A 230,686-nucleotide genomic window follows, 5' to 3' on the forward strand; every position below is an offset into this window, starting at 1 on the left:
AAAATGCTCTATCGGGTCGATCTTTCATCCAGCAGCAGCGCCCTGGATGAGGTAAACCTCGATCTGGTGCCGGATAGTATTTCCGAGTTGTTAAACAAGACCTCAGCCATCGATGAGCCGGAAGTCGAGGAGGAGGTTCGCAAGGTAACGGAAAAAGACTCCGTTATTGTCAAGCTGGTTAACAAGATCATTTATGACGCCTATATGAAGAAGGCGTCTGACATCCACATTGAACCCTATCCGGGTAAACGTGATGTAACGGTCCGTATCAGGATTGACGGACAATGTCTGGTCTACCAGAAAATCCCCTATAAGTATAAATTTGCCATTCCATCTCGGATCAAGATCATGGCAGACCTTGATATTGCTGATCGGCGCAGGCCACAGGACGGCAAGATCGATTTTAAGAAGTTCGGGCCTCTTGATATTGAACTGCGGGTTGCCACGATGCCCACGGTGGGGCAGCTTGAAGATGTTGTCATCCGCATCCTGACCAGCGGTGAACCGATATCGTTCAATCAATTGGGGCTGACTGAGCGCAATCAACAGGTTTTTGAGCGCTGCCTGCAAAGCCCGTATGGTCTGGTGCTGGTGGTTGGGCCCACCGGTTCTGGTAAGACCACCACGCTGCATTCTGGTTTGGCCATGATCAACTCGTCAAACCGTAAAATCTGGACTGCAGAAGATCCGGTTGAGATCACGCAAATCGGTTTGCGTCAGGTGCAGATCAACCCCAAAATCGGCTTTACCTTTGCATCTGCGTTGCGTTCGTTTCTGCGTCTTGACCCTGATGTGATCATGGTTGGCGAGATGCGGGATGAAGAAACAGCTGGCATTGCGGTGGAAGCCTCGTTGACCGGCCATTTGGTGTTTTCTACTCTGCATACCAACTCTGCCCCTGAGACCGTTTCCCGTCTGTTGGAGATCGGGTTGGACCCCTACAGCTTTTCAGATTCATTGCTGTGCGTTTTGGCACAACGTCTGGCTCGGCGGCTGTGTTCGCATTGCAGGGAAACGTACGTACCGACTCAAACAGAGCTGGATGAGCTGTTGGAAGAGTATGGACGTGATGCCTTTGCGCTTACTGGCATAGATCAAAAAAATATTACGATGGCGCGAGCACATGGTTGTGAGCAGTGCGGACAATCCGGTTATCATGGGCGGCTGGGGATTCACGAAGTACTGGATGCCACCGATCATCTCAAATATTTGATTAAGCGGCGTGCTGATACTGATGACATCCGTCTCCAAGCGATACAGGATGGCATGACAAGTCTTAAGCAGGATGGTATTTTGAAAGTTTTGCAAGGTTTGACGGATATTCATGAGGTTCGGAGGGTTTGCATCAAATAACCGTCTGTACTGGTAGCCATGTATATTGTGTTTCGTTTTTGTGATGGCACACTATCTAGTGCCATTTTTTTTATTTTTATATAATTTTATAAAATTTGTTGACAAAGAACAAAAACGCGCTAAATAGGACACAACTTGTTAGAGTTGTGAGATACTTATGAAAACACCAAACAACGTAAAAATACTGCGAGAAAAAAAGTTGATGAGCAAGTCCGAGCTTGCACGTAAGGCTGGCGTTTCCACCGTCACCATTGATCGGATAGAGCGCGGTGAAAGCTGCCGACTTGAGACGATGCGCAAGATCATTTTGGCTCTCGGCTATACGCTGGAAGACCGGGATAAGGTGTTCCAAGAACAGGGATGACAGGTACGGGTCATGTTTGGATTATTTAAAAAGAAAAAAGACCTCGTCGGCATCGATATCGGCTCAAGCTCGGTCAAACTGGTTCAGCTCTGGCCGACTAGAGAAGGGTACCAGCTACTGAATGCGGCGATAATGCCACTTCCTCCAGAGGCAATTGTCGATAACAGCCTGATGGATACTGCCGCCGTTGTCGACGCAGTTAAAAACCTCGTGGCGAGTCTGGGGATAAAGTCAAAGGACGCAGCCTGCTCCATTTCCGGCAATGCTGTGATTATCCGTAAAATAGCCTTACCAGCCATGACTTCTGAGGAACTGGAAGATCAGATCAGCTGGGAGGCTGAACAGTATATCCCCTTTGATATTAAAGATGTGCATATTGATTTCCAGATACTTGGGCCAGATGCTATCGACCCATCAAAGGTTCAAGTCCTCCTGGTGGCCAGCAAGAAAGACATCATTAACGATTATGTTGCTGTGTTTAATGACGCCGGGTTAAGTCTGAACGTTATGGATGTTGATTCATTTGCGGTCCAGAATGCGTTTGAACTAAACAGTGAGCTGAGTGACGAAGTCCGGGCACTGGTAAACGTAGGTGCCGGTGTGATGAATATCAATGTTGTTAAGGCGGAAACCTCTCTCTTTACCCGTGATGTGCAGATGGGGGGGAACCAGTACACCGAGGAGATTCAAAAACAGCTTGGGGTCAGTGCACAGGAAGCTGAAACTATGAAGATGCTGGCCGCTGAACAGCAGGGCGGCCCTCTGGCAGATGTTATTGGCCGGGTAAATGACTCGCTGGCTCAGGAAATCAGACGGTCGGTTGATTTCTATAACTCAACAGCTTCAGGCGAGGAACGGATTACCTGTGTCAGCATGTGTGGTGGTTGCTCCAAGATGGCAGGTCTGAAGGACGCTGTATCTGCTAAGCTGGGAATGGATGTAGAGTTGCTTAATCCTTTTGAACGGATAAAATACAGCGAGAAGGATTTTGATTCTGAGTACCTTCAGGAGATCGCTCCCCTGATGGCGGTTGGCGTGGGGTTGGCTATACGGAGGGTTGGGGATAAATGATCAGGATAAACTTACTCCCGGTTCGCGCCGCAAAAAAGAAAGAGACCGCACTCCAGCAGCTATTCATTCTTGGAGCCAGCGTCATCGTCGTTTTAGTTGTCGTGGTGGCTCTCTGGCTCGTAAAGCTGGGTCAGATTTCAGGGACACAAAATGATATCAATGCGGCAAATGCCAAAATTAGTGAATTGAAGGCCAAGATCGGCAAGCTTGATGAGATCAAAAAGCTAAAAGACGCCGTCAAGAAAAAGCTTGATGTGTTGACAGAGCTAAGAAAGAACAAGACTGGACCAGCAGTACGCTTGGCGACCTTGAGTGATGTAACCCCTGATCAGCTCTGGCTTGAAAGCTATAAGGAAGCTGGGCCGGATATCAGGATTAGCGGACTTGCCTATAATGAAGAATTGATAGCTCAATTTATTCGTGCCTTGGAAGCGTCGCCCGAGTACGAGAAGGTAGAGCTTGTTGTGTCAGAACAAAAAGATATTAATGGTGCCAAGTTGAAGCGTTTTGACCTGACGTTCCGGATAGAAACAACAAAACCAACCACAGAACCAGTGAAAAAATAGCACTAAAACAGACTGGTTAAAGGTACAGGCTATGGATCCCAGAGTTGAGCAACTCCTGAAGCTGCCAAATAAGCAAAAAATTGCCATACTGGTGGCAGTAGTACTGGTTGAGGCGATTGCGTTGGTGTATTTTCTGTATCTGCCCAAACATAAAATGCTGACAGGTCTGAAGGCTCAACATCAGCAGCTGCAAGCCGAGGTTGAGGAGAAAACCAGGATAGCCATCAACCTACCAAAGATACAAAAAGAGTATAACGATTTGAATCTTGAGCTTGAAAAGGCGTTGACAGAGTTGCCGAACTCGAAGGAAATCCCATCGCTTTTAACCAGCATCACAGCCACTGGGAAAAATGCCGGTCTTGATTTTCTAGTGTTCAGGCCCAAGCCTGAAGTGGTTAAGGATTTTTATGCTGAAGTCCCAGTGGATATTACGGTTTCCGGATCATACTTCAGTGTTGCTAATTTTTTTGCCGCAGTGGCCAACCTTCCACGAATTGTCAATATAACCAATGTTGATTTTGCTGAGGTGAGAAGTGTCAATAACCGGATGATGACCAAAGTCAGCTGTCTTGCTACGACATTCCGGTTCCTTGGCAAGGAAGAGATCAAGAATGACAAGAACAAGCCAAAGAAATAGCTTACCACTTATGAGAGGGCTAGTGATCCTGCTGGCTGGTCTGATGATACAGGCCGGCTGTAAAAAAACACAGTCTCCGCCCCCGCCCCCTGCTCCAGCAGCGCCTGCTGCTGCTGCTGCTCAGACAAAGCCTTTGGTGCTGAAAGCCGTCAGTTCTTCAGTGAAAATGGCTCCTGTTCAGACTAACCAGCTTGATTTCAGCACTAAAAAGGATCCATTTAAGCCCCATATAGCTGTAAAGGCCGCAACCTCGGCTGAATTGAGCAGGCAGAAACGAGAGCTCAGGCCGCTATTGCCGCTGCACAGTTTTGATGTCTCCCAGTTTCGCTTGATCGGTACTGTTACTGATTCCAAGGGCAACAAGGCAATGGTGGTTGACCCTGCTGGTAAAGGGTATGTTTTGAAGGTGGGTATGACGATTGGAAAAAATGAGGGTAAAATAACCCGTATTGAGAGTTCTGGTGTAGATGTTGTTGAGCAGTTCCATGATGAAAACAACAAAATACGCAAAGAAACAATCCGAATTCCCTTGCTGCGGAAACCGTAAGGAGTGTTCCCGATGAAATGTATACTTAACATGAAGCCTGTGGTTGCCCTTGCGCTTTGTACCACACTAACAGCCGGTATTGGTGTCGGGGCAGGAGTGGCTGCAACTGATACGGCGCAGAGCGCTTCAGCTCCGGTAATGATTCAGTCTCTTCAAATGAAGGGGGACGGTGTCGGCGCTGAATTGATCGTTGCAGCCTCAGTGCCACCAACCTATACCAGCTATAAAACAGCTGCTCCACAGCGCTTGGTCGTAGATTTTTCTCAGGCCACACCTGTTGATTCACTTACCGAACAAAAGTTTGACAAGGGACCGGTAAAAGGGGTGACCTTCAAACGTTTTGATACTGATGCTGGTGTGTTAACCCGTATGGAAATATTCCTTGCTCAGGATGTTGACCCGATTATTACTCCTTCAACCGATAAAATTGGTGAATTAAGGATTAGTTTTCCCGGCTTTAAACCTGAAGTTGCTTCCTCCCCTGCTAAGCAAGAGGCTCCGTCTGTGGTGCAGGCAGAGATTGTCCCCGCACCTGTGGTGGCGAAGCCTGAGCCCGTAAAAGATGTAGCACCAAGTGCTGCCCAGGAAAACACTGTGCCGGTGATAACTGATGTGGTTGCTCAGGCAGGTGGCATTGCCATTGTGACCCAAACTCCAATTTTGGATTTTAAGACGTTCCGTTTGAATAAGCCTGAACGGATTGTTGTGGATATTCTTAATGCAAAGCTTAGTATGCCTAACAAGCTGGTGCAACTTAATGTTGCAGGGGTTTCCACTGCTCGTGTCGGCAGTTACCCGGATAAAGTCAGAGTCGTATTTGATGCAATCAATGGTGTTTTGCCAGAGGCCTCGTTTGACAAGACGCAGACCGGACTTGTGGTGCTGTTTGCTGCTCAAAACAATGAGAAACAGTATGCAGCGGCCACTGTCACGCAGTCAGATAAGCATGCCGTTGCAGCTACAGTCAAAGAGCAGGCTGCGCCAGTGCCAAGAGATAATGTTTCAAATACTACTGCTCAGGCCTCGACCCTTGATTTTCAGGTCATGGGAGATATAAGCAGGGTAACCGTGAAGGTGACCGGCTCACCAAAGGTTGAGGATCCTGTCAAATCACCAGGATCAGTCTCGTTCAGGATAAAGAATGCGCTACTGCCGCGTAATCTTCAGCGCTCACTTGAAACACGCGAATTTGCATCTCCTGTACTCCGGGTAACCCCGGTACAGGTGAAGACTAAGACCGGTAATGACATTCTTATTCGAGTTGCCCTTAAAATGGACAGTGGATACGAGCTGCGACATGAAGCCGATCTGGTCTATCTTGACATCAAGCATCCATCAGCAATAGCTAACTCAATCGAATCTACCAAGGGGGCAACGGCCCAGAAGGCTTCTCCACTTAATGGTCCGAATGTCGCAAGTGCAAATGATCAGATTGAAAAAGTGGCTGAGCAGGCAGCCCCTGCAGCAGGTAAAACTCGATACACCGGCCGTAAAGTTACACTTGAATTTGCTGACGCAGAAGTGCGGAAAATATTTCAACTGTTGTCAGAAGTCAGTAACAAAAACTTTGTGTTAGGTGATGAAGTAACCGGTACCATCAGCCTTAAACTGGTCAATGTTCCTTGGGACCAGGCGCTTGATATTATCCTTGACACCAAGGGACTAGATAAACGTGAAGAAGGGACCATTGTTCTTATCCGTGGTAAAGGCAAGTTTAAGTCATTACTTGATGAAGAACTGGAGATTCGTAAGTCAACATTACGGAGTGAACCTCTTCAAACAGCAATGTTTGATGTTAACTATGCAGATCTTGGCAGTATTGTGTCTCAATTCAACTCCATCAAAACTGACCGTGGCTTAATTACCCAAGATCAACGTACAAATAAAGTAATAGTTAAAGACGTTAAATCTGCTGTTGATGACATGCGCAAGATACTTGCCAGTCTTGACGTGCCAGAAAAGCAGGTTATGATTGAAGCCCGTATTGTCGAGGCATCGTCGACATTTACCCAGTCTTTAGGGGTTAACTGGGGCATTCATTATCGTGATGGTTCAGCGGCAATTGCCGGTATTAACTCAATGGACACCAATTTCGGCGGCCTTGCCTCAACTACACCCACTACAAGTGGAGTCAGTGGCAGTCCTGGGGCGGCAGCTGGTATTTCGTTTGGTACGCTTAGCAGCAACATTAAGCTTGATCTACGTCTGAACGCTGCAGTGAGTGCCGGTCTGGTAAGGATTGTTTCAACTCCGCGAGTTGCCACACTTAACCATAAGTCAGCTAAGATTACTCAGGGGCAGCAAATTCCTTACACTGCTTCTACCTCAGATAAGATAGAGACAAAGTTTGTTGAAGCTGCTCTTGCGCTTGAGGTGACTCCGCACATAAATCCGAACGGTACTGTGGTGATGAAGATTGATGCCAAAAATGACTCTCCAGGCTCAACCGGAAATCCGCCTGCAATTAACAAAAAACAGGCTACTACCGAGATGATGTTACGGGACGGTGAGACAACAGTCATTGGTGGCATTTTTGTTGAATCTGAATCAAATAATGATGATGGTGTACCTTTCTTGAGTGATGTGCCTTGGCTTGGTGGGCTGTTTAAATCTAACGAAACAAAGAGAAACCGCAACGAATTGCTGATTTTTATTACACCAAGAATAATTAATGCAAACTCTTGAGCATTGTTCTGATGATATCGTTGTGAAACTGAAAGGAGTGGGAGATGCGGAATAGTGTGTGGCAAGTGTTAACGGCAATATTGCTATTGGTAGCGCTAGCCGGCCTGTCAGGCTGTGGAGGCTCCGGTAGTGGTGGGACAGGCGCTGATTCATCAGCAGGTGTGTTGACATTAGCCGTTAACAAAACAGTAGCAGCATCAGGCACTGACACAGTCTCTGCCACAGTGACGCTAACCTCTTTAAATAGCCAGCCAGTAAATGGTGTTACTGTTAATGTTGATATGATTTATAACGGAACCGTTATTGCCACATACTCCGGAAATACAAATACTTCTGGTGTTGTGCTGATTCCAGTTCCAATTGGATTGGTCCCGGCTGACCGTACAGTATATCTACAAGCCAAATCAAGCGGCATAACTTCTAGTAGTAGTGTTGCTATAGCAGTTAAGGCTCCAGTGTTGACGGTAACCCTTGCCAATGCCAGCGTAACAGATGTGGCTGGAGTTACTTTTACTGGTGCAGGTGTTCGATTTGCAGATTTTAATGGCAATGGGATTGCCAACACAGTAATAACTTTTACCTATACCAGTAATAGTGGGTCAGCGGGTACTCTAGCCCATTTGGGGGCTCCATTAGCCGTTGGTAACTCATTTACTGTTACAACTGATAGTACTGGCTATGCAACAATAGCACTTGACGGTGCTATAAATGTAATGCCTCCTTCTGGAGGTTCTGATAGTACTACTTTCAACTATACTGTGTCTGTTGTATATGGTGCTTATACTTATACAAAACAAGGTAGTGTTACAGTTACTGTTACTTCTACTTGAAATTAATATGAACTTAGTGTGTAAATAAAAATAGCGCCGAGGGCGGTTGCGTACTCGGCGTTGTTTTTGTTGTGTTCGGATACTAAATAAAATCTTTAGTAATTTTATGGAACTAACATTGAAGTTTAGATGTCAGCTTTAATTCTGACAACTTGATGTACGCCAGGCATGGCGGAAATGATTGATTCTTCCAATGTGTGGGTGTCACCAATCACGCCGATGATTGTACGGTCTGCACCGGTTGACTGGTGGAAATCAAAGCCGTTATTAACGAGATATTCTTTTACTTGATCAAGTGCCTCTTCCGGGGCATTTTTTTTTGTAATGATTAACATTCCTCCTGCTCCTCCTGCTGGGTCATAATTCTTTCTAATCGCCGTGATTCGTCAATTACCCGTTCATAAAGACGTACTATGGCACCATCATCCAGCGGTCCGGGGTTATCCTCTTTCATACGGGCAAAGATACGTTTTTCGCGAGACGGATCATAAACAGGCAGGTCTAATAGCTTTTTGTGGTGGCCTATTTCCAAAGCTAGGCGTGCTCGTTCGTTAAATATTCTGAGCAGGACATCATCCAGCAGGTCAATCCGTTTTCTGATCTCATTGATATCCACGAGTACCTCACGAAAATTGTTTTTTCAGGACAGTGTCTTTTTTGCCATACAGATCGTCGCGGTCTGGATAGTCGATGGTGTAGTGCAATCCACGCGATTCCTTTCGCTGTTGCGCACAGGTGATGATCAGCTCTGCAACGGTTGCCAGATTGCGCAGTTCAATCAGGTCTGAGGTGACAATGAAGTTCCAGTAGTATTCTTCAATCTCAGCCTGGATCAGTTGTATCCGTCGCATGGCTCTCTCAAGCCGCTTTGTGCTGCGTACGATGCCAACATAATTCCACATGAAGCGCCGGATCTCGTCCCAGTTTTGCGATACAACGACCATTTCATCGCTATTGGTTGCGGTACCGGAATCCCATTCAGGAAGGGTAGATGGCTTGGTGACCGGTTTTGTGATTAAGGCCTCACTGGCATGGGCTGCTGCCTTACTGGCGTAGACCGCAGCTTCCAGTAGGGAGTTGCTGGCGAGACGATTGGCACCGTGCAGGCCGGTAAAAGCAACCTCTCCAATGGCGTATAATCCACGCAGATCGGTTTGTCCGTGGGTATTGACCTGGACACCACCGCAAAGGTAGTGGGCTGCCGGGACAACCGGTAACCAGTCTTTCGTCATGTCCAGACCAAATTCCATGCAGGTCTGGTAAATGTTGGGAAACCTGTTTCGGACTACTTCAGCAGGCTCATGGGTGATGTCGAGATAGACACAGTCATCGCCGTAGGTTTTCATCTCATTGTCAATGGCGCGTGCCACAATGTCACGTGGGGCAAGATCCTTCAAGTGATGGTATTTTTCCATAAAAGCAGTGCCATCCCTGCGTCTGAGTATCGCCCCTTCCCCTCGAACCGCTTCCGAAATCAGGAACGATTTGGCGTTGGGATGAAAAAGTGTGGTCGGATGGAACTGCATAAACTCCATATTGGCAACTGTTGCTCCGGCACGATAGGCCATGGCAACACCGTCACCGGAGGCAACATCAGGGTTACAGGTGTAGAGGTACACCTTGCCGGCGCCACCACTGGCGAGCAGGGTCGCTCCCGCTGAAAAGGTTTTGACACGAGACTCTTTAATGTCAAGTACATAGGCACCAAGGCAGCAGTTGTCACTAACCGGTTGACGGGCAAGCTTAGCGCAGGTAAGCAGATCAATGGCAATATGGTCTTCAAAAACCTGGATGTTTGGGTTTAGTCTGACGGCTTCCACCAGCGCCCGTTCAATCTCGCGCCCCGTGATATCTTCCGCATGCAGGATACGTCTGGCACTGTGGCCCCCCTCACGGGTCAGGTCATATTCATCACCTTTGATGGTGGTGGTGAACTTGACCCCCCACTCAATCAGATTACGTATAGTCTGAGGCCCTTCTTCAACCACCATTCTGACGACATCTTCGTGACAGATGCCGGCACCGGCAATCAGAGTATCTTCAACATGTGCATCAAAGGAATCTTCACTTGAAAAGACGGATGCGATACCTCCCTGTGCATAACGGGTTGCAGATTCAGCTATTTCTCGCTTGGTAACAACGGAAACCGTGCCGTGAACAGCGGCCTGAAGTGCAAAGGAGAGTCCGGCAATACCACTGCCGATAACCAGAAAATCACTTTCAATGATCATGGGATGCTCCCGTGATGATGGTGTATACAAGCTGAAAAAATGATTATTGAACCGTGAGACTTGATTTGTCAAGGTATCAGGGTTGTTTCAGGCCTTAAATTGTGCCATATACAGTTTACTATGCGTACCATCATAACGAATGATTTTTCCCATCCGCTTGCTGAGCGATCTGTCGTTACCATTGGCAATTTTGATGGTGTCCACCGTGGCCATCGAGAAATCTTCCGCCAGGTTACCGAGCGAGCCAGGGAGCTGTCTGCCACCTCTGTTGTGGTGACATTCAGTCCCCATCCCCTGCGGGTATTACAGCCTGATAACCGCCGTTTCTGTCTGATTACGACAGATGAACAAAAACGTGAGTTGATAGCCGAAAATGACATTGATCTGCTGTTGGTAATTCCATTTACCAGGGAGTTTGCTGCAGTTACAGCCGAGGATTTTGTCCGTCGTGTTTTGCATGCCTGCCTGGGGGTACGCTTTCTGGTCATTGGTCATGACTATGCTTTTGGCAGAGGGCGGGAGGGCAATGAACCGTTTCTGGTCCAAATGGGACAAGAACTTGCTTTTGATGTGAAGGTGCTAGAGCCGGTTGGTGATGGCGGCATGCTGTTCAGTAGCAGTGTTGTGCGGCGTTTGGTGGCAGACGGTGCTGTGGTGGATGCGCTGCAGATTTTGGGGCGCTGCCACCGGGTTTGCGGCCAAGTGGTGCATGGCCGTGAAATCGGACGTTCTCTGGGGTTTCCGACTGCCAATATTGTGACGCACAATGAACTGATTCCCGGAGACGGTGTCTATGCGGTCTGGGTTTCTGTGCTGGGGGAACTGCTGATGGGGGCCTGCAGCATAGGTATTAACCCGACGTTTGAAGGCGGTCGGCACACCATTGAGGTGTTTCTGTTTGATTTTAGCAGTGATCTTTATGGGCAAGATGTGGTGGTGCATTTCGTTGAGAAAATACGTGATATAATACGCTTTCCTGATGTCTCAGCGTTGGTAAGCCAGATTTCTGCTGATGTGGCTTCTGTCAGACGTATTTTGGCAGCAGGACTGCCGATGGAGAAACGGTGATGAAACGTTCCAGCCTGTTGTTCTGGGGGGGAAGTGGCATCAGTGTGCTGTTGCTTGTCCTGCTTTTACGCAAGATTGACTTCCATTCACTGGCTGAAGCTCTCGGACGTCTTGATCTGCGTTTTCTGGCTGCTGCGGTACTCTTTACGTTCCTGAGTTACTGGCTGCGTGCCGTCCGTTGGCGCTATCTCCTGATACACGAACGTTCTTTGCGGCTATCCTCGCTGTATCCTGCCGTGATTATCGGATATATGGCCAATAATCTGTTTCCGGCCCGGTTGGGTGAGTTTATCCGGGCCTGGGTGCTGGCTGAACGGGAACAGATGCAGGCACCGGCGGTATTTGCGTCACTGGTGATTGATCGTCTGTTTGATGGTTTCAGTGTTATGGTGATGCTGGCAGGGGTACTGCTGACCCTCCAGTTGCCGCCAGGCATGGAGCAGTCTGCAGCGGTGTTGCGTGCCGGCGGAGTTACCACACTGATTTTTTACAGTGTAGTCATTGCCTCGCTGGTTCTGTTGAAGGTGCGCCCCGTTGCGACACTGGCATTGCTTGGAAAACTGTTGAAGCCGTTTCCCGCTGCCGTTGCCGAGAAATGTATTCCCCTGGCCGGCTCATTTCTTGGTGGATTGCATGTCTCGCGCCGAACTGCCGATCTGTTGGCCGTGTTGGTCAGCTCTCTCCTGATCTGGCTCAGTGCCACCCTGCCGATCTATCTGGTGTTAGTCGGGTTCGGGATCCACTTGCCGTTGTCAGCTTCGTTTTTTATTATGGTGTTGTTGGTTTTTGCCGTCATGGTGCCAGCTGCCCCCGGCTATATCGGTACCTATCATCTGGCCTGTTATACCGGGCTTGCTGCCTTTGGCCTGCCTGATGCCGAGTCGGTAAGCGTTGCGTTGGTAATTCATGGGGTCGGCTTTTTCCCGGTTATACTGGCCGGGTTGTATCATGTCTGGTCTCAGGGGGTCTCACTGGCCAACATGCGTAAACAGGCTGTGCCTGATGGGGCGCACCAGTGACAGAAAGAGTTGCCCGCTATCTGGACGGCTGGTCACTGTTGGCCTTTTTGCTCCCGTTTGGACTCTATCTGTGGTGTCTGGCACCGAGCATCACCTTTTATGACAGTGGCGAGTTTGTCACAGCTGTACAGTTTCTCGGTTCTGCACATTCCCCTGGCTATCCTCTTTTCCTGCTCTACGCCAAGCCGTTTACCTGGCTGCCGTTCGGCAACATCGCTTTCAAGGTTAATCTGGCAACAGCGGTTTCGGCAGCCTTGGCCTGTCTTGGTGTCTATCATCTGCTCAGGAAGGTGCTGCAGGAAACAGAATTTTGTGATGATGCTGGATTTTCCAGGTTTGTCCTGCATCTGACAGCCCTGTCCGGTGCCTTTACTTTTGCTGTCTCACCGCGGCTCTGGCTGCAGAGTAACCATGATAAGCCATATCCGTTGCTGGCGTTTATAAGCGCAGTGATGCTGTTTTTCTTGCTGCGTTGGCGTGAGAACCTTCTGCATGGCGATGAACAGCCGGCCTGGTGGTATGGTACGGCCTTTCTTGCCGGGCTGGCCAGCGGTGCTCATCAGACCATTGTATTGCTGTTGCCCGGCAGCATTCTGTTCATACTGGTTACTGCTCCACAGTCAATACGACGGGTGCGGGAGTGGTTGCTGAGTGGGGGGATGTTACTGGCTGGAGGCGCTGTGCAATTGTATCTGCCGCTGCGGGCTGCCGCTGATACCCGGCAGAACTGGGGTGATACAGATGCCTTGTCGCGTTTTCTCTGGCACCTGTTGCGGAAGGGGTATCCTGAGGATCCGCACAGCCGCGATATCAGCCTGCTAGTGAAACAGCTCGGTGCATTTGATATCCCCCATGAGTTCGGTTGGATAGGACTGCTTTTGTTGCTGATTGGCCTCTGGGCCTGTTGGCGGGCAGACCGGGCATTGTTTGTCTATCTGCTGGTGACCCTGCTGTCCTTTTGGTCGATCATTGCCGGGTACTTTAATCCTCAGCCCGACTCAATTTTTCTGACTGAGGAGTTCTACACGCCCCTCTATCTGCTGGCTGCGGTTGTTATTCCCATTGGGCTGTTTGCCCTGGCAGCACGGGGGGTAGGTGCGGCTCAAAGGCCTGAACACTACGGATCGCACCATAAGCTGTTGATGTCAGTTTTCTTCCTGCTTATCCCGCTGTCACAGCTGGCATTCAATCTGGCATCTCAGGATCAACATAATAATTACCTGGCTCAGGATTATGCGCTGAATACTCTGCGTCCCCTGCCGGATGAAGCTGTTTTGTTCACCTGGGGGGATAGCGGAGCCTTTCCTCTCTGGTACCTGCAAGGGGTTGAGCGGTTCAGAGAGGATATTGATCTGGCTCACATTCCCCATCTGGTTTTCCCTTGGTATCAGCGGGAATTGCCGCGTCTTGCAGCGGCATTCAAGGGAGAGGCTGCTACAGCTACCGGTGAGCTGGTTTTTGCACATCTGGTTGAGAAACTCCGCCATCAGAGGCCGCTGTTGATGGATTTTTCAACCCGCTATTCCCTGGATTGGCGCAAGCAGCAACCGGCTCAGCAAGGAATGGTCTATTGGGTCCAGGATAGCCCTGCAGGGCAGCAGGATGAGGTTTCAGCCTGGGGGCTCTATGTGCTGCACCGTCTCGTTCCCAAAGGATGGCAACCGGATATGGATTCCCACAAGGCATTGGTCATACAGGCCTACTGTCTCTTACAGTCTGCCGAAGAGCTGGCCAGGCGGGGTCATGTCAAGGAAGCTGGCCACCTGCTGCAGCTGGCCGGCGGAATCATGCCTGATTGGCAGGAAAAATTGAAACTGATGCGGCAACGCTATGCCATCCCCTCTCCAGCAGGAGGAACAGATGAACGTTGAATCAGTGGTCACCGGAAAAACGAAGGTGTACGGGATTGTCGGCTGGCCGGTGGAACACTCCCTTTCTCCGGTGATGCAGAATGCAGCATTACAAGCTGCTGCTATTGATGCAATCTATGTCCCGTTTGCCGTTGCCCCTGATCAGCTGGCAGCAGCCATCTCCGGGCTGCGCGCCATGCGTGTCAGTGGTTTCAATGTGACTATTCCCCATAAAACCGCCATCATGGCATTGCTTGATGAACTGTCTCCTGCTGCTGTTCTGGCAGGGGCGGTTAATACGGTGGTAAATCAGGGAGGACGACTGATTGGCCATAACACTGATGGAGATGGTCTTATCGCCTCACTGGCAGAGGACCTTGGTTGTCCGGTCGCCGGAAGCAGTGTTGTACTGGTTGGTGCTGGCGGAGCAGCCTGCGGGGCGTTGGCTGCACTTTGTCGTGCCGGGGTCGGCTCCGTTGTGGTGCTTAATCGAAGTCAGAAGGCCGCAGATGTTTTAATTGCCACACTTCGTGACCGCTTCCCGCAGATTCTGCTGCGGGCATATGCTCTGGGACAGCAGCCGGAAGAGGTGTTGCGTCAGAGTGATTTGGTCATTAATGCCACTTCTTTGGGGATGGCGGGCGAAAAAATTGAGGGGCTCTCCCTTGCGCTTCTGCCTGACCATGCTAAAGTGTACGACATGGTCTATAATGCTTCATTGACCCCGCTTTTACATGATGCCGGCAGACGAGGGGCCAAGGCCATCAATGGTCTGGGAATGCTGATTGCGCAGGGAGAACTGGCGTTTGAGTTGTGGCATGGCATTCCAGCAGCAAGAGGCGTTATGCGAACCGCGCTTCAGACGTTTTTGTCCAGCGCAGCAAAGGCTTGACAGTATCCGATTCCGACCGCTACTATCCGCACGTTACGCTCGGCTTTATCATAACCTTTTGACGGGAGTCCCATGCAGACGAGCCGCCTTGGCGATATTTTAGTCAAAAACAATATCATTACCAGTGAACAGCTGAGCGCTGCATTGCAGGAACAGAAGATGTCTGGCGGCCAGAGCAAGCTGGGTTCTATTCTGGTCAAGCAGGGGCTGATCAAAGAGCCTGATCTGGTGTCGTTTCTCTCACGCCAGTATGGCGTCCCCACCATCTGTCTCGCTGAGTATGAGATTGACCCCGCTGTCATAAAGATCATTCCGCCTGAAGTTGTCCAGAAATATAACCTGATACCGGTCAACCGGGCCGGCTCAACCCTGATCGTAGCGGTCAGTGATCCCTCCAATCTGTTTGCCATCGAAGATATCAAGTTCATGACCAGCTACAATGTTGAGATGGTTGTGACTGCCGAGTCCGATATCAAAGGGGCTATAGACAAGTATTACGACCAGTCTGCATCCCTGGCTGATGTGATGGATAACCTGGATATGGAGGATCTGGAACTGGTGGACACCGAGGAGGAGGTTGATGTCTCTTCCCTTGAACGTGCCACCGAGGATGCCCCGGTTGTCAAGCTGGTAAACCTGATTTTGATGGACGCCATTAAGAAGAAGGCCAGTGATATCCATATCGAGCCGTACGAAAAGACCTTTCGGGTCCGCTACCGGATAGACGGTGTCTTGTACGAAGTGATGAAACCCCCCATGAAGCTGAAGAATGCCATCACCTCCCGGATCAAGATCATGGCTGAGCTGGATATTGCTGAGCGCCGTTTGCCCCAGGACGGCCGGATCAAGATCAAGCTGGGAGGCGGCAGGGACATGGACTACCGGGTTTCATGTCTTCCAACACTTTTTGGTGAAAAGATCGTCTTGCGGCTGCTTGACAAGAGCAACCTGCAGACCGACCTGACCAAGCTGGGTTATGAACCGGATGCACTGGCCCACTTCAAACGTGAGATCCATAAGCCGTTCGGCATGGTACTGGTGACCGGCCCCACCGGTTCCGGAAAGACGGTGTCGCTCTATTCGGCACTGTCAGAACTGAACAAGGTGACTGAAAATATCTCCACCGCAGAAGATCCGGTTGAGTTTAACTTTGCCGGTATCAACCAGGTGCAGATGCATGAAGATATCGGGCTGAACTTTGCCGCAGCCCTGCGTTCCTTTCTGCGCCAGGATCCGGATATCATCATGATCGGTGAGATCCGGGACTTTGAAACGGCTGAAATTGCCGTCAAGGCCGCCCTGACCGGGCACTTGGTGCTTTCAACCCTGCATACCAACGATGCGCCGGCAACGATCAACCGTCTGCTTAATATGGGCATAGAACCGTTTCTGGTGGCCTCTGCCGTTAACCTGATCACAGCCCAGCGTCTGGCTCGACGTGTCTGCAGTGAGTGCAAGGAAAAGGAAGATATCCCGGTCCAGGCCCTGATTGATGCTGGTGTGCCTCCGGACGAGGCACCTGAATATGTCTGCTATAAAGGCAGGGGATGCCCAACTTGCAATAATACCGGCTACAAGGGCCGGGTCGGTTTTTATCAGGTCATGCCGATGCTCGAACCGATTCGGGAGCTGATTCTCAACGGTGCCAACACGGCTGAGATCAAAAGGGAGTCGATGCGACTCGGTATCAAGACCATGCGCCAGTCAGGTCTTACCAAGATCAAAGAAGGTGTTACATCTCTTGAAGAGGTTTTGCGGGTAACGGTTTCCGACGATTAAGGAGTCACTTTCATGGCTAATCTTCACGAACTTCTGAAAACCCTGGTGGAAGCAGGTGGGTCTGACCTTCACATTACCACCAATACCCAGCCTCAAATCAGGGTGGATGGTAAGTTGCAAAAGCTCGATATACCACCGTTAAATGCGGTGGAGACCAAGCAGCTCTGCTATTCGGTGCTGACTGACACCCAAAAACACAAATTTGAAGAGGAAAACGAGCTTGATCTTTCTTTCGGGGTCAAGGGGTTATCCCGTTTCCGGGGAAACATCTTTGTGCAGCGCGGTGCGGTGGCAGGGGTTTTCCGGGTTATTCCCTACAAGATCCTGTCTTTTGAAGAGCTTGGCCTGCCACCGGTTGTTAAGGAGCTGGCAGAAAAGCCCCGTGGTCTGATTCTGGTGACCGGACCTACCGGTAGCGGTAAATCAACCACCCTGGCTTCAATCATTGACTTCATTAACATCAACCGGAAAGAACACATTGTCACCATTGAGGATCCGATTGAATACCTGCATCCCCACAAAGGCTGTCTGGTGAATCAACGTGAGGTCGGAGCCGATACCAAGGGGTTTAAAAACGCCCTCAAGTACGTTCTGCGTCAGGACCCTGACGTCGTACTTGTTGGCGAATTACGGGATCTTGAGACGATTGAGGCTGCCCTGACCCTGTCCGAAACCGGTCACCTCTGTCTGGCGACTCTGCATACCAACTCCTGTGCCCAGACCATCAACCGGATTGTGGATGTATTCCCCCCCTATCAGCAGACCCAGATTCGTGCCCAACTCTCCTTTGTGCTGGAAGGGGTGATGTCCCAGGCGCTGATTCCCAAGATCGGCGGTGGCAGGGTTATGTCGCTCGAAATCATGGTGCCGAACCCTGCAATCCGCAACCTTATCAGGGAAGACAAGGTCCACCAGATCTACTCCCAGATGCAGGTCGGCCAGGAAAAATTCGGGATGCAGACCATGAACCAGTCGCTCTATTCGCTTTTTTCCCGGAGACTGATTACCCTTGATGATGCCATGGGGCGCACCTCTGATCCGGACGAATTGAGGCAGATGATCAACAATCCAACAATGGGGATGCGTCAGCAACCGCGCCGATAGCCGGATACGATTCTGAAGGAGGAACAGCATGCCAAAGTTTTCATGGGAAGGTAAAACCCGTACCGGATCAGTGCAAAGGGGGGTCACTGATGCGCCGGATGCAGCATCGGTTGAAGCCCAGCTGAAAAAGGCCGGTTTGCAGAATATTGTGGTAAAGGATCAATCCAAAGGGATGCAGTTCAAGCTGCCCAAGTTCGGTGGGGGGAGTATTGATACCAAGGATCTGGTTATCTTTACCCGTCAGTTTGCCACCATGATTGACTCTGGTCTTCCGTTGGTGCAGTGTCTGGATATCCTTTCTTCGCAACAGGAAAAGCCGGCATTTAAGGAGATCCTGTTGCGGGTCAAGGAGAGTGTCGAGAGCGGTTCTACCTTTGCCGATGCCTTGGCCAAGCACCCAAAGGCCTTTGATCAACTGTTTGTCAACCTGGTGGCTGCCGGTGAAATCGGCGGTATTCTTGATACTATTCTCAACCGGTTGGCAGCCTACATTGAAAAGGCCATGAAGTTGAAGAAGCAGATCAAGGGGGCCATGGTCTATCCGACCACAATCATGTCGATTGCGGTCATTGTTGTCGGCGTGATTCTGGTCTTTGTTATCCCCACCTTTGCCAAGATGTTTGCTGATTTTGGCGGTGAACTGCCTGCCCCTACCAAATTCGTGATCGGGCTCTCAAATTTCCTGCTGAAGTATATCGTGGTTATCATTATTGGCTGTTTCGCCATTGCTGCGGCGATCAAAAAATATTATGCCACTCCTACTGGTCGTAAAAAGATGGATGCCATGTTTTTGAAGGCTCCTATTGCCGGGCCATTGATCCGGAAGGTTGCTGTTGCCAAGTTTACCCGTACCCTGGGTACCATGGTCAGCTCCGGGGTGCCGATTATGGATGGCTTGGAGATTGTTGCCAAGACGGCAGGTAACAAGATTGTGGAAGAGGCCATCTATGGTGTCCGTCAGGCCATTTCTGAAGGTAAGACCATGGCTGAACCGCTGCAGTCCTGTGGGATCTTTCCTCCCATGGTGGTACAGATGATTGCCGTTGGCGAGGCCACAGGCGCCATGGATGCAATGCTGACCAAGATCGCCGATTTCTACGACGATGAGGTTGATGACGCCGTCTCTGCCATGACCGCCATGATGGAACCGCTCCTGATGGTTTTCCTGGGCACCACGGTTGGTGGACTGGTTGTTGCCATGTATCTGCCGATCTTTAAGCTGGCAGGTGCTGTTGGCGGTTAACTGATGAAAACTGAGCGTCGTTTAAGGCTCTTTATCTTTGCCAGGATAGTTGTTGTCGTACTCTTTCTGGTGTCAACCATCATCTTGAAGCTGAGTGATGCTGAAGCGATCAGTGATATCCAGTTTCGGGGTGTCGTTGAGTTGATGGTCCTTTCCTGCTGTGTTTCACTGGTCTCTCTGGCGGCCCTGCGCCGCCAGAGCTGGCTGCTCCCGCTTACCCGGCTGCAAATCGTCTGGGATATCCTGTTTGTAACACTGCTCCTGATGCTGACAGATGGTATTGCCAGCCCGTATTCATTCCTCTATCTGCTGGCGATCATGAGTGCCGGTATGCTGCTGAACCGGCAGCAGGCACTGTATACCGCAGCTCTTTGTATTATTCTGTATGGAGCAATGGTTGACCTGCAGTATTTTGGTATGCTTAGAGATATCGGCCTGAGCCCGGAAACTGCCCAGCAGCGGGGAAATGTGGTGATTTTCTATACCCTTTTTCTACACCTGGTGGGGTTTGTACTGGCAGCAATCATGGGGAGCCATCTGGCTGAGCGGGCCAGGTTGACAGAGGTGAACTATGAAGAGCTGAAACAACTGCACAGTACGATTGTGGAGAACCTGGAGAGTGGCCTCCTGACGATTACGCGGGATGGGCTTATCAGGGTTTTTAACCCCTATGTTGAAAAAATGACCGGCATGACCCAGGTCCATGCCTATGGCCGCCCGATCAGCGCCGTGTTCCCTTCATTGCCGGTTGTCAGTGGGGCGTTTGAGCACCATGGGCAAGGTGAGTTTTATTATCGACCGGCAAGCGGCACTCCTCTGACCATCGGCTATGCAACCATGCCGTTCAGGAACCTGCAGGGAGAAACTGCCGGTCTGATTGTAACACTCAAGGATCTGACCGGCTTCAAACAGATGGAGCTTGCCCTGAAACGGTCAGATCGTCTGGCAGCCCTGGGGGAACTGTCAGCCCGTATGGCCCATGAAATCCGTAACCCCCTGGCTGCCATCAGCGGGTCTGTACAGTTGTTGGCAGAGCATGGTAGTCTGCGGGAGCATGAATCAAGGCTGCTTGCCATTGTCATGCGTGAGTCGGACCGTCTGAACGGCCTGATTACTGATTTTTTGGCCTATGCCCGACCGACTCCTCCCCGTTTTGAACGCTTTAACCTGTATCATCTGGTGAGGGATCTACAGGCCTTGCTGATGGCTGATAGCCGTTTTGACAAGATCAGGCTTGTACTGGATCTTTCTGAGGATCTGACTGCCTGGGCTGATCGTGACCAGTTGCAGCAAGTGCTGCTGAATTTGTTGCATAATGCAGCAGAGGCGATGCCGGATGGCGGGGAGATCGTGGTCTCGGCAGATCTGCAGTCAGGAACTGATGATGCCGGCAGGGCCTTTTCCCTGCTCTGTCTGAAAGTTATGGATCAAGGATGTGGCATGAATGAGGATACCTGCCGGCATCTGTTTGAGCCATTCTGGACAACGAAACCGGCAGGAACCGGATTGGGGCTGGCAACGGTCTACCGGATTGTTGAAGGGCATGGCGGCATGATACAGGCTGACCCCCGTGATGGAGGGGGGACAATGATGACACTTTTGCTGCCGATGATGGAGGAGGGGCCTGGTGAGAACCAGAATACTGGTCGTTGATGATGAATTGAGCATGCGGGAGTTTATCTCGATCCTGCTTGAGCGCGAAGGGTATGAGGTGCTGACGGCTGCGGATGCAGCCACCGCACTTACCCGACTGGCTGCCTCGGATATCGATCTGGTGATTTCAGATGTGCAGATGCCGGGCTTAAGCGGCCTGGAGCTGCTTGCCCGGATTAAGGAGAACAAACCTGATACTGCAGTGCTCTTGATTACCGCCTTTTCAACGGCCGAGCAGGCGGTTGAGGCGATGAAGCTGGGGGCCTATGATTACCTGGCCAAGCCGTTTAAGGTGGATGAAATCAAGATCCTGGTTAAGAACGCCTTGGAAAAGCGTGACCTGAAGCGTGAAAACCGGCAACTGCGGGAAAAGGCCGGTGTCTGTGAAGGATATGGCGGTATTGTCGGTACGTCACAGCGGATGAAAGAGGTCTTTAATCTGCTGCGTAAGGTTGCCGAGTCCCAGACCACGGTGCTTGTTTCCGGCGAAAGCGGCACCGGTAAAGAGTTGGCAGCCAAGGCGATTCATGAAGGCAGTAGTCGTAAAAATAAGCCGTTTGTGGCGGTGAATTGTGGTGCAATTCCTGAAAATCTGATTGAGAGTGAACTGTTCGGCCATGTCAAAGGGGCCTTTACCGGTGCCGTGGGAGAGCGGGCCGGGCTGTTTGAACAGGCAAGCGGCGGAACGGTTTTTCTTGATGAGATCGGCGAGCTGCCGTTGGCGATGCAGACCCGCCTGCTACGGGTGATTCAGGAACGTGAAGTGCGCCGGGTCGGCGGATCAGCCACCAAAAAGGTTGATGTGCGTCTGCTGGCGGCCTCAAACCGCGATCTGGCACTACAGGTGAAGGAAGGTACCTTTCGCGAGGATCTCTACTATCGGATCAATGTCGTCCAGGTGGTGATGCCTCCCCTGCGGGAACGGGTTGAGGATATTCCACTGTTGGTTGAACATCTGGTCAGGAAACATTGCGGCAGCGGCGGGATTGTTACTTCGGAAGCACTTAAATGCCTGATGGCCTACCCATTCCCCGGAAACGTGCGGGAGCTGGAGAATATTATTGAGCGCAGTCTGGTGCTCGATCGTGAACGGATTACCCTGGATAGCCTGCCCGCCCAGGTCAGGGGGGCGATCAAACGCTTTGACCTGCATGCTGCAATTGAGCTGCCTGATGAAGGGATCGATCTGGAGCCGGCCCTTGAAAATCTGGAGAAACAGTATCTGGTGAAGGCCCTGGAGAAATCAGGCGGCAGTAAGACCAAGGCCGCCGATCTGCTGGGGATGTCGTTCCGCTCCTATCGCTACAAACTGTCTAAATTCGGGTTGGCTGCTGAGGGTGAGTAATGAACCCTGGGCTTCCCCTTACACCCTCTCTGTGCTATAGAACCGCTTACTCCACTTAAGGAACAGTCCATGTCTGAGAAACAGTTTCAACCCACCGCCCTGCTGGTGACCGGTGGGGCCGGTTTTATCGGTTCCAATTTCATCAACCGCTTCATGCCGTTGAACCCTGGTTGCCGTGTCGTCAACCTTGATGCCCTGACCTATGCCGGCAACCTGAAAAACCTGACGACTGTTGAGCACAGCACAAACTATCGCTTTGTTAAAGGTGATATTGGTGATGCCGTACTGGTGGCGTCGCTGCTGGCTGAAGAAAAGATTGATGCGGTGGTGCATTTTGCGGCTGAGTCCCATGTGGACCGTTCCATAACCGGCCCGGAGATATTTGTCCGTACCAATGTACTGGGTACCCAGGTGTTGTTGGAGGAAAGCCGTAAACACTGGCAGTCGGGTATGGTGCCGAGTTTCCGCTACTATCAGATTTCCACCGATGAGGTCTACGGCTCATTGGGGGAGACCGGCTATTTTACTGAGGAGACACCGCTGGCTGCCAACTCTCCCTATTCTGCCTCCAAGGCCGGTGCAGACCTGCTGGTGCGGGCCTATCATGAGACCTTTGGCATGCCGACGCTTGTTTCACGCTGTTCCAACAACTATGGTCCCTACCACTTTCCTGAAAAGCTGATCCCTCTTTTGATCGCCAATATCATCGCCAGAAAACCGCTGCCGGTCTATGGTGATGGCAGCAATGTGCGGGACTGGCTGCACGTCGGAGATCATGGTGCCGCCATCGAGTGTATTCTGAAGGGGGCCAAGCCAGGTTCGGTCTACAATATCGGTGGTAATAACGAATGGCAGAATATCGCCATTGTCAATCTGGTCTGTGACCTGCTGGATAGTAAGCTAGGCAGGCAGCCGGGCGAAAACCGCAGCCTGATCACGTTTGTCAAGGACCGTCCCGGCCATGACCGGCGTTATGCCATTGATGCCTCCAAACTTAAACAGGATCTGGGGTGGTCTCCGTCCTATACCTTTGAAACCGGTATAGCCGAGACCATTGACTGGTATCTGGCCAACCAGCACTGGGTTGCAGAAGTTACCAGTGGCAGCTACCGTGACTACTACCAGCAGCAGTACGGAGGTGCAGCATGATCCTGGTGGTGGGAGCAAACGGGATGCTGGGGCAGGATCTGATGAGCCTGCTGGGTGAGCGGGGCAGGGGAGTGGACCTGCCGGACATTGATATTACTGATATGGTCTCTGTGCAACAGGTACTGACTACCCTGAAACCCAAGGTGGTGATCAACTGCGCTGCCTACACGGATGTGGATGGCTGTGAAACCAACCCGGAGACCGCCATGCAGGTCAATGGTGAGGGGGTGGCCTTTCTTGCCCTGGTGACCCGTGAGATCGAGGCCAAGCTTGTGCAGGTCAGCACAGATTACGTCTTCGACGGCAGTAAGGGCAGTCCCTATGGTGAGGATGACCTGCAGCAACCGCTGAACATCTATGGTGAATCCAAACTGGCTGGCGAACTGAATGTGGATATCAACCCTGACAACCTGCTGGTGCGGACCCAGTGGTTGTATGGCCTGCATGGCAAGAATTTTGTGGAAACCATGCTGAAGCTGGGGCAGGAAAAGAAAGAACTGACGGTGGTGGATGACCAGATCGGTTCTCCCACCTGGACCATGGATCTGGCCAGGGGGATCATTGCCCTGATTGATAAAGGCTGCCGTGGCACCTATCACTGCGCCAACAGCGGCCATACCTCCTGGAACGGCTTTGCCAAGGCGATCTTTGACGAGGCCGGGTTGAAGCTGCAGGTGCTGCCCATGACCACCGAGCAGTTGAACCGCCCGGCCCGGCGTCCTCTCTACTCAACCCTTGATTGCAGCAAGCTGGTTGCTGATACCGGCTTTGAGCCGCAACCATGGCACGAGGCACTGAAACAGTACCTGCAGCTGAGGAAGGAATCCTGATATATGACACTGGAGCGTGGAGAGCGGCCCTGGGGCACCTACACGGTGCTTGAGGAAAACAGTCACTACAAGATCAAGCGGATTGAGGTGTTGCCGGGACAACGGCTGTCACTGCAGAAACATCACCATCGCAGCGAACACTGGATCGTGGTCTCGGGAACGGCCCTGGTGACCTGTGGTGAACGTGAATTCATGGTAAATGTCAATGAGTCCACCTTTATTCCGATCGGTGAACAGCACCGTCTGCAAAATCCCGGCAAGATCCCGCTGGTTATTATTGAGGTACAGAGCGGTGAATATCTGGGTGAGGATGACATTGTCCGTTTTCAGGATGACTACCAGCGGGCTGAGGAGTAGGGAGGCGCTATGTATGTTGTGATACTGGCAGGAGGTTCCGGCACCCGTTTCTGGCCGGTTTCCCGCACGGCACGTCCCAAACAGCTGATCAGCGTGACCGATGGCCCCACCATGCTGCAACGGACCGTTGAGCGTATCCTGCCGCTTAAACCCAAAAGGGTTCTGGTCATAACCAACCGGCTGCAGGCTGCAGAAACAGAACGTCAGCTGGCCGGATACCGGGCCTCGGTGCCGGTTGATGTGATTGCCGAGCCGGTGGGGCGTAATACTGCCCCGGCAGTGGGGCTGGCTGCCACCATCATTGCTGCCCATGACCCGGAAGGAGTGATGGCAGTTCTGCCTGCCGACCATTATATACGGGATGATGCCGGGCTGTGCCAGTGTCTGCTGCAGGCTGCCGGTTCTGCCCGCAACGGCTGGCTGATGACCCTGGGTATTGTGCCAACCAGTCCTGAGACCGGCTATGGCTACCTTGAGGCAGATATGAGCCTGAGGGGGCTCGGTCCCTTCCCGGTGACGCGCTTTGTGGAAAAACCGGATCGTGCCACCGCCCTTGCCTATCTGGAGGCTGGTACCTTTTTCTGGAACAGCGGCATGTTTGTCTGGCGTGCAGATACGATCCTGGCCGAGATTGGACGTTACATGCCGGAACTTGCTGCCAGACTGGAACAGATGACCTTTGGTTATGTCTGGGACCTGGCTGATTTGTCGGGCCAGATCGCAGAGATGTATACTGCCATTGTTGGCCAGTCCATTGATTATGGGGTCATGGAACAATCTGAACGGGTCCAGATGGTCCCTGCTGATATTGGCTGGAGTGATGTGGGTAGCTGGTCAGCCTTGCCGGAAGTCGCGGAGCTTGACGCACAGGGCACGGTGGTTGCCAACTGCAGCAATTACGTGAATGTTGACAGCAGCGGCTGTATTGTCTCCGGTAATGGTAATGTTGTCGCGACCGTGGGGGTGCATGACCTGATTGTGGTTGCCACCCCTGATGCCGTACTGGTCTGCCCGAAGGATCGGGCTCAGGATGTCAAGAAGGTGGTTGAACAGCTGGCTGCTCAAGGGCTGGAGAACTATTTGTAGCTAACTAAAAAAGGGGGGCGATACTCCTCTTTTTTGTGATCTGGTTGTCAACTTTGATTTGTTTGGAAGGTTAACAATGCCGTTGCAGCTTCTCTCTCAAAGGCTTGAGAAAATTCACCATGATGGTCTGTACCGCAGTCTGCGGTCGGTTGAACGGACAACATCGCAGGTCTGTGTTGAAGGTCGTCAGGCGCTCTTGTTCTGTTCAAACAACTATCTGGGGCTGGCAGAACACCCAGCCCTGGCACAGGCCGCGGCTGATGCCGCCGTGCAGTATGGCACCTCCAGTGCCGCTTCGCGGCTGGTCTCCGGCAACCAGCCGTTGCATCAGGAGCTTGAAGATAAGCTGGCTGCCTGGAAAGGAACGGAAGCCGCTCTGTTGTTTAACAGCGGCTATGCAGCCAACACCGGCATCATTGCTGCCCTGGCCGGGCGGGGTGACATCATCTTTTCTGACCGGCTTAATCATGCCAGCATCATTGATGGGGCCCTGCTCTCAGGGGCAAGGCTGATCCGTTATCCCCATAATGACATCCAGGCACTGGCACGCCTGTTGGAACAGCATCAGGCAGACGGTCTGAGACTGATCGTGACTGACGGGGTCTTCAGCATGGATGGCGATATCGCCCCGTTAAAAGCGATTGCAGATTTGGCAGAACAGCATCAGACCCTCTTGATGGTGGATGATGCCCATGCCGGAGGGGTGCTGGGGCAGCAGGGCAGAGGAACGGTTGATTTTTGCGGCGTTGCAGGGCGGGTTGACATTCAGATGGGGACCTTTGGCAAGGCCCTGGGCAGCTTTGGCGCCTATGCTGCCTGTTCAAGGCTGGTGCGGGACTATCTGATCAACCGTTCACGTTCATTGATCTTTTCCACTTCCCTGCCACCGGCAGTGCTGGCCGCCTCGTCAGCAGCCGTTGATTTGGTGCGGTGCAAGGAAGGTCAGCAATTACGGCAGCAACTTGCGGATAACGGTACGCTGTTGCGTTCGCTCCTGCAGCAGGCCGGCTGCAAGGTTCCTGATGGCTGTACGCCGATTGTTCCGGTTATGGTGGGTGATGCGGAAACGACCACTCGCTTTTCAGCCAGATTGCTGGAGGAAGGGGTCTTTGTGCAGGGAATCCGGCCGCCGACCGTACCCAAAGGGACCAGCCGTCTGCGGTGTACGGTCATGGCCAGCCATAGCCCGGAGCAGATCCGCCAGGCAGCGGCTGCCATTGTCCGGGTTGGCCGGGAACTGGGGGTGCTCTGATGCCGTTTGCAGGGCCAATCTGGTATGATGAGTGCGGTGCGGGACAGCCGGTCCTGTTCGTACATGGCTGGTGCATGTCATCAGCTGTCTGGGGATTGCAGCGGGACCCGCTGGCTGAACAATGCCGTGTTATTGCTTTGGATCTGCGGGGACATGGGTTGTCAGGAGTGCCCGAGGCGGGAAAAACAGGATTCGGCGGCTACGCTGATGACGTTGTCAGTGTTGTTGAACAGCTTGATCTGCAGGATGTCGTTGCCGTTGGCTGGTCCCTGGGGGCACAGGCCCTGCTCAAGGCTTGGCCGGATCTGCAGGAACGGCTGGCCGGGCTGGTGCTGGTGGGAGCAACCCCGCGTTTTTCAGCAGCCCCTCACTTTCCCCATGGTTTGCCTCCGAAAGAGGCTGAAGGGATGCGCCTGAAGGTGCGCCGCAGCCTTAAACGGGCCCTGGACGGTTTTCATCGCAATCTGTTTGTTGAACATGAGCTTGATGACCCTGTTGTTGCGCAACTGGTTGCGGAGCAGTTAGGGCAGGTTGTCATGCCACAGCCTGCTGCTGCCCTTGCGGGGCTTGAGGCGTTGATGGAGGAGGAACTCATGGAAGAGGCCCAGCAGGTCACCTGTCCCACCCTGCTGCTGCATGGCGACCAGGATCGGGTCTGCCTGCCTGCTGCTTCAGCCTGGCTGGGACAACGGATGCAGAACAGCCAGCGCCTGCTCTATCCTGGCGCTGGTCATGCCCCGTTTTTAAGCCGTGCCCGGCAATTCAACCATGATCTGTTACATTTTGTTGGAGAACTGCATGGCACAGATTGATCGGCAGAGGGTCCAGTGCTCGTTTCACCGCGGAGCAGGAGAGTATGACCAGCATACGCCGGTTCAGCAGCGGGTGTTGCGGCAACTGCTCCAGGCACTTGGGCAGTTGCCGCTTGCTGCAGATGCACGTGTGCTGGATATCGGGTGCGGTACCGGACGTCTACTGGAACTGGTGAAACAGCATTTCCCGGGCACCGCCCTGACCGGTCTGGACCTGACTCCCAATATGCTGCAGCAGGCAGCTGCCCGTCTGGGGGAAAATGCCCGACTGGTACAGGGAGACGCAGAACAGCTCCCCTTTGCCGATAACAGCTTTCAACTGGTTCTTTCCAGCTCGACCTTTCAATGGCTTGACAATCTGCAGCACTGTTTTGAAGAAGCCGGGCGTGTGCTTGAACCGGAAGGGCGTTTTTTATTCAGCCTGTTTGGTGAAGGGACACTCTTTGAGTTGCGGGAATCGTGGCACCAAGCCTTACTGAATACCGGACGGTCAGACGGGACAACACACAACGGTACTCATCGTTTTCATGGCAGTGAACAGGTCCGGCATGCCCTGGAATTGACGGGCTTCCGTGAAATAGCGGTCTGGTCCGGGCTGGAACAGGTCTGGTATCAGGATGTGCCGCATCTGCTGCAGGCAATCAAACGGATTGGGGCGGGGACTGCGCGGCCACCATCCGGTGGCGGACTGGGGTGGCGCAGGGTGCTGCATGAGATGGCAGCGGTCTATTACGAACGGTTTGGTACGCCTGACGGTGTGCCGGTCAGTTATAGGGTGATTTATGCAACAGGCAGGCGCTGATCTGAGTTCATTAGTGCAGCGATCAGTTTCTTTGCCAGGGGGTGAATAACGCTGTAATGGACCTCGACACCGTCACGCTTGCCCTCAATGATGCCTTTGTTCTTCAGCAGGGCCAGATGTTGGGATACCGTCGCCTGAGGCAGGTTGAGACATTCCCAGATATGCTTGACATTGCACTCCTGGGTACACAGTCCAGCCACGATCTTGAGACGGATCGGGTGTCCCAGAACCTTCAGAATTTCAGCCTCATTGCTAAACATCATATTTTTGTCAAAATCCATGGAAAGTCCTATCTGTAGGCGATTTTTGAAAACTATATATATAAATATTTTTCCTGTCAATCGGCTCAAAACAATTGTTGTTTAAAAACAAAAGGCTTGCAACCTCCGGGGAGCTGTGATATTGCCTTGCCTACATTTTGTGCTGTCTGACAAAGTGGGCTCGCAAAGCCCACTTTTTTATTGCCTGGAGTTTTTCATGAGTGGAGCTGATCCCATACTGCGGGTAGAGACGTTGCTTCAGCCAATTCTTGATGCAATGGGACTTGAGCTGGTGGAGCTTGAGTTCAAGAAGGTTGGACGGAGCTATCTGCTGCGGGTCTTCATTGACAAGCCGGACGGGGTGAATCTGGATGACTGTGCTGAAGTAAGCCGTGAACTGTCGGTGCAGCTTGATGTTGAGGACTGTATTGTCAGCCGCTATACCCTGGAAGTGTCGTCACCGGGCCTTGACCGGCCACTGAAAAAGGAACAGGATTTCATTCGTTATCAAGGGCGACTTGCCGTGGTGAAAACCACGGAACTGCTGACGGATGAAAAAGGAAGCCCGCGCAAGACTTTCCTTGGTTTCATTGAAGGGGTTGAGGGTGGCGTGGTAACGATCCGTTTAAAGGAGGGTCCCCAGGCCCGTATTCCCTGGGACAAGATTGCCAAGGCGCATCTTGAGTTTGAATTCTAGCGTAATCAAAGCCGCTTTGCCGTATTAGTTAATTTTTAATCCGTGACCGCATAAGGAGATTCGTGCCGTGGATACAATCGTCAGTCTCAAACAGGCCATCGAGCAGATCGTGAAAGAGAAGGGGATCGACCGTCAGGTGGTGATCGAGGCGATGGAACAGGCAGTTCTGTCTGCTGCCAATAAAAAATATCGTAATACCCGCAACCTGGAAGCACATTATAACAATGACACCGGCGAGGTGGAACTGTTTGAATATGTGGTGGTGGTGGAAGAGGTACAGGATTCCTACACCGAGATCTCACTGGATGAGGCCCGTGAAATGGACCCCGAGTGTGAGGTCGGTGATGAACTGGGTGAGAAAATTGATTCCGGTGACTTTGGCCGGATTGCTGCACAGACAGCCAAGCAGGTTATTATCCAGAAGGTGCGTGAAGCAGAGCGCGAGACCGTCTTCAATGAATACAAGGATCGCCAGTGGGAAATCGTGACCGGTCAGGTCCGTCGTTTTGAACGCGGCGATCTGCTGATTGACCTCGGCCGGGCAGAAGCGATATTGTCTGGCAAAGAGCAGATGCCCCGTGAAGTGTACCGTCCCGGAGACCGGATCCGGGCCATTATCACCGACATCGCCATGACCACCAAGGGGCCGCAGATCATCCTGTCCCGCACCCATCCCCAGATGCTGGCCAAGCTGTTTGAGGCTGAAGTCCCGGAGATCGGTGAGGGGTTGGTTGAGATTGTTAATGTGGTGCGTGATCCGGGGAGCCGGGCCAAGATTGCCGTTGCCTCCCATGACCGTGATATTGATCCGGTTGGCGCCTGCGTTGGTATGCGCGGCTCACGTGTCCAGAATGTTGTTTCCGAACTGCGTGGCGAGAAGATCGACATCATCCCCTGGTCGGCTGATATCGCCCGTTTTGTCTGCAATGCGCTGTCGCCGGCCCAGGTTGTCAAGGTCTTTATGGACGAGGAACAACGTACGCTTGAGGTGATTGTGCCTGATGACCAGCTCTCCCTTGCAATCGGCAAGCGTGGCCAGAACGTCAGCCTTGCTGCCCGGCTGACCGGCTGCCGGATCGACATCAAGGGTGAAGGCAAGGTGGAGGAAGGTGATCTTGAAGAATTCGCTTCCTTTGATGGTACCCATGTTGATGAAGAGCCGGAAGAAGTAAGCATGGATGAAGAGACTGATCAGCAACAACCGGAACCGGAGATTGCTGCCTAAGATATGAAGCTGCACAGTGGGCCAGGGCCACAGCGAAGTTGTATTGCCTGCAGACGCGAAGGTGATAAAACGGGCTTTCTACGTTTTGTGATCGCGCCGGACGGCACGGTAACCCCGGACCTGGAGGGAAAACTACCCGGTCGTGGAGCGTATCTCTGCCAGTCAAGGCGTTGCGTGCTGGATGCTGTCTCCAAGCGACAGTTTAATCGTGCCTTCAAGGGGATGGCTGCAGCGGTTGACGGTCCGGCGCTGGTAACGCTTCTGCAACAGATCATGGAACAGCGGATTAGCGGCTATCTTGCCCTGGCCAATAAGGCCGGTGCAACGGTGTCCGGCGGTGAGGCAATTGAACGGTCCCTGAAGGGGGCAAAACTGCCGCGTCTGCTTGTGCTGGCAACGGATATCTCTTCAGCCATTGCTGAAAAGCTGGAAGGGATGGCGGCACGGGCGGCTGTGCCGGTGGTGCAGGTGTTGTCCAAGGAGTTGTTGGGACAACTGGTAGGTAAAGAGTCGGATCGAAGCGCTGTAGCCGTGATGTCGGACGGCTTTGCATGGTCACTTGTTAAGGAAATTGAGCGATACAGGAACTACCTGGAGGAGGAGAGCGGTCGATGAGTAAGACCCGGGTAAGCAATCTTGCGGAAAAGCTGGGCATCGATACCAAGGAGGTACTTGCCAGGCTGAAGGCGTTGGGCTATGACGCCAAGGCCGGATCCTCCACGGTTGACGATGAGGCGGTGGCCAAGCTGACAGCATCCAGACCGGCTGAGTCCGGCCCTGAAGAGGTTCGGGTTACGACGAACATAGTCCGTCGCAGATCAAGGCCTTCTGCAGCAGCAGAGCCCGAGGCGGAAGCCCCGGCAGTTGTTGAGGCTGCTGCCCCTGCTGCTCCTGTTGTCGTGGTTGAAAAGGCTGCTCCTGTTATCCCGGAGCGGGTTTCTGTCGTGAAAAAGGCTGTTGAAACGGTTGTCGCACCGGTAGTGGCCGAGGCTGCTCCGGCAGCTGAGGCAGTGACGGCCCCTGCCGAACCTGTGACAGCTGTTGAGCCGACCGTTGCTCAGGAAACCTCTCCAGCGGCGCCAACAGCCAAACCAGTGACGGCTGCGCCAGCTGTTCCTCCCCAGCCGGAACGTGCCAGTGCAACCCAGGCCCGCATCCTGGGGATGATCGAGATTCCAATCACCCCTGAAGCACGGCCCTATCGTCGTGAGCCGGGTCGCGGTCCCGGACCGGGTGGTGATCGTGGTCCCCGTCCGGCAGGTGGTCAGGATAACCGTGGTCCTCGTCCGGCAGGTGCTCAGGATAACCGCGGTCCTCGTCCGGCAGGTGCGAACGACAACCGTGGTCCCCGTCCGGCAGGTGCGAACGACAACCGTGGTCCCCGCCCGGCAGGACCGCCGCGGGATCCTGCCGCACCCCGTCCAGCCGGTGCACGTCCTGTTCAGTTGACCCAGGTCGATCTGCCACCGCAGGGCGAAGAACGCCGCAAAGCCTTGGGGCCGAACCGGAAGCCGGGTGGTCCAGCCAAGGATACTGCTGCCGACAAGGCCAAAAAGGGAGCAGCAGCCAAAGGCAAGGGTCGTGAGCAACTTAACAAGCAGGCGTTGCTTTCAAGAGAAGAACGCCAGTTTGACCCGTTCCACAAGTCTCGCAAAAAAGGCAAGGAACGTGAAGAACCGGGCAAAACAGAGCTTACGACACCTAAGGCGATCAAGCGGATTATCAAAATCTCTGAGACCATTACCATTGGTGAACTTGCCAAGAGGATGGGGATCAAGGCAACTGACCTGATCAAGGCCATGATGAAGATGGGATCAATGGTTACCATCAACCATGTGCTTGACCACGATGCTGCGGTACTGCTTGCCTCAGATTACGGCTACGAAGTGGAGAACGTGGCAGTAGACCTGGATGAAATCCTGGAGTTTACCCCGGATGCGCCGGAACTGCTGCAGGAACGTCCGCCGGTGGTTACCATCATGGGCCACGTTGACCATGGTAAGACCTCGCTCTTGGATGCCATTCGTGAGGCCAACGTTATTGCCGGTGAGGCCGGTGGCATTACCCAGCATATCGGTGCCTATGACGTGGAGCTGCATGGACGTAAGATTACCTTCCTGGACACCCCTGGTCACGAGGCGTTTACTGCCATGCGTGCCCGTGGTGCCAAGGTAACTGATATCGTTATCCTGGTGGTGGCTGCAGATGACGGTGTCATGCCTCAGACCAAGGAAGCGATCAACCACTCCAAGGCTGCCGGTGTGCCGATTATTGTTGCCATCAACAAGATCGACAAACCGGATGCCCGGCCTGAAAAGGTCAAGCAGGAACTGACTGAACATGGCATTGTCTCCTCTGAGTGGGGTGGCGATGTGACCATGGTTGAAGTATCTGCCAAGAAGCGCTTGAACCTGGAAGAGCTGCTTGAGATGATCCTGCTGCAGGCTGACCTGATGGATCTGAAAGCAAACCCTGACAAGGCTGCCAAAGGTACGATTGTAGAAGGTAAGCTGGATAAGGGACGTGGACCGGTTGCCACCGTGCTGGTACAGGAAGGTACGTTGCGTACCGGCGATTACTGTGTGGTTGGCGTTCACTCTGGCCGTGTGCGGGCCATGCAGAATGACCGTGGCGAGCGGGTACTTGCCGCCGGACCGGCCATGCCGGTTGAGGTGGTTGGTCTGCCCGGAGTACCGGATGCCGGTGATATCTTTGTGGCCATGAAGGATGAGAAACAGGCCAAAGAAATCGCAACCCTGCGCCAGATCAAACAGCGTGAGCTGGAGCTGGCCAAGCATGCCAAGATGTCCCTGGAGCAGTTGTACGAGAAGATTCAGAAGGGTGAAGTCAAGGATCTCAACGTGATCGTCAAGGCAGACGTTCAGGGCTCGGTTGAGGCGGTGGCAGAATCGCTGCGTAAGCTGTCAACTGAAGCGGTTCGCCTGAATGTTATCCATACCGCTGTTGGTGCCATTACCGAGACCGACGTCAACCTTGCCACTGCCTCCAATGCCATTATCATCGGCTTCAGTATCCGTCCTGAGGTCAAGGCCCAGGCCATGGCTGAGAAGGAAGGTGTGGATATCCGGCTCTACAACGTTATCTACGACGCCGTGGATGATGTCCGTAAGGCGATGGAAGGTCTGCTTGAGCCGGTATTCAAGGAAAAATACCTTGGCCGCGCCGAAATACGTGAGATCTTCTCCGTACCCAAGGTCGGCAACGTTGCCGGTTGCTACATCCAGGATGGCAAGATTCTCCGTAATGCTCAGGTTCGTCTGCTGCGTGACAACGTCGTGGTCTACCAGGGTAAACTGGGCACTTTGCGCCGCTTCAAGGATGATGTCAAAGAGGTTGCGACCGGCTACGAGTGCGGTATGGGGCTGGAGAACTACAATGATATCAAGGTCGGCGATATCATAGAGGCCTTTGAGATGGAAAAAGTGGCAGCCAAGCTGTAGAAACGGCCTTTTCCCGTCCTGGCCCCGTCAAGCTTCAGCATGTCTTGTGCGGTGTACTCTTCGTGTACGCCTCTGCGCCATGCCTCGCTTGCCAGAACCTGAACGAAATAAGCTCGTTTCGGCAAGTCAAAGGGTGTTCGTCATGAAACACAAACGTTCCGATAAGGTCGCCGAGACCATCCATACTACTATCTCCACGATCCTGTCCCGGGGGTTGAATGACCCCCGGATCGGTTTTGTCACCATTACCGGGGTTGAGGTGACCGACGACCTGCATCTGGCACGGATCTTTTTTACGGTGATTGGTGATGAGGCTGCCAAGAAGAGTTCCGAGGCAGGCTTGAACAGTGCGGCCCGCTTTATTCGGCATGAGTTGGGTAAAGTGCTGAAGATGCGCTATACCCCTGATATCCTTTTTAAGTATGACCATTCCCAGGAGTATGGCCAGCGGATTGATGACCTGCTGCGGGAAGTGGGAACCAGCAATGACGGAAACGATTCAGAAGATCGCTGACGCTATCCGGCAAAGCCGGACCGTGTTGATTACCAGCCATGAAGGCCCTGATGGTGATGCCATTGGCTCGTCATTGGGGCTTGCTGCATTTTTGAAGGCGATCGGCAAGCAGGTGGTGGTGCATCTGGCTGACCCGGTGCCTGAGCTGTACCGCTTTCTGCCCGGTGCGGATCAGGTCTGCGATGCTATCCCTGATCAGGATTTTGATCTTGCCTTTGTGCTTGATGTAGGAGAGTTCCGTCGTGCCGGCAAGCGGTTCGGTGCTTTCAAGCGGATTGGACAGACCATCAATCTTGACCATCACCTGACCTGCGAAAACTTTGGTGCCATCAACCTGATCGATGAGCAGGCTGCGGCAACCGGCCTGCTGGTCTGGCGGATTGCCAAGGCCTACGGCTTTACCGCTGATTATGCAACCGCCCTCTGCCTCTATGTGGCAGTGTTGACTGATACCGGCTCGTTCCGCTATTCAAACTCGAACCAGGAGGCCTTCACTGCTGCTGGTGAACTGGTTGATCAGGGGGGCCTGAATGCCTGGCATGTGGCGGAAAAACTGTATGAAAGCCAGCCCCGCAAACGCCTTGAGCTGCTGGCGCAGGCGTTGCCCACCCTTGAATTTGTAAAAGATGGCCAGGTTGCCTCAATTACGGTGACCCTTGCCATGTATGCTGCAACAGGTGCTACTGCCGAGTTGACCGATGGTTTTGTCAATTATCCGCGTTCGGTGGCCGGGGTTGAGGTCTCCGTTTTTTTTCGTCAACTTGATGAACGCAAGTACAAGGTCGGCTTCCGCTCCAAGGGGACCGTCAATGTGGCCACGCTGGCCCAGGCCTTTGGAGGTGGCGGCCATCATAACGCCGCCGGAGGTACGGTTGAAGGAAGCCTGGACGAGGTTAAGCGGATCGTCTATGGAGCGGTTGAAGCAGCACAGTGGTAGACGGTTTTCTGGTCATTGATAAACCTGCCGGTATCAGCTCCCATGATGTCGTCAATCGGGTGCGGCGCATCCTTGGAACCAGGAAGGTCGGCCATACCGGTACCCTTGATCCCTTTGCAACCGGTGTGCTGCCGATTGCCGTGGGGGAGGGGACCAAGGCGATCCAGTTCCTGGATGAAGGTGAAAAGGCGTATGAGGCGGTCATCCGGCTCGGTCTGGTAACCGATACCCTCGACATCACCGGTGCTGTCTTGCAGGAACATGATCCCGCCGGGGTACGCCAGGAGCAGCTTCTGGGGGCCATGGCACGTCTGACCGGCGGGATCAGCCAGGTCCCTCCCATGTATTCTGCCATCAAGCAGGGGGGGCAACCGTTGTACAAGCTGGCCCGCAAGGGGGTCGAGGTAGAGCGGGCAGCCCGGCAGGTAACCATCCACAGCTTCGAACTGCTTGGGTTTTCATCGCCTCTGGCAACCGTTCGGGTGCATTGCTCCCGTGGCACCTATGTGCGGACATTGGCTGATGATCTGGGAAAGCTGCTTGGATGCGGTGCCTGTCTGACTGCGTTGCGGCGCACCATGAGCGGACCGTTCCGGCTGGAGGCAGCCATGACCCTTGACCAGCTTGCCTGCTCTGTTGCAGAAGGGCTGGTGCAGCAGCGTGTGGTGGCCTTGACCGCGGCGACCTCACACCTGCAGCAGATTCAGCTGACTGAATCTGAGCTGCAGAAGCTTAAAAACGGTATTCCGCCCCGGGACAGGCTGCTTGAGATGCAACCGGGACTGTTCAGTCTGATGTATGGCCAACAGGTGATAGCGGTTGCAGAACAGACCCCTGAGATGGCTATCAGCCTGAAAAGGGTCTTCAACTGATGGAAATGCTTTACAGGTTCAGGTAAGGTGTGATAGAGATATATCCCTTTTAGTGTTTAAAGTGTTTCGACACATACATCCCCATGCAGTACAGGAGGAGCCCACAGGTGCTGGCTACAGAAAAAAAGCAGGAAATCATTAACAACTTTAAGAAGCATGAAGGCGATACCGGATCCCCTGAGGTCCAGATTGCAATCCTGACCGCACGTATTGTGTATCTGACCGATCACTTCAAGATCCACAAGAAGGATCATCACAGCCGCCGCGGTCTGTTGAAGCTGGTTGGCCAGCGTCGTCGCATGCTTGACTATCTCAAGTCCCGTGACCTTGATCGCTACAAGAAGGTGATCGAGCAACTCGGTATCCGCAGGTAGGAAGCGGGCAGCTATCCCGGCACAGCCCCGGGATCTGCCCGCCTCTTTTATTGTTTCGCAAAAGGGCTGTTAAGGCCCTTTTATTTTTTGTCAACCGTGTTGGGGGCGTGGATAGAAAAACTCTGGTTCCAGGGAGTTTCTGTCGACGGCCCCAGCGCACATTTTCATGTGAGGAGAAAACATGACATTCAACGAAAAGTGCGTAGAAGCTCAGGTAGGAAACATGAACGTAAAGATTTCCACCGGCAAGATGGCCAAGCAGGCCAGTGGTGCGGTGGTGATCAGCAGTGGCGATACCATGGTGCTGGTAACCGTGGTGGGCACCAAAGAGGCGAAGCCGGGCCAGGACTTCTTTCCCCTGACCGTCAACTACACCGAAAAAACCTATGCCGGCGGAAAGATTCCCGGCAGCTTCTTCAAGCGTGAAGGCCGTCCCTCCGAGGACGAGACCCTGATCTGCCGTCTGATCGACCGTCCGATCCGTCCCCTGTTCCCTGAGTCATACCTGTGTGACACCCAGGTCATGGCAACCGTTATTTCTGCTGAAGAAGACCATGATCCGGCCATCCTGTCCATGATCGGCGCATCCGCAGCCCTGATGATCTCGGACATCCCGTTTGAAGGTCCGGTTGCCGGTGTCAAGGTTGGCCGTGTTGACGGCAAGCTGATCGCCAACCCCAGTGCAGAGCAACTGAAACTGAGTGACCTTGAGATCGTGGTTGCTGCTGGTAAGGATGCCATCTTCATGGTTGAGGGTGAGGCTGACTTTGTTTCTGAAGAGGATCTGCTTGAGGCGGTCTTCTTTGCCAAGGATGCAGTTCAAGGAATCCTGGCTGCTCAGGAAGAACTGGCCAAGCAGGTTGGCACTGCCAAGCGCGAAGTTGCTCCCCTGGCTGTTGATGAAGCACTGAAGGCAAAGGTAACGGAGCTGGCCTTTGACCGTATTGCCCAGGCGTTCAAGATCAAGGCCAAGCAGGAGCGGTATGCTGCTGTGGCGCAGATCAAGGAAGAGGTTGTCGCTGCCCTGGCTGCTGAGTTTGAAGGCCGTGATAAAGAGATCAAAGGCTTTATCGGCGATATCGAATATGATCGTATGCGTAACGATGTGCTGGAAACCGGCATCCGTATTGATGGCCGTGATACCAAAACCGTTCGCCCGATCGCCATTGAGGCAGGTCTGCTGCCCCGTGCGCACGGTTCCACCCTGTTTACCCGTGGTGAGACCCAGGTGCTGGCTGCTGCCACGCTGGGTACCTCACAGGATGAGCAGCGTATGGACTCGCTCTATGGTGAATACCGCAAGAAGTTCATGCTGCACTATAACTTTCCTCCTTTCTCGGTTGGTGAAACCAGCTTCCGTCTGGCTCCGGGCCGTCGTGAGATCGGTCACGGCATGCTGGCAGAACGGGCTATTTCCGCTATCCTGCCAAGCCACGACGACTTCCCGTATACCATCCGGATCGTGGCAGAGACCCTTGAGAGCAACGGTTCCTCCTCCATGGCGACCGTCTGCAGCGGTTGTCTCTCTCTGATGGATGCCGGCGTGCCGGTCAAGGCACCGGTGGCTGGTATTGCCATGGGCCTGATCAAGGAAGGCGAGAAGGTTGCCATCCTGACTGACATCCTGGGCGATGAAGATCATCTGGGCGATATGGACTTCAAGGTTGCCGGTTCCGCAGACGGCGTAACCGCCCTGCAGATGGATATCAAGATCGGTGGCGTCAGCAAGGAGATCATGCAGCAGGCCCTTAAGCAGGCCAAGGAAGGCCGTCTGCATATCCTGGGCAAGATGGCCCAGTGTCTGGCCGCTCCCCGTGAAGAGATGTCTGCCTTTGCCCCGCGCATCACCACCATCTGGATCAAGCCTGACCGTATCCGCGACGTTATCGGTACCGGCGGCAAGACCATCCGCAGCATTACCGAGGCAACCGGCGTTATGATCGACATTGACTCCGACAACAGCGGCAAGATCAATATCGCCAGCTCGGACAAGGCTGCCTGTGACGCCGCAATCCAGATGATCCGCGGTCTGACGGATGAGGTTGAAGAAGGCAAGCTCTATATGGGCACCGTCAAGAAGATCATGGAGTTCGGCGCCTTTGTGGAAGTGCTGCCCGGTACTGATGGCCTGGTACATATCTCCGAACTGGACGAGACCCGCGTCAAGAATGTTACCGACATCCTGAACGAAGGTGACAAGGTGCTGGTCAAGTGTATCGGCGTGGATAAACAGGGTAAGATCAAGCTTTCGCGCAAGGCCGCCCTTGGCCAGTCGTTGGAAGAAAAAGACTAATCCTGTTACAGGCGAGTTACAAAGGGGACGGGGCTGCGGTCCCGCCCCCTTTTTTGTTGACGGTACACACTCAAATCCTGCATAAGTCCCAGATTGAGGAGGGTTGTCTATGGAGCGCTGGTCAATCAATGAGTCTGCCAAGGTGTACAACCTGGATAACTGGGGAGCAGACCTGTTTTCAATCAACAAAAAAGGCAATGTCTGTGTTCACCCATCCTCAAACTCAAAGAATGCCATTGATCTGCGCGCCCTGGTTGATGACCTGATCAAGCGCAAGATCAAGCCGCCGATCCTGCTGCGTTTCATGGATGTGCTGCAGGGGCGGATCGCCTCCATCAACCGGGTCTTCCGGAATGCCATTGCTGAAAACGACTATCCCGCCAAATACCAGACCTTCTATCCGATCAAGGTAAACCAGCAGCGCCAGGTGGTTGAGGCGATTGCCAGCTATGGTAAACGCTACAACATCGGCCTTGAGGTCGGTTCCAAGCCGGAACTGGTGGCCGGCATCGCCATCTCCACCGGCAATGGCCTGCCGATTATCTGCAACGGTTACAAGGATGCAGAATATATTGAAACCGTGCTGTTTGCCACCCGGGTCGGCTACAACATCACCATCGTGGTAGAGAAGCTGTTTGAGTTGGAAAAGATCATTGAACTTGCCAAAAAGACCGGTATCAGGCCAAGCCTGGGTATCCGGGTCAAGTTGTCCTCCAAGGGGACCGGCAAGTGGGCCACTTCTGGCGGCGAGGATGCCAAGTTTGGTCTGCGGATGTCAGAGATCATGGCCGCCATCAAGATGCTGGATGAGGCAGGGCTGCTGGATTGCGTCAATCTGCTGCACTCCCATATCGGCAGCCAGGTCACCAAGATCGACAAGATCAAGACCGCCCTGATCGAGGCAGCCCGGATCTATACCGAGATGCGCAAGCTGGGGGTTAATATCCAGTATCTGGATATTGGCGGCGGTCTGGGGGTTGATTATGATGGTTCCAAATCCAGCTATTTCTCAAGCGTCAACTACACGGTGGAAGAGTACGCCAATGACGTGATCTATCAGATCAAGAACATCTGCGATGAAGCCGGAGTGGACTGCCCCAACATCATCTCTGAATCCGGCCGGGCCACGGTTGCCCACTATTCAGTGCTGATTACCAATGTCCTCAATACCAACACCCAGAACCTGATGCCGGATTATGAGCAGATTCTGGAGGAGATGGAAAAACCTGCCCCAACGGTTCGCAAGCTGTTGGATATCTACAAGAGCATCGACCGTTACTCGTTGCGGGAGGATTACCACGACACCCTGCAACTGATCAACGAGGCGGTCAGCCTGTTCAATCTGGGCTATCTGACCCTGCAGGACCGGGCTATTGCCGAATGGCTCTACTCAAAGATCATCAAGAAGATCAACAGCATTGTGGAGAAGATCAAGCCGATCCCGGAGGAGCTACAGAACTTCCAGCTTGCCCTGCGTCAGACCTATTTTGCCAACTTCTCACTGTTCCAGTCCATTCCGGACTCCTGGGCCATTGATCAGCTCTTCCCGATCATGCCGCTGCAGCGTCTGGGGCAGCGTCCGGATGTGATGGCCTCAATTGCGGATATTACCTGCGATTCAGACGGCGAGATCACCAGCTTTGTGGGGGAGAACGGACGCAGCAAGTTCCTGCCGATGCACAAGCTGAAAAAGGATGAGGATTACTACATCGGCTTTTTCCTGATCGGCGCCTATCAGGAGATCCTGGGTGACCTACACAACCTGTTCGGTGACACCAATGCCGTGCATATCACCTTTAACAAAAAGACCGGCTATATGATTGATACGGTCATTAACGGCGATGCCACCTGGGAAACCCTCAAGTACGTTCAGTACAAAGGTCCGGAGATTCTCAAGCATGTGCGGGACAATCTTGAAAAGCAGGTTGCCATCAAGAAGGTCTCCATTGAGGAAAGCAGCCACTTTATTGAACTGTTGGATAGAACCCTGTTGGGCTACACCTACCTGGGTGAATAGTTCAGTTTCCATTGTAACGTGTCAGCTTTGTTAGCTTGTCATCGGCGCCTTAATGTACTGCACAGGTGCCTAGAGGAGCCGAACTTCACGCCGTCGGGTGACCATCCTTAAGCTGGAACCGGGAACGGTTTGTAAATGTTGTGTGACAGGCTTGCACCTGGAGCAGCTGCTGTCTAAACTATCTGCCAATTTCCAATTTAACTCAGGAGGAAGCTGTCCATGAGTAACGTACTCATCATCGGTGCCGGCGGTGTCGGCCAGGTTGTTGCCCACAAGTGTGCCCAGCGTCGTGACATCTTTAGCGAGATTACGCTGGCCTCCCGCACCAAGTCAAAATGCGACGCCATTGCTGCCCAGCTGGGCAACAGCATCAAGACCGCCCAGGTGGATGCTGATAACGTCCCCGAGCTGGTGGCCCTGATCAAACAGGTGCAACCAAAGCTGGTGATCAACGTGGCCCTGCCGTATCAGGACCTGACCATCATGGATGCCTGCCTTGAGACCGGGGTGGATTATCTGGATACAGCCAACTACGAGCCGCTGGACACGGCCAAGTTTGAGTATTCCTGGCAATGGGCCTACCAGGACCGCTTCAAGCAAGCTGGCCTGATGGCGCTGCTGGGGTCCGGTTTTGATCCGGGCGTGACCAACGTCTATACTGCCCTGGCGGCCAAGAAGTATCTGGATGTGATTGAAGAGCTGGATATCATCGATGCCAACGCCGGCAGCCACGGCCAGCCCTTTGCCACCAACTTCAACCCTGAGATCAATATCCGTGAAGTAACCGCCACCTGCCGTCACTGGGAAAACGGCCAGTTTGTGGAAAGCCCGGCGCTCTCCACCAAGCGGGTCTTTGACTTCCCTGAGGGGATCGGGCCGATGAATTGCTACCGTCTCTACCATGAAGAGATGGAGTCAATCGTCAAGCATATCCCCACCATCAAAAAGGCCCAGTTCTGGATGACCTTTTCTGACAACTACCTGAAGCACCTTGAAGTGCTGCAGAATGTCGGTATGACCCGGATTGATGAGGTGGAGTTCCAAGGCCAGAAGATCGTGCCGATCCAGTTTCTCAAGGCGCTGTTGCCGGATCCCGGTTCTTTGGGGCCGCTCACCAAGGGCAAGACCTGCATCGGGGTGATTGCACGCGGTCAGAAGGATGGTAAGCGCAAGCAGGTCTATATCTACAACATCTGTGACCACGAGGCCTGCTACAAGGAGGTTCAGTCCCAGGCCATCAGCTACACCACCGGCGTACCAGCGGTGGTGGGGGCGATCATGATGCTGGCCAACAAGTGGCATGCTCCGGGTGTCTGGAACATGGAACAGTTTGATCCTGAGCTGTTCCTGGAGGTGCTGGGGCCAATGGGGTTGCCAACCGTGGTAGTTGACGGCGGAGAGTGGCCCGAGCTGTAGCAACGCCATTTCTGCGCCCTGGCCGATTCAGTCCCTGCAGAGGCTTCTTTGGCGTACTTTTCTGTACGCCTTCATCGTCTCTTTGGTGCTGCCTCAGCCATCATCGCAGGTCTGACGTTGCTTGGACGGATTAATTTATGACCGGTATTGATTGTGAAAAAATAGCTCAGTTAGCCCCTTCACCCGCCTATGTGGTTGATCTGGGCCGGTTGCGTCATAATCTGGCGATCCTGGATCAGGTGCAGCAACGCAGTGGCGCCAAAATCCTTATGGCGCTGAAGGCGTTCTCCATGTGGAGTACCTTTCCGCTGATCAGCCGGACCCTGCATGGTGTCTGTGCCAGCTCCCCCTGGGAGGCGCGCCTGGGGCGGGAGGAGTTTGGCCGTGAGGTACACAGCTTTGCCGCTGCCTTCAAGGAGAGTGATGTGGTCGAACTGCTCTCCATCTCCAACCATCTGGTGTTTAACTCCTTTAACCAGTTGGAACGCTTCCGGCCATTATGGGAAAAAGAGCAGGGCAGGGTCTCCATCGGCCTGCGGGTAAACCCAGAACACTCGGAAGGCCACACTGCCATCTATGACCCCTGTGCCCCCACATCCAGACTGGGTATTCCGGTTGCCGAGTTTGCAGGCCGTTCACTGGAGGGGGTCGAGGGATTGCACTTTCATACCCTCTGCGAGCAACTGTTTGAGCCGTTGGAGCGGACTGCCAAGGTGTTTGAAGAAAGATTCGGGCAGTATCTGCAGGGGATGAAGTGGCTGAATCTGGGAGGCGGGCACCATATCACCCGTGAGGGCTATGATATTGACGGGCTGGTGGAACTGGTCAAGTATTTCAAGAATAAGTATGGGGTAGAAGTCTATCTGGAACCGGGTGAGGCGATTGCTATCGGCACCGGTGTGCTGGTCAGTGAAGTGCTGGATGTTGTGCATAACCAGATGGATATCGCTATTCTGGATGTCTCGGCCACCTGCCACATGCCGGATATTCTGGAGATGCCCTACCGCCCAGAGATCACCGGCGGTTTTGATCCCGGTGAAAAGCCCTGTACCTACCGCTTGGGCGGTCCTTCCTGCCTGGCCGGTGACGTGATCGGTGACTGGTCCTTTGAACAGCCGCTGAAGGCAGGCGATCGTCTGGTGTTTGAAGATATGTCCCATTACACCATGGTCAAAACAACCACCTTCAACGGTATTCAACACCCTCATATCTGTACCTTTGAGCCGGATACCGGCCAGCTGCAGGTTGTACGCAGCTTTGGCTATCCAGACTTCAAATCAAAACTCTCCTGAAAAATATCTGCTCTGCCACTTGCGAAACGCACCGGCTGTGGGGTATAGTACAAAACTGCTTTTTACGTCTCCTTAGCTCAGCTGGATAGAGCAACGGCCTTCTAAGCCGTAGGTCGCAGGTTCGAATCCTGCAGGGGACGCCAAATTACAAGGGCTTACGTGAGTAAGCCCTTTTTGTATGTGGTGCATTGTGGTGCATTTTATGTGGTGGCCTACACCACCCTTGCCTCTTCAGCTGAGAACCCGGCGGCTATCCCGAGTTTTAAGGCAATGTCACCGCCCGAATAGTCAACATACGGGGTGGATTCAGGATCATACAGCCACGCTGTCAGCTCGTCATTGGTCAATCCGTTCTTGGCGTGCGAAAGACCGTACATCCCTTCGGCGATAACCGGTTTTGTGATTTCGCTGTCCTCAGCAATATTAAACATCAGGAACGCCCAGGTTAATATTTCAGCGCCGATCGGCGTGTTGGTAAAAAATCTGATGTTGTCAAAGCTGGGGTCGTAATCATCCAGGGGGTAAAGCGTATACCCCATATTTGCCAGAGAACAGCTTCTGCTCGCAAGTTCCTGGCCGTTCAATATCTTTGATCGGGTTAAGCTTCCCCCGCCCGTGTAGGTGGTGCTGTTTTCGATGGTGGGCCAGTACGAGACGTTTGCCGCGCAGGTGTAACTGCCGGTTGTATAGGTGTTTATGGTCCGCTGGCTGGCCATTTTGTAAACGGCATAAAAGCCTGAACGTAAATCAAGGCCGGCCAAAAATGCGACATAATCGTTTACAGACGTGGCGACCGTTCCGTTTATCGTACCGCCCCAACCGCCCGATCCGGTGCCGGTTTCAGCCGACCCCGTGGAGTACAGGTCGTGAGACATCAGGTCTATTGAGGCGCCGTTGAACTCCAGCCACATGCGTTGCGTTGTGGTGCGTTCAAAGGTGCTGGAGTCGATCCAATAGGTAGGCACGCTTTCGGGCATGGTGCCGCAGATGTAGTCGGTTGAGAGCAGGGTGCTGGTGTACGTAGAGTTGTAACTGAAGTGCATTGTGCCGGTGACAAGCTGGTCTCCCTGGTAATCCGCAAAAAGGATGGCCTCTTTTGTGGCGATGGTGGTGTGTGTGACAATATCGGCGTCGTAGGTGTTTACTGCGTATGGGTAGTCGGTAATTGAGTATTCCTGCAGCGCTATCAGCTCCAGCAACTGGTACCCGGCTCCGGTGGAGTGGACCGCCACGGTACCAGAGGCGTTAAACAGCCAGGGTCCGCCAGAAAATACGGGGCCGGTGATGCCCGTCCATTGGTCTGATTTGTCCACCCGGCGCCGATGCACCGTACCGTAGGTTGTAGCAATAACGACATAAGCGCCCTGGATACAGGCACCGGCCACAGGTCCGGGGGTGTTTGCCTCCCAAACCTCGCCAGAGAGATAGATTTTGTTGCCCGGAGACCCGTTGCCGTACCTGAAGCCGGCCCAGTCCCATGACAGGGCAAATTCAGCCAGTCCGTACCAGTCTGACTGACCAGCTATCGAGACAGAATCTCCAATAGACCCCTGCAACAGATTGATATGCCGCGTGGGAGCAGATTTGCTGATCGAGTAAACTGGCAGCCTGCCGCACATGATGGCAGAACCGGTTCTGTTGATAATGGCACCGGTGTTCAGGTCGCACACCAGCCCCCTGTTATCCAGGCACCTTCTGATCTCTCCGTACAGGCCAAAGATCCGCAGGTTTGATGCTGAAGGGTAGGCCGCATTGCCGGTATACAAGACCAGCACGGAATCGCCGGTCTTGAATACCCGGCTGACGGCATGGGTGTCTGAATTGTGGTTGCAGAGGTAATGGATAGGTACATCAGCCACCAGCGGTCCGCTGTTAAGCTGTATCGTGGCGGTGTTTGCCTCGACATTCAGGGCGGTGATCTGTGCCACCAGCACGCGGCTGTTAACAGCCTGTTGCCAGTCGGTCAGTGACTGTTTCATAGCAACTAGCCTTTCCCCGAAATGGTGATCGGGACTATTCTCAGCGTTTCAGAAGCCTCAGGGCTGGTAGAGCTAAAGACAGGAAACGTCATATCTCTGGCAGCGTCGGTACTACGCAGCAGAAAGCACCAGTCACCCACGCTGTACGGCTCAAAATCCAGCGGCAGGATATCCTCAAACAAGCTGCCCTCCACCTCCACATCGTACACAAAGCCCTCATCAACCGTCGGGTGGGGCCATTTTGCCACAATGGTACCGCCGGTCAGGGCCGGGCAGGTGTGGTACGCGAAGATCGAAAAACTGCCATGGCCGTGGGTATGGTGGGTTACGATCAGCTCTTCGCCGGGCACCGGCTGACAGGACAGTTCCCACCCGTTTGGGGGTATCAGCAAAACATCTGAATCAGACGCGGGGCAGGAGGCGGTGTCCGGTGTGGGGCCAACAGAGTCATTGCCGCTGGTCAGCTGCGGGTCAAAATCGGCAGAGGCCCAGAAGGGGGTCTGGGGTAGATCAATCTTGATCAGTGCGGCAGTGGCCAGGTATGGGGCGGCTGATCCCGGCAGGCTAGGGTCAGGAGACCAGACGTGTCCTACCACCGCCTTGGGCTTAAACTCGCACTGGATCGGGTTTTTACCTTCTCCCAGCAAAAGCAGGTCGATAAATACCGGCAGATCCTTACCGGCCATGCTGTCGGGCACCAGATAGATCGTGCTGCTGTCTGAAGCCTGATTATCAACCGTGGTGGCCGGTATCTTTTCAGGGGTCAGGTATGCGGTAATCTGCAGGTCTGCCATCAGACCGTTATGGCATCATTGGCCAGTGTGTCGGCATTGCTGTCCAGGTATCCGGCAGCAGTTACCAGCAACGCATGTTCACCGGCGGGCACCTGGGCAAAGGTCACCTGGCCGTTGACATCAGCCGTTTGTGTCTGGGGGGTGCCGTTGATCGTAAGCGTAACCGTGGCACCAGGTATAATGGCTTTGGTACAGACGTCCTTGATGGTCAAGGTCACATCCTTGGGGCCGGACCCGGTTGCATCACTAAAATTTATGGTTATGGTCTTGCTTGCGTTAGCCATTGATCATCACCTCCACGCTGGTACCGCCGGTTACTGATCCAGCCGAGACCACCACGAGACCGGATGCGGTTTCGGCAATGGTGATCTGCTGGTTTGCCACTAACTGTCCGGCCTGCGAGAAGGCAATGGTCTTGCGGCCACGGTACAGCACGCGGTATTGCCCGTTTAAAAGCGGCTCCAACACCGTGCCGCTACCAACCCCACCGGCTGCTGCAAAAAGTCTGTCTAGCATGGTACCTGCACCTCTACAGCCCTGGTTGTCTTGACCGGGTCCAGTGTAATGGTGGTTGATACGACCTTGCCGTTGCCATACACCCCGGATACCGTATCATCGGCACGCACGGTGCAACCAGGCACAATCGGCTCTGTGGTCAACGGCAGCAGGGCAGATACCGCGACAATGGCCCGGTTTGCATCCAGATAAGCGGTGCCGGCTGCAATGCAGCCGGACAGATCATCTATCAACGGGGCGGTCTGGGCCGGGGCCACTGATCCGCCGGAGACATAGGACACCAGGGCCGACACCTGCCCCTGACCCACATCAATGCCAAACAGACATTTTTCAGCAGTTTGTCCGGTCAGCTGCCAGCGTTCATAATTGGTGGTGTAGGTCACCCTTGCAATACCGCGCACGCCAGGGGTAATAGTGGATAACTCTTTGCTGTTGCCGTCTTCCAACCACCACAATTCTCCGCCATTAGCCCCCACCCATTTGTAACTGTGTAACCGCTTGATAGGGTACCTGGTTGTTGCCGCTCCGTTTTCAAAAATCAGCTCTTCTGCGCTTACCACCAGATCAGCCGACGACAGTTTAGTGGTGCTGCCATCGGTCACAAACGGACTAAACTCAGGCGGTGATTGGGTTGGCCAGAACAGCCGCACATGCACAGGGCTGCCTAACGCCGGGCTGGATTCCTCAACCTCCATATCCGGCAACAGGGCTGCAGGATCATAGCCATAGACCGTTACAGATCCATACCCTTTACCTGAGGTGGGTTTCACAGTCAGCGGGGAATCATCCAGCGCCGTGGCGCGACTGATGGTGGTCAATGGGGTTGCGCCGGACAGATCAGGTGGACGTATCGGCCAACGTTTTCTGGCGGTAATGCTGCCGTTGGGGTTGCTCTGTAAAATGCCACCCACACTGGCTACCAGCGTTTGCAGGCACTCAATCGGTGTGCCGGTAAGTTCCCATCGGCTGGGCAGACTCCAACTGGGCAGCTGCCAATTAAGGGCAACTGTGCCGCAGATGGCAGCGGCCAACTCAGAAGCGGTGGTGTATGGGGTATCCCAGCCGTTCAGGTTTATCTCTGCTGCATGAGGCTCATCCAGCACACAGGCGGCACTGCGGCACCAGACTGTACGGGCCGGGCCCTCACCGCTGGGGTCTTCCACAAGATAGGCATGCGGCACACCTGACAGGTCAACCACCACCGAGTCACCGCGGCTAACAGCCAGACCCACCGGCAAGGTCAGCTCACAGGTACCGAACACTGCGCTTTCGCTGCTGGTGGTAACGCAGCGCTCCACCTGCCTGGTAATATCCACACCATTCAACGTGATGGGGCAGTTGGTGACTGCATAGATCGGGGCCCGGTGCGCTACCGCAGGAGGTACCGGAGCAGGCAGGGCAGACCATGACCCTGATGGACCGGGGGCATCAACCGGATCACTGGCCTGCCACCCAGTAGGCGGATGCACGAGGGCCGGTATAATCTGCTCTTTGGCTAAAAGCAGCAGCATCACGAAGCCTTTTTATACAACCTGAAGACACCGGCCCCGATACCGTTGGCAACAGAAGAAACCAGCGACAGTTCCGTAATATTGCCAATCGGGGGCAGCAGTGTTTTGGCATCAAACCCGGCTACATCATAGTTAAGAAGACTGACACATGCAGATTTTATTGCATTAAGCGACACTTTTAGCGAGGCTTCCAGCCGGTAACTGTCCTGCACATCCCCAACATAATGGCCGCTCAGGAATCCAGCCACCGGGGCACTGCCCATCTGTTGGTACACACACTGGTAATCACTGGTGCCTACACCGTTAACCCGTAAAGACAGGCTGGTATCGGCATTGGCAGCAAAATATATTTCAAGTTCGTAATTTTTGTCTGTGAGCAAATCAAGCAGATCAAACGTCACTGCAGAGTTGTATCCGGTAGTTGTAATCTCCCTAACAAGTAAGCTGCCGGCAGAGCCGGTCACTTCAGACCATCCACCGTCTTTTCTGGCGTAACTTTTCCCATCAATTGGGGCCTCAGGTACTCCTGCCGGTACGTTTGGCGCCTCCACCACACGCCTCATCATACCACGCCCCCTTTCAGCACCACCGTGCCGGCACCGCTTATATCGGACAGATGCAGGGCCACTGAGGCGGCGCCAAACAGATCCCATGCCATGATATCCAGCAGCACATCTGTTGACACAAGTTGCAATGGCACAGCCGGGGCTGCAACGCTTTTGGGGGCCAAAATACCGATTACACTGTTATCATCCGCATACAGCACAGGGGTAACCGTTATGCCCGAGACCGTATCAGACACTATCGGCACCACCACCAGTGTTGATTTGTCGCCAACTGTAATGCGTGATGAGAGCAGATCGGCGTTGATATCTACGTTGGCAGCGCTATCAGCAATCGTAACAGACCGCACCTGCACAGCGGCAAGAGACCGGCTGGCAAAATCAACCAGCTGTATCACACGCGGCTCGGCAGAACTGGTCTGCTCAATCGCGTCGCGGGTGGCCACCTTTATTCCTGCTGCCTGATCGGCTATTGCTATCCCTTTTTCACTCACGGTCTATACCTCCATCAGTCTGATAATGACGTTGTTGTAGTAATCGGTATCTGCAGGGTTTGGGCGCTCAATCAGCGGTGTTGCCTCAATAGCTCCATCTTCATTGCGGAAACGGACAGCCTTGGTAGTGCCATTTGAAAGGGTAAGCGTCGCCGTGGTTCCGGCCACATTGGCCAGGGCCACCAGACTAAGTAGGGTGCTGCGGGTAAGCCAGCCAAAATCAACACCGCCCTTCAGATCAATCAGAGATCCTCCGGCTACCGGTTCTTCCCAGACAACCACGCCACCATTTAGCGTATTTTTAACTGTTGCCCGAATTGCACCTGCAGAAACATCGCCGGAAACCACCAGGCCCGGCAACTCTATGGCGTTCAAAAAAATGTTTGGGATGCTCATTGTGGCCTCGTCATCTTTAACCTCTGGTAGTGCCGGTTAAACTCATCAATAACATTTATGGGGGCCTGCACCTGCAGCGCCGGTCCGCCGGGCAGGGTCAGATCAATACTACCCATGGGGACAACATTGGGCTGAGTAGGGGCAGGGGCAGACCTTAACGCCTCCTGCAGCCGCTGGCCAGAGGTAGACAGCGGAGCGTTAATGGCGGCCAGCAGGTTATCACCCCAGAAACCGGCGGCCTTGTTATTGATGACCCATTCATCACGGGCCAGTATGGCGCTCACAGAATCCCGCAGGGGTGAACCGTTGGTGACCTTCCCGCCCGCAAAGAAGCCCTCTGTTGCACCCCCGGTGTTGCTGTAACTCGCCTCACCAGAGGCACCCACGGTCTTGATGTAGATGGTTTTTGTGGCATCCTTGGTCAGTGCATCAATCTCAGACTTAACGGCTGTCAGGGCACCCTGATCCATGTTAACGGCAAGGTTCTTCGGGTCCAGCTTCATGTTCTGGATTTCCTGCAACTTAGCCAAGGCGTCCTGGTTTTCTTTCTTCTGTGATTCGAGAATCTGCACACGCAGGGCTTCAACTTCGCTTAGGGCACGGGTAGCGTTTGCTACACCCTCCTGAAGAGCGGCCTGTTTTTCCAGTTCTGTGTTGCCGGTAGCCTGCTTATCAGCAAGCCTGCCAGCCAGTTCTTCAGCCTGTTTTGCATACTTTGTTGCAGTTTCGGCATCTTTTGCCGCCAGAGCAGCACGGCTGGCGCTTACGGCCTCATCATACCGTTTCTGGTTGTCAGCATACTTCTGGCTGTCGGTCATGCTCTTTTGCTGAATATCCCTTATTTTATCCTGAAAAGAGGCCCGGACATCCTTGATCTGCTGATCAATGGCCTTGATGTTGTTTGCATAGGTCTTGTAGGCAGAGAGGCTGGCAGACAGATATTCTTTGTGGGATGCGTCCTGGTCTTTCAGCAGCTTCTTGTAGTCGTCACCCTGTTTGCCGTAAATGCCCACATAGGCGTCAGTTACGCCTTTTTTCGCATCATATTGGGCCTTGGCAGCGGCAACGGTAAGCTCTGTAATCCGACGCTCACCCTGGGCGGTGGTCATTTCGTTCTTGGCAACCTTTTCCTGTACCAGCAGGGTTTCAAGGGCCAGCTCATCTTTAAGGCTATCTAACCGGCGTGATTTCGCAGCAGCCTGGATGATTTCAGAATCACGCAGGTGCTGGGCCTCTATCTGCTGCAGCTTCTGGTTTTTGATGATCTCATAGCTGGCCTCTTCAATATCATCCTTGGCAGCGGCCTTTTTCTGATTCCAGAAATCAATGGTGGCCTTCTTGCGCTCTTCATACTGCTTCAGCAGATCCGCCGTCAGCTGCGCTTCGGCATCGCCGGTCTGCTTGGCAAATTCGACATTGATCTTGGCCAGGTCTTCACCGGCCTTTTTGGCGTTATCACGGCGGATCTTGCCGGCCTTCTCAGCTTCTTCCCTGGTCTGTACGGTTCCGGCCTGGGCAGCACCGGCAACATCCTTTTCAGCCTGCTTGGCAGCTGCAGACCAGTTGGTGTACTGCTCTCTGCGCTTTTTGATGGAAAGCTCTGTCATGGCGTCGATAGATGCAAATTGCTCTTTCAGATCGTCGCGGGCCTCTTTGCCGCCACCCATCAGTCCAATCAAGCCGCCGTTATCAACCAAGGCAGAAAACTTTTCAAACAGGGCGACAATCTCTATTTTGCCCAGCTGGGCATACAAGACCACTGACTTCAGCCTTTCAACCAATCCGGTCAAGGCCCCTAGTCCGTTGCCGTCAAAAGATTGGGCCAAGTAGGCCTTCAACTCAAACACTGCCGTATTGAACTTGTTTAGCTCTGCGCGCCCCTTGCTGGCAGCCTCTACAGCCGCCACACCATAGGTTTTGTGCATGGATTCAGCCAGCTTTGGTAAGGCATCATCAGCCAGCAGACTACCTTCAGTCTGCATCCTTAAAATCTCTGCGGTGCTGACCCCCAGCGCCTCGGCCAAAAGCTTGAAGATAGGAAGACCGGCCTCGTTAATGGCCTTCAAATCCTGCATTTCAAACTTGCCCTTCATGATACCCTGGTTTAACTGTGTCCATGCGTGCGCCTGTCCGTCTGCGCTCATTCTGACAGCGTTCATGCCCTCAGTAATGCCAATGAACATGGCGCGGCTCTGCTTGCCTTCATTGGCCGTGCCTTTTACGGCGGTCATGAAACTACCGTAAGATTTTGCTGTTTCAAGCAGATCCAGCCCAAGGCGGTTGGCTTCTATCCGGATAAACGACAGCTCTTCAGCAGCGGCCTGGTCACTGCCGGACATTACCTTTAATTTGCCCACAATGGCGTCAACCGCCATGCTGGCTTCAAAGGCTGCCTTGGTAAATGCAAAAACTCTATCAACGGAAAACGCTGCTGCCAGCCAGACCGCTACACCTTTTAAGCCGGTGGATATGCCACCGGTTGCTTCATTGGCCTTGCGCTTGTTATTATCCAGCGCACCATCAATCTTTTGCAGCTGGTCTTTCAGCGCAATTTCTGCACGGCGGATCTCATCAGCAGAGGCAACACCGCTTTTCTTGATGGCTTCAAACGCGGCTACCAGACGGGCTTTTTCTGCTGATATATCCAGGGCAGATTTAATGCCCAGATCTTTGAATGACCCCCCCAGCCGGTCAGAACTTACATCTTTACCCAGCTTGGCAATTTCCTTGTTGGCATCGTTTACAGCCTTGGCAGTGGCGGCCTTAACATCATCCATGGCCCGCTGCCAGGTGGTTTGAACAGAGAACTGCTCATCATCCATAGAGTGGAACAGGCCGCTGACAGCAGAGGCTGTTTTCTTGCCTGCCTGCTCAACCTGCAAAAACTGTGATTCAACCTGTTTCAGATCGGCAGACAGCAGGTTTTCAGCTTCTATGGTAACTTTTACGGTCGGGTTGTTACCCATTTTTTCCAGTCCTCATCTTTAGCAAACTGGCCGTACCGGACGGCGGTGGATTGATCCTTGATGTCACGCTGTTCCATCCTGGCCACTTCATCACAGGCCCAGCCAAACTCTTCTATGGTGTAGTCCCAGGCCCCAGAGTGTCCGCGCTGAATGATTCGGCAGACAGACCTGAAAAGGTCTTCTCTATGATTTGGTTCTTTAGCCCCCGCAGCTCTTTGAACAGGGGCTTTTCTACAAAAGGGTTGGCTTTTCTGAATGCCTCCATAATCTCTGCTTCGTTGCCTTCCAGCAGCAGGGCCGGGTCACAGTCTGCAGACAGCAGCACCAGGGGGAAATCAGACTCAAACGCCATGTACAGCGGGCGCAGATCGTCAGCCAGCTCTGGCATGGCGGCAAGATCATAGGCCTGGCGAATGGTCAGAGATTTAAAAACAACGACAGTGCCGTTAATGGTTACGGTTGGTTTCATTTTGGCCTCTTGTTTATTTTACTTTTGCCCCAGAATCTAAAACAACGTCGGTCACTGTTTTAGTTTCTGGCAGGCTTCCGCTTTTTCCAGAATCCGCGCCAGGGCTTCGTCCTGTATCAGCCAGCCCGGCCAGGGCGCTGATTCGTTCTGTTGTAACTTCACTGCCTGGTTGCCCTGCAGTATCACTCTGTTCTGTGAGCAGGCGGTCAATACGATCATTAACAGCATCAGCATTGCCGTCAGCAATTTCAGTACGGCCCTGTTGTGTCGTTTCATCTGCAGCCTCCTGGTCGCGTTTGGGCTGGTTGGACTGCCACTGCTTCAGCATCAGCAGAATAATGCCCAGCAGCGAAGCAATGGCAGCGCCCCATTCCATTTACTGTTGCACCGTCCCGCCGGTTACGCTGGCATCTTTGGCAAAAATGCCCATCAGCACCGGACCCAGAATGGCCAGAATTTGGCCAATGGTTTTCAGGATGGCGTCATCAGTCTGAGACAGGCCCATACCACAGGCGGTGATTGCTCCGAACAGCGTTGTTTTCCAAGATTTCATGGTGTTGCTCCTTTCGGTTGTTTGGCAAAATGCTTTGCCATGAAGCGGGTACATTTACCGCAGTTGATGCACTCCGGCGGGGTGTCGGGGTGGTAAGCCTTTATTTCGTGGCAGTAGCGGAGAATCATGCCCGTGCCAGCCAGCCTTTTAAAAACTGCTTCTGGCTGGGGTTGCGCTCTGCCAGTCCGCGATAAAAAGCGCGGGCCTGTTCGCGGCAGGCCTCAAGCAGCCGTGTTGGGTCGGCAGTATTTACGGCAATGGTGGTCCTTGGGCCATAGTCGCCATCGGCGGTTACGCCTGCGGCTCGCTGCAGCAGTTTTACGGCCTGGCCTATACCCATGTTTACGGATTTGTCGAAAAGCCATTCTGCAATGCCCTGATCCTTTATTTCCGAAAAGTGGCGGGGCCAGAAGTTGGCCCGGTAAAAACCTGCCACACGGGATTGTAGTTCAGCATCTGCGGCCAGGCAGCGGGGGAAGTCAGGCTTTTTTTTGGCTGCATCAAGCAGTACCCAGCCGGGCCAACCGGGCCAGAAACGGCGAGCGATACCCCGGTAGGTTTCACCGCCACGGTCTGCCGGGTTATTGGCATAGCCGCCCTCATGCAACATGGTCTTTTCAAATGCGGGCTCAAATAGCGCCATTACTTAACCCCCTTGGTTGCTATTTCATGGATGCCATGCTTGGCCCCCAGTACCACCAGGGCCAGGATGCCTGAGACAATGGCCGATACCACCAGCCAACCAACCGCCATGGCGCCACGGTCCAGCACCTTGACCACCTTCTTGATGATGTTGACTTCATTTTCATCAAATCCCAGGGAACAGGACCGGCCTGATACTGCCTGGATGATTCTGGCAATGATCAACACATCATCCTTGGTAAGGTTGTTTTTACGGCGTTCACCGGATGAAGGCTCAAGGTCGTCCATGATGTCCTGCAGATCATCGAGATCTATTGACAGGGTGGTTTCTTCGCTCACCGTTTCCCCCTTTTGGTTAATGGGCAGCGCGGGCTTCGTGGTCTGCAGTCTTCCAGCGGGCAGGAGTCACATTCCGGGCCGGTCTGGATCGAGCGCATGTGAGGCGTTATGTTGCCTTTTTTGCTGGTGCGCTTTGTCATAGCTCTACCCCTGTCACGGTGATGGTTATTGCTGCCGGCAGCTTGGCCCCGGCTTGTAGCCGGTCCGGCTGGGCCGCCGATGCCGTTAGTTTTTGCGGCTGTTTCGCGCTGCCGTTGATTCTGTCCGGCAGAGTAGCTGTAAGGGTCAGGCAGGCCATCAGTGTGTTGACGTGCCTTCAACCTGGGCATTGCCAGCGACCGGGTTGATCACGATCTCTGTATTGCTTTTTGAGGTCAGTTTTACGTCGTACCAGTACATGTTTCTGACCAGGTCAGCGGCATCAGTGGCGCCCAAAAACAGCTTGATCCCGGCAGACGCAAAGGTCTGGCCATCGATATCCACGTCAACAATACTGGCCTCAAAGCTGAAAGCCGGGTCAACATCATCAGCGTCCAGGCGGGCATCACAGGCAACATCATAATCAGACAGGTTGGCGGGCTGTCCATCGGCTCCGGTGATGGCGATTACCGCTTCAAAGGTTCTCCCGATGTACAGGGCACCGTAGGCGTCTGTGTCATCAGTAAAGTGTATGAGTGTTGGGCCTTGCATCAGTAGCGCCTCCGCACGGTGGTTTTGTAGTTGTCGGCCAGAAACTGGTTGCGGCTGACTTTGACGGTGTAACAGACATGCAGCAAGTCTGTCGGTTTTGGTATTTCGTAATACTGCCAGGTTGATACCGGTTTCCCGATGGCACCCATCAGGGCCAGTGGCCTGCAGGTGATGACCAGATCAAAGCCCGGTTCTGCTACTGCTGCAGCCGTTGCCGTTGGGTTGCAGACTATGGTCAGGCCTGATACTGGTTGCCCTATGGCCCCGGCCTGGGCTACCGGCACAACGGTTATTGCCAGTTGAGCTGCCGGTGTGGCCACGCTGGTCACCCCTACAACAGCCACCACCTTGCAGGTGATGTCGGTGGCCATGGCCGCAGCTACACAACCGGCAGTGCCGATCTCTTCCCGGGTAACAGCCTCGTAGTAGAAGGCATAATCAGCTGCCCTGGCTTCGCCAACCGCACCAACCAGGGCAGGTGGCGTGACGTGGCAGGTGATTTCTGCTGCCGGACTGCCCACGGCCACGATCTGGGCATCAACCACATCCTGGAAGGATGCAGCAGAGAATGGCATGGCAACTGCCGCCATTTGGCCGGTGACTGCCACGCTGCAAATGATGTCTGTGGCTGCGGGTCCCGCGACACAACCGGCGGTGCCAACAATACGGGCAGCACGGGTGTAGGTTGCTGCCGGTGCGGCCACGGCTGACATCTGGCCGGTTTTGCCAACTGAAACGAACCAGGTTGAAAAAGAGCTGATAACGGCCTTGCCGGATACGGCTGGTACTGCCTTGCAGGTTACAATGCTGGCCGGTGCTGCTATGGTTGGCAGCAGTACAGCTGGTGCTGCTTTGCAGGTGATGCTGGCTGCCGGTGCTGCTACGGCCCCGGCTGTTGAGTACCGGATCTGAATCTGTACCGGTATCCAGGTATAACTACTGGCAGGCGCTGCAACTGCCTGCATGGTACCGGTTGCCGAGTAGCGCTGGACCGATATGGTGACCAGATCGGAAAACTGGTCTACTTCAAGGTAATTGCCGGGTTCATCAACAAGGTAATCACCGTTTTCATCTACCAGCAGCTTTGCACCGCTACAGACAGCCCCGGCGGTACCGACATAGCTGATGCTGGCCATGATTACCCCTTACTGCGCCGTGGTAAACGTCCAGCGGCAGGTTGATCCTGTGTCTGATGTCCCTGCAGCGCAGGTGGTCAGGCCTATGCTTTTTACGATGTCGCAGGTGTAGGTGGTAAGGTGCGAGGCATCGTAGCTTTTGTGGTAGATCATACTGTCCAGCGTATAGGTCAGGCTGTTGGTGGTCAGGTAATCGCCAGGGGTTGTATCGTTTACCCAACCGCTGCCGTTGTAGTAGCTGGATGAGCAGGTAAAAGATCCGGCACCGGCAGTCAGCAGGGCATGGGTGCTGAAGGTGGTTGACGGTACGGCGGTGAAGGCCCCCCCGTCAGTACCGGTGACTCCGGTGGCACCGGCTGCCGGCACAACGCTGCTGATTCCCAGGGTGGCAGTAGTAAAGGTACTCTGGCAGACGCCGGACACATCAGCCATAGTGGTGCCGCAGCTGCTGCTGGTTTCGCCATCGGTCTGCAGGATGCTGTTTTTAACCACCTTCAGGGTGTAGGTGGTGCCATAGGCCAGGGTGGCCGGTATATTCCACGTAGCGCCATCAGCACCCATAACGGGTGCTGTGCTGTTGCCCTGGATGTACATAGTGGATAAAGATAGACTGACGCCCTTGTTAAAGGTAACTGCCGGGTAAACAATGATTGATTGAGCAGTGGCGCCGTTGGCAGGCGCAACTGAAGAGACAGCCAATGGAACAGGCGTGGAACCAAGTACAAGTTGCCCGGCAATAACCACAGTGCCGGAAGCATTTATGTACATTTTGATTAATCCGTCTTTGTCTTTAACCTCAAATTTGCGCTCATAAGCACCGGCAGTGGGGGCAGGCTGCACACCAATAACCTGTGAAGACGGTAACTTGATGGCATCAATGACATCTGTCTTCAGGTTTGGTCCGGTAATAGTCTTTAAGACAGATCCATCGTATACCGACACTTTAGCGGTATCAGGCAGGGTGGTTATGGCCGGTTTTTCCCACGGATTGACTGTTGCAGCCAGGGCCTGCACCGGCAGCAGCAGAGCTATGACCAGCAGCAGCCGGATCATGTTGGTGTACCGTTGCCCAGGGCATACTTGGGGGTAAAGGTCATTTGGTCGCCGTTGTTGGCCGGGGTGAATGGCGTGCCAAAGGTCTCTTCAAATAGCAGGGTTGTACCGGACAGAACCTGATAACCACGGATGGTGGCACCAGAGGTAAGCGCACCGGTAAAGGTCCAGGTTTGGGCCGCCCAGGTTGCAACCGGTATGCCGCTTTCAAGCGCTACTGTGGCGTTGTTTGAGAGGGTCTTGTCTGCATATCCGCCACCAGCAGCCACGGTGTGGGTGGTGTTGATATCACCATCTGCCGGGGCGTTGGCATCGGTAAACAGCTGCAGGGTAAAGCTGGTGGTTTTGGCGGTTGAGCTGAACAACACGCTCAGCAGATTCAGCCCGCCGACATCGGGTAATTTTGTTGCCATGATAGTTACCTCTCGCTGCGTCATCACGACGCTGCATTAGATAGTTACTGCCCTGTCTCACGACGGTCAGGTGTATCAATAAATTTTTATATCCATTTGGCCTTTAAACCCAGTTATGGTGATTGAATCACCAATAGATGGGGTATGTTTAAAAGTGTCATAACATATAGTTTCGCCATCTAATTTATAATTTATAACAGTCCCAGAGGCGGTAAATTTTAATTCAATTGAGTCAAATTTAATGTCAATACCACTGGATATTCTTTCAAGGCCTGTTTTTGTTAGTATATTCATATAATTTTACCTTGTGACATTAAGTAACAAACTATCGTTTACTCCTGGCGGGTGTTCTCCCGCAAAGGATGGTTGCAATCAATACTTGTGCGCGGGGATGATCGGGATCATCCCCGCTGGCCTGCATTGGTTACTGGTTAGGATTCAATGTCAATATTGACGTACTTGCTACGGGTAGTAGCGGTGTTGTCAATCAGGCACTTGCCATCGATGTCCATCTTGTTCGGGTCATCAGCAATGAGTGCCAGGCTCTTGAGTACGCTGGTGGATACACGGCGGAGCGTGTATTTGCGCTTTTTATTGCTCTGGGCGGTGTCAATACCGTCGAAAACGAGGCGGTAATAACCCTTGGCCTCGGTAAAGGCATCAACAGCGGATTGCGCTCCGTAGCTGTAGGACACCTTCACGGGAACGCCGTCACCGGTATCGAGCAACTCAATTGCACCACCCGTAACTGGCTCGATTGAGTTGTCATTTGAGATATAGTCGTCACCGACTACATAGGTGGTAAGCCCGTCAGGTGATTTGACAACCACGCTGCTGATATCGATGTTGTTGGTGTAACTTTCCAACCCCGAGAAGAGCGTAATTGATTCATCCGTGATAGATCCGGCAGCCTTGGCAACTACCGCGGCACGCATGAACAGTGCGAAGTTTTCAGGCGTGAATGAAGACAGGCTGGCCTTGAATTCGGCTCCCAGCTGTTTGGTGAATTCGGCATCCAACCCGCGGGCACCGCTTGAATGCTCGTATACGTCGGTGACCTCTTCAGTCAGGTCGATAGATGCCGAGGAAACGTCACCCAGATGGAAAAAGCCTGTGGGTGCGCCAAGTTCGTTCAGCTTTGAGATCATCAGCCGCCCTTGCTGCATTGAATATTGAGTTTGGGCAATTCTTCCTTGTGCCATTGTTTTGCCTCCTGGCGGGTGTTCTCCCGCAAAGTAAGGGTTAAAGGTTGAGGGCTGCTATTTCTGCGGCCTTGTTTTGGATGGTTTGCTTGCCTCTGGGTACGGCAATGATTGCGGTGTCTCGCACCCAGCCGGCCAGGTGTTCAATCGGCTCGACACCGGCAAAGGTGTATTTCTGGCCGATAGGGGATGTTTCGTCCTGCATGGCAATCTTTACCGTGGCTGCCATGTTGGCCGCACGGGTAAAGCTGTTTGCCACCAGCACTACGCCAAACAGGGCGGTTTCGTGACCGGTTTCGCTGGCGGTTGATTTCAGGTACCTGACGGCGTAGCAGCCGTGCGGATGATCTTTTTCCAGCTTCTGGTCAGTCAGATCATCGGGGCGATCCGGCCAGGCAATGACGCTGGCCTTGTGCTTTGCCGGCAGCAGGTTGACTAGGGTGGTTACCATGTGCTGCACGATATCGCTGTAGGTTACGGTGCTCACTGTTCAGCCCCCAGGATGATTTTGACAAAACCGGCATTGGGTGGTGATACCCACAAGACCGGGCGGGTGATACCGGTTGACTGTACGGTGGCGGTCCAGTCTGTGTTGACTCCAGCGGCGGCTGCTACTGCTACTTCAATGCTGTGTTCTTCCACTGGGCCTTCGCCAGTTAACACGCTGCCGGGCTCGTTGATGTCTGAGACGATACCGGTGACCGTGCGGCGGGTTGCACGGTACTGCAGGGTGATGGGCTGGCCAAAGTCAGCCAGCGATATGCTGGCTATTTCAGAGCCTGGGATGCTCACCCTTCAAGCTCTGCAGCACGGGCTTCATAGGCTGCTACAATCTCAGTGTCTGTCTCTTCAGCACTTACCAGCTCGTTAAGCACCTCAACAGACTCGGCAATGGCGATACTGGCCAACAGGGCTGCCTTGTTCATGTCAACGGCACCAGAAACTGCAATCGGTGCAATCCGGCCTTGGCGCAGGTACAGTTCGGCCAGTTTTGGATCAAGTTCAATTTCTTGGCTTGGGAATACATCTTTTCCTCTACCAAGGCAGAATCCGCGCAATACTTTGTATTTCATGGTCATACTCCTTATGGCAGGGCGGCCCGGCTACAGGCCGCCCACTTCAGGTTAATTAGGCTATTTTGGCTCCAGTGGCCTTGCAGAAGGATTCAGGACGGCGGATACCGATATCAACCATCTGGAAGGAAGTGATTTGAATCAATCCCTGTTGAACCAACGTATAAGGATCAACCAGCAGTTCGATACCAGCCCACATGCCGATCAGCATGTCTGCCCAGTTGCCCAGGATAAGGCCATGTTCATCAGTTCCGGTGCCCAGATTGGCCTTGATCTGGTTACTGGACATTGCCTTATAACCGGCCATGATGCCTTCCATGGCGTTTCCGTCCCAGATCCAGCGGGCACCAGCAGTGGCGCTTTCAAGGGTCTGGCGCATCTTTCCGGCCATACCAGAGGTGGTAACAAAGCCCATGTTGCTGATCAGGGCATTGTCTTTGTTGATTTCAGTTTCCATATCCACCAGCTTGCCAAAGGTTGGCACGCCACCCATGGCAACAGCATTGATACCAGCGGCGGCATAGATACCGGTGGGGTCATTGGCAGTGCCATCGGCGTGGATACCGGATTGGTCCCAGGCCAGGGCATGGACCATTCCGATATCGGTACGGACAATACCTTCGACATCAGGAGTGGACTGCACTAACAGCTGGCGGGATACTGCGCCGGTTGCCTGCAGAGTCTTGGGACTCATGGTCATGGTACCAAAGGTAACGTTTGAGCCACCAACATCGCTGCCTGGATTTTCACCAACCCAGTGAGCCGTGTGAGAGCCGGTGAGTTTTGGGAAAGTGATGGGACCGCGCAGGTCAGTGAGGGTTTTGGCGCCCATACGGGTCAGAACTGATACCTTTCTGAGAATGTCGATCAGTTCACCGTACTCGGTGAAAACAACTTCAGATCCAGTGCCTGATCCACCGGTTGTCAGGGCGGTGTTTTGTACACGCATAGGCATTAAGATTCCACCCTTAGCCTGATAGTTTTGGGGCAGGCGCTTGGCGATATCTTGGTGGATTTCATACTCAAAACCAGATGCTGCGCGGCCTTCGCGAATATCAATGGCAGCTACCAGGGCTTTCTGATAGCTGTAGTTCTTGGCCTGTTTGCCCATGTCAATCAGTGCCGGGGCTTCTGCAGCAGGGGTGGCTAGTGCGCCGGATGCGTGCAGATCAAGGATTTGGCGACCAACCTGGTCAGGGGTGAAACCGGCCTGGATAAAACCGGCGGCACGGTCGGCACAGTGGTTCTGTGCGCACATTGCTGCAATTTCTGCAGCTTCGCTCTGGTGGTTACGTTCCCCGGCAGCCGGGGTTCCAACAGCTACGTTAGGCATTGGAGCCTCCTTTATTTCGGCCTGTGGGGCCGTTTGTGGTTTCTCTGCCGGAGCAGAGGTAATGCTTGCGGAAATGGCCGGGGCTTTTTTAAAGCCCATAGCCTTGAAATCGAATCCAGCCAGGGCGGCAAGCTTTAGTTCTGTACCGATTTCATCGACGAAGCCAAAGGCCTGGGCCTCTTCTGCGCTCATCCAGGTTTCAGCATCCATTAAAGCTATGATCCCTTCATCAGACAGGCCGCACTTTTCTCGGTAGACAGAGACGATGGTGTCGCGCACCTTGTCCAGCAGGTCGGCATACTTGCGCATTTCATCGGCGCTGCCCTGTGCCAGCCCCCAAGGGTTGTGGATCATATAGAGGGAGTTGGGTGCCATGATTACGGTGTCACCAGCCAGGGCAATTACCGAGGCGATTGAGGCGGCAATGCCGTCAACGTAGGTGGTGACGCAGGCAGGGTGACGCTTAAGGGCGTTGTAGATGGCCTGACCATCAAATACCGAACCACCAGGGCTGTTAATATGCAGGTCTATCTGCCGGACGTTAAGGGCAGCTACTTCTTTACAGAAGTTCTTGGCGGTGACGCCTTCACCGGTCCACCAATCTTCACCGATCTGCTCATAGATGAAGATCTCAGCCGTGTCAGTTTCTGCCATGGCCTTGATTGAGTAGAATTTCTTTTCAGGCATGGTTATGCCTCCTTTTCTTCTGCAAGCAGCAGCCGTAGCGCGGCCATTAAGCGTTGATCACTGTTCTGCTGCTGGTTTTGTTGCGGAGCTTCACCCAGTGTGATACCGGCATCCTTGGTGATGGTGGCTTCGTCTGCCAGCTGCTCTACTATGGCTTCAAAATCTTCGCCCTGTTCGCCGAGGAATCCGGTACGGGAACCAAGCCCTTCTTTAATAGCCAGCACGGCAGCGGTGGCTTCTTTGAGAGGGTCTACCCACTTCCAGCCACGGGGGATTAAGCGGGCAGCCAGATACAGGGAGGCATCATGGGAGGGCAGGCGCAGGTTGCCGGAAAGCATTGCAGCAGGTACAAACCAGCCATGTACCGGTAATCTAAAGCGGTCTATCCACATTTGCTGGTGGCACTGCCAGGAATCGCGCTCTATCAGCAGGCCTGAACGCATGCTGGAGAAGTTGACGCCTTCAAGGTCATTAGCCAGGGCGTTGTATGAGACCTGTACGCCGGAAGAGACCCAGCGCTTGTTTTCTTTGGTGAATTCTCCGAAGTTTATGGTTGGCTTGCTGGGGTCGAATTCCTGCATTTCAAGCCCTGGGGGGAGGGTAAGACCACCACCGGGGTTTAGTTCTATGCTGAAGTTTTGCGCTACAGGGTTGCCGCTTGAATCGGTGCCGTACAGATCGGCATTAGTGTGCTTGAATAGCGGCATGGAGCAGGCAGCGGTACGGGCAGCTACCAGTGTTGCTTCTACATAGCCATCCAGAATATTAAGTGGCAGGGCAACAGAGTTAAGCCAGGTAATGCCCCGGCTTTGGTTGATCCGCTCTGGATCATAGAGGTGAATAATTTCAGATGCCGGTATACGGATGTGTTTGCCCTGTGAACGTGCCCCATTGATATCCTGCTGGGCAGAATCCAGCACGTAGATGGCAACAGCAGCACCCCATTCATCAACCTCAATACCCAACCTGATTTCATTTTCGCCTTTGGCACCACGGGCACGGTTAAGCTGATGATCAACCAGGTCTGCATCAATCATCTGCAGGGCCATGCCGTACTTAAAACGACTACCCAGCACGCGGCGGACAAAGGCCTCACCATCAACAGCCATAGTGCGGATAAGCAGTTGTTCACCCTGTACGCCGGACAGCCGGCCATCTACCCAGGGAGAACGCCAGAAATCAGCAAAAGCGGCCTCAATGGCGCTGTTGGTAGATTTATCAAGATCGCCTGTAGCATTGCGGACCTGGCACTGCAGGCGCATACCTTTTGGTCCTATGACGTTTTGCTCAAGCAGTTGCAGGTACTGGCGCACCAAAGGATTATTGAGTGCCAGCTTGCGGGAGGTGTTACGGGTGGCGCTGATCTTGTTGCGCAGATCCCAATCAAGTGAACCGGCACCCTTTAACGGGCTTTCGATCCACTCTTTAAGGATCTGATAGGATTCTGTGCCAGGGACAATACCGGAGTTGCGCACACGGCGCAGACCCACTGCAGAAAGAGCGCGGTTAACCATGCGACTAAGCTTACCCATTGGTACACCTCACAGTAAGGCGCAGTTGCGGGCAGAGTTTGCCGGGGTTCTGTTCACGCCAGACAGCCAGGGTATAATGCTGCAGCAGGGGGAGCAGTTGCTCTGTAGTTAAGGACTTAAGTTTACGGGTAGATCCAGCGGTGGTGACTTCATACTCTGCATCAGAGCGGGAGGCGCGGCCTTCAAGTACGGCGTTAATAGCATCCAGTGCCCGGCGTGCCTGTGTGCGGGTGTCAGTTGCAGCGGTGGCTGCTGACAGATCGGGCAAAATCTGAATGGTACGGGTGTCAAGGGTATAGCGGTCTGTGTTGTTGGTGACCATGCGCTGCATGGTGTAGGTACCGGATGCCCAGGCAGCAGAAGTTACAGCGGTGATCTGTACCAGGTGATCATCACCATCGGCTGTTGACTGAATATCAATCTTGCCGCTTGCTGACAGCAGCCGGTATTTAAGATACCAGCCAGCAGACGCCGGATAATCAGCCAGGCTGATCTTCCAGCGGATGGAATCACCGGCCTGTAGCTGCTGCGGTTCGGTTGTGGGAATGATTACGCTCATGGTGAACAGAGCGTGCAACATACTGGGTGTAAAAGCAGGTGGGGTTTTTCGGCTTTTTCGGGTTTTTCGACTTATTCGACTTTTTCACTGCATGTACAAGCTATGCGTTCTCGTATTCATCTGGCTTTACGTTGCCTTGCTGGATAAAAACTTCCACACTTTTCCGAGTGAATTTGAGGCCGGTTTTACCCACAATATGGCCAGGGCACCAGGCCTGCAAAGAGGTTTTACCTGACAACCACCAGTTGCGGACGGTACGGGTGCTTACACCAAGTTTTTGCGCTACCTGACCAATCGAAAGATAGGGTGTTGCCATGTTATCGCCTCCATCCGCGTACAAACCCGCCTGGCGGGCCTGATGCTGTCTGTTTTTGTGGTTCTTTGGGTTCCGCTGCCGACTTGAGTGCCGCTATCTGGGCCTTGATATCCACCCGTAGGGACATGAGCGCGGCAAGGGCGTACTGGCGTTTATCAATAGCCTCGTTGGCAAGATTGGCCTTTTTCTTTTGCCAGACCTGTACCGGTCTGCCATTTGTTTTCTGGGCCACCTGGTGTTCTGCCTGCATCTGTTCGTACCAGGTCTTGTCATAGGTATCTGGCAGGTGACAGTAGCCTGGTCCGGGCTGGGCAATATCAAAGTAGCCGAACATGGTGGTTTTGAGTTTGTTGCCGCCCAGGATGAATACTTCGGCCTTGGTGCTTCCGATCCGCTGCTTGGTTGGGCCCAGCACCTCTGGAGCCTCTGCCGACGATGCGCCCTTGACGCTGTAAATATTGCGCGGCTTACGTGGAGCAGTGAATTTGTAGACGTGACTGGAACAGTAGCCAGAGTCCACAAAGGTTCTAGATAGCCCGATTTCTACCCCGCTTTCATGCTTCCAGCGTTTTGATAGGTAGGTATCAAGCTGGGCCCAGACATCAGGCAGGCGAGGATCGCCATAGAATACCTGATTTTCAATACCCCATGATTCATTGCCTACGCCCCAGGCCACTACCTCGATCTCGATCCGGTTGATCTGTACGTCTGCACCTGCAGTGAGTATGCCGGCGTTCATGGGCACTTCTGCCGGGTAGACCTCTGCACGATCAGCCAGGGCCTCAAGTTCTGGTGCATGGGTGCTATTGACACGATAGCTTACCCCGGCAAAGCGGTTGTTCCATTTACGCAGTTTTTCTTCATCACCCTGGGCCTCTAACCAGCTGGCAACGACTTCAGACAGGCTGACATAGGGGGAGAGCCAAGCAGGGAAGTGGAAGTAGACCGACTGGGGGCGCTCGATCTCTTCGCCATCGGTTGGTTTCCAGCCGGTTTTCATACTGGCAAGCACGGCTTTATCGCGCTTGTAGTCATTCCAGCGGCTGGGGCAGTGTTCGCACTGGTACCAAGCCGATCGGTTGCGGCGGATGGCTTTGGGATCTGCTTCTGTCTGTCCTTGAAGGTTGACTTGCCCTGGCCAGCCAAACCGATCAAAGATCATTACCTGTTCTTTGCCACAATCAGGACATTTGGCGAAAAACTCCAGCATGACATCGCAGGCTTCAGCCTCTACCATGAGGGGATCACGGTTTTCCGGATCATCGGTGTCTATGCCAGGGGATGACCATATCCAGAGTTTGAAAGTGTCCTGGTGAACGGTGGTGCGGCCTTTCGCGTCTTCGATGTTGCCGCGCACTTTGTATTTACTGATCTCATCCAGCAGGACCACACGGTATGATTCAGACGATACGGACATTTCAGAGCTGGACCAGCCGATATCAATGGTGAAACCATGGGACAGGCTGATGCTGTAGATACTGGTGTCGTCCGGGTTGCTGCTTTTGATGCTGGCCAGGGCTGGTGATTGATCAATCATCGGCTGCAGGCGCTTTTTGCTGAGTTTTTTGACGCTGCGCTCATCAGCCATGACTATCAGGGCCGTGTCGGCAGTGTACTGGGCTTCGCGTAGCATGAGGCCGTAGAAGATCAGAGTGCCGCCGACCTGTATACCTTTGGCCAGTACCAGTGTGCGCACCCAGGGTAGGGTAGCCCAGTGCAGTATCCCCCACATAGCCGGATTGTTGCTGTTGCGGTAGAGACCCTTGCGGGATCCGATCGGAACGTTGATGTTGCGCTCAAACCATTCCGGACCAGGTAGACGCTTACGCTTTCGGAATACCTTGATTTCAGCAGGTCGGAAGCGGATAAATTCTTTTGGCTGTTCTGCAACAGCAGGCATCATGCCTCTATCCCTCCATCCCTTGCGTATCGGTCGCGGATATCAGCAAGCGTGTCTTCATACTCCTGCCGCAGTTCAGGTACCAGGGCGGTGATTCGCTGGTGAATCTCTTCAGGTAAGCCAAGATCACCGATACGGTTGATGATTTGATTAATTACGTTAGGCCCCTGATTTTCAATGTCTGACCATACGGCAAACCATAATTTTGCATCCCGAGCTTCTTCTTCTGCTGCGTCAATGAGCTGGCCACGACGCTCTTGCAGTTTGAGTTCTGCCAGTTGGGCCTGAAAGCGCTTGAGCTGTTCACCACCGTCTTCACTGTTCTGTTGCGGTTCACTGTTCTTAAGTTCCAGCCGTACGGCGTTGGCGTAGTAGTCCAGATCCTTGGCAGAATAAACACCGTCTTTGCGTGGTACTTTGCCGGCCTGGACATCGGCAGAGAGTTTGCTTTTCTCAATCTTGTAGGTGCGCTGCAGGTAGAGCAGGGCAGCGGTCTGGGTTTTGAACTTTTCACCAGCAGGGTCACCAGCCTGGGCAGAGTTGTAGTCATCCACGGCCTTGCGGGCCTTTTCCACGGTGCTGATGTTGGCAGCAGTGGGGTTGGCCTTGGCGGTGGCAATGGCAGCATCAAGGATGGCCTGCAGGTCTGTGGCGTGGTTGGTGGCGGTCATGTCAGTGTTTATACCCAAAGGTTACGGTTGCGGTGATTGCCAGGGCTGAGAGCCAGTAGCAGACATCAGCCGGTTTGCGTTCATAGGCCCAGCGCAGGGCGTTGAGCAGGTAGAGCCCCATTATTAGGTAGCTGAAGACGCGGGGGTCAAACAGCAGGTTACGGATTGCTTGCATGGGGCATCCCTTCCAGCGCTTCTACCTTGCGCAGCAGTACGGCTATCAGGTCATAGGTTTCATCAATTACGCCATGGGGGCCGTGGATCTGTCCGCATTCTTCTGCCTGATCTATTTCAAGCTGTTCACCAGCTGCTGCAGCGTTCATGTCTGCCAGGGTGTAGCCGGTCCAGTTGTGTTTATCACAGGCGCGGTTGTGCTTGGCCTGCAGGGTTATAAGGGTGGTGATGTGAATCATGCTGCTATCCTTGCCGGTCTACGATCAAGCGGGCTGTTTACCCGGCTGGGGGTGATCATATGGACATAGACCATGGTGGTTTCAAGTTTGTAGTGGCCCAGCAGCCGCTGCAGGCGTGGTAGTACGATGTCCTGAGCACCGTCTGCATCTTCTAGCCAATGGGTGGCAAACGAGTGCCGCAGGATGTGAGGGTAGACCCGTTTGCCGATTCTGGCTTTTGTGCCGGCAGCTTTTACCTGTTTTTGCAGGGCTGATTCATGCAGGTGCCAGCGGCGCTGAATGCCGGTTGCTTTTTCGGTGTATCGGGTAGGGGCGGGGAATACCCATTGCCAGTGATATGCCCAGGGGGCATTTGGCAGTTTCTTTGCCATGGCGCCGGGCATATCAACAGCGCCCCAGCCGTCTTCAAGATCCTGCCGGTGGAGTTCTGCCACCCGTGACAGGTGCTGGCGCAGTGGCGCAATGACCAGTTCAGGCAGTGGAACATAGCGGTCTTTATCACCCTTTCCGGCACGGACCAGCACGGTACGGCGGTCAAAGTCAATGTCTTGCACCCGCAGCTGGCAGCATTCCATCAGACGCAGGCCGCAGCCGTACATCATGGCGGCCATGATCCAGACAGGGCCCTGCAGGTTGTCCAGCACTTTCCAGACTTCATCCCGGCTTAATACTACCGGCAGCCGGGCAGGGCGCTTTGAGCGCAAAAACGAGATGTCACCCAGGTCTATCTTGAGGACATGCTTGTAGAGGTAGACCAGGGCGCATAGGGCTTGCTTCTGGGTGCTGGCAGCGACGCCTTGACGGCCTCCCACCAGATGGGTGAGGAATTGGCCTACCTCTACAACGCCCATTTCTGCCGGGTGCCGCAGTTTGTGGTGATGGATGTACCTCTTGATCCAGTCTACATAGGTGCTGATGGTGCTGTGGCTCATCCGTTGGAGCCACATTGCGTTGCGCACCTGGTCCAGTAAGCGTGGTTTGTTGGTTTCGGTCTTCATTTGCGGCTCCTTTCAGGGTTAAGTTGCTGTTTTTACGTTTAAGCGTTTCCGGTTATGCCGCATGATTGCGGCGGAATTGGATGTTAGAATCATCTTGGCTTATGGCCTGTCGGCCAGGGCTTCGCGTGCTATCGTCATCAGATGCACAGCCTCATACTTGATGTTGCACTTATCGCCGGTTTCGATAATTTTCTGCAACGCTTCTCTATACCGATCTTTGTCGATAATATACCGTGCTAACCCCTCGCCCTGTGCCAACGCCGTCTTTTTCCACATGCACGCTTCATCATCCGCATCCTGTTTCTGATCCTTGTATATTGCGGCTTGTTCCTTCCAGTGGTCAATCTGTTGGGCCTGCCTCAGCATGGTTGCGTGACAATCGGCAATTTCAGCCAACAGCATTTGACGGCATCCGTGTATTTCACCTTCCATGATGCTTTTGCCACAGTGCTTGCAGTCGGCATATTGGTAATTCTCGCTCACAGCACACCCCCGCAGTTCTTGCCAAGGTCAGCCGATGTCAGCGGGTCACACTCCCCGCAGGCAAAGCAAACTTTCGCACCCATGACAGTACAGCCGTGTTCCTCCTGCAAAACCTTGATGGCAATCTCCTGCATCATCACGGCTTGCTCGTAGACGTGCCCCGGCTCCAGTGTGCCCCGCGCAATCTTTTTCAGCGCCGACTTGAAATTGTCATGGGCTACAGCGGTCTGGTGAAAATCAATCTGCAACCGTGCAATTTTACCCAGAGCATCATCAAACTCGTCTCTCAACATCTTTTCATGTTCATGCACTTCCGCGATGCTCATAAAACCCTTTTGCACGGATGCCCTAAATGCAATGTCATCGCACACAGCACAGTCGCAACCGTCATCGTGCCCGTCGTAATTCATTCTATCCCCCTCATTTTTCGCTTTATTGCTGGCCAGGACAGAGCCGAAAACGTCACACAACACATAAAGCCCATAACAACCACACGTAAAGACGCCTTGTTGTAACTGCGCCACTCCAGAGCAACGCGTAAAAAATCAAAGTCGTTGCTGTATCCCCACCAAAATCCCCACTGATACCGGTTTATCCTCATACCCGCCGCCCCAATTTGACCAGCCACCAATCCAGAATGAAAAACCTCCTAACTCCGAACTGCACTTCCCACATCGCTAAAATCTGTTTTCTCGTCCACGATCTGAAAGACTTTGGGTTCATGTTGTCGCCTTGGTACTTCCGCCACGTATCCCACCATTTCGAGCTTCCGTCGTACATCGTAACCCCTATGCCTTCGGCAGTGCTTCGCACGCGCCAAGATGATTCTAACCAAAACGCTCGAAGCCGACCGCTTCGCGGCGGTTCAGCTCAAGCCGTTAGATGCCTATGCGAAACCCGGCCCACATTCATACGCAACCCAATTCTCTGCCCCTTGCCGTTGGTAATGAATCTCTGACAATGGGCCACATAGATGCACACGCCAGTCAGAATCAGGGAAATTAGCCGCTACAGCCTCCACCGCTGACATTGAAATGCAGCTGTCGTAATCAGACCCATGCGGTTCGCTGTAAAAACACTCGTTGTCTTTAGTAACAAATGCACTCCCAAAACCTACAGAGACATGCGCCGCCATCGGTATATTTGGCACACCGTCAAGCTGCTGCATTTTTTCGTACATATCATGCTCCCTTGCGGCTTCTAACCGCTCAATCAAGTGCGACTGGCTTACAGCCAGCGCCTTATCTCGTTCTCGTTATGGGAGGAGGGCGCAACCCGCACAGCACCCTAAATGCCTTCTTTACGCTGGCTTTTCGTGTGAGTGAATCAGGCCGTGCGCTTCTCACAATCCAGCAACCTCCACCATGCCCACTAGGTATCCAATGGACTCCCATAACTAAACATTCAACCCGTCAAGCGGGTTAATTCAAACCGTTAGGTACACTCAGCCCACACGGTTAAATCATGATCATCAAACCACTCGTTTTCAAAATATCGGTCATCGCTACCGCCTTCCATTTCGCAACATTGTGGGGCAGCCGCTACCCATTTTTCATCTTCTGAATGCCACATGGCGGCAAGTGGTTGAGGCCAAGTTTTAAATTTTGCTATAATGCACCTCCCGTCTTTAGGGGCTTTTTTAGCATCTACCCAGTTCAACATGGTACGTACCTAACGCCTTAATTAACGCGGACTTGCTTACTGTGGGCGCGTTTTCCGGCGTTTCCTTTCTGTGTAATTTCGGTGTCTCAGTCATTTCATTTGCCGCAAGCCGGTTATCCGGTTACGTTCCCCCGACCTGCGGTCGGAGGAACGGGCCCCCCGGCTGACAGGGTGGATGATCCGCCCGCCTGCGGGCGAACCATCCGAATGGACACGGAGCCTCTGCGGGGCCCTGTCATCCGGGGGGCCCGTTATGGCGCACGGCAGCCTTATTGCCGATTGCCACAGTTTTTAGTGATCCGATTCGGTTTCTTCGACCGGAGGTTGAGCCAACTGCTTGTTGGAACAGTTGAGCACGATGGAGCCTCCGCCAAGGTGGCCAACTCCGCAAGGCATCATGTGAACGGCGTTTATTGCCCCCTGAATGACCATGCGGTCGGTGCAGATGTCTTTTTTGACGCAATCCCCTTGCCCGCCAGGGATCGGAGAAGGGTAGTTACAGCATGGTGTTTCCAACGAATATGACATGAGTGGTAATTCTCCTTTTTGTGGTATGTGCGCCATAACCAAGGCGCTGGTGCGGGACGGATAAGGCCCGCCCCACAGCTCTAATCGTTAAACCGACTCTGGTTGCTTTGGTGGTTCAGGCAACGGTTGCCAATGAGTTGGCATCGTAACGCACGCCTCCCCGCCTTCGCTATCCATCCAGCCGTTGCAGACATCCAGATAAATAACCATCATTGAACCGTTCGGCCAGCAGCCGAGCAGGTCATTACTCCGGCATGTGTCGGGGTCAATTTTTGGAAGCGTGCCAACATCTCGCCATTCAGTATCCATCACAGCGGCCAGAGTGTCGGTCAATCTCGCTACCTCGTTTTTCAAATCCATGAGTTGCCTGATTTCAGGGAACGACCCTGCAAAGTCGCTGCATCCCTCTCCAGCCAAGATTCCACACATCCACTCCCACCGTGCCGCCGCTTCTATCGCGTCTATCATCTGATTTTCCTTTCGCTGGTTTAACAAGCGCTAGGACCCCACACAAAAACCGTGGGGTTCAAGCGCCAGCCGTTATGGCGCAATAATATCCGCCACGTTTCTCGCGACCATAAATCCGCATGCCATAGCCATTGCAGTTGTGACACCGCACCCCCTACCTATTGATGCAATTACGAAATACAGGCCCAATATCAGCCAGCAGCAGGCCAAAAATGTTTTCATATTCGTGGCACCCCCGAGCCATAACCAAACATTATTTCCCCAGTTTGACCGTTTTTTCTATGTATCCGCCGTCACTAAACTCATCCTTGATACACAGAAGCAGTTCTTTGGCGTGGTCGGCATATTCACCAGCGGTACCCACAGTATCAAGCATCCGCTGCAGCTCGTTGATGCTGTAGGCGGTTTTGCCTTGTTTCCCCAGCTTTTCCCATGTTGGCTTGTCATCGGTGATGTGCAGTTGATGGGTGCCGATTTTGACTACGGCCACGCTGGCCTGTTGCTGTTCCTGCACCTCTCCCTGTGCCGAGGCACTATAAAGCGACGCAGAATGATCATTGCCAGCATCAGGCGCCACGGTTTTGGTGACAGTTTCTTCCCTTGTGGTGACAACTGGCGCTTTTATCTCTACCCGAAGTGCTGGTGGTAGGCCGTCACGTACCCATTGGTGCAGATCTATGCCAGCCTGGAATGCTTCACCGGGGTCTTTACCGTCTGGTACGGGCCAGCGCTTCCAGGTGTCTGGAAAGGTTTTTGACCACCAGCCGCAGGCTTCTGCACCAGGGGCAACCATCCGCTGTTTCTGTTCGTTCCATTGAGGCTTGTCAAAATCCAGTGCTACCAATATCCGGCGGCTTTGCTGGAGCGATTCAAAGGCGGTGGCCTTGGGTCTAGTGCTGCATGACCCGAGCGGTACGGTGGCGACAAGGTCACCGGCCAACCAATCAATGAGCAGTCCGTCAAGGTCGCTCTCTACTATTACGTGGGCCTTGGCGGTCGGGTTGAGGCAGATGATGTCGTTGCCGCTGCCGGGCAGCCAGTGGTAACGGGGGTCTTTTGCATCACGCAGGTTTTGCTTGCGGATGCGGATGCGGTGGATTGCACCGCTACCTGCGGGATCTGCCCATGGGATGACAATGCCTTGTGGTAGCCAGAGCTTTTTAGGCTTGTTGGTTTTTTCGCTGATCTCTTCAGGCAGACCCCAGGCGGAGCGCTGACGGTAGTAGTCTTCTGGCAGGTACCCGAGGCGGTATTTTTCTACGGCTTCACGGGGCAGGCCACGACCGGCAAGGTAATCCAGTTGTAAGCTACTGGTTAACAACTGCTGGTGAGCGTGTTCTACCAGTGCCGCTGCTTTTTGTTGCCATTTTTCAGCCGGGGTGTCTGCCTGATGGATGACGGGACCAGTGGGGCGCTGTTGAGCAGGGTCTGGAGCTGCTGGTTGGTCTGTACGCTCACCACGGCCACGGCTGCATTTGTCCCAGACAGGGCATTCTACCCGCTCACAGGTTATACCAAGCTCTCGGTGGGCTTCCGGGCAGGTCTTACCCTCTATCTGGCGCAGAAAACGGACAGGGTCTGCGTTGAATCCGCAGGAGTAGCAATTAACAAAATCTTTTGCCACATTGACAGTGAATGCATCCTTGTTTTTACCTCCACCACAAATAGGGCACGCTCCAACATAGTTGGAACCAGTTTTTGTAAGTGAAATATGCTTTTCTGCCAGAGCGAGTATCATTAAGTGCCCTTTTTAAATATCATCATATCGTCATAATCATCATGGCTGTTTATCTTGCTGTTATTACTTATAAAAACACTAAAAATGATGATTATGATGAAAGTATATAAAGTTGAAAATGTTTGAAGCGTTGTAAAAACTTAAAAGCGGGATTATGCCGCTTGTTATGTTCTCGCGTGCGCGCGCGCCCGCGAGGTTTATATACTTTGGTCATTATCATCATGTTTGCCACTTTGTTTAATGGTTGCGCTACTTTGGCAACCATGATGATTTATGATGATATGATGATTTTCCCCTGCCCCGAGTAAAAGCAGCCTGTCAGTGATGATAAGGTCATCATTCCTGTGACCATCCTGACGGTAGTTGCCGGTGTTCGATGAGGCCCAGGCCGAATACTTTGGCATCGCCACCGGCTGTTTCGCGTTTGAAGCCGCGCTTGTCGAGTTCTTTGCCAAACCACTTTTTGCTGGGGCAGTTTGAGGCCCTGGCATCTTGTGTTTCATTGAACCACCAGGCAAAGGTGTCGTAGATGGCCTTGAAGTTCTCGCGGTGGCTTGGCGTTTCTGCCTGGCAGCAGGCGGCTATGAATTGACCTATCAGGTCTTCATCCTGCTGGAGCTTTTCAGCGTCTTTGATGCAGCTGTCAGGGACTATGAGCTTGCCGCGCTTCTGCCATTTGGCGAATCCTCTGACCAGCCATGCCAGTATACCCGGCAGTTCTTTCTGCAGGCGCTCTTTGAGGCCGCGATCCTTGAGCCGGTAGAATTCGGCGTTGTTGGGATCTTCAAGGGCTTTCTGTTCTGGATCATCGACGAACATGTACTTGTATTTGAGGTAGATCAGGCGCTCACGCAGGGCGAAGTCTTTGGTGAGCCCTCCTGGTACTTCGTTGGTGCGCAGGTGGAGCTTGTGAGTTGGCCGGAAGTTGGTGTCGGCTTTGTCGTAGAGCAGACGGGCGTTAAGGGTGTCTGATCCGGTGAGTTCTTTGACACGGGCAGCGCTGATCCGGCGGCCTTGGTCGGTTTCACTGGCTGCTGCGAGGCGTCTACCGCGCAGGGCAAGGATGTCTGGAGATGCACCGGAGCTGCTGCGGCTGGTTTTGTTGTCAAGGAGTAGTTCTGCCTGGACGGTCCAGTAGAGGGGACCGAGTGCTTGCTCGATCATTTCAAAGAGTACGCCTTTTCCGTTGCGGCCTTTACCGACGTGGACGGCGATGAATTGCTCTAAGGTGAGACCGGAGGCGCAGTAGCCCATGAGTTCTTGCTGAAAATCGACTACTTCTTCTTCAAACATGGAGTGTAGGAAGGTTTCCCATTCTGGTGCCGGGGTGTCGAAGCCATGGTATTCTATGGGGGTGCCTTTACTGAGCCAGTCAGATGGTTTACCAGGGCGGAGTTCTCCGGTTTCAAGGTCTACTACTCCGTTGGCGCAGGGTAGCAGCAGGGGATGCTGATCGAGTTCATCACCGGAGATTGCCAGGGGGTTTTCTATGATGTGAGCCCATTTGACACAGCTGTCTGCACCACGGACGCCGTTGAGTTTATCAACTCGGCTGATGAGTTTCTTACGGGTTCCGGTGAGCCCGGCAAGTTCTACGGTGAGGTGGGCTTTCTGGGTTTCAAGTTCTGAAATAAGCTGTTCAGCCCGTGATTTGTCTTGCGTGGCGGTGGTGATACCGGGTCCATCGTTGGCTTTGATGGCTTTTTCAAGGGCGCTGCCAGCTGATTTGATCATGCTGTCAGCCGTTTTAATCTCTTTTTCAACGCCACGTAGTTGATCACCCAGCCGTTGGATAGGGGCTTTCAGGCCGGTGGCTTCATCCAGGTACATCCCAGCAACGGCTTTGACCTTGCGCAGGTGGAGATCATAGATGTCTTGCTCCCAGTAATGGCCCTTAAAAGTTAACCATTCCTGTGATTTTTTAACGAATACGACCTGATCACGGTGCAGTTGAGCGTAAAGCGTGCCATCACCAAGCTCATTGTTGGCCAGGCATTCGATCACAAAGGCGCTGGTGAGCTCTTCCGGCGTTTGCCCGGCTTCTGGTGGCTGGGGAAGAAATTCGGCTTCCTGCTGTATGCGTTCGTTCACCAGATCAGTATAATCAGGCACCGGCAGACTCCCAGAACTTGATTTTGCTGAACCAGGCTTTTACGGTGTCGCAGTGCAGGCCGGTCATAATGGCAACGGTACGCTGATCGCAGCCCAGGCCGATGCAAAGCAGTATAATTTCAAACTGTGCGAAGGTTATGTGGGAATCAGCCAGTATGGTACCGGCCCGGGGGGAAAACTTTGTCTCACAGCTCTTGCACCAGGTACGATCACCACGCCAGAAGGTTTCAAGCGGGCGACGGCCCTGAATAGGCTGGCCACAACTGGCGCAAACGGCACCCCCAGGATATAACTGGCGCAATACTCGGGCAGCTGATGATTTCGCATCACACACCTCATGCAACCAGCGCAGTGCATAACCACCCGATTCTATGTCAAAACCGCCTGTCATTTCTGGCATTGCCGTTTCTCCGCAATCAAAAAAATTTCATTCGTAACCAAACACCGAGGTCTGAATAGCCCGCACGGTATAGAGTGGGGTAAGGACCCGTGAAAGCCTTGGGCCTTGTCGATCAAACCAGCCAGGACATAGTGATCATCTGGTTGGTTACCTCACCGTGGGGGTGCGGGGGAATCACCGTGCAGTCTTCAGTGCTTGGGCAACAGCAGCGGACATGATGGCAGCGCCTTGCTTGTCAACAAAGCGCTGGGCCTCACCATAGAAATCAAACCGCTTGGTGTATGTTGGTGCCTTGGCCTGCATCAACACGGGCTTTACGTCAGCACCATGCACGCCACTCTTCTGCCAGATACCAGCGGCCAGATGCTGTTCCCACCTACTGTTCCACAACCTAGAGTTAGGGTCTTTTACCTCTGCATATCTGCCCATACTCATGAAATAAACCTTGCCACCTATAGTCTTGTAACCACGCTTCGGATCCTTAACCAGTTGCCTTTTGGTTACAGTCTTCATCTTGCCTGCCTTACTGTCCCAATAAGTACGCTTCATCTTAGCCAGCTTTTCTTTGTTGGCCTGCTTACTGTTGGCGGTATAACCTGCAGACATTTCTGCCACCCCAAAGTAAGAGCGCAGCTGTTGTAAAATACTGGATTTAAAATTCCCGTGCTGGTCAATGTATCCGAGCTCATAAGCAGCTTTGCCAGGCGTAAACCACCTGCTACCGAATGCTATCTCTGTGCCCTTCTTGTGTCGTGACCCGCCCTTGATCAACGGCTCCAAGTAATGCGTGCTATGCTTGGGTACATCCTTCAAACCAACAGTCGCAGTAGGGTTGGCCTTGCTGCCCTTAGCTACAAACAAACTGTTAAGCGTGTACTTGGTAGGGCGATCAAGCACGGACTCCATCACGCTGCGCTCATGCTTCTGGAGACCCACAGCTATATCGTTGATCCCTTTACTGATGGCATAAGGGATCTGACGTGCGGAGTTTGACAGAGCTGACATAGTTGCCCTGGTATCCACCTTGATACTGATCACAGCCCACCCCCTACAGGGTGATGGACGGTTTCTTTTCCTACTTGGTGGGAGGGGAGGGGAGAGGCAGAACGGCTGGACACCGAAAGGCCTGAGTGCGCCACTGCGTGGCGTGATGCTTGAGTCAAGGTCTTCATGGTGGCTATACCTCCAGCCCCTGAATACGCTGCACAAGGTTTGCTGCGCGCACCAGGGCAGAAGCAGGGGCCAGTCCAGAAAGCGCCTCCAGGGCCTTGCGTTCAACCTCATACCAGGCATCCCTAAGTGCCATGTGTACCAGCGGATCTACCCCAAACGAAACCGACTCGCCATCAGCATTATCAACCTTGCCAAACGAGGCAGACACCTCAGCTACATCAGCATCCAGATCAGGATATACAGCCGATGGCTTGCTAACTGGTCCGGTGGGAAGGCATGGCGCCCGCTCTGTCGTAACTGATGATGCTCCTGCAGATGATCTTTTCTTTTTGCGCTGGGCAGTGGTACACACACCACAAAGCCCATTAGCCTCAAATATGGCATCATCACGCTTACATCCTGGACAGCGGAACTTGTCACCCTTCCTCAACTTCTTTGGCTCAGCCACAACAACCTCCCGACAAACAACAGATGGATTAACCTCTGTGCATTCACGGCATGAAACATAATTGCTCTGCCGGTACTGCTTACACTTCGCATCACCAGGCACTATGCGTGCTGATAACTCACAGGCCATGCTTCACCGCCAGCAACTGGATAGCCTTACTCAAATCCTCGGCACTACAGTTAAACGCTTCCATCGTCTGCAAATTGCGAAAATAAAATGTATTTGCCACCCTCATAAACTCCCATGGATAGGCTATAACTGACATGGCGCACCCCTTAGAATAAAAAGCCCCGGCAGGGAGGAAGGAGGAGCCCCACCGGGTAACCGTTATGGCCTTACCCCTTCAATGCCCCTGAAATAAACTGGTTGATACTCGCTGCAGGCGCACTCATAGCCGTTGATCCACGCAAAAACGCTATCGCGGGCATGCAGGTTGTAGTCGCGGCAGCGGCCTTGCATTTTGCACCCATCACACAAGCAAACAGGTCCGTACACATCAGGCACTGCCTTTCTGCTGCTGTCACCTCGCTGGGCCATGATATCACCTCCGCACCAACGGCTGCAGAACCAGCAGTGCCTCAACGGAATCCATCTGCTCATGGGTAGGGGTCTGTAACCGATACGCAGCAGGCTGGCTATACACAATGCCAGCTGCAGCAACCTCTTTAATGGTGGCGGTTGTTACCTCTGCATCCTTACGGTCAGCATTACCAGCCAAACCAAACACAGCCAGCACCAGTATAACCACCAACATCTTACCGATCAGTTTACGCATGGCTTACCCCCTTTAAACTCTGCCCACTTGCGCTTAAGCAGAGCCTTATTGTGCTGTTTAATTGTTTCCCGACCTGCGCTAACCAGCTGACGGGCCTGCTCTTGCTGAACCGGCACAAGCAACAGATCAAGCCGTTCGCGCAGCTGGCGAATCTCGGCCAGAATCAACTGCTCAGTCGCTGTCATGGTTTCACCGCCCTAGCTGTACTGGCCATCAAACCCGCCAGATCACGCAACAGATCAAAAAACAACGGTTCAACCCGCCTGTACTCATGATCATCAACCCGGCCATCAGCCAGAATTCCCTTCATCTGGTAGGACAGATCACCCATCCTGCCAAACAGATCTAGCAACCCCTGGTTAATCTCAACATGATCCTTGCCAGCCTCCGGCAAAACAAACGCCACGCGGCCACATGCATTTTCAAGGTAATCAAGAACAGCATAGTTACCGGTGGCGTTAATCAACGGCATCAGGTGCTTTAGCTGGAAATTAAACTCTTCCAAATTTGGATTCCCAGCATTAGCCAGATAGCTGTACGAAATGCCCAGCTGATCAGACAGCCGCTTCATAGGCACATCGCTGTTGTGAATCGTTTCGTGAAGAGAATCTTTAAGGGTAGTTTCCATTAGAATTTTACCTTTTTTTCTAGCGGATTTAATGACTTAGGATTGATAAGCTCAAAACCATGAAACCACTAACCGCCATACGCAGCTGCTGTAGTAAAGGCATTCTCATCAACCTCAACCAACAGATTGCGGGATCTAACGTACTCCAGCACCCGCAACGCTCCGGGGCTCTGCATCCTCGGATAGGTATTGGTGAGCACCTTCACCACCATGCTGCGGGAAACACTCTTGTCGCCCTCTTTGGCGGTCCTGTTCAGCTCTCTGGCTACCTCTGCCAGATTCAGCACACCACAGGCGGCATGGGTCTTGTTAAAATCAATATTCATTTTGTTGAACTCCTGATATATTGCCCGGTGCAAACCGGCTTAAAACTCTGTCAAAGGAATTAAAATGGCCAAGAAACCCGGTTACACCATTGAGCAGCACGAACAACTTGGTATTGAACTGCAAGCCATGCGGGACAGGCTCGTCAAGATCCAGGTTGAACTTAGCCACGCATATCCAATCAAGCTGGCCAGTAAGGTTGATCCGGCCTGCAAGGCTGTTGATGCCCTGCGGTGCGCTCTTGATGATCAGATATGCAAAGAACATCCTGGCAACAAAGACATGCTCAGGGTCTACTACCGTGCTAATCGAGCCGATTACAAAGAACCGGAGTCACCTGCAGGTGATAAGCAAAGGTAGCCTGGCACTTAGCGCAAAACCCAACCTGGTTATCCTCCATCAGGTGTGATAGCAGGGCGGCCTTTGACTCTGGCTTGATCTCGCATTCATTTTTACAGGTCGGGCAGGTGATGGTCATAAACAGCCCCTTTCAGTTCAACGTTGTTTGATGTTCAACAAATAGTTTAGTCACTAAAGAAAATCAAGAGAAAAAATGACAGCCACTAAAATATTTCATAAGCAGCTAAAAACATTGATGGATGAAAGAGGAACTAAAAAAGGAGTTCTTGCTAAAGCCATAAATGTTTCCCCAGGGCTAATAACTCAATATTTATCTGGAGATAGCGGAGTTTCACCACGCACAAGGAAAGCTATTTGTGATTATTTCATGGTTAATGAGGAATGGCTTGAGTACGGAACCGGTGATAAAGAGCTTAGATTTGAAGTTGTGCAGGAGATCGGTCCAGAAACAAAAAAGCCGACCAACCCTGTAGTACAAGGGATAATCGGCATTGTAGAGGCAATGACGCCAGAGCAACAAATTCAGGCATTCAAGGCCCTTTCAGAACTTTTTACCGCTTCACACCAGACAGAAAAACCATGATGCACAAAACAGTAACCAGAGGAGATTTACCAGCCTCAAGAATCTCTCTGATGATGTTAACCTGTTGTTTGTAGCTAATCCGGCTTTCGTTGCGGTACAACCGTGCATAATCCTGCATTTGTTTGCCTCCATTAAAATGTTTTTTAATGGTCTACCACTTGAAAACGGAAAATAAAGTGGTAGGCTTAAAAAATGTTAAAAAATATAAATTAAGGGGTGTCGTAAAATGGATTACTGGGTATGTTCTGAATGTAATCGCAAAATAGCAACAAAATTAAAATCATGTCCTTACTGCAGGCCCGCTGCCAATTCGTCCACACCAGAAGCTGAACCAACACTACCCGCCAAAACACCAAGCCTTGCACCAGGTGAACCAAACATTGAGGTATCAACAAAATACCCGGCAATGAGCACTATATCCATTGTCATTAAAGTTGTTGCAGCATTGGTTTTAATCATTGGGGTGCTAACTCTTCTTATTCCAAGCGGGGGCTTGGCCCAAAAAGCAGCGGCAGTTGGCATTACCGCAATACTGGCCGTTATACTGTGGTCATACTCAGAAGCTATTGATATTGCGGTTGATATAGAAAGTAATCAGAGGAAGTTGATTAAAATACTTATGGAAAAACTTTAAGAGGCACAAATGAGATACTTAATTGCTCTGTCAACTTTACTTTTATTAATAAATACTGCAATTGCAGACGTGTATTCGTGGGAAGATAAAGACGGCATGCACTTTGTCGATGATCCCGGCAAGGTTCCGGTTAAATATCAAAACAAAATGAGGTCTGATGGAAGCAGCCCAAGAACAAACATCCATCCAAGGGTTATTGATGGCAAATTAGACGTTTTGGATCTGCAGCAACAGTTCCGGTATAATTACAATAATGATGTTATAAACGTATGCGACAAGACCACCAATTCAATGAATAAGCAAGTTGATGATGCCTTTTTGTCAAAAGATCATGATGCAATATTAAAAACAAAAATATCTGCAAAAAAGTCTGACTGTGAATATAAAATCAAAAAAGCAAACATGGATTATTACAGAGGCATAATAAGAATACATATGCGTAATTTGAGCGTTTCAGAGCACAGATACGCTTTGGATTGGTCTCTGTGAGCCTTGAACGCCACCCCACACTACCAAACACATGGCGGGCCAGATACTACCCCAATGGCCGCCGCAAAGATCCGGCTACTGGAAAAGCCTCAAACGACCGCGAAACCGTCTACTTTGAAGGGGATGAAGCATCAGCACGGGCATGGTATGTCACCCTGCTGCAATCCAACCCGGCCAAAAAAGCGCCACCTCTGGCGCCAACTATAGACCAGGCATACACTGACTTCTGCGTACACTACCGCAATGAAGTATCAGAACGCACCTATAAGGACTTTCTGCTCACCTATGAGCGGCACCTGAAAAACTTCTTTGGCTCATTCCGTCCGGCCATGCTCACGCCGGCCATATTTGATGCCTACAAAAACAAGCGCAGCCTTGAAACCTATCTGCCAGGCAAGCGGGGCCAGAAACCGGATCAGGACACACCAGCAGACAAAGCAAAGCGCAAGCCGGTAACCAGGCGCACCGTGCAGAAAGAAATAACCTACATCCAATCAATGCTCAAATGGATGATCACCAACAACAAATGCCTGCCACTGGCGTTTAAAATTAACAACTACAAAGCCAGCCAGACAGAAGCTCCGGCCAAAATAATACCCACTAGACGGGAAATGATCCTGCTAATCAGGGCCTGCAGGGGAGAGCGCGACAGAAAATATCGGCACATGCTGGCAGTAGCCTACTACTCCGGCTTGAGGCGATCAGAACTGTTCAACCTGGACGGCTCAAAAATAGACCTGCAAACAGGCTACATGCGGGTAAAAGGGAAGGGCGATAAAACCAGAACTGTTCCGATTGTGACCAGACTAAAACCATACTTGCGTAAAGCCCACAAACGGGGCAGACTGTTCAGCAACCCTGAAACTGGCAACGTGTGGGACAATCTTGACAAACTGCTGATTAGGATCTGCAAGGCCGTTAAAATGGAAACCATATCCCTGCACACCTTCCGGCACGCCTTTGCCGTGCATGCCCTGATGAGAGGCACCTCACTGCGCACCCTGCAGCTGGTAATGGGGCATAGCAGCATCAAGACAACAGAGAAATACCTGCACTTGGTACCAGCAGATTTAACTCTTGATCTTGACCCATTGGCAAAACGCACTGCGCCAACCAGAAGCCGTAATAAGTAAATAATTGTGGCGAGTTACAAGTTTGTTTTTAAAACTTCTAAGCCGTAGGTCGCAGGTTCGAATCCTGCAGGGGACGCCAAATATCAAGGGCTTACGAAAGTAAGCCCTTTTTTAATTGTTGAGACTTGTTGACATGTGATGTGGTGCATTTTTTAAAGTGCTCCGGCTTATCCCTCATCTATCAGGGATTTCTGATCCCAGAAGTTGACAAATAACATGGCAAGGCAGAAGGTGGTAGCTATAGAGGTATAGTGAACAAAAAAGAAATTGCTATGATGGTTAACCCGTCAACAGGCATTGATATGCAGAGCGTAATTGAACAGGCGCGTTCAGCTCAAAAGGCGGCCAACGTAAACCAGCCGCCGCAGACGCCAGGCGCCAAAACAGCGACAGTCAATCAAAACCAGATGGATGGGAAAAATCCGCAAGGTGATTACACCTTTTCGGTCTATGCCTGACCTTTAGAGCAAGGCCACTGCCGATCTAAGTGACCATCCCCACGGATATAGTTACTTCTAGAAATGATTGTGCCGGTTTTTGTCTGGGGAAAAACGGCCTCTCCCTTTAAACAGCCTCTTAATTTGGTATAGTATCAAAATAGTTACTAGGTATCGGCATGATGGTACTGCGGTGATACGATCAAAGGTGCGTAAGGAGGGTCACATGAGCCTGTTGAGCGACGCAATCAAACGTAACCTCACTCGCAGGACCTTTCTGAAGGGAGCGGGCTCCCTGGCCGCTTTGCCCTTCCTGGCCAGTCTCGGTGGCGGCCTGCTGAGCGGCTGTTCCTCGAACGCCGGCGCTGCCGGATCATATAACACGAAGCTCGTGATACTGGGTTCATCAGGCGGCGTAGGATACTGGCCAGGATGCAACCGGGCGAGTTCCTGTTCCGCCCTGGTTGTCAACGGGACCATCTATCTCGTGGATCTGGGGCAAGGCTCCACGTACCGGCTGAACCAGGCGTTCAACTACACACCGCTGGTGGACAATAACAGCAACTATATTTCTCCTGCCTCTACAACCTTTCTCGGTAGCATAAAGGCCCTCTTTTTCACCCACCTTCACCAGGATCACCTGGCCGACTATGCAAACCTGCTCCTGATCGGAGCGGGCAGCAACCTCGGCACTCCTACGGCGGGCAACAACTTGGAGGCGACAAAGCCTCTCCAGGTAATCGGTCCGTGTGACCGGGGGCAGATGGACATCAACAACAACCCCTATCTCAACCCTACAGATTGGGATATCTATGCTTACGGGGGGACGGTCGACCAAACCCCCACACCTGGCACGGAAGCCATGACCGATCTTGTCTTTCAGGCCTTTGCACAGGCCGAAAATGACCTGATGCGTGACGACGCATACCCCAGCTACAAGAGCCTGGTGCAAGTCAGAGAGATAGGCACCGGACTCGCTGCTCCCGGAGACAACACCTGCCCGGCGACGCCCCCGTTCCAGGTATACCCTGCCGGAGGAGGGGCTGACGAGAACGGCGTCAGCGTGTATGCCACCCTCGTTGACCACCGCCAAGTGTACCCTGCCTTCGCATATCGGTTCAATACCCCCGACGGTTCGGTGGTCTTCTCGGGAGATACGGGACCGAACACGACCGCCGACCGGTCACTTCTCTGGGGGGACGACAGACTCGCCCACGGAAACCTGCAGACGCTTGCCCTGGGCGCAGATATCCTCGTGCACGAGGTTATTGATACAGTCTGGATCGAATTCAAGTTCCCGAATGACAGCCCGATCAAGACCCACATGCAGAACGCCCACACGCAGGTTGAACGTGTTGGGCAGATCGCGGCGTGGTGTGGTGTCAAGACTCTGGTTCTGAACCATATCGTGCCTGGCATGGCCCCGATACGGAACCTGCTGCAGGCGAAACAGAACTTCCCGGGAAACCTGGTCATCAGCGATGACCTCATGGAGATAGGGGTAAGTTCCTTTGGCGGCGTTGTGCTGAGTTAGTTGAAGTCCTCAGCTGAGTCATGAGCTAATAGTTCGAAGCGTGTTGGTTAATGGATGCTGGATATTAAGGGTTTACGAGAGTAATCCCTAGTTTGTGTTGAGCATTGTCGGTGTTTGATTGTTTGACTGTGGGAACTTAAGCGGTATTGTTTGTTATGGAGTGCAGTGAATAACTGCTATTCCATCGCTTGATTGAATGGAAGGAGGTTCTGAGAATCTTTTGTTGGCTATTAGACCCTGTGTCTGAGTCTAAACCGTTGGATGTCTTTGTACGCAACGATCAAGAGGCCTGCTGGGTACTAACGTGCATCTGTTTCGGGGTGGTCTGGAGATGTGGCGGTTTATGCTGCAAAGTGAATCTTTTCCTAAAAAATGTATGGCTAGTCAGCTCTTTTGAGATAGAATGGCGGACATGTGACAATGCTGTGCTACTTGAAATCAGGAGATGGATATCCATGAAGTGGTTGCGCTCATTGCCCATACATATGCTGATTCTGCTGCTGCTCATGCTGGTGGCGCTGCCCTCCATCGGCATTATCATACAATCCGGGCTTCAGGTGAGAGAAGCGACCAGCAATGATGCCGGCAAGGCATCAAGCTACCTGCTTAACAGCGTTGTTGCTGAATTACAGACCAAGGTTGACAGCTCCCGTCAATTGTTGGAAATGCTGGCGCTTTTCGCGGAAGTGCGCCAGAAAAACAGTGCGGCCACCAGCCGTTTGCTGACCGACCTGCTTGCCAGATATCCCCTGTATACCAACATCATTATTGTTGACCGCTCCGGAGTGCCCTGGGCCAGCGCGATACCGGATCACAGAAAAATATCCTATGCTGATCGTAAAATTTTTAAGGATGCCGTAGCAACAGGGCGCTTTTCACCCGGTGAGTATACTATCGGCAAGGCTTCACAGAAGCCGATCCTCAACTTTGGTCTGCCGATCAAGGATCAACAGTCTGTTGTTACCAGTGTGATCCTGATCGGAATCAATCTTGAAAAGATCGGCAGTGTCTTGAATGCGCACAGGCTTCCTGCCGAGACCTCCTTTGGCATATTCGATAGCAAAGGGGTTTTTCTCTACAGAACGGCCCATGCCAATAAGTTTATTGGAAAACAGGATCAACCGCATCTGTTCGAACAGATGAAGAATGGTCCTGAAGAAGGAATTATCGACATTGTCTCCAATGACGGTGTTCACCGTATGGCGGCATACCGCAAAATTCGGCTGTCTGATGATCAGCCCCCCTATGCCTATATCCGGGGCGGGATTCCGCTTGATCATATCGTTAACAAGGCGAATAGCAGCATAGCAAAAAATCTGACCATTCTGTCAGGCATGCTTTTGCTCGGTTTTATAATAAGCCTGCTGATCAGCAGGCGCTGCATTGTCAAACGGATCTCGGCGCTGCATGATGCCTCCCAGCGACTGGCCGCCGGTGATTACCGGGTAAATGTCGACAAAGAGGTTGAGGGGGGAGAGCTGGGAAAGCTCGCAGAGGCCTTCAACACCATGGCTGGCAAACTGATTCAGAGAGAGAAGGCGTTGGCTGCCAGTGAGCGTTTTCTGAACACAGTTGTCGACACGGAACCGGAGTGTGTCAAACTGCTTGATGCCGATTGCAACCTGTTGATGATGAACCGGGCCGGGCTTGGGATAATTGAGGCTGACTCTTTTGAACAGGTACAAGGGCGATGTGTCTGTTCCTTGATTGCACCGCCCTACCAAGCCGCTTTTCGCGAACTGACCAGACAGGTTTTTCTGGGAATTCAAGGACGGCTTGAATTTGAAGCCATCGGGCTTAAAGGCCGCCCTATCTGGCTGGAAACCCATGCGGTGCCGTTTCGCGATGATCAGGGAAATATTACCTCTCTGTTGGGAGTTACCCGTAATATTTCCGAGCGGAAACAGTTTGAGCAGGCAATCAAGGCCGAACGTGATCACTTTCAAGCCTTGTTTGAAAATGACGGTTCGGCCCACGTGATTGTTTCATCAGATCGCCGGATTGTGAAGGTTAACCGGCAGTTCTGCGAGATGTTTGGTTATGATGAAGCCGAACTACTGGGAGAGTCAACACTCATACTGCATGTTGACCAGAAACATTATGACGAGTGGGCTCCCAACTTCCGTCAGGCGTTGGATAGCAAGGAACATTTCAGCGCCGAATTTCCCTGGCGCCGCAAGGATAACAGCATATTCTGGTGCGTCTTTAACGGGGTCAGGCTGGAGCTTGTTTCCGGTGATATCGTTGCTGTCTGGACGGTGATTGATATTACCGCACGTAAACAGGCGGAACAGCAGCTGCGGTCAGCCAAGGAGGCGGCTGAGGCGGCGAACTCCGCCAAGAGTGCATTTCTTGCCAACATGAGCCATGAAATCCGTACCCCCATGAACGGTATTATCGGCATGACGCACCTGTTGCAGACAACCGTCGTAACGCCGGAGCAGGAGCATTATCTCGAAAATATTGAAAATTCGGCTAACAGCCTGACGACTCTGATCAGTGACATCCTTGACCTGTCGAAGATCGAGTCCGGCAAACTGGAACTGGAATACAGCGACTTTTCCCTGCGCCGTTGCATCCGGGAGCTGCTTGCCAGTCAACAGTTTCAGATTCAGCATAAAGAACTTGTGGTTAAGACTGATATTGCGGATAACGTGCCGGATATTCTGCGGGGCGATCAGCTACGAACCCGGCAGATCCTGCTGAATCTGATTGGTAATGCCATAAAATTTACCGAGCAGGGCTCCATTGCCATTACTGCCCGCCTGATAGCCCAGCAGGACGACCTCGCCCTGATCCGGCTCAGCATTTCCGATACCGGTATCGGCATGTCGCCACAACAGATAGAGCGGATCTTTGCTCCTTTTGAACAGGCGGATAACTCAATTACCAGAAAATTCGGCGGGAGCGGTTTGGGATTGGCGATCTGCCAACGCCTGATTGAGCTGATGGGAGGACGGATCTGGGCTGAAAGCACAGAAGGGAGCGGCAGCAGCTTCCATATTGAGATGCGTTTCTTTATTCCGGAATCCTCAGCAATCCAGCTGGTTGCAGACAACACACCACTGTCAGAATCTGTTGTCCGGCAAAATCTGAATATTCTGCTTGCAGAGGATAACAAGGTTAACGCTGAGTTTATTGTAAAAATACTGGGTAGAACCGGACACAGGATTACTGCGGTGGAGAATGGTCAGCAGGCGCTGGAGCTGTTACAGCACCAGCGATTTGATTGTGTCCTGATGGATATACAGATGCCGGTGTTGGGAGGCGACGCTGCCACCCAAATCATCCGGGAACAGGAGCTTGGTACAGGGGAGCATATCCCGATCATCGCACTCACCGCCCATGCCATGACCGATGAACGGATACGGCTACTGAATCAAGGGTTTGATGCCCATGTATCCAAGCCGGTGGATATCAGCTTTCTCATTGCCGAACTGGAACGTGTGACATCTGCTCAACTCAACCAGCCACGATAGTCAGCGCTGCCCCCCTGTCTTTGGGTAAATCAGCTTGTTGCAACAGTTCCAAGCAGTTTTTCATACATGGCCAGCAGTGTTTCATTACTGAGGGCAACAACCATTGGATGTGGGACGCCTTTGTGTTCTGCTCCGTTTTTGACGATCATCTCATACAGCTCCCCGATGTACATTGAATAGGCCTTGCGGTAATAGTCCCACCAGACCGGTAGTCCGTCCGGTGACTGGTCAAAGAGCTGGCTCAAAAGATGGTGCAGTACCCGCAGTTTCATTTCAGCCCAGGCACTTTCATGCAGTGCCTTTTCATAGCACCAGGTGTAATCCGGGTAGGCCTCTGACTGCTGCATCAGCTGGGTGGCCGTCAGCAACCGCTCGTCTTCAAGAGAAGAGGCGATCCCGCGGTTTATTGATCCGCAAATGAGTTCACAGTCGTCAGCAAATTTTCCGCTCAGCAACAGCTGGTTTACCACCGCCACCTGAATGGTGGTTGCTATAAGCCCCCGGAACGTTCCGTCAGGGTTAGAGCTCTGCACCACGGCAATAAGGTCCAGATGGAGGCGTTCCTCCAGGGACTCCCGTAAAGCTGGATTCTGCTGAAATACGTTGATTTCAAAGTGCTCATGTGCCAGAGCCTCGCTGCCAAGCAGCCTATCCAAGCACTCCTTGATGCCGTTGCTGATCTTTTCCTTTGTTTGGGGGTTGATTGACAAATCAGTTTCCGGTTTCACTCTATCCTCCTGATGGTGTATTGATGGGTGGTGTGGGGAAGTAACCGCTTTTTAGGACAAGCGGCAGGGGCCCGGGTCTTCGGCTTACAGTCCCTGCAGGTGTTTTCTTGAATTGAAAGCAAGGCTTCTCAACTTGGTAATGGCTGCCAGGGGTACAGGCCATGCACACGGCCATGCAGACGGGCAATACCGAGCAGGATATCAATAGTGGGGGTTGGCTCACCTACGTTCTGTCCGATTTCACGCACGGCACTGACAAGCGCATCAAGCTCTATGGCTCTCCCCGCAGCGGCATCCTGAAGCATGGAGGTCTTGAATGCCCCCAGTTTGCGGGTTACGGCATTTCTTTCCTCGCCGCTCTGGCTGACCGGGCAGCCGATTTTGGCTCCGATTCGTGACGCCTCTGCCATGACATCCAGGCAGAAGCGGTTGACCAGCGGATCATCGAGGATTTGGTCGCAGGTCGCGCCCGTGATGGCAGAGACCGGATTCATCGTCATGTTTCCCCAGAGTTTGAACCAGATGTCGGTCTGAATACTCCTGGAGACCTCTACCTCAAGTGTTGCCGATCCAAGCAGTTGTTCAAGCTTACGTACTCTCTCGGAATCACTGCCATCGGGCTCCCCGATAATCAGTCTTTTGCCGAAGACGTGACGTATAAAGCCTGGTTCTTGCAAGGAAAAGCTGCCATGTACGACACAGCCCAGCACACGGGCAGCAGGAATTCTGGCGGCAATTAAACCGTCCGGATCCACTGACGCAAGTCTTGTCCCGGCATAGGTGCCCCCGAATCCGTCAAAAAACCACCAGGGGATGCCATTCATTGCGGTCAAAACCGTCGTGTCCGGGCCGATTAACGGAGCAATTCCCTGGGCGACCTGCCCCAAGGCAGTGGCCTTGACAGCAATAATGATCAGATCCTGCACGCCCAGATCTGCAGGGCTGTCGGTGGCATACACGTTTGCTGTAAGCAGCGTGTCACCGCTTTGCATCCTCAGCCCGTTACTCTGCAGGGCCTTCAGCGTGGCCTGGCGTGCCACGACATGTATGGTATGTCCTGCGTGGGCAAGCAGAGCCCCAATGAATCCGCCGACCGCTCCAGCGCCATAGATGCAAATTTTCATGTTGGCCGTACCTGTCTAAAATTATTTGGTGAAGCGTGAACCAGTCTCCGGGGAAAAGTGTGCTACAACCTGATCAAATCAGCACGTACTACTCAGATATGCAGATACTATGCCACGGAATCTTGGTGATGGAGTGGAAAAAAGTCTCATGAAGTCAGGTTGTTGACTTGTGTTGAGGTCGTTGGGTACATAACCGGTTTTCTGTTTTGATAATTTCAGCAGTGAACCGTGTTTTCAGGTTGCAGCCCGTGCAGAGATAGTGGCAGGGTAGACATACTGGTAGCGCAAGAGGTATGGGGAGGGCAGTATGCACGGCAGGTGCTTCCGGCACAGATCACTTAACTCAACACCCGCAGACTGCAGACTGCAGCCTGCGGATAGCATCAGTTGAGATGTCCTTGACCCTGTTCTATCTCTTTTTTGCCGCCTTTGTCGCAGGTGTGGTGGATGCAATTGCCGGGGGAGGTGGTCTGATTACGGTGCCTGTGTTGCTGGGGATCGGGCTGCCACCGCAGGTTGCGCTGGGGACCAATAAACTGCAGGCCAGCTTTGGTTCCGGCAGTGCCATGCTGCATTTTATCAGGGCAGGACAGATACGGTTGCGGGACTGTCTGATTGGTGTGATCTGGACGGCTGTCGGTGCAGGGCTGGGGGTAGGGGCGGTGCAGTTGCTGGACCCCGCGCTGCTGCGGCAACTTATTCCCTGGTTGCTGGGAGCAATTGTACTCTATACCCTGTTCTCGCCAAAACTTGGTCAGGACGATATCCACGCCCGTTGGCCGGCCGGACCGTTCTATCTGGTCTTTGGGCTTGGTATCGGCTTTTATGATGGTTTTCTCGGTCCCGGCACCGGTTCTTTCTGGGCCATGGCATTCATGCTGCTGCTGGGATATTCCATGGTGCGGGCCACGGCCTATACCAAGGTGATGAACTTTACCAGTAATGCCGTAGCACTGCTGTTTTTCCTGATTGTCGGCCAGGTGCAGATTGTTGAGGGGTTGGTAATGGGGGCAGGGCAGTTTTTAGGGGCGCGTATAGGTGCCAGGCTGGTTACCCGTCGTGGTGCTGCCTTTGTCCGACCGGTTTTTATCATTATGGTGCTGCTGGTGCTTGTCAAACTTATCCTGCAGAATCGGGGCTAGGTGAACCCGGATAGTCTGAGGGCAGCACACTCGCAGGCATTACCGGCAGCAGTAACTTCCTGGAAGTCGCAGCAGGTCCGGCAGGTTCATGGTCGGTCCTTTCCTGGTATCCTTTGGTGTTCTGATCCGGCCTGATCAGATGCAGGCCGCGACTCAGCCAGTGCATAGCGGCGCCATGTTCAAGGCCGTCTGGCGGTGTCACGAAAAACAGCTAAAATCAACTTGATTATGGTTCAATTGGATGCATAAATAACAGCAGGTTTGAGCCAGTAATGCCCTGTCCCCGCAAGGTCTGCAGCATATGTTATCCATAAGAGGATGGAGTCCTTTTTGATGAAACAGCTTTCAGCACTGTCAATACGGGCGCAACTGGTTTTGATCACACTGATCATTGCCCTGCCTGCCATTGTTATTATCATTTATGTCGGTGTCCAACAGCGCAACAACGTTGTTGATGATGCCTATCAGCTTACCCGCCTGCTTTCCGAAAGGATTGCCTCAGAACAAAAATACACGGCTGCAGCTGCAGAGCAGTTGTTGGTGACACTTGCCCAGATGCCGGAAGTCAGGCAGCACAATCAGGCCAGGGTCAAACAGCTGCTGCTTAAACTGAATGAGCTTAACCCTCAATATGCCAATATCCTAGTAACCGACCTGAGCGGCAAGACCTGGGCGGCCGTCTTTATGCCGCCTCCACCAGCCATGCTTGACGACCGGCGCTATTTCAAAAACGCGATCTCCAGCGGGCGGCTTTCGTCTGGCGAATATGTTGTCAGCAAAAGTATGGCGAACAAGCCGGTCTTTCATTTTGCCTATCCCTACCGTGATACCGCTGGCAAGATCGGCGGTGTCATTGTGGTTGCCTTCAGACTTGATACCTATTCAACGATTCTGAAAAACAGCCCCTTGCCCGAAGGGACGAACTTTCTGTTGCTTGACCATGCCGGTGTGATCATGCATCGGGCTCTTGAACCGGAAAAGGTTATCGGCAGGAAATATCCGGAAGTTGCCTTCAAAAAGATGCTGGCAGGACCTGATGAAGACTCCTACCGGGGACCGGCCTCCTTAGGTGACGAACGTTTTATCAGTTACCGTAAAATTCGTCTGCAGGGTGAGTCAGAACCGTACATGTATGTGCGGGTCGGTGTCCCGGTTAAAACCACCCTTGCCGCAGCTGATCAAACCATGCTGAAAAACATCGCTTTTCTTGTCGCGTTCCTGTGTGGCGCATTTCTGCTGGCGTATCTGATTGGTAAACGTTCGATTGCAGACCGGATTATCCTGCTGGAACAGGCCTCCCAGCGCCTTGCCGGTGGCGAGATGCAGACTCAGGTGGCCAGCGCTGTTTCGGGTGGCGAGATTGGGCGCCTGGCGCAAAGTTTTGATACCATGGCCCAGCAGCTTACCGAACGGGAGCAGGTAATCCGCGAGAGTGAAGCCCGTTTACGAAGCATAACCGATTCTGCCCAGGATGCCATCCTGATGATGGATGCCCAAGGGGCGATTACCTTCTGGAACCCGGCCGCAGAGCAGATCCTTGGCTATCATGCCGATGAGGCCCTGGGAAAGGATCTGCATGCCTTTTTAGCCCCATCCCGCTACATGCAGGCCTATCATGATGCCTTGCCGGGATTTGTGCGCTCTGGCGAGGGCACGGTCATTGGAAAAACAATCGAGCTGGCTGCAAGACGTAAAGACGGGCAGGAGATAATGGTGTCTCTGGCATTGTCATCCGTCCTGCTGCATGGGGCCTGGCATGCCGTCGGGATACTCCGGGACATAACTGAAATCAAACACTATCAGGAGGAATTACTGGAGGCCCGGCATTCTGCTGAAGCTGCCAACCGGGCCAAGAGCGAATTCCTAGCCAACATGAGCCATGAGATCCGGACTCCGATGAATGGTGTTGTCGGTATGGCTCAACTTCTACGGTATACCCAGCCCACCAGAGAGCAGGAGGAGTACCTGGATAACCTCGAGCTTTCCTGCAAAAACCTGCTCGAACTGATCAATGATATTCTGGACCTTTCCAAGATAGAGTCAGGCAAACTTGAACTTGAATCAGCTGTTTTCTCTTTGCGGAGTTGTATTCAGGAGGTAATCAGCAACCAGGCCTCACGCATTGAGCAAAAAGGGCTGCAGCTTCTGAATGCAATCGATGACCAGGTGCCCGAACAGGTGGTGGGAGACTCCTTGCGATTCAAACAGATTCTGCTCAATCTGCTGGGCAATGCCATCAAGTTTACAGAAGCGGGCAGTATAACGATATCCGGGACGCTCTCTGCCCGGCAGGAAACCGGCTGTACCTTCAGGCTGGTGGTAAACGATACCGGGATCGGTATGACCGGGGAGACGTTGCAGCGAATATTTAACTCCTTTGAGCAGGCTGACAGCTCGACCACCCGAATATATGGCGGCAGCGGCCTCGGACTTACTATCTGCCGCCGCCTGACGGAACTGATGGGAGGGCGTATCTGGGCGGAATCAGTCTTCGGAACGGGCTCAACGTTCTTTCTTGAACTGCCGTTTACCCTGCCGCAGGCAGATGGGGATGGGACTGGTCAGGCAGTGCTGCCTGCTGAGCCGGTTCAGACAGGGATGGACAGGAGGTTGAAGATACTGGTTGCTGAAGACAACAAGCTGAATGCCGATACCATCGTTGCCATGCTGAAACGGATGGGGCACGAGTCTCTGGCTGTGTCAAATGGACGTGAAGCCCTGGAAAAATGGCATGCCTCTGCCTTTAACTGCATTCTGATGGATATCCAGATGCCGGTGATGGACGGTAACCTGGCTGTTGCCACAATTCGCAAGCAGGAGCAAAAGATGGGGGGGCATACGCCGATCATTGCCATGACTGCCCATGCCCTGCATGGCGACCGGGAACGCTTTCTGGCTGAAGGCTTTGACGGGTATGTCTCGAAACCGGTGGCGATGCAGGCTCTGGCTGCAGAGCTGCGGAGAGTCAGCAGCGCATGAGGTGCTGAAAACGTTTAAAAAAGGGACAGGCCGTGGTGGCCTGTCCCTTTTTTGTGTCTATCCTGTCTCTCTAACGCTTGTTGCGGTGTGTCAGCGACGCCCCGATGAAGGCCCTGAAGAGCGGGTGGGGTACCAGCGGTTTTGACTTAAACTCCGGGTGAAACTGGCAGGCCAGGAACCAGGGGTGATCGGGCAGCTCGATGATCTCAACCAGGTCTTTCTGCTGGTTGATGCCTGACAGTATCAGACCTTTGGTGGTCATCAGCTCACGGTAGGTGTTGTTAAACTCATAACGGTGACGGTGCCGCTCAGAGATGTCAGCCTCATTATAGGCGTCAAAGGCCTTGGTCCCCTTGGAAACGGTACAGGGGCAGGCTCCCAGGCGCATGGTGCCCCCCTTTTTGTTGATGGTCTTTTGTTCTTCCATCAGGTGGATCACCGGCTCTTTACAATCATGTTTAAATTCTGTTGAATTCGCCTTTTTCAGGCCACAGACGTTCCGGGCAAATTCAATTGCAGCCATCTGCATCCCCAGGCAGATACCAAAGAACGGGATCTGCTTGGTACGGGCGTACTCAATGGCCAGTACCTTTCCTTCGGTGCCACGCTCACCGAAACCACCCGGCACCAGGACGCCATCCACGTCATCCAGCCAGCTCTCAACACCGTTTTCCTCGATTTTTTCTGCATCAACATATTTGAGGTAGACGCGGCAGTCGTTGGCGATACCGCCGTGGGTCAGTGCCTCAGCCAGGGACTTGTAGGATTCGGTCAGGTTGACATACTTGCCCACAATGGCGATTCGCACTTCGCCGTGGCTGGGGTGGCGCAGGGTTTCCACCACATCCTGCCAGGGGGTCAGATCCGGCTGCTTGGTCCAGATGTTCAGCTTTTCAACCACCTGTTCGTCCAGCCGCTCCTTGTTCAAGGCCAGTGGCACGGCATAGATATGCTCTGAGTCAACCGAAGGGATCACACAGCTCTCTTCTACGTTGCAGAACAGGGAGATCTTCTTCTTCATATCCTGGGGCAGTTCGCGGTCGCAACGGCAGAGCAGGATATCGGGCTGAATACCGATTTTGCGCAGTTCCATGACCGAGTGCTGGGTCGGCTTGGTCTTCATCTCGCCGGCTGTACGGATGTAGGGTACCAGGGTAACATGGATATAGAGGGTGTTGCCGGCCCCGCGGTCAAAGCGGAACTGACGGATCGCCTCAAGGAAAGGGAGCGATTCGATGTCGCCGACGGTGCCGCCTACTTCAACGATGGCCACGTCGGCCCCTTTGGCGTTTTCAGTAATCTTACTCTTGATCTCGTCGGTGATGTGGGGAATGACCTGTACGGTACCGCCCAGATAGTCGCCCCGGCGTTCTTTGTCAATGACTGAAAAATAGACCTGTCCGGTGGTAAAGTTGCTCTTCTTGGAAAGCCGGGCCGAGGTGTAGCGCTCGTAATGTCCCAGGTCCAGGTCAGTCTCTGCGCCGTCATCGGTTACAAATACTTCTCCATGCTGAAAGGGGGACATGGTGCCGGGATCAACGTTAATGTAAGGGTCCAGCTTCTGCATGGTAACCCGCAGGCCCCGGGATTCAAGCAAAGCCCCGAGAGAAGCGGCTGCCAGACCTTTGCCGATGGATGACACAACACCACCGGTGATAAAGATAAACTTGGTTTTCATGGAAAGAGACTCCTGATCTTTTGCTCGTGCAGTCATGGTTATCCTTGCTTCATACGTTCTTTAGCCTTGTTCAGGTCGTCAGGTGTATCAACACCCAATGATTCAAATTCTGTTTCTACCACCCTGATCCTGATCCCGTTTTCCAAAGCCCGCAGCTGCTCAAGTTTTTCTGAAAGTTCTAGAAATGTCTGGGGCATTGCAGCATATTCAAGCAGGAAATTTCGTTGATAGACGTACAATCCCACATGTTTAAAACAGAGCAGGCGTCCCGAGGCAAAGGCCTCATCCTTCAGGTCCTGCCACTTGTCCCGAAAGAAGGGCAGGGGAGAACGGGAAAAATAGAGGGCATAACCGTTATTGTCAGTCACGACCTTGACCACATTGGGGGAGAGAAAATCGTGCAGGCATTTGACGCGGCTCTTGAGGGTGCCCATCTTGAGCCCGGGGTTTTCCAGAAACGGTTCAATGGCCTGGTTGATCATGGCCGGATCAATCAACGGCTCATCACCCTGCACGTTGACAATGATGTCGGCATCCAGTCCTCGCGCCACTTCAGCCAGCCGGTCTGTGCCGGTTTCGTGGTCAGTCGAGGTCATGATCGCCTCACCGCCGATCTGGTGGATGACATCGGCAATCCGGCGGTCATCGGTGGCAACAATGGCCCGGGAGACCAGCGAGGCCTTGACGGTCTGCTCGTAGACATGCTGGATCATCGGCTTTCCAGCCAGGTCAGCCAGGGCTTTGCCGGGAAAACGAGTGGAACCGTAGCGAGCGGGAATGATGGCAACAATCTGCATGGTCATACATCCAAGGGGCAAGGGTCAAGGGGCAAGGGGCAAGAAAAATCAAACTTTTGATGCCGTTGCTCCTAAAAAGCAAGCATGGAAAATACTCTCAAGCAGCAGGACTGTCAAGGTTTCAGGAGTTGCGGCGCTGCCCTTGAACAATACTGTTCCGCCAGTTGAAGGCATCCAGTTGGGCAGCCAGCAATTGATCGAGGCTGATGGACAAGGCATCAAGCAGTTTCTGTACGACAACAAAATCTGCTTTTTCCAGCCGTTCCGCCAATAACAACAACATGCCGAGTTGCCCTTCACGACGCAGCAGGGCATCAGCCATATCTTCGGACAGGTTCAGGCTTTCAACCACGTGCTCCATGGGGGTCTCGTAGAGGGCGTCCAACAGTGACAGGATACCGGTCAAAAAGGCGGTTTCCACAAGGTCGCTGGTGCGGCTCTGGCCGGTACGCTGCATCATCAGCAACTCCATCAGGCGTCCCCGTACGGCAGCCATTTCAAGCAGCGGCGAGTTCAGACCCCGTTCATCCTTACCGGCAAACAGGGCGAGCTGCACCCAGCGCCGCAAGTGGTTTATCCCCAGAATCATGATGGCATGACGGATATTCTTGATCTTTTCCCGCAGGCCGATCATGACCGAGTTAACCAGCTTCAGCAGGTTAAAGGTCAGGCTGGGGTTTTCGCGAAAGGTCTCTTCCACCTCGTCAATATCCCAGTTCTCATTTAACTGCTGCAGCAGCTTCATCATGGCAATCCCGGAGGGATCAATCCGCTTCTGGCCGATAATGACCGGCCGTTCAAAAAAATAGCCCTGGAACAGTTCAAAACCGCACTCCAGGCATTGCTCAAATACCTCGATGGTTTCAACCCGCTCTGCCAGCAGTTGTACCGGGTACTTTCGCAGGTTTGCCGCTATGCTGGACAGCTCAGCCGGGTCGGTGGCCATGATATCCACCTTGACAATATCCACCATCTTGTAAAAGGCGGAGTGTTCCGGTGCATAGATATGGTCATCCAGAGCAATCTTGAAGCCCATTGACTTCAGTTCACTGCAGCGCAGGCGGACGTTGTCGTCAAGTTCGATGGTTTCCAGGATCTCCAGAACCGATTGTTGAATCGGCAGCAACTCAAGCATTTCCGAATGCAGTACACCTGCAGTGATGTTCAGGAAACCGAATTTGTCGCCCAGCACGTCCTGGAGGCCGAAATCTGACAGGGCACTGGATATGACCGAAGCCGATGCCTGGGCCTGGCTCTCGAACTGGGCAGTCGTGTGGTGACTGGCCGCCCTGAAGAGCAGTTCATAGCCGAAGATCTCCTGCTTGCGGTTCAGAATCGGTTGACGGCCAATAAAAAATTTGAGGTCAGGTTCGATTGCCATAGCCTGTTTCCATGTGGAGCACTGTTAAAGACATAATTTCAGGGTCTCTGCCGCTATCCGGTCCAGCGGCATGATCTTGTCAACGCCACCCAGCTTGATCGCTTCGTTCGGCATGCCGAACACCACGCAGCTGGCCTCATCCTGGGCAATGGTCCGTGCTCCGGCATCATGCAGTTCCTTCATGCCGTGGGCCCCGTCATCCCCCATCCCGGTCATGATCACACCAACCGCATTCTTACCGGCATAGCGCGCTGCCGAGCGAAACAGCACATCCACCGAAGGGCGGTGCCGGGAAACCAGCGGCCCTTCTTTGACCTCAACATAGTAGCGGGCCCCACTGCGCTTCAGCAGGGTGTGCTTGTTACCCGGTGCGATCAGGACATGTCCCCGCACCACTGAATCGTTGTTTTCCGCCTCTTTGACGGTTACCCGGCAGATACTGTCCAGTCGCTTGGCAAAGGCTGCCGTAAAATTTTCCGGCATATGCTGGACAATTACGATGCCCGGGGTGTCTTCCGGCAGCATCTGCAGGAAGGCTGAAAGTGCCTCGGTTCCGCCGGTTGATGCCCCCACCACCACTACCTTTTCGGTGGTCATGATCATGGCCTTGGTAGTAGGGGCCTCCATCATGACGTCGGCGGTATATTTGGGGCTGACTTCACGGATGGCGCGGATCGGCTTGAGTCTGGCTGCCGCCGCCGCCCTGATGCTGTCACAGATCCGGATACGTGACTCCTCGATAAACTGCTTGGTGCCCATCTTCGGTTTGGTGATGATATCCACGGCCCCGTATTCGAGCGCCTTCAGAGCGGTTTCGCTGCCGCTTTCCGCCAGGCTGGAACACATTACCACCGGAATCGGGTGTTGGGACATCAGTTTCTGTAAAAAGGTGATGCCATCCATGCGTGGCATTTCCACATCAAGGGTGATCACATCAGGTACCTGTTCGGCAAGCTTCTGCACCGCCACAATCGGATCCTGTGCCATGCCGATCACCTCTATCCCCGGATCACTGGAGAGGATGTCGGACAAGGTCTGACGAACCAGGGCGGAATCGTCAACTATCAGAACTTTTATCTTGTTTGGCACGAAATTAGTCCTTGCGATACACGGTGTTGGCCACCTGTACGAAGGGGACCTCCAAGCCGTTTAATGTCTCGGAGTGTCCGATAAACAGGTACCCGCCGGTCACCAGCTGGCGATGGAACTTGCGCATCAGCTTTGCCTGGGTCTGCTTGTCAAAGTAGATCACGACATTTCGGCAGAAAATGACATCCATATGTTCGCTTATGCCGAACTGGTCCTCCATGAAGTTAACCCGCTTGAAGCTGACGCTGCTGCGCAGCTCCGGGGTGATCCTGACCAGTCCCTTGCTGCGGTCCTTGCTGCGCAAAAGGTATTTTTTTTTCATGGAGAGCGGGATGGTGTCAGTCCGGTCCTCTCCGTAGACTGCTGATGATGCCTTTTTAATGACCTGGGTACAGATATCCGAGGCCAGGATTGAGAACTTGAAACCGTGGTTGGCAGCAGCATAATCGCTTAATACCATTGCCATGGTGTACGGCTCTTCCCCGGTGGAACAGCCTGCAGACCAGATCCTGAAGGGGTTCAGGGGACTTTCACCGGCCCCCCTCAGCTGCCGCATGGTGGGGATCGCCTCCCGCACCAGAAAATCGAAATGCTGTGGTTCACGGAAAAAATCTGTCTTGTTGGTGGTGACCACATCAATCAGCTGAATGATCTCCTGTTCCCGCCCCGCCGGAGAAAAGATGAAGTCAGAATATTCCTGAAAGCTGTGCATTCCCAGCGCCTTCAGGCGTTTCTGCAGACGGGCTTCCAGCATGGTCTTCTTGGCGGGGGGCATTTTGATCCCCACCTCATCATAGATCAGTGCGCTGAACTGCTCAAACTCCTTGTTGCGCATGCTGCAGAGCTGTGGTGTGACTGGGCTGCTGTCGTGATTCATCAGGTTACTCCCGGGACAGCAGTTTGGTAACCGTTGCAAGCAGATCTTCCTGTTTGACCGGCTTCATCAACCATCCGCTGGCACCCGCAGCCCGTGCCTGTTCAAGCAGGTGTTTCTGCGAGTCGGTACTCATCACCAGTAACGGAGTGGCGGAAAACTGCGCCAACTGCCGCACCTCACGGACAATGGCAATGCCGTCTTTGCCCGGCATGTTGATATCGGTGATGATCAGGTCCGGCACTACCTCCTTGATCCGCTCAAGGGCCAGCAGCGGATCAGAGACGGTTTCAACCCGGTGCCCGCCATGTTGCAGGGTGAACTTTGCACTAAGCAACTGGGGCTTTGAGTCATCTATCAACAGGACCGTTTTCACCGCTTACTCCTGCACCCCGCCAGTCTGCAGAGCCGCCATTTCCTGTTCTGAGAAGACCCGGTCGATATCCAGGATCATCACAAAATGTTCTTCATGCTTTCCCATTCCTTTGATGAACTCGGTGTTGAGGCGGGTGCCGATATGGGGCGCCGGTTCAATCTGTTCCGGCTCCATCTCAACTACCTCCTGCACGGAATCAGCCAGGGCACCCAGGATGGTGGTGTCCCCTTCAAGGGTTACTTCAACCACAATGACGCAGGTGTTGATGGTCTGTTGCGTGGCTGACATGCCAAACTTGAGCCGCATGTCAATCACCGGTACCACACTGCCACGCAGATTGATGACTCCCCGCATGAACTCCGGGGTCTGGGGGACCTTGGTGATGGTGGTGTATTCCAGTATTTCCCTGACCTTGGCCACATCAAGGGCAAAGACCTCATCCGCCAGTTTGAAGGTCAGGTATTGGACTGTTTCGGTTATGGTTGAAACACTCATGCAAGCCTCCAGGGCAAGAAAAAAGTGTGAAGAGTGACGTTGGAAGAGTGAAGAGGTTTTCTTTCACCCTTCACTTTTCACTCTTGCCTTTCTAAAATTTCTCAAACTCGTCATCCAGGTGATCCTTGCCCTTACCGCCCAGGTCAATGTGCACCCCGCCGCTCTTGGTCGGTTTGGGTGCTGTTGTATGCGTTACCAGAGGGCGCTGCGGTGCTGCAGGCCGGGCCGGCTGTTTGTGGGGCAGGGCACGCTGGGCGCCGTGGGTGTCGAGGCTGAAGAAAGCGATGGTTGTCTTGAGCTGCTCGGCCTGACCGGCCAGCTCTTCGGTGGTGGAGGCCATCTCTTCTGCTGCCGAGGCGTTCTGCTGGATAACCTGGTCAAGCTGCTGGATGGCACGGTTGATCTGGTCGGCACCGGCATCCTGCTCTTTGCTCGACGCTGATATCTCCTGCACCAGCTCGGCAGTACGCTGGATATCAGGCAGGATGGCGGTCAGCATCTGACCGGCAGCCTCGGCCACCTGGACACTGCGGCCTGAGAGTTCGCTGATCTCACCGGCTGCGGTCTGGCTGCGCTCTGCCAGTTTACGTACTTCAGAGGCAACCACGGCAAAGCCTTTGCCGTGCTCACCGGCCCGGGCTGCCTCAATGGCGGCATTCAGGGCAAGCAGGTTGGTCTGGCGGGCGATCTCTTCAATGATGCTGATCTTGGTGGCAATTTCCTTCATGGCAGCCACGGTCTCATTGACCGCCTTGCCGCCCTCACGGGCATCGGTGGCCGATTTGTTGGAGATCTTCTCGGTCTGGCTGGCGTTGTCGGCATTCTGTTTGATGCTGGAGGACATCTCTTCCATGCTGGAGGAGATCTCTTCGGCAGAGGCAGCCTGCTCAGTGGCTCCCTGGGACAGGGACTGGGCCGTGGCAGAGAGCTGCTGCCCGCCGGTGGCAACACCGTCAGCTGCTGCCTGTACCTCACGGACAATCTCTTTCAGCTTCTCCACCATGTTATAGAGCGATTCCATCAGATCGTCCTGGTCAGAACGCTTCTTCAGTTCTACCATCAGGTTGCCCTGGGCAACCTGTTTGGCATTGGCGGTGATGGAGTTGAGCGCCTCAATGTTCTGCTTGATGGAGCTGTTGATTTTTTCAAAGTTGTCGGCAATGGTCTGGGTGTCTTCATCGCTGCGGGCGACCACCGTGTTTACATTAAGGTCACCAATCGCCATCAGTTCAAGATTCTTAAGCAGCTTCTCAACTTCTGTATCCTGGAATTTGGCCTGTTTATCGGCAATACGGGCTGCCTTTTTGACGGCAGTCTGGTCGGTAACCACCTCAAAGGCGGCAATGACATTGCCATTGTCATCCTTGATCGGTACGCCGGTGTAATCGATATCCAGATTAAGGGAGCCGGGATGGGCATCGGTGGCACTGCTGGCTGTCTGGCCGCCGGTTATGGCACGCTGGCAGGCACATTTGTCGGTTTTACAATCCGAAGTACGGAAATGGTCGTAGCACTTGGTGCCGACAACCTGCTGCTGGGTTCGTGCACCAACCTCAGCACCCAGTTTGTTCATGTAGAGGATGTTAAAGTCACGGTCGATGATCATGGCCGGGGCCGGCATGACATCCAACAGGCCGACCAAACGGGCAATGGTGTTGTTGACACCGTCCACGATCTTACGGAAATCTCCCAGGTGCCGGGATGCATCGGCACGGGTGTTGACGCGACCTTCCATGGCCGCCTTGGCCAGCATGTTGGCATCAGCCACCAGGGCGTCAACGGCATCAATACAGCCGTTCAGGTTATTCTTGATCTCATTGAAGTCACCGCTGTAGCTGTCAGTAATCTTGGGCGGGATGTCGCCCTTGCTGATCCGGTCAACATACTCGGCAGCTACGTTCAGGGGGCCGATCACGGCATCCAGGGTTTCATTGACACCAACCACGATCTTCTGGAAATCGCCCTGATGCTTGGTCGCATCAGCACGGGTAGCCAGCTTGCCGGCTATCGCTGCCTCGGACAGCATGGAGGCGTCTTTGATCAAGGCCTGGATTGACTCGGCCATCTTGCCCATGGCAGCCTGCAGGATGCCGGTTTCATCTTTCGAGGTTGTGTCAAGGTGAACATCCGTATCACCGGCGGCAATCTTGTTGGCTGCATCAACACAGGAATTAATTGGAGTGACAATGGATTTCGTGATGAACCAGCCCATAAAAATACCGACCAGCAGGGCCGCAATGCCAAGTATGAGGATAATTTCTTTTGTCTGGTCTGCGAGTTTTTCTGCCAAGTGCCCCGTATCGTCGACTGACTTTTTCTGATGGTCCAACATCTCGTTGATTGCCTTGAAGTAGTCTGCTTGTGACTGGCGCAACTTGGTAAGCATAAGATGGACAGCTTCTTCTTTTTTGCCGGACTGAACCTGTTCAATGACCAGTTTCTGGTCATTCCGTATGGCGACTCGCTTGTCTTTAAGATTACCTAACAGTTTTTTGCCGGTGTCTGATTTTACGGTTTTTTCAAGTTCACTGAGTACTTTTGTTATTTTTTCTCCGGACTCGTTGACCCTGACCAGTTCCTTCTGGCGTTCGCCAAGATCGTTTACTAACAGCATATTCCTGATGGCACGGGCCTGGATGTTGACCTCGTTACGGATCTCGGCAAGTTGATCCGTCTTAACGATCTTGTCCCCGGTCAATAACATGAGTTCGTTATCCAGTTTGACAACATTAACGTAGGCCACTACGGAGATGATGGTCAGTAGCACTAATATGGATGCGAATCCGACAGCCAGCCTTTTACCGATCTTCAAGTTTTTTAACATTTGCTGGACCTCCCTCGTATGTTTGTTACTTAGATGACTTCGCTCTGTCGCACGTTTTGCAGTGTAGTAAGTATAATGTTGCGTACATCATGATTGAATGGTTCATCATGTCCTGGATAGATCAGGTCAATTTTCCGCTGGGCCAGCTTGATCAGGGTCTGAACATAGTCCCGGGTATATTTGCCTCCGGTGGTGCGGATCCGCAGCTGGGTATCACCTGAAAAGAGCAGCTTGTGAGACTGGCAATAAAAGGCGACTGAGTCTGAGGAGTGTCCCGGTGTATGGATCACCTCCAGATAATCATCACCTGCCTTGAGCAGCTGACCTTCCTTCAGCAGGTTGTCAACGCCGGGGCCATCCACCCAGCCGTAGACCCTGGCGCCGTATCTCTGCCGGAGCAGAGGGGCTGAGGCAGCGTGGTCAAAATGGTTATGGGTCAGCAGCACCTGTTCAACCGCGACCTTGCCGCAACCGGTGTAAATCTTTTCAATCTCGTCCAGGACGTAATCATCGGTGCCTGGATCGATCAGGGTGTTGACAGCATCCAGTTGGTTCCATTCTCCCAGGATCAGGTATGAACGGCAGGTGTAGTTTTTGGGGTTTCTGGCCAGTTGAATTACCCGCATACCGGCACCTGCATTTTATTCGCCCACTTTCCTGAATAACTGCGCATCAGGGGTCACCTGTTCAAACAGGTGACAGATCTCGCGGGGAATCTTCTGGGTGTTTTCTGTGGCAAAGTAGCCGCCAGGAGCCAAAGAACGGTGGTACATCTTCAAAACGTCAATCCGTTGCTCATAGGAAAAATGCAGCAGCACATTCTTGCAGACGACCAGTGAGTAGTCTGATCCGACCGGTTGCAGCCCCAGCAGGTCGTTGTATTTGAAAAAGACCCGTTTGCGAATCCGGTCGATTATCTTGTGGTAACCAGGCTTACCAGCAACCTCTTCAAAGTATTTGCCAAAGATCTCGGGCGGAATCCGCTGCAGTTCTTCTGATTTGTATTCAGCGGCTGTCACGATATCACCGAAATTGTTTTCGCTGTCGTAGTCAGTGGCATCAAGGTAGAGCGTGTTGAAGCCCATCTCCCCCATCCGCTCGGCAAACAGAATAGCCAGGGTGTACGGCTCCTGCCCAAGGGCACATCCTGCATCCCAGACCTTGATCCGTAGCCGGCCCAGGGCCAGTTTCAGGGTGTACTCAACAGCGTGTTCAAGGACCGGCAAATCACGAAAAAAAAAGGTAAAGGCCATAAGAATCCAGGGTTGAGGTTCTGATTAAGGCTGCAGGGCGGTTTGCAAGCTGGGCCTCAACCCGTTTCCGTTCAACTGAACTGTTCCTGCTCAGTCAGGGCCACAGACTGGACCAGCAGGCCCGGGTCAAGGATCAGCGCCACCGTGCCGTCCCCCAGTATGGTGGCACCGGATATGCCGCGTACATCGCGGTAGAGTTTGCCCAGGGTTTTGATAACGGTCTGGTGTTCGCCCACCACATCATCCACCACAAAGCCGATCCGCTTGCCGTTGACCGAGAGAATTACAATCTGTTCAATCTCCGGCTGATTGTCCGTGATTTCAAACTCGGCCCGCAGGTTGATGTAGGGGGTCAGCTCACCCCGTACATGGGCCAGGTGGCGGCCATGGGCGGCCTGAACATCGGCGCGGGTCAGCTCAATGCACTCCTCCACCATGGAAAGAGGCAGCACAAAAAAGTTCCGGTCTATCCGCACCAGCAAGGTCTCAATAATGGCCAGGGTCAGTGGAATCCGTAACGTAATGACTGAACCCTTGCCCGCTTCACTGGCAATGTCTATGGTGCCGCGCAGGGCCTCAATCGCCTTTTTGACCACATCCATGCCGACACCACGTCCCGAGACGCTGGTAACCTTCTGGGCCGTGGAGAAACCGGGGGCGAAGATCAGGTTGAAGGTCTCCTTGTCGGTCAGTTCAGTAGTGGCAGTGATCAGTCCCCGTTCAATTGCCTTGGCCCGGATCCGCTCCTTGTCTAGCCCGGCACCATCGTCACGGATGGTGACCAATACACTGTCACCGGAGTGCTCGGCCGCCAGATGAACGATCCCCTTGGCCGGCTTGCCGGCTGACTTACGGACCTCGGGCATCTCTATGCCGTGATCAATACTGTTGCGGATCAGGTGAACCAGCGGATCATTCAGCTTTTCGATCACGGTCTTGTCCAGCTCGGTCTCTGCACCGCTGGTTTCAAGATCAATCTCTTTGCCCAGTTCAGCCGAGAGATCCCGCACCAGCCGCTTGAACTTGCTGAAGGTTGAACCGATCGGCAGCATCCGCATGTTCAGGGTGGTGTCCCGCAGCTCGGAAATCAGCCGCTCTACTTCTTCAGCCACGGCAATGATCTCGTTGTCATGGCGGGTGCCTGCTATCTGGGTCAGATGGGCCTGCACCGTGACCAGCTCTCCCACCAGGTTGACCAGGTGGTCCAACCGTTCAGCGGGCACCCTGATCGAGAGGGCAGCCTCAGCGGCAGCCGGAGCGGCTGCAGTCCTTTCCTGGCGGACCTGCTGAATCTGCTGCTGTTCCATCAGAGCGGACTGAACCTTTGAGGCCGGCACCAATCCTTGCTCAATCAGGATCTCACCAAACCGTTTTTGCATGGAGAGGATCTTCTGCATCTCCACCGGCGAGAGATCGCCCCGCTCGACCAGGATGTCCCCCAGCTTTTTGTAGCTGTCATCAGTGCCGGGCGCACTGCCGTCGTCGATCAGGTCAATCTTCAGGTCGCAATCATCCTCAACAAAGATGAAGACATCCTTGATCGCCTCTATCCCCTGACAGGTGGTCAGCACGATATCCCAGTAAAAGAAGCAGTGTTCTGCAACCAGCTGGTCGAGGGTGGGGATGGAGTCCAGATGCACAACGACCTCGCAGGTGCCGAGATCGCGCAGTTCATTCAGCAGGCTGACCGGATTGGTGCCGCCCAGCATGATCTCGGGAACCGGCTTGAAGCGGATGCGGTAGGTACGGCTGACGCTTTCAGATGCCGGTGCTGTGGCAGCGGCATCCTTAGGGGGGGCTTTCAGCGGTGCTACCCTGGGCAGCAGTTCCTGCAGCCCGGCAATAATCCGCTGGCCATTGGTCTCGTCTGCCGGAGGACCGCCGGCTGACGCGTCAAGCATGGTGGTAATCTGATCCCTGGCCTGCAGGGTCAGATCGAGCAGACAGCGGGTAACCTGCATCTTGCCGTTTCTGACCTGGTCAAAGACCGTTTCCACCTCATGGGTAAAACGGGCAATGTCGTCAAACCCGAACATGGCGCCGGACCCTTTGATGGTGTGCATGGCCCGGAAGACACGGTTGATCAGGTCATTGTCCTGGGGATTATCCTCCAGTTCAAGCAGGGATGTTTCCAGTTCAGCCAGTAGCTCTCCGGCTTCCTCGCGGTAGGTGGCGATATGTTGTTCCTGGGGGCTGGACATGGAACCTCCAAGGCAAGGAAGAAGTGTGAAGGGTGAAGTGAGAAAGGGGTTTATTTCACCCTTCACTCTTCTAACTTCACTCTTGCCTCTAACCGAGTACTTTTTTCACAACAGCGATTAACTGTTCCGGCTTGAACGGTTTGACGATCCAACCGGTGGCTCCGGCAGCCTTGCCTTCCGCTTTGCGCGAGTCCTGCGACTCAGTGGTCAGCATCACGATCGGGATAAACTTGTTCAGGCTACCGCCTCTGACCCCTTTGATCAGGCCGATGCCGTCAAGGTTGGGCATGTTCAGGTCGGTGATCAGCATATCCACCTTTTGTGTGCCCAACTTGGTCAGTGCATCCTTGCCGTCCACCGCCTCAACCACGTCATAACCGGCCTGCTTGAGGGTGAAGCTTACCATTTGCCGTACGCTGGCCGAATCATCGGCCGTCATGATCAGTTTTGCCATGTCAGTTCATTCCTCCACACCAGATACAAGGTAAATCATCATTATGTTTACAGGTTGTTTGCCGTTGCAGCCCGATTGCACCGATGGCCTCTCTGACAACCGGGGCCATGCAGCCGGTAAAGTTGAAATGTTTTTTCAGATTAAGGTTCGTGCGGCAGGCCGAGCAGATCAGCTGCATCCCTGCCAGATCAATGTCCTCAACTGCTGAGAGATCCAGCTGGATGCTGCTCACCGTATCGACCTGCTCCAGCAACAGGTTTTGCAGCTCTGCTGCTGTTTCAATAGCCAGCCTGCCTGCCACGTTGATCTTCAGCGTGGCGCCGTCAGCAAGCAGGCTGTGGGTAACTGAAAGGTCAGACATGGAAACCTCCAAAAGAGCCTCTCCCTGATACGGGGAGAGGGCAGGGGTCAGAATAAGTCAACATTGTCACCATATTCGGAACCGCTGCCGCTGGACTCCTGCTGCTTCTGAAGTGAAAGTCTGACCCCGTGGCGGGCGGCCAGCATTTCATGGATCATCCGTTCACTATCCATCGTGTAGCGTTGTTCCATGTGGCGCAGGTTGTCGCGGAATTCACTGGAGGCGGGCACCTGAGCCCTGGCCTCGCTGTAAATCTGCTCAAGGGCATGCAGGCTCTGTTCCGTCTGCTGTTGCACCTCTTCATGCACATGGATGGAAGCGGTGGTGCTGTTGATATCATCCGCCAGGGATTCCGAAGTGCTTGCCAGGCTGGAGAGCTGTTGCAGCAGGGAACGGTTTATGCCGGACAGGGCTGAAATAATCTGTCTGGCCTCCTGTTCCATCTCGGCAACCTGATGCAGGTTGCCCTCGCCGGACAGAAAAGACTGGTCTTCCATTTGGGCAGTAATGGCGTTAATGGCCAGCAGGGTGGATGAGACCGCCTCGGTCTGGGTAACGGCATCCAGCGATAGACGTTTGATCGCTTCAGCCAGGACCCCCAGTGCCGCTCCCTGAGTGCCGGTATGGGCCGCCTTGATCTGGGCATTCAGGGCAATCAGATCAATTTCAGTCCCGACGGCTTCTATGTCGCTGACAAAACCGCCGATGTTGGCCATGGTGCCGGTGACCTTCTGCATGGCCCCGGCAAGCTCCTGGTCCGCCTGGTCGCAACTTTGTAGAATCCTGGTGACCTGGTGCATCTCCTGTTCCATGGTGTCCAACAGGGATTTCTCGGCGCTGCTGGAGTTGCCCATCAGGGCCTGCTGGAGATCGCGGCTGATCTGGGTCTGTTTGGCACCGATATCCTGCATGCTGTCCAGAATAGCCTGGGTGGCTTTGGTCAGCTGATCTGCAGCGTGGCGCATCTGGGCTGTTTGCAGTTCACAGATATCACCGGTTTCTGCAACCAGGCCCGGACAGGCTTCGCCACTGCCCTCCATGGCGGTACAGGTATGTTGCTGCAGCTTTTCCAGTGCTTCAATCACATGCTCTATCTGCTGTCTGGTGATGTCATGGAATTGCATTGAAGACACTACGGTACCGATATCGGCTGAGATCTCTTCAGAGATGAGCCCGACCTGGTTACCGGTTTCGGAACAGGCACTGTTCATCTGTTCAAGTGTGCCAAGGTTGTTGCCGGTGGTTGCCAGGATTGCATGGGCGTCGGCATACTGGTGAGCCTCAGTGGAACGCACCATTTCAAGGTTGTTGTTGATCAACTGGGTCAGAGACTGGCGTTGAATCATGATGCCGGCTGATTTTTCGCTGACAGCCTGGGAAAGTTTTTCAACATCCATTGCCAGGGTGGTGAAGCCGGCCCCCAGTTCGCCCAGACGGGCAGACTCGATTTTTGTGGAGATTGAAAGCATGCGCAGAGCCTTGTCCATCTTTTGAAACCCTTCAAGGGGTTGGACGACGTTGTCAAGTTGTACCATGATCTGTTCCAGGGTGCTGCAGCTCTGCCCCCCCTGTGCGCTGACCCGGCCCAGATAGTCATCCATGTCACTGAAGAGCCGGCGCAGACGGTTGGTCAGCTCGGCACTCTCGGAGCCGGCAACCAGTTCCACCAGATTGCGGGCGGTCGTTGAGATCAGGGATGAACGTAACGCAAAGTCCTGCAGTTTTTCTCCCAGTTCCAGGAACTGGTGTTCGGTACTGCCGGCCAGGCGTCGCATGATCTCCATGGTGGGAGTCAACTGGTCATGCCAACGTTGTATCTGTGAACAGAGGGGATTCGTCATCGGTCTTAATTCCTTTCGCCGCCGGTATCCTACTGGATCAGTCCCAGGGCACGGAGTTCACGGATCAGTTTCTGCTTGCTGATCGGTTTGACCAGGTAGGCGGTGGCGCCGTCTTGATAGAAAGAGTCAAAGACCGTCTTGGGGTCATCGAGTGCCGTGGTCATCACTATCTTGGTCTCAAGATTGGGCGGTACCTCCAGCTCTTTTTCAAGCTGACGGATCAGCCGCAACGCCTCGCGTCCATCCATCTTAGGCATCATGATGTCCATACAGATCAGATCAAAAGGTGACTTTGCCTGGTGGGCCAGCTTGAAGGCGGTGATTGCCTCTTCACCATCAACAGCGATCTCAATCTCAAAATGAGGGTTCAGCAGCTCCCGCAGAATCCTGCGGGAAATGAAGTCATCTTCAACGATCAGGCATTTCACGGTAGGACTCCTTTGTGCTAAAAGTCTGCGCCGCTTGAAAAAACGTAGTCCCGTCCGGCAACTTCCTTTTGATGACACTCAAAACAGTTTTTAACCGGATCGAGGCGGCTGGGTTTGCCGTCCGCGGTATAACCGGCATACAGCCAGCCGCCGGTATTCTTTTGTGACTTGTCTTTCTTCATCAGGACTACCATGTTTTTGGGCCCGTCAACGCTGCTGTTGTCCCCTTTGATGTTGAAATGCTCAACCACAATGCGGCTGCCCTCGGGGAATTTGTTGCCAGCCTTGTATCCCTTGAGAGCCTTGCTGTCGGCATAGATGTAGTGAATGCCGTAGAAGAGAGATTTTTTGTCTGACACAACCTTGCGGGTACTTTTTTTCCAGCTCTGGTACTTTGGCAGCTGCGGTGCAGTGGCTGCTGCAGCGGCGCAGCAGACGGTGAACAGCACGATCAGTCCTGTCATCAGTGTGGTACATTTCATCTGGTTCTGTTCTCCTTTTGATTCAAAAGCCGATATTGATTGGGAAGTATACCATCTGTATTTTGTTTGTCACGCCAACAGGCAACTAATTTCTGGCCTGACAGCGTTTGTACAGGTTCAACTGCTTTCGTCCGTTGGTTCCGGTGTGTTGGTTACCGGCAGATAGATGCTGAATGTTGTGCCGCTGCCGGGAGTGCTGTTAACCGTAATGGCGCCACGGTGCTGCTGGACAATGCCGTAGACCATGGAGAGACCCAGGCCACTGCCCTTGCCGATCTCTTTGGTGGTGAAGAACGGGTCAAAGATCTTGGGCAGGAACTCTTGCGGAATACCACAGCCGGTATCTGCCACGGTAAGATTAACGTAGAGGCCGGGAGTGAGATCAAGTGCTGCTGCCCTGGCGGTGTCGAGCAGGGTGTTTGAGGTGGTAATGGAAAGCTGGCCACCGCCCGGCATGGCGTCGCGGGCATTGATGGCAAGGTTCATCAGCATCTGCTCGATCATGCTGCGGTCTACACTGGCTGGTACCGTGTGCTGATCGCAGATGAAATTGAGCGTAATGTTTTCGCCGATTATCCGTTTGATGAATTTTTCAAAGCTGGATACCAGGGTGCAGAGCTCGGCCTTTGAGGGGGTTGCCTCCTGTTTGCGGCTGAAGGTCAGCAGGCTCTGGGTCAGACTGGTGGCCCGCTTGGCTGCATCAACGATCATCTGCAGGCTCTCGTGGTGGGGGTTGTCAGCCGGAGTCTGCATCAGCAACATGGTGCTGTAGCCCCTGATAACGGTCAGGATGTTGTTGAAGTCGTGGGCCACTCCTCCGGCCAGGATGCCGATCGCCTCCAGTTTCTGCGAGTGGCGCAGCCGCTCTTCGGCCTTTTTGATTCGCAGCATCACCTTGATGTGGGCCACCAGTTCGTGGCTGGAGATTGGCTTTTGCAGAAAGGCGTCGGCACCCAGATCGAGCGCCCTGACCCGGTCATCCGCATCAACATCGGCTGCTGTGATGACAATCACCGGGATATAGGCGGTGATCGGATTTTGCTTCAGGATCCGGATGGTTTCATAGCCGTCCATTTCCGGCATCTGCAGGTCGAGCAGGATGGTGTCCGGGTGCCAGTTGCGCGCCAGTTCGAGCCCTTCTTGACCGGAACGGGCGGTCTCAAGCTGGGCATCGGGCAGATGTTGTCCCAGGGTGCCTTTCATAACCAGCAGGTTGATGGTTGAGTCGTCAATGGCAAGGATCTTCATGGGCAGGGTACCGGTGCAGAGCTGAAGCTGAGACTGCAGGTAAAGCAGCTGCCCTGCTCAGAACTGCTTTCCAGGGTAATACTGCCACCCAGTTTGTCGCAGATGGAGCGGACAATAGCCAGGCCGATACCGCTGCCTTCACTGCGACGGGTCAGGTAATGCTCCAGCTGGGTAAAAGGTTGGAAGATAATCTCCTGACAGGAGGGCGGAATCCCTTTGCCGTTGTCAGACACCTGTACCATAACCGGTACCTCCTGCTGGTTACCACTCCCATCCTCAGCCCAGAGGCGGCAGCTGACGGTCCCCCCCCTGGCGGTGAATTTAAAGGCGTTATCCAGCAGGCAGCCGGCAATAATATGCAGGGCATCCCAGGGACCATGCAGTGCCAGGGACGGGTGCCGGCTGCAGTCGGTTGTAAAGCGGATGCCGTTGCTGTCGGCAACGGCACGGTAGCGGTTTTCCAGGACATCTAGGGCCATGCAGGGGGTGTTCATGACAGGCCCGAGAGACTGTTTTTCTGAACGTGCTTCTGTAAGGGTCAACAGGTTGTTCACCAGATTGGTCAGACGCTTTGACGATGCCTTGAGCAGCGAGAGATGCTCTTGGCTGGAAGCGGTATTTTTCAGGTCTTCCATCAGTTGAATGGCGCCCATGATGCCGTTCAGGGGGGTGCGGAATTCGTGGCTGATCAAGCTTAAAAATTCACGTTTCAGCTCATCAACCTCCGCTGCTTTGCGTTGTGCCTCCTGTAGCTCTTCCAGTTGTTTACAGAGCAGCCGGGTCTGGTTGGTGACTTGCTCTTCAAGTCGTGCGCGGTACTGTTGCTCCAGCCGTTGACTGATCTGAAAGGCCAGGGCCTTGGAGATGCACCAGTTGAGCTGATCAAAGTCAATCGGTTTGAACAACAGGTCAAAGGCGTGCTGTTTCAGCCCTTCCACCACCAGATCAAAGTCAGTATAGCCGGTCATGAGCAGCACCGGCAACGCAGGCAGCAGCTGACAAACCGCCTCCAGCAGGCGGATGCCGTTCATGTCCGGCATGCGGATGTCGGTAATCAACAGGTCAATTGACTGGCCTTGCTGTTCAATGATTGCGAGGGCGTGCTGGCCGCCAGATGCAGAGATAACCCGGTGCCCCTGAGATTCCAGAAAGGTCTGCAGCATCTTCAGGACCATTGGTTCGTCATCAACCAATAGAATACTGGCTTTCAAGGACGAAGGACGGCTGGAGGATCTGGCTGAGGCTTCCATAGGTTGTCTTTCCGGTGTGCGGCTCAGTGGGTAGCTCTTTGTGACGTTTGTACAAATGCACTATGTGTGCCACTCAAGACGCTGGTCTGCGAGTGGTTTTAGCTATTTGTTATTATTGTTTTTGTTGTTTTGTTGTGTGTTGCCAGATTGCTGGTATTTGTGCCATCAAGTGTGTCATGACACAGGTGTGACACGTCAGAATTGTGTCGTTAGTCTGGTTGCTGCTCAAGCCAACGGTAGAAGGTACGTCGGCTGATGCCCAGCAATTTTGCCGCTTCAGTGCGATTGCCCTGGGCTTGGAGCAGCGCCTCCTGCAGGTTAAGGGCAGGCCGGGTCCGGGGGGCGGGGCCGGAGTTGCGTCTTTGCCGGGCAATATTGAAGAACTCGGCCGGCAGTGCCTCGGAAGTGATGATAGAGTCTTGCGTGAGGATGCAGGCATGTTCGACCAGATGTTCCAGTTCACGCACATTGCCGGGCCAGGGATGGCTGCGCAACGCCGCCAGTACATCATCGGACATACTGCTGCAGATGCGATTGAACTTGCGGGAAAAATAATGCAGGAAATGCTCAACCAGCAGGGGCAGGTCTTCCAACCGCTCTCGCAGGGGGGGGACATCAAGGCGTACCACATTCAGGCGATAGTAAAGATCCTGCCGGAACTCTCCCCGCCGGACCTTGTCCTGCAGGTTGCGGTGGGTAGCGGCAATCACCCGCACATCAATCTTGATCGGTGTGGTATCGCCAACCCGCTCGATCTCTCGCTCCTGCAAGACCCGTAACAGCCGGATCTGCAGGGCTGGGGAGATGTCACCAATCTCATCCAGAAAGATGGTGCCGCCATGGGCCTTTTGAAAACGTCCCTGCTTGTCCTTGATTGCGCCGGTAAAGGCACCCCGGACATGGCCGAACAGTTCACTTTCCAACAGGCCTTCCGACAGCGCTGAACAGTTGAGTTTGACAAACGGTTTCTGTTTTCTGGCCCCGCATTCGTGTAATGCCTGGGCTACCAGCTCCTTGCCGGTGCCGCTTTCGCCGCAGATCAGCACCGTACTGGTGACATCGGCCAGGGCCTCGATCCTGGTGAAGAGTTGCTGCATGACCGGTGCATGGCCGATGATGGTGTGAAAGCGGCTGCGTTGTTGTAACTGCCGTTCCAGGGCGTCAATTCTGGTTTCGTCGCGTATGACCGCTACCGCTCCGGTGCGGTCCCCGTCTTCGCTGGTGGTCGGGGTGGCGATGACGCTGACAATCCTGGTGAGGTTGCCGTTACCCCGGCACTCAATCCGTTTCAGTTCCTGACGTCGTCCGGTCCGGACGGTCTCGGCCAGGGCCATGCGGCAACTGCCGAGGCAGCCGGTGCTCAGCTGATCAAGCGGTTGACCCAGCTGGGCAGCGTTATAGCCGCATTGCAGGGCGGCATCGTTGAGGTGTTGCAGCTGGAGGCGCTGATCCACCATGATGATCGCGTCACTGATGCTGCGGTTAATTGCTTCCAGGTTGGCACGAAACTGCTCCCGCTCAAGCTGCAGTCGCCGGTTTTCAATGGCATGGCGGGTAATGCTGCTGATCTGCAGACTGTCAAACGGTTTGCAGAGATAGTCAAAGGCGCCGTAACGGATCGCTTCAGTTGCGGTGGCAACATCGGGATAACCGGTCATCATGATCACGCGACTGGTGGGGGTGATCGTCGTGGCTGTCTTGAGCAGCGCCAGGCCGCCTTGGTCCCTGTCCAGCTTGATATCGATAAAAATGACATCATAGGGATACTGCCCGATCAAGGTGAGCGCGTCATGACAGCTGTGGGCCACGTCAACCCGGTGTCCATCATTGCCAAGAACCGTACTGATCAGGCGGGTGACCGGAATTTCATCATCAACAATCAGTATCCTGCCCGGCATGATTCCCCCGTTATTGACCTGCATACAAGTATGGTTTATAGGATAACGTGGTAAAAAGATTTTGCAAGCAGGAGCTGCCATGGCCCGTCCTAGCTGGGACCAGTATTTTATTGATATCACCCTTTTGGTGGCAACCCGCGCAACGTGCCTGCGGCGTCAGGTGGGGGCCCTGTTGGTCAAAGATCGTAATATTCTGGCCACCGGCTACAACGGTACACCGTCCGGTATCCGGCATTGCGAGGAAACCGGTTGTCTGCGGGAACGGCTGAAGGTGCCCTCAGGTGAACGCCATGAGCTGTGCCGTGGCCTGCATGCCGAGCAGAACGCCATTATTCAGGCAGCCCGGCATGGCGTCAATATTGACGGCTCCACCCTGTACTGCACCACCATGCCCTGTATTATCTGCACCAAGATGCTGATTAATGCCGGTATCAAGCGGATCGTCTATGCCGAGGGGTATGCTGATGAGCTGGCCCGTGAAATGGTGCAGGAGAGCGGGATTGAGGTAGTCCATTTTGAACGTGGCACACCAGGAGGAGGAACCCCATGAAGTGTCCGTTCTGCGGCCATCCAGACAGTAAAGTCGTTGATTCGCGGCCTGATAAAGGCGGGGCGGTTATCCGCCGCCGTCGCGAATGTGAGGAGTGTGCCAAGCGTTTTACCACCTATGAACGGGTAGAGGAGATGCTGCCCCTGGTCTGCAAGAAGGATGGACGGCGGGAACATTTTGACCGGATGAAGGTGATCTCCGGCATCAAGAAGGCCTGTGAAAAACGTCCGGTTTCCGTTGAGGATATCGAACGTATGGCTGACAGGCTGGAGACCCGCCTGCAGGAATGTGGTGAGCGGGAAGTACCGGCATCGCGGATCGGCGAGTGGATTATGAACGAGCTGCATGCCGTCGATCAGGTCGCCTATGTCCGTTTTGCCTCGGTCTATCGTTCTTTTAAGGACATCAACGAATTTATGGTTGAACTGCAGGACCTGCTGAAAAAGTAGGGGGGCGGAATGTCAAAATCAGACATTGCATACATGAAACGGGCGCTTTCCCTTGCCCGGAAAGGGTTGGGCAGGACTGCTCCCAATCCGGCTGTAGGCTGTGTGATTGTGCGCGACGGGGTGATTGTGGGGGAGGGGTGGCATAAGAAGGCCGGTACCCCCCATGCCGAGGTGCACGCCCTGGCCATGGCCGGTGCTGCAGCCAAAGGGGCTGATGTCTATGTGACGCTTGAGCCCTGCTGCCATCATGGCAAGACCCCACCCTGTTGCGATGCGTTGATTGCTGCAGGGGTGCGGCGGGTGGTGGCCGGCATGGTTGATCCCTTTCTGCAGGTGGCCGGCAGAGGGTTGCAAACACTGCGTCAGGCCGGTATCCGGGTTGAGGTGGGGTTGCTGGAGCAGCAGTGCAAGGAGCTGAACAAGGGGTTTATCAAGTCTGTCACCACCGGCATGCCGTATCTGCTCTATAAGACTGCCATGACCATGGACGGCAATATCGCCACCGTTACCGGGCATTCCCGTTGGGTCACCGGTGAGGAGTCCCGTCGCCTGGTACACCGCCTGCGTTCTCACTGTGATGCTGTCATGGTGGGCGTGGATACGGTGATTGCAGACAACCCGCAATTGACGGTCCGGCATGTCAGGGGACGAGATCCGCTGCGGGTGATTGTGGACACCCGTTTGCGTACTCCTGAAAGCGTCAATGTGCTGAATGGCACTTATGCCAGTAAAACCGTGATTGCCACCTGTGAAACAAATCCTGAAATCCATCAACGTTATTTGTCGCAGGGGGCGGATATACTGGTCTGCCGGGAATACGACGGCCGGGTTGAAATGGCTGATCTGCTGCATAAACTGAACATCAGGGGGGTGCAGAGCATCCTGGTGGAAGGTGGTAGCCGTCTGGCAGGTGATCTGCTGCAGCATAATCTGATTGATGAATGTATCTTTTTCTATGCTCCAAAGGTGGTGGGAAACGGTTTTGCCCCCTTTGCCATACAAGGAATCAGCACAATGGATGAGGCTATTCAACTAGAGGTGCAGCGGGTTGGCATGTCCGGTCCCGACGTGGTGGTGTATGCCAGACCGGTGGGTGTATGTTCACCGGTCTGATCGAGTGTACCGGACGTGTGGTTGCCCTGCGTCGCGGCGGTGAACATGCCGTGCTGGAGGTTTCCGCTCCGTTGCCGGTCAGTGAGATCTGTCTCGGTGATTCGATTGCCGTAAACGGCGCCTGTCTGACGGTTGTCGCCATGCAGGGGGATCACTTCAGTTTTGATGTGTCGCCTGAAACGGTGACCCGGACCACCTTTGCCACCCTGCAGCCGGGTAGCCCGGTCAATCTGGAACGGGCCCTGCGGTTGGGTGGACGTCTGGATGGACATCTGGTAACCGGGCATATTGACTGTGTCGGACGGCTTGAAAGCAGGACGAGTCAGGGCAATGCCGTTGTTCTGGGGTTCAGCCTGCCACGTGAACAGGCCAGGATGCTGGTTGAAAAGGGGTCGGTGGCAATTGATGGTATCAGCCTGACGGTCAACGGGGTAACTGACAGCGGTTTTTCGGTCTCGATCATTCCCCATACCCTGGAGAAGACTACCCTGGCGGCTGTCGGGCCTGGCAAGCAAGTGAACATTGAGACCGATGTTATCGGTAAATATGTGGCAAGGCTGGTTGGTCCCCATGCCGGTACGGGTGGGCTGACCATGGAAAAACTGATGCAGAACGGTTTTATCTGAGAGAGGAAGACAGAGCGATGGGTGTATGTACGATTGAAGAGGCGATTGAAGATATCCGTCAGGGCAAGATGGTCATCCTGGTGGATGATGAGGATAGGGAGAACGAAGGCGATCTGACCATGGCTGCCGAGATGGCAACCCCGGAGGCGATCAACTTCATGGCAAAATATGGCCGGGGCCTGATCTGTCTGACTCTAACCCCGCAAAAATGCGATGCTCTGGGACTGAAGCCGATGGTACGGGATAATACCTCACCCTTTGAAACCGCCTTTACGGTTTCAATCGAGGCCAAGCGCGGCGTTACCACCGGTATTTCTGCCGCAGACCGTTCCCACACCATTCTGACGGCTGTTGCCCCCAACGCCTCGGCAGCTGATCTGGTCAGTCCCGGTCATATCTTCCCTCTGCGTGCCAAGCCGGGCGGGGTGCTGGTGCGTACCGGCCAGACCGAGGGATCGGTTGATCTGGCGCGGTTGGCAGGGCTGACTCCGGCTGGCGTGATCTGCGAGATCATGAATGATGACGGCAGTATGTCCCGTATGCCGGAGTTGCGGAAGTTTGCCAAACAGCATGGTCTGAAGATCTGCACGGTGGCTGATCTGGTGGCCTATCGTCTGAAGCATGAGCAACTTGTCCGGCCTGTTGCCGACGCCAAACTGCCGTCCCGTTATGGCGGTGATTGGCGGGTGGTGGCCTTTGAAAATGATGTGGACAAGCTTGATCATATTGCCCTGGTCAAGGGAGACCTCTCCGGCGATCAGCCGGTATTGGTGCGGGTGCATTCCGAATGCCTGACCGGAGATGTGATGGGGTCCCAGCGTTGTGACTGCGGTGATCAACTGCACAAGGCCATGGAGGCGATTGATAAGGAAGGGCGAGGGGTGATCCTCTATATGCGTCAGGAAGGGCGGGGGATCGGTCTGATCAACAAGCTGAAGGCGTACGAGCTGCAGGATCAGGGAATGGATACGGTTGAAGCCAATCAACAGCTCGGTTTTAAGGCTGATATGCGTGATTATGGGGTCGGCGCCCAGATTTTACTGGCTTTGGGCATCCGTAAAATCAGAATTCTGACCAACAACCCCCGTAAGCTGGTGGGCCTGCAGGGGTATGGCATCCAGATCGTGGACAGGGTGCCGATTGAAGCAAACCCCACCTGTTCAAACAAAGGGTACCTCAGAACCAAACGCGATAAACTGGGCCATCTGCTGGAAAAAGTCTGATGCGCGTCCTTTTGCACACCTGTTGTGGCCCCTGCGCGCTGTATCCGCTGACCAGCCTGCGTGCTGAAGGGATGGAGGTCACCGGTTTTTTCTTTAACCACAATATTCATCCCTATCAGGAATATGCCCGGCGACGTGATGCTGCACAGCAGATGGCTGATCTGGAAGGAATGCAGCTGGTGGTGCGCGACGAGTACCGCCTGGAGGAGTTTCTTGCCAATGTGGCTGCTGAACCGGATTCACGCTGCGGCTACTGTTATGCCTCACGGCTGGATGCTGTTGCAGCAGCGGCACATGATACAGGTTTTGATGCCTTTACCTCATCACTGTTTTACAGCCGATATCAGAATCATGAATTGATGCGCCAGAAGGCTGAAGAGTCAGCAGCACGCCATGGTGTCCACTTTCTCTACCGTGACTTCAGACCCGGTTGGCAGGAGGGGATTCGGCGTTCCAAGGAGTTGGGGCTGTACCGCCAGCAGTACTGCGGTTGCGTCTACAGTGAGAAGGAGCGGTACTGCCGCTGAAGCCTGGTTCTGTTGCCATGCACTATAAACAAGAAAAGGCCCGGAATAATCCGGGCCTTTTCTGTTTAATCGAGATACGTTACTACTAAGCGTGGATTGCGTTGACAGGGCAGGTGTCTACACAGGCGCCGCAGTCAATGCAGGTGTCTGCGTCGATAGCGCGCTTGCTGCCTTGCTCGCTAATTGCATTTACGGGGCAGGAGTCTTCACATGCTGCGCAGTTGGTGCAATCGTCAGTAATAGTGTGTGCCATGGTACCACCTCCTAAAAATAGTTGAAAATTAGTTGTCCTTTCTGCAAAGGCGTGAACGTGTTACCACAGCACCGGTAAAATGTCCAGCAAAACTGTATACGGGATTTCATTGGGCTGTTTCATAAATTGGTTGAATTTTGCTCGATCAGCATGATATATCAAATGCAGTTTTATTATTGTGTAAATGGTTTAATCTCACTAATGTTTTTTTATTAAAAATAATATCTTGATTTATGTTCATTCAGGAGGAGTTTGTATGATTATCATGGCACTGAACTGCGGTAGCTCGTCTGTAAAATACCAGTTGTTTGACTGGGATAAAAAGGTGGTTGTTGCCAAGGGGATGGTTGAGCGGGTTATTGTTGGTGACTCCTATATCGTACATGAAGTCCCGGGTAGAGAAAACTACAAGCTTGAGCAGGACTGCCCGGATCACAAGGCTGCCATTGACCTGGTCATCCGTACGGTTACCGATCGTGAGTGCGGTGTGCTGCAGAGTGTTGCCGAAATCTCTGCGGTTGGTCACCGGGTGGTGCATGGTGGTGAGAAGTTTACCTGTTCAGTCCGGATTGATGATGATGTCCTCAATGCCGTCAAGGATGTACAACATCTGGCCCCGCTTCATAATCCGCCCAATATTGAAGGTATTGAAGCCGCCCGTGCGCTGATGCCTGCTATTCCCCATGTTGCTATTTTTGATACAGCCTTCCATCAAACCATGCCGGAGCATGCTTTTCTGTACCCCGTACCCTATGACTGGTACGAAAACCACGGTGTTCGCCGCTATGGCTTTCATGGCACTTCCCACCTGTATGTCTCCAAGCGAGCTGCCATACTGTTAGGAAAACCTGCGGAACAGTGTAATATCATTACCATGCATATTGGAAACGGTGTTTCTCACTGTGCCATTAAGGGCGGTATGTCAGTTGATACGACCATGGGGCTGACACCTTTGGAAGGTGCGGTCATGGGCACACGCAGTGGTGATATTGATCCTGCCATTCCTGCCTTCATGATGCAGAAAGAAAATCTTTCCGCCAAGGAAATTGACAGCGTCCTGAACAAGAAAAGTGGCATCCTGGGGATTACCGGTCGCTATACCGACCGTCGCGATGTGATTGAGCATGCCGCCAAAGGGGATCATCGCTGTCAATTGGCGCTGGATATTGAGGCATACCGTTTGAAGAAGTATATTGGCGCCTTTATGGCAGCCATCGGCAAGCTGGATGCGGTTGTCTTTACCGCTGGTGTGGGGGAGATGGGGGCAGCTATCCGGGAGAAGGCGATTGAAGGGCTTGAGCATATCGGCATCCATCTTGACCGGGAGCGCAATGCCGGTGCCATGACCCGCAAGCGGGAATCATTGATTACCACCGATGATTCACCGGTCAAGGTCTATGTCATTCCTACCGATGAAGAACTGGTCTTTACTGAGGATGTCGTGGCGATTCTAAACGGCACCTATACTGACCATATGCAGTTTGAGTATTCTTTTGCAAAGTCCGACTTTGTAAGGAAGTAGCCAGAAACGAATGAAGGGTGAGAGTTTTATCTCACCCTTCATTCGTTAGCTTTTACTCTTTCAATTCTTCCTGCAATCCTTCTACGACGGCCCTTACTTCGGCCAGCATATCCGCTGCCTGGGGTGACGTCTCATATTTAAGATACAGGCGATAATACGTTAGTGCATCTTTCATCCGTTCCTGATCCATACAGATTCCCCCCAGGGTCAGGTAGGCCATACTGAAATCAGGTGCAAGTTTGACCGCTTTTTTGCAGTTTTCCTCTGCCGGGTCATACTCTTCGAGGTCATAGTAGAGTTCTCCCAGGTTGTGGTAGGCGGCCGGGTCCGTCGGGTCAAGCTCAATCCCTTTCTGGTAGGCATCAATGGCTGCCTTGTGATCTCCGCTGCCGTAGTACAGATCCCCCAGTGCATTCCAGGCAAAGGTGTTGTCCGGCTCATGTTCAATCGCCTGTCTGAAGGCTGTCATGGCTTCCTCAGTTTGGTCAAGGGCGTTGTGGACAAGTCCGATACTGACCAGGGCATCGGCATCCTTGGGATCAATCAGCAGGACCGCCCGGTACTGTGCCAGGGCCTCCTGATGACGACCTGCTTCGAACAGCAGATCTCCGAGCGTGGTAAGGGCATCAGGATCATCGGCAACGATGTCGGTGCCGCTGCGATAGGCCTGTATGGCCTCATCAAGCCGTCCCAGCTCTGCCAGAGTGTCTCCGCGGTAGAAGTGGGCGTTAGGGTCCGTTGGTGTGTGCCCGATATACTTGTCAAGTAATTGCAAGGCTGTAGCAGGATCGCCAGCATCAAGCAAGTCAATTGCCTTGGTCAATTCTTCATGCAGTTTTTCTGTTGTCATGTCGTTTTCCCTCCATTCCAAAATCTGCATCACCATATACAAATCAGATTACTTTTTCAGCAAAATTTCAGCAGTACTGCTTGCAATGGGGAAACTTTGCCCTATACTGTAAACATTCTTCGGCATTACGGGGCATTCCATGCAGCGTGAACAATCACAACATTTTCTTGGTCTGAGAACCTTGGAAGATATCAGCAGTATCATCTTGCATTCCCATGATCTGCAGGAGACCTTGGATAATATTGTTACCATTGTTGCCAAGCGGATGGGGAGCGAGGTCTGCTCAATCTATCTGCTGGAGGATGATGGTGAAACGCTGGTACTGAAAGCGACCAAAGGGCTTTCAAAAACTGCTGTTGGAAAGATCATGATGAAGACATCGGAAGGTCTTTCCGGATTGGTGGTGCAGACCAGGGATATGGTAACCACTGATAATGCCCCTGCGCATCCGCGCTATAAATACTTTAAACATTCCAAGGAGGAACGCTACCTCTCCTTCCTTGGACTGCCTTTGTTTGAACGCAAGACACCAATCGGTGTCATTGTGGTCCAGACGGTTGCTGCCCGCAGTTTTACTGAGGTTGAGATCAGTATTCTCAGGACCATTACCTTTCAGATCAGCAGCATTGTTCTGAATGCCAAGCTGCTGGATTCCATCCAGAGTAAAGAGCAGGAACGGGCCTATTATGAGCAGGAACTGGCCCGCCTCAAGACGCACCGCCCGAGTGACGGTGGTCGAGAACAGCCGGAAACAAAATCAAAAACCCGTGCATTGGGAGGGACTGCCGTGTCCCCCGGGTTCAGTCATGGTAAGGTCTATATTCTTGACCGTTTCAGCGACAAGGTGATCAAGGTTGCCAAAGTCGGCTCTGTTGAGGAAGAACTGCATAAATTCAGGATAGCGCTGGAAAAAGTAACTATCCAGACAATCTATATGGAAAAACGTGTCAGCGAACTGTTGTCAGAGGATGATGCCTCAATCTTTCACACCCATCTGATGATCCTTGAAGACCGGGGCTTCCTTAATAAGATAAGTGACCTGATTGATCAGGGGGTCGGTGCCACCAGGGCGGTACACGAGGTTGTCCAAGGCTATATCGAGGTTTTTTCGGCCATGGAGGATCCTTACCTCCGGGAACGTTCCGCTGATATGGAGGATATCGGCCGCAGGATCATTGATGTTCTGGAAGGAAATGAGAACGACGGAGTGAAATTGAAGGAAAAACGGGTCATCGTTGCGGAGGATATCTTTCCCTCCGACATGGCCATGCTGGATCATGATAAAATCCTGGGAATTGTGACGGAAAAAGGCAATATCTATTCCCATGCTGCCATTATGGCAAAATCCCTGGGTATCCCCGCCGTTGTCGGGGTAAAGGGGTTGCTCCATGCCGCCAATGTCAAAGACCAGGTGATCGTTGACGGTACTTCCGGTCATATTTACCTGAACCCTGAAAAACAGATTCGTGAAGAGTATCTGAGGCTTGAAAAGGAGTATACCACCCGTTTAAAAGAACTTGAGCCGCTCCGGGACTTGCCGGCAGTAACCACCGATGGCATGCGGGTTTTGCTGCGGGCTAATATTGGTCTTGTGTCTGATGTCAGGACCGCCGTTGCCAATGGTGCCGAGGGGGTCGGGTTGTACCGGACCGAGTTTCCTTACATGGCCCGCACTACCTTTCCCAACCGTGAAGAACAGGCGTCGCTCTATCGTAAAATTCTGGAAGGGTTTCCGGGGCAGCCGGTTAATATCCGTACCCTTGATATCGGTGGTGATAAGGGGCTGCCTTATTTCAGCTACCCCCATGAAGATAATCCGTTTCTAGGCTGGCGCTCGATTCGTGTTTCGCTGGATGAAGAAGAGATCTTTCGTGAGCAATTGGCAGGTATCCTACTGGCTGCCCCTGCTGGTCAGGCAACGATTATGTTTCCTTTAATCAGCTGCCTTGATGAGGTGCGCAGGATCAGGTCGATTATGAATATGGTGGTTGCTGAACTAGGTCAACAGGGGCATGATGTTTCTGCCGGACTCCCAATGGGGATCATGGTGGAGGTGCCGGCGGCGGTACAAATCATTGACCGCTTGGCAGCAGAGGTGGATTACCTGAGTATTGGGACCAATGACCTGATCCAGTATCTGCTTGCAGCGGACCGTAACAATGCCAAGGTTAAGCAGTATTATGAGCCGTATCACCCGGCAGTGCTGCATGCCATCAAGCGGGTTGCTGACGTTGGACAGCAGATGGGAAAAAAGGTGTCAGTCTGTGGTGAGATGGCGGCTGATCCACTGAACGCCCTGCTGCTGGTGGGGATGGGTATCCGTGAATTTAGTCTGTCTGCCCCCAGTATTCCGTTGGTTAAGCAGGCCCTGCGCTCACACTCATTGCGATTGTGCCAGGCCATGGCCCGCAAGGTGCTGGCCTTTGATACTGCCTGTGATATCAAGCGTTATCTTGCAAAGCGCCGTAAGGAGTTGTTCGAATAGGCTGCTGATACATTATTGTAGGGGATGAAATGAAGAGGGGAGAACCGTTGTGGTCCTCCCCTCTTTGTATACCGCTATACGTATTTTTAGCTGTTTAGCGCAACAATTTGAACAGGTAGGCAAAGGTGCCGGCAACCGAGAAACTGGTCAGGAAGTTGAAGATATTGAAGAGCGACTTGGCAATATCCACCTTGCCTTGGTGCATGGCGATGTCGGTTGAGATGCCATCAAACTCGATGATGTCAAGCCAGGGTTTATCCCACTGATACATCATAAGGTAAAGACCGGCACCTTTCCAGATCAGCGCGCAGATAAAGACCAGGCCGAAGGAGAGGATACCGTTTGCAATTGGAGAGTCCTTCATTTCCTTGTAAATCTTGAAGATGGTGTAAATGTTTATGATGCAGAGGTAGAACCAGACGGTGTTGTTCATCATCCGGTAGTTACGCAGCACGTAGAGGGACGGTTTCGGGTTCAGACTGATAACCAGAATTGCAAATGCGATAATCAGGACCGTACCGATATAGATGGTCTTTTTGGAACCTGTTATTTCAAGTGTTCGCGTGAAAACGTAGTATTCCTGAATGCCAAGGCTGATAACCAGAATTGCAATAGTACCGATCATGTAATGGATGGCAATCATGATGGTAAATGTTTCATTCCATGGGTTCAGCTGGTATGACTGGCTCCAGAAGAGCAGGAAGAAACCGATTGAGATGCTTGTCCAGATTCGGGCGTTGTTGAGGCTGAAATAAAAGCTGAATGCTGCCGCCACAAACCAGAAGAAAACCAGCAGAAGACTGGTAAAATCAATAACTACATTGTTATAAATCTTGGGTAAAAAGGGGAAAATCGATGTTAAAGCCTGAAAAAAACCTGTTAAATCCATAACGCCTCCTCGAAATCTGCGCTGGGCGGAATTAAATTAGAGTTGTGCTGCCTGGTTTGAGATGGCTTCTTTCATCTCTTTAATCTTATTGGCGCTGGCCAGCATTTTTGAACCTTTTTCTATTGCGGCAAGCAGTTCCTGCAGCTTATCCGGATCAGTGAGTGTAGAAGCTCCACCGATGTTCATTAATTCCTTTTCTGCCAGTGTCCGCCCGAGTTTGCCGATGTACTGGTTGGCCAGGTCTATGATTGCAGTTTCAAGGTCGGCAGCGGTAATTTTGGAGGCAATGGCCGCTGGCTCTGAAACCGGTGTAGATGATACCGGAGTGGTGGCAAAGATGTTACCTGATGATGCTTCCCAGAGTGAACGGATATCAACCAATCCAGCCAGATCAAGCACAAAACCGTCATTTTCGGCAAGAACCCGCAGATCAACACGGGCCCCAGGCAGGCCTGCAATCTGTTGAACCTCGCCAGCTGAGGTTTCAATAGCACTTGAGGCATCATGGAAGAAGCCGACCGTTGCACCACTGCGATAAAAGATCAGACCGGCCCGTTCAGGAGTATAAATTTTGAGCGTGGCAGTCATTTGTTCTGTCTTGATCCGGTCAAGTAACGCCTTAAAATCGATCAGCTTGATTTCCTGGCTGTCAATGGTAGCCTGTCCACCAGCTAATGCCATCACCGCCAGGGTGATGTCCTTGGAGAGCGCATACACACTGAAGGTGCCGCTGGAGGCAAGCAGCATCAACTCCACCAGTGCTTGCAGGGCTGCTTGTTCCTTGATCTCTTTGTTCTCGCGGTGCACAATGGCCGTTACCAGCTTGCCTTCGTCATACACCAAGGCGCAGTCAGCGGCTGGAAAGTCAAACATGGCACACCCGGTCAGTTTGCCGTTTTTAAGCTTTTCCAATGCTTCAGGGAGTTGCAACTTTGAGATCGGGACATTCTCGGCCAGCGGGTTTCCTTTTGGCAGCAGAAACATAATGGGGATCCCTCGATGTGGAGTGGCAGGGGAGTCCCCTGCGAAGTGCCTCATTTAGCAGCAGTCCCGACAGCAGATGTCAGGCAACGCAGGGTATTGTAGCTAATGAATTGCTCCTGTCAAGCTCTGTGCCACAAAAATGTTTGTTATTCTTAACATAACACTGTTTCCTAATTATGGTGTTTACTGATGATTCCTGAACGTCCGCTCGTAATCCCGCTTGTCTTTCTTGCTGCCGGCAGCCTGGCCGAGTATCTGTTGGTTATTCCTTTTTCCAAATTGATTCCCGTGGTCTTATTGCTTTTACTTGTTTTTGCGCTGCCGCGCAGGGGGCAGACGCTGTTTAGCTGTCTGCTGGCACTGTTCTGGATGAGCTGGGGGATGGCTGCCCTGGCTCCCAGGCTGGACAGCAGGAATGTCAGGACAGGAATCGCCGGGTACGAGGGCAAGCAGCTGATGGTTGAGGGGATAGTCGTGCGACGTCCAACCATCCTGCCTGAAGGAGAACGGATAGAGCTGCAGGTTGAGCGGGTCTTTACCGATAGCACAGAGACGGTCACGAGCGGCTCTCTGTTGCTAACCATTGCAAAGGGGCGTGGAAACTGGCTGACCGGTGACCGGATTCGTTGTCCGGTAAAGATCAGGATTCCACGGCTGCTCGGATTGCCCGGCGAATTTGATTACGGCCGGTATCTGGCATTGCGCGGCATCGACGCAACGGCCTGGATAGCTGATGCCGAATCGGTTGTCCTGATGCGTGGGGCTGCCAGACCGTCATGGCGGCGTAGCATAGACAGTCTGGCCCTGCGTAGTCAGGAGTTTATCCGGCAGTCTCTGCCTGACGCTGCTCAGCGTGGCGTCGTACTTGCCCTGGCAACCGGTAATCAGCAGGAGGTGCCATCAGATCTGGCTGCTGCCTACACGCGGGCTGGTGTTACCCACATACTATCCGTTTCCGGTTTCCATGTCGGGGTGGTGACTGCGGTCTGGGTCATCGTACTGAGGTGGCTGATGCTGCGGTGGGAATGGTTAGCCCTGCAGCTGGATCTCCGCAGAGCTGTCTTGTTGTCAACGCTGCCGGTTATGCTGCTGTATCTGGTTTTTACCGGTGGGGCACCGGCTACTGCACGGTCGGTGTTTATGGTCACGGTGGTGGTACTGGCAGCCTGGAGTGAGCGAGAAGTGGAACTTCTGGATGCACTTCTCTTGGCCGCCTTTACACTGCTGCTGTACGATCCGGGGGTGCTGTTTGATCTCTCGTTTCAGCTTTCATTCCTGTCTCTGTGGGGATTGCTTGTCCTGACACCAGTCCTGACTGCGCCTGTTGAACATCTGTTAACGCAGGAGTGGCAACGCATGCCGGTACTGTTTTTGGCTGCCTCTCTGGCAGCTGTGCTTGCAACCATGGCACCGGTACTTACCTCATTCCATCAGGTTTCATTTACCGGAATCGCCGCTAATCTGGTGGTGGTGCCACTACTCGGGTACGGTGCAACGGTTCTGGCAACAGTAGCAGTTCCCCTGTCATTTTTCATGCCGTCGTGTGCCGCTTTGGTGCTGATGTTTACCGGCTGGTTGGTACAGCTGAGCAACATGTTTGTCCAGTGGATTGCCCGGGTTCCGGTATTCCATAGTTTCAGTGTCGGCAATACAGATCTGGTGATAACCATTGCCTTGCTTGCGGTACTTGGCTTTGTGAACAGCCGTCGGGTCAGGATGTATCTCGGCAGCCTGCTGCTGGTTGCCCTGTTGCTGGTACACCTCTGGCCTGCTCCTGTACCGGATGGGAAGCTCAGGATGACGTTTCTGAGCGTGGGGCAGGGGGATGCGACATTGATTCAACTGGCTGACGGGCGTACCATGCTGGTGGATGGTGGCGGCTACCTGCGGGATACCGGCCGGGATTTCGGTGAACGATATCTGGTGCCTGCCTTGCATGGTCTGAAGGTTAAACAGATTGATATCCTGGTCTTAAGTCACCCCCATCCTGACCATCTGGGAGGCTTGCCTGCCGTTGCGGAACAGTTCAGGGTGAGGGAGTACTGGCAGACAGAAGGCAGCGGTCAAGGGGCTGACTATCAGCGTCTGCTTAAGGCGTTAGCGCACCAGAAGACAGCTGCGCGGATTTTGCATCAGGGAGATCGTCTTCAGGTGGGACAGGGGGTGCTGGTTTCTGTCCTGGCATCACCGCAGGGGGGAACGCCCGGGAAGATCAATAATGACGATTCATTGGTGCTGCAGCTCCAGCAGGCTGGTTTCAGTGCCCTGCTGATGGGCGATGCCGGTTTTGCTGTTGAAGAGACGTTGTTGAAGCAAGGGATTGGACCGGTAACCGTACTCAAGGTTGGACACCATGGCAGTAAAACTGCTACAGGGGAGCAGTTTCTGCGACGGATCAGACCGGAGGTTGCGGTGATATCAGCTGGAGCGGGTAACAGTTTCGGCCTGCCGGCAGACGAGACGCTGGAGAGAATCAGGCAACAGGGGGCTGCTCTCTATCGTACCGACCAGCAGGGGAGCATTCAGCTGCTCTACGATGGACAGCGCTCTACGGTTGGACCGCTTGTGGCGGAAAATGGATTGGTGAGCGCAATCAGACGTTTTGCTTTGACAGCCAGCAACCAGCTGCGATAATAAATTATAATTAATAAACATGCGTCCCAGGTGCCAGCTCTGATGCCGACAACCCATTTGATGGATGAAATACTGATCGTCGAAGATGATCGTTTTTTCAGGGAACTCTATGCCGACCTGTTGCGGCAGGCTGGCTACAGTGTCACAACGGCCTGTTCCGGCGAAGAGGCGATTGATCAGCTGGATTGTTCCCGCTTCGGCCTGGTGGTAACGGATTTGACCATGCCGGGTATTTCCGGTTTGGAACTGCTGGTCAAGATAAAGTCTCAAGACCCCTCGATTGATGTTATCCTGGTAACTGCCAATGCTGATCTGGAGTCGGCGCTCTTTTCCCTCAAACATGGTGCCCGTGATTATTTGCTAAAACCGATCAACTCCGACGAGCTTCTGCATGCCGTACGACTTTGTATGGAACAACGTCGTCTGCTGGATGAGAATGTCGAGTTGCGTAACATGCTGGGCCTCCTGCAGACCAGCCAGACCTTGTCCAGTTGTCTGGATCTGGAGGGGGTCTGTCACCTCGCGGTTGATGCCTTGGCACGTGAGGCCGGTGTGAGCCGCGGCATTGGCATGGTGCAACTGGAAGGCGAGTTTGTTATCAAAGAGCTCAAGGGGCTTGATGCTGCAACCGGCTCATTGCTGGACAAGCTGCTGGCCTCCTCCTATCGCAAACGGGTTTCCCGCAAAGGGCAGCCGATCCGGATTCTGCTGCCAACAGGGCACGCAGAACTTGACCAGGCCGATCTTCGGGAGGCAATACTCTTTCCGCTCACCATCAGAAGCAGCTGCCCCGGCATGGTGATTCTCCTGAATGACCCTCATCAGGTTGTGCCAGCCATCAAGAATGAGCGCAATATCAACTTTCTTGAAGAACATGCTGCCCGTGCCCTGGACAATGCCCTGCGTTTTACCTCCACCAGGGACCTGCTGTATATCGATGAGTTGTCCGGCCTGTTCAACTACCGCTACCTGAAGGTTGCCCTGGAACGTGAAATCAAACGGGCCGATCGTTATTCCACCCAGTTGTCGGTAGTGTTTCTTGATCTGGACAATTTCAAAGGGGTCAACGATACCTATGGCCATCTGGTGGGCAGTAACCTGCTCAAGGAGTTGGGGGCACTCCTGAAAAAGTCGGTCCGTGAGGTTGATGTGGTGATCCGTTACGGCGGCGATGAGTATACTATCATACTTGTGGAGACCGGGGCTGAAACGGCTCATTACGTCGGTGAGCGTATCCGGCGGATGATTGAAAAACACAGCTTTCTCTCCCAAGAAGGCTACCAGATTCAATTGACCGCCAGTCTGGGACTGGCCTGTTACCCGGAAGACACCACGGGACTTGAGGAACTGCTTTCAATGGCTGACAAGGCTATGTACGCCGGCAAGGCCTCGGGAAAGAACTGTGTTTACCGTATTATCAGTCCGCTGGCTGGCGGCGGAGTACTCTAAGGAGCAACGATGAGCATAACCGGTATCAAGGGGTTTAATGATCTTTTGCCTGCAGAATCAGGGCTTTGGCAGTTTATTGAACAGACGGCACGGCAGGTCTTTGCACGCTACGGTTTTAACGAGATCCGTGTGCCGATTGTTGAGAAAACCGAGCTGTTTTGCCGTTCCATTGGTGATAGCACCGATATTGTCGAAAAAGAGATGTATACCTTTATGGACAAGGGGGGCAGCAGTCTGACCCTGCGGCCTGAAGGAACCGCCAGCGTGATGCGGGCATTGATCGAGCATAAACTGTATGCCCTGGATAGTATCAACAAACTCTACTATATGGGCCCCATGTTTCGCCACGAGCGTCCCCAGAAAGGCCGTTACCGTCAGTTCCATCAGATCGGTGCCGAGGTGACCGGTGCTGCGGACCCGCTGATTGATGCCCAGGTGCTGTTGATGGTCAGCCGTCTGTTTCATGAGCTCGGCTTGACCGAGCCGCGGCTGCAGATCAATTCATTGGGATGCCCTGCCTGCCGTCCGGCCTATCGGCAAGCCCTGGTGGCCTTCCTGGCAGAACGCCAGGAAGCGCTCTGTGAGGACTGTCGTCGCCGCCAGGGGACCAACCCCTTGCGGGCTCTGGATTGCAAGGTTCCGGGATGTATCGAGGCCACGCAAGGTGCCCCTGCCATGGTCGAACATCTCTGCAATGAGTGTGATCAGCATTTCAGCATGGTTCAAAATTATCTGACAGCTGCAGAGGTGCCGTTCAGTCTCAATCCCCGTATGGTCAGGGGACTTGATTACTACACCCGTACCACCTTTGAACTGGTAACCGGCCTGCTGGGTGCTCAGTCAGCGGTGGCAGCCGGCGGGCGGTATGACGGCCTGGTGGAACAGCTTGGCGGGCCTGCGGTACCTGGTATCGGTTTTGCCCTTGGGGTGGAGCGGGTGGCATTATTGCTTGGCGACCGCAGTTTTGAAAAAACGCCGGATCTCTTTATTGCCGTCATGGGAGATGCCGCCCGGACAGCAGGTTTTCGTCTGATGGCAGCCCTGCAGGACCAAGGATTCTGGGTGGAGACCGATTGCGAGGGAAAAAGCCTGAAAAGCCAGATGCGGCGGGCTGACAAGCTCAAATCCCGTTACAGCATTGTGCTGGGAGATACCGAACTGGTTGCCGGTAGTGGAACATTAAAGCGGATGGCGGACGGTAATCAGCTTGCAGTAGATCTTGAAGCAACATCTATCGCGGCAGCTATCACAGGAGGTGGGCAGACATGAATTACCCGGTCTGGTTTGTTCCGACGTTTGGTGGCGGTCTGCTGATCGCGCTGGTGGCTATTGTGCATGTCTTTGTCTCCCATTTTGCGGTGGGGGGCGGGCTCTATCTGGTCATGGCCGAGCGTAAGGCTATCAAGGAAAAGAGTCAGGCAATCATGGACTTTGTCAAAAAGCATACAAAGTTTTTTATGTTGCTGACCATGGTCTTTGGCGGTCTGACCGGTGTTGCCATCTGGTTTGTGATCTCTTTGATCCACCCCGCTGCCACCTCGCTGCTGATCCATACCTTTGTGTTTGGCTGGGCAGCAGAATGGGTCTTTTTTCTGGTGGAGATCGTGGCCCTGTTTGTCTACTTCTATGCCTTTGGCAAGATGGACGACCGGACGCATCAGACCATCGGCTGGATCTATTTCGGCGCTGCCTGGATGAGTCTGTTCCTGATTAACGGTATCATCGACTTCATGCTGACCCCCGGAACCTGGATCAGCAACAGTAATTTCTGGTCCGGCTTTTTTAACCCCACCTTTTGGCCTTCACTGTTTTTCCGCAGCTTTATGAGCTTTATGCTGGCCGGCTGCTATGGCTTTCTGACCGCCACCTTCCTGAAGGATGAAGCGGCCAGACACCGGATGATCCGCTATTCAGGTGTCTGGGCGCTGGTGTCGCTGATCCTGTCGGTACCGGCTGGCTGGTGGTATATCTCGGTGCTGCCCGACAAGGCGCGCAGCCTTGTCGGTGGTGCTTCACCCACCATTGCCCGTGCAACTACTGTGGGTGCCTTTTCCCTGGCTGCCCTGGCGGGGCTTCTAATTACACTGATTCTTTTGAATCCCAAGGCTCGTATCCGTAGTTTGATTGTGATTGTGATGATTGCAGCCATGGGATACATGGGGGCTTTTGAGTGGACACGGGAGGCAGCCCGGCGCCCTTATGTCATCAATGAGGTGATGTACTCCAATGGTATCCTTAAAAAAGAGGTGGAGCGGATCAATCAGGAAGGCTTTTTAAAAAATGCCAAATGGGTACAGCACAAGGAAATTACCGAAGCCAATCGGCTTGAGGCAGGTCGTGAGCTGTTTCTGCACCAGTGTTTTGCCTGTCACAGTGTGAGTGGTTTTAACAATGATATTGTCAGCCGCACTAAAAACATGAGCTATGGTGCTATGCGTAAGTATCTGGCTACCATTCATGAGAAGCGCTACTTCATGCCACCTTTTGTGGGAAATGAGAGCGAGTTGAAGGCGCTGGCTGCCTACTTGACTGCAGGGCTGCATAAAAAACCATTGGCGGATGATGGTGGCGCTGTTGGTGATCGCGGCACTGTTCTGTACGAAGAGAACTGTGCTGCCTGCCATAGTGCCGAAAGTATCAAACCTAAGATGAAGGGTTGGGAACTGGCAAAGATACGTGCAGCACTGGATAAACTGCCGGCCCTTAACCCCGCCATGCCGGATTATAATGCACCTGCTCCTGACAAAGATGCAGTGGCCGGCTATCTGTTCAGTCTGAATAACCCAGGCACCGATTCTTCTGTCAAGGATCAGGGGGCCACCTTGTACGAGGAAAATTGTGCAGCCTGCCACAGTCTTGATCAGATCAAGCCAAAGATGGCCGGTTGGCCAAAGAAGAAGATTCGTTCTGCCCTTGATAAGCTGTCGGCGCTCAATCCAGCCATGCCGGATTATTCGGGAACCGCTGTTGAAAAAGATTTTCTGTCTGACTATCTGGCTAAATACACAGGAGGTGCCCAATGAGTCCGGCAAGCCTGATTCCCGTTGCTGACACCTTAACCGCCCCGAATGGCTGGTTTCAGTTTTTTCTAATGCTGACCTTTCCCCTGCACCTGTTTGCCATGAATGCCATGCTGGGGGCCGGACTGGTGGCCTTTATCAGCCATCTGTATCCAGGACGGGCATACCATGAGCTTTCCCATCAATTGGCCAAGGCGTTGCCGTTTCTCGTTGCTTTTACCGTCAATCTGGGGGTAGCCCCGTTGTTGTTTGTCAACGTGATTTACGGTCATCTGCTGTACTCAAGCACCGTATTAATGGGGCTGTATTGGCTAGCGGTGATTCCGATCCTGATCGTTGCCTATTATCTGACCTACATCTATGACTTCAGTTTTAGAAAGCTGGGTAATCTGGCCATGTTCGTACTGCTGGTAGTGTTGGCGCTGTTGCTGACAGTCGGCTTTATCTTTTCCAACAATATGAGCATGATGATCGCACCAGCCAGCTGGAGTCGCTGGTTTGCCACTCCTGGCGGTACCCTGCTGAATCTGGCTGACCCAACCTTGATGCCTCGCTATCTGCATATTATTACCGGCTCGCTCGCTGTGGGCGGCCTGTTTACCGCGTTGTATTCAACGACACTGTTGAAGTCTACCCCTGAAGTCTCCGAGGTGGGCCGGAAACTGGGTATGCAGCTTTTTACATGGTTGACGCTGTTGCAACTTGGCGTCGGAACCTGGTTTCTGCTGTCTCTCCCCAAGGCAACCATGTTACGGTTTATGGGGGGAAGTCCTATTGCAACAGCCTTGCTGGTAATCGGTGTGCTGTTGGCTGTGGCAACGCTGCTAACCGGTTTCAAGCAGCTGGTCCTGCCTACTGTCTGGCTGACCCTGCCGTTGGTCTATGTCATGTCATTTATGCGTGATGTTGTTCGAGGCAATTTCTTGGCCCCCTATTTTGACCCGACCACTGTGCCGGTACAGGTACAGTGGTCACCGTTAATCTTTTTTCTGATGACCCTGGCGCTGGGGATTGGACTGGTCGCATGGATGCTTGTTAGATTAAAAAATACTAAAAAAGCCTGTTAAAACGGACTTTAATGGTCTTTTGTCGCTGTATACAGATTGTTGACATCAAGATATAGATATGTTCTTATACAGCGGTTCTATATGCCATGCTCGACACGGTGTCGGGCTCACTATACGCAGGAAGAACGAAAGGGGAATGGGTATGAAAGGTGTACGGACGGTTGTGGCTGCAGCATCAGCCGCACTGCTTCTGGTTGCATCCATGGCGTTTGCCGGGGTTGATCACTCGGACTTCGTCAAAGGACCTTTTACAAAAGGTCAGGACGTGACTAAACAGTGTCTTGAGTGTCACGACAAGCAGGCGACAGACTTCATGAAGACCACTCACTGGAATTGGAAGGGTACTCCTAACCATGTCAAGGGGATGGAGAAGAGCACCAAGGAGTATGGTAAGTTTAATATGATCAACTCCTTCTGCACCACGGTATTTAACGGTAAGGATGCCAAACCGATGGAATCCTGCGGCAAGTGCCATGCCGGTTATGGTTGGACCCGTAGCAAGTTTGATCATAATGATAAAACCCGTGTAGACTGTCTTGTCTGCCATGCCCAAAAGGGCAATTATGAGCGTGCTGCTGTTGGCTGCGATATTGATATGAAGGCCATTCAAAAAGGCTCCATGGACCTGGATAAGGCAGCAAAATCAGTTGGTAAGCCGACTCTGCAGAACTGCGGTTACTGCCACTTCTACGGTGGTGGTGGTGATGCCGTTAAGTCACCGGGGCTTGATTCAACCTTGCTGGCTGCCGACAAGAATGCAGATGTTCACATGGCCAAGAAGGAAAAAGGCGGTGCCGGTCTACTCTGCCAGGATTGCCATAAGACCAAGGATCACAAGATCGCTGGCGCTTCCAGCATGATGGCTCACTACGATGCCCGTGTAAACTGCGCTGATTGTCATACTGGTGCTAAAGCCCCCCACCAGAAGTCAAAGAACAAGGTTATCCTTGACAAGCATACCGCTTCTGTAGCTTGCCAGACCTGCCATATTCCTACTATTTCCCGCGGTCAGGCTACCAAAGTTGGCTGGTGGTGGTCTGATACCGGCAAGCATATTGAACCTAAGGAAGAATTTGATAAAGAAACCTTCCAGAAGAAAAAAGGCACTTTCAAGTGGAACATGAACTATGTTCCTACTTATGCTTGGTATAACGGCTCTATGGAACGCTATATGGTTGGTGATAAGATCAAGGATCCTTCCAAGCCGGTGGTTATGATCAAGCCGGTTGGCGACATCAAGGACAAGACTGCCAAGATTTATCCTTACAAGTTCTACGAAGGTAGCCAGCCGATGGATGCCAAGTTCAAGTACCTGAATACCTTCCAGCAGTATGAGTCTCTCTGGAAGCACTATGATTGGGAAAAAGCGCTGAAAGATGGCGGTCAGGATCTTGGCCTGCCCTACAGTGGCAAGTTCCAGTTTGTTAAGACAGTTGCCTGGTTGGCAGCTCCTCATGAGGTTGCTCCGAAAGAGCAGGCACTGCAGTGCGGTGAGTGCCACATGGGTGCCAAGCGGATGGACTGGGCTGCTTTGGGCTACAAAGGCGACCCAATGCAGGTTGGCGGCCGTTCGGTAGAAAAGGCTGCAAAGAAGAAAAAGAAGTAAAACACCGCTTGTCAGTGTGAGAGAAAGGCCGTCCGATATTGTCGGGCGGCCTTTTTTCGTGCTAGAGTTTTTTACAGCAAAATGGGAGGCGGCGATGGATAAAAACATACTTGCCGTAATGGTTATGATTATCCTGTTAGGTACCGGTTGTGCGGCAAAAAGGCCGGTACTCTATCCCAATGAGTTGTATCGGTCTGGAGGTGCGGAAAAGGCACGTCAGGAGATTGATAGCTGCCTGAAGCTGGCTGAAGAAGCTGATACACAAGGGCGCCTGGCTGAGGAGGTTGCTGCAAAAACCGGTAAGTCGGCCCTTGTCGGTGGTGCGACCGGTGCCGTGGTTGGTGCCATTACCGGATCTGCCTTGCGGGGAGGGCTGATTGGTGCTGCCGCCGGTGGCACTGCCGCGTTGGTGAGCAGCGCCATAAAAGCCCCTGAGGACTCTCCTGTATTCAGGCGGTTCGTTGAGCTCTGCCTGTATGAGAAGGGGTATCAGGTTCTGGGCTGGCAGTAAAACGCCATCAACCTATTGACCTTGGGAAGGGGATCTTCCGATCTTCTTGAGATATTCGCTAAATCCCTTTTCAAAGATCAGTTCAATCTCATTTTTGGGCCGGTTTTCTGCGTAATTTTTGAAGTATATCGTCAGGCCGATCAGGGCAATGATAACAATGCCAACGGTGAGGATAGTTTTGAGCAACAGCTTCAGCCGTTGCTCCGGGGTGACATCAGGCTGGGGGGCTTCCGGACCACTGCGGAAGAGATAGTGCTCCCGCATCTGTCTGATACGTTTCAGTTGGACATTTGAGATGTAGCTGACAATGGCATCCCGCTCTCGTTCTTCAATAAACTTGAACTTGAGCCCGGTGTTGTAGCTGGTGCGGTTGAACTGCTTGCTGGCAGCATAGTTTTCATTGGCAAAGGCAACAACACAAACGGCATCGATTATCTGTGGCTCTGGTTCGCTAGGCAGAAAAATCTCAAGCGGTACCAGGGTGCCCTCTTCAAATTTGTGGTGTAACAGCATCCGGACACCACCGCCGCTGATGTTTGCAGCCAGTGGGATGACATCATCCCAGCTGTGATCCCTGCTGTCATCTTCGCCTTGATCAGGTTGTTCAAGGCCTTCTCCGCTATCCTCCCAGTTGCCCTCATCGCCCAGTTCTTCTGAGGGGAGTTCTTCGGTGTGAGGGGCTTTCCGAAGGCGTTCCCAGGGTTTTTTTTCCTGCTGTCTGCGCTCCATTTCCGCTGCAAGGCGCGCCTCCCGCTTCTCTTTCCAGGCGACCTTCAGTTTTACTTCGCTCTGTTCACTGCTGATGAAGTATTTGATCGGCAGGAAGGCGTCAATCCGGTAGAACTCCCGCAGCTCAGAGGAGACGATCTCACCGATCAGCCTCAGCAGTACTTCGCGTCTGAAACCCTCGGTAACGATGATGGCACGGCATGAGTAGCCGGAGACCTCGTTGCCGGTCCGGATATCCAGGATGGTGCCGACTAAGAGCTTGACGCCTGCAGGGAGTGTGTCGCGGGAGAGCTGGAGAGAAACCAGGTCTTCATCAATGGAGTGGATGATGGCCCAGTCATGAAACGTGTCGCCACCGGGCACCGGGATGCCGACGTTGACCTTCAACCCGACAGGAAAATGCTCAAGGTATTGATCAAAATCGCTCATGGCGGCTCCGGTAAATCAGGCAGGAGTGATGACGGTACGGTTTAGTTCTTCCAGTAGGGCCTCGATATCAAGCTTGTGGTGCCCGGCCCCATGTTCAAGTGTTTCCAGGTCGGCTATCTGGCATTCATAGCATTCCAGCCCGTGGCGGGCAAAGACCTGAACCGTGGCAGGGTGTTGCCTGATGATATCGCCGATAATCATATCTTTGGTGATCATAGCCGGCCTCATGACGGGTAAAAAAAGGGGACGCAGAAGCGTCCCCTTTTTGATGAACTAGTTCAGGTTCTTGATCGCTTCTTCAATGCGATCCATTCCCTTTTTGATGTTTTCCATGCTGATGGCGTAGGAAAGGCGGGCGTAGCGGTCATCACCAAAGGCGACACCGGGAACCAGGGCCACTTTTGCTTCTTCCAGCAGGTAAGCGGCAAAGTCGGAAGAGGTCTCGATCTTTTTGCCGCCCGGCGTTGTCTTGCCGTATACCCCTGAAAAGTTGGGGAAGACGTAGAAGGCGCCGTTTGACTTGAAGCAGGAAACACCTGGCATGGCGTTCAGCCGCTCCACAATGTAGGTACGGCGCTTCTCGAACTCGACGCACATGGCGGCAACCGGCTCCTGAGGACCGTTCAATGCCTCAACCGCGGCCTTCTGGGCAATTGATGTGGCGTTACTGGTTGACTGGGACTGCATCTTGGTCATGGCGCCCATCAGCTCTTTGGGGCCACAGGCGTAGCCGATCCGCCAGCCGGTCATGGCGTAGGTCTTGGAAACTCCGTTGACCACAATGGTCCGTGATTTCAGGGCCGGTACCACCTGGGCAATATTGTAGAAGCTCAGGCCGTCATAGATCAGGCGCTCATAGATATCATCGGCAACAACCAGCACATGCTCATGCTTCAGCAGTACCTCACCCAGCGCAGCCAGTTCTTCTTTGCTGTAGGTGGAACCGGTCGGGTTGCAGGGTGAGTTCAGGATCAGGTAGCGGGTCTTGGGGGTGATCGCCTTGTCAAGCTGCTCAGGGGTGATCTTGAATCCGGTAGACTCGTCAGTCATGATGAAAACCGGTGTGCCGCCGGCCAGTACGATCTGGTCAGGGTAGGAAACCCAGTACGGACCGGGGATGATAACTTCATCACCCTCCTGGATCAGGGCCTGGGAGATATTGTACAGGGTGTGCTTGGCACCGCAGGCTACGGAGATCTCGTCACGGGTATATTCCAGATTATGATCCCGCTTCATCTTGGCGATGATGGCGTCTTTCAGGTCATCGGCGCCGCCAACCGGCATGTAGCGGGTAAAACCGGCGTCAATAGCCTTCTTGCCGGCTTCGCGGATATTTTCAGGGGTGTCAAAGTCGGGCTCACCGGCCCCGAAACCAACTACGTCAACCCCTTGGGCTTTAAGGGCCTTGGCCTTGGCATCGATGGCAAGGGTAGGGGATGGCTGGATTTTGTTAACGCGATCTGCGAGTTTCATGTTGCCTCCTTAGGCTGATTGGTGATGTTTGAAACAAACATTATCGGTTTAAACCGTATTTCTGCTGCATGGCAGTTTTTACTTCCGGTGGTACAAAGCTGTCAACCGGGCCCCCCAGTGAGCAGACCTCTCTGACTATTGATGACGAGAGATAGCCGTACTGAACCGAGGTCATCATAAACAGGGTCTCAATATCGCGGCCAATGGTGCTGTTCATCTGGGCAATCTGGAATTCATACTCAAAATCGGAAATGGCCCGCAACCCCCGGATGACGACATGGGCTTCTTTTGAAGCTACATAATCTATCAGAAGGCCGGTAAAGGTGTCAACGGAGACCCGTGGTTCGTCCTTCAGGACGGTTTTAATCAGGTCAACCCGCTCATCGATGTTGAACAGGGCATTTTTCTGGGAGTTGCGCGCAACAGCCACGATCACATGTTTGAAGATCTTCAGTCCGCGCTGGATGATGTCAAGATGACCATAGGTAATCGGGTCAAAAGAGCCGGGGTAGATGGCAATGCGGCTATGGGGCATGGCGTTGCTCCATGGTGTAGAGTTCAAGGGCGGTATCGCCGTAGATCCGTCGGTCCGAGCGGTTACAGGGGCCGATCCGTTCAGGTAGCGGCGTGCGTGCTGACGCTTCTGCAACCACCAGACCGCCTGCAGCAAGCAGTGCCGACCCCACCAGCTCAATCACCTTTTGATGCAATCCCGCCTGGTAGGGGGGGTCCAGCAGTATCAGGTCAAAACAGACCTTTTGCCGCACAAGGCGTTCAAGGGCCTGCAGACAGTCAAAAGGTAGCACCTCGGCACGATCGCTGAAACCGGTATGTCCCAGATTCAGACGTAATGACTCAAGGGCATGCCGGTCTTTTTCGATAAAAGTGACCTGTTCTGCGCCTCTTGAAAGCGCCTCGATGCCAAGGGAACCGCTTCCGGCAAACAGATCGAGTACCCGCATGCCATCCAGACGGCCAGCACTGTCCAGCAGACTGAAAAGTGCCTCTTTGACACGGTCACTGGTGGGACGCGTCGTGGTTCCGCGGGGGGCTTTCAGCCTCATCCCCCTGGCTTTTCCGGCAATAACCCGCACATGCAGCCTTTCGTGAACAGTCGTGCCTGTTTATGCAGCAAAAACAGGTTAAATTCCACTTTTTTAATCAATCGGTACCCTACCCGACGCAGTAGAGGCTGTCAAGGAACGAAACTACCCTTTTCAATACCGTTAACAGTCTGCTATAGTGCACGAACAATAATACGATTTGACTGGTTTCTGGAGTTTACATGTCCATGAGTTTGACCCCGCTGAGCACTGCCCAAGCTATCATGAAGACCTTCAAAGTCCTTCCCACAGTACCGGCTGCGGCCTCACGTGCCATACAGCTGTTGAATGAATCTGAAGTTGATATGGGTGAGGTGGCTGATATCCTGCTGGCGGACCAGGTTATGGCCGCCCGGGTGATCAGGATTGTCAATTCACCGCTCTACAAGCTGCTGCAGGAGATTGACTCTGTGCGTCAGGCCCTGATCTATCTGGGACCGCAGCGGGTGTTTGAAATCATTCTGACCTCATGCTTTCTCGAGCTTACGGACTCACAGAGCCGGACTCCGTTAAAGATGCAGTACTGCTGGGAACATGCCTTTGGTGTTGGCCTGGTAGCCAAAAAACTTGCCTCTTTCAGTGATGATATTCCACAGGATCAGGCCTATATTGCCGGTATTTTACATGATATCGGGGAGGTCATACTCAGCCAGCAACGTCGTGACGAATTCACCCGTGTGCTGGTTCTGGCACGTGAGCGGGAGTTGGATCTCTATCAGGCTGAGATGGAGGTCTTTGGCACCAGCCATGCTGAAGTAGGGGCCCTGTTGGCTGAGCAATGGCGCTTTCCTGAGGTCTATATTGATGTCATCAGGAACCACCATGGGCCGCAGGGTGACAGCATGTCCGCCTTGACCCGCCTTGTCCATATTGCGGATCAGATCTGTCTGAACGTCGGATTCTGTTGTAAATATGAAAATGCTGAACAGCGTGAAGGCCAGGTCTATGGTGTTGATATGCTGGAGCTGGAACGGCAGTTGAGCGGCCTGGGGGTCAGGCGGCTGTCGGACTTCCGTGCGTCGTTGGCGGAGCTGGTGCAGCAGGTCAAGCAGACCGTTGAGTCGATCTATGGCTGATGCTCGGGGCTGACGGCGATCCCTGTCTATCCCGGTGAAAGGATGCTGTCGATTTCCCGGTCAAGCTCTTCAAGGTGGTCTGAAAACGGTGCTACCCATTCACTTGAATGGGCTGCCAATGCTGAGACCACATCATCCGGCAGCGGGGATTCGTTCTTTGCCAGCTGATCGGAAAGATAGATAATCTGCACCAGCTGCTGATGAGCCTCGGCTTTTTCCGGTAGGTGGTGGTTTTTGATGACTTCTTGTATCTCCTCAGAAAAATTCCATTTTTTGGCCACCAGCGCCCCCAGGGTGGTGTGGTGTACCCGCATCAGGTAATCCCGCTTTTCCTTGTCGAGATCGTACTTTGAGAGCATCTCCAGCATCACGATCCAGCCGATGTCATGCAGCAGTCCGCAGACAAATGCCTGGTCATGGTTTCCTCCCATGTCCCGTGCCAGTTGCTTGGCAATCATGCCTACCATCATGGAGTGGTGCAGGATCTGCTCGATCTCTTCGGCATGCTGAGGCGAGAAGCCGCTGAGGGCGTTGACCGTAACAATGCTCATCAACGATTTAAGGCCCATGTACACCACGGCATCGCGCAGGGTGCCAACCTTGCCGCGCCTGCCATAAAATGGCGAGTTGGAGACCCGCAGGATTTTGGAGACCAGCAGCGGGTCGGTCAGGCATTCAATAATCTGCTCAATGGTGAGTCCCGGACTGTTGATCTTGTCCATCAAGAGCTGCATTTCGGTGGGCAGCGGCGGGATATCCAGGGCACCTTTACGGATCAGGTCGTAGACCTCGTTCAGCACCGGGTCAAGACTTGCCAGCTCGATCAGGCGGGCCTCATCAATCTGAACGGTAGAGTCCAGCAAAACCTTGGTCGGTTTGATATTGACCGGGCTGCAGAGGACAGCAGCCGGGAGAAAATCGCTGAAACGGAACGAGCCGGTGCGCCAGGCCAGGGAGGTTGTCAGCGATTGTTCAGCCAGGGTGGAGATCAGTCCTCCCAGGTGCTCAAGTGGGATGCCTTCTTCACTTGAGAGCAGTCCGATAAATGAGATCCCCAGCTGTTCAGACTGCTTGAGGGCCTCCATGATCCGTTCCATAGAGAGGCCGAACTGATCCCGGATTGCATCATATAGCTGCTGACCCTCCTGATCACACCAGACAAAGATCAGCCTTCCGTCCTGAAAGAAAAAGCGGCGGGTATACTCATCATTGGTGACAATCAGTGTCCCTGACTTTTTGGTGCCTTCAATCCACTGAATCAGGTCACTGAGTGACATCAGGCTCAGACTTCCCTCAATGGATCGGGTGAGCCGCTCATCATTCTGATTGCTGAAGGTGGGCTGCATCATGACACTGGCCTCACTTGTTTTATCTGTTGATTGAGGGGGGATATGCATTAGTATAACGCTATCTATGGAGCTATGCAAAGTGCTTTGTCATTTTCATACCTGCTGCTGCAGGAAGGCGGTCCCTGCAGATATTCGCCTGCTGACCGGCCGGCAAACGCCAATACAGGACATACGGAGATGACATCAGGAACCCTTCCGATTGACCATGTCCTGCCTCAACTGCTTGCCACCCTGCAGACGCATGCCAACATCGTGCTGTCTGCCCCGCCGGGAGCAGGCAAGACTACCCGTGTGCCTTTGGCGTTACTGAAGATCATCCCCCCGGGTAACGGCCGGATAATTATGCTGGAGCCTCGCAGGATTGCTGCAGTCTCCGCTGCCCGCTATATGGCTGCCTCACTGGGAGAGCAGGTGGGACAGACCGTTGGCTACAGCATCCGTTTCGAGCGCAGGCTGTCAGCGCAAACCAGGATTGAGGTGGTGACGGAGGGGATTCTGACCCGTCGTCTGCAGGAAGATCCTGAACTTGCCGGTGTTGCCTGCATCATCTTTGATGAATTCCATGAACGATCCATTCATGCTGACCTGGGGCTGGCCCTCTGCCTTGAGGCCCAGGCTGCCCTGCGCCCTGACCTGAAGCTGCTGGTCATGTCTGCCACCCTTGATTGTGCCCCGTTGGCGAAGCTGCTGGGAGATGCCCCGATCCTATCGTCAGAGGGCCGTTCTTTTGCCGTGGATGTGCGTTATCTCCCTGCCGCAAGCCGGCAACAGTCGCTGGCCTGGCAGATGGCCGGGGCTATCAGGCTGGCCCTGCGTGACAATCCTGGGGACCTGCTGGCCTTTTTGCCCGGCAGCAGTGAGATCAGGGCTGTCCAGCGTGAACTGGATGGCAGTGTTGATGGCATGATCTGCCCCTTGTATGGCGATCTTCCCTTTGTGCAGCAACAACAGGCTATTCAGCCGGGAACGAGCAGGCGGGTGGTGCTGGCCACCAATATTGCCGAGACCAGTCTGACCATCAATGGCGTCCAGATTGTGGTGGATAGCGGGTTGTCCAGGCGATTGCAGTTTGATCCGGGCACCGGCCTTGAACGGCTGGTGACGGTGCGGGCATCCCGGGCATCCGCCCTGCAGCGTACCGGCAGGGCGGGCCGTACCGGCCCGGGGGTCTGTTATCGTCTCTATGGTGAACAGAGCTTTCAGGCCATGACACCGTTTACTCCACCAGAGATACTGACCGCAGACCTGGCGCCACTTGTACTTGAGTTGGCTGCCTGGGGGGCGACGCCAGAAGAGCTGGCCTGGCTTGATCAACCGCCTGCAGCACATCTGGCAGCAGCACGAGTGTTGTTGCAACTGCTGGGGGCTCTGGACCGGAATGGTGCAATAACCAGGCTTGGGCGGCGCATGGTGCGTCTGCCGCTCCATCCGCGTTTGGCCAGGCTGCTGATTGCCGGCCAGGAACTGCAACTGCTGCCCGCGGCCTGCAGATTGGCGGCAGAACTCTCAAACCGTCCATCGGCCCTGACAGCGATCGAACAAACAGAACAACAGCTATTGCAATTGATGGGGGGACGAAGGGAGCGCGGCATCCAGCCGTCTACTGATGCAGTGCGCGCCCCGCTCTTGATCCTGGCCTGGCCGGACCGGATCGCCAGGCGGCGTCCGGGGGACGAAGGACGCTACCTGCTGGCGTCTGGCCGTGGTGCTGTCTGCAGGAACAGCCAGGCAGAGTTGCTGGTGGCCCTGCAGGTGGATGGGGGCGATGGCGCTGAAGGGGTCATTCATCAATCAGCAGCAATAACTGTTGACCAGCTGCGTCAGACCGTGCCGCAGCTGATTATCCGGCAGCGCTCAGTCAACTGGGATCAGGCCGCTGCGCGGGTCTCTGCAACGGAGCAGGAACAGATCAGGGCGGTTGTACTCTCTTCGCGCCAGGTTGTGGCCGACGATGCCGAGGCAACAGCATTGTTACTGGAACAAGTGCGTTGTCAGGGGGTAGGGCTGCTGGGCTGGTCGGATACGGCCCGGCAACTGCAGTCCCGGGTAATGCTGGCGTATCGCCTGCTGCCGGAGGAGGGCTGGCCTGACCTGTCTGACACCTGGTTGTCTGAACACCCGGAACAGTGGCTGGCAAGCCGGCTATCCGGTCTGCGTTCCCAACAGGAGCTGGGGCAACTGGCAATACTCACTCTGTTACAGGAGCTTCTTGGCTGGAGGTCGTTACAATTGCTGGATTCTGTTGTGCCTGTTGAGCTGGCTGTACCCAGTGGCCGTCATGTTCGTCTGGACTATACGGCCGATGAAGGGCCGGTCTTGTCAGTTAAGCTGCAGGAACTGTTCGGTCTGGCCGAGTCTCCCTTGATCTGCCGTGGCAGAAGGGCGGTGCTGGTGCATCTGCTTTCACCGGCCGGCCGGCCGGTGGCCGTTACCCGTGATCTGCGGGGATTCTGGGGACGGGGCTACCAGGAGGTGCGCAAGGAGCTGCGGGGCAGGTATCCCAAGCATCCCTGGCCTGATGACCCCTGGAATGCGGTGGCGACCCATCGGACAAAGAAAGCGTTGGAAAATGCCTGAAAAGGATGGTGCCATACTACAGAGAAATCAAGCAGCAGTTCCGTTCCGGCAGTTAAGCTGATCCAGCTGCGTGCGTGGTCTGAGACACCGGAAAAGGCGATCAGTACGGTAGTGCATCTGGATGCTATTTCCTTGATGGCGATGATCCCAATGGTTGCTGCGGCATAGCCTGGTCGGTCTGCGGTGTGCATGGCCGGGCCTGGGGCGAACGCCCGGTGTTTGGCAAGTTCTGGTACCTGGGGTAAGATAGCTGCTAACGCAGGTTTGATCTGGTAGCCTATGTAAACCGCTGGAGGTGAAAGGTGGAGTTCAGTCTGTTAAAAGATCTGGTGCTGTTGTTTGGCCTTGCCCTGGTAACCGTGGTGTTGTTTCGGCAGTTCAAGCTCCCTTCCATCATTGGATTCCTCTGTACCGGCATTGTGGCCGGTCCCTATGCGCTGGGGTTGATCAAGGATACCCATCAGGTTGAGCAGATGGCTGAGATAGGGGTGGTGCTGCTGTTATTCACCATCGGGATTGAATTTTCGCTGAAAGAGTTGCTGCGGATCAGGCACCTGGTGTTGTGGGGCGGTGGGCTGCAGGTTGGTGTGACCATTGGCGCGGTGGCACTGCTCTGGATCGCCCTGGGATTTTCGTGGCAACAATCGGTCTTTTTCGGTTTTTTGGTCTCCCTTTCCAGTACCGCCATTCTAATGAAGCTGTTGATGGACTCCGGCGAGATGGACTCTCCCCACGGCAAGACCTGTCTTGGGATTCTGATCTTCCAGGATCTCTGTGTGGTGCCGCTGATGCTGCTTACCCCGTTTTTGGGAGGGGCAGGGGATGGCCTAACCGGGATTGTGATTGTTTCCGCCAAGGCGCTGCTGGTGGTGGTGATCTCCCATTTTAGTGCCCGTTTTGCCGTGCCCTGGATCTTTCATCAGGTTGTTCGGGCCAGAAGCCGTGAACTGTTTATCCTGACCATCATCTTTGTCGGCTTTGGTACCGCCTTTCTGACTGCCCAGGTCGGGTTGTCCCTGGCATTGGGGGCTTTTATTGCCGGACTGGCCATCTCTGAATCAGAATACAGCCATCAGGTGATGGGCGATATTATCCCGTTCCGGGATGCCTTTATGAGTCTCTTCTTCATCTCGGTCGGCATGTTGTTGGACCCGGCAGCAGTACTGAGGCAACCGTTGGCCGTGCTGCTGATTGTGATCAGTATTGTGCTGATCAAGTGGTTAGTGGCATCCGCTGCAGCATTGGTGCTGAGGTTTCCACCCCGACCGGCCCTGATCAGTGGCCTGTTGTTGGCCCAAGTAGGGGAGTTTGCCTTTGTACTCTCCCATGCCGGACAGAAATACGGTCTGCTGTCAGATGCCCAGTATCAGCTTTTTCTGGCTGCTTCAGTAACAACCATGGCCCTGACGCCCTTTTTTCTTAAGTTTGCAGAGCCATTTTCCAACTGGGTGACGAAACGGCTGCCCGCAGTACTTAAACAAGGTGTAAGAGTGACCGGCGTTAGTCACGACCGTTTTCCAATGGAAGACCATGTTATCATTGTTGGTTTTGGGGTTAATGGCAAAAACCTGGCCAGGGTGTTAAACGGCAACGGTATCCGTTACATTGCCATTGAGACCAATCACCATACGGTCAAGGCAGAACGCAAGAAAGGTACCCGGATCATCTTTGGCGATGCCTCCAGGCCAGAGATCCTCTCTCACGCCATGATTGAAAAGGCACGCATTGTTGTGATAGCTATTTCCGATGCCACTGCCACTCGCCGGGTCGCTGCCATGGCCCGCCAGATGCGTCCCAATATCCATCTGATTGTTCGTACCCGTTATGTGGCTGAGATGGAACCGCTTTTCCAATTGGGGGTCAATGATGTGGTTCCGGAGGAGTTTGAGACCTCAGTGGAGATCTTTTCGCGGGTGTTGCGTACCTACATGATCCCCCATGACCAGATTGACCACTGCATTGCCGAGATCCGCCGTGACTCCTATCAGATGTTCAGGACGGTCAGTCGGCGCCACAGCCATGCTACAGGCATATCAGGCTACCTGTCCGGGGTTGAGCTGGGTACCTTTCGGGTCCAACCCGGTTCAACACTTGAAGGCACCCAGCTGCGCGACGGCCTGCTGCGGGAGCGTTCCGGAGTCTCCGTGCTGGTGATCAAGCGGGGGGATGAGGTCAACTCCAACCCTGATCCGGTCTGGCAGTTTGAGGTGGATGATATTGTACTGGTATTGGGCAAGGCGGATCAGCTGGTATTTGCTGCCCATCTGTTTGAGTCTTAGGTGCTACGTTGACATGCCTATGGTGTCGGGGGTTGACATAATATTCATATATTCATATATTGGTTAAAAATGCGGTAAGGAGTTGATGTTCATGCAACACGATCAACAAGCAGGTGCTCTTTCCCGCCGTGGCCTTTTCAAGGTCTCGGCAGCCCTTCTGGCCGGTGTTACCGGCCTTGCAACACTGCCGAAACAGCTTCTGGCAGCCCCCCTGGAAGGCAAACTGGCGACCCTGATTGACCTGTCCCTCTGTGACGGCTGTGCCGACCGGCCTCAGCCGGCCTGCGTCACTTCCTGTAAGCAGGAGAAGAACCATACTGTTCCGAAGCCGGTTGATCCGATTCCCTCGCCTTTTCCCACCAATATTATTGAGGATTGGTCAAAGAAGCAGGAGGTGGCAAACCGCCTGACTCCCTATAACCGGATCATGGTTCAAAAGGCACAGATCATGGTTAATGGTCAGGAAAAGAACCTCTCCATTCCCCGGCGCTGTATGCATTGTGATAACCCGGCCTGTGCCACCATCTGTCCCTTCTCTGCCAATACCAAGGATAAGAACGGAGCTGTGGTGATTGACCAGGAGCTCTGTTTTGGCGGTGCCAAGTGCAAGACCGTCTGTCCCTGGCAGATCCCTCAGCGCCAATCCGGAGTTGGTATCTACCTGAAGGTGGCCAAGGAGCTTATGGGCAACGGGGTGATGTACAAGTGCGATCTTTGTATTGACCGTCTGAAAGCAGGCAAAACTCCGGCCTGCATTGATGCCTGCCCGAAGAAGGCGATGCTGATCGGTCCCCGTGAGCAGATCCATGCCGAAGCGGAAAAGCGGGCTGCGGCTCTGGGGGGGCATATCTTTGGCAAACAGGAAAACGGTGGCACCTCTACCCTGTATGTCTCTCCGGTCCCGTTCAGGGAATTGGAACAAAAACTTACTCCGGCCTCTCCTGACCCCAAAAAGGGCCAGCCACTGTTGAAGCCGGATGTCAAACGCAAGATGGCTGAGAGCGACGGGCTCGGCAAAGCGGTACTGGCGGCACCGGCCATCGGCCTGGTAGCTGGTCTGGTGGGGGCATTAGGTAAATTATCGCAACGCAGGGCAGAACATGCCGGAAAGGAGAGTCGCTGATGTCAACGGTCAAACTGATCAAACGTCATGAACTGATTGTGTTGCTGGAACATTGGGGTATTGCGATCTCCGGGATAGCGCTGCTGATGAGCGGCATTTTCCAACTGCCCTCGGCTGCCCGTTACAAGATTACCGCCATTCCCGGTTTCTGGTGGTCGGGCGAGTTCTTTTTCACCCTCAAACTGCACTATATCGCTTCAGTGGTCTTTGTGGGACTGGTGCTGTTTCACCTGGTCTACCACCTGTTGTTGCAGGAACGGGCCATGATTCCCCAAAGTGGTGACGTTTCGGAATCCGTCAAGGTGTTAAAAACCTTTATCACCAATCAGCCGGAGCCTCCCTTTGGCAAGTATCTGCCTGAGCAACGGTTGGCCTATGTGGCCATTGCAATTCCGGTGCTGTTGCTGGTGGTGTCCGGTCTGATCAAGACCTGGAAGAATATCTACGCCCCAGATCTTGACCGTACCCTGTTGCTTTGGGCCACCTGGATGCACAACGTAGGCTTTATCCTGTTTTTTATGGCCTTTCTGGGACATGTTGCTGCCCTGCTGATCAAACCGAACCGTCCGATGCTGCGGGGGATGCTGACTGGCCGGGTGACGCGGGAATATGCTGAACACCGCCATCCGCGCTGGGTGAGTGAAATCGAGAAAAATGAGACTTGACCCTATAACCTGGGATTTCGTCTGGCAGCTCCTGTGAAATAACCCCAAAATAGTTGAGTGATGAGTGTGGCGCGGTGGAAGGAGATCTCTTCCACCGCGTTTTATTTGAAGAATAATAAAAATCTGCTAAAGTTCATTCCTGTCTAAAATATTAACCTGTAAAGGAGGTAGTATGGCAGTGCAGAAGCTGATTGCTGTGGTGGTGTTATTGGTAAGTAGTACTTTGAGTGCAACAGCAGTTGAGTTGACACCGCTTCAGCAGGTGGGAAAGATGATTTTTTTCGATACGAACCTCTCTGCAGTTCGTAATCAGTCTTGTGCTACCTGTCATGCCCCGGAGGTTGGTTGGAGCGGTCCAGACAGTACATTGAACAGTCTGGGAGGCGTTTACAACGGTTCATTCAGTGACCGTTTTGGCAATCGTCGGCCACCAAGTGCGGCCTATGTTGCCCAAAGCCCGGTGTTGCGTTGGGATAAAAAGGAAAAGGTCTTTATCGGTGGAGCCTTTTGGGATGGTCGTGCAACAGGCAAGCGGTTAAAAAGTACCGCAGCAGAACAGGCTCAGGGGCCGTTCCTGAATCCGGTTGAGCATGGTTTTGCAGATGCAGTCTGTGTTGTCAGCCGTGTCTGTAATGCCTCTTATGCTTCTGAATTGCAAAAAATCTATCCAGGAATCTGTGCTGTTAGCTGGCCTGCAGAAATAGATAAACTCTGCTCAAGCGATGGCTATAAAGCGGTCATGACTGATACAGAGCATGTAAAGGTTGGTAAGGCTTACGATGCTATTGCACACGCCATAGCTGCCTTTGAGTTGTCTCCAGAGGTGAACCCGTTCAGTTCAAAATTTGATGCCTGGCAGGCCGGTAAGGCAAAACTGAGCAAACAGGAGCAATTGGGACTTAAGCTGTTTAACGGCAAGGGTAAATGCTCTCAGTGCCACCCATCAAGCGGTAGGAAACCTCTGTTTACTGACTTTACCTATGATAACATTGGAGTGCCCCGTAATCCTCATAATCAGTTCTATAGCCAGAAGGTCTATAACCCGGAAGGTCAGGCCTGGGTGGATCCAGGTCTGGGAGGTTTTCTAGCCGGTGAAAAAGCCTGGCAGAAACAGGCTCGTGTTGAGTACGGCAAACATAAGGTGCCAACCCTGCGGAATGTTGATAAACGGACTTCTCCGGACTTTGTCAAAGCGTTTGGACACAATGGCTACTTTAAAAGTCTGAAGGAAGTTGTACATTTTTATAACACCCGCGATAGTCTGCCGGTCTGCAAGCCTGGTGACAAGGGAGAAAAGGTCAGTTGTTGGCCTTTGCCTGAAACTGCCATGAACATGAACATGGTGGAAATGGGAAATCTTGGTCTGACCGATGCTGAAGAAGAGGCGATTGTGGTCTTTATGAAAACCCTGTCGGACGGATACCGAGTTAAGTAGTTAAGGGCACTTTTTTATACATACCGGGCTGGCTGCGTTACAGTCCGTGGCTAGCCCGGTATGCTGTTGTTACCGGTTGCAATTCCCCCCACAATTGCTGTCGCCACACCAACCCATTTCCAGGTTCCGAACTCCTGCTGCATGGCAGCTCCAACCACCACGCAGGGCATGTAGAGCAGCACAAAGGCCATGAAGCTGAATGAGCTGAGCGGTGTGAATTGACCCTGCAGAGCTGATTTAAGGGCAGATTGTTCCTCTTCTGGTTTTTCTTTCTGTGGCAGGTAAAGCAGGGTGCTGACCGCTTTTTCACTGCCCCGCCAAGAGTGTTCATTGCATTCTTTTGCAGCAATCAGCTGTTAGAATTTTAGTACCAGCCCGTACAGTGCGCTCACGTCTGTCTCCGGCCTGGTCAGGCCGAACTTGACACCGGTATTGATATCCAGCTGATCGTTGATTTCGTAACGCAGACCGGTCAGGGCATAGACCGGCAGCTCGTTTGAGCTCTTGTCCGGGTTGGTGGCAAGGCCTAAATCAGCTACTGCAAACAGGCCCTTGACAAGCTCAGCCTCACAGGCAATGGAGCCGGACCAGAGGTTGCTGCGCTGTGTGCCGTCATCTTCACGGTAGTGGTGATACTCATAGCCAAGGTTGGCATGCAGGGCATAGGCGCCGTCGGCAAACTCACGGGTGGCGATCAGGGTACCGCCAAACTGCCAGCGTCCCTCGGACAAACCATTGCTGTACTTGCCGGCGGGGATGATGACCGTGGGCTTGATCGCCAGGTTGATACCGGCCAGTTCTGCAAAGCGGTACTTGACCTCCAGGGTCATGTCGCCAAACCCGTCGGTGTTGGATACGGCACCATCCAGATGGGAACGTTCATTGAACAGGTAGGGAATCGCCAGGGAGATGCCCAGGTCCTTATATAGGCCGGTGGTGATCTTTAGCTCACCGTCAACCGTATTGGTCATGGTGGTCGATCCGTTAACGGTCTGTCTGTCGTAACCGTAGGAGCTGTTCAGCTCAATCTCCACCTTGCCGACATCAACGGTACCGGCATCATCGGTGGCAAGGGGAGGTCCGGCAAAAGCTGAACCGGCAGTTACAAGGGCAAGACAAAACGCAAGGGTGGTTGAACGTACTGGGGGCATGGGGTGTCTCCTGTCATAAGCCGGATTTTGAGTCTGGGCTGGCTATATGGTGAAAAGAGACACCTGTGGCTGGCGTATTGACTTGTTTGGTTCGACTCAAGAATTACTTGGTCAAGATAAGTTTGTTATTGCCGGTAATCCTTAAACGGTATTCTTCATCCGCGTGCAGGATGGTGATTTCCTGCTGGTTAGCAAACAGATCTGCACTGGTGATGACCCGCTTTCCCATCTTAGGTCTGTGCCTCCTTTCCTGATTGACTGCAGATAGCAGATGCCGGTTGTTGCTGTATCAAGCTGACGCAGTTCAGACATTCACGCAGGGTGCAGACACCGCAGGCATGGTGCATAAACACCGGTATTCCCTGTTTTTTAGCGGCAGACATCGCCTCGTTACGTGCCTGGTGCGAAACCTTGTTGGTGAAGATGACAACGGCATCGGCATGCTTGATCTTACCGCCCATGTTCTGCTCGGCCCGGCTGAAGATCCGCAGGCGCATGCCCTGTTTTTTGGCCTCCTTCAGGTACTGCTCTCCCAATCGGTCCATCCCGCCCACCAGTATGATGCTCATGGCTTTGCTCCTTCAGGAAGATGAAAGTCAATATCATTAGTTTGACAAAAAAAGGGGTGTTCTGAATCTCTGATTTCAAGCATCTGCCGGTTGCCGGTGGCGAGGATTGCGCCCATGCGTTGGCGACAGCAGCGGTAGTCTTCTGCCAGGCGCAGACTTTGTGCCGGGTTGCCGTAGATCTTCCAGAGCGCCTGACAGGTAAACGGCAGTTTAACCATCCCCATAAATGCTGCCACATCCTTGGGGGGATAGCCGATAAACAGGCCGATTTCGTGGGGGAAACGGTCATGCTTGGCAATTCTTTGTATAAGCAGGTCAAGCAGTTCGTCCAGGCCGGATTGTGGCTGGTAGCCGGCCTTGTGAAGCAGTGTGCGGATACCGGCGTGGGACAGCTGCTGTTCCAGGTGGTTTCGGTTAAAGCAGAGCAGCAGCACGGCCCTTGGTTTGACCTGGAGCATAATGAATTCAAGGCTGCCAAATCGGCAGGCAACCTGATGCTGATGGGCCTGCCAGAGCTGGTACAGATTTCTGCCGCAGGGCCTGGTCCGGTTAACCAGTGAGACAAGATTGGCCGGCTTGACCCCGGCCAGTACTTCAGAACATTCAAGCATCAGGTGTGCGGTCAGACAATCCAGGGGGGCTTCGTATTTTGTCAGTAGTTCAGGTGCGGCATTTGATGACGAGACCTGCTGTCTGTCTGATCGGTAGAATCCCATGACACCCCCGTTATTTTTGTAAATGAATTTTGTTATCAATATCGTATTGAAAAATAGAAGTCAACTGTTTTTGTGAAGGTGACGAGTCTGATGAAGAAAACGCCGGTGGTCTGTGAGTGGTCAGTGTTTTGAGCAGTTGTTGCAGGTACCGTACATGACAATGGTTTTTGAATCTATCTGCCCCCACTGGGCAATGGTGGCCGGAGGTTCCAGGCTGTCTGCTGCTGGCCACTGGAAATCAACAACACGCTTGCAGCGGCTGCAGATCAGGTGGTGGTGCGGTGTATAGATCACTTCAAAGCGGGCCTGACTTTCGGCTGTTTGAATGCGAACAACCAGCTGGTGTTCTTCCAGGGTGGTCAGGGTGCGATAGACCGTGTCAAGTGAGATGGTCGGGAGCGTTGGCAACAAGCGCCTGTGAAGGGTCTCGGCAGTCGGGTGATCAGGCTGTCTGATCAGCTGACGGTAGATTTCTGTGCGTTGATGGGTGACCTTCAGGCCGGCGTCTCTGCAGGCGGTCACAAACTGTTCCATCATCTGCTCTAGCTGTTCCTGGCTACAGGTCGTTGCCACGGCAGTACCCCATTTCTCAATTACTTGGTAAGAATCATTACTTCTTGCACTGCTTTTGTCAAGAAAACTGTTGCAGATGCGACAGACCTGCCGCCTGCAACGCTTGCATGATTGGATTTTCAGGCTACACTGAAAGCATGCGTGCTGTGCTATTTCATGTCTTATGAACAGGGAGGAGCGGTATGCCGGATAATTTGTTGATTCCGTCGGTTGACTTACGGGTAGGGGCACTGGAGGAGTATAACCGTACCCAGAAACAGAAGGCGATGCTGCATCATAAAAAACCAAAGCCACGTCCCTGTGTGACGATTTCACGTCAATTCGGATGCCTAGGGTATCCGGTTGCTGAGCGGGTGTGTGAACTGATGAGCCGGAAAAGTGGTGAACCCTGGTTGCTGATCGACCGGGCCGTACTTGATGAAGTGGCAAAACACCACAATATTTCAAAAGATATCCTTGAAAGTCTGGGGGAAAAGAACCGTCTTCTGGATGATATACTGGCAGCCTTTTCTCCACGCTGGACCCATAGCCAGGACTGTTTCAGGCTGCTGTGCAAGCATGTGGTCAGCCTTGCAGAACAGGGGAATGTGATCATTATGGAGTTGGGTGGTGCAATCATCACCAGGCATTTTGAGCATTCAAAGCATTTCAGGATCTACGGATCAATGGATTTCAAGGTGCGCGCCATAGCACAGCGGCTTCAGATTGAGTATGAAGCAGCGGAAAAAATGGTGATCAGGCAGCAGAAACAGCGCGATGCCTTTACCAGGGATTTTCTGGACCAGGATGATCATAATCCTGCCCTGTATGAATTGCTTTTTAATAACGATCGTAATTCCGTTGAAAAAATAGCCATTACCATAGCTGCGTATGTTGCGGATGAACTGTTGTGAGAAATGGTGTTGACATTTTACTAGATAGGTATTATTCCTAACAAGCCGATCTCAGTCGGTGCAGTTACTTTCAAACCGGAGGATGAACAGATGGCTAATGGACCAAAATCTGAAAAAAATCTGCAGGATGCTTTTGCCGGTGAATCCCAGGCTAACCGTAAATATCTGGCGTTTGCCAAGCAGGCTGATAAAGAAGGGTTTCCCCAGGTCGCCCGGCTGTTCCGTGCTGCTGCCGAGGCAGAGACGGTGCATGCCCATAATCACTTGAAGGCACTGGGTGGCATCAAAACCACCAAGGAGAATCTGGTGGAGGCGATCAGTGGGGAGACCCATGAGTTCAAAGAGATGTATCCGCCCATGATCGAAGCCGCCAAGGAAGAGGGGGCTGCTGAAGCCCTGCGTTCCTTTAGCTATGCCAACACCGTGGAAAAGACCCATGCCGAGCTGTACCAGAAGGCCTTTGATACCCTTGGCCAGGCCGGGGAACAGTTTGATTACTATGTCTGTCCGATCTGTGGCCATACCGTAGAAAAGGGTGCGCCGGACAAGTGCGAGGTCTGCGGGGCAGCCGGTGCGGTGTTCGTACAGGTAAAGTAGGGCTAATTCTGGAAGCGGGTTGCATCTATGAGATGCACCCGCTTTAATTTTAATTTATCAATAGTAATTATTATTACCTAAAAAAATAGTGCAGCCTTGACATTAGAGGATTCTACGGAAAACTGTAGTTGGCGATGTCGGCCCAGATCCAGTCCGTGGAAGTTTGATACGTTTCATTTCATCAACCATTATGACGAAAGGATCAGAACGTATGAGTGACAGCAGATGTCCGGTAACCGGAAAGTCCAGCAGGCAAGTGGCAGGTGGAGGAACCTCAAACCGGGATTGGTGGCCAAACCAGCTCAATCTCCATATTCTTCACCAGCATTCCGTGAAGTCCAACCCGATGGGGGAGATGTTCAACTACCGTGAAGAATTCAATAAACTCGATCTTACTGCCGTAAAAAAGGATCTCGTCGCACTGATGACTGATTCCCAGGACTGGTGGCCGGCTGACTGGGGACATTACGGTGGTCTGATGATCCGGATGGCCTGGCACAGTGCCGGGACCTACCGTATGGGGGACGGTCGTGGCGGGGCCGGCTCCGGTTCGCAGCGTCTGGCGCCGCTCAACAGCTGGCCTGACAACGTTAACCTGGACAAGGCCCGTAGACTGCTCTGGCCGATCAAGCAGAAATACGGCAGGAAAATCTCCTGGGCCGACTTGATGATACTGGCCGGAAACTGCGCCCTGGAGTCAATGGGGTTCAAGACGTTCGGTTTTGGTGGCGGGCGCGAAGATGTCTGGGAACCGCAAGAGGATGTCTACTGGGGGGGCGAGAAGGAATGGCTGGCCACCAGTGACAAGCCACACAGCCGTTATAGTGGTGAACGTGATCTGGATAACCCCCTGGCTGCTGTACAGATGGGGCTGATTTATGTCAACCCGGAGGGGCCGGACGGTAATCCTGATCCGGTTGCTTCGGGACGTGACGTCCGTGAAACCTTTGCCCGGATGGCCATGAATGATGAAGAAACCGTTGCTCTGATTGCCGGCGGTCACACTTTTGGCAAATGCCACGGCGCCGGTACGGCTGATCATGTGGGGCCTGAGCCTGAAGCAGCCCCGCTTGAAGCCCAGGGATTGGGGTGGATCAGCAGTTACAAGAGCGGCAAGGGGGGCGATACCATTTCCAGCGGCATTGAAGGCGCCTGGAAGCCAAACCCCACCACCTGGGATATGGGCTATCTGAAGGTCTTGTTCAAGTATGAATGGGAGCTGGTCAAAAGTCCGGCTGGTGCCCACCAATGGCTGGCAAAAGATGTGGAAGACGAGGACATGGTGGTCGATGCCCATGATCCGGCAAAGAAACGCCGTCCGATGATGACCACGGCGGACCTGTCGCTGCGTTTTGACCCTGTGTATGAGAAAATTGCCCGGCGCTACCTGGCGAATCCGGACGAGTTTGCCGATGCCTTTGCCCGGGCCTGGTTTAAACTGACCCACCGTGACATGGGGCCGCGTTCTCGCTACCTGGGACCGGAGGTACCGGCCGAGGAGCTGATCTGGCAGGACCCGGTGCCAGCTGCTACGCATGAACTGATCAACGACAGTGATATCGCAGATCTTAAGGCCACGATCCTTGCCTCGGGCCTGTCGATCTCTCAACTGGTCGCAACGGCCTGGGCATCGGCATCCACCTTCCGCGGTTCTGACAAGCGCGGCGGAGCAAACGGGGCACGTATCCGTCTGGCTCCGCAAAAGGATTGGGAGGTCAACCAGCCCGGGCAGCTGGCCAAGGTACTTGAAGCCCTTGCAGCCGTACAGCAGGAGTTTAACGATGACCAGTCCGGCAACAAGAGGGTGTCGCTGGCCGACCTGATTGTGCTGGGCGGCTGCGCAGCCGTTGAACAGGCAGCCCGGAACGCTGGGCAGACCGTAGCGGTCCCCTTTACGCCGGGCCGCACAGATGCCTCACAGGAACAGACCGATACGGCATCCTTTGAGGTACTTGAGCCAAAGGCCGATGGGTTCCGCAACTATCAGAAGAGCACATACGCTGTATCTGCGGAGGAACTGCTGGTTGACCGGGCACAGCTGCTGACCCTGACCGCTCCTGAGATGACCGTACTGATTGGCGGCATGCGTGTCCTGAATGCGAATTTCGGCAACTCCCGGCATGGCGTTTTCACCAAGCGTCCGGAGGCCCTTACCAATGACTTCTTTGTGAACCTGCTTGACATGGCCACCATCTGGAAGGCAACCTCAGAAGACCAGGACCTGTTTGAGGGGCGTGATCGTACAAGTGGCGAACTCAAGTGGACAGCTACCCGTGTTGATCTGATCTTTGGCTCGAACTCCCAGCTGCGGGCCATTGCGGAAGTCTATGGTTGTGAGGACTCTCAGGAGAAGTTTCTGCAAGACTTCGCAGCGGCCTGGGATAAGGTTATGCAGGCAGATCGCTTTGAGCTGGTATGAGGTTGTCGAAGAATTACATTATAGGTCAGGAGGTATTCTGTGCCGTATCTTTCCATCATCTATCGTCTGTTGATCGCTTTCTGGGTAGGGGGGGCGGCTCTTTTTACCTTTATCCTGACGCCCACCCTGTTCAAGAACTTTGACCGTGATATGGCCGGTAACATTGTCGGGGTACTGTTCCCCGGCTATTTCAAGTGGGGCCTGATCTGCGGAGTGCTTGCGCTTGGCCTGCTGCTGTTTTCGCGGGGAAAGCACTGGCTTGCGTCGTCAGTCATTATTGTGGCCATGCTGGTGGTTACCTCGCTGCAGGCCTTTGTGATTGAGCCCAAGGCTGCAGCCATTAAAAAGGAGATTCCTTCCTTTGTCACGACGCCGGCAGATCACCCGTTACGACAGCAGTTCAAAAAGTTGCACGGGATTTCCGCGGTCAGCAATCTGGGGGTTATTGGCGGTGGCATTGCCCTGATCATTTTGTTATGATTTAGCTCTGTTTCAGGCTGCTCTCCTGGTTGTCTGCCTTCGTCTCCTTGACGTATTACCCTGTACGTCCGGGTCGCCGAATGCCTCGCCGCCGTGAGATCATCCTTGAGCTTGAACCTGATAGAATCCAAAGAGAGGAGAACGTGTCGATGTCCAAATCAGTCAAAGGTACCAAGACCGAACAGAACCTGTTGAAGTCATTTGCCGGTGAAAGCCAGGCCCGTATGCGCTACACCTACTTTTCTTCCGCTGCCAAAAAAGAGGGGTACGTGCAGATCGCTGACATCTTTGAAGAGACCGCCAACCAGGAAAAGGAACATGCCAAGCGCTTTTTCAAGTTTCTGGAGGGGGGCATGGTGGAGATTACCGCCTGTTTCCCGGCCGGTGTGATCGGTACCACTGCCGAGAATCTGCTGGCAGCCGCCAATGGTGAGCATGAAGAACATACTGAACTGTATCCGGCCTTTGCCGCGGTTGCCAAGGAAGAGGGGTTTGCCGATATTTCAGCCGTCTGGAATGCAATCTCGGTAGCTGAGAAGCAGCACGAAAAGCGCTACCGCGATCTGTTGGCAAACATTGAGGCTGGCCGGGTCTTCCAACGGGAAGAGATCGTGGTCTGGCGCTGCCGTAACTGCGGTTATCTGCACAGCAACAAGTCCGCCCCGGAGTTGTGCCCGGCCTGTGCCCACCCGAAGGCACACTTTGAACTACTGGGTGAGAACTGGTAGTTTAACCAGCTGATATGGTTGTTTGATCTGGCCGCTTCCGATGAGGAAGCGGCCTTTTGATTTTCTAGTGCTGGTGTCCCGGCACCATACCCGGTTTCATCTGGCCGTTCATCGGCATTGCAGCGCTATCGGCGGTTGCCTGGTGTACGGTCAGCTTCCAGCCCTCTTTGGTCCTGGTCCAGACATGGGTGTAGAGGTTGACCTGGTTGACCATCGGTTTCTCCATCCCCTTACGGTAGGCCACCATCCTGAATTTACCGGTGCTGACAGCCGTGTCTCCGTAGACCCGTACCTGTACCTTCATCGGCGTGATCGGGTCATGCCTGCGCAGACCGCTCTCCAAAGAGTCGATGTACTCGCTTTTGCCTTCAATCCGGCCGGTGGCGTGGACATGATAGAGGTTGTCAGCCAGCAGCCTGTTCAGGGTGGCAACATCACCCTTTCCGGCCGCCTCACCCCATTGACTGTCCAGGGCAGTAATCTCCTCCTCAACAGAGCCGGCAAAGGCCGGCAGGGCAGTAGCAACAACAATCATAAACAACAAAAAAACAATACGCTTGGACATGGCAAATCCTTTCCCGGTTGGTGTTTGTTCTGATTAGAAAAAGTAGCGCACCCGCAGTTCAATCCGGGCATCATTCTGTTTTTCGCCGTATTCGCTTCTGGGGGCTCCGAGTACCGCAGTCCCTTTCAGGCGCAGTTCAAGGTTGGTAATGCCGGTGTAGAGCAGCTCCGGCGTTACAGAAAAGCTCGCATCCTGCAGGTTGGCAATCGTGGTAAGGGCCGGAGTGAAGTAGAGAATATCAAACGGTTCTTTCTGGCTGACCCTGATATACAGGTAGTCACGCATCGCAGCTGTCCGGCCATAGCTTTGAGCCTGTCCCAGCCGCTGCAACTGGGCGGCATTGCCGTTCTGCTGCCAGGTTGCCCAAGCCCGCTCAACCTGCTGGAAATAGGTATTCATCTCATTGCTGTAATAGCCGTTACCATTGCGATAGTATTCGGCAATCCAGGTGGTGTCCTGTTCTGTCAGGTACCGCAGCCCCAAGAGCCAGCTGATGCTGTCGCCACGGGTCAACGACGGTTGTCCGTTTGAGGTGACGACCGGCCTGGTGCTGTTGACGAGCCAGGCCAGTTCACCATGCAGTTCAAAGTTTGTGGTCAGATTGCGGGAAAAATCAAGGCCGTAGCCGGCATTGCGGCTGCCCCGTCCCATCATGATCAGGTCGATATCGGTGTCATACAACAAAAAGTACAGCTTGCCGCCCCAGTTGATCTGGTCACCGTTTCCGAAATCCCGGTTCAAGTCATGGTCCTGCGGCAGCAACAACGGGGTGACTGCCAATGTTTTGAGCGGTCCGTCAAAGCTCTGGATAAAATCCGCCGTTGCCAGCCAATACCCTTCCAGGGACAGTTCCGGGTCATCCGGGTTTTTGGGCCGGTCAAAAAAGGCCACCGGGTTCCAGGCGTAGCCCTTGCCCCAGCGCAGCGAACGCTTGCCCAGCAAAAATCTGAAGGAGTCATCGGGTTTGGCCTGTAGCCATGCCTCATACCAGGTCAGCCTCAGATAGCTGTTCAGACGGGTGGCGGTATAATCCAGGCTTGGTTGCAGGAACAACTTGGCCCAGTCTTTCTCCAGGCTGCCTTCCAGCAACAGCTTGCCGTTAAAATCAGGCAGATTGTCGTCAACATGCCTGCCATAATAGCGCAGTCTGGTCTGGGCTGCGTCACGGTCCAGCAGATTCAGTCCGGGACGGGCCTCGACATAGCCACCCAGGTGCCAGATCTTCTTTTCAACTTCAGCATCATCAAAGCTGAACTCTGCAGCCAGCAGCGGAGCAGCAAAGGTGAGTAGAACGGCTATGATGAATAGGCGCAGCATCTATCGCAGTGAGTCCAGGGAGGTCATGGCATTCAGGGTGAATACCTCGTCCCTGAAACTGCGCTTTTTCAGTTTGGCATACAGCATGACCGATTTGTACCCCTTGTAGAGCGGGGAATCGGTTTCCACAGTGGCAGGACGGTTGATGCCGCCAAAATTCTTGATATCCTTGAAATAGAGTGTCTTGATCAGCATGCCGGCCTCGGTCAGGCATTCAATCCGTGATGGCAGCTTTCTGGCCTTGTCGGCGAGAATCCGCACCCGGTCATAGGCCACGCTTTTATTTTTGGCCTTCAGGTGCAGCAGGTAGTCCTCACCTTTATCCTCCACTTTTTCCACCCGGTATTCGGCATCGTAATCAAGCTGCAGGATATCGGCGTTGTTGAATACGCCGCCCACCACCGACTGCAATGAGGTGATCCGCACCGGCTTGCCCACATTGGGGATGTTCAGCCAGAGATTGTCACCCAGTCGCAGGGTGCTGCGGCCTTTGTCGCTGGCAGGGGCCAGAAACAGCGAGGCCACCTTGTCAGTCCCTTTTTTGATGGTATAGAGCGTAAACTCTTTACGAGTCCCATCTGGTTCTATGTTGATCAGCTTACGGTACGATTCGTAACTTTCCGGATTCAGGTTGCGATCGATCTGTTTCAGGAGCTGCTGACCGTCCAGTGCGAAAGCTGGCAGGGCTGATAACAGGGCAATGATGAAAAAGGCAATAAAACGCATGGCTGGCTCCTATACATGACGCAGTGCGTCGATTGGTTCCATCTTTGAGGCCTTAATGGCCGGCTGCAGGGTTGCCAGCACCGAAACAATCACGACAATGACCGAGACCATCAGGATATCGGCCGGCGCAATGGAGGCCTTCAGGATCAATCCGGTCTGCTGTCCAAAGGAGAAGGTGATCTGTGACAGATTGACGATCCCGATGATGATGATGCCGATCAGATTTCCCAGTACTGCGCCGAACAGCCCCAGACAGAGACCTTCCACCAGGAACAGGGAGCGGATGGTTGCAGGGGGGGTGCCGATGGCGGCAATGGTGCCGATTTCGCGAATCCGCTCAAAGACCGCCATGATCATGACATTCATGATGCTGACCAGTACGATCGCAATCAGCATCACCTTGATGAAGACGGTCATCAGGTTCAGCATCTTGGCAACCTTGGCAAAGGGGGAAAGGTCTTCCCAACTGTGCAGCTCAAACAGCGGTTTGCCCATCGGGTTCTGTTCCGCCTCCACCACCCGGCGCAAGTTCTTTGCAACCCTGTTCAGTGCGCTGAACTTCTTCAGCCGGACTGCTACTTCACTGATCTCAGGCTGTTCCATGCGCAGCAGTTCCTGGGCATCGTCAAAGTGAACATAGCCGTCGCGACCGCCCGGGCCGGTGGCGCTCTCCAGGATGCCGCTGATCCGGAACTGTTTGCCGTTGACCGAGCCGTTCTGGTTGGTGGCCACAATCACCACGGTATCGCCAACCTTGACGTTCATGCCGCGGGCCAGTAGCTCCGGCACCAGGATTTCCCCCTTTTTGAGCGATTTTTCTCCGCTGATGATCCGGTCCGGCAGCAGTGGCACCGTAGCAAATTCCTTTGCGGGATCAACACCGTTCAGGCGGATATTGGTGGTTTCCATGAAGTTGCTGAACATGCCGCCGAACTTGATCCGGGGGGAATAGGCGGCAATCCCTTGCTCCTGTTTGAGCAGTTTCTCCAGTTTTTCAAAACCGGCCTGTTTCATGTTCATGTTGAGCGGCAGGCTTTCAATGGCTGCCACATAGCCTTTGCGGTGGATCTGCAGATGCCCCAGCATGGAATCGGTGATCTGGCTGATCATCATCTGTTTGAATGAACCGGCAATTGAGGTGAAAACCAGTACAAAGATCACCCCCAGGGTCACCAGGGTGGCGGTCAGGGCGGTGCGGCGCTTGTAGCGCAACAGGTTGCGCAGTGCAATCTTGAAGACACTAGGCATGGTTGCGGTCCCCCTTCTGCTCGGTTTCCTTCAGCAGGCCATCCTCCAGGTGGTGGATGACCTCAGCCACACCAACAATGCGGGGGTCATGGGTGGAAAAGACAAAGGTGGTGCCAAACTGGTCACGCATCTGCTTCATCAGATTAATCACCATAAAGGCGGTGGCATGGTCAAGATTGGCGGTCGGTTCATCTGCCAGCACCAGCTTGGGATTGGTTACCAGGGCGCGCGCCACGGCTACCCGCTGTTTCTGTCCACCGGAAATCTGGTCCGGGCGTTTGAGTGCCTGGTCGGCCATCCCAACTGCTTCCAGAACTGTCATGACCCGCTTGCGGCGCTCTGCCTCTGCGGTCCGCTGGATCATCAAAAGCGGATATTCAATGTTTTCATAGACTGACAAGACCGGTAACAGGTTGAAATCCTGAAAGATAAAGCCGATCTCACTGCCCCTGAAGGCAGCGCCGCTGGTACGGTCCAGAGTTGCTACATCCGTATCGGCAACCATCAGCTTCCCTGCGGTGGGGGCATCAAGGCAGCCGATCAGGTTCAGCAGGGTGGTCTTGCCGCTGCCGGAAGGGCCGACAAAGGAGACAAACGATCCGGCGTCAATCCTGAAACTGATCCCTTGTAACGCCTCAACTTCTGTTTCTCCGCTGCGATAGAGCTTACGCACCTGTTCCGCTATGACCAGTGACATCGGGGGGAGTTCCTTTCAATCTGTCTGTTGGTGATGGTGGGGCTGTATAACAGCCTGGCGTGAATATGCTGTGATGCAATTGTGAAGAATTGTGAAGACGATATAGCAAGGTGCTTTGAAAAAGACAACTGACGCTTTTCTGGCACGTCTGCCAGGCTGACAGGCCGTGAAAAAGCTGCTCATGGCAGGGGGGCCTGCTGTCGCAACTGGTCAGCAGGAGTGAAATAACTGCGGTAGCCCTGCAGCAGGATCAGGAAGGCGGTAATGGCAACTGCGGCAGTGATGGCGCACATGATGGCGATCTGGTAACGCACTGCCAGCAGCGGTTCGGTGCCTGAGAGGATCTGGCCGGTCATCATGCCGGGCAGGGCCACAATGCCGGTGGCGGCCATGGTGTTCATGGTGGGGATCAGGGCGGCCCGGTAGGCGGTGCGCAGGGCCGGTTCCGCCGCCTGACGGGCGGTTGCGCCAAGGCAGAGTGCGGTCTCCAGCTCATCATGGCGTTCCCGCATCTCGGCAGTCAGCCGTTCCGCTGCCAGACTGGCACCGTTCATGGAGTTACCGATAATCATACCGGCCAGGGGGATCAGATAGCGCGGGTCATACCAGGGAGAATAGCCCACCACCAGCAGGCAGAAGTAAAAGGTGACCCCGCCGCAGCCGATTATAATTGAGCTGCCCATGATCCGGTAAAAATGGGGCATATGCTGCCTGATACGGGAACCGATCACCTGGAGTGAGAAACCGGTCATGCTCAACAGGATCAGGATCACCAGCAGCGGCGAACGGACGGTAAAGACCAGTTGCAACAGGTAGCCCACTGCCAGCAGCTGCACCACCATCCGCAGCGAGGCCCAGAGCATCTGGCGCTCCTGGCCGATCTGCTTGAAACGGGCCAGGCTGACCGAGAGCAGGATCAGGGCGTAGGCATAGATCAGTTGCAGCAGGTCAAGATGTATCAGGGAGTTTTTTCCCACCGCTTACGGCTCCTCTGCCGGTTCTGCAAGGAACCCTTGCAGGGCCTTGCTCTGTGGGGAACTGAACAACTCTGCCGTTCTGCCCGACTCCACAATCCGTCCGGCTTCAAGATAGATGGTCTGGTCGCTGATCCTGCGGGAGAGCCGCAGGTCGTGGGTGACCATGATTACGGCCAGCCTCTCGGAACGGCAGATTTCCAGCAGGGTCTGGCCCAGGCTGTCGGTGGTGGGGCGGTCAAGGGCACTGGTCGGTTCATCCAGCAGCAGCACCTCCGGCCGGTTGATCAAGGCCCGGGCCAGGTTGACCCGCTGTTGTTCGCCGCCGGAAAGGGTACGGGCATCCCGTTGCAGGTAGTCGGGTGAAAGGCGGGCCAGGCTGAGGCACTGCAGCAGGTGCGGGTCATCTGCCCCGGGCAACGCCGTTTTGCGATACCGGAACGGCTGCTGCAGGTTGTCGAGCACGCTGCCCTGAAACATATGGGCCTTTTGCAGCATCATCCCGACCCGGCGCCGCAGCAGAGGAGGGGGGATCTCGTTGATATCCGTCCCGGCCAGCATGATACGTCCCTGTTGCGGCTCTTCCAGCCGGTTGATCAACCGGATCAAAGAGCTTTTACCGCCCCCCGACGGTCCGATCAGCGCCGTCAGTTCACCGGCCTGACATGACCAGCTGATGCCGGTCAGAAACGGTATGGTCCGGCCCTGCGGTCCTTTTCTGACCGTTGCTATCTGCTCAAGCCGCAGTAATGGCACGGATGCCGGTTCGGGGAGGGGAGCGATCATGCTGACGTTATACCATGATGATCAGTACCGGAATCAACAGTCTTGTTTTGCTGAAGGGGAAATAGCCTGCAGAATGCCACGTAAACAGGATTGCCAGGGATTGTTGTCAAACTGTTAGAGGTCTCAACAGCTGTCTTGGTCTTGGGTAATCCCGGGCCGGTGTCCTCGTTTTTGGGTGAAAAGCCTTGTTCAGCTTGTCTGATAGTTGGGCAGCTGACTGCATCATGCCGTCTTTGTGGGAATGCTGATGCCGGTGCGCCTGGAGTTGGTTTCTGATGCAACTTATTGAGAATAAAATCTTTTGTGGCCAATCAGAGGCATGGTAGTTACGTTTGGAATAAAGCTGTTTGATTTGAATGGTACATATATATTAATAATTACATGCTGTTATTGAATGTTGCGAACACCTTGAAATATTTATCTTGCAATTATTCAAAATAATGTTTTAAATAGGGCAAGATTTATGAACGGTTTTAATCGCAAGATTGGTTCCAATGGTGTTTTTATCAGTTATTTAAGTGTTTTATGTTTTGTGATGTTCTCTCTTTTCAAAATACACTGATTTAAAATTGGGAATACGGGATGAATTGTTTAAAGAAGACAATCGGGAACAGGCGTCAACTTGCAGTGATCATCACTGTAGCCACGTTCTTTTTTGTCTTTCTTGGTATGCGTATTCCGTACATCAAGGGTGACTTTCATAAACCCAAGCAGCGTCCTCGTGCCGTTGCAGAAAACAGTGTTAAAGTCAAGCAGGCCGTTAGCCAGAAATGCCTGAAGAACCGGCATGCCGATGGTGCCGTTGTAACGTTTCCCCCTTCCCAATCTACCGCTTGTGAAGTGACTCCTGAAGTAGTTCCTGCTGTAATCGCTGAATTTTACAAATCAAAGCCTGCATCTGAACAATCCCCCCCACGAGCTCCACCACTCCTGTCTGCCTAGTAGTCCATTCGTGTCAGATCTGATTTGAATCCATGGCGTTGGCGCATTGCGTCATGCAGTGTGTCATCCTCGTCAGGTTTTGGATTCGAACATCTCAGCTCCGTCTGAATCTCATGTTTGATCGTGGCTATAGATTAGCCGTTTGTTCACAGGGGGCATCCTATGAAGGAATCCAGAAATGGTTCTCTTTCATCAATTGATAAGGCATTGGGACTTTTTGAGCTGATTGCCACGTCTGAAGAACCGCAAACTTCAGCCGCCTTGGCACAGCAGATAGGTTTAAGTCCGGCCAAGACATTTGGTTTGTTAAACCTTTTGATGGACAGAGGATATGTTGAGCAGAACAAGTCGCTCGGACACTACACGATCGGTGTGCACGGTATCCGCCTTTCACAGTCGATTATTAATAATCTTAGTATCTTGAAGTATGCAAAGCCGGTTATGCAGAGTCTTGAAAAGGAACATGACGAAGCGATCTATGTGGCCATACTGAAAGAAACCGATGTTGTGTTTCTGGATATGGTGGATACGGAGCAGAGCATTAGAGCCACGCCGCTCATCGGGCAAAGCTTTCCGTTTTTTACCAACGCTGCCGGCAAGGTCATCATGGCGTTTGAGCCGCGGGACTATTTACAGCGGTATCTTGCCAGGCTTGGGCGCAAAAGACCTGCAATTGATGTTGAGCACTTTCAGGAAGAGCTCCGTGTCATACGTGACAAAGGGGTCGCTGTTGATATTGGGGGGTTAGGTGAAAATGTCACCAGTGTCGCAGTTGCAGTCAAAGATTATGCCGGCAAGGTTCTGGGAGCACTGACGCTCATTGCGCCATCGTTCAGGATCATCGGCGAACGTCTGGAGCAAGAAATAATTCCTTCGATGCTTGAGAATGCACAGATGCTCTCAACTCGTTATGGCTATGCAGCGGTTTGAAACAGATACCGGATGAAGCATTTCATCGGAAAGGAGGAACGTCACAGGATTCGATAGCAGATGTTTGGGCACGTAATAACAATGTCTACAGAAAGGAGTAACACTCATGGCGGAACAAACGTACAACTGGTCGGCGATAGCTAAAAATCCCAAGTTTATCGAACTGCACCACAAGAAAACAGCCTTCCTTTTCGGCTGGTGGATCTTCTCAACGATCTACTACTTCCTGCTTCCTCTGGGGGCTGCCTTTGCACCGGGTCTGTTCAAGATCCAGATCCTGGGCAGGATCAACTTTGGTTATCTGTTCGCTTTGTCGCAGTTTTTTGTGTCCTGGGGCCTGGCCATGTACTATGCCCATGTTGCCAACAAGGACTTCGACCGTCTGACCAGAGAACTGGTCAACGAACTTCAATAGGAGGTGAACCCATGAAGAGATTATTAGTTGCTATCGGTTGCGTCCTCTCCCTGAGCTTCGCCGCCTATGCCGAGCCTGCCAAGGCACCGGCTTCCCCTGATGCCAAGCCTGCGGTTGCTGCTCCGGCTGCCGCACCTGCCGCTGCGCCGGCTGTGGATGCTGCTAAAGCTGCCGCACCTGCCAAGGCAAGCATCGATTATTCCAAGATGAAGGCCAACCCCAAGGTTACCATTCCGATCTTCCTGGCTATCATCGGCGCCACCATGGCGGTTGTTGTCTGGTCAGCCAAGCAGACCAAGTCAGCCTCTGACTTCTATACTGCCGGTGGTGGTATCACCGGTACCCAGAACGGTTGGGCGATTGCCGGTGACTACATGTCGGCTGCCTCATTCCTGGGTATTTCCGGCCTGATCTCCCTCTACGGTTATGACGGCTTCATGTACTCGGTGGGCTGGCTGGTGGCCTACATCACCGTGCTGCTGATCGTTGCCGAGCCCTGCCGGAACGCCGGTAAGTACACCCTGGGGGATATCCTCTCCTTCCGTACCTCACCCAAGCCGGTCCGCGCGATTGCCGCTTTGTCAACCGTTACGGTTACCACCTTCTATCTGACCGCTCAGATGGTTGGTGCCGGTAAACTGATGATGCTGCTGATGGGGATTCCGTACAAGACCGCCATCATCGGCGTTGGTATCCTGATGGTTGGTTACGTGGTGTTCGGTGGCATGACCGCCACCACCTGGGTTCAGATCATCAAGGCCGGCCTGCTGATGACCGGCGCAACGGTGCTGGCAATCCTGGTTTCCATTAAATCAGGCTTCAGCCCGATACAGTTCTTTGAGGACATCGCCACCAACCAGAACATCATTGACCACGTCAAGCTGCTGCCGATCTACCTGAAGGAGTCCGCTGCCGGAACGGCCACGGCCGATGCCGGTCAACGCTTCCTTGAGCCCGGTCTGTTCCTGACCAACCCGCTGGATCAGATCTCCCTGGGTATGGCGCTGGTGCTGGGTACTGCCGGTATGCCGCACATCCTGATGCGTTTCTTCACCGTTCCCACCGCACAGGCTGCCCGTAAATCGGTTATCGTGGCCATGTTCATCATCGGTTCCTTCTACATCCTGACCACCCTGCTGGGCTTTGGTGCTGCTCTGCACCTCTCCCCGCAAGCCGTCAGCAAGGTTGGTAAGGGCGGCAACATGGCTGCCATGATGCTGGCACAAGCCCTGGGCGGTGAGATTTCACCGTTTATCGGTGACCTGCTGCTGGCCTTCCTGGCTGCCGTTGCCTTTGCCACCATCCTGGCTGTGGTTTCCGGTCTGGTTCTGGCTGCCTCCGCTGCGATCGCCCACGACATCTATGTCAACGTGATCAAGGACGGCCATGCCTCCCAGTCCGAGCAGGTTTTTGCAGCCCGTGCAACTTCATTTGCTGTTGGTGCCATGGGTATTATCATCGGTATTGCTGCTGAGAACCAGAACGTTGCCCACCTGGTGGCCCTGGCCTTTGCCGTGGCTGCTTCCGGTAACCTGCCGGTTGTGGTGATGTCGCTGTTCTGGAAGAAGTTCAACACCGCCGGTGTCTGCGCCGGTCTGGTGGTGGGTACCCTTTCCGCCATCGGCATCGTGATGATCTCGCCCAACATGACCTATCCAGACAAGGTTGCTGACGCCGCAAAAATGGCCTACACCAAGCTTGAGAAGGAGATTACGGACGGCAAGGTCAAGCCTGAGGCAATGGAGAAGACCCTCAAGACCATCGAGGCCAAGAAGCTGGAAGAGTCTAAAAACCGTGGTGGTACTTCCTTCCTGGGACTTGCCAAACCGATCTTCCCGCTCAAGAACCCCGGCATCGTTTCCATTCCGCTGGGCTTCATTGCCGCTATTCTTGCTGCTCTGGCATTCCCCAGCAAGAAGGCTGAAGATATGTGGGACGAAATCTATGTCCGTCAGAACACCGGCCTGGGCATGGCCAAGGCTATCGACCATTAAGTTGTATCCAGCCTGACAGGGATGGATGTTATGTGATTGGGGAGGCTTCGGCCTCCTCTTTTTTATTTTTTTCGCTTTTTCATCTTGTCAACCAGCCCTATCAACGATTTCTCACGTGTCTTCAAGGTCACACTGCCAAGCTCATTCATCGCCCTGCCGGTTGGTGCCTGAAGTGAAGAACTTTTCTGGCTCCCAAGCACCTGGCTGGGGTAGATGCTGCGGTAGCCGGCGATCAGGTAGCTGACCATGCAGGCCAGGGCTGCGTAAGGGGCAATGCCGTTTCCAAAGAGCTCAATTGCCATGACGGATGCGGCTATCGGCGTATTGGCGGCCCCTGCCAGCAATGCCACCATGCCGATGGCGGAATAGGCAGCAAGGTACTGGGGGCTGAACAGTTGTGCGAAAAGGTTGCCGGCTGCGGTGCCGACAAAGAAGATCGGTGTCACCACCCCGCCGCTACCGCCACTGCTGAGGGTAATGGAGGTGGCAATACTTTTCCAGAACAGGGCTCCGCCTGATATCACCTCACCATGCATCCCCTTGCTCAGGGTATCAAGGCCAAGCCCCAGATAGTCCGGCGAAACAAACCTGCCGATGGCTATCAGCAGTATACCGCCCAGTAGCGCCTTGAATGACCAGTGCCAGCCAAGTTTCTCAAAGGCCTTTTCTCCGAATTTCATGGTTTCTATCAACAGCAGGGCTGCCAGGCCACACCAGACTCCCAGCATGATGATCTCAAACAGGCTCCAGCCACTGAAGACCGGGATCTGCGGCATGATCTCATGGGAGTAGACCCCACCCAGCGTCAGGGCAACGTGATAGCCGACAATGCCGGCCACAAAACAGGGAAACAGGACATCATAGAACATCTGGCCCAATACCAGCACTTCCACGCCAAAGATGGCACCGGCCACCGGGGTGCCGAACACGGTGGCAAATCCGGCACTGATGCCGCAGATTACCAGCTTGCGGCGATCAACATCTTCGACCCGCAACAGGTCAGCCAGTGTGGAGGCCAGACCAGCACCGATCTGGGCTGCCGGCCCTTCCTTGCCTGCTGAACCGCCACCGGCCAGGGTAATCACCGTGGCCACCAGCTTGACCGGTATCACCGCAATGGAGATTTTTCCCATCCGCTTGTGAACCGCCTCAATCACCTTTTCAGTGCCGTGACCGGCAGCATCCGGTGCCAACCATTTTACTAATGCGCTGCTGAGCAGGATGACCAGTGGCAGCAACAGGTAATAGTGGGGAAGCTGGGTAACCTGCGTCGTGGTCCAGGCAAGGGTGCGCAGGAAGATGGTGGTGCCTACTCCCACCAGAATGCCAACCAGTGTTGCATAGCATGACCACTTGATGACGCTTGCAAAGAGTGTGGCCTGTTCAGCGAAGTGTTGTTTCATTTGAATTTCCTGTCATTGTGCCAGTCTTGTGCAGGCTGGAGTTTTTGGGGGTCATTACACATTCCGGCATTCCCGCAGTAACATCTCAATTCCCCGCAGGGTCAGATCAACCATATCAGGGCGATTATGCAGTTCATAGCCCAATTCATGGACCTGCTTCTGGATCAGAAAACAGCGCAGCATGATCGCAAGCTCCCCCTTGTTTGCAGGGATCAGGGGGGAGTTTTTCATGGTGTGCAGATACGCCTTCAGATACGACCCGCTGACGTAGATATACCAGGCTTCAAGCCAGGGTTCCAGCACGGCGACATCCTCTGGGTGGCTGGCGCCGTGGTGTGTCAGTGTTGTCATGGCGGCATAATGGAATGAGTGGATCATGCCGGCGATATCCCGTAGTGGTGAGCGTTTCAGCCGCCGCTCGCTGAGTGAATGCACCGGTTCGCCTTCAAAGTCTATGAAAAAGAAGTCCTTGCCGGTGAACAGGGCCTGTCCCAGGTGAAAATCGCCATGAATCCGGCATTTCATGGCGGAAAGCCGCCGCCCGGTAATTTTCTGCAGGCAGGCGATGAGCTCTTTTTCGCTCTCCAGTATCCGGCTGGCCCGCTGCTGTACTTCACCCGGCAGGATCTGCAGGTTGTCCGAAAGGAGCTGCAGGTTTCTGCGAACAAGCCCCCGCATGGACTGGAAGACCGAACGCTGGTACAGGGTTGAAAACTCTTCCATGCTCCAGTCGTCTTTACCGGCATCAGAGGCCAGAGCCCGGTGCATCTCGGCAGTTCGTCTGCCAAGCAGCAGGGCCAGCTCCAGGTGTAATCCATGTACCATGGTACGGTATTGATCCGGAATACCATGTTCCGTCACTTCCAGGATAGATGGCAAGGGGGATGGCAGCTTTGGCAGTTCCTGTCTGTTGGCGAGCAGATGCTCTACAAACTGGGCAAGGGTCGTAAGGGTATTCCGCCAGGCATCACCATGACAGATGATATAGGTCTGCAGCACACCGAGCGAGTATTGTTTGCCGTTTGCAGTACGGTATTCGATCCTTCCGGCGTAGGTGGGTACATTACGGAATTTCTTTTTTGCTGCAAGGAATTTAAGTATTTCAGGCTCCGGGTTAATCCCTTCTTCCAGCCTGCGGTACATCTTGAACAACAACCGGTCGCCATACAGGATACTGGTGTTGTTCTGCTCAACAGCCGCCACCCGGCTGGGAAACAGCTCTGTCCTGGGGGGCGAACTGCTTGTGATGCCGCTGCCGCGCAGGCCAACCAGCTGGGCGCCTTTGCTGGCATGCACTTTGGTTTGTTCACTCATCAGGCCGTAGAGCAGTTCCCTGAATTCTTCAAAGTAGATGGCATCAGTCAAGGCACCGTCTGTATTTCCAATACTGAGGGCTGTGATGATTGCCAGCGGATGCCGGTCTGTCAGGGCCTGCATCCGCTCGTTGGAAAGCCAGATCATGGGAATCTGATAAATCTCCGGATCCCAGTCGGTGTAAGTCACCTTGATAAAAACGAGTAAAAACAGCTGTTCATCCTTTTTCAAGGGACAACTGTCAAGCACACTGATCTGGCTGATGACCCGCCCTTTGCCGCAGAACCAGAAGACCCGTTCAAGGTAGTGGGGCATCACGGTACTGCAGAGGCGTTCACCGCTTTTACCCGTAAGTACATCCCACCAGGGACGGCCTTCTCTCAGTTTGAGTTTCAGGCTTTCCTCGCGTGGCTCGGTCCGGGCCTCATTGCTGCGCAGCACAAACCAGAAGTAGTCATAAGGCCCCAGGGTGAAGTGGTAACGGCCCTCCTGGATCATGGGGAAACGGTTGCGGCTGAACAGCTCTTCAGGGATCAACCCGGCATAGCGGGACAGGTCGATACTGACCGCCTGGGCGAACCGCGAGAGATTGACAACCACCAGCAGTTGTTCCTCTTCATGACTGCGGATGAAGTTCAGCACCTTCGGGTTGTCAGACGAGAGCATCTCCAGGCTGCCGCAGCCAAATGCCTTATGGCGTTTGCGCATGGCGATGGTGCGTCGCATCCACCACAACAGGGATGAGGGGTTCCGCTCCTGATTCTCGACATTGACTGCCTCGAAGTGGTATTCCGGTTCCATGATCACGGGCAGATACAGTTTCTGGGGGCTGGCCTTGGAAAAACCGGCATTGCGGTCAGGATTCCACTGCATCGGCGTGCGCACGCCGTTACGGTCCCCCAGAAAGTAGTTGTCTCCCATCCCGATCTCATCACCATAGTAGATAATCGGTGTTCCGGGCATGGAAAAGAGCAGGATGTTCATCAACTCTATCTTGCGGCGGTTTTTACCCATCAGGGGGGCCAGGCGGCGGCGGATGCCGAGATTGATCCGGGCGTGGGGGTCAGAGGCATAGACCCGGTACATGTAGTCCCGCTCTTCGTCGGTCACCATCTCCAGGGTCAACTCATCATGATTGCGGAGGAAGGTGGCCCACTGGCAGCCTTCCGGTATGGCCGGGGTCTGATCCAGGATATCGACAATCGGAAAGCGGTCTTCCATCTCAATCGCCATGAACATGCGCGGCATCAGCGGGAAATGGAAGGCCATGTTGCTTTCATCTCCGTCGCCAAAATAGGCGGCAGCATCTTCCGGCCACTGGTTTGCTTCTGAAAGCAGCATCCTGTTTTTAAAGGAGCTGTCCAGGTGTGCCCGTAACTTCTTCAAAAAGGCATGGGTTTCCGGCAGGTTCTCGCAGTTGGTTCCCTCCCGCTCAAACAGGTAGGGCACGGCATCCAGCCGGACGCCGTCAACCCCCATCCGCATCCAGAAGTCAATCACCCGCAGCATCTCTGCCTGTACCTTGGGATTGTCAAAATTCAGGTCCGGTTGGTGGGAATAGAAACGGTGCCAGTAGTAGGCCTTGGCAACCGGGTCCCAGGTCCAGTTAGAGGTTTCAAAATCCTGAAAGATAATACGGGCTTCATGGTACTTTTCTGAAGTGTTACTCCAGACATAGTAGTCGCGATGGACTGATCCCGGGCTTGCACGGCGGGCCCGTTGAAACCAGGGATGCTGATCAGAGGTATGATTCAGGACCAGCTCGGTGATCAGCCTGATACCGCGGCTGTGGGCAGCCCGCAGCAACTGCCTGAACTCACGGAGGCTGTTGTAACTGGGGTTGACATTGTAGTAGTCAGCGATGTCATAGCCATCATCCCGCAAGGGGGACGGATAAAAGGGAAGCAGCCAGATTGCCGTAATCCCGAGTTGCTGCAGATAGTCCAGTTTGCCGATCAGGCCACGGAAATCCCCCATGCCGTCATCATCGGAATCGGCAAAGGCCTTGATATGCACCTGATAGATGATCGCATCGCGGTACCAGAACGGATTGTCTTCCAGGGTTGAATCGTCATGACGCATTGCGCCGGCCTCCTTATCCTGTCCTGCCGTAACGTCTCAACTGGACATGCAGTTCAGCAGCCAGATCATCGGGAAGCTGGTCCCAGGAAAAACGCCACTCCCAGTTATCAAAGGGGGTGCCGGGGATATTCATGCGCGCCTCGCTGCCCAGTTTCAAAATATCCTGCAGCGGCAGAATGGCGGTGTCTGCTACGGACATCAGTGCAGCCCGGATCAGGTCGCCAGCGCAGTCGCCACCTGAACTGGAACTGCCAAGGTAGGCTTCCATCTCACGCAGTTCAGCTGCAGAACGGGTACGACACCAGCCTTTGGTGGTGTCATTGTCATGGGTGCCGGTATAGACCACCCCGTTTTTGACATGGTTATGGGGGAGGTCCCGGTCATCCTGTTCCGCATCAAAACCGAACTGCAGGATCTTCATGCCGGGAAAGTCATAGCGGTCCCGCAAGGCAAGTACCTCCGGCGTGATCACCCCCAGGTCTTCGGCAATGATCGGCAGCTTACCCAGGGCCGCCTGTACGGCATCAAAAAGCTTCTCCCCCGGCCCCTTGACCCATACCCCCTGTTGCGCGGTCTTTTCTCCGGCCGGAATCTGCCAGCTGGCCTCAAATCCACGGAAGTGATCGATCCTGACCAGATCAAAGAAATTGAACATCGACCGGAAACGCTCTATCCACCAGGAATAGCCATCCTGTGCCATCAGATCCCAGTTGTAGTGCGGATTGCCCCACAACTGACCGGTTGCACTGAAGTAATCAGGAGGAACCCCGGCCACAACCGTTGGTTTGCCAAGCCGGTCCAGCAGAAAAAGTTCGCGCCGGCTCCAGACATCGGCTGAATCATAGGCGACAAAGATCGGAAGATCTCCGATCACGGCTATACCCTGCTGGTTGGCATAGCTGCGCAGCTGGTTCCATTGCCGTGTGAATTGCCACTGCAGATATTTCTGGAGTGCGACCTCCTGTTCCAGTTCCTGTGACAGTGATTGCAGTGTTTCAGGAGCTGGACAGGCAACCTCCTGTGACCAGAGATGCCAGCTGACGCCATTGAAACGGCGCTTCAGGGCCATGAAGAGCGCGAAGTCATGCAGCCAGGGCACTGTGGCGCAGAACTCATCAAAACAGCTCTTGCGTTGGGGGGGGGCGTGCTGCAGGAACTGCATACCGGCCTGGTAGAGCAGCTCATGTTTGATCTGATAGACCAACCCGAAATCAACCCGGTCTTTCGGATAGGCTGGATGACAAAGGGGGGCGGGGAGGTCTCCCTCCTCTGCCAGCTGTTCCAGGTCGATCAAGAGCGGGTTGCCGCCAAAGGCGGTAAAGGCGGAGTAGGGGGAGTTGCCGCAGGCCGGAGGGGTCAACGGCAGGACCTGCCAGTAGGTCATCCCCATCGTGCCGAGCAGGTCGATAAAACGTCGCGCATCTGCCCCCAGTGTACCGATGGCATCAGGTCCGGGGAGCGATGTCGGGTGCAGCAGGATTCCGCATCCTCTTTTATTCAGCATAGCGGCTCCATGGACGGCTCAGTCCGACGCTGGTTCAGGCATTTCACAGATACGGTCAAACCGTTCCAATAATGCACAGGGGAATTCAGCTAAAATATCCGCAAGGTTCAGGCTCAATTGTCCTTCATGCTGATTGAGCAACAGCAGCTCTCCGGTGAAAATGTTGCGATAGCTGCTGGCCTCAGTATCAAGCGGCAGCAACAGACGGGTGTCCTGCCATACCGCCGCCCCCAGTGGCAGCCGGTTGTCATCAGACATCAGCCGCGTACAGAGGCGTGGCACCACCACCAGAATGGAGCGGTTGTTGATTGAACGTTCAAAGGCACAGACCTGCTCTTGGAAGACGCCTGCAACCGTGAGAGGCAGGTATCTTCCGGATTCAAACAGTTCCCGGTTTGCCCGGCGAAAGGTAAGCGCCTTCCAGGTCAGATGCAATTTTATCCGTCCATCGCTACGGTTGCCAACCACTTCACGGGCCGTTTCCAACAGTCCGGCAGCTGATTCCCGGTGGATCAGTTCGTCCAGATAGCGCTTTCTTGCGGTATAATCAACCGGTCGTCGGTTGTCAGGGGCAACCAGGCTGAAATCCCACAGCTCATTTCCCTGATAGATATCTGGAATGCCCGGAGATGTTATCTTGAGTAGGGTCTGGGAAAGGGCGTTGACGATACCGCCTGCAGCCGTCACTGCCTGGAAAGCTCCGAAGTCATGCAGAAACTGGTTGTTTGGTGAATCCTTCAGGATGGTATCGATAAAATACATGACCGCATCTTCCCGCAATGAGTTGGGGTTGATCCAGCTCGTGTGTACCTTGGCCTCCCGCATCGCCTTCAGCATATATTCCTTGATCCTGGTACGGAACAGTCCGAACTCTTCATCATCCGGCTTACAGAAGGGCCAGGTGCCTATCATGGTCTGGTAGAGCAGGTATTCCTCATTGCGGCTTGGCGCGGGTTTGCCATCCACCACCATCTTTACCCTGCGATTCTGACGGCTCCAGCGGGAAAGCCCCTCCTTCCATACCTCAGGGATTTCGGAGAGCACGTTAATCCGGGCGCGGACATCCTCACTGCGCTTGGTGTCATGGGTCGATGAGGCCAGCATGGCCAATGGCCGGTTCTTGCAACGTTCGATGTTCTGGCCATGAAATGCCTCAGGGCTGATGCCGAAGCGTTCCGGACTGCCTCCGACTTCATTAAGCGATATGAGCCGGTTGTACAGATAAAAGGCGGTGTCTTCGACCCCCTTGGCCATGATCGGACCGGTAATCTGCTGAAACCGCATCACAAAATCAAGCCGGGCCTGTTTTTGATCATCCGTCATGGCATCTGAGAACCGGAGCAACAGCACATCCCGGATAAAATCAAAAACAGAGCTGCTGATGGCCGGGTTCTGGCGCTTGGCTTTCAGAATAGTCATTTCAATATACTGGCGGTCCCGCTCCGAGACCTCAAGACTATTGGTGTAGGTCCGGTAGACCGGGAAATTGGCGATCACCTCCACGATCGATTTGATCAGGCTGTTCAGGGTAAAGTCCCTGGTATGGCGGTTCTGCTCCGAAATCCTGTTCAGGTAATGGGCCAGTGTGTTGATTTCACTGGACATGGCCACCTGCATGACCAGCTTCTTCTTGTCATAAACCGCAGCGTGAAAATCAACCCGGTGCTGCATAAAGCGGGTGTAGATCGATTCAAAGACCTTGGCGTTCGAGCCGTCAACAAACAGTCCGTTGACCTGATTGATAAAATCGTAGCCGGTGGTGCCGAAAACCGGCCAGTCCTCCGGCAGCTTTTCCGATTTGAGGAGGATTTTCTCCCCAACAATAAAGAAGGGCTTATAGGAAGGGGTGGCCTGAAGAATCAGGTCATATTTTTCCCGGATGGCTGCTTCAGTCTGGCTCTCTTCATCCATCCCGGACGGCTGGCTTTCACCGGAACCTTTGTACATCCGAATAAAACAGCCGGCTTGCAATCTTTTGAGATAATCCTCCGGGTCCCTTAAGCCGTCGGCATGGTCGATGCGCAGGCCGTTAATCTTGCCGGTTTCGACAAGCTTGAAGATGAAGTTGTGCGTCTTCTCAAAAACAGCCGGATTTTCCACCTTGATGGCGCCAAGGGAGTTGATATCAAAGAATCTGCGGTAGTTGATCTCCTCTGTTGCAACGCGCCAGTGGGAAATGCGATAGACCTGGTCCTGCAGCAGTTCATCCAGCAGATCATAGCTGCGGGGGTCATTTTTTATGCCGTTAAAGATTTTCAGGTTGTTATCAATGAACCCCTTGATGGCGCCGCTGTTCTGATAGAGATTCAACAGGCGCCGCTTGATGACCTCTTTTTCGCGGTAACGCTCTGCGATCCGTTCCGGATCAAGTTCTGTGGTAAAGGGCAGATGCTTGAGTGCCGTGATGATGCTCATCAGTTCCTGAAACTGGGGGGCGGAGCCGGACAGCTCCTGCTCCAGCGCGTCAATATTGATGGTCAGGATCTTGCTGTAGGTTTTGGGAATGACCGGCAGCTTATGGTCATAGTAGTGGACAAAAAAGGCTCCTTCCTCAAAGGCAATCTTCAGTTCGCCGTTTTCAAGCACGGTACCGTATTGGTCCCCCAGAATAGGAACCAGTATCCTGTTCTCCAGTTCCTGTTTGATCGGATGCCAGTCGATATCAAAGAAACAGGCACAGGCTGAACTGGGGCCATTCTCCAGCACATCCATCCAGAAGTCATTTCCCTGGCCTTCAATGCACATATGGTTCGGCACAATATCGGCAATCTGTCCCATCGCATGTTGGTGCAGCGCCGTTATCAGGGCATCATAGTCGTGCTCAGTGCCTATCTCCGGATTCAGGCTGTTCTGGTCCAGTATGTCATAGCCGTGCAGACTCCCTTTCCGTGCCTTTAAGTAGGGAGAGGCATAGATATCGCTGATGCCGAGGCTGTGCAGATAAGGGATGATCTCTGCGGCATCGCTGAATGTAAAGCCTGCATTAAACTGGAGCCGGTAGGTTGCCGACGGTATTCTGAGCCCTTTGCCGTTCATAGTGCTCCTTGTGCTGTTTCCAGTATGGCCGGCAGATTGAAATACAGACGTTGTCCCAGGTTTTTAAATGCTTCATGCCGGGAACGCCAGGCATTTGTCGCTTCGTCTGCCGGTTGGAGGCCGGAAATCATGGACTGCAGCAAGGCCCAGTACATGTTCTGGACCTGCCAGAGGTTGACGGCCACCGGAAGGTCTGCCGTTGATTCTACCAGATTGAGCAGAACCATCAGATGCTGCTCATGTTCCGGCTCAGCCACCAGTGCCGCCATGACGGTTTCCAGTCTGCGCCTGATGATAAATTCAAGGGCAACCGTGTCCACATTGACATGCCAGCTGTTGATCTCGTTGATCACCTCTTTCAGTCTGTTGATATCAACCGTGTCAGAAGAAAAGGTGCTTTGCAGTTGCAGATTCAGGGAGGTTTCGGCAGTGGCCATAAAGCGATGGGGCACCGGCATACCGGCTTCCCTCAAAAATACCATCAGACCTCTGCTGGTTTCATAGAGGGAGGTGAATTTGTCCTCAAACTCCTGGAGTGTACCGGCAATAATCAGCTGCAGAATATGACGCTGCTCGTCTCTGAAGAGGTTTTTCAGGGAGTAGGTGTGCATGCCGAAATGGTAGTCCATCAACCGGACGATGGCGGCAAAATCAGCCTGATGAAAGGCGGCTGTCACCTCCTGCTGCATGGTCAGATAGGCCTCTTCACCCTGAAATGAGCGCACGCCGCAGTTTACGGCATGGCCGCCGAAGTGGAGCGTGCAGAAGCTTATCCGGTCTGACTTGCGGGTTATGGACGATTGAATGAACACCCTGCCCACCGTCAGCATCATCTGGCCGGACTGCACCTTTTGGAAATCTTCCCTGAAGACCCGGTAGCTGAAGATTTGGGTTTCATCGCCATACTCTTCAAAGATCGAACTGACGGCATAATGCGCACACACCTTGATCAGGTCGATCATGGCCGGTTTTGCGGCCCTGGTATAGATGTCAGCCCCGTTGCCCTGTCCGGGGATATTGCTTGCAGCCAGGGCCAGACGCTTCAGAAAACCTTGCTCAACAGGACGGTTGCTGTATTTCTCCGCCAACTGGATAGCCCTGGCGGCATACTGGATGATCTGGACCGTTTCAATGCCGGACAGTTCATCGAAAAACCAGCCGCAACTGGTGTACATCAGCAAGGTATGGCGCTGCATTTCCAGATGGCAGAGCACAGCAGCCGTTGTGTCTCCATCCAGCGGGCGCTGTGAGTGTTTGAGCAGATAGGCGGCTACGTTGTCTTCAGAACGGTCAAGTATGACATTGATATAGTCATGGCGTGCCTCCCAGGGGTCTTTCAGGTATTCGCCAACCCCCTCAAGATAGCAGGTCTCAAGCTGCCTGTTGAGCCAGTCCAGCGAGTCCCGCAGTGGCCGGCGCCATTGCTGGTTCCAGCTGCCGTTGCCACCGGAGTTGCACCCGCAGTCGCTTCTCCAGCGTTCAACACCGTGCAGGCAACTCCAGGAGCTGTTTTCGATAATCTGCACTTCATGTGTCGGGGGATGCAGTTTCAAAAACTCGCCATAGTTGGTAAGGCGTATGCCGTTCTTTTCGGCCTGACTCAGCGCATGCCCCAGCGCCATCTCACCAAACCGGTGGTGATGACCGTAGCTTTCTCCATCGGTCGCGATATGCACAAGCTGTGGATGCTTGCGATACCCCGTAAAACCGGATGCCAGGCGGGTAAAAAACTGTTCGCCGCTGTTCAGCAGTTTTTCAAAGGCAACCGCCTGGGAAATCGGTCCATCGTAAAAAAAGAGGGTTATGCTGCGTCCGGAGGGAAGCCGGCAGAGATAGGCCCGTGAAGGGTCAATCCGGGAGCCGGAGACCTCCTGCCAGCTGCCGCAGTTGAGTTTGCGCACCTGTTTTGCCTGGTGTGGAGCAAGGATGGTAAAACGGATACCTGCTTCAGCCAGCACCTCCAGGGTTTCGGTATCAACGGCGGTCTCAGCCAGCCACATCCCTTCGGGGAAACGTTGAAAGCGGTGTTCAAAATCCCTGATACCCCACTGGACCTGGGTCTGTTTATCCCTCAGGCTGGCCAGAGGCATAATGATGTGGTTATACACCTGGGCCAGAGCAGCCCCATGCCCTGAGCGCCACTGCCGGCTCAACCGGTCGGCGGACAGGATTGCCTGATAGGTTTCGGGGACATGCCGTTCCATCCAGGAAAGCAGGGTGGGACCGAAATTGAAGCTGATCCTGGCGTAGTTGCTGATAATCCCCATGATCCGCCCTTCACCGTCCAGTTGCCGGGATGCGGTGTTAGGGGCGTAACATTCGGCGGTGATCCGCTCATTCCAGTCATGGTACGGATAGGCAGAATCCTGTATCTCAACCGCTTCAAGCCAGGGGTTTTCCCGGGGCGGTTGGTAAAAGTGGCCATGTATGCAGAGAAATCGCTCCATTTTTTGTCATTCCTTCTGGTACATGCCGACGCAGAACGGGGCAAGGGTTAAGAATGTAGCGGGACGGGTGGCAAACACCGTCACATGAGTGTCTCGTGACAAGCCGGATTCAGAGTCAAGCAGGATACGAAAGGTGCCGTTAACCAGTGAGGGGGGGATGGTACGGCTTTGACTGCTGAAGTTGCAGAGGAAGAACAGCTGGCTTTTGCCGGTGTTTCTGATAACGGTAAGCAACTGTTCTTCCGGATCGGCGATCACCTGCAGATTTTCCTTGTTGATGCTTGCAAACGGGCCGAATTCCTTGCGAAGCCGGATCAGCCTCCGGTAAAAATCAAAAATGGTACGGTGTGGGCCGCTATGGCGCTGTTCCTGATCCAGCTTGGCAGCAAGAAAGGTCTCCTCTGCCTGCGGGTCCGGTGGTGTCCCGTCAGACCCAAAGGCGGCAAACTCCTCTTGGCGGCCCTTTCTGACCGCCTCAACCAGATCGGCATCGCCATGACTGACAAAGTACGGAAAGGGCGCTGTTTCTGCGTATTCCTCCCCCATGAAGAGCAGTGGCAGATAGGGCGAAAGCAGTACGGTTGCAGCGGCCAGCAGCAGTTGCTGCGTTGAGAGATGTTCGCCCAGACGCTCACCACGCATCCGGTTTCCCACCTGGTCATGATTCTGGGAAAACACCACCAGTTGCCGGGATGGAATCTGGGCCGGCGGACTGCCATGCCGCCGCCTTCGAAAGGCGGAGTACTGCCCGGAGAGGACAAATCCTTCGGTAAACGCTTTGACCAGATCCTCAAAACAGCCGAAATCCTGGTAATAGCCTGCCCGTTCACCGGTCAGGAGGGCCCGCAGGCTATGGTGAAAATCATCGCTCCACTGGGCATCCAGGCCATAGCCCCCCGATTCTGCAGGCTTAATCACCCGCAGATCATTCAGGTCGCTTTCTGCGATCACGTGAACCTGACGTCCCAATCCGGCAGCCCGGCAATGGACCGCCTCGGTCAGTTCCTGCAGGATATGCAGGGCACTGAAGTCGTAGATGCCATGGATGGCATCAAGCCGCAGGGCGTCAATATGGTAATTGGTTATCCAGTGAAGTGCATTGGAGATGAAGTAATGACGGACCGGATCGCTGTCAGGGCCGTCAAAATTGACGGCATCACCCCAAGGAGTACGGTAGCGGTCGGTGAAGTAGGGGCCAAAGCCGTGCAGGTAGTTTCCTTCAGGTCCCAGATGGTTGTAGACCACATCAAGGATGACAGCCAGACCTTTGTCGTGACAGGCATCAACCAGCCGCTTCAGGCCTTCCGGACCGCCATAGCTGTTCTGGGGGGCAAAGGGGTAGACGCCGTCGTAGCCCCAGTTGCGTTCTCCGGGAAACTGGGCCACCGGCATCAGCTCAACGGCGGTTATGCCGAGTTCAAGCAGGTAATCGAGCCGTGAGATAACGCCGTCGAAGGTTCCTTCTCCGGTAAAGGTACCGACATGCAGTTCATAGATGATGTACTGCTCCAGCGGTACACCGGTCCAGGCCTGATCACGCCAGGAAAACTGCTGATGGTCAACCACCTGGGAAGGGCCGTGCACACCATCCGGCTGGGATTGTGAGGCCGGATCAGGCCGTCTGATGCTGCCATCCAAAAGGTACCAGTAGCGTTCGCCAGCTTGCACGCTGGCCACTGTTACGCCAAAGTAGCCATCTGAATCCGTGGTCAGGGGAACAGGTTCCCTGTTTTGGTCAGGAAGTTCCAGGGTAATCTGGTGTGCCCGTGGGGCCCAAACCCGGAAATGGCTTGAACCGTCTGGAAGTGCTAGAGCCCCAAGAGTATGTAGATCGGCATTGAAAGGCATGCTTTGTTCGATATCCCCTCTGGTTGAGGCTGAATCTTGCGTTAATGGTTCAAATGCAAAAAAAACTTGGTCTTATTTTAAATCCGTATCCGGTTGAGCCTGTCCTGAGATCAGCTGTGCAGTGGTTGCGGAACAATATGTTCAGCGCAGAGTACCTTCACCATCAGCTTTATGCCTTCCTCAACACGGGCAACCTGCTCATGCGACAGTTCATTCAGGCCTTTCATGAGCACATCCTGCACGACTTCCGGGGCGTTGTTGACGATTGAGATGCCCTGTTCAGTGGGACAAACCTCAACAACTCTGCGATCTTTCTTTGAATTGGTCCGTATGACAAGCTGCTTGGCCTCAAGACGGTCAATAATTCCCACAACGGTCGGGGGACGCAGGTACATCCTGCCGGCCAGATCAGAAACCCGCATGGGAGAGCTGTTAGCCAGAAGTTTTAAAGCCCAGAGTTGCGGTCCGGTCAGTCCGGTTGAGCGCTCTGCGGTTTTAGAATACTCACCTATGGCCTGGAAAATTCTTCTTAAATTATCAAATATTTCGATGACCGCGTCAGCATCTCTCACCATACCCACTCCTGAAATCAAGCTTGACATATTGATTAGCATCACTAATAATTAATGACAGAAATAATCCAAACCGCCAATTAAGTCAACAGATGAATGCGTACTATCAACGGCCTGGAAAGACAAACATATCTGAAAGTATAGCCGGTTAGTGCAGGGAAGCAAGTCAGGGAGTTTTTCCGGGCTGGCTCGTTGCCGGCCTCTGGTCGGTAAGCTGCCGATAGATCTCTGGTGTGTTTAACAATTACAGTCTGTTAGTTGTGAATGTGTATTAAATCAGATGAATGTTGAGAAGCTTGGTAATCAGATGAAAGGTGTATTTTATGTTGCAAACAAATGCCCTGTTGCTAGCGGCCATCCTGCTTTCGAGCAAGCTGGTCTTTACACCCGCTAGCGCACAGGGAGAGGTAGCAGTTTTACTGCCATCGCATCCGGTTGATTCCTTTGCCAGCCAGCCGCGTAACCGGGAAGAGCAGGAAATAGTCAAAGGGGATGCCTACTTCCAGGCACGGGAGTATGACCTGGCGGTCACTTCCTACCGCAATGCGCTGAAAGAGCAGCCCCACCGGCTTACAGCCCTGCAGAAGCTAGGGGGAGCCCTGTCAGCCGCAGGAAAACATGGCGAGGCCATTGAGGTCTTTCGTCTGTTATTGCAGTTGAAGCCTGATAACCCTGACTATTACTACACGCTGGGGATACTCTATGAACGGCAGGGATTACTTGATGAAGCGGCAGATGCCTTTCAGAAAACAGTGCACTTAAATCCTGCCAATGGTGACGCGCAACGGCATCTGATTGATATCTATACCCTGCAGGGCAAGTTTACGCCGGCAATTGCTATGTACAAAGATTTGATTGCGCTCTTTCCTGAAAATCCGTTGTTTCACTTCAAGCTGGCCCGTCTTTATCTGCGGAGACATGACACCACGTGTGCCATGAGCAAATACAAAGCCGCTATTCAGCTTGCACCGGATAACCCGGAAGTGCGCCAGGAACTGGCTGAACTGTATTACAGAAAGGGCATGCTGCAGCAAGCAGCCGGCCAGTATCTGGAACTGGTACGGCTTGACCCCAAAGACCGGAAAGCCCGCAGCATGTTGATTGCTATCCATGTCCGTCAGAAGTCCTACGATAAGTTACTGCCATTACTACAGCAAGATGCCGGGTTGTTCCCCGATGATCCGGACAGTCACTACCGGCTGGGGGTCTATTACCGCTTCAAAAAAGAGTATCCCCAGGCCATGGCGGCCTATCAACAGGCGCTCACGCTGAACCCTGATCACGCCAGGGCCCTGCAGGGCATGGGGCGTATCTATCTGAAAAAAGGAGACCTGAAAAAGGCCCGCGAACTCCTTGAAGCAGCCAAAAAAGCGGACCCACAGCTGCGCAAGGCCACTGAATTGTTAAACGATCTTACCCTGCAGGAAAAAGCAGCCAAATACAAAAAGTACAAAAAAAATAAAATCAAAAGAAAGGTGAAGAAAAAAAAGAAGCAGGCAAAAACGGTCAAGAAGAAACGTCAAAAGAAATCTGTCAGCAAAAATAAACGTAAATAGCGTTGTTACTGATGAGCTGAGTTGCCTGCCGGGAGCGCTGTGAGGCCCAGATTTGCAATGCATGCTTGAGGAGGCTGAATGACTATTTATTCAAAAAAACAGCAACAGATTGCTGAAAAAATCCAGGAGACATCGGCCCTTTCCAACTGGAAAGACTGGAAATGGCAGTTGAAAAATTCCGTGCACGACATTGCTACGTTTGAACGGCTGTTGGGAGTACAACTTCCCCCGGCATTACGCGAACAATGTGAGGCGACACTGGCCACATTCCCCCTGGCGGTCACCCCTTACTACCTCTCTTTGATTGATCGTAACGAATTTGCCAATGATCCGGTCTTTCGTCAGTCCTTTCCCTCTCCGGCAGAGTTGCATGTCGGCCGTTACGACCTGGAAGACCCGCTTTCTGAGGATGCCGACAGCCCGGTGCCCGGCATCACCCACCGCTACCCTGACCGGGTGTTGTTCCATATCAGTAATGTCTGTGCCATGTATTGCCGCCATTGTACCCGCAAGCGGAAAGTCGGCGATGTTGACTCAATCCCTGACCGCGAAGAGATCAGCAACGGTCTTGATTACATCCGTAACAATCCGGTAATCCGCGATGTTCTGCTGTCCGGCGGTGACCCGCTGATGTTATCGGATGAGTATCTGGATTGGATTCTTGGAGAACTGCGCAGCATTCCCCATGTCCAGATTATCAGGATCGGCAGCCGGATTCCGGTGGTCCTGCCGTACCGGGTCACCGACAAGCTGGTTTCCGTCCTGAAGAGACATCACCCGCTCTGGCTCAATACCCACTTTAACCATCCACGTGAGATAACCACCTCAGCCAAAGAGGCCCTGGCAAAACTGGCTGATGCCGGTATTCCGTTGGGCAATCAGACAGTACTGCTGGCCGGTGTCAACGATTGTCCCCTGATCATCAAGACCCTGATCCAGCGCCTGGTTGAAAACCGGGTGCGTCCCTATTACCTGTACCAGTGCGACCTCTCCGAGGGACTGACCCATTTCCGCACCCCGGTGGGGAAGGGGATGGAGATCATGGAAAGCCTGATCGGCCATACCAGCGGTTTTGCCGTACCGACCTATGTGATTGACGCCCCGGGCGGCGGTGGCAAGATTCCGGTCATGCCCAATTACCTGATCACCCTGGCCACCAACAAAGTGGTGCTGCGTAACTATGAAGGGGTCATCACCACCTATCAGGAACCGGAAAGCTACGAGCCGGTCTTCTGTGACCGGAACTGCGCTGAATGTCATCTGGACCTGAATCTTGAAGAAGACCGGGAATACGGGGCAACCGGCATTGAGCGGCTCCTGTCCGATTACGATGCCACCATTTCATTGACACCGGAAGATAATGACCGGATGAAACGGAGGAATAATGACTGATCGCATAGAAATTGTCGGAAACTCACTCATACAGCATGGTCCGGTCAATGACCGGGTCTATCTGATGAACCTGGCCAGGCAGGACTGCCCCGATATTGTCGGACAGCTTGAGCAGCTGGCGACCGATCAGGGGTATTCAAAGATCTTTGCCAAAGTGCCGTCAACGGTGCTGGAACTGTTCCTTGAGAACGGTTACGAGCTGGAGGCCAGCATCCCCGGTTTTTACCAGTCTGATGATGCCTGTTTTCTTGGCAAGTATTATTGCCACAACAGAAGGCTGGAACTTGAACCGGAGCAGGTCCGCACAATTATGGAGGTAGCCCGGAACCAGCAGCCAGTCAGAGAACAACAGCAACTGCCCGGAGGATTTTTCTGCAGGATAGCAGAGAAAAGTGATGTCAACATGATGGCCGAGCTCTACCGGTCTGTGTTTGAGAGCTATCCCTTCCCAATCTTTGATCCGGACTATCTGCTTGAAATCATGGGAACCACAGTCTTTCTGGGGGTGTGGAAAGGAGCTGAACTGGTGGCACTCTCATCGGCAGAAATAGATCGGAAGTCGCGTACCGTGGAGATGACTGACTTTGCCACATTGCCTGACTACCGAGGTCACGGTCTGGCCCTCTATCTGCTGCAAAAGATGGAACAGGAAATGGCGCTCCGCGGGATTCACGCATTTTACACGATTGCCCGGGCGTATTCCCACGGTATGAACATTACCTTTGCCCGTAACGGGTATCGTTATGCCGGAATACTTACCAACAATACCAATATCTTTGGCAGGCTGGAAAGCATGAACGTGTGGTACAAGCAGGGAATATCAGGCCAGTGACACGCTGTTGTCTGACGTTGTTGGTATAACGGGACCAGACTCACGACAGAGAGGCAGTACATGGAACTGATGCAACAAAGTGCATTTTTTAGTGAATGGCCACCTGCTGTTGTTGCCATGATCATCCTGACCATTGCCGTTCTGACCGGTCTGATCATATATGTCATTATTTTCAAGGTGCTTTTTCGTTTTGCCGGCCGGCCTGATACCTCACTGCATCAGAGCTTGGTGCAGCGGTGGCGGCATCCTGCCAAGCTTTTATTACCGCTTTTAGTTGTCTTTGCCGCGTTGCCTTCCTTGCAAGTCTCTACGGCGGCTGCAGAACTGTTGCGGCAGTCGGTTGGTCTGGGACTGATCGCTGCCGTTACCTGGGAACTTGCAGCGACAATACGTGGTTTGCAGGAGCTGGTGCTGCAACGTTACGATGTTACGACCACTGACAACCTCAAAGCGCGGGCAGTCTCCACTCAGGTCAGCGTTCTGGCCAAAATACTCATGGTGCTGCTCTTTGTCATTGCCGGGGCCGCAATGCTGATGACTTTTGACAAGGTGCGCCAGGTAGGGATGAGCCTGTTGGCATCGGCCGGGATTGCAGGTCTGATCATGGGGTTTGCGGCCCAGCGAAGTCTGGCGACCCTCTTTGCCGGTATCCAGATTGCCTTTACGCAACCGATCAGGATTGATGATGTGGTTGTTGTCGAAGGAGAGTGGGGGCGCATTGAGGAGATTACCCTGACCTACGTTGTTGTCTGTATCTGGGATTTGCGGCGTCTGGTATTGCCGATTACCTATTTTTTGGAAAAACCCTTTCAGAACTGGACCCGGGTTTCGGCAGACCTATTGAGTACAGTAACCCTACACTGTGATTACCGGGTGCCGGTGGAGGCGGTCCGTGCCGAACTAGCCAGGGTTCTGGCTGCAACGGAGCTTTGGGATGGCAAGGAATCCGGGCTGATTGTTGTTGATGCAACCGATTCCGCAGTAGTCCTGCGGGCCATGGTAAGCACCAGAAATTCCAGCGATGCCTGGGCCCTGCGCTGCCATGTGCGGGAAAGACTGGTTGGCTTTATGCAACGTGAGTATCCTGATTGCCTGCCACGGCTTCGGGCTGAGGTTGAACTGCATACAACGCCCTCAACCGCATTGGCAGCAAAAGGAGTTTGATGATGGAATTTATCAGGGCTGCAACCCTGTTGTTTATGCTGTTGAACCCGTTCTTGCTGGTGGTTTACCTGATCGATGTCTTTGATAAATTGCCCCGCTCAACCTTCAGAAGAGTTGTTGTCAGGGCCGGTTTGATCAGTATCTGCGTCTTTTCTCTGGCCGCGGTGCTGGGGGATGTCCTGTTCCGTGATCTGTTGCAGGCGGAGTTTGCTTCATTTCAGCTCTTTGGCGGGGTGGTTTTTCTGGTGATCGGGCTGCGATTCGTGTTTGAAGGGAATTCAGCCATCAAGGGCTTGAGAGGTGAATCCAAACATATTGCCGGTTCTATCGCCATGCCACTTATGATCGGCCCCGGTACCATCAGCGCCAGTATTCTGGCTGGAAAACGTCTCAATCAGATCTGGGCTGTCCTGGCCATTGCTACTGCTGTCCTGGCCAGCGTCGGCGTGATGATCTTGCTGAAATACCTGCACGACTATGTCCGGACCCGTAATGCAGAGCTGGTGCAACGCTACATGGATATTGCCGGCCGGGTCACCGCCCTGGTGGTCGGCACCTTTGCCGTTGAGATGATCATGCGGGGGCTGACCACCTGGATGGCCTCAGTCCGTTAGAGTGCTGCAGCCTGCTGGTCAACGTCCTGCCGGTTCTGTCCTGAACCCGGGAGCCCGGTAATCATCAGGCAGATAATCAGCCGGTATGGTGGTCTGGTTGCCATCCCGCAGGGTGGCATAATGGGGGGACATGATTTCAATCCCCCCCTCATTGAACTTGTCCTGGATATGTTGATGCAAGAGTGAGTAAGTGCAAGCCATGATCGAAGGGCGGTCAGTATAGGCGTTGATCTGATAACTGACATAGAAGTCATCCAGGCTGGTCTGCAGCACAAAAGGGGCTGGTAGTGTCAGGATGTTCTCGGTGGCTGTGGCTGCGTCGATCAGCAGTTGGTGCACCTGTCGCCAGGGGGCGTCGTAGCCGATGGTGACGGTGGTGTGCAGGATCAGGCCGTACTGCTGTGACGATGAGCTATAGTTGGTGATATGGCTGCCCAGCACCATGGCGTTGGGAATGGTGATGTCCTCATGTTTAATGGTGCGGATGCGGGTCACCAGCAGGGTCTTTTCCACCACATCTCCCATGGTTTCGGCAATCTTGACCCGATCCCCCAGTGAAAAGGCCCGCATGTAGGTCAGGATCACACCGGCCACGATATTTCCAATGGCCGAGGTTGAGCCCAGCGAGAACAGCACACCCAGAAAAACGGAAACCCCCTTGAAGGCTGGCGAGTCTGAGCCCGGCAGGTAGGGGAACAGCACCACTGCTGCAAAGGCGATGATCAGAAAACGGGCAATCTTGAAGCTGGGGTTGGCCCAGTCACGGTAGAAACCGGGAATGACAATGGTGCCTTTTTCCACCTCGGCAAAGACGAAAGCGGTAAATTTGATCACATAGTGGGTGCAGATGACGATAACCGCAATGAAGAAGATATTTGGCAGGTACATGACCACAGCGCTACCGACCTTGACGACCGGAGCCTCAATATAGGCATACAGCTTTGCTGCCAGCCCTTGGGTCCAGGGGAAAAAACTGAATACCAGCGGCAGATAGAGATAAAGCAGTCCCACCACCCAGACAATACGGAGCCAGCGCACCAGGGAAATAAGAACGGCAACTATCCGGTCGGCACTCAGGAACTCGATGTTTTGGAAGCGGATCGAGCGGATGCGGGTTTCCTTCCAGCCGCTCAGCTTTTCAACCAGCTTTGGAACCAGCCGGTTGGTCACCCCCACTAGAAACGCCAGGACCAGTGTGGCCAGCAGTGAATATCCCACCCCGAACAGGATGCTGTTCATACTGTATATCGACTGTCTCTCCACCAAAGCCTGCTTGATCCTGCCCAAATGTTCCTGTGCCAGCTGGCTGCGTTTTTTCCCCTCTACAGCGGCATCTCCATCGTTGATACTCATCAGGACCAGATCACCGGCCAGAATCTCACTGGATGTTTCAGCCTCTGAAACAGCGAGTAGTTCTGGCCTGAACTGAGGATCCTTAACCAGCTTCTGCAGCCGGTCTGAAATGGTGCGAGCCCGGTCTGCCGGTGAGAACGAAGCTACCTTGATCCTGATGGTCAGGACCGGTTTGCCATCCAGCAGGACTTGGGCTTCCGGCAAGGCAGGTGCTGCTGGTGCAGCGGCAACGGCAGCCTTGGTCTCTTTTGCTTTGGCGGCATGGGCAGGTGCAAGGGGGATGAGCAGACAGAAACAAACCGACAGTATGATTCTCAGCATTGGCTCACCCCCCTGCCCATAGCGGCTATCGCTCAAGCAACTGGACCACGTCGGGAAGCGCTTTGGTCATAACCGACTGCAGTGCTTCCTGTAAAACAACGCGGGCCAAAAGCTCCCTGTCCTTAATGTCGGTTTTTGATGAGAGTGATTGATATTCCAGTTTTCTGATCAATTTTCCGTTTTTGTAAACGTCCAAAGCGATCAGGACGCGGCAGGTTGCCTTTAAATCAGCAAAGTCTGACAGCTGGTTCAGCGAAATATCCACTTTGCTGATATCAATCAGTTTCGTGTGGGCTTCAGGGCGCTTTGCTGTGGGTAGAACGGTATAGCCGGTTCGTTTCAATTCCTGGGAAAGGGCGCTCTGTGCAAGTTCTGCCGGTGAGCGCGGGCTGAACAGTTCATCAATCTTTTTGTTTTCATCGTCAGTTACCGTGCCAAGTACCCATTTGACCTGGGCCGATGGTGTCAACTGGTTCTCCGGAATAACAACGTACAGGTCACCACTGCCTTGTTGAGATACTGCGGCAGGATCATAGAGCATATTGACAGACCGTGCATAACGTGCACAGCCGCCGACAAGCATGATTAAGATGAGAAGTGCCAATGATTTAATAAGATGGATGTGTTTCATACAAACTCCTTTTCAGGGCGTTTCACGCGAGACATTCTGAAGAAGTTCCACGTTTTTTTTGATACGTCCGGTCAATAAGATGCCATGGCTCATCATCTGCATATTGATTGAGAATACCACAAAAAATTGAGGACTTCCTCAAAACGATATTTTTGTCGATATAGGTGGGGATCGTTCCTCAATGAAATTGAATAACTGTTGGGGGGGGGGCTGGCTCTATGACAAGACAAAAGTCAAAGTGGTTGTTCCGGGGCGTCAGCTTTGTCTAAGTTCAGAAAAAACATGCCGGCAGTCATGATCATATTTGAAACGATTATAACGCCGAATGTTATTGCAACAAAGTTTTCAGTTCCTGCTATACCTGCTGCAGTCGGAAGCGTTGCCAGCACAGCTGAAGCCAGACCGCGTGGCATCATCAGCATGATCAGAAAACGATCCTGGGCCTTGTCTGGATAAACCCGGATGGCAAGTTCGGTACTGACAAAACGGAAAAGCAGCATGATCAGGAGTATACTCCCGCATACCATAAGAAAATCAGTGTTTAGTTCCTTGAATGAGAACATCATGCCCAGATAGACGAAAAAAAATGTTCTGATGAAAAAAGTGATTTCGTCGTGCAGAAATCTGATGCTCCAGTTAACTGACAAGGGCTCTTTAATTTTAAGAAAGCGGGTAAACGAATCAGCATTGCCCAACACAAGGCCGATCATCAGCACGGCTATTGCACCGCTACCACCAACTACCCGTACACTGCCGAAGGTTATCATGATTGCGGCAAGCGTCAGCATGTAGGCCAGTTTTTTCCCGCGCATCAGATCCAGCACCTTCAGCCAGACCAGGCCGGTGAGCCAGCCAATAACAATTGCCGTAGAAAAGGAGGCAACAACAGCCTTGAAAGGTGCCGTCGGATCCTTTTGTCCGATCTGGATCGCACCAATCAGCGATATCGTCAATACAACCGCCAGGACATCGCTGAGTGCGGATTCAACGGATAGTGTGGTCTTTATTTCTTCAGAGATATTAAGACGGCTGATGATCGGGATAACAATTGCTGCACTGGTACAGCCGATGATTGATCCCAGCAGCAGGCCCTGCCGAACCTCCCAGCCAAGGATGAAGTGCAGATACGATGCAATTGCACCGGTCGTCAGGCAGAACGAAAGCAGTACCAGCAGGGCGGCAGAGCCAAATTCTTCCAGCAGCCGGTTTAAATCAAGATCCATGCCGCCTTCGAACAGAATAACCAGGAGTGCCAGTGACCCAACATATTCAGCCATGTGATGGAGGTTTTCTGGTTTGACGAAACCTCCGACCGGTCCAAGCAGGATGCCGATACCAAGTAATACCAGCACGTCAGGTATCTTGGTCTTTTCAAAGAAAACATTCCCGAAAAAACCAGCCATGATAACTACACCGGCTAATATGAATGCATAGGACACTTCAGTCATGCTTGGTTTAGGCTTCCTTCGAGGGTGGGTGATCTGCTGTTTTATTCCAGCTGCACTTTCTGTTTGTAGTTGTGCTGCCAGCGATAGTGTTAAAAGCGGTGAACGTCATGATGACACGGGTACAGGCAATGTTTCGATAATGATATCTCATAAATGGCAGGTTGCCAATGGCTGCACTAATAATCTGTAAATCTGACGCACAAACAGTTGCGCCATGAAAACGGTGAGTTGGGGATTGGCTGCCTTGTCCTGTAAGGTAGCGCGGATTTGCCATGCCTAAAGCATCGCAAATTCGGCCCGGTTTTTCCCTTTCTGTTTTGCCACGTACATCAGTTGGTCAGACCGCCCCAGTATTTCATCGTATCTGACATTGCCGGACCTGCTTGTTATGACACCCACACTGGCCGTTACTTGCCAGCCGGATTGACTGGTCATTATCTCCAGCGCCTGCAGAAGCTTTCCGATAGCTTGCCTGGCCTGTTCCTCATCTATTTCCGGGTAACAGATAGCAAACTCGTCACCGCCGATTCTGCCGGCACTATCTGTCTTGCGGATGGCCGTAAGAAGGGTCTGACTGACATGCTGCAGCAGGGTATCTCCCCGGGCATGTCCCTGGGTGTCATTTACCAGCTTGAAGTTGTCAAGATCTATAAAAGCCAGTGTCAAAGGGTGTTGATAACGTTGTGCCCGCCTGATCTCTTCCTCAACCCTGTCACGGAATGCCCCTTTGTTCAACAGTCCTGTCAGACGATCCGTGGTTGCGCGGAGTTGTTCCCGTTGCAAAGCGCGCTTCAGTTGGGCCTGTAATGCAATTGCATAGGCAATCAGGGCAAAGACCCCTAAGCGATTTACCGCATTCCATGAAAGCAGCGGGACACTGGCACCAGATTTAAGATGCACGTAGTTGCCTAATAACCAGCACACGCCGGCTGTTCCGGCAACCACCAAGCCCTCAAGCCTCCCGCAATATCTGGCTGCTATCAGGACTGGGGCTGCGTACAACAGCAACATGGAGACATCGGAGCCGGTTCTGAAGTCAAAATATCCGGTCAATAATGCCCAGGCAACACAGCAAATAACAATCAAATGCTTCTGTAGCATATCAAGCCTCCTGCTGAACATCCGTCTGCCTGAGTTTACTGCCACCAAAGACAGGCGGTCCGGATGATATCGATATGCTTCGAGTGTAGCAACTAGTTATGGAGAAACGAATGCATTTCTTGTACGAGCTTCAGGACACCAGCCTGCTCTGACAGATACCAGTCCGCCTGGCTTGTGTCATTTTTGCCGACCCGGATAGAAAAGATGTTTCTGCTGCCCAGGGCAAAGACATCTTCGTCCGTTACATCATCACCCACAAAGATTGCCTGGTCCCGGCCGGTCTGTGTCATTAACTCCAGTAACGCATCCCCTTTGTTTGGAGCATCCTGGGGAACAAGGTTCAGCACGCATTTTCCGTCCACCACACGTGGTGGTGGGGTAAGCGTCGTGATTATGTCATGCAAGCGTGTTGCTACCTGTTCCTGATCAGGTGCGTGGCGATAATGAACCGACAGGCTTGCGCCTTTATCCTCCAGCAGAATCCCGACATCAGAGGTCTCCAGTCGTTGCAGCAGCTGCATCTTCCAGCTTTGCACAAGTTCTTTGAACCGTGCCTCTGCAGCCTTCCAGACTGGCAACCCTTCTGCTCCATGGTTACCAATCAGGTGGCTGGGCGCAAATTCAAAAAAGCGCATTGCATCACGTCTGCTCCGGCCGGTTATGACGGCAACCGGCAGATACTGCATAATCATCCGCAACTCCTGCTGCAGTTCTCCTGAAACCTCAATCATATGCGGGTCAGGATTGATTGGGGCCAACGTGCCGTCCAGATCAAAGGCTATCAGCGTTTGGGGGGTTATGAAGCCCTGCAGCGCCCCAAGCCCTGCTTTAGTGAAAATATCGTTCATGTCATCTTTCCGATCCGTGCTGCCAACCGCTCCCGTTGTCTGACCCGTGCGGCATCCAGCAACATCCGCCCGGCCCAGCGGTAGACGTTAAAGTCCTGCACCTGGGCTCGCATACTGCGCATCCGCTCCTGCTGTTCGTAGGCCGGCATGGTAAGCCCCTGGTAGAGTGCCTCGGCGGTTTGCTCCACATGGTAGGGGTTGACGATCAGGGCCTCATGCAGTTCATTGGCAGCACCGGTAAACTGGCTTAAGATCAAGACTCCCTGCTCATCATCACGGGCAGCCACATATTCTTTGGCAACCAGATTCATGCCGTCATGCAGGCTGGTCACCATGCAGACATTGCTGGCCCGGTAGTAGCGGTTAACCAGGTCCGGTTCATGGTGCTCAGCCTTCAGGATAATGGCAGGAACTCCATCACGGCTGAAGCGCTGGTTGATCCGTTCGGTCAGGGCATGCACGCGGGTCTCAAAACTCTGATATTCTTCCAGGGCTGAGCGGCTTGGGGCCGCGATCTGTACGAAGCTGAAGCGTCCAACCAGTTCAGGGTGCAGCTCCAGCATCCGTTCTACTGCCATGAAGCGTTCCGGAATACCCTTGGTGTAATCCAGCCGGTCCACTCCGAGTCCCAGAAGATGGTCAGTTGGGAGGTCAAGTTCTGCCAGAATCTCAACCCGGGTCTGTGCCACCGGCGGCAGGGTGCCCTGCCAAGCAGGTGGCCACTGGATCGAGATCGGGTAGTCTTCCACCATGGTCAGCTGGCCACCATGGAAAATGGTGGATGATTCATGCTCGATCCTGGTTTCCAGGTAACGATCCGTGGTTTCCAGGAAGTTTTTGCAGTGGAACGGGGTATGGAACCCTAAAATGGTGCTCCCCAGCATCCCCTGCAGCAGTTCTTCCCGCCAGGGGCAGATGCCGAATGATTCCGGGTTGGGCCAGGGAATGTGCCAGAAGGTGATGATGGTGGCCTTGGGGAGCCGTTTCCTGATCATGGCCGGCAACAGGGCAAAGTGGTAGTCCTGCACCAGCACCACCGGATCTTCACTGTTCGCCTCATGCACCACGGCATCAGCAAAGCGCCGGTTAATCTTCTGATACGACTCCCAGTCGCTGCTGCGGAAGATCGGCCGCACATGGGCATTGTGACAGAGTGGCCATAGCCCTTCGTTGGCAAAGCCGTAGTAGTAGCCCTGTTCCTCTTCCTGTGTCAGCCAGATCCGGCGCAGATTGTATTCCGGCTTGGCTGGCGGTACTCCCACCCGGTCATGGCCATCAACGGTTTCGCGGTCGGCTGAACCGCTGCCGTGGGCGATCCAGGTGCCGGAACAGGCCCGCATCACCGGCTCCACCGCCGTGACCAGGCCGCTTGCCGGACGGTGTACAATCACCCCCTGATCCGTCTTGACATGGATATACGGTTCCCGGTTGGAAACCACCAACACCTGATCACCGGTCAACTGCTTGTTCAGCAAGGCCCGCAGGGCAGCCGGGTTCCAGGTGGTGGTCATATCGTCGGCATGGCGGCGTTCTGTCTCCAGGTTGCGCAGCAGGGTACGCATCTCCCCCACCAGTGGCTGCAGTTCAGCACTGGCCGGCTGGCTGAAGGGGCGCAGAATCCCTTCCCCCCGCATCATGGCCCGTACCCCCTCCAGCCATCCTTGCCAGCTTAAGTGCGCCACCAGCACGGTGATCAGCGAGATCACCACCCCCAGCACCACGAACAGGATGATCACATACTTGCGGGTATCGGCACTGCGGCGCTCCACATAGCTCATGTCGTGGATCAGCAGCAGGGAACCGAGTGATGTGCCTTCGTAGGTCAGCGGCGTGGTGACAACATGAACCGGTCCCTGGGGGAGGCGGATCAGGTGCAACGGATCCTTTGCATCAGCTTCATGTGAGGTGCAGGTGATGGCCTTGGGAAAGAATGAAGAACGGTAGAGCAGTTTGTTTTTTGTATCGCAGACCCCCACCGCCAACAGACGTTCATCCTGGGTTGCCCGCTGGAGTAGCGCGTTAATCCTGGAGCGTTCACCTTTTTGTACCAGATCAGCCAACGGTTCCTGCAAGGTGCTGCTGATCAGCCGGGAGCGCATGTCCAGGTCGCGGGAAAACCAGCGCAAATTCAGATCATCAAAGAGTGGCACCACAGCATAGGCTAAAAGTGCCAAGGCGCAGGCCAGCGGTAAGACAAAACGAAGCGAGAGGTGCAATGATCGGAAGGAAAATCCGGATCGGCTCTGCTTCATTGCCGTTTCTCGCGCCGCACAATCTTTAGCGTAATGTCGGCAGTTGCAGCAGTTTTGGCTGAAGAACGGCCTTGCAAAATTAATGGCTCAGGAAGCCCTAACTCTTGCGTGAGATAATTTTTTAGCACAGCAACCTCCCTGTTGTTTTTTCTGGATGAGGATTCAATCAGAAAACGGAAACCGGCAGGTCCCCCCGGCAACTGGTTGATTATGGCAAGTGCCTTGATGCTCGCCGGTGAAAGGCTCTTGTCTTTGTTGAACTGGAGTGGCGGTAAAAGGGCTGTCTCGGCTATTGCGAGTTTCACCGGCAATGTAAGGGCCCGTTCAAGCTGCCGGGAAAGCAATAGACGTTCGTCATCACTGACCGGGTAATCCCGCTGCAGGGTTGCAGTTACTACAAGCGGTTTTCCTGGTTCTGAAAAGGTCAGCCGGGTGTCTGCAACAGGGAAGGGGGCAAAGGCCTGGTTCAGCTCTGCCCTTGCCGTTGAAACCAGGCGTTCCACCTTGGCGCTGATCTCGGCAGAGGTCTCAGGAGGCGGAGTCAAAGAAACGTTTTGAAGCAAGCTTGCTGCTTGTTCAGGCACCTTTTCAGAGGCAACAAGAACCTGTTCCAGCTGCAGGTCAACAGGAGATTGAAAGTCCTGTTTCAATTCTGTTTCCAGTTTGTCGACCGCCTGTCTGGCAATAAGCGTGGTGGTATTTACCGATGCCCTGACCACAAGTTTTCCCTGCTGGATGACATAGCTATAGCTGGTCATCCGTGATCTCTTTTCAATGTTCAGCTGATTTTTCAAGACCCGCTCAATCCGTTTTCTGGTGTTTACCTTCTTGATATCCACCACCAGGGTATAGATCAACGGGATCGAGATCAGTGACAAAAGCCCGGTGATGATCATCAGGCGGGTACGCCGTGAATGCTGGTGCGTATCCACCTGACTGCTCCGGAACCCCATGATGAAGAAAACCAGGTTTGAGGTCAGCACAATCGCCACGAAGTTGGTGAAAAACAGCAGGAATCCGCCCATACCCAGCAGCATCTGCCCTGTGCCCAGGCCATAGCCGGTGACGCTTAAGGGGGGGATAACCGCCGTGGCCACTGCCACACCGGTAGCTGTGATCAGGTAGTTGCGCTTGGTGCAGAGGGCAACGGCACCGACAATCCCGGAAAACATTGCCACAAACAGATCATAGATATTGGGCCGCACCCTGGACAGAATCTCTGCCGTCGGTTCCTTGAGCGGTGATAGCAGGGTGATGATGGCGGTAAGCAGAATGGTAAGGAACACACTGATAGCAATGGTGCGGAAGGCGCGGCGGGCCAGCATCAGATCGCCAATAGTAACAGCCAGGCCCGATGAGATGATTGGACCCATCAGGGGAGAGATCAGCATGGCGCCGATTACCACTGCTACGCTGTTGGTAAGCAGGCCCAGCAAGGCGATCAGGCCGGCCATCAATAACATCAGGTAGTAGATCCAGGAATGATCCCCGCCTGAAGCCATCTCTTTGATGATTTCCTGATGATTGACTATCTCGGTCTTGAACGCAAGATAGGCCTTAAGTTTCCTCAGATAATAGCGAATATAGGTAGTTGTCATTCAGGTGTACCGATCCCGGCAGGTGACCGGGGTAAATAACCACGTTGTGCGTTACTGAATGCACCGGTTGCACTGTTTACAATCAATCCCGGCTCACGTCTGTGATGCATCAGCAGCTCCTTTCAACGACATAAATTTAACAGCAGCTTTGTTCCATTATACATTGATTCAAGGCTGCAACGAGCTCAGTGGTCAAAATATGATGCGGTAAGGTGGCGGTGGGCAACATTGCTGTCAGCATAACCCATTGTTGTGGCCCGGCTCCGGTAGAACCAATCAACAACGTTTGTGGCTCTGGTTGTAGGGACGGGGGTACCTGTGTTCAGGGGTGGCTCGTCCTGTCCGTGCCATGTGCGTATGTGACGGCCTTACTTCTTGCGCTTTTTAGTAGATGCTGTGCGACGGTTTTTCTTTGGTGGTGCCGCCTTGTCCGTGTCCATGATAACCGGTATCAGCCGCTCAAGTTTTGGATCAATTGACTTTGCCTTGTTGAAATACTCCCTGGCAGCGTCCCGGTTCCCTTTTTTGTAGTAAATCCGGCCAAGGGCGTAGTGAGCCCTGGCATGGTCGGGATTGATCCGGATGGCTGTTTCGTACTCATCAACGGCATCAGCCGTATCCTTACGGTAATCGTAGATCAGCCCCAGGCGGTAGTGGCTTTCCGGATCCAGCGGGTCATGCTGCACCCAGGCCCTGAGCAGTTCCTCCAAATCGTTGTAACGTTTTTCCCTGACATACAGTTTGATCAGGTTTGTCCGGGACTGCTCATCATCAGGAATCTGCCTGATAACCTCTTTGAATTGTATGGTTGCCGCGTCGTACTGCTTCTGAGCCATCAGCAGCTCTGCCAGGCCGCGGCGGGCCTCAACATTATCTGGGGCCATTCGTATGGTTGTCTGATACTCGGAGATAGCCTGATTATGCTCCTTGAGTTGTGTTAATAACTCTGCCAATTTGAAATGTGGCAAGGGGTTGTTGGGACGCAGGGTTGTCAGTTCTTGATACTGTGCCAATGCTTCTCTGTAGCGTCCTTTCAACACCAGTATTTCAGCCAGACGCCTACGTGCATCGACCTGCTGTCCATCAAGCTCAATAACCTTTCGGTATTCTGTTGATGCGGTATCCAGGCGCCCCTGGCGCTCGTACAAAACACCCAGGGAGTAGTGCAGGTTCGCCCTCCCCGGAATCTTTTCCAGTAATTGGCGGAAAAGACTGATCGCTTCCTGATCATTTCCTTCCAACATCAGGGTGTCTGCAAGTTTTTCCTGAACCTGCGGCCAGTCTGGTTTTTGGTCCAGGGCCGCCTGGTAGGCGCTGTGCGCCTTGCTATACTCCTTTAGGAGGTAATGGCTGTCGCCTTTATCCGCATTGATTTGCGCTGAATCCGAGCAGTAGGCTCCGGGCGGGAATACCCCGTACAGACAAATCAGTATGGCCAGCATTGTAATCAATATTTTCATGGTTACTCTTATCCTTTAGCAGGGTGGTGCAAAACTACTGTGGCGGCCGTCTACGGCGTTGCGAGGTACTCGCTCGCTGGCCTGACGAGTTGTCAGGTCTTGGTCGCTGTGCGACTTATGCCTTGTAGCCGGTCTTCCTCTTCACGTTTTTCAAAGCCCTGTTAATTCTGTAATATCATTTGCGTGCAAATTATTTGACTTGCAAAGATAGCAAATGGTTGAATGTAGTGTCAACCCAAAGCGGGAGTTGCTTGCCAGCCTGTTCATGAATCAGGTATAAGCAGTCTGACAAGGAGCTGCCTAGGCAGACTCTGCCAGAAAACTCACTGGAGCAGTTGATGCAACAGCCTTCCGATACGCAGACCATGACAGATATCTTTAATAATTTAAGGCGGGTTTTCCAGGCCTTGAATGAGCAGTCGAAGCAGGTTGAAAAATTGACCAGCCTGACCGGTCCGCAGCTTTGGGCAATACAGACTATTGCCCGGGAAAGTCCTGTGCGGGTATCGCTACTTGCTGAAAAGATGTTTCTGCACCCGGCAACGGTGGTTGGTATCCTGAACCGTCTTGAGGTGCGCGGGTTGATTGTCAGAAACAGGACAAAGCGTGACAGGAGGGTTGTTGAAATTGAGCTGACCGAGTCAGGCAGGGGCTTTGCTGTTGATGCACCGGAAGTCCCCCAAGGCAAGCTGGCAACGGGGCTCAACTCTCTTTCAGCCAGCGAGATGGCTGAAATCCATCGCTCATTACAACGTCTGGTCAGTATTCTTGATGCCCAGGATATGAAGCCGGCCCCCATTACCGCACCCACCCCCTGACAACATGCAAGCGGCTAGGGGGGCTTTTAGGCACGATGGCCCTCCTGGCGGCGCTGACAGGTCGTTGAAAAACTACTGTGGTGCCCGTCTACGGCGTTGCGCGGTGCTCGCTCCTTCGCCTAACTATTTGTTATGTCTCAGTCGCTGTGCGCCGTGCGCCTTGTAGCCGAGCTTCCTCGTGACGTTTTTCAACAGCCTGCTAGCCGCTTAACCTCCCGCCCTCAGCTCTGTAAACCTTTCTATATCCAGGTTGTCGCCCCCTTTTGCCATTGCGGTGCTGCCGTTCGGTTGCAGCATCATTGGCCAGAATTGCAGTTGCTGCCGCTGCAATGACGTTGTATTGCCGCGCATTCATTTTTGCCAAAATAGCGTTTGCCGATAGTGATCCCTTAACCGCACAAGAATTTATTTTTGTTGCTCTACGTTTTCAAGTCTGCTGACTAGCATGCTGAATGCAGCTAAATACGTTGTTTTATGGATATAAATCTGATGCCGTGAACTTGCAAAAGCTGCATCTGGTTCTATAGTTAGTGCCGCAGGAAAACTCCAGGTCGCAATGCAAGGAGTCAGGAATGGCAATAAGAAAAGAACTGCTTGATGAGCTGCGCCAGCGGCGGATCGAGGCGCTGGCCGGTGGCGGTGCGGTAAAGATGGAAAAACGCCACAGCGAGGGGCGACTGGGGGCCCGTGAGCGGGTGGAGCTGTTGTTTGACCGCGAATCGTTCAGTGAGTATGGCATGCATGTCAACCATGCCTGCCACATGCCGGACTTTGCCGATAAATATATGCCGGGTGACGGGGTCGTAACCGGTACCGGCAATGTGGACGGTCGTCCGGTGGCTGTCTACAGCCAGGATTTTACCGTGGGCGGCGGTGCCCTGGGGCAGATGCACGCCAAAAAAATCTGTGACATCATGAACATTGCCTGTGAAACCGGTATTCCGGTGGTGGCAATCAACGATTCAGGCGGTGCCCGGATTCAGGAGGCGATCCACAGCCTGTCCGGTTATGGTCAGGTTTTTTACCAGAATGTGGCCGCGTCCGGCGTGGTGCCGCAGATTGCCATAATAGCCGGTCCCTGTGCCGGTGGCGCTGCCTACAGTCCGGCCCTGATGGATTTTCTGATCCAGACCCGCAGCCATTCCAGCATGTTTATCTGTGGTCCCGAGGTGATCAAGGCCGCCACCGGACAGATCGCACCGATTGAGCAGTATGGCTCGGCCGAGGCCCATGCCTCAGTCAGCGGCAATATCCACTTCATTGCCGAAGATGACCGCCATGCCATCCAGATCGCCCAGCAGCTGATCAGCTTCCTGCCGCTGAATAATCTGCAGGACCCGCCCCATGTGATCCCCACCGAGGTGGTACTTGAACGTGACGACCTGATGAATGAGCTGTTGCCGGACGACCCGAAATCCGGGTTCGATGTCTACGGGGTGATTGACCGATTAATGGACCCGGGGCAGTGGCTGGAAGTGCAGCGTGAATTTGCCCGCAACATAGTAATCGGTTTTGGACGGATCAACGGCATGGTGGTGGGTGTTGTGGCCAACCAGCCGGCTTACAAGGCCGGCTGTCTGGATATTGACAGCTCAGACAAGGCGGCCCGCTTCATCCGTTTCTGTAATGCCTTTAATATCCCGCTGCTCAGCCTGGTTGACGTGCCTGGTTTCATGCCCGGTCTGGCCCAGGAACGGGGCGGGATCATCCGTCACGGTGCCAAGATGCTGTTTGCCTATGCCGCTGCCACGGTCCCCAAGATCACCGTGATCATGCGCAAGGCCTATGGTGGCGCCTATCTGGCCATGTGCTCCAAGGATATGGGGGCTGATTTCGTCTTTGCCTGGCCCTGCGCCGAGATAGCGGTGATGGGGGCAGAAAGCGCGGCGAGGATCATCTACAAAAAGGAGATCGAGGCTGCGCCGGATCGAAGCAAGAAAGCAGCAGAGTTGATCCGTTTTTATCGTGAACACTTTGCCACACCGTATCAGGCAGCCTCCCGCGATATGGTGACCGACGTGATCGAACCGTCTGAAACACGGGCACGGGTTGCCCAGGCCCTGCGAATATCGCTGACCAAACGGGTCACGAGGCCGGCCAAGAAACACGGCCTGATACCGCTGTAACTGAAAAAATCCCCCCCTCAATCCCCCTTGTCAGGGTGAGATCCTTGTTTGCTCCCTCCTTGACAAGTGAGTGGCGGGGAGGGTTGGAGTTTTTAATAGGTTCGCAGAGGAGTACCTATGTCATCACCAACGCAACAGACCGTTACCACTGTCCCTCAAAATCCGGCAATCTTCAAGGTGCTGCCTGATGGAACGGTGCTCTACAAGACCTGGCAGGATGCTGAAACGGCCCGGCAACAGCAAAAAACAGGCAATCCGACCGGGACAAGCGTTAAGAAACGTTCACAGGTAAAGTACGGCGAAAGCTATTTGAACAAGGATGGCCAGGCCGTGCCTTACACGCTGGGCAGCCTGGTCGAGTTCCAGTTCACCGGACTGATCGTGGTGATTGTGGTCCTGGCCGGCTTGAGTCTGATCTGCTCGGCCATTGGCCGGTTGATAAAGCAGCTGGGCCCTGCCGGTACAGCTGCTACCGCTCCGCTGACAGCCCCGCTAACAACAACGGCAGTTCAACAATCCGGAATCCATCCCGGTCTGACAGATCCGCAGCTGGTGGTCCTGCTGACTGCTGCAGCCAGCGAGATGCTGGGCGGGCCGGTCCGGGTGGAGAAGTTCAAACCCCTGACAACAAAAGATCTGAACTGGGCTGCTCAGGGGCGCAGCAGTCTGCAGTCGCATCGCCTGAAATAGACTTTCTGAAAGGAAGCATACGACCATGAAGAAATTGAGGATTACCCTTGAAGGCAAGGCCTACGAAGTGATGGTTGAGCTGCTTGAAGATACCGGTTCGGCACCAGCCGCCCCGCTACATCATGCCCCGGCGCTGCCGGTGCAGCCGGTTTCTGCTCCGGTCACAGCCCCACCACCACCTGTGGCAACACCGGTTAGCGATGGCTGTACCACGGTTGTCTGTCCCATGGCCGGTCTGGTCTTCAAATGTCCGGTGAAAGCGGGTGATCCGGTTACCCTGAATCAGGTGGTGGTCGTGTTGGACGCCATGAAGATGGAGACACCGGTCTATGCGCCGGTAGCTGGTACGGTACGGGCTGTGCTGGTCAAGGAAGGCGATGCCGTGGATGAAGGGCACAGCCTTTTGCAGATTGAGGGGTAACCTTTCATGACAAACGTCCTGAATGAAGTCATGCAGATGTTTATCCATGACACCGGGTTTCAGTATATTACCGGATCGATGCTGATCATGTGGGCCATCTGTGGCCTGCTGTTTTACCTGGCGATCAAGAAACAGTATGAACCACTCTTGCTGCTGCCGATCGCCTTTGGTGCCCTGATGGCGAATCTGCCAACCCGCGCCCTGTACGATGGGGGCTGGACCGTTGACGGCATGTTTTATCCCACAGCCGGGCTCTACTTCTTTATCAGCCAAGGGATCCACCTGGAGCTGTTCCCGCCGATCATCTTTCTGGGGGTAGGGGCGCTGACGGACTTTGGCCCCCTGATCGCCAATCCGCGTACCCTGCTGCTGGGCGGCGCTGCCCAACTGGGGGTGTTCGCCACCATGCTTTGCGCCGTGCTGTCAGGCATGTTTACGCTGGGAGAGGCCTCCTCCATCGGCATTATTGGTGGCGCCGACGGTCCCACCTCGATCTTTCTGGCAAACAAGCTGGCACCACACCTGATCGGTCCGATTGCCGTGGCAGCCTATACCTACATGAGTCTGGTGCCGTTGATCCAGCCTCCGATCATGCGGGCCTTGACCACCGATGCAGAGCGCAGGATCAGGATGAAGAGCCTGCGGAAGGTCAGCAAACTTGAACGGCTTGTTTTTCCGTTGGTGGTGATGGTGCTCTGCATCATGGTGGTGCCGGATGCCTCGGCCCTGATTGCCATGTTGATGCTGGGCAATCTGTTGCGGGAGTCCGGCGTGGTGGATCGCCTGGTCAAGGCCTGTCAGAATGAGATCATCAATGTCACCACCATCTTCCTGGGCACTGCGGTGGGGATGACCATGCAGGCCGAAATCTTTCTGCGTCCCACCACCCTGGCTATCATAGCCATGGGGGTGGTGGCCTTTGGACTGTCAACGGTCGGTGGTGTGGTGATGGCCAAGATCATGAACAAACTCTCTCCCAATAACCCGGTGAATCCTTTGATCGGTTCGGCCGGTGTCTCTGCCGTGCCGATGGCAGCCAGGGTCAGCCAGACGGTTGGCTCTGAGTTTGATCCTCAGAACCATCTGCTGATGCATGCCATGGGGCCCAACGTGGCCGGGGTAATCGGTACCGCCGTGGCTGCCGGCTATATGATCAGCCGTCTGGCAGGGCAATAACGCCGGTTGTTTTGCAGGTGTCGCGGCAAAAATTATGAGTGATATGACTCAGGTCCAGGGCTGCTCTCTAAAGCACATGTCAGAACGTGATAATCTTGCTGCCGATCAGTCTCAGATCAATACTGTTTGAGTGTCACGGCTGCTCCTCCAACTTTCTGCCGCAGCAGGGACAGATCTCATCCTGGGCAGGAGCCTTGGGGCGCATCATCTCGCTGGTAACGATGCCGGTAGGTACGGCGATGATGCCGTAACCGACCACCATCAGCAATGAAGCCACGATCTGCCCCAGTGGTGTTTTGGGAGCAATATCACCATAGCCTACGGTGGTCATGGTAACGATAGCCCAGTAGATGCTCTTGGGAATACTGGTGAAACCGCCCTCTGCTCCTTCGATCAGGTACATCAGGCTGCCCACGAACACGACCACGGTCAATACCGTGGAAAGAAACACCGCTATCTTGTGACGGCTTCTTTTCAGGGCCAGCCAGAGGCTGTTTCCTTCCCCCATAAACTGCACCATATTCAGGATACGGAAAATCCGTAGTACCCGCAGGATACGGATAGTGGCCAGAAAATGCAGGCCGGGCGCAAAGATGCCGGCATAGGTGGGGATAATGGCCAGCAGGTCAACTATACCAAAAAAACTGCCGGCATAGCGGAGGGGGCGGCGGGCGCAGTAAAGACGCAAGGCGTATTCAATCGTGAACAGGATGGTTATCAGCAGCTCGGCCCCAAGCAGCCAGATGCCCCAGCGATCATGCATATCAGGCAGGCTGTCAAGCATCACCAGTACGACTGACAACAGGATAAAAAAGATCAGGGCCAGATCAAAGGCCTTACCGGCGGGTGTGTCGGATTCAAAGATGATGGTATAGATTTTTTGGCGGAGTATGCTCATGGCTTTTCCCTGTCGGGTAATTCCGGCTGATTGGTGCTCTTGCTGTCACACCATGCCCCTGACGCCCCTAATTCGTCTGCCGTACTCTTTTCCCAGAGCGGTTCACCGCTGAAATAGGCGGCCCGGCCAAGCATATGGGCTGCCACCGGAGCGGTCAGCAGGGTAAAGGCGATGATTGCCACCACCTTGCCGGTAACGGCGGTGCTGGCGAAATATAATGCGACAGCAGCCAGAATACAGCTCGTTCCAAGGGTTGATGCCTTTGAGGCGGCTGAGATGCGCATGTAGATGTCCGGCATCCGGACCACCCCGAGGGCCGCGACAAACGCAAAAAAGGTGCCGCCAAACAGCAGCAGAACGATCACCGTGTCACGCATTGCGCCCCCGTTTGTGCAGATAGTAGGCAAAGGCCACGGTACCCAGAAAGGTTATCAGGGCCAGCACTACGGCAGCATCCAGGTAGGAGGGCTGGTTGCTGGCAATGGAGTAGACCGCTGACGTTGCAATAATAAAGGTGGCCATCAAGTCCAGGGCCACCACCCGGTCAGGCAGACTGGGACCACGCAGTACCCGGATAAAGGTAAGCAGCATCCCCGTGCCCAGCAACGGCAGGATACACCAGGATATATAGGTCGCAAGCGTCATTGGACAATCTCCCGTATCCGTTGTTCAAAACCCTGCTTGATTTCCTGAACCAGCAACTGCGGGTCATCGATGTACATGGCGTGCACATAAAGCGTTTGCCGGTCTTCAGACACAAGCAGACTCAGGGTGCCCGGCGTCAGGGTGATGCAGGTGGCCAGCAGGGTGATCTGCAGGTCGGTTTCCAGGTCTAGGGGCACGGCAACGATCCCCGGTTTCATATGGTCCCGGGGGGTCAGCACATCGTAGGCAACCCGCAGGTTGGCCACCACCATCTCCTTTATGAAATAGGGGATGAACGCTGCGATGGCCAGCAGGCGACGGTGGTAGGAGGCCGTGTGCCGGTCGCGGCGGCCAATCCAGATCACAAAGAAACCGAACAGAAACCCGGTTGCGAACCCTCCGGCATGAAACGAATCAGTCAGCGCCATCCAGGCCAGTGCCAGCAGGATATTGGCCAGAAAGGCGGTCATTGTGTTGCCCCAAGCACAGCCTTGATATACGCGTCATTGTGCAGGAGCTGTTCCGCAGCTGTACGGCAGAGTTTGAACACCAATTCCGGCAGCAGTCCCATTATCAGCGACAGCAGGGTAAGCAGCAGGGCGGGAGCCAGCATCTGCCTGCGGCGAACAGGTGCTGGAGAGTGCAGCTCTGCAGCACCTGCGGGCCGGTTCTTCCAGAAAACGTCAATCCAGGCCGTGACCAGATAATAGAGGGTCAGTACGCTGACCCCAAGCGCTACGGTCACCAGCAGGTACTGTTTGCCCTGCAGGCCGGCCTGCACAAGGGCCAGTTTGCCCCAGAAGCCGGATAGGGGGGGGATGCCTGCCACAGAAAGTGCAGGCATCAGAAAAAGGACCGCCAGCAGGGGATAGCGCCGGTACAGGCCGCCAAGCTCTTTCAGGACAGTCGTGCCGATCATCCGGGCAATCAGTCCGGTGGTCAGGAACAGGGTGGATTTGGCAGCCATGATATGCAGCATGAAAAAGATACTGCCGGCCAGGGCCAGAGGTGTCATCAACCCCAGCCCCATCAGCAGGTAGCCGATCTGGCTGATCACGCAAAAGGAGAGCAGCCGCCTCAGTTCCGGCTGGGCGAGCGCCCCCAGTGCGCCAAACAGCATGGTCAGTCCTGCCGCCCCCAGAATCAACGGCTGTCCGGCCATGGTTTCCTGTGGAAAGATCAGGGTAAAGACCCGGATCAGTACGTAGATGCCCACCTTGGACAGCAGCGCCGAAAAGATGGTGATCACTGCAACCGGCGGCGTATGGTAGGAGGCCGGCAGCCAGAAATAGAACGGAAACACGGCAGCCTTGATGCTGAAGGCACAGAATAGCAGGACTGCGATCACCGGTACGGTGCCGGTGTGGGGCATTTCCTGCAATCTGATGGCCAGATGGGCCATATTCAACGTGCCGGTCACGCCGTACAGCAGGCCGATGCCGGCCAGCAGCAACGCCGAGGCGATCAGGTTCAGGGCCACATATTTGATGGCCCCCTCCATCTGCTCCCGTTTGCCACCCAGTGCAAGCAGCACAAAGGAGGCGATCAGCATGACCTCAAACCAGACATACAGATTAAACAGGTCACCGGTTAAAAATGATCCACAGACCCCTAACAGAAGCACCTGCAGGAGAGGGTGATACCCCCGGGACTCCTGGTCTGAATCTGCATCCGCCAGGGAATAGACCGTGACGCAGAGTCCCATTACCCCGGTTGCAAGCAGCAGCAGGGAACTGAAGGTGTCTGCCACCAGGGTAATGCCGAACGGCGCAGGCCAGTTGCCGGCCTGGACACTCTGAATGCCGTAATGCTGCACCTGTACTAAAATGTTGCTGCCTACGACGGTCAGCAGTGCCGTGGAGCCGATACCCAGCCAGCGCTGGACCGTCCGGTGGTTCCAGGCCAGCAGCCCCAGCACCGCCGTAGCAAGTGGTATGATCAGGGGAAAGAACAGGAGGGTTCTCATGCGTCTTCCCCTTGCCCCTTGTTTTCTGTTGTCATCTCATCCTGATCATCGCTGCCCACGGTTTGATAAACCCGCTTGATCAGTACCAGGGCAAAGGCCTGCACACCAAAACCGATTACAATGGCGGTCAGGATCAGGGCTTGGGGTACCGGATCAGCAACCGGCAGGGGGGACAAAACACCATCAACAGGTACATGGGGCGGTCTGCCGCGGGTCAGGCGTCCCACGGTAAAGATCAGCAGGTTTGCTGCATTACCCAGCAGTGCCAGGCCAAAGATCATCTTGACGATGCTGCGGCGCACCATCAGGTACATGCCTGCGGCATAAAGCCCGCCTATGACTACCGCCAGCATGCTTTCCACTTAGTTTTCCTCCATCAGGGTAAAGATGATCAGCAGCGACATGCCTGCCACCAGAAGGTAAACCCCCAGATCGAACAGAAGCGGGGTTCCGGCATGGCCTATCACCGGCGCCGGGACTGAACTCCAGAGCGCCGTCAAAAACGGCAGCCCGGCCAGCAGCGGCAGAAGGCCGCTTGCCAGCGCGATCAACAGTCCCGTTGCAACCAATTGCAGTGGCGCAATCCGCAGCATCCTGCGCCCCTCTTTTTCACCGTGTGCCAGGGTATACAGGGCAAAGGCCGCGGCCACCACCAGACCGCCCACAAAACCGCCCCCCGGCTCATTATGTCCCCGCAGCAGAAGAAACAGGGAAAAGAGCAGCATCAGCGGCAAGAGCAGGCGAATGGCAGTGGCAAGGATAAGCGAATGCATCAGTCTGTCCCTCCCTTGCTGGAACGGGGCTTCAGCATGGCATACACACCCAGGGCTGCCACTGCCAGCACCGTGATTTCGCCCAGGGTATCCAGTGCGCGAAAATCCACCAGAATCACATTAACTACATTGCGGCCATGCCCGGCTGGCAGGCTCTGTTGCATAAACCAGGCGCTTAGTGATGGAATCAATGGTTGCGACACGGCATGCCAGACAAGCAGGGTCATGATGCTGCCAATCCCGAGGGCAACAACCATATCCCTCAGCCGTGATCCGGTACTGGAAAGCAGGGCAAACCGGGGTAGTTTGTGCAGCACCAGCACAAACAGGATGATGGAAAGGGTCTCAATGCAGAACTGGGTCATGGCCAGATCAGGGGCGCCAAAGAGGATGTAGATCAAGGCGACACCATAGCCCACTACTCCGAGGGCTGCCACTGCAGCCAGACGGGAATCGGTCATGGTGGCCATCAGGGCACCGGAGAGGATTATCAACGCTGTCAGCCACTCATGCAGACTGCCGTCCGGTTTGGGCAGATCCATGCTGTCGGTGCTACTGGTGAAGAGGGTCACCGCCATCAGGGCTACAGCCGTACCGGTTACGGTCATCAGATAGTAACGTAGACGGCCATTCTGCAGATAACGGGTGATCATGCCGGCAAAACCGGGCAGACCAGCCAGCAGCAGATGATACAGCTGCTCAGTATCCCATTTGGTTGGCTGTGTCGGCAGCTTGATTTTTCTGTGCAATCTGAACAGTGCCAGACCAGTTCCCAGGGTGATGATACTGAGGAGCAATACCGGGTTAAAACCATGCCAGAGTGCCAGCTCAACCGGAACCGGTCTGCCTGCGACCCGGGCAACGGCCGGGGCCACCAGCAGACTGCCGAAGACAGCGGGAAAGAATCCGATCAGAAGCCCCAGCATGGCAGGGATCAGGGGCGGCAGCCAGAGCCGCAGATCAACCTGATGGGGGTGCAGGCCGGTATCCTTGAGCGTCCCGTAAAAAGGGAGGTAGCCAGCCAGCAGAGCTGCTGCCACTGTCAGGCTGTTGCCAAGAAACACCACCGCCGTAACCAGCCACGGAGAAGACGGGGCATGCAGGCTGGCCTCGTAGAACAGCTCTTTGGCAATAAAACCGGCCAGCGGCAGCATGCCGGCCATGGAAAGCGCTGCCAGGCCGCCAGCCAGGGCCACCTGTGGCATGCTGCGTCCAATTCCTCCCAGGCGTGTGATGTCACGGGTGCCTGAGCCGTGATCAACAGCACCTGCAGTCAGAAACAGCGAACTTTTGTACAGCGCATGTACCGCTAGCAGCAGCATGGCTGCAGTCATGGCAAGCGGGGTGCCTAATCCCAGCAGCAGGGTCAGCATTCCCAGGGCGCTGACCGTGGTCCAGGCCAGGATCTGTTTCAGATCGGTGCGTAGCAGCGCCTTAACCGCTCCCAACAGCAGGGTGATGCCGCCAATACAGGTCAGGCAGACAAACCAGCTGTCAGTCCCCCCCAACACGGGTGAGAACCTGGCCAACAGGAAGATACCCAGTTTGACCATGGTGGCTGAATGCAGGTAGGCGCTGACCGGAGTCGGAGCAGCCATGGCGCCGGGCAGCCAGAAGTGGAACGGGAATTGGGCGGATTTGGTAAAGGCACCGGCCAGCATCAGCAGCAGGATCGGCAGATACAGGTTGTGGCTGCGTACCAGCCCCCCGCTGTCCAAAATAATCGTCAGGTCGCTGCTGCCAACAATCTGACTCAGCAGAATGATTCCTGCCAGCAGTGCCAGTCCGCCTGCACCGGTTACCAGCAAGGCCTGAAACGCGGCACGACGGGATTCCTCCTGCTGGTAGTCGAAACCGATCAACAGAAAAGAACAGAGTCCCGTCAACTCCCAGAAGATAAACAGGGTGAACAGATCACCGGCCAGTACCGTGCCCAGCATGGCGGCCATAAAAGCCAGAATAAAGCCGTTGAAACGTCCCCAATGGGGGTGGCCGTGCAGATAGGATGAGGCGTAGAGCAGCACCAGTGCACCAATGCCGCTGATCAGCAACGCAAAAAGCAGTCCCAGACCGTCCAGACGAAAGGAGAGTGCAATGCCAAGTGAGGGGAGCCAGGCAAACGACGCCTGCAGGGTCTGACCTGATGCAACAGGACCGATCTGCAGTACAAACCAGCCAAAAAGGCTCAGTGGTATGGCAAGTAACAGAGCTAGTAACATAATTGGATTGCAGACCAGCCTGTTTTTAAGGCCGGTCTGAGAGTGTAGCTATAGCGTCGTCGTATTACGGCAGTTCAAGCAAGACCGGTTGGGTTACGCAGAAAAAACAGTCTGCTTTTTGATTAGCGCAGATACAGTGGCATCAGTGTAAAACTACCATCCAGCCGATCCGGTACATCACGCAATTTCTGCCACTTCCAGGAGGACAAACTCCATATAAAAGGTGTCCCGTTAACCGGGGCGGTACCATAGAGCATCCAGATACCGGTGTTCGTCGAGTTGAAGTCAAGTGTACCGGCCAACCCCATAAATGAGCGCGCCATGCTAACTGAGGCGGCTTTTGAATCAACGGAACCGTCTGGTATGGTCTTGGGATAGGATGTTTCACCATAGCCTAGGTCCCAACGGCCAAAGATGGAAAGCGGGTTGGCAGGATCCGTGTATGTAATGACGGATTTGGCTGTTTCAAGATCTATTACTCCAGGCAGTAACTGTTTAAATTGTCGCCGCCGTGCCGGACGGTTGTCGGTGGACAGCAGGTCTGTAGCCACCTGATACGAAGCAGGATAGTTGATCCCCATCAGATATTCAGGTGTTACCATTTCAGGATCATAATCAGCAGAACAGGCAGCGCTATCCAGTGATTTTGTGGTTACCGTATAGGCGCCGCCGGTTGAACGGTAGTACACAAAACAACGGTATGACATCTCCACCAGGCCGGTTTCATTGTTGTTTGCATCAATCAGCATGTAGCCGTTCAGGTAGGTACCGGTGTTGTCCAGTGAGATATAGTTGAAAAAATCGGTAATTGAAGTAGAAAACTGCTCTGCCAGAGTTGCTCGCCAGAAAATCCAGAGTCCGTTAGGTTTGGAATGGTTCCTGGAAACACGGTGGGTGGTTTCGTTGAACATGATCCCTTTATTATTATAGCCGAAATCAGTATTTGAACCGATCTGGCCAGGGGTTGAACTGTTCATGGTAACAAGATCGTTGTTGACAGCTAGGGTTTGAGTCAAACTTTGGGAAAGAAAGCCCATCCAACTATTGTGGCTCAGAATGATGTCGTTTGAGGTTCGCTTCAGGAAAGCAGAACACTTGTCAGGATGGTCGCCAGGCCTGACACCGTCAGGTGTCAACTCCGGCGAGAATGAGATCACATCCATCAGATCATTATATGCATTCAAAAAATAGATATCCATAAAGGTCAGACTTGGAGTTTCGTACCCGAGAGACAGTTCGGCATTGCTAAAATAGTTGCTGTCAGGCAACCAGTTTCCTGAAAAATCGAGGCTGGCAGGTTGCTGAAGCGTTGCTCCATGGTAAATCCCCAGCATTCTGAATAGTAACCGCTTTAACTTATATGCAACATCGACATCAGTTGCAGAATTTTTCAGGTGAATGATAAAGCCGTTATAGTTGCCATTCAGAATCGTTGCTGCCTTATCCAGTTCAGCCTGGGTAGGTCCGGGCTGTTTGGGAAAGGTGTGTCCAGGGTCGGTCAGATAAGCGTTGTCCCAATTATTGTCACGGGCAGAGATTATGGTTTTGCCCTGCAGTTTGCCTTGTACAAATCCAGCCCGGTATTCAGCCTTCAGGTCGTTTGCATCCTTTGAAACAACGGTCATGTTGACAATATTATTTCTTGTTTCAATCACCCCGGTTGCGTTTGCATCCAGGCTATAATAGCTGACACGGTTGCCTGATGGAGTACTGTCACCGGAGCAGCCTGTCAGGACGTACATGGATATTGATACTGCCAGACCGATCAGTTTAAGGACGAACCGTATCATATATGGGTACCTCCTTTATTGTTGTACAGTTTTAAATAGTGCCATGGAGGTGATACGGATAACTATGTAACTGTAGAATCAAACCGATGTTTGTCAAGTCAGCCTTATTTGTGAATTTCAGGCGAAACCCTGTTATTAACTTTGCCATCTACTTCTAATGGGTAAAATAGTTCGCGTTCAGGAACAGGTGCGCCAGGATACTGGCTGCATAACCCAGGGCAATGGCCCAGGTCCATTTCAGGTGGGCTCCAAAGGTATAAACACCACGAGCGGATCCCATCAGGGCTACTCCGGCTGCTGAACCGATAGAGAGCAGGCTGCCGCCAACTCCGGCGGTCAGGGTGACCAGCAGCCACTGGCCGTGGGACATCTGGGGATCCATGGTCAGTACCGCAAACATGACCGGGATATTGTCAACAATGGCGGAGAGAATGCCCACCAGTACGTTGGCCGCAGTATGGCCCAGTCCGTTGTACATGACGTTTGATGTTACAGCCAGATAGCCGAACTGCCCCAAACCTCCTACACAAAGAATTACCCCGTAGAAGAATAACAGGGTGTCCCACTCTGCCTTGGCAATCTTGCGGAACAGGTCAAAGGCTTCATGCTGATGACCGGTCAGATCCAGCGGATTGTCGCCGGACAGCAGGCGATGCTCTTTCTTCTTCAACCAGTAGGAGAAGAAGGAGAGATACCCCAGTCCCAGCATCATCCCCACTGCCGGTGGCAAATGTAAAAAGTTGTGAAACGAGACTGCGGTCACAATGGTCAGGAGAAACAGGACCATGATCCGTTTGGAGCCGAGTTTCATCCGTACGGTGCCATTTGAAACTGACGGTTGCTCTTTGGGAACAGCCATACTCATCAAGGCAGCCGGAATCAGCCAGTTGATCGCAGAGGGGATAAAAATGGCAAAGAATTCAAAGAACTCAACCTTGCCCTTTTGCCAGACCATCAGTGTGGTGATATCACCAAAGGGGGAGAAGGCACCTCCTGCGTTGGCTGCAACCACAATGTTAATACAGGCCACCACCACAAAGCGGGTGTTACTGCCCCCAACGGCCATGGCCACCGCACCCATCAGCAGGGCTGTGGTCAGGTTGTCAGCCACCGGGGAGATAAAAAAGGCCAAGAGTCCGGTCAGCCAGAACACGGTGCGCAGGGTAAACCCCTTGTTCACCAGCCAGGAACGCAGGCTCTGAAAGATATTACGTTCTTCCATGGCGTTGATGTAGGTCATGGCCGCCAGCAGAAACAGGAACAGCTCGGCATACTCGGTCAGGTTGTGAATGATGGCGCTGTGGGCATGGTCAGGTCTGCCCAGGGCCTGGTAGGCGATTGCTACCAGTATCCAGATAACACCGGCTGCCACGATCACCGGCTTGCTTTTGCGCAGGTGCAGCTTCTCTTCCAGAATTACCAGCCCATAGGCGGCGACAAACAGTACCAGGGCAAGGATACCCATGCCGCTGCCGGTCAGGTTCTGGATCTCTCCGGCGGAGCCGGAGGCTGCTGCCGGTATGGCCGGCATTATCAATAACAGTGCTGCCAGGCAACTATTCTTCATGTAGGCAATTCCTTTCAAATCAGGTGTCAGGTAGCGTCACCACTTCAAAAATACGCCGCTCAGGCAGTGATGCCCGTGGGCCAGCGTCGGATAATCACGGCAGATGTCCGGTTTGGTTGCATTGATGCTGCAGCCTTTGCGTTGTTCATCCAGCTGTTGCAGAAACGGGCATGGGGACAACATTTGCTTGGTCTCAGGATCAACCCAAATCCAGCCCAGACGGTTGACCCGGTTCAGCAGGTCATCTCGCCCCTCGTGCCGCCAGCGTGCCAGATCCCGTGCTGACGCATGCAGATGTCCCCCGAATGATTCGCAGCAGCGGCCACAACAGAGACAGCCGGTTTGCTCAGTCTGCGCGTGATGAAAATAGGTCTGCAGCCATTGACGCAGTGTTTCAAACATACCTCCCCCCTCTCTGGCTCAGGGCCGTGAGATGAAGATACGAAAGAACGTCAAAAATATCGTAGTGTGGGGTGTCGGAAACGGTCAGGCCGGTGGAGCACGTCCGTGGGAGGGAAAACAGTGTTGATCAACAGCGGGGGTGCGGGGAGCCGTGACAGCATAGCTGCTGGTGACTGCAGGGGCAGGCGAAACAAGCGCAGCAGTAAACTGGCGCTGCAGGGTGATGCGGCGGTTGGATTTGATGGTGCAGGTGGTAGAAACCGGACATTCGTACGTAAAATTAGTGACCTTGTCCGTTGAAAAGGACAAGGGGGAGATCAGCATCAGAACGGTGATCAGGGTCTGGGCCAGGCGCCGCAGAGATATCAAGCAGGTAAGTTTATTCATGGTGGTACCTTTCGACCAGCTATCAAGGCTTGACTGATCGAAAGGAGACTCTTTCCTAGTGAAACAGTTTGTACTGTATGATGTAGGCAGCAATACCGCCAAAATAGCCCACCAGGGCCAGACCGCTGATCCGTTTGACATACCAGAAAAAGTGGATCTTTTCCAGGCCCATGGCCGCCACACCTGCTGCAGAGCCGATAATCAGGATTGATCCTCCGGTTCCGGCGCAGTAGGCCATGAATTCCCACAGGAAACTGTCCGGCGGATACTGGGCCATGCTGTACATCCCCATTGAGGCAGCCACAATCGGCACGTTATCCACAATGGCGCTGACCATGCCGATGATGGACACAATCACGTCCTCACGCCCCACGGCCTGGTTCAGCCACTTGGCCAGATTGCTGAGGATATGGGTGTGTTCAAGGGTGGCCACGGCAAGCAGAATACCGATAAAAAAGACAATCGAACTCATGTCGATATGCTTCAGGGCCCGCACCAGCGTCAGGTGTTCCTTGTGCTCATCCTCTTTCTTGCTGTGCAGCAGTTCACCCACCAGCCAGAGGATACCCAGGCCGAACAGGATACCCATGAATGGCGGCAGATGGGTTATGGTCTTGAAGATCGGGACTGCCACCAGGATGCCGATCCCCATGGTAAACATCAGGTTCTGTTCAAAAGGGGTGGTCTTTTGATGGGGACCGTGACCGGACCCATGTGCTGAGGCCGGGCTGACTACTTCACGCCCCCGCAGGATATAGCTGGTGATGGCCAGTGGTACAATCATATTGATCATGGCAGGGATAAAGACCCCCTTCATGATTTCCAGCGTAGTGATCTGTCCGCCGATCCAGAGCATGGTGGTGGTGACGTCGCCAATCGGTGACCATGCACCACCGGCGTTGGCGGCAATCACAATAATCCCGGCAAAGAAGAGCCGGTCATCATGCTTGTCCAAGAGTTTTTTTATCAATGAGATCATGACAATGGTGGTGGTCAGGTTGTCCAGCACCGAGCTGAGGAAAAAGGTTACGAAGCCGACCAGCCACATCAGGGTCGAGAGTTTGGTGGTCTTGATCCGGGAGGTGATAACCTCAAAGCCGTTGTGGGCATCCACCACCTCTACAATGGTCATGGCCCCCATCAAAAAGAACACAATTTGGGCAGTGGCTGCCAGAGATTCATTCAGCTGTTCCCCCACCAGATGGTGATCCCCGGTAAACAGTGCATAGATAGTCCAGAGAAGACCGGCGCCGATCAGAGCCGAGGCAGATTTGTTGACTTTGATTGGATGCTCAAGGGCAATGGCAGCATAGGCAATTATGAACACAACAATAAGCATGGTCAGCATGATGATCTCTCCGGAACATACTAATTTAATTACAACCATGGCTCACGCCGGCATCAGCGAAAAGGGGGCTGAACCGGACGGTGTGCGGTTGTTGATCGCTATTTTTTGAAGTAACGGAACATTGGCAAGTCGCCGATACAACCGGTTGAGGCCTCCGGGTTTTCCGGGTCGGCTGGTGGATCTCTTAAGGCGTCAGCAACAATCATGCCGCCGATGGCACCGTACAGCAGCGCTGCAGCACCGCCGGTCAGAAGAGTCTTTGCCTCTGTGCCGATACCAACTCCGGTAAAGAGCAGGCCGGTTACCAGGCCGACAACCCCCAGAATAATGGCACCCAGTTTTCTGCTGCCGGTTTTCTGCGCGGCCCAGCCACCAACCGCCCAGGACATCATGGAGTAAACCGCAAATCCGCCCAGACCCCAGCGGGCAGAAAAATCATCCATAATGCCGTTAAAGGAGAGGGCCGTTGGTATGATTGTCGAGGTAAGGCTTAATCCGGCAAAGCTACAAAGCATTAGTGCACCGATAGAACGGAACTTGATGCCCATGATGAACGCGAGAATCCCTGCGTTAAAGCTGCGGATGGTTTTCAGAATCATGTTTTCTTTTCTCTCTATGGTCGTAGCCGAGTGGTGCATACCATACCTCCTTTATATAAAGACCGCCATGTTTAAAAAGAGCGGCTGCCGTGTTAGCGACAGCCGCTTATCTCAGTGCATAGAAACCGTCAGCAGCGTATTAATGGCCGGCTGAAGGAGGTGTAACCAGTTTGCCCGGGTAGCGCAGACTGCCAACCAGATCCTGAATCTCTTGTGGTGGTTCCGGGGTCAGTTTGCCCACCACATACATCACCACAAAGTTCAACACTGCTCCAACCGCACCGATACCTTCCGGTGAAATACCGAACCACCAGTGTTGTGCATTGTTGACAGCCGGATTCACAAACTTGAAGTAGCTGATGTAGGCGGCAACAAAGATGATACCAACGATCATGCCGGCCATGGCACCTTCTTTGTTGGCCTTTTTGTTAAAGATACCCATCAGGATACAGGGGAAGAAGGAGGCAGCCGCCAGACCAAAGGCAAAGGCCACCACCTGTGCCACAAAGCCTGGCGGGTAAATTCCAAACAGACCGGCAATGCAAACCGCCACACCGGCTGCGCCACGGGCCCACCATAATTCAGCTGATTCAGACATGCCGGGTGTGATAATGCCCTTCATTAAGTCATGGGAGATGGCGGCTGAGATGACCAGCAACAAACCAGCCGCAGTCGAAAGTGCGGCGGCCAGACCGCCGGCACCGATCAGGCCAACCACCCAGTTGGGCAGCTTGGCGATTTCAGGGTTGGCCAACACCATGATGTCGCGGTCAATCTTGACTTCGTTCTTGCTCTTGGGGTCTTTAACATCGCCTTTGGCAATCGTCATGATGCCGTCGCCGTTCTTGTCTTTAAAGCCGACCAGACCGGTTTTTTCCCAGTTTTTGAACCAGGAAGGGGCATCAACATATTTGACGTTATGTATTGATTTTACAAAGTTGGTGCGTGCAAACACGGCAATTGCCGGTGCCGTGGTGTAGAGCAGGGCAATAAAGAACAGGGCCCATCCGGCAGAAGAACGGGCATCCCGCATCTTGGGAACGGTAAAGAAACGGATCAGGATGTGGGGTAGACCGGCAGTACCGATCATCAGGGACATGGTGATAAACCAGACGTCAATCCTGGGACGTACTCCATTGGTGTAGGCGCTGAAACCAAGATCCTTCTGGATATTGTTCAAAACATCCAGAAGATACTTGCCTTGGGTTGTCATGTCGTTCAGCTTAGCGGCACCTTCAGCAGAGATCGTTGATCCCATGCCCAGCTGGGGAATCGGATTGCCGGTCAGCTGCATGGAGATAAAGATTGCCGGTACAAGGTAAGCTATGATCAAAACCACATACTGGGCCACCTGGGTGTAGGTGATCCCTTTCATGCCGCCCAGGGTGGCATAGAAAAAGACCAGAGCCATACCGATGATAACCCCCTGGTTGATGCTGACCCCCATGAAACGGGAAAACACCACGCCAACACCCCGCATCTGGCCAGCCACATAGGTAAATGAGACAAAGATGGCGCAGAGAAGCGCAATGACCCTGATGCTGTTGGAATAATAACGGTCAGCCATGAACTGGGGGATGGTGAACTTGCCGTATTTACGCAGGTACGGGCCGAACAGCATGGCCAGGAGCACATAGCCGCCGGTCCAGCCCATTAGATAAAACGAACCATCCCGTCCCATGAACGAGATCAGGCCGGCCATGGAGATGAAGGAGGCTGCCGACATCCAGTCGGCACCGGTTGCCATGCCGTTCAGAACGGCTGGGACTGACTGCTCGGCTGCATAGAAGTCACCGGTTGATTTTGCCCGTGATGCATAGGCGATGTAGATGTACAGGGCAAAACTAAGCCCGGTGAGAATCCAGGTCCAGGTAAGAATGCTCATAGTTTGTCACCTCGTGATGTTATTGAATAAAATTGTGTCAACGCGGTACACATCGGATTCTTACCCTTCGTGCACGTCATACTTCTTGTCCAAGTTGTTCATCATGTAGACATAGGTAGTGATCAGGATTACGAAAATGACAATTGATCCTTGATTTGCAAACCAGAACCCGACTGGAAAGCCCATGATCATAAATTGATCAAGCTGGTCAACAACCATGATTCCACAGAAAAACGAGACAAAAAACCAGATAGCCAGGTGGACAGCAATGATAACCAGGTTCTCTTTCCAGTATGCCTGTAACTCTTTTGTTGCATGAATTGACATAACGTGCCTCCTTGGTAAAAGTGAAACTGCATGAAAAGACGAGCCTTGAAACTCTCCTTGATCAATCGCCTCCTTTCACTAAATTTGGTTCCTGTTGTTTACGCCGGTGCATAGCCGAATTTTCCTGAGAGGATCTCAGCCCCCTCCTGCAATGAAGGTATGATTTCCTTTTCCAGCCGCTCAGTCAGCATTCTGACCGATGGACCAATCAGGGTAATGGCGCCAATCACCTTGCCGGTATAGTCGCGTACAGCCACAGCCACGCTGATGATTCCTTCTCCCAATCCACCAAAATCAACGGCAACACCACGTGAGCGGATTGTCTCCAGCTCTGAGTCAAGCTGTTCAAGGTTGGGTATTCCCTGCTTCTGCCGTCCGCACTTTCTTAACAGCTTCTTCAGCAGGTCGCGGGAGTCAAGGGCGCGGATCACCTTGCCGGCTGCATTGGTGAAAAACGGAACCTGACGTCCGACCAGCGGAGCCGTTTTGAGCGGCTGCCCTCCATCAACCATATCCAGAAACAGCACATCGTTGTCGCGGGGTACTGCCATGTAAACCGACTCACCATGTCTGCGGACCAGTTCCTCAAGAATTGGATGGGCATAGTTGATAACACTGGTTTTCATGAGCATCTTCTGGGCCAGCGCTACGGAACAGAGGCCCAGACGGTAGACCGCCAGTTGTTCATCAAATTCAACCAGGCCATTCTTGCAAAGAGAGTTGAGTAGGGTGGCTGTGCTGGTGCGGGGCAGATTGATATGACCCGCCAGAAAATGCAGTCCGAGGCCGTCGTTTGATTCAGCCAGGATCTCAAGCAACTCAAGGATCTTGTTTGCGGCTTTATCTGTCTGCATCGATGCAGAGGAACGTTTCAACATGGTTGAACCTCACTCTCTATGACTATAGTTGTGTTGTACTAAACAACTTTAAATTATTGATTTCTAAGCATTTTTATATGTGCTGGCGTGAGCGAACCAGCCCCGGATTGTGGCAGTGGTGCTCCAGCAACATGTTTCAGCAGCTGCTTGATTAAGGCTTAACGGGAAAAATCAGGATACGCGGGAGAAGTGCTGTGGTGGGGCTCGACCATGCAGTGGCAGCAAGGGGATTGATTTGATTTGAACAACGGACAACAGGACCGGACGGGTAGTGGAGGTGGTTAGGGGTAGAGTGGCTGGGAGGAGCGGGATTTGGACAGCGGTTGCCCGGTTGATGGAGACACGGCGACTTTCCTGAACCTGTGGCTGACTCCTGAAGTCCGGCCTAAAGTCCGGACACTTGTCCCCGGTGTAGGACAGGGGGGCTGTCAGGATCATGGTGAAAATCACTATGCGGGCCAATAACCTCAGCATAACGTGCCTTTTCTCTCATGTGGATCAGGTTTGATCAACTTGTGTTTTAAAAGTGCCGAAATCAACTCATGTGTCGTTTATAATATTATGTTTTAAATTAGTCAATACAATTTTTTAAAATGAATTAAATTAAAAAAATATTGTAATTATAAATTGTTATGTATAATGCGTTGCCTTTTTGGTGTGGGTAATGCGGCTATATTCTTTGATATTTTTGAAATAATAAAAAACTGTTTATAAAAAACAGACATGTTTGATGGATTGTTATAAAAAGTAATTATAGGTTTAAATCTATTTTGGTAAACCGGTGTTTAAAAATATCGAAGGCGGCTGAGAGTGGCTTTACTTTCCTTGAATTCAGGTTACAGTAGGTGCAGACAGTGTCACTAATGCCGTGCATGGCCAGGGAGGCAGCATGCCAGATATCCCGATCAACCAGGACAGTTTCTTCTTCATCGCCGTGGATTATCTCTGTAAGCGGCCTCCTGTTACCTGTACGCCAGACACGACCGTGGTGAAAATGGCTGACTTGATGCACCAACACGACATATCGGGGATCGTGGTGGTGGAGGGGACGGCACCGGTTGGGATTGTCTCATTGCGAGATCTGCGTGAACTGGTGGCCCACAATCTGTCGGGGATTGCCGCTCTTACGGTGAAACAGGTAATGCGTACCAGCCTGATCACCATCGGACGGCATGACTATCTCTTCAAGGCGATCTTCAGAATGGCTAAGCACAATATTCATCGGCTGGTTGTGTTGAACAGTGATGGCAGTCTGGCTGGCGTTATTACCAATACCGATCTGCTGCGGGTGCAGACCCGTTGTCCGCTGTATCTATCCCAGGAGATTGAAGCTACCGAAAACTTTGAGCAGTTGCGTGCAACCGGCTTGCGGATGATGGATATGCTGCAGTTTGCCACCAAGAGCGGCGCTGATACCCAGAGTTTGATCTCGTTGATTGCCCATTTTAATGATGCCATGACCCTGCGGATCATTGAGCTGCTGGATAGCCTGGAAGGGGTACGGCTACCTGAAAATGCCGCCTGGCTGGCGTTGGGGAGTGAGGGGAGGGGAGAACAGACCCTGCGGACTGATCAGGACAACGCCATTGTCTATGCGGATACGGTTTCGGATCAGGAATATGAAGCGATCAGGCTGTTTGCTGAGCGGGTAGTGGATCGTTTGGAGTTTATCGGAGTACCCCGTTGTCCTGGCGGCACCATGGCCATAAACCCTGAGTGGCGGCACAGCGTGTCGGACTGGAAACAGATCCTGACCGGTTGGATAACCACCCCTTCGGCGGATAACATGGTTAATTTTGGTATGTTTCAGGATCTGAGAATCCTTCACGGATCAAAAGAACTGGAACAGACCCTGCGAGAGCATATTATCACCATCAGCCACCAGCATTCGCTGTTTTTTCCCTATATGGCAAAGAATATCGTGAGGTTTAAGCCGCCAATGGGAATGTTCGGCAGGATCAAGACCGAATCGCGGGGGGAACATAAGGGTTGCTTTGATCTGAAAAAAGGTGGGATCTTTGCCCTGACGCTGGGGATCAGTCTGTTGAGCCTGCATTATGGCAGCATGGGTGGTACCAGCTGGGAAAAGATTGCACGGCTGCGTGAAACAGGTAAAATTGCCGCCCATGATCTGGATCAGATTGAACAGTCTTTCAATTTTCTGTTGAAGCTGCGGCTTGAAAAACAGTTCAGGGCGCTGGAGTCAGGCCGTCAACCCGGCAATTATGTCAACCCGCTGGTGCTGACTGAACGGGAGCGGGAACAGTTGCGGGATGCCTTCAAAGGGGTAAATCTGTTACTGCATATTCTGGAAGATACTTTTCAGCTGCAGATGATCAGGATGTGAAGCAGATTCGGTGCAATGGGGGTGATTTTTGTCTTGTACAAAAATGGCGAGTATCAACAAAAGGCCTGTCTGACGACAGGCCTTTTGTTGATACGTACGTAGTTACTTACCGTTTTTTCAGTATCCCAGCATGCGGGGCAGCCAGAGTGAGATGATCGGAACGTAGGTAATCAACAGCATGAAGATCACCATGGCGATCAGCCACGGCAGCACCGCCATGGTCAGCTCTGAAATGCCCATCTTGGTGATGCCGCTGGCAACATAGAGGTTCAGGCCAACCGGCGGGTGGCACATGCCGACCTCCATGTTGACGGTCATCAGGATACCGAAGTGCACCGGGTCGATTCCCAGCTGCATGGCAACCGGGAACAGGATTGGTGCCAGGATCAGGATAATCGAGGAGGGCTCCATCACGTTACCGGCCAGCAGCAGCAGCACGTTCGTCACCAACAGGAAGGCAACCACGCCCAGATTATGATTCAGAATCCAATCTGCCATGATCTGGGGGATCTGCTCAGAGGTCATCAGGTAAGAGAACAGTACCGCATTGGTAATGATATACAGCAGCATGGCTGACATGTTGGCAGAGTCCAGCAGTACCTTGGGGATACCTTTAAAGGTCATATCCTTGTAGACGAATACCGCCACAAAGAAGGCGTAGACTGCACTCATGGCCGCTGCCTCGGTGGGGGTAAATACGCCGGAATAGATCCCGCCCAGTACGATTACAATCAGTAACAAGCCCCAGATGCTCTCTTTGAAGGCCTTCAGGCGCTCTTTGGCGGTTGCCTTGGGCAAACGTGGGTAGTCGAACTTGCGTGCCCGGTACCAGGCCACGGAACCCAGCAGGATTGCCAGCATGATACCGGGGATCACGCCGGCCATGAAGAGTGCGCCAACAGAGGTGTTGGTGGCAACTGCATAGATAACCATGACAATTGAAGGTGGAATCAGGATCCCCAATGAACCCGAGGTTGCAATCACCCCGGCGCCGAAGTTTCTGGGGAAACCTGCCTTGACCATGGCCGGCAGCAGGATTGAGCCGATGGCTACTACCGTGGCCGGACTTGAGCCTGAGACGGCTGCAAACAGGGCACAGGCCATAACCCCGGCCAGGCCCAGGCCACCATGCCAGTGACCAACCATTGAGGTGGCAAAACGGATCATTCGTTTGGCAACACCGCCGTGGGTCAGGAAGTTGCCTGCCAGAATAAAGAACGGAATCGCCATGATCTCAAACTTCTCAATGCCGGTGAACAGCTTCATGGCCACGGTTTCAGGCGGCACATGGGACATGAAGAAGAGAAAGGTCAAGACCGTCAGGCCAAGAGAGATGGAGATCGGCATGCCGGTCAGCATCAGTCCGATCAGCAAGGCAAAAACAATACCGACATTGCCGAGGGAGGCGATGGCCACCAGTGAACACAGAATGCCGATTACCCAGATAGCAGCCTTTTTAGGTGTCAATAGCACCTGTGTGTTAGCGTGCGCGCTCATTTGACACCTCCTTCTTCAACCTTTGGATCAAATTTATGTGCTTCGTATTCCTCAAGTGCCTCAGTTGCATCAACTGTTTCATCATCCAGGCCGTCAACGTGCGAGTGGTCGTGATGTGGCAGTTCACCGGTGCGGGCAAAGGTCCATGCTACCTGCAGGAAACGGAAGCACATCAGAGATGAGCCTAAAGGGATGGCCAGGTAGACAGCCCAGGTTGGCCACTCCAGGTCAGGCGTAATCGGCCCTTCGTAGAGATCATCCGGAATAGGCAGTCCGAATCTGGTGAGCATGGAGTAGTGCATGCCGTTTTCCCAGACAAAGTTGGCGCCCAATGTGGCGATAATGCCGGTAAAAACGGCGCCGCTGAACAGGCCGATCAGTACTGAAGTCTTGCACCATTTGGGGGGCAGGCGGTTGATTAGGACATCCACCCCGACGTGAATGCCGGTGCGGACGCCGTAGGCAGCCCCGAACTTGGCCATCCAGACAAACATGTAGATGCAGAGTTCCTGGGCCCAGGCCATGTTGAAGCCGAGCAGCCAGTCCTGAAAGGCAGGGATCGGGATGCCCATGAGGTAGCGGCGGGTAACGGCAACGGCAATAACAATTGTTGCTGCACCGATAAGGGAGGTGATGATCCATTCCTCCAGATGGTCAAGGTATTTCATCATAATCTCTATCTCCTGCGTTGGATTACTTCTGTCACAAAAAGGCTCCGGACGCAGTAAAGCCGCTGCAGGTGGAGCAGCGGCTTTACTTGATTACGCCTATTTGTCTGGGCTGTAACCGGTCTCCTTGTAGACTTCCTTGATTACATCAGCACCAATCCGTGACATATTGTCCTTGTGGGCCTTGTCCATGGCCTTTTTCCAGGCAGCGCGCTCCTGCTTGGTCAGGGTGATGAGCTGTGAACGCCCTGATTTTTTGACAGCAGCCAATGCTTCGTCGTTATCCTTTTTGGCAACATTGTTGGCAAAAACGGTGGCATCCTTCATACAGCCATCCAGAATGGTCCGGATATCAGCCGGCAGCCCCATCCAGAACTTCTTGTTGACCAGTACGGCATAACCCAGGTAGCCATGGTTCGAAAGGGTGACGTACTTTTGTACTTCATGCATTTTCTGGGTGTAAAGGTTGGATGGCGGGTTCTCGGTGCCGTCAACAACACCGGTCTGCAGGGCCTGATAGACCTCGGAGAAGGCCATAACCTGCGGCATGGCTCCCATTGAACGCATTTCGGAGTCCAGAACCTTGGATGATTGAATCCGCATCTTGAGGCCTCTGAAGTCCCCCGGCACTCTGAGTGGCTTGTTGGCAGACATGACCTTGAAGCCGTTATCCCAGTAGGCCAGGCCGATCAGGCCTTTGCTTTCCAGTTTCTTGAGCAGCTTTGCACCCACCGGTCCCTGGGTTACCTTATGCAGTTCCGCATAGTCGTCAAAGATAAACGGCAGATCAAACAGCTCGAACTCCTTGATGCCCAATGGTCCGAATTTGGCCAGGGAAGGGGCCAGCATCTGGACTGAACCCATCTGCAACGCCTCCATCTCTTCCTTGTCCTTGAAGAGCTGGCTGTTGGGGTAGACCTCTACCTTGACCCGCCCCTTGGTGCGCTCTTCGGCCAGCTTTTTAAAGTAGTTGGCGGCTTGCCCTTTGGGGGTCTCATTGGCCACGACGTGGCTGAACTTGATGACGATCGGTGCTGCTTGTGCACTCAGCGGGAGTGCCAGAGTCACGGTAACCAGTGCTGCCAGAATCTTCTTGAACATGCGTTGCCTCCTTGTCGTTGGTATGCATCAGATAAAGCAGTGGATTGAGTATATCGCAGAATTGTGTTTTAACTAGCAACGCCAGTGCCAAAATTCAATTAAATGCCCTAACAGCCTGTTTGGGTTGATGATTATGTTTACGTTGCAGCGGAATAAGGTTTTATTGGTAATAACAACTGGCGGATTTCAGCCAGGTGGTGGTGGCGGTTTTTGGCCATTCAGGTGGTGTGCTCGGCGTATCTGCGACTGAGCTGTTCGGTGCAGCCAAAGGCAGCCAACAGTAACAGGCATATCATCGCAGCAACACCGGGCCAGGCGTAACTGCTCCAGAAGTAACCGCCCAGGGTGCCGGAGATGCTGGAGCCGAGGTAGTAGGAAAACAGGTACAACGATGAAGCCTGGGCACGATAACTGGTTGCCCTGCGGCTGACCCAGCCTGAGGCGATGCTGTGAACCCCGAAAAAACCGCAGGTAAACAGGGCTATCCCGGCAATGATACTGATGAGCGATCTGGGCAGTGTCAGCAGGATGCCGCAGGCCATGGCAGCGATGGTGGCCCTGATGACAAACCTGCGGCCAAAGCGTTGTATCAGACGTCCCATCATGGCCGAGCTGAGTGAGCCAAGGAAATAGATCAGAAAGATCAGGCTGATAACAGACTGACTTAAGGAATAGGGTTTCAGCAGCAGGCGGAAACCGATGTAGTTGTAGAGACTGATAAAGCAGCCCATGCAGAGAAAGGCTACCCCGAACAGACAGAGCATGCCCGGATCTTTCAGGTGATGCAGCAGGGAGGGCAGCAGAGTCCGCAGATCAAGGCGCCGCTTTTGAAAACGGGTTGAGGCCGGCAACAGCCTGATAAAGGAAAACGCCAGTAACAGGCTGACACAGCCGGTCAGGCCGATGGCCGAGCGCCAGGGCAGGTAATCGGCCATGATGGCGGTAACCACCCTGCCTGACATGCCGCCAACGGCATTGCCGCTGATATAGAGCCCCATGGCAGAGGCGATGGCGGTTGCGTCCATCTCCTCACCCAGGTAAGCCATGGCAACCGAGGGGACGCCGGCCAGCACGGCGCCCTGGGCAAAGCGGATCAGGAGCAGGGTGGGCAGGGTGGTGGAAAAGGCGGTTGCTATGGCCAGCAACGAGGTCAGGATCAGGGCTGTTACCATGACCGGTTTACGGCCGATTGCATCTGATGTCAGGCCTGAAAAAAGCATGCCGATGGCCAGTGTGGCGGTACTGATTGAGAGTGTCAGGCTGCTGGTGGCGGGGGAAATGCTGAATTCCCGGGTAAACAGCGGCAACAGCGGCTGCAGGTCGTAGAGGGTGACAAAGGTGATGAACCCGGCACAGAATAAGGCCAGGTTGGCCTGCCGGTAACGGGGAGAGCCGATGGTGATTGGAGGCTGGGGCTGATCGAGTGGGTGCATTACAAGCCGTATTTCTCCATTTTGTAACGCAGGGTACCCCGGGGAATCTTTAGGATCAAAGAGGCCTTGACCACGTTTCCGGCAGCCTGTTCCAGGGCAGATGCAATCAGCTGTTTTTCATAGTTGGCTACACTGATTTCAAGTCCTTGTAGTAGGCTATCGTCAGTAATGCTTGATGTCTTGGTGGCCGGGTGCTGATGGAGTTCAGGCGGTAGATGGGCCGGTACCAGCAGGGGACCGTGGGCCATGATACAGATCCGCTCGATGATGTTGCGCAGTTCTCTGATGTTGCCCGGCCAGGGATAGCTGAGCAGCATCTGTTCTGCAGCAGGTTCAATCCCCTTGAACGACTTGCCAAAGGCCTGACTGAAGTGGGAAAGAAAATATTTGGCCAGCAACAGGATATCAGTGCCCCGTTCACGCAGGGGGGGCAGGTGCAGCGGTACCACGTTGAGCCGGTAGAACAGGTCTTCACGGAAGGTGCCGATATGTATCCGCTGCCGCAGATCACGATTGGTGGCGGCAATCACCCGCAGATCAACCGGCAGGTCCTTGGACCCGCCGACCCGCCGGACGGTGCGTTCCTGCAGTACTCGCAGCAGCTTGGCCTGTAGACTGGCGTACATGTCTCCGATTTCATCCAGGAAGATGGTGCCGTTGTGGGCCTCTTCAAACAGCCCGGTCTTGCGGGATGCTGCACCGGTAAAGGCCCCTTTTTCGTGGCCAAACAGCTCACTTTCCATCAGTTCAGTGGGGATGGAGGCGCAGTTGACCGCCACAAAGGGGTGCTCCTTGCGATCTGACAGGGAATGAATCGCCCTGGCCACCAGCTCTTTGCCGGTGCCTGATTCACCGGTTACCAGCACCGTAGCAGTCGGAATTTTGGCCACCTCCCGCACCTGATCCAGCACCTGCCGGAAGCAGGAACTTTCCCCCAGCAGCGGCACATCAAGTCCCAGGGCGCCTGAACGCCGCAGGCCGCGGACTTCCCGCTTCAGTTCCTGGGTCTGCAGGGCCAGTTTGACAATCACCCGCAGGGCATCAGCCTTGAACGGTTTCTTCATATAGTCAAAGGCCCCCAGTTTGAGGGCATCCACGGCAGTTTCAACCGAACCGTAACCGGTGATAATAATTACCAGCAGATCCGGATTGACCTCCTTCAACGCACCCAACAGGTCAAGACCGTTCTCAGGCCCCAGGTTCAGATCAAGCAGGGCCAGGTCAATCTCATCACTGCCCACCAGTTCAAGCGCTTCCGAGGCGTTGGATGCCTCAAGCACACGGTAGCCATCCTCGTTCAGAATCCGCTGGACATTCTCCCGGATAAATGATTCGTCGTCTATTATCAGAATCGTTTCTGTAAGCATACTGGCCTGTTAAGATAATTTGTGAGGGGCAGGGGCTGCCAGGGTATCCTGAACTGCAGCCAGGAGTGCTTCGCAGGTGACCGGTTTTGCCAGGACCTTGTTAACCGGCATCCGTTGAGCGATTGCCAGCAAGGTCTGTTGGGTCAGGTTGGGGGAGCCGCCGGTTATGGCGATGATTTTGGGCGGATTGTCCGTACGTGCGCTGGACATGATCACCTCAAAACCGTCGGATTCAGGCATGACAATGTCGGTTATTACCAGATCGACCTGTTCAGCCAAAAGCAGTTTGTGTGCCTGTCTGCCGTTTTCAGCTTCAACCACCCGGTGCCCACCAATCTGCAGAAAGCCTTTCAAGACGGTGCGAACCTGGGGTTCATCATCAATCAGTAGAATCAGTGCCATGGGAATAATCCTTGATGCTCTATGTGGTGCCGTTTTGATTCGGCATCAGACAGGCTGCAACAGCCGGAAGAAACACTGAAAAACAGCTGCCC

220 protein-coding genes, 1 tRNA gene and 1 pseudogene (2 of these 222 only partly in view) are annotated in these 230,686 nt (G+C 53.6%); 88 read left to right on the forward strand and 134 right to left on the reverse strand.

The features are described from left to right. The 8 genes from FY034_RS06960 to FY034_RS06995 form a co-directional block, all read left to right on the forward strand. A protein-coding gene (locus FY034_RS06960) for a GspE/PulE family protein (RefSeq protein WP_265554687.1) crosses the window boundary here: on the forward strand, positions 1-1,353 show its 3' portion. Its footprint begins 582 nt before the window's first position; 1,353 of the gene's 1,935 nt are visible here — the last part of the coding sequence; its start codon lies off the left edge, out of view; it ends in the stop codon at positions 1,351-1,353. 157 nt (positions 1,354-1,510) lie between these two features. Next, positions 1,511-1,717: a helix-turn-helix transcriptional regulator gene (locus FY034_RS06965; RefSeq protein WP_012469697.1), complete on the forward strand. Its 207-nt coding sequence runs from the start codon at positions 1,511-1,513 to the stop codon at positions 1,715-1,717. A 12-nt stretch (positions 1,718-1,729) separates the two neighbouring features. Continuing rightward, entirely contained in the window at positions 1,730-2,788 is a 1,059-nt protein-coding gene (pilM, locus tag FY034_RS06970) for a type IV pilus biogenesis protein PilM (protein ID WP_265554689.1), read from the forward strand. Next, a complete protein-coding gene (locus tag FY034_RS06975; protein ID WP_265554690.1) occupies positions 2,785-3,354 on the forward strand; it encodes a PilN domain-containing protein in 570 nt (189 codons plus the stop codon). Before pilM ends, FY034_RS06975 begins: the two co-directional genes overlap by 4 nt. 31 nt (positions 3,355-3,385) lie before the next feature. Next, positions 3,386-3,991, forward strand: coding sequence for a type 4a pilus biogenesis protein PilO (locus FY034_RS06980; RefSeq protein WP_265554693.1), 606 nt, complete (start codon positions 3,386-3,388; stop codon positions 3,989-3,991). Positions 3,992-4,013: 22 nt separating this feature from the next. Then, complete coding sequence (locus FY034_RS06985; RefSeq protein WP_265554695.1) at positions 4,014-4,538, forward strand: pilus assembly protein PilP; 525 nt, start codon at positions 4,014-4,016, stop codon at positions 4,536-4,538. A gap of 12 nt (positions 4,539-4,550) precedes the next feature. Continuing rightward, positions 4,551-7,223 (forward strand): type IV pilus secretin family protein, encoded by a 2,673-nt coding sequence (gene pilQ / locus FY034_RS06990; protein ID WP_265554696.1) that lies wholly within the window; start codon positions 4,551-4,553, stop codon positions 7,221-7,223. Positions 7,224-7,267: 44 nt separating this feature from the next. Then, on the forward strand, positions 7,268-8,053 hold the full coding sequence (locus FY034_RS06995; RefSeq protein ID WP_265554698.1) for a hypothetical protein: 786 nt from the start codon (positions 7,268-7,270) through the stop codon (positions 8,051-8,053). A gap of 125 nt (positions 8,054-8,178) precedes the next feature. Here the strand turns inward: FY034_RS06995 and FY034_RS07000 are convergent, their stop codons facing one another. The 3 genes from FY034_RS07000 to nadB are packed head-to-tail and all read right to left on the reverse strand — an operon-like array spanning position 8,179 to position 10,284. Further along, a complete protein-coding gene (locus FY034_RS07000) occupies positions 8,179-8,388 on the reverse strand; it encodes a hypothetical protein (RefSeq protein ID WP_265554700.1) in 210 nt (69 codons plus the stop codon). Then, positions 8,382-8,669, reverse strand: a complete 288-nt coding sequence (locus tag FY034_RS07005; RefSeq protein ID WP_265554702.1) for a chorismate mutase — start codon at positions 8,667-8,669, stop codon at positions 8,382-8,384. The genes FY034_RS07000 and FY034_RS07005 overlap by 7 nt, the downstream gene beginning before the upstream one ends. Positions 8,670-8,676: 7 nt before the next feature. Continuing rightward, positions 8,677-10,284, reverse strand: coding sequence for an L-aspartate oxidase (gene nadB, locus FY034_RS07010; RefSeq protein ID WP_265554703.1), 1,608 nt, complete (start codon positions 10,282-10,284; stop codon positions 8,677-8,679). Positions 10,285-10,404: 120 nt separating this feature from the next. Here nadB and FY034_RS07015 point away from each other — a divergent pair, with 120 nt between their 5' ends. The 16 genes from FY034_RS07015 to FY034_RS07090 all read left to right on the forward strand — a co-directional run bounded on the left by FY034_RS07015 (position 10,405) and on the right by FY034_RS07090 (position 28,525). After that, a complete protein-coding gene (locus tag FY034_RS07015; protein WP_265554705.1) occupies positions 10,405-11,352 on the forward strand; it encodes a bifunctional riboflavin kinase/FAD synthetase in 948 nt (315 codons plus the stop codon). Next, positions 11,352-12,371: a lysylphosphatidylglycerol synthase transmembrane domain-containing protein gene (locus FY034_RS07020; RefSeq protein ID WP_265554707.1), complete on the forward strand. Its 1,020-nt coding sequence runs from the start codon at positions 11,352-11,354 to the stop codon at positions 12,369-12,371. The genes FY034_RS07015 and FY034_RS07020 overlap by 1 nt, the downstream gene beginning before the upstream one ends. Further along, a complete protein-coding gene (locus tag FY034_RS07025; protein WP_265554709.1) occupies positions 12,368-14,242 on the forward strand; it encodes a DUF2723 domain-containing protein in 1,875 nt (624 codons plus the stop codon). The genes FY034_RS07020 and FY034_RS07025 overlap by 4 nt, the downstream gene beginning before the upstream one ends. Continuing rightward, on the forward strand, positions 14,232-15,113 hold the full coding sequence (aroE, locus tag FY034_RS07030; RefSeq protein WP_265554711.1) for a shikimate dehydrogenase: 882 nt from the start codon (positions 14,232-14,234) through the stop codon (positions 15,111-15,113). The genes FY034_RS07025 and aroE overlap by 11 nt, the downstream gene beginning before the upstream one ends. A gap of 72 nt (positions 15,114-15,185) precedes the next feature. Beyond that, complete coding sequence (pilB, locus tag FY034_RS07035; protein WP_265554712.1) at positions 15,186-16,892, forward strand: type IV-A pilus assembly ATPase PilB; 1,707 nt, start codon at positions 15,186-15,188, stop codon at positions 16,890-16,892. A gap of 12 nt (positions 16,893-16,904) precedes the next feature. Next, positions 16,905-17,996, forward strand: coding sequence for a type IV pilus twitching motility protein PilT (locus FY034_RS07040; RefSeq protein WP_012469712.1), 1,092 nt, complete (start codon positions 16,905-16,907; stop codon positions 17,994-17,996). Between the two features lie 28 nt (positions 17,997-18,024). Next, entirely contained in the window at positions 18,025-19,239 is a 1,215-nt protein-coding gene (locus FY034_RS07045) for a type II secretion system F family protein (RefSeq protein WP_265554715.1), read from the forward strand. A gap of 3 nt (positions 19,240-19,242) precedes the next feature. Continuing rightward, a complete protein-coding gene (locus FY034_RS07050; protein WP_265554716.1) occupies positions 19,243-20,892 on the forward strand; it encodes a two-component system sensor histidine kinase NtrB in 1,650 nt (549 codons plus the stop codon). After that, positions 20,867-22,237: a sigma-54-dependent transcriptional regulator gene (locus tag FY034_RS07055; RefSeq protein WP_265554719.1), complete on the forward strand. Its 1,371-nt coding sequence runs from the start codon at positions 20,867-20,869 to the stop codon at positions 22,235-22,237. Before FY034_RS07050 ends, FY034_RS07055 begins: the two co-directional genes overlap by 26 nt. A 69-nt stretch (positions 22,238-22,306) precedes the next feature. Further along, on the forward strand, positions 22,307-23,386 hold the full coding sequence (gene rfbB / locus FY034_RS07060; protein ID WP_265554721.1) for a dTDP-glucose 4,6-dehydratase: 1,080 nt from the start codon (positions 22,307-22,309) through the stop codon (positions 23,384-23,386). Then, a complete protein-coding gene (gene rfbD, locus FY034_RS07065) occupies positions 23,383-24,216 on the forward strand; it encodes a dTDP-4-dehydrorhamnose reductase (protein ID WP_265554722.1) in 834 nt (277 codons plus the stop codon). Before rfbB ends, rfbD begins: the two co-directional genes overlap by 4 nt. A gap of 3 nt (positions 24,217-24,219) precedes the next feature. Beyond that, on the forward strand, positions 24,220-24,573 hold the full coding sequence (locus tag FY034_RS07070; RefSeq protein ID WP_078790996.1) for a cupin domain-containing protein: 354 nt from the start codon (positions 24,220-24,222) through the stop codon (positions 24,571-24,573). A gap of 9 nt (positions 24,574-24,582) precedes the next feature. Next, the gene (locus FY034_RS07075; protein WP_265554726.1) at positions 24,583-25,659 is read left to right on the forward strand and encodes a mannose-1-phosphate guanylyltransferase; all 1,077 of its coding nucleotides are present in this window, start codon (positions 24,583-24,585) and stop codon (positions 25,657-25,659) included. A 76-nt stretch (positions 25,660-25,735) separates the two neighbouring features. Beyond that, positions 25,736-26,911, forward strand: coding sequence for an 8-amino-7-oxononanoate synthase (gene bioF, locus FY034_RS07080; protein WP_265554728.1), 1,176 nt, complete (start codon positions 25,736-25,738; stop codon positions 26,909-26,911). Then, positions 26,911-27,723 carry an alpha/beta fold hydrolase gene (locus FY034_RS07085; protein ID WP_265554730.1) on the forward strand — a complete coding sequence of 271 codons (813 nt, stop codon included), beginning with the start codon at positions 26,911-26,913 and terminating at the stop codon, positions 27,721-27,723. Before bioF ends, FY034_RS07085 begins: the two co-directional genes overlap by 1 nt. Next, positions 27,710-28,525 (forward strand): methyltransferase domain-containing protein, encoded by an 816-nt coding sequence (locus FY034_RS07090; RefSeq protein ID WP_265554732.1) that lies wholly within the window; start codon positions 27,710-27,712, stop codon positions 28,523-28,525. The genes FY034_RS07085 and FY034_RS07090 overlap by 14 nt, the downstream gene beginning before the upstream one ends. On the opposite strand, the gene FY034_RS07095 is transcribed toward FY034_RS07090, so the two are convergent. Next, the gene (locus tag FY034_RS07095; RefSeq protein ID WP_012469723.1) at positions 28,504-28,806 is read right to left on the reverse strand and encodes an ArsR/SmtB family transcription factor; all 303 of its coding nucleotides are present in this window, start codon (positions 28,804-28,806) and stop codon (positions 28,504-28,506) included. The genes FY034_RS07090 and FY034_RS07095 overlap by 22 nt on opposite strands. A 196-nt stretch (positions 28,807-29,002) precedes the next feature. Between FY034_RS07095 and rimP the strand changes: the two genes are divergently transcribed. From rimP to FY034_RS07160, 13 genes are all read left to right on the forward strand, one after another. Continuing rightward, positions 29,003-29,482, forward strand: coding sequence for a ribosome maturation factor RimP (gene rimP / locus FY034_RS07100; RefSeq protein WP_265554734.1), 480 nt, complete (start codon positions 29,003-29,005; stop codon positions 29,480-29,482). A gap of 67 nt (positions 29,483-29,549) precedes the next feature. Next, entirely contained in the window at positions 29,550-30,707 is a 1,158-nt protein-coding gene (gene nusA / locus FY034_RS07105) for a transcription termination factor NusA (protein WP_265554736.1), read from the forward strand. A gap of 3 nt (positions 30,708-30,710) precedes the next feature. After that, positions 30,711-31,322: a DUF448 domain-containing protein gene (locus FY034_RS07110; protein WP_265554737.1), complete on the forward strand. Its 612-nt coding sequence runs from the start codon at positions 30,711-30,713 to the stop codon at positions 31,320-31,322. Then, complete coding sequence (gene infB / locus FY034_RS07115) at positions 31,319-34,168, forward strand: translation initiation factor IF-2 (protein WP_265554738.1); 2,850 nt, start codon at positions 31,319-31,321, stop codon at positions 34,166-34,168. The genes FY034_RS07110 and infB overlap by 4 nt, the downstream gene beginning before the upstream one ends. Before the next feature lie 142 nt (positions 34,169-34,310). Then, entirely contained in the window at positions 34,311-34,682 is a 372-nt protein-coding gene (locus tag FY034_RS07120; protein ID WP_265554739.1) for a ribosome-binding factor A, read from the forward strand. After that, complete coding sequence (locus FY034_RS07125) at positions 34,654-35,619, forward strand: DHH family phosphoesterase (protein WP_265554741.1); 966 nt, start codon at positions 34,654-34,656, stop codon at positions 35,617-35,619. The genes FY034_RS07120 and FY034_RS07125 overlap by 29 nt, the downstream gene beginning before the upstream one ends. Continuing rightward, positions 35,613-36,491 carry a tRNA pseudouridine(55) synthase TruB gene (truB, locus tag FY034_RS07130; protein WP_265554742.1) on the forward strand — a complete coding sequence of 293 codons (879 nt, stop codon included), beginning with the start codon at positions 35,613-35,615 and terminating at the stop codon, positions 36,489-36,491. The genes FY034_RS07125 and truB overlap by 7 nt, the downstream gene beginning before the upstream one ends. A 107-nt stretch (positions 36,492-36,598) precedes the next feature. Then, entirely contained in the window at positions 36,599-36,865 is a 267-nt protein-coding gene (gene rpsO / locus FY034_RS07135) for a 30S ribosomal protein S15 (protein WP_012469731.1), read from the forward strand. 181 nt (positions 36,866-37,046) lie between these two features. Then, positions 37,047-39,158 (forward strand): polyribonucleotide nucleotidyltransferase, encoded by a 2,112-nt coding sequence (gene pnp / locus FY034_RS07140; RefSeq protein WP_416222772.1) that lies wholly within the window; start codon positions 37,047-37,049, stop codon positions 39,156-39,158. Between the two features lie 109 nt (positions 39,159-39,267). After that, on the forward strand, positions 39,268-41,175 hold the full coding sequence (gene speA / locus FY034_RS07145; RefSeq protein ID WP_265554746.1) for an arginine decarboxylase: 1,908 nt from the start codon (positions 39,268-39,270) through the stop codon (positions 41,173-41,175). Positions 41,176-41,394: 219 nt separating this feature from the next. Further along, positions 41,395-42,591, forward strand: coding sequence for a saccharopine dehydrogenase family protein (locus FY034_RS07150; RefSeq protein WP_265554748.1), 1,197 nt, complete (start codon positions 41,395-41,397; stop codon positions 42,589-42,591). Between the two features lie 137 nt (positions 42,592-42,728). Continuing rightward, on the forward strand, positions 42,729-43,883 hold the full coding sequence (gene nspC, locus FY034_RS07155) for a carboxynorspermidine decarboxylase (RefSeq protein WP_265554749.1): 1,155 nt from the start codon (positions 42,729-42,731) through the stop codon (positions 43,881-43,883). 66 nt (positions 43,884-43,949) lie between these two features. Beyond that, positions 43,950-44,026 (forward strand) — tRNA-Arg (locus FY034_RS07160). Between the two features lie 69 nt (positions 44,027-44,095). Here FY034_RS07160 and FY034_RS07165 read toward each other — a convergent pair. From FY034_RS07165 to FY034_RS07395, 47 genes are all read right to left on the reverse strand, one after another. Then, positions 44,096-45,862 (reverse strand): hypothetical protein, encoded by a 1,767-nt coding sequence (locus tag FY034_RS07165; RefSeq protein ID WP_265554750.1) that lies wholly within the window; start codon positions 45,860-45,862, stop codon positions 44,096-44,098. Between the two features lie 5 nt (positions 45,863-45,867). Then, entirely contained in the window at positions 45,868-46,656 is a 789-nt protein-coding gene (locus FY034_RS07170; RefSeq protein ID WP_265554751.1) for a hypothetical protein, read from the reverse strand. Then, positions 46,656-46,940, reverse strand: a complete 285-nt coding sequence (locus FY034_RS07175; RefSeq protein WP_265554752.1) for a carboxypeptidase-like regulatory domain-containing protein — start codon at positions 46,938-46,940, stop codon at positions 46,656-46,658. The genes FY034_RS07170 and FY034_RS07175 overlap by 1 nt, the downstream gene beginning before the upstream one ends. Further along, the gene (locus tag FY034_RS07180; RefSeq protein ID WP_265554753.1) at positions 46,933-47,172 is read right to left on the reverse strand and encodes a hypothetical protein; all 240 of its coding nucleotides are present in this window, start codon (positions 47,170-47,172) and stop codon (positions 46,933-46,935) included. Before FY034_RS07180 ends, FY034_RS07175 begins: the two co-directional genes overlap by 8 nt. Next, on the reverse strand, positions 47,166-48,683 hold the full coding sequence (locus FY034_RS07185) for a hypothetical protein (RefSeq protein ID WP_265554754.1): 1,518 nt from the start codon (positions 48,681-48,683) through the stop codon (positions 47,166-47,168). Before FY034_RS07185 ends, FY034_RS07180 begins: the two co-directional genes overlap by 7 nt. Next, a complete protein-coding gene (locus tag FY034_RS07190; protein ID WP_265554755.1) occupies positions 48,683-49,249 on the reverse strand; it encodes a hypothetical protein in 567 nt (188 codons plus the stop codon). Before FY034_RS07190 ends, FY034_RS07185 begins: the two co-directional genes overlap by 1 nt. Beyond that, positions 49,246-49,740: a hypothetical protein gene (locus FY034_RS07195; protein ID WP_265554756.1), complete on the reverse strand. Its 495-nt coding sequence runs from the start codon at positions 49,738-49,740 to the stop codon at positions 49,246-49,248. Before FY034_RS07195 ends, FY034_RS07190 begins: the two co-directional genes overlap by 4 nt. Positions 49,741-49,743: 3 nt before the next feature. Next, positions 49,744-50,136, reverse strand: coding sequence for a hypothetical protein (locus FY034_RS07200; protein WP_265554757.1), 393 nt, complete (start codon positions 50,134-50,136; stop codon positions 49,744-49,746). Continuing rightward, positions 50,133-53,102 (reverse strand): tape measure protein, encoded by a 2,970-nt coding sequence (locus FY034_RS07205; protein WP_265554758.1) that lies wholly within the window; start codon positions 53,100-53,102, stop codon positions 50,133-50,135. The genes FY034_RS07200 and FY034_RS07205 overlap by 4 nt, the downstream gene beginning before the upstream one ends. Before the next feature lie 112 nt (positions 53,103-53,214). After that, positions 53,215-53,571: a hypothetical protein gene (locus tag FY034_RS07210; protein WP_265554759.1), complete on the reverse strand. Its 357-nt coding sequence runs from the start codon at positions 53,569-53,571 to the stop codon at positions 53,215-53,217. A gap of 13 nt (positions 53,572-53,584) precedes the next feature. After that, positions 53,585-53,947: a hypothetical protein gene (locus tag FY034_RS07215; protein ID WP_265554761.1), complete on the reverse strand. Its 363-nt coding sequence runs from the start codon at positions 53,945-53,947 to the stop codon at positions 53,585-53,587. Next, the gene (locus FY034_RS07220; protein WP_265554763.1) at positions 53,948-54,124 is read right to left on the reverse strand and encodes a hypothetical protein; all 177 of its coding nucleotides are present in this window, start codon (positions 54,122-54,124) and stop codon (positions 53,948-53,950) included. Between the two features lie 124 nt (positions 54,125-54,248). Then, positions 54,249-54,767, reverse strand: a complete 519-nt coding sequence (locus FY034_RS07225; protein ID WP_265554765.1) for a glycoside hydrolase family 108 protein — start codon at positions 54,765-54,767, stop codon at positions 54,249-54,251. Beyond that, entirely contained in the window at positions 54,767-55,105 is a 339-nt protein-coding gene (locus tag FY034_RS07230; RefSeq protein WP_265554766.1) for a hypothetical protein, read from the reverse strand. The genes FY034_RS07225 and FY034_RS07230 overlap by 1 nt, the downstream gene beginning before the upstream one ends. Positions 55,106-55,402: 297 nt before the next feature. Beyond that, positions 55,403-55,795, reverse strand: a complete 393-nt coding sequence (locus FY034_RS07235; RefSeq protein WP_265554767.1) for a hypothetical protein — start codon at positions 55,793-55,795, stop codon at positions 55,403-55,405. Beyond that, positions 55,795-56,931, reverse strand: coding sequence for a hypothetical protein (locus tag FY034_RS07240; protein ID WP_265554769.1), 1,137 nt, complete (start codon positions 56,929-56,931; stop codon positions 55,795-55,797). The genes FY034_RS07235 and FY034_RS07240 overlap by 1 nt, the downstream gene beginning before the upstream one ends. A gap of 9 nt (positions 56,932-56,940) precedes the next feature. Further along, entirely contained in the window at positions 56,941-57,984 is a 1,044-nt protein-coding gene (locus FY034_RS07245) for a hypothetical protein (RefSeq protein WP_265554771.1), read from the reverse strand. Then, positions 57,981-58,397: a hypothetical protein gene (locus FY034_RS07250; protein ID WP_265554772.1), complete on the reverse strand. Its 417-nt coding sequence runs from the start codon at positions 58,395-58,397 to the stop codon at positions 57,981-57,983. Before FY034_RS07250 ends, FY034_RS07245 begins: the two co-directional genes overlap by 4 nt. A gap of 75 nt (positions 58,398-58,472) precedes the next feature. Beyond that, complete coding sequence (locus FY034_RS07255) at positions 58,473-58,691, reverse strand: hypothetical protein (protein ID WP_265554774.1); 219 nt, start codon at positions 58,689-58,691, stop codon at positions 58,473-58,475. Positions 58,692-58,828: 137 nt separating this feature from the next. Further along, positions 58,829-59,599, reverse strand: a complete 771-nt coding sequence (locus FY034_RS07260) for a hypothetical protein (protein ID WP_265554776.1) — start codon at positions 59,597-59,599, stop codon at positions 58,829-58,831. A gap of 40 nt (positions 59,600-59,639) precedes the next feature. Beyond that, a complete protein-coding gene (locus FY034_RS07265) occupies positions 59,640-60,086 on the reverse strand; it encodes a hypothetical protein (RefSeq protein WP_265554778.1) in 447 nt (148 codons plus the stop codon). Continuing rightward, positions 60,083-60,391: a hypothetical protein gene (locus FY034_RS07270; RefSeq protein WP_265554780.1), complete on the reverse strand. Its 309-nt coding sequence runs from the start codon at positions 60,389-60,391 to the stop codon at positions 60,083-60,085. Before FY034_RS07270 ends, FY034_RS07265 begins: the two co-directional genes overlap by 4 nt. After that, positions 60,388-60,672: a hypothetical protein gene (locus FY034_RS07275; RefSeq protein ID WP_265554781.1), complete on the reverse strand. Its 285-nt coding sequence runs from the start codon at positions 60,670-60,672 to the stop codon at positions 60,388-60,390. Before FY034_RS07275 ends, FY034_RS07270 begins: the two co-directional genes overlap by 4 nt. A gap of 55 nt (positions 60,673-60,727) precedes the next feature. Next, complete coding sequence (locus FY034_RS07280; protein ID WP_265554783.1) at positions 60,728-62,692, reverse strand: head maturation protease, ClpP-related; 1,965 nt, start codon at positions 62,690-62,692, stop codon at positions 60,728-60,730. A 2-nt stretch (positions 62,693-62,694) separates the two neighbouring features. Beyond that, a complete protein-coding gene (locus tag FY034_RS07285; protein ID WP_265554785.1) occupies positions 62,695-64,224 on the reverse strand; it encodes a phage portal protein in 1,530 nt (509 codons plus the stop codon). Further along, entirely contained in the window at positions 64,217-64,783 is a 567-nt protein-coding gene (locus tag FY034_RS07290) for a hypothetical protein (RefSeq protein WP_265554787.1), read from the reverse strand. Before FY034_RS07290 ends, FY034_RS07285 begins: the two co-directional genes overlap by 8 nt. 100 nt (positions 64,784-64,883) lie before the next feature. Further along, complete coding sequence (locus tag FY034_RS07295; RefSeq protein ID WP_265554789.1) at positions 64,884-65,099, reverse strand: helix-turn-helix domain-containing protein; 216 nt, start codon at positions 65,097-65,099, stop codon at positions 64,884-64,886. 1 nt (position 65,100) lies between these two features. Further along, a complete protein-coding gene (locus FY034_RS07300; protein WP_265554790.1) occupies positions 65,101-67,002 on the reverse strand; it encodes a terminase gpA endonuclease subunit in 1,902 nt (633 codons plus the stop codon). Beyond that, positions 66,999-67,670, reverse strand: coding sequence for a hypothetical protein (locus FY034_RS07305; RefSeq protein WP_265554792.1), 672 nt, complete (start codon positions 67,668-67,670; stop codon positions 66,999-67,001). The genes FY034_RS07300 and FY034_RS07305 overlap by 4 nt, the downstream gene beginning before the upstream one ends. 1 nt (position 67,671) lies before the next feature. Then, positions 67,672-67,845, reverse strand: coding sequence for a hypothetical protein (locus FY034_RS07310; protein ID WP_265554794.1), 174 nt, complete (start codon positions 67,843-67,845; stop codon positions 67,672-67,674). Beyond that, positions 67,829-68,083, reverse strand: coding sequence for a hypothetical protein (locus FY034_RS07315; RefSeq protein WP_265554795.1), 255 nt, complete (start codon positions 68,081-68,083; stop codon positions 67,829-67,831). The genes FY034_RS07310 and FY034_RS07315 overlap by 17 nt, the downstream gene beginning before the upstream one ends. Further along, positions 68,080-69,081 (reverse strand): integron integrase, encoded by a 1,002-nt coding sequence (locus FY034_RS07320; protein WP_265554797.1) that lies wholly within the window; start codon positions 69,079-69,081, stop codon positions 68,080-68,082. Before FY034_RS07320 ends, FY034_RS07315 begins: the two co-directional genes overlap by 4 nt. A gap of 99 nt (positions 69,082-69,180) precedes the next feature. Further along, on the reverse strand, positions 69,181-69,564 hold the full coding sequence (locus FY034_RS07325) for a hypothetical protein (RefSeq protein WP_265554798.1): 384 nt from the start codon (positions 69,562-69,564) through the stop codon (positions 69,181-69,183). Further along, positions 69,561-69,974: a hypothetical protein gene (locus FY034_RS07330; RefSeq protein WP_265554799.1), complete on the reverse strand. Its 414-nt coding sequence runs from the start codon at positions 69,972-69,974 to the stop codon at positions 69,561-69,563. Before FY034_RS07330 ends, FY034_RS07325 begins: the two co-directional genes overlap by 4 nt. A 476-nt stretch (positions 69,975-70,450) precedes the next feature. Next, positions 70,451-70,744 carry a hypothetical protein gene (locus tag FY034_RS07335; protein ID WP_265551214.1) on the reverse strand — a complete coding sequence of 98 codons (294 nt, stop codon included), beginning with the start codon at positions 70,742-70,744 and terminating at the stop codon, positions 70,451-70,453. A 254-nt stretch (positions 70,745-70,998) separates the two neighbouring features. After that, positions 70,999-71,226, reverse strand: coding sequence for a hypothetical protein (locus tag FY034_RS07340; RefSeq protein ID WP_265554801.1), 228 nt, complete (start codon positions 71,224-71,226; stop codon positions 70,999-71,001). Between the two features lie 615 nt (positions 71,227-71,841). Continuing rightward, positions 71,842-72,222 (reverse strand): DUF551 domain-containing protein, encoded by a 381-nt coding sequence (locus tag FY034_RS07345; RefSeq protein WP_265554803.1) that lies wholly within the window; start codon positions 72,220-72,222, stop codon positions 71,842-71,844. A 253-nt stretch (positions 72,223-72,475) separates the two neighbouring features. Beyond that, the gene (locus FY034_RS07350) at positions 72,476-73,960 is read right to left on the reverse strand and encodes a CHC2 zinc finger domain-containing protein (protein ID WP_265554805.1); all 1,485 of its coding nucleotides are present in this window, start codon (positions 73,958-73,960) and stop codon (positions 72,476-72,478) included. A gap of 336 nt (positions 73,961-74,296) precedes the next feature. After that, on the reverse strand, positions 74,297-76,072 hold the full coding sequence (locus tag FY034_RS07355) for a DNA primase family protein (protein ID WP_265554808.1): 1,776 nt from the start codon (positions 76,070-76,072) through the stop codon (positions 74,297-74,299). Continuing rightward, positions 76,065-76,472 (reverse strand): hypothetical protein, encoded by a 408-nt coding sequence (locus FY034_RS07360; protein WP_265554810.1) that lies wholly within the window; start codon positions 76,470-76,472, stop codon positions 76,065-76,067. Before FY034_RS07360 ends, FY034_RS07355 begins: the two co-directional genes overlap by 8 nt. 174 nt (positions 76,473-76,646) lie before the next feature. Next, positions 76,647-77,510: a hypothetical protein gene (locus tag FY034_RS07365; RefSeq protein WP_265554812.1), complete on the reverse strand. Its 864-nt coding sequence runs from the start codon at positions 77,508-77,510 to the stop codon at positions 76,647-76,649. Positions 77,511-77,649: 139 nt separating this feature from the next. Beyond that, the gene (locus FY034_RS07370) at positions 77,650-77,853 is read right to left on the reverse strand and encodes a hypothetical protein (protein ID WP_265554813.1); all 204 of its coding nucleotides are present in this window, start codon (positions 77,851-77,853) and stop codon (positions 77,650-77,652) included. Between the two features lie 358 nt (positions 77,854-78,211). Continuing rightward, entirely contained in the window at positions 78,212-78,358 is a 147-nt protein-coding gene (locus FY034_RS07375) for a hypothetical protein (RefSeq protein WP_265554815.1), read from the reverse strand. Between the two features lie 276 nt (positions 78,359-78,634). Continuing rightward, the gene (locus tag FY034_RS07380) at positions 78,635-78,868 is read right to left on the reverse strand and encodes a hypothetical protein (RefSeq protein ID WP_265554816.1); all 234 of its coding nucleotides are present in this window, start codon (positions 78,866-78,868) and stop codon (positions 78,635-78,637) included. Continuing rightward, the gene (locus FY034_RS07385; protein ID WP_265554818.1) at positions 78,856-79,053 is read right to left on the reverse strand and encodes a hypothetical protein; all 198 of its coding nucleotides are present in this window, start codon (positions 79,051-79,053) and stop codon (positions 78,856-78,858) included. The genes FY034_RS07380 and FY034_RS07385 overlap by 13 nt, the downstream gene beginning before the upstream one ends. Then, positions 79,050-79,496: a phage regulatory CII family protein gene (locus tag FY034_RS07390; protein ID WP_265554819.1), complete on the reverse strand. Its 447-nt coding sequence runs from the start codon at positions 79,494-79,496 to the stop codon at positions 79,050-79,052. The genes FY034_RS07385 and FY034_RS07390 overlap by 4 nt, the downstream gene beginning before the upstream one ends. Before the next feature lie 68 nt (positions 79,497-79,564). Further along, entirely contained in the window at positions 79,565-79,822 is a 258-nt protein-coding gene (locus FY034_RS07395; protein WP_265554822.1) for a hypothetical protein, read from the reverse strand. A 64-nt stretch (positions 79,823-79,886) separates the two neighbouring features. Between FY034_RS07395 and FY034_RS07400 the strand changes: the two genes are divergently transcribed. The 8 genes from FY034_RS07400 to FY034_RS07435 all read left to right on the forward strand — a co-directional run bounded on the left by FY034_RS07400 (position 79,887) and on the right by FY034_RS07435 (position 88,469). Then, the gene (locus tag FY034_RS07400; RefSeq protein ID WP_265554823.1) at positions 79,887-80,180 is read left to right on the forward strand and encodes a hypothetical protein; all 294 of its coding nucleotides are present in this window, start codon (positions 79,887-79,889) and stop codon (positions 80,178-80,180) included. Positions 80,181-80,373: 193 nt separating this feature from the next. Then, positions 80,374-80,763: a helix-turn-helix domain-containing protein gene (locus FY034_RS07405; protein ID WP_265554824.1), complete on the forward strand. Its 390-nt coding sequence runs from the start codon at positions 80,374-80,376 to the stop codon at positions 80,761-80,763. Positions 80,764-80,989: 226 nt separating this feature from the next. Continuing rightward, complete coding sequence (locus FY034_RS07410) at positions 80,990-81,397, forward strand: hypothetical protein (RefSeq protein WP_265554826.1); 408 nt, start codon at positions 80,990-80,992, stop codon at positions 81,395-81,397. Positions 81,398-81,406: 9 nt separating this feature from the next. Beyond that, complete coding sequence (locus FY034_RS07415; RefSeq protein WP_265554827.1) at positions 81,407-81,886, forward strand: hypothetical protein; 480 nt, start codon at positions 81,407-81,409, stop codon at positions 81,884-81,886. Next, a complete protein-coding gene (locus FY034_RS07420; protein ID WP_265554828.1) occupies positions 81,883-83,019 on the forward strand; it encodes a tyrosine-type recombinase/integrase in 1,137 nt (378 codons plus the stop codon). Before FY034_RS07415 ends, FY034_RS07420 begins: the two co-directional genes overlap by 4 nt. Positions 83,020-83,270: 251 nt before the next feature. Beyond that, the gene (locus FY034_RS07425) at positions 83,271-83,477 is read left to right on the forward strand and encodes a hypothetical protein (protein WP_265554831.1); all 207 of its coding nucleotides are present in this window, start codon (positions 83,271-83,273) and stop codon (positions 83,475-83,477) included. 205 nt (positions 83,478-83,682) lie between these two features. Further along, positions 83,683-84,990, forward strand: a complete 1,308-nt coding sequence (locus FY034_RS07430) for an MBL fold metallo-hydrolase (RefSeq protein WP_265554834.1) — start codon at positions 83,683-83,685, stop codon at positions 84,988-84,990. A 455-nt stretch (positions 84,991-85,445) separates the two neighbouring features. Beyond that, positions 85,446-88,469 (forward strand): PAS domain S-box protein, encoded by a 3,024-nt coding sequence (locus FY034_RS07435; protein WP_265554835.1) that lies wholly within the window; start codon positions 85,446-85,448, stop codon positions 88,467-88,469. Between the two features lie 29 nt (positions 88,470-88,498). Here the strand turns inward: FY034_RS07435 and FY034_RS07440 are convergent, their stop codons facing one another. Both FY034_RS07440 and FY034_RS07445 read right to left on the reverse strand, forming a co-directional pair. Continuing rightward, positions 88,499-89,197 (reverse strand): hypothetical protein, encoded by a 699-nt coding sequence (locus tag FY034_RS07440; protein WP_265554836.1) that lies wholly within the window; start codon positions 89,195-89,197, stop codon positions 88,499-88,501. A gap of 128 nt (positions 89,198-89,325) precedes the next feature. After that, complete coding sequence (locus tag FY034_RS07445) at positions 89,326-90,321, reverse strand: 2-dehydropantoate 2-reductase (RefSeq protein WP_265554837.1); 996 nt, start codon at positions 90,319-90,321, stop codon at positions 89,326-89,328. Between the two features lie 392 nt (positions 90,322-90,713). Between FY034_RS07445 and FY034_RS07450 the strand changes: the two genes are divergently transcribed. After that, a complete protein-coding gene (locus FY034_RS07450) occupies positions 90,714-91,463 on the forward strand; it encodes a TSUP family transporter (protein ID WP_265554838.1) in 750 nt (249 codons plus the stop codon). 333 nt (positions 91,464-91,796) lie between these two features. Further along, positions 91,797-94,442: an ATP-binding protein gene (locus FY034_RS07455; RefSeq protein ID WP_265554840.1), complete on the forward strand. Its 2,646-nt coding sequence runs from the start codon at positions 91,797-91,799 to the stop codon at positions 94,440-94,442. Between the two features lie 70 nt (positions 94,443-94,512). Here the strand turns inward: FY034_RS07455 and FY034_RS07460 are convergent, their stop codons facing one another. The 19 genes from FY034_RS07460 to FY034_RS07550 form a co-directional block, all read right to left on the reverse strand. Further along, a complete protein-coding gene (locus tag FY034_RS07460; RefSeq protein WP_265554842.1) occupies positions 94,513-96,120 on the reverse strand; it encodes a CTP synthase in 1,608 nt (535 codons plus the stop codon). A gap of 38 nt (positions 96,121-96,158) precedes the next feature. Beyond that, complete coding sequence (gene kdsB / locus FY034_RS07465) at positions 96,159-96,917, reverse strand: 3-deoxy-manno-octulosonate cytidylyltransferase (protein WP_265554844.1); 759 nt, start codon at positions 96,915-96,917, stop codon at positions 96,159-96,161. A gap of 121 nt (positions 96,918-97,038) precedes the next feature. After that, positions 97,039-98,298 carry an EAL and HDOD domain-containing protein gene (locus FY034_RS07470; protein ID WP_265554846.1) on the reverse strand — a complete coding sequence of 420 codons (1,260 nt, stop codon included), beginning with the start codon at positions 98,296-98,298 and terminating at the stop codon, positions 97,039-97,041. Positions 98,299-98,322: 24 nt separating this feature from the next. Further along, a complete protein-coding gene (locus tag FY034_RS07475) occupies positions 98,323-99,387 on the reverse strand; it encodes a protein-glutamate methylesterase/protein-glutamine glutaminase (protein WP_265554848.1) in 1,065 nt (354 codons plus the stop codon). Positions 99,388-99,391: 4 nt separating this feature from the next. Further along, positions 99,392-100,264 (reverse strand): CheR family methyltransferase, encoded by an 873-nt coding sequence (locus FY034_RS07480; RefSeq protein ID WP_265554849.1) that lies wholly within the window; start codon positions 100,262-100,264, stop codon positions 99,392-99,394. Positions 100,265-100,268: 4 nt separating this feature from the next. Next, the gene (locus tag FY034_RS07485; RefSeq protein ID WP_265554851.1) at positions 100,269-100,637 is read right to left on the reverse strand and encodes a response regulator; all 369 of its coding nucleotides are present in this window, start codon (positions 100,635-100,637) and stop codon (positions 100,269-100,271) included. 3 nt (positions 100,638-100,640) lie between these two features. Then, complete coding sequence (locus FY034_RS07490) at positions 100,641-101,132, reverse strand: chemotaxis protein CheW (protein WP_265554852.1); 492 nt, start codon at positions 101,130-101,132, stop codon at positions 100,641-100,643. Positions 101,133-101,223: 91 nt separating this feature from the next. Then, a complete protein-coding gene (locus tag FY034_RS07495; RefSeq protein ID WP_265554854.1) occupies positions 101,224-103,956 on the reverse strand; it encodes a methyl-accepting chemotaxis protein in 2,733 nt (910 codons plus the stop codon). Positions 103,957-103,985: 29 nt separating this feature from the next. Then, positions 103,986-104,582: an MBL fold metallo-hydrolase gene (locus FY034_RS07500; protein WP_265554856.1), complete on the reverse strand. Its 597-nt coding sequence runs from the start codon at positions 104,580-104,582 to the stop codon at positions 103,986-103,988. Positions 104,583-104,597: 15 nt separating this feature from the next. After that, positions 104,598-105,209 (reverse strand): CheR family methyltransferase, encoded by a 612-nt coding sequence (locus FY034_RS07505; protein WP_265554858.1) that lies wholly within the window; start codon positions 105,207-105,209, stop codon positions 104,598-104,600. Positions 105,210-105,280: 71 nt separating this feature from the next. Continuing rightward, complete coding sequence (locus FY034_RS07510; protein ID WP_265554859.1) at positions 105,281-107,410, reverse strand: chemotaxis protein CheA; 2,130 nt, start codon at positions 107,408-107,410, stop codon at positions 105,281-105,283. Positions 107,411-107,498: 88 nt separating this feature from the next. Continuing rightward, positions 107,499-107,864, reverse strand: coding sequence for a response regulator (locus tag FY034_RS07515; RefSeq protein WP_265554861.1), 366 nt, complete (start codon positions 107,862-107,864; stop codon positions 107,499-107,501). Between the two features lies 1 nt (position 107,865). Then, positions 107,866-108,225 (reverse strand): STAS domain-containing protein, encoded by a 360-nt coding sequence (locus FY034_RS07520; protein ID WP_265554863.1) that lies wholly within the window; start codon positions 108,223-108,225, stop codon positions 107,866-107,868. A gap of 47 nt (positions 108,226-108,272) precedes the next feature. Then, on the reverse strand, positions 108,273-110,066 hold the full coding sequence (locus FY034_RS07525; protein ID WP_265554864.1) for a hypothetical protein: 1,794 nt from the start codon (positions 110,064-110,066) through the stop codon (positions 108,273-108,275). 29 nt (positions 110,067-110,095) lie between these two features. After that, entirely contained in the window at positions 110,096-110,494 is a 399-nt protein-coding gene (locus FY034_RS07530) for a response regulator (protein ID WP_265554866.1), read from the reverse strand. 17 nt (positions 110,495-110,511) lie between these two features. Continuing rightward, positions 110,512-110,976, reverse strand: coding sequence for a cytochrome P460 family protein (locus FY034_RS07535; RefSeq protein ID WP_265554868.1), 465 nt, complete (start codon positions 110,974-110,976; stop codon positions 110,512-110,514). A 117-nt stretch (positions 110,977-111,093) separates the two neighbouring features. Next, positions 111,094-112,224, reverse strand: a complete 1,131-nt coding sequence (locus FY034_RS07540; RefSeq protein ID WP_265554870.1) for an ATP-binding protein — start codon at positions 112,222-112,224, stop codon at positions 111,094-111,096. Next, positions 112,221-113,474 carry a hybrid sensor histidine kinase/response regulator gene (locus FY034_RS07545; RefSeq protein ID WP_265554872.1) on the reverse strand — a complete coding sequence of 418 codons (1,254 nt, stop codon included), beginning with the start codon at positions 113,472-113,474 and terminating at the stop codon, positions 112,221-112,223. Before FY034_RS07545 ends, FY034_RS07540 begins: the two co-directional genes overlap by 4 nt. Before the next feature lie 209 nt (positions 113,475-113,683). After that, entirely contained in the window at positions 113,684-115,372 is a 1,689-nt protein-coding gene (locus FY034_RS07550) for a sigma-54 dependent transcriptional regulator (protein ID WP_265554874.1), read from the reverse strand. Positions 115,373-115,451: 79 nt separating this feature from the next. On the opposite strand from FY034_RS07550, the gene FY034_RS07555 reads away from it, so the two are divergent. From FY034_RS07555 to FY034_RS07580, 6 genes are read left to right on the forward strand one after another with little or no spacing between them, the layout of a single operon-like run. Then, complete coding sequence (locus FY034_RS07555; protein WP_265554876.1) at positions 115,452-115,922, forward strand: deoxycytidylate deaminase; 471 nt, start codon at positions 115,452-115,454, stop codon at positions 115,920-115,922. Then, a complete protein-coding gene (gene nrdR, locus FY034_RS07560) occupies positions 115,919-116,371 on the forward strand; it encodes a transcriptional regulator NrdR (protein ID WP_265554878.1) in 453 nt (150 codons plus the stop codon). The genes FY034_RS07555 and nrdR overlap by 4 nt, the downstream gene beginning before the upstream one ends. Before the next feature lie 9 nt (positions 116,372-116,380). Next, positions 116,381-117,484 carry a bifunctional diaminohydroxyphosphoribosylaminopyrimidine deaminase/5-amino-6-(5-phosphoribosylamino)uracil reductase RibD gene (ribD, locus tag FY034_RS07565; RefSeq protein ID WP_265554880.1) on the forward strand — a complete coding sequence of 368 codons (1,104 nt, stop codon included), beginning with the start codon at positions 116,381-116,383 and terminating at the stop codon, positions 117,482-117,484. Then, positions 117,469-118,110 (forward strand): riboflavin synthase, encoded by a 642-nt coding sequence (locus tag FY034_RS07570; protein ID WP_265554881.1) that lies wholly within the window; start codon positions 117,469-117,471, stop codon positions 118,108-118,110. Before ribD ends, FY034_RS07570 begins: the two co-directional genes overlap by 16 nt. A gap of 17 nt (positions 118,111-118,127) precedes the next feature. Beyond that, a complete protein-coding gene (locus tag FY034_RS07575) occupies positions 118,128-119,333 on the forward strand; it encodes a bifunctional 3,4-dihydroxy-2-butanone-4-phosphate synthase/GTP cyclohydrolase II (protein ID WP_265554882.1) in 1,206 nt (401 codons plus the stop codon). Next, positions 119,333-119,860, forward strand: a complete 528-nt coding sequence (locus FY034_RS07580; protein ID WP_265554884.1) for an epoxyqueuosine reductase QueH — start codon at positions 119,333-119,335, stop codon at positions 119,858-119,860. Before FY034_RS07575 ends, FY034_RS07580 begins: the two co-directional genes overlap by 1 nt. Positions 119,861-119,945: 85 nt before the next feature. Here FY034_RS07580 and FY034_RS07585 read toward each other — a convergent pair whose 3' ends face one another. Then, positions 119,946-120,113, reverse strand: coding sequence for a DUF362 domain-containing protein (locus FY034_RS07585; RefSeq protein ID WP_265554886.1), 168 nt, complete (start codon positions 120,111-120,113; stop codon positions 119,946-119,948). Between the two features lie 256 nt (positions 120,114-120,369). Here FY034_RS07585 and FY034_RS07590 point away from each other — a divergent pair, with 256 nt between their 5' ends. Next, positions 120,370-121,635: an acetate kinase gene (locus FY034_RS07590; protein WP_265554888.1), complete on the forward strand. Its 1,266-nt coding sequence runs from the start codon at positions 120,370-120,372 to the stop codon at positions 121,633-121,635. Between the two features lie 52 nt (positions 121,636-121,687). On the opposite strand, the gene FY034_RS07595 is transcribed toward FY034_RS07590, so the two are convergent. Beyond that, positions 121,688-122,485: a tetratricopeptide repeat protein gene (locus tag FY034_RS07595; RefSeq protein WP_265554889.1), complete on the reverse strand. Its 798-nt coding sequence runs from the start codon at positions 122,483-122,485 to the stop codon at positions 121,688-121,690. A gap of 139 nt (positions 122,486-122,624) precedes the next feature. Between FY034_RS07595 and ptsP the strand changes: the two genes are divergently transcribed. After that, complete coding sequence (gene ptsP / locus FY034_RS07600) at positions 122,625-124,970, forward strand: phosphoenolpyruvate--protein phosphotransferase (RefSeq protein WP_265554890.1); 2,346 nt, start codon at positions 122,625-122,627, stop codon at positions 124,968-124,970. Between the two features lie 94 nt (positions 124,971-125,064). On the opposite strand, the gene FY034_RS07605 is transcribed toward ptsP, so the two are convergent. Beyond that, entirely contained in the window at positions 125,065-125,859 is a 795-nt protein-coding gene (locus FY034_RS07605; RefSeq protein WP_265554891.1) for a hypothetical protein, read from the reverse strand. 36 nt (positions 125,860-125,895) lie between these two features. Beyond that, positions 125,896-126,843, reverse strand: a complete 948-nt coding sequence (locus FY034_RS07610; RefSeq protein ID WP_265554892.1) for a GTPase-activating protein — start codon at positions 126,841-126,843, stop codon at positions 125,896-125,898. 189 nt (positions 126,844-127,032) lie between these two features. On the opposite strand from FY034_RS07610, the gene FY034_RS07615 reads away from it, so the two are divergent. From FY034_RS07615 to FY034_RS07645, 7 genes are all read left to right on the forward strand, one after another. After that, positions 127,033-129,477 carry a DNA internalization-related competence protein ComEC/Rec2 gene (locus FY034_RS07615; RefSeq protein WP_265554894.1) on the forward strand — a complete coding sequence of 815 codons (2,445 nt, stop codon included), beginning with the start codon at positions 127,033-127,035 and terminating at the stop codon, positions 129,475-129,477. 42 nt (positions 129,478-129,519) lie between these two features. Continuing rightward, on the forward strand, positions 129,520-130,926 hold the full coding sequence (locus tag FY034_RS07620) for a diguanylate cyclase (RefSeq protein WP_265554896.1): 1,407 nt from the start codon (positions 129,520-129,522) through the stop codon (positions 130,924-130,926). A 9-nt stretch (positions 130,927-130,935) separates the two neighbouring features. Further along, positions 130,936-132,195: a histidine--tRNA ligase gene (hisS, locus tag FY034_RS07625; RefSeq protein ID WP_265554898.1), complete on the forward strand. Its 1,260-nt coding sequence runs from the start codon at positions 130,936-130,938 to the stop codon at positions 132,193-132,195. Next, positions 132,192-133,949: a c-type cytochrome gene (locus FY034_RS07630; RefSeq protein ID WP_265554900.1), complete on the forward strand. Its 1,758-nt coding sequence runs from the start codon at positions 132,192-132,194 to the stop codon at positions 133,947-133,949. The genes hisS and FY034_RS07630 overlap by 4 nt, the downstream gene beginning before the upstream one ends. After that, a complete protein-coding gene (locus tag FY034_RS07635; RefSeq protein WP_265554902.1) occupies positions 133,946-135,013 on the forward strand; it encodes a hypothetical protein in 1,068 nt (355 codons plus the stop codon). Before FY034_RS07630 ends, FY034_RS07635 begins: the two co-directional genes overlap by 4 nt. Positions 135,014-135,155: 142 nt before the next feature. Beyond that, the gene (locus tag FY034_RS07640; RefSeq protein WP_265554904.1) at positions 135,156-136,619 is read left to right on the forward strand and encodes a tetrathionate reductase family octaheme c-type cytochrome; all 1,464 of its coding nucleotides are present in this window, start codon (positions 135,156-135,158) and stop codon (positions 136,617-136,619) included. A gap of 94 nt (positions 136,620-136,713) precedes the next feature. Next, positions 136,714-137,130: a hypothetical protein gene (locus FY034_RS07645; protein WP_265554906.1), complete on the forward strand. Its 417-nt coding sequence runs from the start codon at positions 136,714-136,716 to the stop codon at positions 137,128-137,130. A gap of 12 nt (positions 137,131-137,142) precedes the next feature. Here the strand turns inward: FY034_RS07645 and FY034_RS07650 are convergent, their stop codons facing one another. Genes FY034_RS07650 through rsmD form a run of 5 tightly spaced genes read right to left on the reverse strand, consistent with a single transcriptional unit; the run spans position 137,143 to position 140,855 of the window. Further along, positions 137,143-138,288, reverse strand: a complete 1,146-nt coding sequence (locus tag FY034_RS07650; protein ID WP_265554907.1) for a PilZ-like domain-containing protein — start codon at positions 138,286-138,288, stop codon at positions 137,143-137,145. A gap of 15 nt (positions 138,289-138,303) precedes the next feature. Beyond that, positions 138,304-138,504, reverse strand: a complete 201-nt coding sequence (locus FY034_RS07655) for a DUF1858 domain-containing protein (protein WP_012469823.1) — start codon at positions 138,502-138,504, stop codon at positions 138,304-138,306. A 57-nt stretch (positions 138,505-138,561) separates the two neighbouring features. Then, on the reverse strand, positions 138,562-139,761 hold the full coding sequence (locus FY034_RS07660; protein WP_265554908.1) for a pyridoxal phosphate-dependent aminotransferase: 1,200 nt from the start codon (positions 139,759-139,761) through the stop codon (positions 138,562-138,564). 40 nt (positions 139,762-139,801) lie between these two features. Then, entirely contained in the window at positions 139,802-140,296 is a 495-nt protein-coding gene (gene coaD / locus FY034_RS07665) for a pantetheine-phosphate adenylyltransferase (protein ID WP_265554910.1), read from the reverse strand. Beyond that, positions 140,286-140,855, reverse strand: a complete 570-nt coding sequence (gene rsmD, locus FY034_RS07670) for a 16S rRNA (guanine(966)-N(2))-methyltransferase RsmD (protein ID WP_265554912.1) — start codon at positions 140,853-140,855, stop codon at positions 140,286-140,288. Before rsmD ends, coaD begins: the two co-directional genes overlap by 11 nt. A gap of 191 nt (positions 140,856-141,046) precedes the next feature. Between rsmD and FY034_RS07675 the strand changes: the two genes are divergently transcribed. Next, the gene (locus FY034_RS07675) at positions 141,047-141,940 is read left to right on the forward strand and encodes an HDOD domain-containing protein (RefSeq protein ID WP_265554913.1); all 894 of its coding nucleotides are present in this window, start codon (positions 141,047-141,049) and stop codon (positions 141,938-141,940) included. 26 nt (positions 141,941-141,966) lie between these two features. Here FY034_RS07675 and FY034_RS07680 read toward each other — a convergent pair whose 3' ends face one another. Further along, the gene (locus FY034_RS07680) at positions 141,967-143,289 is read right to left on the reverse strand and encodes an HDOD domain-containing protein (protein WP_265554914.1); all 1,323 of its coding nucleotides are present in this window, start codon (positions 143,287-143,289) and stop codon (positions 141,967-141,969) included. A gap of 177 nt (positions 143,290-143,466) precedes the next feature. Here FY034_RS07680 and hrpB point away from each other — a divergent pair, with 177 nt between their 5' ends. From hrpB to FY034_RS07705, 5 genes are all read left to right on the forward strand, one after another. Beyond that, positions 143,467-145,866, forward strand: coding sequence for an ATP-dependent helicase HrpB (gene hrpB / locus FY034_RS07685; protein ID WP_265554916.1), 2,400 nt, complete (start codon positions 143,467-143,469; stop codon positions 145,864-145,866). 302 nt (positions 145,867-146,168) lie between these two features. Next, positions 146,169-148,145, forward strand: coding sequence for a monovalent cation:proton antiporter family protein (locus tag FY034_RS07690; protein WP_265554918.1), 1,977 nt, complete (start codon positions 146,169-146,171; stop codon positions 148,143-148,145). Between the two features lie 91 nt (positions 148,146-148,236). Next, positions 148,237-149,268, forward strand: a complete 1,032-nt coding sequence (locus tag FY034_RS07695) for a 4Fe-4S dicluster domain-containing protein (protein ID WP_265554920.1) — start codon at positions 148,237-148,239, stop codon at positions 149,266-149,268. After that, positions 149,268-149,933 (forward strand): formate dehydrogenase subunit gamma, encoded by a 666-nt coding sequence (locus FY034_RS07700; protein WP_265554921.1) that lies wholly within the window; start codon positions 149,268-149,270, stop codon positions 149,931-149,933. Before FY034_RS07695 ends, FY034_RS07700 begins: the two co-directional genes overlap by 1 nt. Positions 149,934-150,105: 172 nt before the next feature. Further along, positions 150,106-151,368, forward strand: coding sequence for a cytochrome-c peroxidase (locus tag FY034_RS07705; RefSeq protein ID WP_265554922.1), 1,263 nt, complete (start codon positions 150,106-150,108; stop codon positions 151,366-151,368). Between the two features lie 50 nt (positions 151,369-151,418). Here FY034_RS07705 and FY034_RS19035 read toward each other — a convergent pair whose 3' ends face one another. The 6 genes and pseudogenes from FY034_RS19035 to FY034_RS07735 form a co-directional block, all read right to left on the reverse strand. Next, complete coding sequence (locus tag FY034_RS19035) at positions 151,419-151,559, reverse strand: hypothetical protein (protein WP_416222773.1); 141 nt, start codon at positions 151,557-151,559, stop codon at positions 151,419-151,421. A gap of 165 nt (positions 151,560-151,724) precedes the next feature. After that, positions 151,725-152,519 (reverse strand): transporter, encoded by a 795-nt coding sequence (locus FY034_RS07715; protein ID WP_265554924.1) that lies wholly within the window; start codon positions 152,517-152,519, stop codon positions 151,725-151,727. Positions 152,520-152,622: 103 nt separating this feature from the next. Then, positions 152,623-152,727 (reverse strand): annotated as a pseudogene (hemP, locus tag FY034_RS07720) (hemin uptake protein HemP); the annotation flags it as partial. Between the two features lie 22 nt (positions 152,728-152,749). Further along, on the reverse strand, positions 152,750-153,088 hold the full coding sequence (locus FY034_RS07725; protein ID WP_265554927.1) for a DUF2325 domain-containing protein: 339 nt from the start codon (positions 153,086-153,088) through the stop codon (positions 152,750-152,752). Continuing rightward, positions 153,085-153,804, reverse strand: coding sequence for a DUF3793 family protein (locus FY034_RS07730; protein ID WP_265554930.1), 720 nt, complete (start codon positions 153,802-153,804; stop codon positions 153,085-153,087). The genes FY034_RS07725 and FY034_RS07730 overlap by 4 nt, the downstream gene beginning before the upstream one ends. A gap of 120 nt (positions 153,805-153,924) precedes the next feature. Continuing rightward, positions 153,925-154,377 carry a Fur family transcriptional regulator gene (locus tag FY034_RS07735; RefSeq protein ID WP_265554932.1) on the reverse strand — a complete coding sequence of 151 codons (453 nt, stop codon included), beginning with the start codon at positions 154,375-154,377 and terminating at the stop codon, positions 153,925-153,927. Between the two features lie 182 nt (positions 154,378-154,559). On the opposite strand from FY034_RS07735, the gene FY034_RS07740 reads away from it, so the two are divergent. From FY034_RS07740 to rbr, 5 genes are all read left to right on the forward strand, one after another. Next, a complete protein-coding gene (locus FY034_RS07740; protein ID WP_265554934.1) occupies positions 154,560-155,270 on the forward strand; it encodes an AAA family ATPase in 711 nt (236 codons plus the stop codon). A 90-nt stretch (positions 155,271-155,360) separates the two neighbouring features. After that, a complete protein-coding gene (locus FY034_RS07745; protein ID WP_265554935.1) occupies positions 155,361-155,867 on the forward strand; it encodes a rubrerythrin family protein in 507 nt (168 codons plus the stop codon). Between the two features lie 211 nt (positions 155,868-156,078). Continuing rightward, a complete protein-coding gene (gene katG / locus FY034_RS07750; protein WP_265554937.1) occupies positions 156,079-158,286 on the forward strand; it encodes a catalase/peroxidase HPI in 2,208 nt (735 codons plus the stop codon). A 39-nt stretch (positions 158,287-158,325) separates the two neighbouring features. Then, positions 158,326-158,766, forward strand: a complete 441-nt coding sequence (locus tag FY034_RS07755) for a DUF4149 domain-containing protein (protein ID WP_265554939.1) — start codon at positions 158,326-158,328, stop codon at positions 158,764-158,766. Between the two features lie 149 nt (positions 158,767-158,915). After that, entirely contained in the window at positions 158,916-159,494 is a 579-nt protein-coding gene (gene rbr, locus FY034_RS07760; protein ID WP_265554941.1) for a rubrerythrin, read from the forward strand. Between the two features lie 64 nt (positions 159,495-159,558). Here rbr and FY034_RS07765 read toward each other — a convergent pair whose 3' ends face one another. The 7 genes from FY034_RS07765 to FY034_RS07795 form a co-directional block, all read right to left on the reverse strand. After that, a complete protein-coding gene (locus FY034_RS07765; RefSeq protein WP_265554943.1) occupies positions 159,559-160,059 on the reverse strand; it encodes a nuclear transport factor 2 family protein in 501 nt (166 codons plus the stop codon). A 33-nt stretch (positions 160,060-160,092) separates the two neighbouring features. Next, positions 160,093-161,376, reverse strand: coding sequence for a hypothetical protein (locus tag FY034_RS07770; RefSeq protein WP_265554944.1), 1,284 nt, complete (start codon positions 161,374-161,376; stop codon positions 160,093-160,095). Continuing rightward, positions 161,377-162,102 (reverse strand): outer membrane lipoprotein-sorting protein, encoded by a 726-nt coding sequence (locus tag FY034_RS07775; RefSeq protein WP_265554946.1) that lies wholly within the window; start codon positions 162,100-162,102, stop codon positions 161,377-161,379. 9 nt (positions 162,103-162,111) lie between these two features. After that, complete coding sequence (locus FY034_RS07780; RefSeq protein ID WP_265554949.1) at positions 162,112-163,350, reverse strand: ABC transporter permease; 1,239 nt, start codon at positions 163,348-163,350, stop codon at positions 162,112-162,114. Beyond that, positions 163,343-164,047 carry an ABC transporter ATP-binding protein gene (locus FY034_RS07785; protein ID WP_265554951.1) on the reverse strand — a complete coding sequence of 235 codons (705 nt, stop codon included), beginning with the start codon at positions 164,045-164,047 and terminating at the stop codon, positions 163,343-163,345. The genes FY034_RS07780 and FY034_RS07785 overlap by 8 nt, the downstream gene beginning before the upstream one ends. A gap of 179 nt (positions 164,048-164,226) precedes the next feature. After that, complete coding sequence (locus FY034_RS07790; RefSeq protein ID WP_265554953.1) at positions 164,227-165,024, reverse strand: ABC transporter permease; 798 nt, start codon at positions 165,022-165,024, stop codon at positions 164,227-164,229. A 3-nt stretch (positions 165,025-165,027) separates the two neighbouring features. Then, positions 165,028-165,807 carry an ABC transporter ATP-binding protein gene (locus FY034_RS07795; RefSeq protein ID WP_265554954.1) on the reverse strand — a complete coding sequence of 260 codons (780 nt, stop codon included), beginning with the start codon at positions 165,805-165,807 and terminating at the stop codon, positions 165,028-165,030. Between the two features lie 627 nt (positions 165,808-166,434). On the opposite strand from FY034_RS07795, the gene FY034_RS07800 reads away from it, so the two are divergent. The 4 genes from FY034_RS07800 to FY034_RS07815 all read left to right on the forward strand — a co-directional run bounded on the left by FY034_RS07800 (position 166,435) and on the right by FY034_RS07815 (position 170,088). After that, positions 166,435-166,749 carry a hypothetical protein gene (locus FY034_RS07800; protein ID WP_265554956.1) on the forward strand — a complete coding sequence of 105 codons (315 nt, stop codon included), beginning with the start codon at positions 166,435-166,437 and terminating at the stop codon, positions 166,747-166,749. A 162-nt stretch (positions 166,750-166,911) separates the two neighbouring features. Next, on the forward strand, positions 166,912-167,679 hold the full coding sequence (locus FY034_RS07805; RefSeq protein ID WP_265554957.1) for an IclR family transcriptional regulator: 768 nt from the start codon (positions 166,912-166,914) through the stop codon (positions 167,677-167,679). Positions 167,680-167,785: 106 nt separating this feature from the next. Continuing rightward, on the forward strand, positions 167,786-168,094 hold the full coding sequence (locus FY034_RS07810) for a DUF485 domain-containing protein (RefSeq protein ID WP_265554958.1): 309 nt from the start codon (positions 167,786-167,788) through the stop codon (positions 168,092-168,094). A gap of 11 nt (positions 168,095-168,105) precedes the next feature. After that, positions 168,106-170,088: a cation acetate symporter gene (locus FY034_RS07815; RefSeq protein ID WP_265554959.1), complete on the forward strand. Its 1,983-nt coding sequence runs from the start codon at positions 168,106-168,108 to the stop codon at positions 170,086-170,088. A 62-nt stretch (positions 170,089-170,150) separates the two neighbouring features. Here FY034_RS07815 and FY034_RS07820 read toward each other — a convergent pair whose 3' ends face one another. The 7 genes from FY034_RS07820 to FY034_RS07850 form a co-directional block, all read right to left on the reverse strand. After that, positions 170,151-171,491, reverse strand: coding sequence for a chloride channel protein (locus FY034_RS07820; RefSeq protein ID WP_265554961.1), 1,341 nt, complete (start codon positions 171,489-171,491; stop codon positions 170,151-170,153). A 54-nt stretch (positions 171,492-171,545) separates the two neighbouring features. Beyond that, positions 171,546-174,887, reverse strand: coding sequence for a maltose alpha-D-glucosyltransferase (gene treS / locus FY034_RS07825; protein WP_265554963.1), 3,342 nt, complete (start codon positions 174,885-174,887; stop codon positions 171,546-171,548). A 13-nt stretch (positions 174,888-174,900) separates the two neighbouring features. Further along, entirely contained in the window at positions 174,901-176,391 is a 1,491-nt protein-coding gene (gene malQ, locus FY034_RS07830) for a 4-alpha-glucanotransferase (RefSeq protein ID WP_265554965.1), read from the reverse strand. Positions 176,392-176,409: 18 nt separating this feature from the next. Continuing rightward, complete coding sequence (locus tag FY034_RS07835; protein ID WP_265554966.1) at positions 176,410-179,427, reverse strand: malto-oligosyltrehalose synthase; 3,018 nt, start codon at positions 179,425-179,427, stop codon at positions 176,410-176,412. Next, positions 179,424-181,874: a DUF3536 domain-containing protein gene (locus FY034_RS07840; RefSeq protein WP_265554967.1), complete on the reverse strand. Its 2,451-nt coding sequence runs from the start codon at positions 181,872-181,874 to the stop codon at positions 179,424-179,426. The genes FY034_RS07835 and FY034_RS07840 overlap by 4 nt, the downstream gene beginning before the upstream one ends. A 6-nt stretch (positions 181,875-181,880) precedes the next feature. Beyond that, entirely contained in the window at positions 181,881-183,722 is a 1,842-nt protein-coding gene (gene treZ, locus FY034_RS07845) for a malto-oligosyltrehalose trehalohydrolase (protein WP_265554969.1), read from the reverse strand. Between the two features lie 110 nt (positions 183,723-183,832). Continuing rightward, a complete protein-coding gene (locus FY034_RS07850; protein WP_265554971.1) occupies positions 183,833-184,297 on the reverse strand; it encodes a MarR family winged helix-turn-helix transcriptional regulator in 465 nt (154 codons plus the stop codon). Between the two features lie 320 nt (positions 184,298-184,617). Here FY034_RS07850 and FY034_RS07855 point away from each other — a divergent pair, with 320 nt between their 5' ends. The 5 genes from FY034_RS07855 to FY034_RS07875 all read left to right on the forward strand — a co-directional run bounded on the left by FY034_RS07855 (position 184,618) and on the right by FY034_RS07875 (position 189,852). Further along, positions 184,618-185,850, forward strand: coding sequence for a tetratricopeptide repeat protein (locus tag FY034_RS07855; RefSeq protein ID WP_265554973.1), 1,233 nt, complete (start codon positions 184,618-184,620; stop codon positions 185,848-185,850). A 78-nt stretch (positions 185,851-185,928) separates the two neighbouring features. Beyond that, complete coding sequence (gene ablA / locus FY034_RS07860; protein WP_265554975.1) at positions 185,929-187,242, forward strand: lysine 2,3-aminomutase; 1,314 nt, start codon at positions 185,929-185,931, stop codon at positions 187,240-187,242. Then, positions 187,235-188,074, forward strand: coding sequence for a putative beta-lysine N-acetyltransferase (gene ablB / locus FY034_RS07865; RefSeq protein WP_265554977.1), 840 nt, complete (start codon positions 187,235-187,237; stop codon positions 188,072-188,074). Before ablA ends, ablB begins: the two co-directional genes overlap by 8 nt. Before the next feature lie 60 nt (positions 188,075-188,134). Then, positions 188,135-189,238, forward strand: a complete 1,104-nt coding sequence (locus FY034_RS07870; RefSeq protein WP_265554979.1) for a mechanosensitive ion channel family protein — start codon at positions 188,135-188,137, stop codon at positions 189,236-189,238. Continuing rightward, positions 189,238-189,852 carry a MarC family protein gene (locus FY034_RS07875; protein WP_265554981.1) on the forward strand — a complete coding sequence of 205 codons (615 nt, stop codon included), beginning with the start codon at positions 189,238-189,240 and terminating at the stop codon, positions 189,850-189,852. Before FY034_RS07870 ends, FY034_RS07875 begins: the two co-directional genes overlap by 1 nt. Positions 189,853-189,870: 18 nt before the next feature. Here the strand turns inward: FY034_RS07875 and FY034_RS07880 are convergent, their stop codons facing one another. The 8 genes from FY034_RS07880 to FY034_RS07915 all read right to left on the reverse strand — a co-directional run bounded on the left by FY034_RS07880 (position 189,871) and on the right by FY034_RS07915 (position 200,864). Then, positions 189,871-191,526: a mechanosensitive ion channel family protein gene (locus FY034_RS07880; protein WP_265554982.1), complete on the reverse strand. Its 1,656-nt coding sequence runs from the start codon at positions 191,524-191,526 to the stop codon at positions 189,871-189,873. 25 nt (positions 191,527-191,551) lie between these two features. Then, positions 191,552-192,157 (reverse strand): hypothetical protein, encoded by a 606-nt coding sequence (locus FY034_RS07885; RefSeq protein WP_265554983.1) that lies wholly within the window; start codon positions 192,155-192,157, stop codon positions 191,552-191,554. Positions 192,158-192,390: 233 nt separating this feature from the next. Next, positions 192,391-193,605 carry a cation:proton antiporter gene (locus FY034_RS07890; RefSeq protein ID WP_265554984.1) on the reverse strand — a complete coding sequence of 405 codons (1,215 nt, stop codon included), beginning with the start codon at positions 193,603-193,605 and terminating at the stop codon, positions 192,391-192,393. A 276-nt stretch (positions 193,606-193,881) separates the two neighbouring features. Further along, positions 193,882-194,706 (reverse strand): GGDEF domain-containing protein, encoded by an 825-nt coding sequence (locus tag FY034_RS07895; RefSeq protein WP_265554986.1) that lies wholly within the window; start codon positions 194,704-194,706, stop codon positions 193,882-193,884. A gap of 92 nt (positions 194,707-194,798) precedes the next feature. Continuing rightward, positions 194,799-195,554: a trehalose-phosphatase gene (gene otsB / locus FY034_RS07900; protein WP_265554988.1), complete on the reverse strand. Its 756-nt coding sequence runs from the start codon at positions 195,552-195,554 to the stop codon at positions 194,799-194,801. Then, positions 195,551-197,806, reverse strand: coding sequence for an alpha,alpha-trehalose-phosphate synthase (UDP-forming) (locus tag FY034_RS07905; protein WP_265554989.1), 2,256 nt, complete (start codon positions 197,804-197,806; stop codon positions 195,551-195,553). Before FY034_RS07905 ends, otsB begins: the two co-directional genes overlap by 4 nt. Continuing rightward, a complete protein-coding gene (locus FY034_RS07910; RefSeq protein WP_265554991.1) occupies positions 197,803-199,404 on the reverse strand; it encodes a TIGR00341 family protein in 1,602 nt (533 codons plus the stop codon). The genes FY034_RS07905 and FY034_RS07910 overlap by 4 nt, the downstream gene beginning before the upstream one ends. 368 nt (positions 199,405-199,772) lie before the next feature. Continuing rightward, positions 199,773-200,864, reverse strand: a complete 1,092-nt coding sequence (locus FY034_RS07915) for a tetratricopeptide repeat protein (RefSeq protein WP_265554992.1) — start codon at positions 200,862-200,864, stop codon at positions 199,773-199,775. A 338-nt stretch (positions 200,865-201,202) separates the two neighbouring features. Here FY034_RS07915 and FY034_RS07920 point away from each other — a divergent pair, with 338 nt between their 5' ends. The 5 genes from FY034_RS07920 to FY034_RS07940 all read left to right on the forward strand — a co-directional run bounded on the left by FY034_RS07920 (position 201,203) and on the right by FY034_RS07940 (position 206,095). Further along, a complete protein-coding gene (locus FY034_RS07920; protein ID WP_265554993.1) occupies positions 201,203-201,682 on the forward strand; it encodes a MarR family winged helix-turn-helix transcriptional regulator in 480 nt (159 codons plus the stop codon). A 572-nt stretch (positions 201,683-202,254) separates the two neighbouring features. Beyond that, positions 202,255-203,808 (forward strand): acyl-CoA carboxylase subunit beta, encoded by a 1,554-nt coding sequence (locus FY034_RS07925; protein WP_265554994.1) that lies wholly within the window; start codon positions 202,255-202,257, stop codon positions 203,806-203,808. Positions 203,809-203,925: 117 nt separating this feature from the next. Further along, positions 203,926-204,498 carry an OadG family protein gene (locus FY034_RS07930; protein WP_265554996.1) on the forward strand — a complete coding sequence of 191 codons (573 nt, stop codon included), beginning with the start codon at positions 203,926-203,928 and terminating at the stop codon, positions 204,496-204,498. A 25-nt stretch (positions 204,499-204,523) separates the two neighbouring features. Continuing rightward, positions 204,524-204,919 carry a biotin/lipoyl-containing protein gene (locus tag FY034_RS07935; protein WP_265554998.1) on the forward strand — a complete coding sequence of 132 codons (396 nt, stop codon included), beginning with the start codon at positions 204,524-204,526 and terminating at the stop codon, positions 204,917-204,919. 6 nt (positions 204,920-204,925) lie between these two features. After that, positions 204,926-206,095 (forward strand): sodium ion-translocating decarboxylase subunit beta, encoded by a 1,170-nt coding sequence (locus FY034_RS07940; RefSeq protein WP_265554999.1) that lies wholly within the window; start codon positions 204,926-204,928, stop codon positions 206,093-206,095. 133 nt (positions 206,096-206,228) lie between these two features. Here FY034_RS07940 and FY034_RS07945 read toward each other — a convergent pair whose 3' ends face one another. The 17 genes from FY034_RS07945 to FY034_RS08025 all read right to left on the reverse strand — a co-directional run bounded on the left by FY034_RS07945 (position 206,229) and on the right by FY034_RS08025 (position 221,779). Beyond that, positions 206,229-206,993 (reverse strand): ion transporter, encoded by a 765-nt coding sequence (locus FY034_RS07945; RefSeq protein ID WP_265555000.1) that lies wholly within the window; start codon positions 206,991-206,993, stop codon positions 206,229-206,231. Then, the gene (mnhG, locus tag FY034_RS07950) at positions 206,990-207,370 is read right to left on the reverse strand and encodes a monovalent cation/H(+) antiporter subunit G (protein WP_265555001.1); all 381 of its coding nucleotides are present in this window, start codon (positions 207,368-207,370) and stop codon (positions 206,990-206,992) included. The genes FY034_RS07945 and mnhG overlap by 4 nt, the downstream gene beginning before the upstream one ends. Further along, entirely contained in the window at positions 207,363-207,638 is a 276-nt protein-coding gene (locus tag FY034_RS07955) for a cation:proton antiporter (protein WP_265555003.1), read from the reverse strand. Before FY034_RS07955 ends, mnhG begins: the two co-directional genes overlap by 8 nt. Beyond that, positions 207,635-208,108 carry a Na+/H+ antiporter subunit E gene (locus FY034_RS07960; protein WP_265555005.1) on the reverse strand — a complete coding sequence of 158 codons (474 nt, stop codon included), beginning with the start codon at positions 208,106-208,108 and terminating at the stop codon, positions 207,635-207,637. The genes FY034_RS07955 and FY034_RS07960 overlap by 4 nt, the downstream gene beginning before the upstream one ends. Continuing rightward, positions 208,105-209,604, reverse strand: coding sequence for a Na+/H+ antiporter subunit D (locus FY034_RS07965; RefSeq protein WP_265555007.1), 1,500 nt, complete (start codon positions 209,602-209,604; stop codon positions 208,105-208,107). Before FY034_RS07965 ends, FY034_RS07960 begins: the two co-directional genes overlap by 4 nt. Beyond that, on the reverse strand, positions 209,601-209,957 hold the full coding sequence (locus tag FY034_RS07970; protein WP_265555232.1) for a Na+/H+ antiporter subunit C: 357 nt from the start codon (positions 209,955-209,957) through the stop codon (positions 209,601-209,603). Before FY034_RS07970 ends, FY034_RS07965 begins: the two co-directional genes overlap by 4 nt. A gap of 9 nt (positions 209,958-209,966) precedes the next feature. Further along, positions 209,967-210,377, reverse strand: coding sequence for a Na+/H+ antiporter subunit B (locus tag FY034_RS07975; RefSeq protein ID WP_265555008.1), 411 nt, complete (start codon positions 210,375-210,377; stop codon positions 209,967-209,969). After that, on the reverse strand, positions 210,377-212,596 hold the full coding sequence (locus FY034_RS07980; protein ID WP_265555010.1) for a putative monovalent cation/H+ antiporter subunit A: 2,220 nt from the start codon (positions 212,594-212,596) through the stop codon (positions 210,377-210,379). The genes FY034_RS07975 and FY034_RS07980 overlap by 1 nt, the downstream gene beginning before the upstream one ends. Positions 212,597-212,718: 122 nt before the next feature. Then, positions 212,719-214,386, reverse strand: a complete 1,668-nt coding sequence (locus FY034_RS07985; protein ID WP_265555012.1) for a hypothetical protein — start codon at positions 214,384-214,386, stop codon at positions 212,719-212,721. Between the two features lie 154 nt (positions 214,387-214,540). Then, positions 214,541-215,953: a sodium:proton antiporter NhaD gene (nhaD, locus tag FY034_RS07990; protein ID WP_265555014.1), complete on the reverse strand. Its 1,413-nt coding sequence runs from the start codon at positions 215,951-215,953 to the stop codon at positions 214,541-214,543. A gap of 36 nt (positions 215,954-215,989) precedes the next feature. Beyond that, complete coding sequence (locus tag FY034_RS07995; protein ID WP_265555015.1) at positions 215,990-216,355, reverse strand: YkgJ family cysteine cluster protein; 366 nt, start codon at positions 216,353-216,355, stop codon at positions 215,990-215,992. 84 nt (positions 216,356-216,439) lie between these two features. Further along, positions 216,440-216,742, reverse strand: a complete 303-nt coding sequence (locus FY034_RS08000) for a hypothetical protein (RefSeq protein ID WP_265555017.1) — start codon at positions 216,740-216,742, stop codon at positions 216,440-216,442. A 55-nt stretch (positions 216,743-216,797) separates the two neighbouring features. Continuing rightward, positions 216,798-218,090, reverse strand: coding sequence for a sodium:proton antiporter NhaD (gene nhaD / locus FY034_RS08005; RefSeq protein WP_265555018.1), 1,293 nt, complete (start codon positions 218,088-218,090; stop codon positions 216,798-216,800). A 98-nt stretch (positions 218,091-218,188) separates the two neighbouring features. Next, positions 218,189-218,728, reverse strand: a complete 540-nt coding sequence (locus FY034_RS08010) for a hypothetical protein (protein ID WP_265555019.1) — start codon at positions 218,726-218,728, stop codon at positions 218,189-218,191. 100 nt (positions 218,729-218,828) lie between these two features. Then, on the reverse strand, positions 218,829-220,574 hold the full coding sequence (locus FY034_RS08015; RefSeq protein WP_265555020.1) for a sodium:solute symporter family protein: 1,746 nt from the start codon (positions 220,572-220,574) through the stop codon (positions 218,829-218,831). 60 nt (positions 220,575-220,634) lie between these two features. Next, complete coding sequence (locus FY034_RS08020; protein ID WP_265555022.1) at positions 220,635-220,901, reverse strand: DUF4212 domain-containing protein; 267 nt, start codon at positions 220,899-220,901, stop codon at positions 220,635-220,637. A gap of 98 nt (positions 220,902-220,999) precedes the next feature. After that, positions 221,000-221,779: an IclR family transcriptional regulator gene (locus FY034_RS08025; RefSeq protein WP_265555024.1), complete on the reverse strand. Its 780-nt coding sequence runs from the start codon at positions 221,777-221,779 to the stop codon at positions 221,000-221,002. 889 nt (positions 221,780-222,668) lie between these two features. On the opposite strand from FY034_RS08025, the gene FY034_RS08030 reads away from it, so the two are divergent. Further along, on the forward strand, positions 222,669-224,126 hold the full coding sequence (locus FY034_RS08030; protein WP_265555026.1) for a DUF294 nucleotidyltransferase-like domain-containing protein: 1,458 nt from the start codon (positions 222,669-222,671) through the stop codon (positions 224,124-224,126). A gap of 117 nt (positions 224,127-224,243) precedes the next feature. Here FY034_RS08030 and FY034_RS08035 read toward each other — a convergent pair whose 3' ends face one another. From FY034_RS08035 to FY034_RS08065, 7 genes are all read right to left on the reverse strand, one after another. Continuing rightward, the gene (locus tag FY034_RS08035; protein WP_265555029.1) at positions 224,244-225,623 is read right to left on the reverse strand and encodes a TRAP transporter large permease; all 1,380 of its coding nucleotides are present in this window, start codon (positions 225,621-225,623) and stop codon (positions 224,244-224,246) included. Continuing rightward, complete coding sequence (locus FY034_RS08040; protein WP_265555030.1) at positions 225,620-226,294, reverse strand: TRAP transporter small permease; 675 nt, start codon at positions 226,292-226,294, stop codon at positions 225,620-225,622. Before FY034_RS08040 ends, FY034_RS08035 begins: the two co-directional genes overlap by 4 nt. Positions 226,295-226,390: 96 nt before the next feature. Beyond that, on the reverse strand, positions 226,391-227,392 hold the full coding sequence (locus FY034_RS08045; protein ID WP_265555032.1) for a TRAP transporter substrate-binding protein: 1,002 nt from the start codon (positions 227,390-227,392) through the stop codon (positions 226,391-226,393). A 218-nt stretch (positions 227,393-227,610) separates the two neighbouring features. Then, positions 227,611-228,825 carry an MFS transporter gene (locus tag FY034_RS08050; RefSeq protein WP_265555034.1) on the reverse strand — a complete coding sequence of 405 codons (1,215 nt, stop codon included), beginning with the start codon at positions 228,823-228,825 and terminating at the stop codon, positions 227,611-227,613. Further along, a complete protein-coding gene (locus tag FY034_RS08055; protein WP_265555036.1) occupies positions 228,825-230,192 on the reverse strand; it encodes a sigma-54-dependent transcriptional regulator in 1,368 nt (455 codons plus the stop codon). The genes FY034_RS08050 and FY034_RS08055 overlap by 1 nt, the downstream gene beginning before the upstream one ends. Before the next feature lie 9 nt (positions 230,193-230,201). After that, positions 230,202-230,594: a response regulator gene (locus tag FY034_RS08060; protein ID WP_265555038.1), complete on the reverse strand. Its 393-nt coding sequence runs from the start codon at positions 230,592-230,594 to the stop codon at positions 230,202-230,204. Positions 230,595-230,613: 19 nt separating this feature from the next. Next, positions 230,614-230,686, reverse strand: the 3' end of a protein-coding gene (locus tag FY034_RS08065) for a two-component system sensor histidine kinase NtrB (protein WP_265555040.1). Its footprint extends 1,397 nt past the window's final position; the window shows 73 of its 1,470 coding nt (coding positions 1,398-1,470); the start codon falls outside the window, past its right edge; its stop codon occupies positions 230,614-230,616.

It is taken from the genome of Trichlorobacter lovleyi (assembly GCF_015239775.1).
In the GTDB taxonomy this organism is placed as follows: Bacteria; Desulfobacterota; Desulfuromonadia; order Geobacterales; family Pseudopelobacteraceae; genus Trichlorobacter; species Trichlorobacter lovleyi_B.

Bases quoted from the DNA above. Each gene is read 5' to 3' on its own strand.
- FY034_RS06965 (WP_012469697.1), top strand. From the start codon at position 1,511: ATGAAAACACCAAACAACGTAAAAATACTGCGAGAAAAAAAGTTGATG.
- pilM (WP_265554689.1), top strand. From the start codon at position 1,730: ATGTTTGGATTATTTAAAAAGAAAAAAGACCTCGTCGGCATCGATATC.
- FY034_RS06975 (WP_265554690.1), top strand. From the start codon at position 2,785: ATGATCAGGATAAACTTACTCCCGGTTCGCGCCGCAAAAAAGAAAGAG.
- FY034_RS06980 (WP_265554693.1), top strand. From the start codon at position 3,386: ATGGATCCCAGAGTTGAGCAACTCCTGAAGCTGCCAAATAAGCAAAAA.
- pilQ (WP_265554696.1), top strand. From the start codon at position 4,551: ATGAAATGTATACTTAACATGAAGCCTGTGGTTGCCCTTGCGCTTTGT.
- FY034_RS06995 (WP_265554698.1), top strand. From the start codon at position 7,268: ATGCGGAATAGTGTGTGGCAAGTGTTAACGGCAATATTGCTATTGGTA.
- FY034_RS07000 (WP_265554700.1), bottom strand. From the start codon at position 8,388: ATGTTAATCATTACAAAAAAAAATGCCCCGGAAGAGGCACTTGATCAA.
- nadB (WP_265554703.1), bottom strand. From the start codon at position 10,284: ATGATCATTGAAAGTGATTTTCTGGTTATCGGCAGTGGTATTGCCGGA.
- FY034_RS07015 (WP_265554705.1), top strand. From the start codon at position 10,405: ATGCGTACCATCATAACGAATGATTTTTCCCATCCGCTTGCTGAGCGA.
- FY034_RS07020 (WP_265554707.1), top strand. From the start codon at position 11,352: ATGAAACGTTCCAGCCTGTTGTTCTGGGGGGGAAGTGGCATCAGTGTG.
- aroE (WP_265554711.1), top strand. From the start codon at position 14,232: ATGAACGTTGAATCAGTGGTCACCGGAAAAACGAAGGTGTACGGGATT.
- pilB (WP_265554712.1), top strand. From the start codon at position 15,186: ATGCAGACGAGCCGCCTTGGCGATATTTTAGTCAAAAACAATATCATT.
- FY034_RS07040 (WP_012469712.1), top strand. From the start codon at position 16,905: ATGGCTAATCTTCACGAACTTCTGAAAACCCTGGTGGAAGCAGGTGGG.
- FY034_RS07045 (WP_265554715.1), top strand. From the start codon at position 18,025: ATGCCAAAGTTTTCATGGGAAGGTAAAACCCGTACCGGATCAGTGCAA.
- FY034_RS07050 (WP_265554716.1), top strand. From the start codon at position 19,243: ATGAAAACTGAGCGTCGTTTAAGGCTCTTTATCTTTGCCAGGATAGTT.
- rfbB (WP_265554721.1), top strand. From the start codon at position 22,307: ATGTCTGAGAAACAGTTTCAACCCACCGCCCTGCTGGTGACCGGTGGG.
- rfbD (WP_265554722.1), top strand. From the start codon at position 23,383: ATGATCCTGGTGGTGGGAGCAAACGGGATGCTGGGGCAGGATCTGATG.
- FY034_RS07070 (WP_078790996.1), top strand. From the start codon at position 24,220: ATGACACTGGAGCGTGGAGAGCGGCCCTGGGGCACCTACACGGTGCTT.
- FY034_RS07075 (WP_265554726.1), top strand. From the start codon at position 24,583: ATGTATGTTGTGATACTGGCAGGAGGTTCCGGCACCCGTTTCTGGCCG.
- bioF (WP_265554728.1), top strand. From the start codon at position 25,736: ATGCCGTTGCAGCTTCTCTCTCAAAGGCTTGAGAAAATTCACCATGAT.
- FY034_RS07085 (WP_265554730.1), top strand. From the start codon at position 26,911: ATGCCGTTTGCAGGGCCAATCTGGTATGATGAGTGCGGTGCGGGACAG.
- FY034_RS07090 (WP_265554732.1), top strand. From the start codon at position 27,710: ATGGCACAGATTGATCGGCAGAGGGTCCAGTGCTCGTTTCACCGCGGA.
- FY034_RS07095 (WP_012469723.1), bottom strand. From the start codon at position 28,806: ATGGATTTTGACAAAAATATGATGTTTAGCAATGAGGCTGAAATTCTG.
- rimP (WP_265554734.1), top strand. From the start codon at position 29,003: ATGAGTGGAGCTGATCCCATACTGCGGGTAGAGACGTTGCTTCAGCCA.
- FY034_RS07110 (WP_265554737.1), top strand. From the start codon at position 30,711: ATGAAGCTGCACAGTGGGCCAGGGCCACAGCGAAGTTGTATTGCCTGC.
- infB (WP_265554738.1), top strand. From the start codon at position 31,319: ATGAGTAAGACCCGGGTAAGCAATCTTGCGGAAAAGCTGGGCATCGAT.
- FY034_RS07120 (WP_265554739.1), top strand. From the start codon at position 34,311: ATGAAACACAAACGTTCCGATAAGGTCGCCGAGACCATCCATACTACT.
- FY034_RS07125 (WP_265554741.1), top strand. From the start codon at position 34,654: ATGACGGAAACGATTCAGAAGATCGCTGACGCTATCCGGCAAAGCCGG.
- pnp (WP_416222772.1), top strand. From the start codon at position 37,047: ATGACATTCAACGAAAAGTGCGTAGAAGCTCAGGTAGGAAACATGAAC.
- speA (WP_265554746.1), top strand. From the start codon at position 39,268: ATGGAGCGCTGGTCAATCAATGAGTCTGCCAAGGTGTACAACCTGGAT.
- FY034_RS07150 (WP_265554748.1), top strand. From the start codon at position 41,395: ATGAGTAACGTACTCATCATCGGTGCCGGCGGTGTCGGCCAGGTTGTT.
- nspC (WP_265554749.1), top strand. From the start codon at position 42,729: ATGACCGGTATTGATTGTGAAAAAATAGCTCAGTTAGCCCCTTCACCC.
- FY034_RS07165 (WP_265554750.1), bottom strand. From the start codon at position 45,862: ATGAAACAGTCACTGACCGACTGGCAACAGGCTGTTAACAGCCGCGTG.
- FY034_RS07170 (WP_265554751.1), bottom strand. From the start codon at position 46,656: ATGGCAGACCTGCAGATTACCGCATACCTGACCCCTGAAAAGATACCG.
- FY034_RS07175 (WP_265554752.1), bottom strand. From the start codon at position 46,940: ATGGCTAACGCAAGCAAGACCATAACCATAAATTTTAGTGATGCAACC.
- FY034_RS07180 (WP_265554753.1), bottom strand. From the start codon at position 47,172: ATGCTAGACAGACTTTTTGCAGCAGCCGGTGGGGTTGGTAGCGGCACG.
- FY034_RS07185 (WP_265554754.1), bottom strand. From the start codon at position 48,683: ATGCTGCTGCTTTTAGCCAAAGAGCAGATTATACCGGCCCTCGTGCAT.
- FY034_RS07190 (WP_265554755.1), bottom strand. From the start codon at position 49,249: ATGATGAGGCGTGTGGTGGAGGCGCCAAACGTACCGGCAGGAGTACCT.
- FY034_RS07200 (WP_265554757.1), bottom strand. From the start codon at position 50,136: ATGAGCATCCCAAACATTTTTTTGAACGCCATAGAGTTGCCGGGCCTG.
- FY034_RS07205 (WP_265554758.1), bottom strand. From the start codon at position 53,102: ATGGGTAACAACCCGACCGTAAAAGTTACCATAGAAGCTGAAAACCTG.
- FY034_RS07210 (WP_265554759.1), bottom strand. From the start codon at position 53,571: ATGAAACCAACCGTAACCATTAACGGCACTGTCGTTGTTTTTAAATCT.
- FY034_RS07215 (WP_265554761.1), bottom strand. From the start codon at position 53,947: ATGGAATGGGGCGCTGCCATTGCTTCGCTGCTGGGCATTATTCTGCTG.
- FY034_RS07220 (WP_265554763.1), bottom strand. From the start codon at position 54,124: ATGAAATCTTGGAAAACAACGCTGTTCGGAGCAATCACCGCCTGTGGT.
- FY034_RS07225 (WP_265554765.1), bottom strand. From the start codon at position 54,767: ATGGCGCTATTTGAGCCCGCATTTGAAAAGACCATGTTGCATGAGGGC.
- FY034_RS07235 (WP_265554767.1), bottom strand. From the start codon at position 55,795: ATGCAAGGCCCAACACTCATACACTTTACTGATGACACAGACGCCTAC.
- FY034_RS07240 (WP_265554769.1), bottom strand. From the start codon at position 56,931: ATGGCCAGCATCAGCTATGTCGGTACCGCCGGGGCTGTCTGTAGCGGT.
- FY034_RS07245 (WP_265554771.1), bottom strand. From the start codon at position 57,984: ATGATCCGGCTGCTGCTGGTCATAGCTCTGCTGCTGCCGGTGCAGGCC.
- FY034_RS07250 (WP_265554772.1), bottom strand. From the start codon at position 58,397: ATGGCAACAAAATTACCCGATGTCGGCGGGCTGAATCTGCTGAGCGTG.
- FY034_RS07255 (WP_265554774.1), bottom strand. From the start codon at position 58,691: ATGAATATACTAACAAAAACAGGCCTTGAAAGAATATCCAGTGGTATT.
- FY034_RS07260 (WP_265554776.1), bottom strand. From the start codon at position 59,599: ATGGCACAAGGAAGAATTGCCCAAACTCAATATTCAATGCAGCAAGGG.
- FY034_RS07275 (WP_265554781.1), bottom strand. From the start codon at position 60,672: ATGAAATACAAAGTATTGCGCGGATTCTGCCTTGGTAGAGGAAAAGAT.
- FY034_RS07280 (WP_265554783.1), bottom strand. From the start codon at position 62,692: ATGCCTGAAAAGAAATTCTACTCAATCAAGGCCATGGCAGAAACTGAC.
- FY034_RS07285 (WP_265554785.1), bottom strand. From the start codon at position 64,224: ATGGGTAAGCTTAGTCGCATGGTTAACCGCGCTCTTTCTGCAGTGGGT.
- FY034_RS07290 (WP_265554787.1), bottom strand. From the start codon at position 64,783: ATGAGCGTAATCATTCCCACAACCGAACCGCAGCAGCTACAGGCCGGT.
- FY034_RS07295 (WP_265554789.1), bottom strand. From the start codon at position 65,099: ATGGCAACACCCTATCTTTCGATTGGTCAGGTAGCGCAAAAACTTGGT.
- FY034_RS07300 (WP_265554790.1), bottom strand. From the start codon at position 67,002: ATGATGCCTGCTGTTGCAGAACAGCCAAAAGAATTTATCCGCTTCCGA.
- FY034_RS07305 (WP_265554792.1), bottom strand. From the start codon at position 67,670: ATGACCGCCACCAACCACGCCACAGACCTGCAGGCCATCCTTGATGCT.
- FY034_RS07310 (WP_265554794.1), bottom strand. From the start codon at position 67,845: ATGCAAGCAATCCGTAACCTGCTGTTTGACCCCCGCGTCTTCAGCTAC.
- FY034_RS07315 (WP_265554795.1), bottom strand. From the start codon at position 68,083: ATGATTCACATCACCACCCTTATAACCCTGCAGGCCAAGCACAACCGC.
- FY034_RS07320 (WP_265554797.1), bottom strand. From the start codon at position 69,081: ATGAAGACCGAAACCAACAAACCACGCTTACTGGACCAGGTGCGCAAC.
- FY034_RS07330 (WP_265554799.1), bottom strand. From the start codon at position 69,974: ATGAATTACGACGGGCACGATGACGGTTGCGACTGTGCTGTGTGCGAT.
- FY034_RS07335 (WP_265551214.1), bottom strand. From the start codon at position 70,744: ATGTACGAAAAAATGCAGCAGCTTGACGGTGTGCCAAATATACCGATG.
- FY034_RS07340 (WP_265554801.1), bottom strand. From the start codon at position 71,226: ATGTTGAACTGGGTAGATGCTAAAAAAGCCCCTAAAGACGGGAGGTGC.
- FY034_RS07345 (WP_265554803.1), bottom strand. From the start codon at position 72,222: ATGATAGACGCGATAGAAGCGGCGGCACGGTGGGAGTGGATGTGTGGA.
- FY034_RS07350 (WP_265554805.1), bottom strand. From the start codon at position 73,960: ATGATACTCGCTCTGGCAGAAAAGCATATTTCACTTACAAAAACTGGT.
- FY034_RS07360 (WP_265554810.1), bottom strand. From the start codon at position 76,472: ATGCCAGAAATGACAGGCGGTTTTGACATAGAATCGGGTGGTTATGCA.
- FY034_RS07375 (WP_265554815.1), bottom strand. From the start codon at position 78,358: ATGTCAGTTATAGCCTATCCATGGGAGTTTATGAGGGTGGCAAATACA.
- FY034_RS07380 (WP_265554816.1), bottom strand. From the start codon at position 78,868: ATGCGTAAACTGATCGGTAAGATGTTGGTGGTTATACTGGTGCTGGCT.
- FY034_RS07385 (WP_265554818.1), bottom strand. From the start codon at position 79,053: ATGACAGCGACTGAGCAGTTGATTCTGGCCGAGATTCGCCAGCTGCGC.
- FY034_RS07390 (WP_265554819.1), bottom strand. From the start codon at position 79,496: ATGGAAACTACCCTTAAAGATTCTCTTCACGAAACGATTCACAACAGC.
- FY034_RS07395 (WP_265554822.1), bottom strand. From the start codon at position 79,822: ATGAATATTGATTTTAACAAGACCCATGCCGCCTGTGGTGTGCTGAAT.
- FY034_RS07400 (WP_265554823.1), top strand. From the start codon at position 79,887: ATGGCCAAGAAACCCGGTTACACCATTGAGCAGCACGAACAACTTGGT.
- FY034_RS07405 (WP_265554824.1), top strand. From the start codon at position 80,374: ATGACAGCCACTAAAATATTTCATAAGCAGCTAAAAACATTGATGGAT.
- FY034_RS07410 (WP_265554826.1), top strand. From the start codon at position 80,990: ATGGATTACTGGGTATGTTCTGAATGTAATCGCAAAATAGCAACAAAA.
- FY034_RS07415 (WP_265554827.1), top strand. From the start codon at position 81,407: ATGAGATACTTAATTGCTCTGTCAACTTTACTTTTATTAATAAATACT.
- FY034_RS07430 (WP_265554834.1), top strand. From the start codon at position 83,683: ATGAGCCTGTTGAGCGACGCAATCAAACGTAACCTCACTCGCAGGACC.
- FY034_RS07435 (WP_265554835.1), top strand. From the start codon at position 85,446: ATGAAGTGGTTGCGCTCATTGCCCATACATATGCTGATTCTGCTGCTG.
- FY034_RS07445 (WP_265554837.1), bottom strand. From the start codon at position 90,321: ATGAAAATTTGCATCTATGGCGCTGGAGCGGTCGGCGGATTCATTGGG.
- FY034_RS07450 (WP_265554838.1), top strand. From the start codon at position 90,714: ATGTCCTTGACCCTGTTCTATCTCTTTTTTGCCGCCTTTGTCGCAGGT.
- FY034_RS07455 (WP_265554840.1), top strand. From the start codon at position 91,797: ATGAAACAGCTTTCAGCACTGTCAATACGGGCGCAACTGGTTTTGATC.
- FY034_RS07460 (WP_265554842.1), bottom strand. From the start codon at position 96,120: ATGAAAACCAAGTTTATCTTTATCACCGGTGGTGTTGTGTCATCCATC.
- kdsB (WP_265554844.1), bottom strand. From the start codon at position 96,917: ATGCAGATTGTTGCCATCATTCCCGCTCGCTACGGTTCCACTCGTTTT.
- FY034_RS07470 (WP_265554846.1), bottom strand. From the start codon at position 98,298: ATGGCAATCGAACCTGACCTCAAATTTTTTATTGGCCGTCAACCGATT.
- FY034_RS07480 (WP_265554849.1), bottom strand. From the start codon at position 100,264: ATGAATCACGACAGCAGCCCAGTCACACCACAGCTCTGCAGCATGCGC.
- FY034_RS07490 (WP_265554852.1), bottom strand. From the start codon at position 101,132: ATGAGTGTTTCAACCATAACCGAAACAGTCCAATACCTGACCTTCAAA.
- FY034_RS07495 (WP_265554854.1), bottom strand. From the start codon at position 103,956: ATGTTAAAAAACTTGAAGATCGGTAAAAGGCTGGCTGTCGGATTCGCA.
- FY034_RS07500 (WP_265554856.1), bottom strand. From the start codon at position 104,582: ATGCGGGTAATTCAACTGGCCAGAAACCCCAAAAACTACACCTGCCGT.
- FY034_RS07505 (WP_265554858.1), bottom strand. From the start codon at position 105,209: ATGGCCTTTACCTTTTTTTTTCGTGATTTGCCGGTCCTTGAACACGCT.
- FY034_RS07510 (WP_265554859.1), bottom strand. From the start codon at position 107,410: ATGTCCAGCCCCCAGGAACAACATATCGCCACCTACCGCGAGGAAGCC.
- FY034_RS07515 (WP_265554861.1), bottom strand. From the start codon at position 107,864: ATGGCAAAACTGATCATGACGGCCGATGATTCGGCCAGCGTACGGCAA.
- FY034_RS07520 (WP_265554863.1), bottom strand. From the start codon at position 108,225: ATGTCTGACCTTTCAGTTACCCACAGCCTGCTTGCTGACGGCGCCACG.
- FY034_RS07525 (WP_265554864.1), bottom strand. From the start codon at position 110,066: ATGACGAATCCCCTCTGTTCACAGATACAACGTTGGCATGACCAGTTG.
- FY034_RS07535 (WP_265554868.1), bottom strand. From the start codon at position 110,976: ATGAAATGTACCACACTGATGACAGGACTGATCGTGCTGTTCACCGTC.
- FY034_RS07540 (WP_265554870.1), bottom strand. From the start codon at position 112,224: ATGAAGATCCTTGCCATTGACGACTCAACCATCAACCTGCTGGTTATG.
- FY034_RS07545 (WP_265554872.1), bottom strand. From the start codon at position 113,474: ATGGAAGCCTCAGCCAGATCCTCCAGCCGTCCTTCGTCCTTGAAAGCC.
- FY034_RS07550 (WP_265554874.1), bottom strand. From the start codon at position 115,372: ATGCCGGGCAGGATACTGATTGTTGATGATGAAATTCCGGTCACCCGC.
- FY034_RS07555 (WP_265554876.1), top strand. From the start codon at position 115,452: ATGGCCCGTCCTAGCTGGGACCAGTATTTTATTGATATCACCCTTTTG.
- nrdR (WP_265554878.1), top strand. From the start codon at position 115,919: ATGAAGTGTCCGTTCTGCGGCCATCCAGACAGTAAAGTCGTTGATTCG.
- ribD (WP_265554880.1), top strand. From the start codon at position 116,381: ATGTCAAAATCAGACATTGCATACATGAAACGGGCGCTTTCCCTTGCC.
- FY034_RS07570 (WP_265554881.1), top strand. From the start codon at position 117,469: ATGTTCACCGGTCTGATCGAGTGTACCGGACGTGTGGTTGCCCTGCGT.
- FY034_RS07575 (WP_265554882.1), top strand. From the start codon at position 118,128: ATGGGTGTATGTACGATTGAAGAGGCGATTGAAGATATCCGTCAGGGC.
- FY034_RS07580 (WP_265554884.1), top strand. From the start codon at position 119,333: ATGCGCGTCCTTTTGCACACCTGTTGTGGCCCCTGCGCGCTGTATCCG.
- FY034_RS07585 (WP_265554886.1), bottom strand. From the start codon at position 120,113: ATGGCACACACTATTACTGACGATTGCACCAACTGCGCAGCATGTGAA.
- FY034_RS07590 (WP_265554888.1), top strand. From the start codon at position 120,370: ATGATTATCATGGCACTGAACTGCGGTAGCTCGTCTGTAAAATACCAG.
- FY034_RS07595 (WP_265554889.1), bottom strand. From the start codon at position 122,485: ATGACAACAGAAAAACTGCATGAAGAATTGACCAAGGCAATTGACTTG.
- ptsP (WP_265554890.1), top strand. From the start codon at position 122,625: ATGCAGCGTGAACAATCACAACATTTTCTTGGTCTGAGAACCTTGGAA.
- FY034_RS07605 (WP_265554891.1), bottom strand. From the start codon at position 125,859: ATGGATTTAACAGGTTTTTTTCAGGCTTTAACATCGATTTTCCCCTTT.
- FY034_RS07610 (WP_265554892.1), bottom strand. From the start codon at position 126,843: ATGTTTCTGCTGCCAAAAGGAAACCCGCTGGCCGAGAATGTCCCGATC.
- FY034_RS07615 (WP_265554894.1), top strand. From the start codon at position 127,033: ATGATTCCTGAACGTCCGCTCGTAATCCCGCTTGTCTTTCTTGCTGCC.
- FY034_RS07620 (WP_265554896.1), top strand. From the start codon at position 129,520: ATGCCGACAACCCATTTGATGGATGAAATACTGATCGTCGAAGATGAT.
- hisS (WP_265554898.1), top strand. From the start codon at position 130,936: ATGAGCATAACCGGTATCAAGGGGTTTAATGATCTTTTGCCTGCAGAA.
- FY034_RS07630 (WP_265554900.1), top strand. From the start codon at position 132,192: ATGAATTACCCGGTCTGGTTTGTTCCGACGTTTGGTGGCGGTCTGCTG.
- FY034_RS07635 (WP_265554902.1), top strand. From the start codon at position 133,946: ATGAGTCCGGCAAGCCTGATTCCCGTTGCTGACACCTTAACCGCCCCG.
- FY034_RS07640 (WP_265554904.1), top strand. From the start codon at position 135,156: ATGAAAGGTGTACGGACGGTTGTGGCTGCAGCATCAGCCGCACTGCTT.
- FY034_RS07645 (WP_265554906.1), top strand. From the start codon at position 136,714: ATGGATAAAAACATACTTGCCGTAATGGTTATGATTATCCTGTTAGGT.
- FY034_RS07650 (WP_265554907.1), bottom strand. From the start codon at position 138,288: ATGAGCGATTTTGATCAATACCTTGAGCATTTTCCTGTCGGGTTGAAG.
- FY034_RS07655 (WP_012469823.1), bottom strand. From the start codon at position 138,504: ATGATCACCAAAGATATGATTATCGGCGATATCATCAGGCAACACCCT.
- FY034_RS07660 (WP_265554908.1), bottom strand. From the start codon at position 139,761: ATGAAACTCGCAGATCGCGTTAACAAAATCCAGCCATCCCCTACCCTT.
- coaD (WP_265554910.1), bottom strand. From the start codon at position 140,296: ATGCCCCATAGCCGCATTGCCATCTACCCCGGCTCTTTTGACCCGATT.
- FY034_RS07675 (WP_265554913.1), top strand. From the start codon at position 141,047: ATGTCCATGAGTTTGACCCCGCTGAGCACTGCCCAAGCTATCATGAAG.
- FY034_RS07680 (WP_265554914.1), bottom strand. From the start codon at position 143,289: ATGATGCAGCCCACCTTCAGCAATCAGAATGATGAGCGGCTCACCCGA.
- hrpB (WP_265554916.1), top strand. From the start codon at position 143,467: ATGACATCAGGAACCCTTCCGATTGACCATGTCCTGCCTCAACTGCTT.
- FY034_RS07695 (WP_265554920.1), top strand. From the start codon at position 148,237: ATGCAACACGATCAACAAGCAGGTGCTCTTTCCCGCCGTGGCCTTTTC.
- FY034_RS07700 (WP_265554921.1), top strand. From the start codon at position 149,268: ATGTCAACGGTCAAACTGATCAAACGTCATGAACTGATTGTGTTGCTG.
- FY034_RS07705 (WP_265554922.1), top strand. From the start codon at position 150,106: ATGGCAGTGCAGAAGCTGATTGCTGTGGTGGTGTTATTGGTAAGTAGT.
- FY034_RS19035 (WP_416222773.1), bottom strand. From the start codon at position 151,559: ATGGCCTTTGTGCTGCTCTACATGCCCTGCGTGGTGGTTGGAGCTGCC.
- FY034_RS07715 (WP_265554924.1), bottom strand. From the start codon at position 152,519: ATGCCCCCAGTACGTTCAACCACCCTTGCGTTTTGTCTTGCCCTTGTA.
- FY034_RS07725 (WP_265554927.1), bottom strand. From the start codon at position 153,088: ATGAGCATCATACTGGTGGGCGGGATGGACCGATTGGGAGAGCAGTAC.
- FY034_RS07730 (WP_265554930.1), bottom strand. From the start codon at position 153,804: ATGGGATTCTACCGATCAGACAGACAGCAGGTCTCGTCATCAAATGCC.
- FY034_RS07740 (WP_265554934.1), top strand. From the start codon at position 154,560: ATGCCGGATAATTTGTTGATTCCGTCGGTTGACTTACGGGTAGGGGCA.
- FY034_RS07745 (WP_265554935.1), top strand. From the start codon at position 155,361: ATGGCTAATGGACCAAAATCTGAAAAAAATCTGCAGGATGCTTTTGCC.
- katG (WP_265554937.1), top strand. From the start codon at position 156,079: ATGAGTGACAGCAGATGTCCGGTAACCGGAAAGTCCAGCAGGCAAGTG.
- rbr (WP_265554941.1), top strand. From the start codon at position 158,916: ATGTCCAAATCAGTCAAAGGTACCAAGACCGAACAGAACCTGTTGAAG.
- FY034_RS07765 (WP_265554943.1), bottom strand. From the start codon at position 160,059: ATGTCCAAGCGTATTGTTTTTTTGTTGTTTATGATTGTTGTTGCTACT.
- FY034_RS07770 (WP_265554944.1), bottom strand. From the start codon at position 161,376: ATGCTGCGCCTATTCATCATAGCCGTTCTACTCACCTTTGCTGCTCCG.
- FY034_RS07775 (WP_265554946.1), bottom strand. From the start codon at position 162,102: ATGCGTTTTATTGCCTTTTTCATCATTGCCCTGTTATCAGCCCTGCCA.
- FY034_RS07780 (WP_265554949.1), bottom strand. From the start codon at position 163,350: ATGCCTAGTGTCTTCAAGATTGCACTGCGCAACCTGTTGCGCTACAAG.
- FY034_RS07785 (WP_265554951.1), bottom strand. From the start codon at position 164,047: ATGTCACTGGTCATAGCGGAACAGGTGCGTAAGCTCTATCGCAGCGGA.
- FY034_RS07795 (WP_265554954.1), bottom strand. From the start codon at position 165,807: ATGATCGCTCCCCTCCCCGAACCGGCATCCGTGCCATTACTGCGGCTT.
- FY034_RS07805 (WP_265554957.1), top strand. From the start codon at position 166,912: ATGAAGGAATCCAGAAATGGTTCTCTTTCATCAATTGATAAGGCATTG.
- FY034_RS07810 (WP_265554958.1), top strand. From the start codon at position 167,786: ATGGCGGAACAAACGTACAACTGGTCGGCGATAGCTAAAAATCCCAAG.
- FY034_RS07815 (WP_265554959.1), top strand. From the start codon at position 168,106: ATGAAGAGATTATTAGTTGCTATCGGTTGCGTCCTCTCCCTGAGCTTC.
- FY034_RS07820 (WP_265554961.1), bottom strand. From the start codon at position 171,491: ATGAAACAACACTTCGCTGAACAGGCCACACTCTTTGCAAGCGTCATC.
- treS (WP_265554963.1), bottom strand. From the start codon at position 174,887: ATGCGTCATGACGATTCAACCCTGGAAGACAATCCGTTCTGGTACCGC.
- malQ (WP_265554965.1), bottom strand. From the start codon at position 176,391: ATGCTGAATAAAAGAGGATGCGGAATCCTGCTGCACCCGACATCGCTC.
- FY034_RS07835 (WP_265554966.1), bottom strand. From the start codon at position 179,427: ATGAACGGCAAAGGGCTCAGAATACCGTCGGCAACCTACCGGCTCCAG.
- FY034_RS07840 (WP_265554967.1), bottom strand. From the start codon at position 181,874: ATGGAGCGATTTCTCTGCATACATGGCCACTTTTACCAACCGCCCCGG.
- treZ (WP_265554969.1), bottom strand. From the start codon at position 183,722: ATGCCTTTCAATGCCGATCTACATACTCTTGGGGCTCTAGCACTTCCA.
- FY034_RS07850 (WP_265554971.1), bottom strand. From the start codon at position 184,297: ATGGTGAGAGATGCTGACGCGGTCATCGAAATATTTGATAATTTAAGA.
- FY034_RS07855 (WP_265554973.1), top strand. From the start codon at position 184,618: ATGTTGCAAACAAATGCCCTGTTGCTAGCGGCCATCCTGCTTTCGAGC.
- ablA (WP_265554975.1), top strand. From the start codon at position 185,929: ATGACTATTTATTCAAAAAAACAGCAACAGATTGCTGAAAAAATCCAG.
- ablB (WP_265554977.1), top strand. From the start codon at position 187,235: ATGACTGATCGCATAGAAATTGTCGGAAACTCACTCATACAGCATGGT.
- FY034_RS07870 (WP_265554979.1), top strand. From the start codon at position 188,135: ATGGAACTGATGCAACAAAGTGCATTTTTTAGTGAATGGCCACCTGCT.
- FY034_RS07875 (WP_265554981.1), top strand. From the start codon at position 189,238: ATGATGGAATTTATCAGGGCTGCAACCCTGTTGTTTATGCTGTTGAAC.
- FY034_RS07880 (WP_265554982.1), bottom strand. From the start codon at position 191,526: ATGCTGAGAATCATACTGTCGGTTTGTTTCTGTCTGCTCATCCCCCTT.
- FY034_RS07885 (WP_265554983.1), bottom strand. From the start codon at position 192,157: ATGAAACACATCCATCTTATTAAATCATTGGCACTTCTCATCTTAATC.
- FY034_RS07890 (WP_265554984.1), bottom strand. From the start codon at position 193,605: ATGACTGAAGTGTCCTATGCATTCATATTAGCCGGTGTAGTTATCATG.
- FY034_RS07895 (WP_265554986.1), bottom strand. From the start codon at position 194,706: ATGCTACAGAAGCATTTGATTGTTATTTGCTGTGTTGCCTGGGCATTA.
- otsB (WP_265554988.1), bottom strand. From the start codon at position 195,554: ATGAACGATATTTTCACTAAAGCAGGGCTTGGGGCGCTGCAGGGCTTC.
- FY034_RS07905 (WP_265554989.1), bottom strand. From the start codon at position 197,806: ATGAAGCAGAGCCGATCCGGATTTTCCTTCCGATCATTGCACCTCTCG.
- FY034_RS07910 (WP_265554991.1), bottom strand. From the start codon at position 199,404: ATGACAACTACCTATATTCGCTATTATCTGAGGAAACTTAAGGCCTAT.
- FY034_RS07915 (WP_265554992.1), bottom strand. From the start codon at position 200,864: ATGAAAATATTGATTACAATGCTGGCCATACTGATTTGTCTGTACGGG.
- FY034_RS07920 (WP_265554993.1), top strand. From the start codon at position 201,203: ATGCAACAGCCTTCCGATACGCAGACCATGACAGATATCTTTAATAAT.
- FY034_RS07925 (WP_265554994.1), top strand. From the start codon at position 202,255: ATGGCAATAAGAAAAGAACTGCTTGATGAGCTGCGCCAGCGGCGGATC.
- FY034_RS07930 (WP_265554996.1), top strand. From the start codon at position 203,926: ATGTCATCACCAACGCAACAGACCGTTACCACTGTCCCTCAAAATCCG.
- FY034_RS07935 (WP_265554998.1), top strand. From the start codon at position 204,524: ATGAAGAAATTGAGGATTACCCTTGAAGGCAAGGCCTACGAAGTGATG.
- FY034_RS07940 (WP_265554999.1), top strand. From the start codon at position 204,926: ATGACAAACGTCCTGAATGAAGTCATGCAGATGTTTATCCATGACACC.
- FY034_RS07945 (WP_265555000.1), bottom strand. From the start codon at position 206,993: ATGAGCATACTCCGCCAAAAAATCTATACCATCATCTTTGAATCCGAC.
- mnhG (WP_265555001.1), bottom strand. From the start codon at position 207,370: ATGCGTGACACGGTGATCGTTCTGCTGCTGTTTGGCGGCACCTTTTTT.
- FY034_RS07955 (WP_265555003.1), bottom strand. From the start codon at position 207,638: ATGACGCTTGCGACCTATATATCCTGGTGTATCCTGCCGTTGCTGGGC.
- FY034_RS07960 (WP_265555005.1), bottom strand. From the start codon at position 208,108: ATGACCGCCTTTCTGGCCAATATCCTGCTGGCACTGGCCTGGATGGCG.
- FY034_RS07965 (WP_265555007.1), bottom strand. From the start codon at position 209,604: ATGAGAACCCTCCTGTTCTTTCCCCTGATCATACCACTTGCTACGGCG.
- FY034_RS07970 (WP_265555232.1), bottom strand. From the start codon at position 209,957: ATGCTGGCGGTAGTCATAGGCGGGCTTTATGCCGCAGGCATGTACCTG.
- FY034_RS07975 (WP_265555008.1), bottom strand. From the start codon at position 210,377: ATGCATTCGCTTATCCTTGCCACTGCCATTCGCCTGCTCTTGCCGCTG.
- FY034_RS07980 (WP_265555010.1), bottom strand. From the start codon at position 212,596: ATGTTACTAGCTCTGTTACTTGCCATACCACTGAGCCTTTTTGGCTGG.
- FY034_RS07985 (WP_265555012.1), bottom strand. From the start codon at position 214,386: ATGATACGGTTCGTCCTTAAACTGATCGGTCTGGCAGTATCAATATCC.
- nhaD (WP_265555014.1), bottom strand. From the start codon at position 215,953: ATGAAGAATAGTTGCCTGGCAGCACTGTTATTGATAATGCCGGCCATA.
- FY034_RS07995 (WP_265555015.1), bottom strand. From the start codon at position 216,355: ATGTTTGAAACACTGCGTCAATGGCTGCAGACCTATTTTCATCACGCG.
- FY034_RS08000 (WP_265555017.1), bottom strand. From the start codon at position 216,742: ATGAATAAACTTACCTGCTTGATATCTCTGCGGCGCCTGGCCCAGACC.
- nhaD (WP_265555018.1), bottom strand. From the start codon at position 218,090: ATGCTGACCATGCTTATTGTTGTGTTCATAATTGCCTATGCTGCCATT.
- FY034_RS08010 (WP_265555019.1), bottom strand. From the start codon at position 218,728: ATGCACCACTCGGCTACGACCATAGAGAGAAAAGAAAACATGATTCTG.
- FY034_RS08015 (WP_265555020.1), bottom strand. From the start codon at position 220,574: ATGAGCATTCTTACCTGGACCTGGATTCTCACCGGGCTTAGTTTTGCC.
- FY034_RS08020 (WP_265555022.1), bottom strand. From the start codon at position 220,901: ATGTCAATTCATGCAACAAAAGAGTTACAGGCATACTGGAAAGAGAAC.
- FY034_RS08025 (WP_265555024.1), bottom strand. From the start codon at position 221,779: ATGTTGAAACGTTCCTCTGCATCGATGCAGACAGATAAAGCCGCAAAC.
- FY034_RS08030 (WP_265555026.1), top strand. From the start codon at position 222,669: ATGCCAGATATCCCGATCAACCAGGACAGTTTCTTCTTCATCGCCGTG.
- FY034_RS08035 (WP_265555029.1), bottom strand. From the start codon at position 225,623: ATGAGCGCGCACGCTAACACACAGGTGCTATTGACACCTAAAAAGGCT.
- FY034_RS08040 (WP_265555030.1), bottom strand. From the start codon at position 226,294: ATGATGAAATACCTTGACCATCTGGAGGAATGGATCATCACCTCCCTT.
- FY034_RS08045 (WP_265555032.1), bottom strand. From the start codon at position 227,392: ATGTTCAAGAAGATTCTGGCAGCACTGGTTACCGTGACTCTGGCACTC.
- FY034_RS08050 (WP_265555034.1), bottom strand. From the start codon at position 228,825: ATGCACCCACTCGATCAGCCCCAGCCTCCAATCACCATCGGCTCTCCC.
- FY034_RS08055 (WP_265555036.1), bottom strand. From the start codon at position 230,192: ATGCTTACAGAAACGATTCTGATAATAGACGACGAATCATTTATCCGG.
- FY034_RS08060 (WP_265555038.1), bottom strand. From the start codon at position 230,594: ATGGCACTGATTCTACTGATTGATGATGAACCCCAGGTTCGCACCGTC.